The sequence below is a fragment of the Streptomyces sp. NPDC093097 genome, from assembly GCF_044754325.1.
Lineage (GTDB): Bacteria > Actinomycetota > Actinomycetes > Streptomycetales > Streptomycetaceae > Streptomyces.
Map to the genome: position 1 here is coordinate 281909 of NZ_JBIVOW010000003.1, position 212538 is coordinate 494446.

The following is a 212538-nucleotide window of genomic DNA, read 5'->3' on the forward strand; positions in this document are numbered from 1 at the left end:
CTTGAAGATCGAGCCGGGGGCGGACTGCCCCTGGATGGCGCGGTTGAGCAGCGGGTAGTTGGAGGCCTTGCCGGTGAGCTTGGCGTAGTCCTTGCCGGAGATCCCGCCCACCCAGGAGTTGGGATCGTAGGTGGGGTTGGAGGCCATCGCCACCACCCGGCCGGTCTTCGCCTCCATGACGACCACGGCACCGGAGTCGGCCTTGTAGTTGGTGCCGGTGTTCTTGTCCATCTGCGTGCGGGCGGCCTTCATGGCCTGGTCGAGCTGCTGTTCCGCCAGGGCCTGGACGCGGGCGTCGATGCTGGTGATCAGGGTCGAGCCGGCCTGGCCCTTGTCGCTCTCGGCCTGGCCGATGACCCGGCCGAGGTTGTCGACCTCGTAGCGGGTGACGGCGGCCTTGCCCCGCAGGTAGTTGTCGTACTCCCGCTCCAGCCCGGAGCGGCCGATCTGGTCCGAGCGCAGCAGCGGCGAGGGGCCGTCCTTGGCCTTCTGGATCTCCTCGTCGGTGACCGGCGAGAGGTAGCCCAGGACCTGGGCGGTGTTGGCCTTGCCGGGGGCCGCGTAACGGCGGACGGCGGTGGGCTGGGCGCTGATACCGGGGAAGTCCTCGGAGCGCTCGCGGATCTGCAGGGCCTGCTGGGTGGTGGCCTTGTCGGTGATCGGGATCGGCTGGTAGGGCGAGCCGTTCCAGCAGGGCTGCGGGGTCTTGGCGTCGCAGAGCCGGACCTTGTTGTGGATGTCCCGCGTCGACATCCCCAGCACCTGCGCCAGCCGGGCGAGCACGGCCTTGCCGCCGTCCTTCATCCGCAGCAGGTCGGTGCGGCTGGCGGAGACCACGAGCCGGGTCTGGTTGTCGGCCAGCGGCACCCCGCGGGCGTCGAGGATGGAGCCGCGGGTGGCGGGCTCGATGACCTGCTGGACGTGGTTGGACTTGGCCTTGGCGGCGTACTCCTGGCCGTTGCGGATCTGGAGGTACCAGAGCCGGCCGCCGAGCGTCGCCAGCAGCGAGAAGACCAGGATCTGAATGGCGATCAGCCGGATGGTGACCCGGGAGGTCCTTCCCGTCTCCGGAATATTGCTCATGGCGCGCAGCGCCTCCAAGACGGGTGGTGGTCGGGTGACGGGTGGGCGCTCACAGCCGCTTGACCCCCTTGATGCCCTTGATGCCCTTGCGTCCGCCCCGGGCCGGTTTGGGCACCCGGCCGGTGCGGATCGCCTTCATCGCGCCGCGGCTGGCCTTCAGACCGGTGCCGGTGGCGAGCCAGCCGTACGCCGGCTGCCGGCCGGCCACCGCGCCGCCGGAGTCCGCGGCCAGCGGATCGTGTTCCGTCCTGCGCGCCACCGCCATCACCAGCGGAACGGTGAACGGGGCGAGCAGCAGATCGTAGAGAGTGGCGCTGAGCAGCAGCCCGACCAGGCCGACGTGCCGGGCGGCGGTGTCGCCGACCAGTGAGCCGACCCCGGCGTACAGCAGCGTCGAGCCGATCGCGGAGCCGAGCACGACCATCAGCGGCAGGGTCGCCGAGCGGTGCTGGCCGCCGTCCGGCTTCGTCAGGCCCGCGGCGTAGCCGATGACGCACAGGACCAGTGCGTACCGGCCGATGGCGTGGTCGGCGGGCGGGGCGAGATCGGCGAGCAGCCCGGCGCCGAAGCCGATGAGCGAGCCGCCGACCTGCCCGTAGACCAGGGCCAGGCCGACCACGACCAGCATCAGCAAGTCCGGTACGGCGCCCGGCAGATGGAGTCTGGCGAGGACGCCGACCTGGACGATCAGGGCGACCACCACCAGCGGGGTGGCGAGCAGGATCCGGTTGATGCGCATCGGTCAGCTCCTGGGGGAAGCGCTCGCGGAGGGGGTCGCCGTGACGGTGACCGTCGGCGTCGGCCGGGGCTTGACCGGGGGCGGCAGGACGGTGTCCCGCGGGTCATGGCGCGGCGGCTGGACCACGATGCCGACGACGTCGAGCGACGAGAAGGAGACGAACGGCCGGATCTGGAGGGTCCGGGTCAGATCGCCGTCGAGCGGCTCGACCTTGGCGACCGTGCCGACCGGCACCCCGGGCACGAACGGCTTGTCCTTGCTGGAGCCGAAGGTGACCAGCCGGTCGCCCTTCTTGACGTCGGCCCTGCCGTTGAGCAGTTGGACGCGGAGCGAGCGGACGCCCTGGCCGTTGGCGAAGCCGATCTCGTTGGTCTTCTCCATCCGGGTGCCGACGGTGAACTCCGGGTCGGCGGCGAGCAGGACGGTGGAGGTGTGCGCGGTGACGGTGGTGATCCGGCCGACCAGCCCGTCGCCGTTGAGGACGGTCATGTCGCGGGCGATGCCGTCGCGGCTGCCGGCGTCGATGGTGACGGTCCAGGAGAAGCCCTGCGCGGACCCGATGGCGATGACCTCGGCGCCCTTGATGGCGTACTGGCCGGCGGCCGCGGTCCTGAGGATCTTGTCGAGCTCGGCGGCGCGGCTGCGGTTGCGGTCCGGGGTGCCGAGCTTCAGCTTCAGGGCGGCGTTCTCGTGTTCCAACTGGCGGATGCGGTTGTGGCGTTCGTCGGAGTCCCGTACCGCGCTGACGGCGTTGCCGACCGGGTTGACGACGCGGGCCACGCCGCGCTCGACCGGTCCGAAGGCGGAGGCGGCGGCTTGCCGGGCACCGTCGAGCGGGGACTGTTCGCCGCCGCGGATATCCACCGTGATCAGCGCGAACGCGATCGCGATCAGCAGCACCAGCAGCAGCCGGCTCTCTCGTGTGTCCCTCACGTGCGGCGGCCGTGTCCTTCCTCGTAAGGACCGGCCGGCTGCGCCCGCCGGTCTCGTTCGGGGGTTGAGCATTCTGCCTTGCTGTAACGGGCGATGGTGAATCGTCGGTGCACCGTGTCTGTGGGGGCGTTGCGCCGGGGAACGGCGATCCGCGGGCGGATCGGCCGTTTCTGGTGCCCGACCCGGGCGAACGGCGCATGGCGCCCTCGCGACGGGCCGGGACCGGGAGGGTCAGCGGCGCGGCTGGGCGTCCAGGACCTGCTGGAGCGCCTCGAACTCCTCGACGCACTTGCCGGAACCGAGCGCGACGGAGTCGAGCGGGTCCTCGGCGATGTGGATCGGCATGCCCGTCTCGCGGCGCAGCCGCTCGTCGAGGCCGCGCAGCAGCGCACCGCCACCGGTCAGAACGATGCCGCGGTCCATGACGTCACCGGACAGCTCCGGCGGGCACTTGTCGAGGGTCGTCTTGACCGCGTCGACAATGGAGTTGACCGGCTCCTCGATGGCCTTGCGGACCTCCGCCGCCGAGATGACGACGGTCTTGGGCAGCCCGGAGACCAGGTCGCGACCGCGGATCTCGGTGTGTTCGTCCTGCTCCAGGTCGTACGCCGAACCAATGGTGATCTTGATGGACTCGGCGGTGCGCTCGCCCAGCAGGAGGCTGTACTCCTTCTTGATGTGCTGGATGATCGCGTTGTCCAACTCGTCGCCGGCGACCCGGATGGACTGGGCCGTGACGATCCCGCCCAGCGAGATCACCGCGACCTCGGTGGTACCGCCGCCGATGTCCACGACCATGTTGCCGGTGGCCTCGTGGACCGGCAGACCGGAACCGATCGCGGCGGCCATCGGCTCCTCGATGATGTGCACCTGGCGCGCGCCGGCCTGGGTCGACGCCTCGATGACCGCGCGGCGCTCAACTCCCGTGATACCGGAGGGAACACAGACCACCACCCGCGGGCGGGCGAGGTAACGCCGCTTGTGGATCTTGAGGATGAAGTAGCGGAGCATCCGCTCGGTGATCTCGAAGTCGGCGATCACGCCGTCCTTCAGGGGCCGCACGGCGACGATGTTGCCGGGTGTCCGGCCGATCATCTTCTTCGCCTCGGCGCCGACCGCCAGGATGCCGCCGGTGTTGGTGTTGATGGCCACGACCGACGGCTCGTTGAGGACGATGCCGCGGCCCCTGACGTACACCAGCGTGTTGGCGGTCCCGAGGTCGACAGCCATGTCACGGCCGATGAACGACATGTTGTTCCCCATGAGGATACGTCTGGCCTTCCCAACTGGAGCGAATGCTTACTTTGAGGTCGGCAGGAGGTGATGCGCCGTGCGGCGCGGGAAGCCTCCATCGTAGTTCGTAGTGTTCCCACTCGAACACGTCGGGAGGCCGCCCAGCCATTGTCGGCCGTACACGCACCCGCCCCCCTTAATGGTGACGTCGTGTCGCGGGAACGCGTTCCCCCGCGACCGCCGTATACACCGAGGGGCGGCCGATGATTTCATCGGTCGCCCCTGGTCACAAGGGGGTTGGGCGTTGACGTTGCGTCAGGAAATGCCGGGGAAGAAAATCTTGATCTCGCGCTCGGCGGACTCTTCGGAATCCGAGGCGTGGATCAGATTTTCCCGGGTGATCGTCCCGAAGTCCCCACGAATGGACCCACTGGGCGCGGCAATCGGGTCAGTGGGGCCGGCCAGCGCGCGGACGCCCTCGATGACCCGCTCGCCCTCGACGACCAGTGAGACGACCGGCCCGGAGGACATGAACTCCACCAGCGGCTCGTAGAAGGGCTTGCCGACGTGCTCGGCGTAGTGCTGCTCCAGCACCTCGCGGTCGAGGGTGCGCAGTTCCAGCGCGGTGATCGTCCAGTTCGCCTTGCGCTCGATGCGGCGGATGATCTCACCGACCAGACCGCGCTCGACGGCATCGGGCTTGAGGAGGACGAGGGTGCGCTGGCTCACGGAGGGACTCCCTGGTGTCTGGAGGACGGTCGGCGGCGCCAGGCTATCGCCTGGGCGCGGGGGCGTAGGTGGTCGGGTGCGGTGCCGGGGCAACGCCGGTCAGCTCGCGGCCGGGGCTTCCGCCTGCGCGGCGAAGCGCGCCCGCGCCGCGTCCACCTGGCGGCCGAAGTGGACCGAGGCCCACCACAGCGCGGCGAACACCGCGCCGAGGAAGAACATCGTCGGGACGATCAGACCGCTGGCGATCAGCAAGATCTGCAGAGCCCAGCCCAGTTGCACACCGCCGGGGCGGGAGAGCATCCCGCACAGCAGCACGCTCAGCAGCATCCCGACACCGCTGACGATCCAGATGGTGGCCCGGGGGATGTCGGTGAGCTGCATCGCGACCAGACCGGCGAAGCCGATCACGAAGAACTCCCCTATCAGGGTGCTGGCACACAGCGTGCGCATGGTCAGTTCCTTCCCAGAAGCAGCCGGGCCTCGCCGACCGTGAACACCGAGCCGGTGACCAGTACGCCGGCGCCGGCGTACTCGCCCTCCTCCTCGGCGAGGGTGATCGCCGCCTCCAGCGCGTCGTCCAGCCGCGGCTCGACCTGGACCCGCTCGGCGCCGAAGACCTCCACCGCGATGGCGGCCAGCTGGTCCGGGTCCATCGCGCGCTGGCTGGAATTACGCGTCACCACGACCTCGGCGAAGATCGGCTCGAACGCCTCCAGCACGCCCCGGACGTCCTTGTCGTCGCTGGCGCCGAGGACCCCGATGAGGCGGCTGAAGTCGAACGCCTCGGCGACCGTCTCGGCCGCGGCCCGCGCGCCGCCCGGGTTGTGCGCGGCGTCCAGGACCACCGTGGGGCTGCGCCGGACGACCTCCATCCGGCCGGGCGAGGAGACCGAGGCGAACGCGGAGCGGACGATGTCGATGTCGAGCGTGCGGGCGTGGCCCGCGCCGACGCCGAAGAACGCCTCGACGGCGGCGAGCGCGACCGCGGCGTTGTGCGCCTGGTGGGCGCCGTGCAGCGGGAGGAAGACGTCCGGGTACTCGCCGCCCAGCCCGCGCAGGGTCGTCATCTGGCCGCCGACCGCCACCTCACGGGAGAGCACGCCGAACTCCATGCCCTCGCGGGCCACCGTGGCGTCCACCTCGACGGCGCGCTTGAGCATCACCGAGGCCGCGTCCACCGGCTGCTGGGCCAGTACGACGGTGGCGTCCTTCTTGATGATCCCGGACTTCTCGCCGGCGATCTGCTCGGGCGTCTCGCCCAGGCGGTCGGTGTGGTCCAGGGAGATCGGGGTGATCACCGCGACATCCGCGTCGATGACGTTGGTCGCGTCCCAGGTGCCGCCCATGCCGACCTCGACGACCGCGACGTCCACCGGGGCGTCGGCGAACGCGGCGTACGCCATCGCCGTCAGCACCTCGAAGAAGGAGAGGCGGTACTGCTGCCGGCCGTCGATCATCTCGACGTACGGCGCGATGTCGCGGTAGGTCTCGATGAAGCGCTCGGCGGAGATCGGGCTGCCGTCGAGGCTGATCCGCTCGGTGACGGACTGGATGTGCGGGCTGGTGTAGCGGCCGGTGCGCAGCTCGAAGGCGCCGAGCAGCGCCTCGATCATGCGGGCCGTGCTGGTCTTGCCGTTGGTGCCGGTGATGTGGATGGAGGGGTAGGCCCGCTGCGGGGAGCCCAGGATGTCCATGAGCGCGGCGATGCGCTCCAGGGACGGGTCGAGCTTGGTCTCGCCCCAGCGGCCGGCCAGCTCCTCCTCGACGGCGCGCAGCACGCGGTCGACCTCGGGGTCGGCGGGGCGGGCCGGGATCTGGTCCCCCTGCGGCGGTCCGGCCTGCGCGCGCAGGGTCCGGCTGCCGGCCTCGATCACCGCGAGATCGGGGTCTCTGTGCGTCTCGGCCTCGACCATCTCGTCGAAGGCGTCGGAGGGCTCGGGAGTCGGGTCGGGCTCGTCGTTCTGGGGGCGCTCGCTCACGACGACAAGTCTACGAGGCACCACCGACAACCGGCCTGCGCCGCCCCCGCTCCCCGCCGGGGCGGCCGCCGCCGCGCCCGTCAGGACAGCGCCGCCTGCATCATCGCCTTGGCGATCGGGGCCGCCAGGCCGTTGCCGGAGACCTCGTTGCGGGCCGCGTGCCCGTCCTCGACCATCACCGCCACCGCGACCTTGTGCCCCTTGCCGTCGTCGGCGTACGAGACGAACCAGGCGTAGGGGGTGCCGCTGTTGTCGACGCCGTGCTGGGCGGTGCCGGTCTTGCCGCCGACGGTCACCCCGTCGATCTTCGCGTTGGAGCCGGTGCCCTGGTTCACCACCGTCTGCATCGCCGAGCGGAGCTGCTCGGCGGTGCGGGCCGACATCGCCTTGCGGTAGGTCTTCGGGCCGTTCTGCTGGAGGGTGTTGCCGCCGCCGTCGGTGAGCTTGTCGACCAGCTGCGGGGTCTTGAGGTCGCCGCCGTCCGCGATCGCCGAGGCGACCATCGCCATCTGGAGCGGGGTGGCCTGGTCATCGAACTGGCCGATGCCGGAGAGCGCGGTCTGCGCCTGGTCCATGTCCTTGGGGTAGACGCTGGTGGTGGCGCGCACCGGGACATCCAGCTTGGCGTCGTTGAAGCCGAGCTTCTCGGCCTGCGCCCGCACCTTGTCCTTGCCCAGGTCGACGGCGATCTTCGCGAAGACGGTGTTGCAGGAGTACTGGAGCGCGGTGCGGATGGTGGCGTTCTGGCAGGGCGCCGAGGCGTTCTCGTTGGTCAGCGGGGTGCGGGTGCCCGGGAGGGTGTACGGGTCGGGGCTGCTGGTGGGCTGGTCCACGGAGGAGTACAGGCCGTTCTCCAGCGCGGCGGCGGCGACCACCAGCTTGAAGGTGGAGCCGGGCGGCAGCGGCTGGCGCAGCGCGCGGTTGAGGTTGGGCTGGCCGCTGTCGTTCGTCAGCGCCTGCCACGCCTGCTGGTCGGCGGCGGTGGACCCGGCGAACTTCCCCGGGTCGTACGACGGGGTGCTGACCATGCCCAGGATCCGGCCGGTCGCCGGGTCCAGGGCGACGGCCGCACCGGTCTTGCCGCCGAACGCCTCGTAGCCCGCCTTCTGCACCTTGGGGTCGATGGTGGTGGACACGTCGCCGGCCTTGGGACGCTCGTGCAGCAGGGTGTCGGCGGGGTTCTGGAGCCGGCTGTCGGTGCCGCCGAGCAGGCCGCCGTAGAGGCTCTCCAACTGGGTGCTGCCGAAGATCTGCGAGGAGAAGCCGGTGACCGGTGCGTAGAGGGGGCCGTCCGTGTACGTGCGCTTGTACTTGAGCGAGGAGGAGGTGGCGGCGGAACCGGTGACCGGCTGGCCGTCGACGAGGATGTTGCCCAGCGGCGCCCCGTACTTGGCGATGTTCACCCGCGGGTTGTGCGGGTTCTCCCGGTAGTCGCTGGCCTTGGCGCCCTGGATCCAGGTGGCCCAGCCCATCAGCACCAGGATCATGGAGAGGCAGAAGACCGAGACCCGTCGCAGGGGTTTGTTCATGGGCACGGCTCCTCGCGGCTGGGACGGGACCGGACACGGTGCTTCCACCGGAACTCCGGCATTCCGGTCCACCGTGCCTCGCCTTCATGAGAGCGTCATGAGAACCGCGCACCACCGGGTGTGAGCGATCAGACCATCGGGCGGGACAACTTCCCGCCGCCCGGCGCCCTCTAGGACGGCGGGGTCCGAAGTGCCCCCGGACCGAACGACCGCGGTCCTTGCAAGGCGTTGAGAAGTCAGGAAAGCAGGAGCTGAAGAGGCGTGCCGGCAATCAGTCAGCGGATGCACTTGGTGCTGCTCACCGCCTGGACCGTGCTGTGGTTCATGATCGTGGAACCGCACGGCGGCTTCTCCTGGCACTACCTCCGCACCGGCGGCGAGCTGATATACCAGGGCAGCTCCGGCGACGGCACCGGCGGCCTCAACCTCTACGCGCACCACCCCGAGCTCCAGATGGGGCCGATCAGCTTCCTGACGGCCGGGCTGTTCAACCCGTTCCCGGAGGCCACCGGCCAGTTCCTCGCCGCGGCCCTGATGTCCGCGCTGGGCCTGGTCATCCTGGTACTGGCCGGCCGCAGCGCGGCCCACCACTTCCTGGGCACCGGCACCAACCACCAGCGGCTGCGACAGCGGGTGCTGATCGCCGGGCTGGCCTTCATCCCCATGTGGATCGAGGTCGCGGTCCGCTTCGGGCACCTCGACGACGTCCTGGCACTGTTCTTCACCGCCCTCGCGGTCCGCGCCGTCACCCGCGGCAACGCCGCCCTGACCGGCGCCTTCCTGGCCCTGGCGATGGACTCCAAACCGACCGCGCTGGCCTTCGTCCCGCTGCTGCTGGCACTCCCGAGGGACAAGTGGGTCAGGGCCGCCCTGTGGTGCGCGGGACTGGTCGCCGTCGCCTGGCTGCCGTTCTTCCTCGGCGACACCCAGTCCTTCGCCGCCGCCAGGTTCGCCATCCCCAACCACCCGGCGTCCGCGCTGCGTTGGCTGGGCGTGGCCGACCCCGAGACGCCCGGCTGGGACCGTCCCGCGCAGTTCGCGCTCGGGCTGGTGCTGGGCGGCCTCGCGGTCTGGCGGGGCCGCTGGGCGGCCGTGGTCCTGCTGGGCGCCAACGCCCGGATCGTCCTCGACCCCAGCGTCTACACGTACTACACCGCCTCGGTACTGCTCGGCACGCTGCTGTGGGACGTCATCGGGCAGCGCCGCCTGGTCCCCTGGTGGAGCTGGCTGGCGCTGCTCATCCTCTACGGCAGCGTCTTCGCCGTGCCGGACGACTCCGCCCGCGGCCTGATCCGGCTGGCGTTCGTGGCGGCCTCCACCGCGTACGTCCTGCTGTGGCCGGTCCGGGAGCGGGGCGACCGCGGCGGCCGGCGGGGACGGCGCAGGCCCCCCGCCCGGGTGGACGAGGGGCCTGTGGCGCCGGAGACGGCGTGGCCGGAGCCGCCGGCGACTACGCGCCGGGCAGCGCCGCCAGCTGTGCAGTGATCCGCTCGATGTCGGCCTCGGCGGCCGCCTTGCGGGTGCGGATCTTCTCCTTGACCTGCTCGGGGGCCTTGGCCAGGAACGCCTCGTTGCCGAGCTTGGCGGTGGTCTGCGCACGCTCCTTCTCGGCCGCCGCCAGGTCCTTCGTCAGCCGCTTCCGCTCGGCCTCGACGTCGATCGCGCCGGACAGGTCCAGGGCGACCGTGGCGCCGGCGACCGGCAGCGAAGCGGTGGCGGTGAAGTCCTCGCCGGCCGGCGTCAGACGCAGCAGCGAGCGCATCGCGGCCTCGTGCGCCGCCAGCGGCGTACCGGCCAGGTCCAGCCGCGCGGGGACCTTCTGGCCCGGCTGGAGGCCCTGGTCGGAGCGGAACCGGCGGACCTCGGTGACGACCTGCTGGAGCATCTCGATCTCCCGCTCGGCGGCCTCGTCCCGGAAGCCGCCGGCGGCATCGGAACCGGGGACGGCCACGGCCGTCGGCCAGTCGGCGACGACGACCGACTCGCCGCCGGTCAGCGCCGTCCACAGCTCCTCGGTGACGAACGGGACGATCGGGTGCAGCAGCCGCAGGGTGACGTCGAGGACCTCGCCGAGCACCCGGCGGGAGGCGTCGGCCGCCGGGCCGCCGGCCTGGAAGGTGGTCTTGGACAGCTCGACGTACCAGTCGAAGACCTCGTCCCAGGCGAAGTGGAAGAGGGTGTCCGAGAGCTTGGCGAACTGGTAGTCGTCGTAGTACGCGTCGACCTCGGCGACCACCGCGTTGAGCCGGGAGAGGATCCACCGGTCGGTCGCCGACAGCGCGTCAGCGGACGGCAGTTCGCCCTCCACCGTCGCGCCGTTCATCAGCGCGAAGCGGGTGGCGTTCCAGATCTTGTTGGCGAAGTTGCGGGAGCCCTGGACCCAGTCCTCGCCGATCGGCACGTCCACGCCCGGGTTGGCACCGCGGGCGAGGGTGAAGCGGACCGCGTCGGAGCCGTAGGCGTCCATCCAGTCCAGCGGGTTGACCGCGTTGCCGAAGGACTTCGACATCTTCTTGCCGAACTGGTCGCGGACCATGCCGTGCAGCGCGATGGTGTGGAACGGCGGGGTGCCGTCCATCGCGTACAGGCCGAACATCATCATCCGGGCGACCCAGAAGAAGAGGATGTCGTAGCCGGTGACCAGGACGGAGTTCGGGTAGAACTTCGCCACGCTCGGGGTCTGCTCGGGCCAGCCCAGCGTGGAGAACGGCCACAGGCCGGACGAGAACCAGGTGTCCAGGACGTCGGTGTCCTGGTGCCAGCCCTCGCCGCTCGGCGGCTCCTCGTCCGGTCCGACGCAGACGACCTCGCCGTTCGGCCCGTACCAGACCGGGATGCGGTGGCCCCACCACAACTGCCGCGAGATGCACCAGTCGTGGAGGTTGTCGACCCAGCCGAAGTACCGGGACTCCATCTCCTTGGGGTGGATCGCGACCTTGCCGTCGCGGACCGCGTCACCGGCGGCCTTCGCCAGCGGGCCGACCTTGACCCACCACTGCATCGACAGCCGCGGCTCGATGGTGGTCTTGCAGCGCGAGCAGTGCCCGACGGAGTGGGTGTACGGGCGCTTCTCGGCGACGATCCGGCCCTCGGCGCGCAGCGCGCCGACGATCGCCGACCGGGCCTCGAAGCGGTCCAGCCCCTGGAACGGGCCGTGCGCGGTGATCACGCCGCGCTCGTCGAGGACGGCCAGGCTGGGCAGGTCGTGCCGGCGGCCGATCTCGAAGTCGTTGGGGTCGTGCGCCGGGGTGACCTTGACCGCGCCGGTGCCGAACTCCGGGTCGACGTGCTCGTCCGCGACGACCGGGATCCGGCGGCCGGTCAGCGGCAGCTCGATCTCGGTGCCGACGAGGTGGGCGTAGCGCTCGTCCTCGGGGTGGACGGCGACGGCGGTGTCACCGAGCATCGTCTCGGCGCGCGTGGTGGCGACGACGATCGAGGAGTCGCCCTCGCCGTACCGGATCGAGACCAGCTCGCCGTCGTCGTCCTGGTACTCCACCTCGATGTCGGAGATGGCGGTCAGGCAGCGCGGGCACCAGTTGATGATGCGCTCGGCGCGGTAGATCAGCTCGTCGTCGTAGAGCCGCTTGAAGATCGTCTGGACGGCCTGGGAGAGGCCCTCGTCCATGGTGAAGCGCTCACGGGACCAGGCGACACCGTCGCCCAGGCGCCGCATCTGGCCCGAGATCTGGCCACCGGACTCGTTCTTCCACTGCCAGACCCGCTCGACGAACTTCTCGCGGCCCAGGTCGTGCCGCGAGAGGCCCTCCTTGGCGAGCTCGCGCTCGACGACGTTCTGGGTGGCGATGCCGGCGTGGTCCATGCCCGGCTGCCACAGCGTCTCGAAGCCCTGCATGCGCTTGCGGCGGGTGAGGGCGTCGATCAGCGTGTGCTCGAAGGCGTGGCCCAGGTGGAGCGAGCCGGTGACGTTGGGCGGGGGGATGACGACGGTGTACGGCGGCTTCTCGCTCTTCTCGTCCGCCTCGAAGTAGCCCCGCTCTACCCAGCGCTCGTACAACGGCCCCTCTACATCGGCCGGCGTGTACTGAGTCGGCAGTTCGGGGACGCTGTGCTTGGGCTGCTGAGTGTTCTCGGTCACGACCGACAGTGTACGGGCGCGGATGTAGCGGCTTCGAATCGGTTTCGCCCCCGGGGCACCACATGTCAGCGGCGTCATACAGGATGTCGGGAGCGCATAAACATCACGCCCGGCACCGGGGCGCCCCGCGCGACGTCCCGGCGCCACCAGCAGTCACGAGGGGAACCGCTCCATGAGCTTCAACCAGCCGCCTCCGGGCCCGTACGGCCAACAGCCCCAGCAGCCGGGCCCGTACGGCCAGCCGCAGCCGCCCGCCCCGCAGCCCGGTTACGGCTACCCGCAGCAGGGCGGCCAGGTGCCTCCCCAGCAGGGCTACGGCTACCCGCAGCAGGCCCCGCAGCAGCAGTTCCCGCAGCAGGCGCAGCAGCCCTACGGCCAGCCCGCCCAGCCCAACTACGGCCAGCAGGCGCCCTACGGCCAGCAGCCCGACTACGGCCAGCAGACGCCCTACGGGACGATCCCCCAGCAGCCGGAGACCGGCGGCGGCAACGGCAAGAAGATCGGCCTGATCGTCGGCGCGGTCGCGGTGGTCGCGGCGATCGGCGCCGGCGCGTACTTCGTCTTCGGCTCGGGCAGCAAGGTCAAGCCGTACACCATCGCGCTGCCGGACACCTTGCTGAGCGGGCAGTTCCAGAAGATCCAGAAGCCCGGCAGTGCCGGCGGCGACACCGGGGACTTCTCGAACGACAAGGACGCCAAGGCCCTCGGCATCACCAACAGCAAGGGCGTCAGCGGCACATACAAGGGCTCCGACGCGGGTCTTCAGATGTCGCTGTCCGGCCTGTACGGCGACATCGCCGACCCGCAGGGCGCCGTGACCCAGGCGTTCGCCAAGATCGACGAGAGCTTCAAGAAGTCGCCCAGCGGCCGCAAGGTCGAGGACGTCACGCCGATCACCGAGTACTCGCCGAGCGGCTTCGACGGCGACACCATGAAGTGCCGGACCCAGAAGATGAGCATCGCCGCGGGCGGGATGACCGTGCCCGTGACCGCCTCCACCTGCATCTGGGGCGACAACAGCGCCCTGGGCATCGTCTCCATGGTGGCCCCGCCCAGCACCAGCGGCTCATCGGCCACCACCCCCAGCGCCGAGGAGCTGTCGAACAAGACCGCCAAGGTCCGCAGCGAGGTCCGCAAGGAGAAGTGATCCCCTGCGCGCACGACGACCGCCCGGCAGCAACTGCGCTGCCGGGCGGTTTCGTTGAGGGGCCGTCGAGGGCGGGGCGCCTACGCGCTCTTCTCCTGGGGCTCGCCCGACTCGCCGCGGGTGCGCGGGACCAGCGTCGGGTTGACGTTGGAGTGCACCACGTCGGCGGTGATGACGACGCGGGCGACGTCCTTGCGGGACGGGATCTCGTACATCACCGCCTGGAGGACCTCCTCCATGATGGCGCGCAGACCGCGGGCGCCGGTGCCGCGGAGGATGGCCTGGTCGGCGATGGCCTCCAGGGCCGGACGGTCGAAGTCCAGCTCCACGCCGTCGAGTTCGAAGAGCCGCTGGTACTGCTTGACCAGGGCGTTGCGCGGTTCGACCAGGATCTGCAGGAGCGCCTCGCGGTCGAGGTTGTGGACCGAGGTGAGGACGGGGAGCCGGCCGATGAACTCCGGGATCATCCCGAACTTCACCAGGTCCTCCGGCATCACGTCCTGGAGCTGGTCCTTGGACTCGATCTCGCGCTTGGAGCGGATGGTCGCGCCGAAGCCGATGCCCTTGGCGCCGGACCGGGCCTCGATGATCTTCTCCAGCCCGGCGAAGGCCCCACCGACGATGAACAGCACGTTGGTGGTGTCGATTTGGATGAATTCCTGGTGCGGGTGCTTGCGGCCGCCCTGGGGCGGGACCGAGGCGGTGGTGCCCTCCAGGATCTTCAGCAGCGCCTGCTGGACGCCCTCACCGGAGACGTCCCGGGTGATCGACGGGTTTTCGCTCTTCCGGGCGACCTTGTCGATCTCGTCGATGTAGATGATGCCGGTCTCGGCCTTCTTGATGTCGAAGTCCGCGGCCTGGATCAGCTTCAGCAGGATGTTCTCGACGTCCTCACCGACATAGCCGGCCTCGGTCAGCGCCGTCGCATCGGCAAAGGCGAAGGGGACGTTGAGCATCCGGGCGAGGGTCTGCGCGAGCAGCGTCTTACCGGAGCCGGTGGGGCCGAGCAGCAGGATGTTGGACTTGGCCAACTCGATGCCCTCGTCGCCGCGGCCCGGGCCGTTCTCGCCCGCCTGGACGCGCTTGTAGTGGTTGTACACGGCCACCGAGAGCGCCTTCTTGGCGGGCTCCTGGCCGACGACGTAGCCGTTGAGGAACTCGTAGATCTCGCGGGGCTTGGGGAGTTCCTCCCAGCGCACCTCGGAACTCTCGGCGAGCTCCTCCTCGATGATCTCGTTGCAGAGATCGATGCACTCGTCGCAGATGTACACACCAGGCCCCGCGATGAGCTTCTTCACCTGCTTCTGGCTCTTTCCGCAGAACGAGCACTTGAGCAGGTCTCCGCCGTCACCGATGCGTGCCACGAGGTGAATCCCCTTCGCCTGGGATCCGCATTGCTCCGCGGACCCGGGTGCTTGCCTATCGACGGTACCTTGCCGGGCCCCCCGTACGGGCCCCCCTTGGACCGACTCGGTTCACTCGGTCCAAGGGGGCGACGCTCCGGCGCAATTCGCGAAGATCGCGATCAGACGGAGACGGAGGTCTTCCGGGTGGAGACGATCTGGTCGACCAGACCGTACGCCAGGGACTCCTCCGCGGTCAGGATCTTGTCGCGCTCGATGTCCTCGCGGATCTTCTCGATCGGCGTGGAGGAGTGCTTGGCCAGCATCTCCTCCAGCTGCGTGCGCATCCGCTGGATCTCCCGGGCGGCGATCTCCAGGTCGGAGACCTGGCCGCGGCCGGTCTCGCTGAACGGCTGGTGGATCAGGACCCGCGCGTTGGGCAGCGCCATGCGCTTGCCCGGGGTGCCCGCCGCCAGCAGCACGGCCGCGGCGGAGGCCGCCTGGCCCATGCAGACCGTCTGGATGTCGGGCTTGACGAACTGCATCGTGTCGTAGATCGCCGTCAGCGCGGTGAACGAGCCACCGGGGCTGTTGATGTAGACCGAGATGTCACGGTCCGGGTCCATCGACTCCAGGCACAGCAGCTGCGCCATGACGTCGTTGGCGGAGGCGTCGTCGATCTGCACCCCGAGGAAGATCACCCGCTCCTCGAAGAGCTTCGCGTACGGGTCGTACTCGCGCACGCCCTGCGAGGTGCGCTCGACGAAGCGCGGAACGATGTAGCGGGACTCCGCGGGCATGCCGGAGAACTCGGCCTGCGCGCGCTCGTAGAGACCGCTTCCGGGGAAGTTGTTCATCTGGAGGTTCACCGTCCTGGTGGCGAAGTGGGGCTGGGGTCGACTGCGAGGCGTGGGCCGGGGCTCAGGCCCCGGTGCCGCCCCCGCCCGGAACGCCGGTGGCGGAGGGCATGACATCGTCGATGAGGCCGTACGCCTTGGCCTCCTCGGCGCTGAACCAGCGGTCGCGGTCGGCGTCCTTGGTCCACTGCTCCAGCGACTGGCCGGTGTGCATCGCGGAGAGCTCACCCAGGCGCTTCTTGGTGCGCAGCAGCTGCTCGGCGTGGATCTTGATGTCCGAGGCCGATCCGGCCAGGCCCGCGGAGGGCTGGTGGATGAGAATCTCCGCGTTCGGCAGCGCGAAGCGCTTGCCCGGGGTGCCCGCGCTCAGCAGGAACTGGCCCATCGATGCGGCGAGGCCCATGGCGATGGTGACCACGTCGTTCTTGATGTACTGCATGGTGTCGTAGATCGCCATGCCGGCCGTGACCGAGCCGCCCGGGGAGTTGATGTAGAGGAAGATGTCCTTGTCCGGGTCAGCGGCGAGGAGCAGCAGCTGCGCCGTGATCTTGTTGGCGATGTCGTCGTCGACCGGCTGGCCGAGGAAGATGATCCGCTCGCCGAGCAGCCGGTTGTAGACCTGGTCGCCGAGGCCACCGGAGGTCGGCTCAGCGGCGGCGGAAGGCATCGGGATCGTCACGTGTCCACCTGCTCGTTGTCGGACGGCTCGCGACCGTCTCAGCGTCGTCTTCTGGGGCCCGGGGACCGGCGCCGCACGGTCCGTTCGGCGCACTTTTCAGCAACTCCCCTGCCCTCGTATCTACGGACCCTAACGCGCTGGTCGGCGGGCGCCATCCCGGAGCGAGAACTGTTCGCTGTGAGCGCAGGCTCACGGACCGGGACGACGCACGGGCCCGAACGCGCGGACGCGCGCATTCGGACCCGTGATCAGTCAGTCGGCGAACCGACCGGGGGCATCAGCCCTCGGTCTTCTCCGCCTTCTCCTCGTCCTTGGCGTCGGTGCCCTCGGCCTCGGCGACGACGGCCTCGGCGGCCTCCGTCTCCTCCTCGTCCTCAAGGTCGACGACCTCGCCGTTGGTGTCCTTGACCGTGGCGGCCTCGACGACCACCGCGAGGGCCTTGCCGCGGGCGACCTCGCCCACCAGCATCGGCACCTGGCCACCCTCGACGACGGCCTGGGCGAACTGGTCGGGGGACATGCCGGAGGACTGGGCACGCCGCATGAGGTGCTCGGTGAGCTCCTCCTGGCTGACGTTCAGCTTCTCCTTGTTGACCAGCTCGTCGAGGACGAACTGGGTCTTGATGCCCTTCTCGGCCTGCTCCTTGGTCTCGGCGTCGAACTCCTCCTCGGTCTTGCCCTGGATCTCCAGGTACTTCGCGAGGTCGAGGCCCATCTGGCCGAGCTGGTGGTGCTCCAGGTTGTGCTTGCGGGTGCGGATCTCGTCCTCGAGCAGCTTCTCGGGCATCGGGACCTCGACGAGCTTCAGCAGCTCGTCCAGGACCTTCTCCTGAGCCTGCGTGGCCTGGTCGAACTTCTTCATCCGCTCCAGCCGCTTGCGGCTGTCGGCCTTGAGCTCGTCGAGGGTGTCGAACTCGCTGGCCATCTGGGCGAACTCGTCGTCCAGCTCGGGCAGTTCGCGGGCCTTGACCTCGGTGACGTCGACCTTCACCGAAGCCTCCTTGCCCTGGGCGGAGCCGCCCTTGAGCTCGGAGGTGAAGGTGGCGCTGCCGCCGGCCTCCAGGCCCTTGACGGCCTCGTCGATGCCGTCGAGGAGCTCACCGGAGCCGATGGTGTAGCTGACGCCGTTGGCGATGCCGTCGGCCAGCACCTCGCCGTCGACCTTGGCCTCCAGGTCCACGGTCACCACGTCGCCGTCCTGGGCGGCGCGCTCGACCAGGCTGGTGGAGGCGAAGCGGTCACGCAGCTGCTCGACGGACTTCTCGACGTCCTCGTCGGACACCTCGACGGCGTCGACCTCGACCTCGATGCCGGAGTAGTCCGGGATCTCCAGGGCCGGGCGGATGTCGACCTCGGCGGTGAAGGCCAGCAGCTCGTTGTCCTTGAGCTCGGTGATGTCCACCTCGGGCTGGCCGAGGACGTTCAGCTCCGCCTCGTTGACCGCGCTGGTGTAGAACTTCGGGAGCGCGTCGTTGACGGCCTCTTCCAGCACGGCGCCGCGACCGAACCGCTGGTCGATGACACGGGCCGGGATCTTGCCCTTGCGGAAGCCCTTCACCGTGACCTGCTGGTTGATCTTCTTGTACGCCGCGTCGAGGCTGTCCTTGAGCTCCTCGAAGGGCACCTCGACAGTGAGCCGAACCCGAGTCGGGTTCAGGGTCTCCACGGCGCTCTTCACGGTTCGGTCTCCTTGGGCTGACTTTGGGGTTTTGCCTTGGATCCGCCGGCTGCCGGCAGGTGCCGGTCCGGCTGATCGCGCCCGGTACAGAGGACACACGGGCACGCAGCTTGCATAGTAACCGCAAGGAGGAGGGCACCCACAACGCGATCTTGAAGGACCGCTTATGCCCCGCTTTTCCGCGGGACGGGTGGTGAACTGGTCGGGGTGGCCGGATTCGAACCGACGACCTTCCGCTCCCAAAGCGGACGCGCTACCAAGCTGCGCCACACCCCGTCGGTGCGACACGTAGGGTACATGCCCGCGGACGGTGCGGCTGCCCGATATTCGGGAGTGCGATGCGGTGTGCAGTTCACCCGCTTCACCCGCTACGATGCTCTGCGTGCCGGGGTCCCAGCGACCGTGGCGCTCGCGGGCGTAGCTCAATGGTAGAGCCCCAGTCTTCCAAACTGGCTACGCGGGTTCGATTCCCGTCGCCCGCTCACGAACGGAAAGCCCCGGGCCTCAAGGCTCGGGGCTTTCCTGTTCTCGACGTGCCGATGTGCCGACGTACCGATGCGCTTCCCGTGGATGCCCGCGGCCCCGCTTCTCTCCCGGGAGGGGAATCCCTAGGGTTGCCCGCATGGAGATCTGGATCAATCCCGCGTGTTCCAAGTGCCGTTCCGCGGTGGGAATCCTGGACGCCGAGGGCGCCCGGTACACCGTGCGGAAGTACCTGGAGGAGCCGCCGAGCGCCGACGAACTGCGCGCCGTGCTGGAGCGGCTGGGCCTTGCGCCGTGGGACATCACCCGCACGCAGGAGATCGAGGCCGAGGAGCTGGGCGTCGGGGCGTGGGGGCGCACCGATGCCGAACGGGAGCGGTGGATCGAGGCGCTGGCGGCGCACCCCCGGCTGATCCAGCGGCCGATCATCACCGCCGACGACGGGTCGGCGGTGGTGGGGCGCAGCGAGGATGCCGTTCGCGACGCGCTGGCGCGGACCGGGGGTGGACGAACCTCCTGAGTCCGACCCACGGACCCGAACCCGCTTCCGGGGCCTGCCCGATGGATCGGCGCAGGCCCTAGAACGTGATGTGGTTGATCGTTTGCGCGATGGAGTTCAGGAACCGGTTGATCGACGGCGCCATCCCCGTGGAAGCGAGGAAGAAGCCGAAGAGTATGGCGACGAACGCCGGACCGGCCTTGATCGCCTTCTGTCTGATCAGTACGACCAGGATGATCCCCAACATCAGGACAACTGATAGCGACAGAGCCACAACTGATCACACCCTCGGTCGGAACGCCTCACCGGCCCTGGAGCATGCCGCGCACACCCCCGGCACCCATCGTGCCACCAACTCCCTGCCCATTGCAGGCGGGTGACGAATCATCGGCCAAGGCTTTGCTCGTTTGCGCAAGTTCACGCAATGCCGCTCCCGGACGGCCTCGCGGACCTCATCCGCTGGCCGGACCCCCTCCCAAAAGGTGCCGCACTGCCGCGCAACGGTCACGCGTTAATGATTTGGTAATCTAAGTATTGACGAGTTCTTGACGTTGTTTTGACCTCGCGTGCGGCCGGTGACGGGTGCCCCGGCGCACCCCGGCGACACGCCGACGACCAGGAGGAACGGGCCCATCGGACACGCAGACACCCTGATCGCCATGGGCGGTGCCTTTCTCGCCGCCGCCGTCCTCGCCCGTCTGGGCGGGCGGATCGGACTCCCCACCATCCCCCTGTTCATCCTGGCCGGAATCCTGCTCGGCCCGCACACCCCCGGCATCGTGCTGGTCGCCGACCCGCACGACCTGGAGATGCTCTCCCTCCTCGGCCTGGTGCTGCTGCTCTTCTACCTGGGCCTGGAATTCCATGTGGACGACCTCAAGGCGGGCGGGCGCCGGATGGCGCTGGCCGGCGGGGCGTACCTCACGCTGAACGTCGGCGCCGGGCTCGGCTTCGGCTTCGCGCTCGGCTGGGGCACCTCCGAAGCGCTGGTGCTCGCCGGGGTGCTCGGCATCTCCTCGTCCGCGATCGTCACCAAGGTGCTGGTCGACACCGGGCGGTTGGGCAATCCGGAGACCAAGCCGATCCTCGGCATCATCGTCGTCGAGGACATCTTCCTGGCCCTGTACCTGGCCGCGTTGCAGCCGGTGCTCTCCGGGGCCGACTCGCTGGCCTCGGCGGCGCCGGCCGCCGGGAAGGCGTTCGGCTTCCTGCTGCTGCTCGCCGCGGCCGCCCGCTGGGGCACCCGCCTCATCGGCCGGCTGATCGCCACCAGGGACAGCGAGTTGCTGGTGATCTCCTTCCTGGGGGCCGCGGTGCTGGTCGCCGGGGTCTCCGAGTGGTTCGGGGTCGCGGACGCCATCGGGGCGTTCATGGTGGGCCTGATGCTGGGCGGGACGAGCAGCGGGCCGCGGATCCGGAAGCTGGTGCATCCGCTGCGGGACGCGTTCGGGGCGATCTTCTTCTTCGCGTTCGGGCTCTCCATCGACCCCGGTGACCTGCCGACCGTCCTGTGGCCGGTGCTGATCGCGGTGGCGCTGACGCTGCTGATGAACGTCCTGGCGGGGCTGGCCGCGGCCCGGATCTACGGCTTCGGTCCCGGGCCGGCCGCGAACATCGCCACCGCGCTGCTGGCCCGCGGCGAGTTCGCGCTGATCCTGGCGACGATGGCGGCGGGCGCCGGACTCGACGAGCGGCTGCCCCCGTTCATCGCCGGCTATGTGCTGATCCTGGCCGTCCTCGGGCCGCTGGCGGCCGGCCGCTCCGGGCTGCTGGCCCGGATCCTGCCGGGCGGCGGCGCGGCCCTGGCCGCCGGGGCGGAGGCCGGGCCGGCGGCGGTCAGCTCTCCCGACAGAGCAGCAGCAGCGCCCGGTCGTCGTTGACGTCCTTGGCGACGGCCTCGATCAGATGCCAGGCGGCACCGGCGAAGCCGGCGTGCACATAGCGCTCGGCCTCGCCGGTCAGCCGGTCGATGCCCTCGGCGATGTCGCGGTCGGCGGCCTCCACCAGGCCGTCGGTGAACAGCATCAGCACGTCGCCGGGGCGCAGCGTCCCCTTGACCGGGTCGAACTGGGCACCGTCGTAGACCCCGAGCAGCGGCCCCTCCCCCGCCTTCTCCTCCCAGCGGCCGGTGCCGGCGCTCAGCTGGAGGGCGGGGAGGTGGCCCGCGGAGAACAGCTCGTAGTCGCCGGACTCCAGGTCCAGGACGAGATGGATGGAGGTGGCGAAGCCCTCGTCCCAATCCTGGCGCAGCAGATAGCCGTTGGCGGCCGGCAGGAAGCCGTGCGGCGGGAGGGAGCCGAGCAGACCGCCGAAGGCGCCGGAGAGGAGCAGCGCCCGGGACGCGGCGTCCATCCCCTTGCCGGAGACGTCGGTGAGCACGACCTCCAGGATGTTGCCGCCCTGGGTGCGGGAGGCCACCACGAAGTCGCCGGAGAAGGACTGGCCGCCGGCCGGGCGGAGCGCCATCTCGTGGTGCCAGCCCTTGGGGAGCTTGGGCAATGTGCTCTGGACGCGGATGCGTTCGCGAAGGTCGAAGAGCATGGTGCCGCCGCGCCGCCAGGGCACCCCGACCCGGCTGCGGAACTGCGCGACCAGCAACCCGGAGAGGCCGACCGCGGCCACCACCAGGACGGTGCCCGGGGTGATCCGGTCCGGCCCCTGGTCGTACGGGCCGAACCGCGCCGCCTCGACGATCAGCGCGGTCGCGGAAGCCGCGTACAGGGCAAGGAGGTTGGCCGGGCGCAGCAGCAGTCCGCCGGCGATGACCGGCAGGACCAGCGCGGTCGGCGCGATCCACTGCGGGTACCAGAGGGTGCCGGCGGCGATCGCGGGGACGGCGGCGAGCAGGGCGACCAGCGCGACCCAGTCGGAGCCGTCGCCGCGGAAGTAGTCGACCCCGGCCTTGCGCATGCCGACGCGGGCCCGGTGCAGGCGTTTGTGCACCCGGGCCCGCAGACCTTCCGCTCCCGCGCCGCGTGTCATTGCTCTGGGACCTTATCCACCCGTTCGGCGGCGCGTCGATTCGCCGCACGCCGCTCCGTGGAATTGCGGGGAATTCACGTTCGAAATGCGGTCGCGCGGGCGGCGCGTGTGCTGTTAGAGATGCCCCATGACAACAGAGTTGCGGCCGTTGCAGGAGAGCGACTGGGACGCCTGGTTCAACAACCTGGACGTGGTGTTCGGCGGGGTCCCGGACGCGCCCGAGCGGCGCGCGTGGTGGCGTGCGGTCACCGAGGTGCCGCGGAAGTTCGCGGTCTGGGACGGCGACGGGGTCGTCGGCGCGGCCGGGGCCTTCTCGTTCGGGTTGACCGTGCCGGGCGGGGCGGAGGTGGCCACGGCCGGCGTCACGGCCGTCGGGGTGCTGCCCACGCACCGGCGGCGCGGGGTGCTGACCTCGATGATGCGGCACCAGTTGGCGGACGTGCACGAGCGCGGGGAGGCGCTGGCGGCGCTGACCGCCACCGAGCCGGCGATCTACGGGCGGTTCGGGTACGGCGTGGCCACCCAGGACCTGCGGATGGCCGTGGACACGGTGCGGCTGGCCGCCCCGGACCTGCCGGGCGTGGACGGCGTCCGGCTGCGGCTGGTGGACCCGCAGGCCGCGCTGGCGGAGTGCGAGCGGGTCTACGCGCAGCTGGTGCCGACCCGGCCCGGAATGCTGGCGCGGCGCCCCGGCTGGGAGCGGCACGGGCTGCTGGATCCGCCGGAGGAGCGCAGCGGTGCCGGCCAACTCCAGTGCGTGCTGGCCGAGGTGGACGGCGAGGTGCGCGGCTACGCCCGGTACGCCGTCAAGCCCGACTGGGACTACGGGGGTCCGCGCGGGACGGTGCTGCTGCGCCAGATCGACGCGCTGGACCCGGTGGTCTACGCGGCGCTGTGGCGCTATCTGTTCGGGATCGACCTGACGGCGTCGGTGGTGGTGCGCAGCCGGCCGGTGGACGATCCGCTGCTGCACCTGGTGGCCGACCAGCGGCGCTGCGACGTCGGGGTGCGGGAGGCGCTGTTCGTGCGGCCGGTGGAGGTGGGGGCGGCGCTGGCGGCCCGGACGTACCGGACGCCGGTGGACGTGGTGCTGGAGGTCGAAGACGACTTCTGCCCGTGGAACGCGGGGCGCTGGCGGCTGTCCGGGGACGCGACCGGGGCGCGCTGCGAGCGGACCACCGACCCGGCCGAACTCGCGCTGTCCGTACGGGAGTTGGGCTCGGCCTATCTGGGCGGCACCGCGCTGTCGGTGCTGGCCGGGGCCGGGCGGGTGCGGGAGCTGCGGCCGGGGGCGCTGGCGCCTTCATCACTGGCGTTCGGGTCGGACCCGGCGCCGTGGCTGCCGCACAACTTCTGACCGGGCGCCGGCCCGCTCGGCCTCCTCAGGGGCGGGCGGCGGCGGGCTGGCAGGCCGGGCACCAGAAGAGGTTGCGGGCGGCCAGGTCGGCGGTGCGGATCTCGCTGCCGCAGAGGTGGCAGGCGGCGCCGGTGCGGCGGTAGACGTACACCTCGCCGCCGTGGTCGTCGACCCGCGGCGGGCGGCCCATGGCCTCCGGGGTGTGCTCGGGGCGGACGGTGTCGATCCGGTTGTTCCTGACGCCCTCCCGCATCAGGGCGGCCAGGTCGGCCCAGATCGCGTCCCACCGGTCGCGGCCCAGTTCGCGGCCGGGGAGGTAGGGGTCGATGCCGTGCCGGAAGAGGACCTCGGCGCGGTAGACGTTGCCGACGCCGGCGATCACCTTCTGGTCCAGCAGCAGCGCCGCGACGGTGGTGCGGCTGCGGGTGATCCGCCGCCAGGCCCGGTCGCCGTCGTCGTCCGCCCGCAGCGGGTCGGGGCCCAGCCGGTCGTGTATCGCCTGCTTCTCGGCATCGGTGATCAGCGCGCAGGCGGTGGGGCCGCGCAGGTCGGCGTGGTGGCCGGCGCCGACCAGCCGCAGCCGGACGGTGTCGGTGGGCGGCGGCGCGGGGGTGGTGCCGAAGTCGAGCTTGCCGAAGAGGCCGAGGTGGATGTGGACCCAGCGGTCCATGCCGAAGCCGAGGAAGAGGTGCTTTCCGTGCGCCTCGGCGGTGTCCATGACCTGGCCGTCGATGAGCGCCGCGCCGTCGGCGAACTTGCCCTGCGGGCTGGCCGCCCGGACCTTCCGCCCCTGGAACCGGTCGCGGTGGTCCGCTGCCAGGCGGTGGATCGTGTGCCCTTCGGGCATGGGGTGGCGTCCTCCGGACGGTGAGGTGTGCGGGTGCGGCGCCGGGGGCCGGTCCGCGCCCACCCGCCCCCTGGCTCCGAAGGAGCAGAGGGCACCCCCGTCACCCCGGGGAGGGTGCCCACGAACCGGCCGGTGCGGCGGTCAGCCCTGCTGCGGGTGGTGGGCCGGGATCGGGGGGAGCTCGCCGGTGGTCTCGTAGCGGGTGAGCATCTCGATCCGGCGGGTGTGCCGCTCCTCGCCGGAGTACGGGGTGGTCAGGAAGACCTCGACGAAGCGGGTCGCCTCCTCGACGGTGTGCATCCGGCCGCCGACGGAGATCACGTTGGCGTCGTTGTGCTCCCGGCCCAGCTTGGCGGTCTCCTCGCTCCACGCCAGCGCGGCGCGGATGCCCTTGACCTTGTTGGCGGCGATCTGCTCGCCGTTGCCGGAGCCGCCGATCACGACGCCCAGGCTCGCCGGGTCGCCGGCGGTGCGCTCGGCGGCGCGCAGGCAGAACGGCGGGTAGTCGTCCTGGGCGTCGTAGATGTGGGGACCGCAGTCGACGGGCTCGTGGCCGTTGGCCGTGAGCCACTCCACGAGGTGGTTCTTGAGGTCGAAGCCGGCATGGTCGGAACCGATGTACACGCGCATGAGATGAGTGTGGCATGCCGCACTCTGGGTAGGCGCCGGGGGCCGCGGCCCCGGCTCGGCCGTCGCGGCCTGCGTCTTTACGCAACTCACCGGTAACGACACGATCCGAATTCGGGTCTTCCAAACGGTCGTTAACAACGTTCTAATGCCTGCAGTCGACTTCGAGAACCGTTACGGGTCGACATCCAGAACCACCGAAGGACGGTGCACATGGGCGCGCACCCGCCTATCCCCCAGTCGGCCCCCGCCGCCGGTCAACCCGGCGGCGGAGCCGCGGACCGGCCGCCCGAGGGGCTTCAGGCCGGACTCAAGAACCGCCATCTGTCGATGATCGCCATCGGCGGGGTCATCGGCGCCGGCCTGTTCGTCGGCTCCGGGGCCGGCATCAAGGCCGCCGGGCCGGGGATCCTCCTCTCGTACGCGCTGACCGGCCTGCTGGTCGTCCTGGTGATGCGCATGCTGGGCGAGATGGCCGCGGCCTCCCCCACCTCGGGCTCGTTCTCCGCGTACGCGGACCGGGCCCTGGGCCGCTGGGCGGGCTTCACCATCGGCTGGCTGTACTGGTTCTTCTGGTCGGTGGTGCTGGCGGTCGAGGCGACCGCGGCGGCGGCGATCCTGACCAGTTGGATACCCGCGGTGCCGCAGTGGGCCTGGGCGCTGCTGGTGATGATCGTGCTGACCGGCACCAACCTGATCTCGGTGGGCTCGTTCGGCGAGTTCGAGTTCTGGTTCGCCGGGATCAAGGTCGTGGCGATCGTGATCTTCATCGTGGTCGGCGCGCTGGCGATCTTCGGGTTGCCGCCGGGGAACCACGCGGTGGGCACCAGCAATCTGCTCGGACACGGCGGGTTCCTGCCGAACGGACCGGGGGCGATCCTCTCCGGGATGCTGCTGGTGGTCTTCTCCTTCATGGGCAGCGAGATCGTCACGCTGGCGGCGAGCGAGTCGCCGAACCCGGTCGTGGCCGTCCGCAAGGCCGTCAACAGCGTGATCTGGCGGATCGCGCTCTTCTACATCGGCTCGATCGCGGTGATCGTGACGCTGCTGCCGTGGGACGACCCGGAGGTGACCAAGAGCCCGTACGTGGCGGTGCTGAAGTCGCTGCACATCCCGTACGTGGACATCGTGATGGACGTCGTGGTGCTGACCGCGGTGCTGTCCTGTCTGAACTCCGGGCTCTACACGGCGTCCCGGATGGCGTTCTCGCTCGGTGAGCGCGGCGACGCGCCGAAGGCGTTCGCGAAGGTCAACAAGGGCGGCGTGCCGTCGGTGGCGATCTGGGCGTCGGTGGCCTTCGGCTTCGTCGCGACGATCTTCAGCTACACCTCGAAGGACACCGTCTTCCAGTTCCTGCTGAACTCCTCGGGCGCGGTGGCGCTCTTCGTCTGGCTGGTGATCTGCTTCTCGCAGCTGCGGATGCGCCGGACCATCGAGCGGGAGATGCCGGAGCGGCTGACGGTGCGGATGTGGCTCTACCCCTGGCTGACCTACGCCACCATCGCGCTGATCGTCTTCGTCGTGGGCTACATGTTCTACGACAAGAACGGCCGCCAGCAGATGGTGCTGTCGGTGGTCGCGGCCGTGGTGGTGCTGGTGGCCGGACTGGTGCTCCAGAAGCGCCGGCCGCGTGAGGCGGTGGAGCCGACCGCGGCCGCGGAGGCGCCGGAGAAGGCGTAACCGCCCCCGAACGACAGAGCGGGGCCCGCACCATGCCTGGTGCGGGCCCCGCTCTGTCGCTTCGAACTCCTCGGCCACGCCTTGAGGAACCCCCACGGCGAGCAGCCCCCTCCGCGCAAGCGGCGGCGGCTCAGCCGCAGAATCAGCCGGCCAGCTTCCAGGCGGTCGGCAGTGCGCCCATCGCCAGGGCGGTCTTGAGGGCGTCGCCGATCAGGAACGGCACCATGCCGACGGCGACGGCCTGGCCGAAGGACATCCCGGTGCTGAGCGCCAGGTAGGGCACGCCGACGGCGTAGATCACGGCGTTGCCGGCGGCCATCGTGGCGGCGGTGCGCAGCACCCCGCGGTCGCCGCCGCGGCGGGCCAGCGCGCCCACGACGGTGCCGGCGAGCAGCATGCCGAGGACGTAGCCGAAGGTGGCGCCGCCGGCACCCGAGGCGCCGCCGGCGAACCACGGCACACCGGCCATGCCCACCAGGGCGTAGAGGGCCAGCGACAGCAGCCCGCGGCGAGCGCCGAGCGAGGCGCCCACCAGGAGCGCGGCGAAGGTCTGGCCGGTGACCGGGACCGGGGAGCCGGGGACCGGGATCGCGATCTGGGCGGCCAGGCCGGTGATCACGGCGCCGCCGGCGACCAGCGCGGCGTCGCGGACGCGGGCGCGGGTGGCGGTGGAGGCCGGCAGCAGGTCGGCGAGGACGGCACCGGAGGTGACGGTGGGGGCGGCTGTGCTCATCAAGGACTCCGCGGGTGTGAGTGCGGACCCAGGGCTCGGATCCGGCGGGACGGAATGACGTTAGTTCAGGGGACGGCGGCGATCATCGTGTGGCGCTGACAAAGCCGTACCGGCCCGCTTGGGGAGTTCCGGACAACCGACAGAATGCCGAAGCCCTCCGCAAGGCGCAGCGTCTTCGCAGGTCACGTGATACTCGTCACGGTCCAAGGGGTGGTTTGGGGCCGGTTTTGTGCTAGTCGGGGGCGGGCGGGGACACTGGGACGGCTCCGCGGCCAGCTGTGGAGTTCCCCCAATCCGGGCGGCGATCCCGCCCCGCGCCCCTTACGAGAGTCACGAACCGATGCACGACGCACCACCACCCCTGGTCGAGAAGGAACCGCTGTCCGCGGGGCTCAAGCAGCGTCATCTGACGATGCTGGGCCTGGGCGGGGTGATCGGCGCGGGACTGTTCGTGGGCTCCGGCGCGGGCATCGCGGTGGCCGGACCGGGGATCGTGCTGTCGTATCTGATCGCCGGGGCGCTGGCGATGCTGATCATGCGGATGCTCGGGGAGATGTCGGCGGCGATGCCGGCGTCCGGGGCGTTCTCGGTGCATGCGGAGCGGGCGCTCGGGCGCTGGGCCGGGTTCAGCGTGGGATGGCTGTACTGGTTCATGCTCGTGGTGGTGCTGGCGGTGGAGGCCACCGGCGCGGCGCAGATCGCGCACGGCTGGGTGCCGGCGGTGCCCCAGTGGGGCTGGGTACTGGCCTTCATGGTCTTCTTCACCGGCGCCAACCTCGCCGCGGTGAAGAACTTCGGCGAGTTCGAGTTCTGGTTCGCGGCGCTGAAGGTCACCGCGATCGTGCTGTTCCTCGTCCTGAGCCTGCTGGCGGTCTTCGGCGTGCTGCCGGAGACCGAACCGGTGGGGATGGCCAACCTCACCGGGCAGGGCGGATTCCTGCCGCACGGCTGGTCCGGGGTGATCTCCGGCGTGCTGGCGGTGGTGTTCGCCTTCGGCGGTCTGGAGGTGGTCACCATCGCGGCGGCCGAGTCCGACGACCCGGCGCGGGCGGTGGGCCGGGCGGTGCGCAGCGCGGTGTGGCGGATCCTGTTCTTCTACGTCGGCTCGATGCTGGTCATCGTCGCCGTGCTGCCCTGGACGGCGATGCGGCCGGGCAAGAGCCCGTACGTGATGGTGCTGGACCACATCGGGGTGCCCGGCGCCGGGCAGATCATGAACATCGTGGTGTTCGTGGCGCTGCTGTCGGCGCTCAACGCCAACCTCTACGGCTCGTCGCGGATGGTGTTCTCGCTGGCCGAGCGCGGGGAGGCGCCGCGCGGGCTGCTGAAGGTGTCGGGCGGCGGGGTGCCGCGCCGGGCGGTGCTGGCCTCGGTGGCGTTCGGCTTCGCCTCGGTGCTGCTGAACCTCAAGTGGCCGGATTCGGTCTTCTTGTACTTGCTCAACGCGGTGGGCGCGGTGCTGCTGTTCGTCTGGGGGCTGATCGCCGTCTCCCAGCTGCGGCTGCGGCCCCGGATCGAGCGGGAGGCGCCGGAGCGGCTGATGCTGCGGATGTGGGCGTTCCCCTATCTGACATGGGCGGCGCTGCTGGCGATGGCCGCGGTGGTGGTGCTGATGCTGACCGATGCCACGGCCCGGCCGCAGCTGCTGTGGTCGGCCGGCGCGACCGCCCTGGTGCTGGCGGTCGCCGGGGCGCGGGAGCTGCGGGCGCGCCGGGCCCGGGACTGAGGCGCCGGGCACCTCGGACACCGGCGGGCGCGGAACGGGCGCTTCCGGCAGAGGTGAGACGGGACTCACATCTCATGACATTCGACGATGTGTCAGACACGCTCGGTCACGATCGCGTCTGAATACCGAACAATCACTGCACGCCTGTTGCCCTGAGCGGACGGCGCCGCCCAGACTGAGCCAGCTTTGCCGAGGACCCCGGAGTGAGCCGTCCGCGGCCCGGGAATCCGCAGTTATCGCCCCGCCCGCCTCTCACCTACTGGGACAGGTACGACATGAATCGGACACCCCCGTCCGCAGCGTCCGACGGTGCGCGGACCGCCGCGGCCCCGGGCGCCGGCCCGGACGGCGGCGCGCTGTCACACGGCCTCAAGCAACGCCACCTCTCGATGATCGCGCTCGGCGGGGTGATCGGCGCCGGTCTGTTCGTCGGCTCCCGCGAGGGCATCGCGGCGGCCGGCCCGTCGATCGTGCTGGCGTACGCCGTCTCCGGCGCCCTGGTCATGCTGATCATGCGGATGCTCGGCGAGATGTCCGCGGCCCACCCGTCCTCCGGTTCCTTCTCCGTGCACGCGGAGCGGTCCATAGGCTCCTGGGCCGGCTTCACCGTGGGCTGGATGTTCACCGCGCTGCTGTGCGTGGCGGTGGCCGTCGAGGCGCTGGGCGCCGCGGACGTGCTGCACCAGTGGTTCCCGTCCACCCAGCCGTGGATGTGGGTGCTGCTGGTCATGGTGATCTTCACCGTGACCAACCTGACCGCGGTCGGCAACTTCGGCGAGTTCGAGTTCTGGTTCGCCGCCCTGAAGGTCGCGGCGATCGTCGGCTTCCTGATCCTCGGCGTGCTGGCCGTCCTCGGGCTGCTGCCCGGCACCTCGGCGCCCGGCACCACGCACCTGACCGGCGACGGCGGGTTCCTGCCCAAGGGCGTCGACGGCCTGATGGTCGGTCTGCTGGCGTCGGTGTTCGCGTACGGCGGTCTGGAGACGGTGACCATCGCGGCCGCCGAGTCCAAGGACCCGATCCGCGGCGTGGCCCGCGCGGTGCGCACCGCGATGTGGCGGATCGCCCTCTTCTACGTCGGCTCGATGGCGGTCATCGTCACCGTCATCCCGTGGAGCGCGCCGTCGATCGCCAAGAGCGGCCCGTACGTGGCGGTGCTGGACTACCTCAAGATCCCGGCGGCCGGCCAGATCATGAACGCGGTCATCCTGATCGCCCTGCTCTCCGCGGTGAACGCCAACATCTACGGCGCCTCGCGGATGGCCTACTCGCTGATCAGCCGCGGCCAGGGCCCGGCCTTCCTCGGCAAGGTCAGCAACGGGGTGCCGCGCCGGGCGGTGCTGCTGTGCGCCACGTTCGGGTTCCTCGCGGTGCTGCTCAGCTTCCTGTGGCCGACCACGGTCTTCCAGTGGCTGCTGAACATGGTCGGCGCCGCCGTCCTGGTGGTCTGGGGCTTCATCGCCAGCGCCCAGCTGCGCACCCGGCGGCAGCTGGAGCGCGAGGCGCCCGAGAAGCTCGTGGTGAAGATGTGGGCCTTCCCGGTCCTGACCTGGGTGGCGCTGGCCGGGATCGTCGCGGTGCTGGTGCTGATGCTGCGCGATGACAACCAGCGGATCCAGCTGCTGTTCACCGGCGGCTTCGGCGTGGTGCTGACGGTGATCGGACTCGTCCGGCAGCGGGCGATGGCGGCCGGCCGGCAGTAAGGCCGCACCGGGCCACCGGCCCACCCGACCCCAGGCGGGGCGGGACCTCCTTCCGAGGTCCCGCCCCGCCTCCGTCTTTGGAACCAGAACGCCCGCGATATCCGGCCCGTGATCAACTGCTGCTGGTAGCGTGCTCTTGCACATCGATTGCAACTACGGCGTTTACGCAGCTTGGAGGCGGGGTCGGCATGGCGACCTACACACTTCCGGAACTCCCCTACGACTACTCGGCGCTGGCCCCGGTCATCAGCCCCGAGATCATCGAGCTGCACCACGACAAGCACCACGCGGCCTATGTGAAGGGCGCCAACGACACCCTGGAGCAGCTCGCCGAGGCCCGCGACAAGGACCAGTGGGGCAGCATCAACGGCCTGGAGAAGAACCTCGCGTTCCACCTCTCCGGGCACATCCTGCACAGCATCTACTGGCACAACATGACCGGCGACGGCGGCGGCGAGCCGCTGGAGGCGGACGGCGTGGGCGAGCTGGCCGACGCGCTGGCCGAGGGCTTCGGCTCGTTCGCCAAGTTCAAGGCCCAGCTGTCCAAGGCCGCGGCCACCACCCAGGGTTCCGGCTGGGGCGTCCTGGCCTACGAGCCGGTGACCGGCCGCCTCATCGTCCAGCAGGTCTACGACCACCAGGGCAACGTCGGCCAGGGCTCGGTGCCGATCCTGGTCTTCGACGCCTGGGAGCACGCCTTCTACCTCCAGTACAAGAACCAGAAGGTGGACTTCATCGAGGCGATGTGGCAGGTCGTCAACTGGCAGGACGTGGCCAAGCGGTACGCGGCCGCCAAGAAGCGCGCCGACGAGCTGCTGCTGGCGCCGTGACCGGCTGACCGCCCGATGCGTCCTGCCTCGTGATCGTCTTCTCACCCTTCACGCGGCAGGCGGAAAGAAGCGGAGCCCCCGCGAAGACGTGATTCGCGGGGGCTCCGCCGTGCCCGGGCCGGACCGGCGCCTCAGTCGAACTGGGGCGCCGCCGTCCGTGTCCGCTTGATCTCGAAGAAACCAGGGGTCGACGCCACCAGCAGCGTGCCGTCCCAGAGCTTGGCCGCCTGCTCGCCCTTGGGCGCGGGTGTGACGACCGGACCGAAGAACGCAATCTGCCCGCCCGTCGCCCCTGGCACCGCGATCACCGGCGTCCCGACCTCCTGGCCGACCAGGTCGATGCCCGCCTTGTGGGAGGCGCGCAGCTCGGCGTCGTAGGTGTCCTTGTCGGCGTACTCGATCAGGTCGGCGGGCAGGCCCGCGTCGGCGAGGGCGGCGGCGATGGACTCGCGGGTCACGCCCTCCCCGGCGTTGTGGAAGCGGGTGCCGAGCGCGGTGTAGAGCCGGCCGACGACCTCGTCGCCGTAGCGCTGCTGGGCGGCGGTCACCACGCGGACCGGGCCCCACGCCTTGCCGCCGGGGCGCATGTTCTCCGCGTAGTCGGCGGGGAGTTCCTCAAGGCGGTTCTCGTTCAGCACGGCCAGGCTCATCACGTGCCAGCGCACCTGGACCGGGCGGACCTTCTCCACCTCCAGCATCCAGCGGGAGGTCAGCCACGCCCAGGGGCAGAGCGGGTCGAACCAGAAGTCGGCCGGGGTCTTCGCGGTCTCGGACACGAGGTCTCCTCTTCGAGAGCGTCAGCGACGTTGTTCCGTGCTCGCTTCAACCGCGGGGGCGCGTGCCATGATTCCCGTGTTCGATATCCGAGACGAGGGTGAGGGAGGCATACCGTGCCAGGCGAGAATCTGTCCCGGGACGAGGCGCGCGAGCGGGGCCGGCTGCTGACGGTCGAGGGGTACGACGTGGCGTTGGACGTCCGCTCGGCGGTCGCCGAGGGTGCGGACGCGGCCACCTTCGGCTCCCGGACGACGATCCGCTTCCGCTGCGCCGAGCCCGGCGCGAGCAGCTTCGCTGACCTCCTGGCGCCCTCGGTCACCTCGGTCACCCTCAACGGGCGGGAACTGGACCCGGCCGAGGTCTTCGACGGCACCCGGATCGCGCTGGCCGGCCTGGCCGCCGAGAACACCCTGGTCGTCGACGCGCAGTGCGCCTACAGCCGCACCGGCGAGGGCCTGCACCGCTTCGTCGACCCCGAGGACGGCGAGGTCTACCTCTACACCCAGTACGAGCCCGCCGACGCGCGCCGGGTCTTCGCCACCTTCGAACAGCCCGATCTGAAGGCCCCGTTCACCTTCGAGGTGACCGCGCCCGAGGACTGGCTGGTGCTGAGCAACGGCGTCCAGGAGGGTCCCGCCGAGGGCGGCCGGCGCCGCTTCGCGACGACCAAGCCGATCTCGACGTACATCACCGCCGTGATCGCCGGGCCGTACCACTACGTCACCGACACCTACCGCCGCACCTTCGATGGGGGTACCGAGCTCACCGTCCCCCTGGGCGCGCTCTGCCGCAAGGGGCTGGCCCGGCACTTCGACGCGGACGACGTCTTCACCGTCACCAAGCAGGGCCTGGACTTCTTCCACGACCACTTCGACTTCCCCTACCCCTTCGGGAAGTACGACCAGGCGTTCGTGCCGGAGTACAACCTCGGCGCGATGGAGAACCCCGGCTGCGTCACCTTCCGCGAGGAGTTCATCTTCCGCGGCAAGGTCACCGAGGCATCCTACGAGCGCCGGGCCAACGTCATCCTGCACGAGATGGCGCACATGTGGTTCGGCGACCTGGTCACCATGCACTGGTGGGACGACCTGTGGCTGAAGGAGTCCTACGCGGACTTCATGGGCAGCTTCGCGCAGGTCGGCGCGACCCGCTTCACCGACGGCTGGATCACCTTCGCCAACCGCCGCAAGTCCTGGGCGTACCGGGCCGACCAGCTGCCCTCCACCCACCCGGTCACCGCGGACATCCGCGACCTGGAGGACGCCAAGCTCAACTTCGACGGCATCACCTACGCCAAGGGCGCCAGCGTCCTCAAGCAGCTGGTGGCCTACGTCGGCCAGGACGCGTTCCTGGAGGGCGCCCGGCGCTACTTCAAGCGGCACGCCTACGGCAACACCCGCCTCGCGGACCTGCTGTCGGTGCTGGAGGAGACCTCCGGGCGGGACATGGCGGCCTGGTCGCGCGCCTGGCTGGAGACCGCCGGCGTCAACTCCCTGACGCCGCAGGTCACTTACGACGCCCAGGACCGGATCACCGAGCTGAGCATCCTCCAGGAGGCGGCCGCCTCCCACCCGGAGCTGCGGCCGCACCGGGTCGCGGTCGGCCTCTACCGCCGGCCGGACGCGGACTCCGCGCTGGTGCGCTACGCCCGCGCCGAGGTGGACGTGGCAGGTCCCCGGACGGTGGTGCCGGAGCTGGCCGGGGCCGAGCGGCCGGAGCTGGTCCTGGTCAACGACGAGGACCTGACGTACTGCAAGACCCGCTTCGACGAGGGGTCGCTGGCCACCCTGCGGGCGCGGCTGGGCGACCTGACGGACCCGATGGCGCGGGCGCTGTGCTGGGCCGCGGTGTGGGGCCTGACCCGGGACGGGCTGATGCCGGCCCGCGACTTCCTGGACCTGGTACGGAAGTTCGCCGGTGCGGAGACCGTGATCGGCGTGCTCCAGTCGGTGCTCGGCCAGGCGGAGACCGCGCTGGAGCACTACGTCGCGCCGGAGTACCGCGAACGGGCCGCCCGCGAGCTGGCCGAGGGCGCGCTGCGCGAGCTGCGGCTGGCCGAGCCGGGCAGTGGCCACCAGCTGAGCTGGGCCCGGCACTTCGCCGCGGTGGCCACCACCGAGGCCGATCTCCAGCTGCTCCAGGGGCTGTTGGAGGGCACCGCGAAGATCGACGGACTGGCGGTGGACCAGGAGCTGCGCTGGGCGTTCCTGCTGCCGCTGGCCTCGCAGGGGATCGCCGACGAGGCGGCGCTGGCCGCCGAACTCGCCCGCGACGACACCGCGTCCGGCACGCGGCACCAGGTGCGCTGCCTGGCCGCCCGCCCCTCGGCGGACGTCAAGGCCCGGGCCTGGGCGGACGTGATCGAGTCCGACGCGCTGTCCAACGCCCTGGTGGAGGCGACCATCGACGGCTTCGCGCAGCCCTCGCAGCGGGAGCTGCTGGTGTCGTACGCGCCGCGGTACTTCGCGACGATCGAGCGGATCTGGCGGGAGCGGTCCATCGAGATCGGGATGTCCGTGGTGCGCGGACTGTTCCCGTTCTGGCAGGTGGACGCGGCCACGCTGGAGGCGACGGACGCCTGGCTGGCGGAGCGCGCCGAGGCGGCGCCGGCGCTGCGGCGGCTGGTGCTGGAGGAGCGGGACGACCTGGCGCGGGCGCTGCGCGCCCAGAACTGCGACCAGGCGGCCGGTCCCAGGCCCTGACCCGGGCCTCGAGGCGCCCTCGTCGACGGTCGGACCGCCGTACTTGAGGGCGCCATTGTCCCGCTTGTGACACAGGCGGGTAACAACGGTTAGGGGGCGGAGCGGGGCCGGGAATCGACCGGACATGAACCACGACACCCCGCTCTCCCCGCTCCCCCTCCACCACCTCGCCGACGGCCGCTGCCCGGTGCTGACGACCGCTGCGCTCCGGGCGCACGGCGTACCGCCCGCCGAGATCGCCGAGCGCTGCCGGCCGGGCGGCCCCTGGCAGCAGCTGCTGCCCGGCGTCCACCTGCTGCACCCGGGGCCGCCCACCAGCGAGGAGCGGCTGCACGCGGCGCTGCTCTACGCCCGGTACCGCGGTCCGGCGGTGCCGAGCCAGCCCCGGTCCGCGGAGTCCGCCCGGGAACCGATGATCACCGGGCTGGCGGCGCTCGCGCTGCACGGCCTGACCGCCGCTCCCCCGCTGCTCTCCCTGGCCCGCATCGACGTGCTGGTGTCCCGCACCCGGCGGCTGCGCTCGGTGGGCTTCGCGAGCATCGTCCGGGGCGCGGACCTGCCGGTCGCCGTGGAGGTGACGGGGGTGCCCACCGCTCCCGTCCCGCGGGCGCTGGCGGACACCGCGGCCTCCCTCATGGACGCCGCGGCGGTGCGCCGGCTGCTGACCGAGGCGGTGCGCGGCGGGTACTGCGAGGCGGCCGCGGTGGTGCGGGAGCTGTCCCGGGCCCGGCTGCTGACCCGTCCGCACGTGGTGGACGCGGTGGACGCCCTGGTGGCCGAGGGCCGGGCCCTGGACGAGCAGCGGCTCTACGACATGGTGAACGGCTTCGGGCTGCCGGACCCGCTGTGGAACGTCGACCTGCGCCTGCCGGGCGGCCCGCATCTGGGCGAGATGGACGCGTACTGGCCCGAGTACGGGGTGGCCGTGGAGATCGACACCCGCACCCCGCGCCCGTCCGGCGAGGCGCCCCGCGACGCCTACCGGGAGCAGCTGGAGCGGCTCGGCATCACCCTCGTCCGCTGCCGGCCGCGGACCCTGCGGGAGGCCCCCGAGCAGCAGGCGACGGTGGTCCGGACGGCGCTGATGGCGGGGGCCGACCGGGAGCCGCCGGCGTATGTGCTGATCCTCCCGCGCTGAGGCCGCCGGCCCGCACCACACAGGGTGACCTCCCGACACGTTCCGTGGGCGATCACACCCCCCCACACTTCCGTCCTTTGGAACGGATTGGACAAGGCAACGGGTCTGCCACACATGATGGGAACGCCAGTGAGCAGGTGTTCCAGCAGACACCCGGAGCCGGGCCAGCGGGCCAGGCCAGAAAGAAGGAGCCCCATGAGGATCGGAATCGTCGGCGCCACCGGACAGGTCGGCGGCGTGATGCGGCGCATTCTCGCCGAGCGCAACTTCCCGGTCGAGCAGCTGCGGCTGTTCGCCTCCGCCCGGTCCGCCGGCCGGACGCTCCCCTGGCAGGACACCGAGATCACGGTCGAGGACGCGGCCACCGCCGACTACTCCGGTCTGGACATCGTGCTCTTCTCGGCCGGCGGCTCGACCTCCAGGGCGCTGGCGGAGAAGGTCGCCGACGCCGGCCCCGTCGTGATCGACAACTCCTCGGCCTGGCGCATGGACCCGGAGGTGCCGCTGGTGGTGGCCGAGGTCAACCCGCAGGCCGTCGCCGACCGGCCCAAGGGCATCATCGCCAACCCGAACTGCACGACCATGGCCGCCATGCCGGTGCTGCGCCCGCTGCACGACGAGGCCGAGCTGGTCTCCCTGGTCGTCGCCACCTACCAGGCGGTCTCCGGCAGCGGCCTGTCCGGCGTCGCCGAGCTGGACGGGCAGGCCCGCAAGGCCATCGAGCAGGACGCCACCGGGCTCACCCACGACGGGGCTGCCGTGGAGTTCCCGGAGCCGGACACCTACGTCCGCCCGATCGCCTTCAACGTCCTGCCGATGGCCGGCAAGATCGTCGAGGACGGGCTGAACGAGACCGACGAGGAGCGCAAGCTCCGCAACGAGAGCCGCAAGATCCTGGACATCCCGGAGCTGAAGGTGTCCGGCACCTGCGTCCGCGTCCCGGTCTTCACCGGCCACTCCCTCCAGATCAACGCCCGCTTCGCGCGCCCGATCTCCCCCGAGCGGGCCACCGAGCTGCTGGCCGGCGCCCCCGGCGTGGCGCTCTCCGACGTCCCCACCCCGCTCCAGGCCGCCGGCCAGGACCCCTCCTTCGTGGGCCGGATCCGCCCCGACGAGACCGTCGACCACGGCCTGGCCTTCTTCGTCTCCAACGACAACCTCCGCAAGGGCGCGGCGCTCAACGCCGTCCAGATCGCCGAGCTGGTCGCCGCCGAACTGCACGGCTGACCCGCACCACGCGGCAAGGGCCGGGGCCCGTACGGAATTCCTCCTGTACGGGCCCCGGCCCTTGGGCCCGGGCGCTCCGCGGGGCGCCCGGGCTTCAGAGCGCCAGCTGCTGCCGCAGCGCCCGGTCGATCTCCTTGAGCGTATGCGGCGGCACCGTGCCGACCCGTTGGCCGAACCGCGAGAAGTCCAGTGCGCGGATCTGTTCACACCGGGCCTTGGAGTCGACCTTCAAGCCGCACTCCGTCCCGTGGAGAAAGACCTGGAACGGCCGCACATGCGTGACGTTGGACGTCACCGGCACCACCGCCAGGACACCGCGCTCTGCACGACGCGCCATGCGGTTGGCCGCATTGTTCGTCACCAGGACGGCAGGCCCCCTCTTGTCGGCCTCGCTGCCGACCGCCGGCTCCAGATCCACCAGGTAGATGTCACCGCGATTCATCAGAAAGCCCGTCCCCCACCGTGCGGTCCCACAGTTCTGCATCCTCGCTCGCGTACCACTCGTCCCATGCCGCGAGGTACTCCTCCTCCAGAGCCGTCTCCCGCAGCATCTGGATGGCGGCGTGTATCACCGCGGACCGGGACTCCGCCGCCCTCTTGGCGGCGTACTCGTCGACGAAGTCGAGGTCCTCCTGCGGCAGACTCACACTGATCTTCCTATCCGCAATGCTGCCGCGGGTGGCACCAAAGGCGCTACTGCGAGTGCGCCCCGCGACCGCCAACTCCTCCGTGGAAGGATGGCCCGACGATGCGCTAACGATCGGGAGTAGGGAGACGGACGGGTGCCTGGTACGAATCTGACCCGGGAAGAGGCCCAGGAGCGGGCACGGCTGCTGACCGTGGACGCGTACGAGATCGAGCTGGACCTGACCGGCGCGCAGGAGGGGGGCACGTTCCGGTCGGCGACGACGGTGCGCTTCGACGCCGCCGAGGACGGTGCCGCGTCCTTCATCGACCTGGTCGCGCCGGCGGTGCACGAGGTGGTGCTCAACGGCACGACGCTGGACGCCGCGGAGGTCTTCCAGGACTCGCGGATCGCGCTGGCGGGGCTGCGGGCCGGCCGCAACGAGCTGACGGTGGTCGCGGACTGCGCGTACACCAACAGCGGTGAGGGACTGCACCGGTTCGTCGACCCGGTGGACCAACAGGCCTACCTCTACACGCAGTTCGAGGTGCCGGACGCCCGGCGGGTCTTCGCCAGCTTCGAGCAGCCGGACCTGAAGGCCACCTTCCAGTTCACCGTGACGGCGCCGCAGGGCTGGACGGTGATCTCCAACTCGCCCACCCCGCAGCCGGCGGGGACGGTCTGGCGGTTCGAGCCCACGCCGCGGATCTCCACCTACATCACGGCACTGATCGTCGGCCCGTACCACAGCGTGCACAGCACCTGGGAGGAGAAGGGGGACCTGCGCGAAGCGCAGTCGGCCGAGGGCGGTGGCGGGCGACGGGCGGGCGGCCGCTCGGTGCCGCTGGGCATCTACTGCCGGCCGTCGCTGGCCGAGCACCTGGACGCGGACGAGATCTTCGCGGTCACCCGGCAGGGCTTCGACTGGTTCCAGGAGAAGTTCGACTACCCGTACCCGTTCGCCAAGTACGACCAGCTCTTCGTGCCGGAGTTCAACGCCGGCGCCATGGAGAACGCCGGTGCGGTGACCATCCGCGACCAGTACGTCTTCCGCTCCAAGGTGACGGACGCGGCCTACGAGCTGCGTGCCGAGACGATCCTGCACGAGCTGGCGCACATGTGGTTCGGCGACCTGGTCACCATGGAGTGGTGGAACGACCTGTGGCTGAACGAGTCGTTCGCGACCTACACCTCGATCGCCTGCCAGGCGTACGCGCCGGGCAGCAAGTGGCCGCACTCCTGGACCACATTCGCCAACTCCATGAAGACCTGGGCCTACCGGCAGGACCAACTGCCCTCCACCCACCCGATCATGGCCGAGATCCGTGACCTGGACGACGTCCTGGTCAACTTCGACGGCATCACCTACGCCAAGGGCGCCAGCGTCCTCAAGCAGCTGGTGGCCTACGTCGGGATGGACGAGTTCTTCACGGGCGTGCAGGCGTACTTCAAGGCGCACGCCTACGGCAACACCCGCCTCGCGGACCTGCTCGGGGCGCTGGAGGAGACCAGCGGCCGGGACCTTGCGACCTGGTCCCAGAAGTGGCTCCAGACGGCCGGGATCAACATCCTGCGGCCCGAGATCGAGGTCGCCGAGGACGGCACCGTCACCGCGTTCGCCGTGCGCCAGGAGGCCCCGGCGCTGCCGGCCGGCGCGACCGGCGAGCCGGTGCTGCGCCCGCACCGGATCGGGATCGGCTACTACGACCTGACGGACGGCAGGCTGGTCCGCACCGGCGGCATCGAGCTGGACGTGGACGGCGCGCGCACCGAGGTGCCGTTCCCGCAGGGCTTCCGCCGGCCGGACGTGGTCCTGCTCAACGACGGCGACCTCTCCTACGCCAAGGTGCGGCTGGACGAGGAGTCGCTGAAGGTCGTCACCGCGCACCTCGGGGACTTCGCCGAGTCGCTGCCGCGCGCCCTGTGCTGGGCCTCGTCCTGGGACATGACCCGGGACGGCGAACTGCCCACCCGGGACTACCTGGCGCTGGTGCTCTCCGGTATCGGCAAGGAGACCGACATCGGCGTGGTCCAGACCCTGCACCGCCAGGTGAAGCTGGCGCTGGACCTGTACGCGGCGCCGGAGTGGCGCGAGGACGGCCTGGCCGCCTGGACCGAGGCGACGCTGACCCACCTGCGGGCCGCGGCGCCGGGCAGCGACCACCAGCTGGCGTGGGCGCGGGCGTTCGCGGCGTCCGCCCGCACTGGCGCCCAGCTGGACCTGCTCCAGGGGCTGCTGGACGGCACCGAGGAGATCCCCGGCCTGGCCGTGGACACCGAGCTGCGCTGGGCGCTGCTGGAGCGGCTGGCGGCCACCGGCCGGGCCGAGGAGCCGGCGATCGCCGCCGAGTTGGAGCGGGACCGGACCTCGGCCGGCGAGCGGCACGCGGCCACCGCCCGCGCCGCGCGCCCCACCGCCGAGGCCAAGGCGGAGGCGTGGGCGTCGGTCGTGGCGTCCGACAAGCTCCCCAACGCCGTCCAGGAGGCCGTCATCGCCGGCTTCGTCCAGCCCGACCAGCGGGAGCTGCTGGAGCCCTACACCGCCCGGTACTTCGAGGCGGTCAAGGACGTCTGGGACAACCGCAGCCACGAGATGGCGCAGCAGATCGTGGTGGGCCACTACCCGGCCCTCCAGGTCTCCCAGGAGACCCTGGACGCGACCGACGCCTGGCTGGCGGCGGCCGACCCGAGCCCGGCGCTGCGCCGCCTGGTGACGGAGTCCCGGGCGGGCGTCGAGCGGGCGCTGACGGCCCGGGCGGCGGACGCGGCGGCCGGCGCCGCCTGACGCCGCGCGCACAGGCCACAGGGGCGTGCCCCGGAACCGCTCGGGTTCCGGGGCACGCCCCTTTTCGCCGTGCGCACGCCGCGGGCCCGGGCGCCCGCCCGGCGGACGGGCGCTGAGGAGCCGAGCCGTCCGCCGGGCGGGTCGTGGTGCCGGGCCCCGTCCCCCGCTCCCGGGGCCCGGCGGGCGGCGCGGGTCAGCCGCTCAGCTCGTCGAAGCGGCGGACCAGTGCGGCCCGGCCGTCCTCGGTGAGGTCGCCGTGCACCCGCATCCGGGCCAGGCCGCCGTCGGGGTAGACGTCCAGGCGGACGTGGGTGGCGGTGACCCGGCGGGGCAGCACGAAGCGGTGCGGGGTGTCGGGCTGGAGCCTGGTCTTGGGGAGGATCTCGAACCACGACGAGGCGTCGTCGGGATTCCCGTCGCAGCCCGAAAGCCGGGCCCAGCCGGCCGAGTTGCCCTTGAGGCAGGCGGTGTCGATCTCGATCGCGCGGATCTCGCCCTGCGCGGCGAGCCGGAACCGCACCCAGTCGTTGGTGCCCCGGACCCGGCGGCGGCGGTTCTCCCAGCCGTCGTCCATCTTGCGCGACAGGTCGGGCCGGATGATCTGGGTGGGCGAGGAGTAGAAGCGGTCGGAGGCGTCCTCGCAGGTGCCGCCGTGCAGCACCGACGCCAGGTCCAGGGTGCCCAGCACGTCCAGCCACTCCGGGTCGGGGACCACCTCGCCGTGCACCCGGAGGCGGGCGACACCGCCGTCGGGGTGCTGCTTGAGGCGGAGGTGGGTGAAGCGGCGCTCGGCGGTGACCTCGAAGCCGTTGGCGGCGTGGCCGCGCACGGGGGTGCGGGGGACGATCTCCTCCCACTTCACCCCGTCGGCGAGCAGGTCCTGGGGGCCGGGGCTGCCGGGCAGCGCGGTGGCCTCGATGCTGACCGCCTGCGGGTAGTTGCCGCGGAAGTGGGCGGTGTCGACGATGACGCCGCGGACCACGCCGGGGGCGGCGAGGCGGATCAGCGCCCAGTCGTGCTCGTCCTCGGTCGGGAAGGGGTGGTCGCCGTCGGCGCCGCGGCGGCGCCGGGTCTCCCAGCCGTCCATGATCTTGCCCTTGTGGCCGAAGCGCTCGGGGTCGAAGACCGCCGGGCCCGGCGTGAGCAGGTTCTCCCGCTCGGCGAAGAACTCGTCGTTGGCCGCGATCACACCGGCGCCGAGCCGCCGGTCGGCGAGGTCGACGAGCGAGGTGAAGGAGAAGTCGCCGCCGCGGTAGTCGGCGTACGGATCGCCGCCCGCGTAGGGCTGGGCGTCGTTGGCGTGCGGATCGGTGGCGTCGGCGGCCGGGGTGGCGGGCACGGACATCGGGTTCCCTTCTGCTCCTGCGGACGGTGCTGGGGACCGGTCCACCGTCGCAGCGGGACACCTCACAGGTCCATCGAAAGTTCGTGAGGAATACCTTCAGCCGAACTGAAAGGTCACCGGTCCGCCGTCGCTGTCGGTCCGGCCCGCGGTGGCCTGGACGGCGGCCGCCTGGCGCAGCGCGGCCAGCACCCTGGCCAGGCCCGGCGCGCCCTCGGACCCCCGCCGGGCGGCCGCGACGACGTGCCGGCGCGGCTGGTCGGCGTGGAGCACCCGCAGCGCGACGCCGGTGCCCTGCCCCGGCGCCCGCAGCCCGCCCGCCATCGCCATCCGCGGCACCAGCGCCACCCCCATGCCGGCCGCCACCATCGCCCAGATCGCGCTCCAGTCGGCGGCCGCGTGCGCCTGCTCCGGCACGAACCCGGCGTTCTCGCACGCCGCGGTGGTGATGTGGGACCACGGGCCGCTACTGCCGAAGATCCAGGGCTCGCCGGCCAGGTCGGCCAGCCGCAACCCCGGTTCGGCGGCCAGCGGATGGCCGGCCGGCAGCGCCAGGTCCAACGGGTCGGCGAGCAGCTCGACCCGGGTGAACTTCGGGTCGCGCGGGGTCGGCGCGTGCGCGGCCAGGGACAGCGCCAGATCGACGCTGCCCTCGGCCAGCAGCTCGTACGCGGCCTCCGCCTCCGCCTCCCGCACGGTCACGGCCAGGCCCGGCCGGGTGCGGCGCAGCTCCTGGACGGCGGGGACCACCAGCGCCGGGATGGCGGTGGAGAAGGCCCCGACCCGCACCGCGCCGGCCTCCCCCTGGAGGTAGCCCAGGAGATCCGCGTCGGCCCGCTCCAACTGCGCGAAGACCGCGTCCGCATGACGCAGCACCAGGTGCGCGGCGCCGGTGAGCCGGACCCGCCGGCCGTGCGCCTCCAGGAGCGTCACACCGAGGGACTTGGCGAGCCCGGTCAACTGCTGCGACACCGCCGAGGGCGTCATGTGCAGCGCCTCGGCGGTCGCGGTGACCGTGCCCAGCTCCTGGAGGGTGCGCAGGATGCGGAGCTTCTTGATGTCCCAGTCGGCCATGCGGGCAGCGTACGCACCCGGCGCGGCCGGCCCGCCCGCCGTGCGGCGGCCCGCCGCGCCTCGGGCCCGTCCACGCGCCACGCATCAGGCCCGTCGACGACTTCGGCCCGTTCCCTTCAGCCGAACCGAAAGGTGCCGCGGGCGGCCGCCCGCGGCGGGGCTCAGCGGCGGGCCGCCCGCCGCGCCAGGATCGCCGCCTGCCGCTCGTCGAACCGGCGCGCCTGGGTGTCCAGGTCCTCCAGGAACACCCCCAGCTCCTCCTGCGCGGCGCGCCCCTCCGGGCCGAGCCCGCCGCGCTCCAGCACCTTCAGAAAGCGCAGCACCGGCTGGAGCACCTCGTCGTGGTGGATCCGCAGGTTGTAGATCCCGCCGAGCGCCATCCGGGCGGCCGCCCGCTCGAAGCCGGGCATGCCGTGGCCGGGCATCCGGAAGCCGGTGACCACGTCCCGCACGGCGCACATCGTGGGGTCCGGGGCCAGCTCGAAGGACGCGCCGAGGAGGTTGCGGTAGAAGACCATGTGGAGGTTCTCGTCGGTGGCGATCCGGGCCAGCATCTGGTCGCACACCGGGTCGCCGGAGTGCCGGCCGGTGTTGCGGTGCGAGATCCGGGTGGCCAGCTCCTGGAAGGCGACGTACGCCACCGAGTGCAGCATGCTGTGCGCGTTGTCGGACTCGAACCCGGCGGACATGTGCGCCATCCGGAACCGCTCCAGCTCGACCGGGTCCACCGCACGGCTGGCGAGCAGGTAGTCGCGCATCACGATGCCGTGCCGGCCCTCCTCCGCGGTCCAGCGGTGCACCCAGGTGCCCCAGGCGCCGTCCCGGCCGAAGAGGGTGGCGATCTCGTGGTGGTAGCTGGGCAGGTTGTCCTCGGTGAGGAGGTTGACCACCAGCGCGGTCCGCCCGATGTCGGTGACCTTGGACTGCTCGGGCGCCCAGGGCTCGCCCTCCAGCACCCCGTCGAAGTTCCGCCCGTCGCTCCACGGCACGTACTCGTGCGGCATCCACTCCTTGGCGACCTTCAGATGCCGGTTGAGCTCCTTCTCGACGACCTCTTCGAGGGCGTACAGCAGCCGGGTGTCGGTCCAGGCGGCCTGGCCGCGCACTCCGTCGAGGCGGTCGGGGGCGATGGTCACGGGGAACTCCTGGGGACGGCGGACCTACGGCTCCGTAAGTTTTGACTTACGGCCCCGTAGGTTACGCCATCGTAGGTACAGCCCGACCCCACCCCCCATCCCCGGCCGAATAGCCCGAAATATCCATAACTGTCGCCCTACACCCGCTTTTTACCCCCACACCGCGCCCCGTCTCCGCGCAACGCAAAGGGGCGCCCACCGGTCCGGGAAGAACTGGTGGGCGCCCCTTTGGAAGGCGTTGTGACGCGCGCGGGCGGACGGCCCGCGCCGGGCTGGGTCAGCCCTTGGCCTGCTTGCGGGACTTGTCGGTCACGATGACCAGCCCGGCGATGATCAGGAAGAGCACGAGGGGCGTCACGACGTAGAGGCCGAGCGTCTCGATCACGCTCAGGCCCGGACCCGGGTCGTCACCATCGTCGCGGGTGAGCGCAAACGCGGGAGACGACATCAGCAGCATCAGCGCGGTGCCGGCGGTGATGGTTCCGGCGCGCAGGGCGGTGTTCTTGACCTTATTGCTCACCCATTCAACGTAGCGGACGGGTCTTCGCCGCGCGCGACGGGGGTCGCCTTCCACGTGGCGCTTGCGCTGGGCTTGCTTCCCACGTGTTCGGCTGCCCCGCCGTAGGGGTTGCTGTCTTTGCGCCTGCGGCGCGTTGCTGTTGTCCGCTGCGCGGGGCTGTCGGGTGCGGTGGCGGGTCTGCGGGGCTGGGGGTGTCCGGACTGCTGCGCTTTACGTCCGGACACCCCCAGCCCCACAGCCCCGCCCCCTCCCGTTGTGGGTGGGGTTCCGGTGGGTTGGGGCTGAGCTGAGTGGTCCTCTGACGGTCACCACTCAACACACAACCCGCGCTTGCCCACCGGGAGTTGACCCCACTCGCCTGTTTCACCGACCACACACGGGAGGGGACGGGTCTGTGGGGCGGTAGGGGTGTGCCGGACGTAAAGCGAAGCAGTCCGGCACACCCCTACCGCCCCACAGACCCGGCACCGCACCCGACAAGCCCCGCGCAGCGGATAGGCACCGAGGCTGACCCGCCCCGCGCAGCGGATAGGCAACGCCCCGCGCAGCGGACAGGCCCCGCGCCGCAGGCGCGAGAAACAGCAACCCGCACGGCGGGAAAGCCAAAAACGTAGAAGGCGAAGCCAATCGCAAGCGCCACGTCAGACCTCCATCGACTCCGTACCCAGCCCCGTGGCCGTCGGCTCGCTGGTCAGGGGGAGTTCGGCGGCGATGGGGACCTCACTGGTGAGCGGGGCACCGGCGGCGAGCGGGGGCTCACTGGTCAGCGGCGGCTCGGTGAAGCTGAACGAGCCGGAACCCTCCAGGCCGGAGTCGGGGTCGGACACCCCGTCGAAGAGGCCCGGTTCGGTGCCCGGTTTGGCGGCGAGTGCGTCGAAGAGCAGTTGAGCGGATGCGGCCACGAGGGGCCTCCCGTTCATCGGTTGTGGGTCACGTCTGGCCCTACCCCGTCCCGGCGGACACAGACGCTCCCCTCCAGCAAACGTGACTCACGTCACACTAGAACGTCGGCGGGTGATTTGCCGGTGGACGGCGCCATGCGGCGCACAGAACGCCGGACGGGGCGGTCCGTGACGCAATTCCTGCGGGAGGGGCGTGACATGGGCCGGTCAGCCGCGGGGAGGAAAGGGGTGATTCGGCCTCCGGGCCGGGCCGGCCCGGAGGCCCGGTTGACACCCTCACCGCCGCAATGGTGGGCTCACAGCCGAAGGTCTGTCCGATACCGGTCCGGCAGGGTGTGACGCCCCCGGTTCCGCACCGCGCGCACCACGACCACCACGCCCGCACCGCGGCTCCCGCCGGACGGATGCGTGGGCGCGCGGGCGCGACGCGGCCGGACGGCCGGGTGGAGCACAGGGGGAACCGGCGGGAGCCGGTGAGCACGAGATACGGACGAGGAGCGACCGTGCGAGTCCGGGGCGTATGGGGCGGCAGGGGCGGCAGCCGGGCGCGGGTGGCGGGGACCACCGCGCTGGCCGCCGCGGTGATCACGGGACTGCTCGGCGGCGCACCGGCCGCCCAGGCGGCGCCCCCCGGCCCCGCCGCCGGCACCCCCGACCAGCCGGGCCGGCCCACCGACGCCGGGACACCGCCCGCGGTCTGGCCGCGCCCGCAGTCGTTGCAGCAGCTCGGCGCGGCGGTCCCGCTCGGCCCGACGGCGGTGCTGGTGGCCGCGCCGGGCACCGACCCGTACGCCCTCGACGCGCTGCGCGGGCTGCTGCGGGACGCCGGGGTGCGGGGCGTGCGGGAGGCCGCGCCCGGTGACCGGCTGCCCGCGGGCGGGCCGGTGCTGCTGGTCGGCGGCGGCCCCGCGGACGACGCGCTGCGGGTGCTGCGGGCGCCGGCCCGCGGCGACCTGCCGTCCGGCGGCTACCGCCTGGCCGTGGGCCAGGTCGCCGACCGGGACACCGTCGCGCTGGACGGCGTCGGCCCGGACGGCCTCTTCCACGCCGTGCAGACCCTGCGCCAGCTCGTCGCCGACGGCCCCGACGGGCAGCACCAGTTGGCCTCGGTGAGCGTCCGGGACTGGCCGGCCACCGGCGTCCGCGGCACCACCGAGGGCTTCTTCGGGCAGCCGTGGACCCGCGCGCAGCGGCTGGCCCAGCTGGACTTCATGGGCCGCACCAAGCAGAACCAGTACCTCTACGCCCCCGGGGACGACCCCTACCGGCAGGCCCGGTGGCGCGACCCGTACCCGGCCGAGCAGCGCGCCGACTTCCGGGCGCTGGCCGAGCGGGCCCGCGCCAACCACGTCACGCTCGGCTGGGCGGTGGCGCCGGGCCAGGCGATGTGCCTGTCCTCGGAGGACGATCTGCGGGCGCTGCGCCGCAAGGTGGACGCGATGTGGTCGCTGGGGGTGCGGTCCTTCCAGCTCCAGTTCCAGGACGTCAGCTACAGCGAATGGCACTGCGCCGCCGACGCGGAGACCTTTGGATCGGGCCCGCAGGCCGCGGCCAAGGCCCAGGCGGGGGTGGCCAACGCGCTGGCCCGGCACCTCGCCGAGCGGCACCCGGGCGCCGCGCCGCTGTCCCTGATGCCGACCGAGTTCTACCAGGACGGGGCGACCGCCTACCGCAGCGCGCTGGCCGCGGCGCTCAACGACCGCGTGGAGGTGGCCTGGACCGGTGTCGGGGTGGTCCCGCGGACGATCACCGGCGGCGAACTGTCCGCCGCCCGCCAGGCGTTCGGCCACCGGCTGTTCACCATGGACAACTACCCGGTCAACGACTACGCCCAGGACCGGCTCTTCCTCGGCCCGTACACCGGCCGCGAACCGGCCGTCGCCACCGGCTCGGCGGCGCTGCTGGCCAACGCCATGGAGCAGCCGCTGGCCTCCCGGATCCCGCTGTTCACCGCAGCCGACTACGCCTGGAACCCCCGCGACTACCGCCCGGCGCAGTCCTGGGAGGCGGCCATCGACGACCTCGCGGGCGGTGACGCGAAGGCCCGTGCGGCGCTGCGCGCACTGGCCGGGAACGCCGCGTCGTCCATGATCAACCGCACCGAGTCGCGGTACCTCCAGCCGCTCATCGAGCGCTTCTGGAAGGCCCGCGAGACCGCCGTCAACCACGGCCGGCCCGGCGACGACCCGGAGTTCGCCAAGGCGGGCGCGGCGCTGCGGAACGCCTTCCGCTCCATGACCGCCGCGCCCCAGGGCCTGACCCCCGAGCTGCGGGCCGAAATCGGGCCGTGGGCGGAGCAGTTGGCCCGCTTCGGGGACGCCGGCGCGCAGGCCGTGGACACCCTGTTGGCGCAGGCGCGGGACGACGGCGACTCGGCCTGGGTGGCGCAGCGCACGGTGCGCCGGCTGCGGGGCGAGATCGACCGGAGCGCGGTGACGGTCGGCAAGGGCGTCCTGGCACCGTTCCTGGACCGGGCGATGGCCGAGGCCGACGCCTGGACGGGCGCCCACGGCAGCGCACCGAAGCCGGACCGCGGCGACAGCCGGACGTCGCTGACCGTCCCCTTCTCCCGCGTCCGCCCGCTGGCCGCGGTCACCGCCCTCACCGATCCGGGCCCGGCGGCCGGCGCGGTCTTCCTGGAGGCACATGTGCCGGGGGCCGGCTGGCAGCGTCTGGGCGCGCTGGCCACGACCGGCTGGACGGAGGCCCGCACGGCCGGGCTGCGCGCCGACGCGGTCCGCCTGACCTGGGACGACGACACCGCGGCACCCACCGTCCAGGCACTCACCCCGTGGTTCGGCGACGCCCCGCAGGCCGGCCTGGAACTGTCCCGCACCGAGACCGATGTGCAGACCGGCGGGCACACCGCGCTCCAGGCCCGGATCTCCTCCCGCCGTCCCGGCCCGGTGCACGGCCCCCTGAAGGTCACCGCGCCCAAGGGCATCACCGTCCACGCGCCCGGACAACTGACCGCCCCCAGGGGCGGCACCGCCCTCGTCCCGCTCACCGTGGACGTCCCCAAGAACGCCCCCTCCGGGACGTACCGGGTCTTGGTCGCCTTCGCCGGCCAGGAGCAGCAGCTGACCGTCCGGGTCTTCCCGCCCACCGGCGGCCCCGACCTGGCGCGCGGCGCGGCCGCCACCTCCTCCGGCGACGAGACGGGCGACTTCCCGGCGTCCGCGGCCACCGACGGCGACCCGCGGACCCGCTGGTCCTCCCCCGCCGAGGACGACGCCTGGGTCCAGTTCGCGCTGCCCGAGCCGACCCGGCTCGGCCTGGTCGTCCTCCGCTGGCAGGACGCCTACGCCGCCGCCTACCGCGTCCAGGTCTCGTCCGACGGCCGCACCTGGCGCACCGCCGCCACCGTCCGCGACGGCAAGGGCGGCCGGGAGGCGATCCGGATGGACGCCAAGGACGCCCGCTACGTCCGTATCCAGGGCGACAAGCGGGCGACGCGGTTCGGGTACTCGCTGTGGGAGGTGGAGGCGTACGCGGTGACGCCCTCGCCCGGAGGCAAAGGCGGAGCGTAGGCGTCCGGCCGGGACGGTGCGGGGCCCGGCGGGCCCCGCACCCGCCGGGCCCCGCACCGCGCCGCAGCCTCACTGACGCAAAAACCCGGATCTACGCCGATACGGCATCGATCCGGGCCAACGCGTCATCCGCGCCGTACGGCTGCAAGTAAGGCAGCCAGCGCGGGTCCCTATGCCCTGTGCCGATGATCCGCCAGGCCAGTCCGGACGGCGGGGCCGGCTGATGGCGCAGTCTCCAACCGATCTCGGCGACATGGCGGTCGGCCTTGACGTGGTTGCAGCGCCGGCACGCGGCGACGACGTTCTCCCAGGTGTGCTGGCCGCCGCGACTGCGCGGGACGACGTGGTCGACGCTGGTTGCGACGCCACCGCAGTACATACAGCGCCCGCCGTCCCGGGCGAACAGCGCCCGGCGGGTCAGCGGGACGGGGCCGCGAAAGGGCACTCTCACAAATCGCTTCAAGCGGACCACGCTCGGAGCGGGTATGACACGGGTCGCGCTGTGCATCAGGGCGCCGGATTCCTCAAGGCTGACGGCCTTCTCATTGAGGACGAGGACGAGCGCGCGGCGGAGCGGTACGACGCCGAGCGGCTCGTACGACGCGTTGAGGACCAGGACATGCGGCACGGGTGCCTCCTTGTACGCCGGCGGCGCGTGGCTCGCGCCGGGACGATCTCCCCACAGTGTCCCCCGGTGCCTGGTCACAGCGCCACCATGACCAGGTAACGGGCCGGAGGTGTTTTCCACCACAGCACCTCGGATCCCTTCAGATCCGGCTCTTTCCGGCCGTTCCGGGCGCCCGATTATCGAACACAGGCGCGGTCCGGTCCGGTTGCCCCGTTAGTGTGGTAGGTCTGCCCGGCCCCTCAGGTCCCCCGTGCGGTCCGGGCGCGCTGTCCCTCACGGAAGGTTCCGCTGTGTACTGGTCCGCCCCGACGGCCCTTGCCGCGCCGCCGCGCACCGCCGCGTCCGGCTCCGGCTCGGCCTCCCTCGACGAGGCCACCCAGACGGCCACCAACGCCGCCGACTGGGTCCAGGCGAACTGGGGGACGTGGCTCACGTCCGGCCTCCAGATCATCCTGATCATCGTGATCGCGGTGGTGCTGCGGCACCTGGTGCGCCGCACCCTCACCAAGCTCATCGACCGGATGAACCGCACCGCGGCCGCGGCCCAGCACACCGCCCTGGGCGGGCTGCTGGTCAACGCCGAGCGGCGGCGGCAGCGGTCGGAGGCGATCGGCTCGGTGCTGCGCAGCGTCGCCTCCTTCGTGATCATGGGTACGGCCGCGCTGACCGTGCTCTCGGTCCTCCAGATCAACCTGGCGCCGCTGCTGGCCAGTGCCGGTGTCGCCGGTGTCGCGATCGGTTTCGGCGCCCGCAACCTCGTCACCGACTTCCTCTCCGGCGTCTTCATGATCCTTGAGGACCAGTACGGCGTCGGCGACGAGATCGACGCGGGCGTGGCCACCGGTACGGTCATCGAGGTCGGGCTCCGGGTCACCAAGCTGCGCGGCGCCAACGGCGCGATCTGGTACATCCGCAACGGCGAGGTCAAGCGGATCGGGAACCTCAGCCAGGGCTGGTCCACCGCCGGCGTCGACGTGCTGATCGCCGCCGACCAGGACCTGGAGCGGGCCCGCTCGGTGATCACCGAGGTCGGCGAGGACATGGCCAAGGCCGAGCCGTGGAACGAGCTGCTGTGGGAGCCGGTGGAGGTGCTGGGCCTGAGCGAGGTGTCGCTGGACACCGTCACCGTCAGCGTCGCGGCCAAGACCATGCCGGGCAAGGCCGGTGGCGTCGAGCGCGAACTGCGCTGGCGCATCAAGCGCGCGCTGGACGCGGCCGGCATCCACCTCGCGCCGCGCCCGACGCCCGAGGAGGACGAGGGCGCGCCGGCCGACCCGTCCGCCACGGTGGCCGCCCCTTCGGCGCTCAACAACCCCTCGTCGCCGCAGTCGTTGGCGACCACGCCGATACCGCAGCCGAACCTGCGCAAGTAACGCACCACGGCACAAGGGGCATGTGACGCACGTCGCATGCCCCTTTGTCATGCCTGCCGCGCCCGCGTCCCCTTCGCGGCACCGAAACCCGTCAGGACCATTGACGCGCGCCCGATGGGCGGCCTACCTTCCTTGCCAGCAATTGGAAGGTTTCCTAACAGACATCTTCCGGACAGTTTCCACACGGAACCACGGGGTGGGTGGGCAGCGACCATGGCCGCATCTGGACAGGGAACACCGGGCACGCCGAGGGTGCTGCGGGCCATGAACGACCGGGCCGCGCTGGACCTGCTGGTCTCCCAGGGGCCACTGACCCGCACCCAGATCGGCGAGCTGACGGGCCTGTCGAAGCCGACCGCCTCCCAGCTGCTGACCCGGCTGACGGCGGCGGGACTGGTCCGGACGACCGGCAACGTCACCGGCCGCCCCGGCCCCAGCGCCCAGCTCTACGAGATCGACCCCACCGCCGCGCACGTCGCCGCGCTCGCCGTCGACCAGTTGGGCATCACCGCGGCCGTCGCGGACATCACCGGACGGGTGCTCGGCGAGGAGCGGGTGGACACCGACGCGGTCCCCGAGGACGCCACCGACCTGACCGCCCGCCTGGTCGCCAAAGCCGTCGACGGCGCGCTCGCCAAGGCCGGGCTGGACCGCGGGCGGCTGCACCGCGCGGTGATCGGCACGCCCGGCGCGCTCGACCCGCAGACCGGCCTGCTGCGGTACGCGCCCCATCTGCCCGGCTGGCAGTCCCGGGCGCTGCGCGAGGAGCTGGCCGAGGTCCTCGGCGTACCGCTGGTGATCGAGAACGACGTGAACCTCGCCGCGGTGGCCGAGCAACACGGCGGCGCCGCCCAGGACTTCGACGACTTCGTGCTGGTGTGGGTCGACGAGGGGGTGGGCGCCGCGATCGTGCTGGACGGGCGGCTGCTGCGCGGGGCCACCGGCGGCGCCGGCGAGATCGGCTATATGCCGCTGCCCGGCGCGCCGCTGGCCCGGGACGGCGACCGCAGCGCCGCACAGCCGGACGCCGGCGGCGGCTTCCAGCAGCTGGTCGGCACCCCGAGCATCCTCCAACTCGCCCGTGAGCGCGGCGCCACGGACGCCCGCACCGTCGCCGAGGCGCTGGCCCGGCAGGACGTGCGGGCCGAGGTGGCGCGGCGGCTGGCGACCGGGCTGGCCGCGGTGGTCGCGGTCGTCGACCCCCGGCTGGTGGTGCTCTCCGGCGAGGTCCCGCAGGCCGGCGGGGAGGCGCTGCGGGCCCTGGTCGAGGCGGAGTTCACCGGACTCGCGCTGCCCCGCCCCGAGATCCGGATCAGCGACATCGACGGCAACCCCATCCTCACCGGCGCGCTGCGCACGGCGCTCGCCGAGGCCCGCAACGCGGTCTTCGACACCGCCTGACCCGCTGCGCCACGGCCGGGGAGCCCCACCAGGCCCCAAGGAACCCTTGAGTGAAGGAAGTCCGCATGCTGCTCCCGCGCCCGGGTGTCCGACCGCGTCCCCCGCTCCGTCCGCACGCCCGGCCGCGCCGCGGCCTGCCGGCGGCCCTGGCCGCCGCCGGGTTACTCGCGGCCGGCTGCGCCCACCCCAGCGTCGGCAGCGACCGCGACGACCCCGCCGCGCCCGTCACCCTCACCTTCTGGCACGGCTGGTCCGAGCGGGGCGAGGTCAAGGCCATCGACGACGGCATCGCGCGCTTCGAGAAGCTCCACCCCAACATCACCGTCAAGACCGTCGGCAACGTCTCCGACGCCACCATGAACCAGGCGCTGCGGGCCGGCGGCAGCGACGCCCCCGACGTGGTGTCGTCGTTCACCACCAACAACGTGGGCCAGTACTGCTCGTCCGGAATGTGGGCGGACCTCGACCCCTTCATGAAGAAGACCGGGGTGGTGAAGGAGAAGGTCTTCCCCAAGACCCTGCTCGCCTACACCCAGTACCGCGGCCGGCAGTGCGCCCTGCCGCTGCTCGCCGACACCTACGGGCTCTACTACAACAAGGACGCGTTCAAAAAGGCCGGCATCAGCCGGCCGCCGCGCACCATGTCGGAACTGAAGAAGGACGCCGCCAAACTCACCCGGCGCACGCCGGACGGCTCCTATCGGCAGGTCGGCTTCATGCCCAACTTCCGTCTGTACCAGAACAGTCCGGACCGGCTCTTCGCCCAGTGGGGGCCCACGTACTTCGACCGGAACGGAAAGGCGCAGCTGGCCAAGGACCCCGCGACCCGGGATTTCTTCACCACCCAGCGGGAGATCATCGACGCCCAGGGCGGATATCCGGCGATGGAGAAGTTCCGCGCCTCCTTCGGCGACGAGATGTCCTCGCAGAACGCCTTCCTGCGGCAGAAGGTCGCGATGCACATGGACGGCGAATGGCGCGGTCTGATGCTCAAGGAGGCCAAGGCGCCGTTCGACTGGGGCGTCGCACCGATGCCGGTGCCCGACGACCAGGCGGACACCTACGGGCGGGGCTATCTCACCGGCACCGTCGCCGGTGTCGCGCACAGCAGCAAGCATCAGAACGCGGCCTGGGAACTGGTGAAGTTCCTGACCGTGGACACCGACCAGGTGGTCGCCTTCGCCAACGCCATCCACAACGTCCCGTCCACCAACGCCGCGCTCACCTCGCCGAAGCTGGACGCCGATCCGGCCTTCCGCACCTTCCTCGGCATCGCCCGCAATCCGCACAGCACCGCACTGCCGCCGTCCAACAACGGCGATATGTACGTCACCTCGCTCCAGGACTTCTCCTATGCCGTGGAGGCCGGAAAGGTTCCCGACCTCGATGCCGGACTGCGCGATCTCGACGCGGGGATCGACGCCGACAACCTCCAGTCCGAGAACTGACGGAGCCTGCCATGGCAGCCATCACTCCCCCCGCGCCGGCCCTGCGGCGCAAACACTTCCGCGAACGCCTGCGCATCCTGGGTTTCCTCTCCCCCTGGCTCGTCGGATTCTCGGTGTTCTTCGGCTATCCGCTGATCGCCACCGTCTACTTCTCCTTCATGCACTACAACCAGATCGAGCAGCCCGCATTCGTGGGCCTGCGGAACTGGAAATACGTGCTGACGCAGATGCCGCTGTTCGGGCCGGCGCTGTGGAACACGCTCTGGCTGGTCGTGGTGATGGTGGCGCTCCGGGTCCTCTTCGGCCTCGGTATCGGCCTGCTCATCACCAAAATCAAATCCGGTGCCGGCTTCTTCCGCACCGCGTTCTACCTGCCGTACCTGGCGCCGCCGGTGGCCGCCACCGTCGCGTTCGTCTTCCTGCTCAACCCGGCCACCGGGCCGGTCAACGAGATCCTCGGGGCGGTCGGCATCCCGGCCCCGGACTGGTTCAACGACCCGGCCTGGTCCAAACCGTCGCTGGTGCTGCTGTCCCTGTGGGGCATCGGCGACCTGATGGTGATCTTCATGGCGGCGCTGCTGGACGTCCCGAAGGAGCAGTACGAGGCCGCCGAGCTGGACGGCGCGGGCGCCTGGGGGAAGTTCCGCTATGTGACCTGGCCGTCGATCACCCCGATCGTGCTGTTCGCGGTGGTCACCGGCGTCGTGCAGACCATGCAGTACTACACCCAGGCGCTGGTCGCCGGGAAACTCGCCTCCGGCGTCACCATCGGCCCCGGCAGCGTCATCCAGCCCGGCTACCCGGACCACTCCACCCTGACCGTGCCGCAGCTCGTCTACTCGCTGGGCTTCCAGAACTTCAACACCGGTGCGGCCTGCGTCCTTTCGCTGGTGCTCTTCGCCCTCGCGATGGCCGTCACCACCCTGCTGATGCGCAAGCGCGCCGGCCTGCTCCCGGCGGAGGACTGACCCGCCATGACGGAAGGCTGACCCGACGTGACCACCACGACGCTCACCCGGCGCCCGGCCCGGGCCCGTACGCCCGGCACCGCCGGCGCCCCGGCCGCCCGCGCCCACCGCAAGCGCCTGCTGCACTGGATCGCCGTCCATGCGGTCGCGGTCGCCGCCGCCCTGTTCTTCCTGCTCCCCTTCGTCTTCGTTTTCCTGACCTCCGTCATGAACGACGACCAGGCGATGAGCGGCGAACTGTGGCCGCACCAGTGGAACTGGTCCAACTACGCCGCGGTGTTCACCACCCCCGGCTTCCTCGACTGGTGGAAGAACTCCCTGCTCTACGCGGGCCTGGGCACCCTCTTCACGGTCTGCTCGGCGATCCCGGTCGCCTATGCGCTGGCCCGCTTCCGCTTCCGCGGCCGCCGCACGGCGATGCTCCTGGTGATCTCCACGATGATGCTGCCGCCCCAGGTCATCGTCATCCCGATGTACCTGGTGTGGGCGCAGCAGCTGCATCTGACCGGCTCGGTCTGGCCGTTGATCATCCCGATGGCGTTCGGCGACGCCTACTCCATCTTCCTGCTCCGGCAGTTCCTCCTGACGATCCCGCAGGAGTACGTGGAGTCCGCGAAGGTGGACGGCTGCGGCGAACTGCGCACCCTGCTGTGGATCGTCGTCCCGATGGCCCGCCCCGGCATCGCCGCCATCGCCCTCTTCCAGTTCTTCTACTGCTGGAACGACTACTTCGGACCGCAGATCTACGCCGCGCAGAACCCGGCCGCCTGGACGCTCTCCTACGGCCTGGAGTCCTTCAAGAGCGCGCACAGCGTCAACTGGAACCTCACCATGGCCGCGACGCTGCTGGTCATGGCCCCCGTCATCCTCGTGTTCTTCTTCGCGCAGAAGGCCTTCGTCGAAGGCGTCACACTCACCGGAGTGAAGGGCTGAAACGGAAATGCTGCCAACTTCTGGGGGACGCTCCCCGTACTCCAGCATCAAACTCGCCGTGGTCGGCGGCGGTTCGACCTACACCCCCGAACTCATCGACGGCTTCGCGCGGTTGCGCGACGTCCTGCCGATCGCCGAACTGGTGCTGATCGACCCGGCCGCCGAACGGCTGGAGCTGATCGGCGGGCTGGCCCGCCGGATCTTCGCCGCCCAGGGCCACCCGGGCCGGATCACCTGGACCCACGATCTCGACGCCGGCCTCGACGGCGCCGACGCCGTCCTCCTCCAGCTGCGGGTCGGCGGGCAGGCCGCCCGCAACCAGGACGAGACCTGGCCGCTGACCTGCGGCTGCATCGGCCAGGAGACCACCGGTGCGGGCGGGCTCGCCAAGGCGCTGCGCACCGTCCCGATCGTGCTGGACATCGCCGAACGGGTGCGCCGCCGCTGCCCGGACGCCTGGATCGTGGACTTCACCAACCCGGTGGGCATCGTCACCCGGGCCCTGCTCACCCACGGCCACAAGGCCGTCGGGCTGTGCAACGTGGCCATCGGCTTCCAGCGGAAGTTCGCCCGGCTGCTGGGCGTCGCCCCCGAGCGGGTCGAGCTGGAGCACATCGGCCTCAACCACCTCACCTGGGAGCGCGCCGTCCGCGTCGACGGCGTGGACGTGCTCCCCAAGCTCCTCGCCGAGCACGGCGACGCGGTCGCCGACGACGTCCGGATGCCCCGCGCGCTCCTCGACCGCCTGGGCGTCGTCCCCTCCTACTACCTGCGCTACTACTACCAGCACGACGCGGTCGTGTCGGAACTGCGCACCAAGCCCTCCCGGGCCGCCGAGGTCGCCGCCCTCGAACGCCAACTCCTCGACCTCTACGCCGACCCGGCCCTGGCCGAAAAGCCGGAGCTCCTCTCCCGCCGCGGCGGCGCCTTCTACTCCGAGGCGGCGGTGGCCCTGACGTCGTCGCTGCTGGGGGGCGGGGGCCAGGGGGGAGTCCGGGGTGGCGTCCCAAGCGACGTCCAGGGCGACGCCGAGGGGCATGCCCAGGACCGCGTTCCGGGTGACGGCCGGGACGGCGCCGTGGGCGGGGCCCGGGGGGACGTCCAGATCGTCAACACCTTCAACAACGGCACGCTGCCGTTCCTGCCGGACGATGCGGTGATCGAGGTCCCGGCGGCGGTGGGGCCCCGGGGGGCCTCCCCCCTCCCCCTCCGCCCCCTCGCCCCCCTGTTCGCCGGACTGATCGGCAATGTCGCGGCCTATGAGGACCTGGCCCTGGAGGCGGCCCTCAAGGGCGGCCGCGACCGGGTCTTCTCCGCGCTCCTCGCACACCCCCTCATCGGACAGATCGACTACGCGGAACGGCTCACCGACGAGCTGATCGCACACAACCGGGAGCACCTCACGTGGGCCTGACCGGCACCGTGCTCGCCATCGACGCGGGCAACAGCAAGACCGACGTGGCTCTGGTGGCCACGGACGGCAGGGTCCTCGGCCGGGCCCGCGGCGGCGGCTTCCAGCCGCCGGTGGTCGGCACCGCCCGCGCCGTGGACATCCTGACTCCCCTGATCGCCTCGGCCCGGGCCCAGGCCGGACTGACCGGCGACGCCCCCGTCGCCCACCTCTCCGCCTTCCTCGCCAACGCCGACCTCCCCATCGAGGTGACCCGCCTGACCGCCGAGATCACCTCGCGCGGCTGGGCGGACACCACCACCGTCGGCAACGACACCTTCGCCCTCCTGCGCACCGGACTCCCCGATGACGGCGAGCAGTTGGGCGTCGCCGTCGTCTGCGGCGCCGGCATCAACTGCGTCGGGCTCGGCCGCGGCGGCGCCACCGCCCGCTTCCCCGCCATAGGGCGCATCTCCGGCGACTGGGGCGGCGGCTCCTTCCTCGCCGACGAGGCCCTGTGGCACGCCGCCCGCGCCGAGGACGGCCGCGGCGCCCCCAGCGAACTCGCCCGCGCGCTCCCCGCCCACTTCGGCCTGACCACCATGCTGGAACTCATCGAGGCCCTACACCTGCACCGGATCCCCGACGCCCGCCGGCACGAACTGTCCCCCCTCCTCTTCGAGATCGCGGCGGGCGGCGACGCCGTCGCCCGCTCCCTCGTCGCCCGCCAGGCGGAGGAGGTCGCCGTGATGGCCACCGTCGCCCTTCAACGCCTGGACCTTCTCGCCGAACCGACCCCGGTCGTCCTCGGCGGCAGCGTCCTCGCCGCCCGGCACCCCCTCCTCCACGACCGCCTCACCCAACTCCTCGCCGAACACGCCCCCAAGGCCGTCCCCCACGTCATCACCGCCCCACCGGTCCTGGGCGCCGCCCTGGACGCGTTGGACCGGATCACTCCCGCGCCTCCCCAAGGGGCTTATGAGCGACTGCGGTCGGAGTGGACGTAGGGCCGGCCTCCCGGGCGTAGCACTCCGCGACGCCGGACCGCGAACTGCCCCTTGCCCCTTGCCCTTTGCCCCCCTATCCGCTGCGTCCTGTGTCCTGCGTGCCTGTCTCACCCCACCCGCACCCCGTTGCCTGTTCGTGTCTCGGTGCGTTCGCCCGGCGTCAGGACGAGAGCGGGAGGAGGGAGGGCGTGGTTGCTTTCCGTGAGGATGGTGACGGGGTGGTCGGTGTCGTTGATGACGGGGGTGGGGGTGCCGTCGGCGGAGTGGAGGAGGGGGTAGGTGCCGGCCGGGTTGATGTAGGTCGTGCTGCCGATGGTGAGGAAACCGCTTGCGGTGGCCGGTGGTTCGGGGTCGGCCGGCGCGCCGAGGGCGGCCTTGGCGAGAGGGGTCAGGAGTCGGGCGAGGTGGCGCATGGCGGTCCTCCGTCGGGTCGGGGTCGGCGGGATCTCCCACCCACCTTTCGTCACTCAGCGTAGTTGCGGATGGAGTGTTCGTCAGCGGCGCGCGGGGGTGCTCGGGGGGCGTGGAGGGCGGGGGTGTGCGCGGTTGACGCCGGGAGCCGCGGGGAACCGGGGTGCGGTGGGCGGGCGTGATGAGGGGTGGTGGGCGCGCGCCGCGGCCGGAGGCACGTCCCGGGGCGTTCGGCGTTCCGAACAAGATCGGGTCAAGTCCGGTGTGGTGATCGGGCACTGCGGACATACTGACGGCCATGCGTCCGTGCCCGCGGGCGCCGAGCGCGGGGCCGGCCCGCAGCGCACGACCTAGGGGGTGGATCTTCGGTGACATCGGTAACGCCGGTGACATCAGTGGCGCCCGAGTCGTCCGTGTCGCCGGATTCCCCCGTACCGGCGGCGGGGAACGGGTCGGGCGCACAGCCCGCCCTGCCCGGCGCGCGCCGGCGCACCGCGTGGGCCGAGGGCCTGGACCGGCTGCGGGCCGCCGCCACGACCGAGCCGGGGCGGCTGCGCGCGATCGGAGCGGTACTGGCGCTGCTGGTCGTGGTGTTCGGGGCGGCCACCGCCTGGCAGGTGTCGGCCCGTTCGGCGGCCGCCGACGACGTCGTGCTGCGCAGCCAGCCGCTGACCGCGGACGCGGCGAGCATCTACCGGTCGCTGGCGGACGCCGACACCACGGCCGCCGCCGGGTTCCTGGCCGGCGGCGCGGAGTCCGAGACGACCCGTAAGCGGTACGCCGCGGACCTGGCAACCGCGTCGCAGCTGCTGGTCAAGGCGGCGGCGAACACGCAGATGCCGGGCGCGCAAAGCGGCGCGGCGGATCCGGCCGGCGCGCAGATCGCCCGGCTGAACCAGCTCCTGCCGCGGTACGCGGGGCTGGTGGAGACGGCCCGGACCGACAACCGGCAGGGGCTGCCGCTGGGCGGCGCCTATCTGCGGTACGCCAACGAGCAGATGCGGACGGAACTCCTGCCGGCCGCCCAGGCGTTGTACGAGGCGGAGACGGAGCGGCTGACCGCCGACCACGAACGGGCCGCGGCCTGGCCGTGGTGGGCGCTGGCGGCGGGAGGGGTGGCCATCGGGGCGCTGGCCTGGGCGCAGCGCCGGGACCGCCGGCGCACCAACAGGGTGGTCAACCGCGGGCTGCTGGCGGCCGCGGTGGCGTCGGCGGCGGTGCTGCTGTGGCTGGCGACGGGGCACGCACTGGCGCGGGCCGGGCTGGCCGACGCGTATGCGCACGGCGCCCGTTCGCTGGAGGTGCTCAACACCGCCCGGATCGACGCCCTGCGGGCGCGCGGGGACGAGAATCTGACGCTGGTGGCGCGCGGCGCGGTGCTCACCAAGGACCAGAAGGACTTCTACGAGGTCGACTTCCAGGCCGGGATGGCCGATCTGGCGGGCGCGGCCGGGCCCGGCCCGGTGGCCGCCGCCGGTGAGCTGGGGAAGGCGCTGGCCCTGGCGGACGACGAGGCGGGCCGGCGCCCGGTGCGGGACGCGGTGGCGGCCGTCCGGGAGTGGCGGGCCCGGCACGCCGAGGCGCGGTCGGCGGACGACCGGGGGGACTACGAGCGGGCGCTGGCGAAGGTGATCGGCGGGGACGGTGCGACCGGGGCGTCGTTCGACCGGGTCGACACCGGACTCGGCCGGGCGCTGGTGCACGAGCAGGAGCGGTTCCGGGCGGCGGCGGACGGCGGGCGCGCGGCGTTCGGCGGGCTGGCGGTGGGCGCCGGGGTGCTGGCCGCGGCGGCCGCTGCGGCCGCGGTGCTGGGCATCGGGCGCAGGCTGTCGGAGTACCGGTGAGGGGGCTTTGGAGATGGTGACGCGCGGGCGGGAACTGCGGAATCTGCGGGCCGTGCTGGGGCCGGTCGCCGCGGGCATGGCCGTGATGGCGGCGGCCGCCGCGGTGCTGGTGCCCGCGCTGGGCCGGGGGGACCGCCCACCGGCCCCGGGGCCGGTGGAGACGCACGGGGCGCAGGGGACGGGGCGCGCGGCGCCCGCCGCGGCCGGGTGCACGCCGGGCACCGCGACGCGGAGCCTGCGGCCCTCGCCGGACGACGGCCCGGCGGTGGAGCGGATCAAGAAGAAGGGCCAACTGGTCGTCGGGGTGGACCAGAACACCTACCGGTGGGGGTACCGCGACCCGGACACGGGCCAGTTGGAGGGCTTCGACATCGACCTGGCGCGGGCGATCGCCAAGGACATCCTGGGGCCGGACGCCAAGGTCGTCTTCCAGGCGGTGCCGACCAACCAGCGGATCCCGGCGCTCCGGCAGCGCACGGTCGACATGGTCGTGCGGACGATGACGATCAACTGCGCGCGCCGGGAGCAGGTGGCGTTCTCGACCGCGTACTTCCAGGCCGGACAGCAGGTGCTCGCCCCGAAGGAGTCGTCGATCACGGCGTTCGACGACTCGCTGCGCGGCAAGCGGGTGTGCACCGCGGCCGGTTCGACGGGCGAGGCGGAGCTGTCGCACCGGAGCCACGGCGCGCGGGTGCTGACCGCGCCCAACCAGCTCGACTGCCTGGTGCGGCTCCAGTTGGGGCAGGCGGACGCGGTGGTCACCGACAGCGCGCTGGCCGCGGCGCAGGCGGCGCAGGACCCGACGGTGAAGCTCAAGGGCCGGCCGTTCACCGACGAGTCCTACGGCGTGGCGATGAACAAGGACGATCCGGATCTGGTGCGCCGGGTCAACAAGGTGCTGGACGACTACCGCAGCGGCGGCGAGGACAGCCCCTGGATGCGGGCGTACCGGAAGTGGCTGAAGGCCGATCTGCCCGGTATATCGGGCCCGCCGGCGCCGCAGTACAGCAACTGAGGGCCACCCGGCCGCCGCCAGGTCCCCCACTTGCGGCCCGATGGGGCCACTATGGAGGGCGGGAGCGGGGGAAGGGGAACGACCAAGAGCCGGCGAGCGAGGTCCGGCGCACCAACCGCCGTGCACGGTACGCGTATTGGAGAGGTGATCGATGGGGGTCCCTGGACCCTTCCCCGGCTCGGCGGGGAGGCCCGATGCCCCGGTGCTGGACCGGGAGGAGGTGGACCGCGCCCTGGCGCAGCTCGGCGCCGAGTACGAGGCGATCGAGACGTCGCTGCTCGCGTTGCAGGACCACGCCGGCCGCCGGCTCCTGGAGGGCGCCGAACTGTCCGGCGCCACCAAGGAGCGCTGGGCCGAGGCGGAGCGGTCGATCGCGGTGCTGTGGTCGCTGTTCGACGCCTACACGGAGGTGCTGACGGCCGCCCGGGAGCTGCGGGCGCGGCGGCGCTGGCCGTCCGCCGAGGAGCTCGCGGAGCTGTCGGAGCTGGTGCGGCACGGCGAGGTGGCGGTCCCGGCCACCGACGGCACCGGGGACGGGGCCGGCGCCCGGCTGCGCCTTCCGGAGCTGGTCGCCCGGATGAACGGGCTGTACGCGCGGTCCCTGGACGTGATCGTGGCGGCGGACACGGTGTGGTCGGCGCTGCCGGCCCGGATAGACCTGCTGTCCGAGGAGTTGCGGCGGACGCGGTCGCTGGCGCACTCGGTAGGGGTGCGCCCCGGGGAGCATCCGGCCGGCGACGACCTGGAGCGGATCACGGACGAGTTGGCGCGGCTGCGCGCCCAGGTGATCGTGGACCCGCTGGCGTTCTGGGAGTCGGCGGGGGCCGGGAGCGCGGCGCCCGGCGGCGGCCGGCCGGACACCGTCCGCTACGACCGGGCGGCGCGGGCGCTGGAGGACATCCGGCGCGAGGTGGCGGCGGTGCTGGACGTGCGGCAGGACGCGGAGCGGCGGCTGATGATGCTGCGCGACGTGCTGTCGCGGGCGGACCGCACGCTCACCGAGGCGCGGCAGGCGCGCGGGGAGGTGCTGGCGAAGATCGCCGCGTCGGAGGTGCCGGCGGTCAGCGGCCCCTCCACGGTGCTGCACGAGCAGTTGGCGGCGGCGGCCGAGTACCGCCGCCGGTCGCAGTGGCACCGGTTGTCGCCGCTGCTGGACAGCCTGGAGGAGCGGGCGGAGGACGAACTCCAGCGGGCCCGGGCGTCGTTGACGGCGGTGACCGCGCCGCTGGCGGTGCGGGCCGAGCTGCGCGGCCGGCTGGACGCGTACCGGGCGCGGGTGGCCCGGCACGGCCTGGCGGCCGATCCGCTGCTGGTGGAGCGGTACGACCTCGCGCGCCGGATGCTGTGGAGCGCGCCGTGCGATCTGCGGGTGGCCGAGCAGGCGGTGTGGCGCTATCAGGAGGCGGCGGCGGAGGCGATGGTCCCGGAGGCCCGGGACGGCAGGGGGGAGCCGTGACGGAGCGGGACGGGGGGCGGTGCCAGCGCCGGGAGTGCGACGGGCACTACGAGGACGTCGGCGGCGGTGAACTGTACTGCGACGTCTGCGGCCTGGCGCCGGTGATCTCCGCCGAGGGGCTGCTCTCGGCGACCGCCACGGTGCTGACGCAGCGGGTGGACGCCGGCGGGGCGACCGTCGCCGCGCCGCCGCCGGCCGACGCCCGCGCGCGCGAGGCGTCCGGGCCCCGTGTCCCCGGGCAGGCGAGGAGCGGCGCTGCCGGGACGGGCTCGGCGCCCCGGACGCCGCCGGTGGTGCGCGGCACGGGCGGCAGCGCCGCGGCCGCCGGCTCCGCGCGCGGTTCCGGGGCCTCGCGCGGGCGGCTGGGCGCGGGGCTGGTCACGGTGCCGCAGGTGCCGCGGCGCGATCCGCGGGCGGCGGTGCTGGCCGATCCGAAGGTGCCCGAACGCAAGCGGTTCTGCAGCCGCGGGGAGTGCGGGTCGCCGGTGGGCCGGGGCCGGGAGGGCCGGCCGGGGACGGCGGAGGGCTTCTGCACCAAGTGCGGCCACCCGTACAGCTTCGTACCGAAGTTGCGCCCCGGGGAGCTGGTGCACGACCAGTACGAGGTCCAGGGGTGCCTGGCGCACGGCGGACTGGGCTGGATCTATCTGGCCCGGGACCGGGCGGTCGACGACCGGTGGGTGGTGCTCAAGGGGCTGCTGGACACCGGCGACGAGGAGGCGCTGGCGGCGGCGGTGTCCGAGCGGCGGCACCTGGCCGCGATCGAGCACCCGAACATCGTGCGGATCTACAACTTCGTGGAGCACCTGGACCGTTCGACGGGCAGCCGGGACGGCTACATCGTCATGGAGTACATCGACGGCACCTCCCTCAAGGACCTCGCCAATGAGCGGCGCACGTCCCAGGGGCGGCGCGATCCGATGCCGGTGGAGCAGGCGTGCGCGTACGGCATCGAGGCGCTGGAGGCGCTCGGCCATCTGCACAGCCGGCAGCTGCTCTACTGCGACTTCAAGGTCGACAACGCCATCCAGCAGCACGACCGGCTCACCCTGATCGACCTGGGCGCGGTGCGGCGGGCGGACGACCACGAGAGCCCGATCTACGGCACGATCGGCTACCAGGCGCCCGAGGTCGGCGAGGTGGGCCCGTCGATCGCCTCCGACCTCTACACCGTCGGCCGCACGCTAGCCGTCCTCACCTTCGACTTCCAGGGCTACACCAACGTCTTCGCGGACTCCCTGCCGGACCCGGACCACATCGAGGTGTTCCGCAGCTACGAGTCCTTCTACCGGCTGCTGGTGCGGGCCACCGAGCCGGATCCGGCCCGCCGCTTCGGGTCCGCCGAGGAGATGGCCGAGCAGTTGACGGGGGTGCTGCGGGAGGTGGTGGCGCTCCGTACGGAGGAGCCCCGGCCGGCGCTGTCCACCTTGTTCGGGCCCGAGCTGCGGGTGGTGGGCACGGAGCCGCTGCCGCCGCCGGCCGGTGACAGCTCGCTGCTGGGGGCCCGCCGGACCGGCCGGCGACGCTCCGGCGGGGCCGCCGACCGGGACCCGGCGCGGACGGCCGGCGAGCCGGCGCCGCGGCCGCTGGACGTGGCCGCGGCGGCGCTGGCGCTGCCGGTGCCGCGCACCGACCCCGGCGACCCCAACGCCGGGTTCCTGGCCGGTCTGCACGCCGCGACGCCGGCGGAGCTGCTGGTCGCGCTGCGCGCGGCGCCCGCCGACTCACCGGAGGTCCGACTGCGGGCGCTGCGCGCCCAGTTGGAGCTCGGGCCGGGCGCGGACGGCCCGGAGCCCGGTGGCGCGGGGCCGGTGGCGCGGTGGGCCGACGGCGCGCCGGAGGCGGACGGGAGCGGGGACTGGCGGGCGGTGTGGCACCGCGGGCTGGTGGCCCTGGCGACCGGCGACCGGGAGGGCGCGGCGCTGGCGTTCGACGCGGTCTACGACGCGTTCCCGGGCGAGCCGGCGCCGAAGCTGGCGCTGGGCATCAGCGCCGAGCTGCTGGGGCAGTTGGACAACGCCGCGGAGTACTACCGACTCGTGTGGGCGACGGACCGCGGCTATGTGAGTGCCGCGTTCGGGCTGGCCCGGGTACGGCTCGCGGCCGGCGAACGGACGGGCGCGGTGGCCGCGCTGGAGTCCGTCCCGGAGGCGTCCATCCACTACACGGCGGCCCGGATCGCGGCAGTACGGGCCCGGTTGCGGCGGCGTTCGCCCCGGGAGCCGCTGCTGCCGGATCTGCGGGCGGCCGCCCAACAGGTCGAGGCGCTGGCCGACTTCGGACTCGACGACCGGCGCCGGGCGCAACTCGCCACCGAGGTACTGGGCAGTGCTCTGGACTGGGTACTCTCCGGGGGCCACGGCGACGGGCCCGGTGACGGCGTCCGCAGCGGCGGGCCGGACGGTGCGACCGGACCGGCGCTGCTCGGCAGTCCGCTGGACGAGCGCGGGCTGCGGTTCGGGCTGGAGCGCTGGTACCGCCTGCTGGCGCGGCTGGCGCAGCGTGGTGAGGAAAGGATCGAACTGGTGGAGCGGGCCAACCGCTTCCGCCCCAGGACATGGGTGTGACATGGGTGTGAGTGGGCCGTCCCGGTGCCGGAGCTGCGGTGAGCCGCTCGATGCGGGGGACAACTACTGCGGGCGGTGCGGCGCCGAGCCCCTGGCGTCGGCCGGGTACGGCGGGTCGGCGGGGTCCGGGGCGCCGCCGCCGGCGGTGTATGCGGCGGGCCCGGCGCAGGCGGGCCCGCCGCCGCCCGACCCCACGACCCGTCTCGCGTACGGGGACGCGATGCCGCCGCCGTCCGGTGCCGCCGGGCGGCCGGCCGACCCCCGGGTGGTCGGCTACGAGGCGGTCGCCGATGCGGCCGCCGGCGCCGGGGCGCGCCCCGAACCGGCCGTCCGGGCCGCGGCGGAAGAGACCGCCGGGCCGCAAGCGGAGCCGGCGCCGGGCGGCCGGCCCACGACCCCGTCAGAGACCGAAGCGGAATCCACGACGAAGGACGGTGCAGCTGATATGCCCGGGTCCGACACGGCAACTCCTACGGCATCCGACCCGGCCACCGGGACACCAAGCGGAACGCCCGACGAGTCGCCCGCCACCCCCGTTACCGCGCCCGCCGCCACCGCATCCGGAACGCCCCCGAAAGCCCCGGTCGGGCCGGAACGGGACCATCTGGAGCGGGAGTTGGCGGGCATCGCGGCGGTCAGCGACCGCGGCCACCGGCACCACCGCAACGAGGACTTCTTCGCCCTGGCCGACACCGAGCTGCCGGACGGCGCGCCCGCGGTGATCGCGGTGGTCTGCGACGGCGTCTCCTCGGCGACCCGGCCGGACGACGCGTCCCTGGCCGCCGCCGAGCGGGCCGCCGGGGCGCTGCGGATGGCACTGCCGCGCGGCGCGCACCCGCAGCAGGCGATGCACGACGCGGTGATGGCGGCCTCGGCGGCGGTGGACGCACTGGCCGCCGACCCCTCGCTCGCGCATGACGAGTACCGCCAGCAGAACGCCCCGGCCTGCACGTTCGTCGGCGCGGTGGTCGGCGGCGGGCTGCTGACCATCGGCTGGGTCGGCGACAGCCGGGCCTACTGGATCCCCGACGACCGCACCGCGACGCCGGTCCGGCTCACCGAGGACGACTCCTGGGCCGCCCAGATGGTCGCCAACAACCTGATGACGGAGGCCGAGGCCAACGCCGACGAGCGGGCGCACGCCATCACCGGCTGGCTGGGCGCGGACGCGTACGAGGTGGAGCCGCACGTCGCGGCGTTCCGGCCGGACGGGCCGGGGGTCGTGGTGGTGTGCACCGACGGGCTGTGGAACTACGCCGAGACGGCCGCGGCGCTGGCCGCGGTGCTGCCGCTGGACGCGCCCGCCCGGCCGCTGGGCGCCGCGCGGGCGCTGGTCGCCCACGCGCTGGACGGCGGCGGGCACGACAACGTCACGGTCGCGGTGGTGCCGTTCCGGGCGCCCGCAGAAGGGGCGGGATCGGCCTGAACACCGCGCACGCGCCGGGCCCGGCCGCCCGCCCGGGCCCCGGGAGCGGAACGTAACCCATGGCCAACTTCGCCAAGTCGCGGGCCCCGCGCTTCACCGCCGAGGTGCACCACAACCCCCGTCTTCCCGAGGGCGGGCGCGCACTGCACGCCGTCGTCACGGTCACCGCGACCGGCGGCGGTTCGACCGGCGGGCGGCCGGTGCCCGCGGCGCGGCCGGAGCCTGAGGTTCCGCCGGCAGCCGGGCGGGACGGCGGGCCCTTCGGTCCGGACGCCGGGGTCGTCCTGCGGGTGCGGACCCCGGTGGGTGCCGAGGTGGCGTTCCTGCGGCAAGTGGCGCCCACCGCCGGGGAACTGACCGGCCGGCGCCGGGCGTCGGGCCCGCGCTCGGGCGACTACCCGACCGGCCCCTGGGGCGATGAGTCCCGCGACTTCCATCTCTGTCTGCGCGTCCCGGACCCCGGGCTCGGCCGGGAGATGCTCGCCGCCCGGATCACGGTGCTGCTGCCCGCGCCGGACGGCACCGCGCCCCGGGTCGTGGCGCAGGGCCTGGTCCGGGCCACGTGGACGGACGATCCGGTCGCCGCGGTACAGATCGACCCACAAGTGGCATGCCACACAGGACGGTTCGAACTGGCGCAAGTCATCCAGCGGGGACTGGATGCGGCCAAGTACGGAGATGCCGACCATGCCCTGATGGAGCTGCGTCGCGCGCTGCGCCTGGCCGCCGCCGCGGGGCACGAGGACACTGCGAAACTCCTTGCGAAGGTGGTGGACGGCGCCGACGCCGCGACGGGTACTGTGCGACAGGCGGCGAAGGCGTTCGAGGCTCGACGGGAGGGTTCCCGGAAGGCGTCCGGCACCGTTCACCGCCCAGAGGAACCGCAATGAACAACCACGATCAGCACTGATCGGTATCACCGGACGAAACGGTACGGAGGGGGAAGAACCGACATGCCGACCTGCCCGAGCGGCCACCAGTCGGCGGCCGAGGACTGGTGCGAGGTGTGCGGCCAGCGCATGGCGGGTGCCGTCCCCCCGCCGCCCTCTCTGCCCGCCGGCTTCCTGAACGCGCCGCCGCCCGCCGAGCCGACCGGCCCGGCCGGTCCGCCGCCCGGTCAGCCAGGCCCCCCGCCGGGACAGCCCGGCCCGCCGCCCGGCATGCCCGGTCCCGGCCCGATGGGCCAGCCCGGCCCCCTGCCGCCCGGTGGCCCCGAAGGTTTCGGCGGCCCCGGTGCGCCCGCACCCGGCCCCGGCGGCCAACCGCCGCAGGGCGGCTACGGCTTCCCGCCGCCCGCACCCGGCGGCCCCGAGGGCTTCGGTGGCCCTGGGGCGCCCGAGAGCTTCGGTCCTCCCGGCGGCCCCGGCGCGCCCGCGCCCGGCCCCGGCGGTCAACCGCCGCAGGGCGGCTACGGCTTCCCGCCGCCCGCACCCGGTCCGCCCGCCCCCGGTGGCCCCTTCGCTCCGCCGCCCGGTGCGCCCGCGCCCGGTGGCCAACCGCCGCAGGGCGGCTACGGTTTCCCGCCGCCGGCCCCCGGCCCGGTCGCCCCCGGCATGCCCGCGCCCGGCACCCCGCCGCACGGCACCCCGCCGCACGGCACCGCCCCGTACGGCGCCCCGGCCCCCGGTCCGGGCCCCGAGCAGCCGGCGGAGCCGCAGGCCTGCCCGCAGTGCCATGCGCCGCGCGACGGCATGGCGCCGTTCTGCCCGGAGTGCCAGTACAACTTCCTCACCAACGCGCCGACGTCGTTCGCGCCGCCGCCCGGTGCGCCCGTACCCGGCGGCCAACCGCCGCAGGGCGGCTACGGCTTCCCGCCGCCGGCCCCCGGCCCGGTCGCCCCCGGCCCCGGTGGCCAGCCGCCCCAGGGCGGTTACGGCTTCCCGCCGGCTCCGGCGCCGCAGCCGCCGGGCCCGCCGCCCGGTATGCCCGGCCCCGGCGGCTTCCCGGGTCAGCCCGGTCCGCCGCCCGGCATGCCCGCTCCCGGCCGGCCCGGCCCCCCGCCGCCCCCGCAGCAGGGCGACGACTGGACGCTGAACCCGCCGAGCGCGCAGCACGGCGCACCGATGGCGCCCCCGCAGCCCGGACCCGGCCCGCAGGCCCCGTTCGAGCAGCAGCCGCCGGCCCCGTTCCCGCCCCAACAGCCCCCGCAGCCGGGCCCGTTCGAGCAGCCGCAGGGCTTCGAGCAGTCGCAGGGCTTCGAGCAGCCGCAGGGCTTCGAGCAGCCGGGCCAGCCGGGGCCCGACGGCCAGTGGAACGGCGGCCCCGGTCAGGCCCCCGCGATGCCGCCGCAGGGCCCGCCGCCGGTCGTCGGCGACGGCTGGGTGGTGGCCATCGCGCCGGACCGCGAGTACTTCATGGCGATGATGAGCCGCAGCGGCCCGGAGGCCGCGGGGCTCAACCTGCCCTCGTACTCCCCCGAGCAGGTGCTGCCGCTCGCCGGCGGCCAGGTCTCGGTCGGCCGCCGCCGGAACAGCACCGGCGAGTCCCCGGACGTCGACCTGGCCCGGACCCCCGAGGACCCGGGCGTCTCGCACCAGCACGCCCTGCTCGTCCAGCAGCAGGACGGCAGCTGGGCGGTGGTGGACCAGAACTCCACCAACGGCACCACGGTCAACCTCGCCGAGGACCCGATCCAGCCGTACGTCCCGGTGCCGCTCCACGAGGGCGACCGGGTGCACGTCGGCGCCTGGACGACGCTGACCGTCCGCCGCGGCTGACACCGAGGACACCTGTCGACTCCGGGGCGTGATCGGCCGATCGCGCCCCGGAGTCGCGTCCGCTTCCGGGACGTCCCAAGTCCAAGGTCCCAGGTCGGCGCGTCTGCCACCATGGACCGGTGAACAACATTCCCCAGGGCACGCTTCAGGAGCAGACCTTCTACGAGCAGGTCGGTGGCGAGGACACCTTCCGCCGCCTGGTGCGCCGCTTCTACGAGGGGGTCGCCGAGGACCCGCTGCTGCGGCCGATGTACCCGGAGGAGGACCTGGGACCGGCCGAGGAGCGCCTTGTCCTCTTCCTCATGCAGTACTGGGGCGGCCCCCGCACCTACAGCGAGAACCGCGGCCACCCCCGGCTGCGGATGCGGCACGCCCCGTTCACCGTCGACCGCGCCGCGCACGACGCCTGGCTGCGGCACATGCGGGACGCGGTGGACTCCCTCGGGCTCGCCGAGGAACACCAGGCGAAGCTGTGGGACTACTTCACGTACGCGGCCGCGTCGATGATCAACACCGCGGGCTGAGAGAACGGTCACACCGTCCGGAGCGCCGCACGGCATCACGATCCGGTCAAGACCACCTGAGAACCCCCACCCGGCACCCCGCCCCTCTGGCAGCATCCACGGCATCCGAGCACCCATGCGAACGTCTCGCGTTGCCGGGTGCCGGGAGCCGCCGGCGCACCCCGACCCGAGGCCCGAGCCGCTCCGGGGGGAAGCGTGTCCGGCTTCATCGTGCTGCGGGTGCGCGCGCACCGTGCGCTGCTGGCCGCCGCCCTGCTCTCGGTGCTGCTGACCGCCACCGTGCTGGCCACCCTCTCCGCCTTCTCCGACGCGGTCGGCGACGCCGGCCTGCGGCAGGCCCTGCGCACCCGGTCCACCACCCTCCAGGTGAAGGCCCAACTCCCGCCGTCCCGGCGGCAGTTGGCGGACCAGGCGGTGGAGCGCGGCGCCCGGCGGGCCTTCGACGGGCTGCCGCACACCCTGCGCACACTGACCCGCTCCGGTCCGTACGCCCTTCCGCGCACCCTGCCGGCGCCGTCCGCGACCGGGGCCGCCACGGGCCCGGCCGACGGGCAGGAGCCCGACCTCACCCACCTCGCGGCCCTGGACCGCAGCCGGATCACGCTCACCGCCGGCCACTGGCCCGGGGAGGCGGCGCACGGCCGGCTCCCGGTGGCGCTGCCGGCGGCCGCCGCCGCCCGCCTCGGCCTCCGCCCCGGCCGCCGGATCACCCTCGACAACCGGCTCTCCGGCCCGGCCCACCTGACCGTCGAGGTCACCGGCGTCTACCGCCCCAAGGACCGCACCGACCCGTACTGGAAGCTGGACGAACTCGGCGGGCGCGGGGTCCGCACCCTCGGCTTCACCACCTACGGGCCGCTGCTCACCGCCCCCGGGGCGTTCCGGTCCGGCGGGGTGCTGGTGCAGGACTCGGTGGCCTGGCTGGCCACCGCCGACTTCCCCACCCTGACCGCGGACCGGCTGCCCGCCCTCGCCACCGCGGCGCGCCCGGCCGCCCGGGCGCTGATGGCCGACCCGGCGTTCGGCGGCCAGGTCACCGCCGCCACCGAACTCCCCGAGGTGCTGGCGCAGTTGCAGCGGTCGCTGCTGGTGAACCGGTCCACCGTGCTGATCGTCGCGCTGCAGCTCCTGCTGCTGGCCGGGTACGCGCTGCTGCTGGTGGCGCGGATGCTGAGCGCCGAACGGACCGGCGAGCAGGCCCTGTTGCGGGCCCGCGGCGCCTCCCGGCCGCAGCTCGCCCGGCTGGCCCTGGCCGAGGCGCTGCTGCTGGCGCTGCCGGCCGCGCTCGCCGCGCCGCTGCTGGCCGGGCCGCTGCTGCGGCTGCCGGCGAGCGGCGCGGCGACCGGCCGCAGCGGACTGCCGCTCTCCTCCGCGCCGGCCGGCGGGACCTGGCTGACAGGTGCGGTGGTGGCGCTGGGCTGCGCCGCGGCGGTGGCCGCGCCGGCCGTCCTGCGGTCCGGGGCGGACGGCTCGGCGGCCCGCGGCCGGACGCTGCCCGGTGCCGTACGGGCCGGCGCCGATCTGGGGCTTCTGGTGGTCGCCGGGGTGGCGTACTGGCAGTTGTGGCGGCGGACCGGGGAGGGCGGCGGCGGGGTGCTGAGCGTGGACGGCGGCGGGCAGTTGGGCATCGACCCGGTGCTGGTGTCCGCCCCGGCGCTGGCGCTGCTGGCCGGCGCGGTGCTGACGCTGCGGCTGCTGCCGCCGGCCGCCCGCCTGGCCGAACGGGCCGCCGCCCGCGGCCGGGGACTGGTCGTGGCACTGGCCGGCTGGCAGATCAGCCGCCGCGGTTCCGCCGGTCCCCCGGGGCGGGCGCGCGGGGGCGCCGCCCACCGCGTCACCGATCCGGTGCTGCTGCTGGTGCTGGCCACCGCGCTGGGCATGCTGGCGATCGGCCAGCGCGCCTCGTGGAACCGCTCGCAGGACGACCAGGCAGACCTCCGGGCGGGCGCCGCGGTGCGCGTACTGGCCGGCCGCACACCGCAGTTGGGGCAGGGCGGCGGCTATGCGGCCGTCCCCGGGGTGGCCGCCGCGCTGCCCGTCGGGAACGCCGTCTTGGACCTGCCGGACGGCCATGCCTCCGCGCTGCTGGCCCTGGACACCCGCCGTGCGGTCGGGGCGCTGCTGCTCCGCGGCGACCTGGCGGGCGGCGCCGCGGACGGTCCGGCGGGCGCCCGGGCCGCCGACGCGGTCCTGCGGGCCGCGGCGCCCCCGGCCGGCCCCCCGCCCGGCGTCCCGCTCCCCCCGGACACCACGCGGTTGACCCTGACCATGACCCTGGCCTCGCTCCGGTCCCTGCCGGCGCCCCGCCGGGCCGTCCCGTCCGACGGCCCGGTCGGGCCCGACACCGGCCCCGTCCCCGCCACCGTCTCGGTGCTCGTCACCGACGCCCACGGCAGCCCGTACACCCTCCCGCTCGCCTCGCTGCCGGCCGACGGCCGGCCGCACACCGGCACCGCGGACCTGGCCGCCGCGGCCGGCGCCCCGGCGGGCCGCCCGGCCGCACCGCTGCGGCTGACCGGCTTCGTCCTCGACCTGGACCAGCCCGCGGTCGCGCACCGCCAGCGGCTGACCGTGGCCGCCGCGACCGCGGTCACCGGCTCCGGCGCCACCCACCGCCTCACCGCCCCGCGGGGCCCGGCCTGGACGGCCCGGATCGCCGACCAGAGCTCCACCGCCGGCGGCCCCGCCGGTCCCAGGACGGGCCGCACCGAGGTGCCCGTCGGCGGGCTGCTGGCGCAGACCTACGACAGCGGCGCCCGGCAGGACCGGTGGGGCGCCGCGCTGACGACGGTGCGGATCACCGCCGCGCACCCGGCCCGCCCGCCGCTGGCCGCCGTCGCCACCGACGCGTTCCTCCGGGCCCGCGGCTCCCGGGTCGGCGCGGTCATCGACGTCACGGTCAACGGGCGGTCGCTGAAGGCCAGGATCGTCCGGGCGGTCCGCGCCCTGCCGGGGCCGGCGGACGGACCGGCCGGCTCCGGCGGGCTGCTGGTCGACTTCGGCGCCGTCAACGAGGCGCTGTCCGACGTCGGCGCGACCCCGCTGGACGCCGCCGAATGGTGGCTGCGCCCCCGCCCCGGCGCCACCGCGCGGGCGGTGGCCGCGCTGCGGGCCCGCGCCGACCTCGACCCCGGCCAGGTGGTGGTCCGCGACGAGATCGCCGCGGAGCTGCACGAGGACCCGCTGGGCCGCGGACCGCAGACCGCGCTGGCCGCCGCGGCGGCGGTCGCGGTGGCGCTGGCGGCGACCGGCTTCGCGGTCGGCGCGGCCGGTGCGGTCCGCGAACGGGCCCGGGAGTTCGCCGTGCTGCGGGCCCTGGGCGCGCCCCGCCGGCAACTGGCCCGGATGATCGCCGTCGAACAGGGCGTGCTGATCGTGCCGGCGCTGGCCGTCGGCACGGCCCTGGGCACGGTGCTGACCCGGGCGGTGGTCCCGCTGGTGGTCCTGACGCAGGAGGCCGGCCGGCCGGTGCCGCCGGTGCTGGTGGAGCTGCCGCCCGGCCAGGTCGCCGGGCTGGTCGCCGCGGTGGCGGTGGTCCCGCTGCTGGTCGTCGCCCTCGGGCTGCGCCGCGGCGACCCGGTGCACGCCCTGCGCACCCAGGGAGAGCGGTGAGATGACGCTCCGGATCGGAACCACGCGCTCCGGCGGCCCGCTGCTCCGGCTGCGCGCCACCGCCCCGGCCGCCCTGGCGCTGGCCGCCCTGATGCTGGTCACCGCGTTCCTCGCGGCGGCCTTCCCGCGCGGGGTGGACGCCTACGAGACCCGCGGCGTCCGGGCCGCCCTGACCGACGCCGCACCGGACCAGCGGATGGTGCAGATCACCGCCGACGGCGCCGACGCCACCGCGCAGGCCCTCACCCCCCGCGTGATGGACCGTCAGGACCGGCGGATCCGGGACCAGTTCGCCTCGCCGCTGCGGATCTCCTCCGCCGACGCCGCGCACGGCGTCCGCATCACCGCCGCGCTGCCCGCCTCCGACCCCTGGCTGCCGCGCCCCGACGGCCCCGACCCCGCCTTCTCCCTCTACGCGGTCTCCGGCCTGGCCCGGCACGGCACCGTCGTCCAGGGACGGCTCCCGCACCCCGCGTCCCATGGCGCATCCACCCGGGAGGCGGCGGTCACCGTCGCCACCGCCCGCGCCCTCCGGCTGCGCCCCGGCAGCACGCTCCACCTGGACGGCCTGGCCCTGCGGATCTCCGGACTGCTCGCCCCGCGCTCCCCCGAGGGCCCGTACTGGGCGGTGGATCCCCTGATGGCGACCGCCGCCCTGGTGGCGGAGGGCTCCCCGCCGCTGAAACGCTGGCGGGCCGGGCTGCTGCTCGCCCCCGAGGACGGGCCGGCGCTGCTGTCCGCCAAGGAGAAGCCGGAGCGGTTCTGGCGCTACCCGGTGGACTCCGGCGCGCTGACCGACGGGGAGGCCCCGCGCCTGCGCGCGCAGGTGCGCTCCCTCCAACACGGGCCCGGCCTGGTCCGGTTGCGGGCGGTGGTGGGCGCCGACGGGCTGGCGGAGAGCGCGGTGGACGGCCTGCTGGACGGCTTCGCGCGGACCCGGGACGCGGTCGCGCCGGTCGTCGCGGTCGCCGCGTGCGGGATCGGCACCGTCGCGGCCGTCGTCGTCCTCATGACCGGCGGGCTGGCCGCCGCCCGCCGCCACCGCGAACTGGCCCTGCTGCGGGCCCGGGGCGCCTCCCTGCCGGGACTCGTCGGCCGGCTGGCGGCCGAGACCGCGACGGTGGCGCTGCCCGCGGCCGCCGCCGGCTGCGCCCTCGCCCTCCTCCTCGTACCGGGCGAACGGCTGCTGCCCGCCCTGCTCGCCGCGGCCGGCGTCGGCCTGCTGGGCACCCTCGCCCTCCCGCTGCGGGCCGCCGCCGCGCACCGCAGGACGCGCCCCGGGGTCCGCACGGACCTGGCGGCCGGCCGCCCCTCCCGGCGCCGCACTGTCGCCGAACTGACCGTGCTGGTCCTGGCGGTGGCCGCGGTGGTGGCCCTCCGCCGCCGCGGCACCGGCGCCGGCGGCGTGGACGCCCTGGTCAGCGCGGCCCCCGTCCTGGTCGCGGTGATCGCCGCGCTGCTGCTGACGCGGCTGTACCCGCTCCCGCTGCGGCTGGCGTCCCGGCCCGCGGCCCGCTCCCGGGCGCTGACCGGTTTCCTGGCCCTGGCCCGGGCCGGCCGCGCCCCGGCCGCCGGACTGCCGCTGCTCGCCCTCCTCGTGGCGCTGACCACCGCGTCGTTCGGCGGCTCGGTGCTGGCCGGGGTCGCCACCGCCCGCGACCGCGCGGCCCTGACCGCGGTCGGCGCGGACGCCCGCCTCACCGCCGACAAACCGCTCCCGCCGGCCCTGCTGGCCGCCCTCCCGGCCGTCCCCGGCGTCCAGGACGCCGTCCCCCTGCGGCTGAGCACCCAACCCGCCGACGACAACGGCCCGCCGCTCTACCTCGTCATCGCCGACGCCGACGGCTACGCCCGCCTCTCCCGCGCCACCGGGCTGGGCGCCTTCGACGCCGGCGCCCTGGCCGATCCCGGCGGCGACCGGCCCCTCCCGGCGCTCGTCTCCCCCTCCTTCCGCACCCGCTTCGGGGACGCCCCGATGGCGCTGCAACCGGAGTTCGGCCAGATCGTCGTCCGCCCCACCCTGGTGCGCGCCGACACCCCCGCCCAACCGGGCGGCGACTTCGTCGTGGTCGACGCCCGCAGCGTGGCCCGGCTCCACCCCGACACCTACGCCGATCCGGCCACCGGCCCCTCCGTCGTCCTCCTCGCCGGTAGCGCCCTCGATCCCACCGCCCTGCGCACCGCCCTCCGCGCCCACACCACCGTCCCCACCCAGCTCACCCTGCGCTCCACCACCCGTGCACGCTTCGCCGACTCCCCCCTCCAACAGGGCGCGGAACGGCTCTACTTCGCCTCCGTGGCCGCCGGTGCCGGCTTCGCCCTGCTGGCCCTGCTCCTCTCCCTCCTCCAGACCGCCCCGGAACGCACCCGCCTCCTCACGGGGCTGCGCGCCATCGGCCTGCCACCGGGCCAGGGCCGCCGCCTCCTCGTCCTGGAAGCGCTGCCGCAGGCCCTGCTCGCCGCCCTCGGCGGCACCCTCACCGGCGCCGCCACCCTCTCCCTCCTCGGCCCCGGCACCGACCTCACCCCCCTCGCCCTCCCCACCACCTCCGACCCCACCCCCACCACCGCCGTCCACCTCCAACCCGACCTCCCCTCCCTTCTCCTCCCCTCCGCCGCCCTCCTGCTCCTCGCCCTCACCACGGCCCTCCTCCAGGCCCATACGGCCCAACGCCACGCGGAGGCCACCGCGTTGCGGGCGGGGGAGCCGACGTGAGGGGCGACGGACGCGGACGCCTCCCAGGAGCAGCCCCATGACGCCCGCCCCGGACCACACGCCGCCCTCGCCACCGCCCTCCCTCACCGACCTGGAGCGCCGCGCCGCCGCCCGCGGCGCCCGCCCCGCATACGGCCACGACGCCCTGATCGCCTGCGACCGCCTGGTCCACGTCTTCACCACCGACGGTGTGGAGGTCCAGGCCCTCCAGGGGCTCGATCTGCTGGTGGCCGAGGGCGAGTTGCTGGCCCTGGTGGGCGCGTCCGGAAGCGGCAAGTCCACCTTGATGAACATCCTGGCCGGGCTGGACGTGCCGACCGCCGGCGCGGCCCGGGTCGCCGGCCGCGACCTGCTGACGATGGACGCCCGCACCCGCCTCGACTACCGCCGCGACGTCGTCGGCTTCGTCTGGCAGCAGACCACCCGCAACCTGCTCCCCTACCTCACCGCCCTCCAGAACATCACCCTGCCGATGCAGCTGCGCGGCGGCCGCCGCCGCGCCGAACGCACCGAGAAGGCCGAGGAGTTGCTGTCCGTCCTCTCCCTCGCCCACTGCCGCGACCGGCGCCCCCACCAGCTCTCCGGCGGCGAGGCCCAACGCACTGCGATCGCCGTCGCGTTGGCCAACACCCCGTCCGTCCTGCTCGCCGACGAACCGACCGGCGAACTGGACTCGCACACCGCCGAGCAGGTCTTCGCCGCGTTCCGCACCGCCAACGAGGAACTGGGCACCACGATCGTCATCGTCACCCACGACCAGAAGGTGGCCGACGAGGTCCGCCGCACGGTCGCCATCCGCGACGGCCGCACCTCCTCGGAGGTCCTCCGCCGCACCGAGATCGACGCCACGACCGGCCGGGAGTCCGTCGTCAGCCGCGAGTACGCCACCCTCGACCGCGCCGGCCGCCTCCAACTCCCCGCCGACTACACCGCCCCCCTGGGCATGCGGGACCGCGTCCTCCTCCAACGGGAGCCCGACCACATCGGCGTCTGGCCCGACGCCCCTCCCGCCGCCCCTGCCGACGCCGCCGACACTCCGGAGTACCCTTCACCGCAGTCTCCGACAGCGCACCCCGGGAGGTGACGGACGCATGGTGTCCACACAGAGCGTTCTCGCGTTCGCGGCGATGTCGCTCCTGGTGATCGCGATCCCGGGGCCGAGCGTGCTGTTCGTCGTCGGCAGGGCCCTCGCACACGGGCGCCGTACGGCGCTGGAGACGGTCCTCGGCAACATGCTCGGCTCGTACGTCCTGGTGGCCGCCGTGGCCTGGGGACTCGGCGCACTGGTGCAGACCTCGGCGGCGGTGTTCACCGGCGTCAAGCTGGCCGGCGCGGCCTATCTCGTCTACCTGGGCGTGCAGGCGTTCCGCCACCGCGGCGCGATGCGCCTGGCGGAGACGGCGGCCCCGGCCGACGAGCGGCGCGGCGCCCTGCGCACCGTCCTGGACGGCATCGTCGTGGGCGCCACCAACCCGAAGGGCCTCGTCTTCTTCGCGGCGGTGCTACCGCAGTGGGTCGACCACGCGGCGGGTTCTGTGCCGCTCCAGATGATGGTGCTGGGCCTGGTCCCGATCACCATCGGCCTGATCACGGACACCCTGTGGGGCCTGGGCGCCTCGGCGGCCCGTTCCTGGCTCGCCCGCTCGGACCGCCGGCTGTCCCTGGTCGGCGGGGCCGGCGGCCTCGCCATGATCGGCCTGGGCGTGACGGTGGCGGCAACGGGGCGCAGCGACTGAGCATGCATGCCGCAGGGGACGTCTCACGCGGGACACGTTGCACAGGGCACGTCGCGCGGGACGCATCCCCCGGCGGGCGCGTCCGTCCGCCGAACGCGATGGCCGGCCAGCGACAGTCGTCGGCCGGATACGGCAGCGGCGGCCGGCCGGACACAGCAGTCGGCCGGGCCCAGCGGCCAGTCGGACACGACGGTCAGCCGGGCACAGCAGCCAGTCGGACACGGCGGTCAGCCGGGCACAGCGGCCACTCGGGCACAGCAGCCAGTCGGACACAACGACCGGAGACCGCGACCGCCACAGCGGCGCGGCGGCGCATCGCTCGACCGACCAACTGACCGACCGACGCGGCGATCACCTCGACGCAGCGCTCACCTCGACGCAACGGTCGGACCGGCGCGACGCTCAGACCGGCGTGACCGTGAGCCCCGCCAGCCCGGTCCGCCCGGCCGATCCCACCGTCCGCACGGCAACCGACCCGTACGGCGTGCTCAACCGCAGCCACCCGCCGGCGGCCAGCAACGCCGGCCCCGGCGCCTGCGCGCCTGTCGCCCCGGCCCGCGCCCCGCGCAGGAACCCGAGCGACTGCGCGGCGTGCACCACCCGCAGCGGCAACTCCGTGTCGCCGAGCGTCCGCGACCAGATCTCGCGTCCGATCCGGTCCCGTTCGCTCCGGGTGCGCGCCTGCGGCGGCAACGCCTCGTCCCGGGCGCGGAATTCGGCGACCGCGGCGGACACCGCATGCGTCAGCGCCTCCGGCGACGGCAGCCCCGGCACCCTCTTCCAGCCGCCCCGCGGCGGCAGCACTCCGGCCCACGGCGGGCCGGTGACCGCGGCGGGCACGGCAAGGCTGCCCGCCGCCTCCTGTATGCCTTCGAGGAGTTCGCCGGCGGAGACGGTCACGTCCAGGGCGAGTCCGGCGGGAGAACCACCGGAACGACCAGCGCCACCGGAACCACCGGCCCCGGCCGGCCCCCCGGCCTCCTCGTCCACGCCCGCCAGCCGGGCCGTCCGGATCGCCAGCACCTCGAAGGACGGCGGCCGGCCGAAGACGGCCAGTACCCCGCCCCCGGCCTGGAGCCGCACCGCGGCCCCGCGGTCGTAGTGGATCAGCCGGGCGAGGAAGGCGGCGAGATCCGCCGCCTCCCCCGCGTCCGCCAACCGCAGCACCGTCATACCGCGACGGCCCCTTCCTGATGCGCGGCGTCGTCCAGGTACTCCTTGAGGACGGCCTTCTCCTCCGCGGTCAGGCGGCGCGGCCGCCCCGCGGCGAAGTCGAACGGCACGACCACGGTCGCCGCCCGCAGATAGACCGTGTCCGCGTCCTTGACCTCGTACCCCACCGTCATCGACGCGGCACTGATCTTCTTCACCCACAGCTCGACGGCCACCGGCTCGGGCCGGTACACCAACTGCCGCACGTAGTCGATCTCGTGCCGGGCGACGACCGAACCGCCCTGGAACGACGTACTGCCGCCCCCCGGCGCCAGCCGACGCATGAAGTCGATCCGCGCCTCTTCGAGGTAGCGGACGAACACCGCGTTGTTGACATGGCCGAACGCGTCCATGTCCGACCAGCGCAGGGGGCAGGAGTAGAGGTGTCGCACGACGGTCAGCCTCGGGTCAGCTTCTTGTAGGTCGCACGGTGCGGACGGGCCGCGTCGGCGCCGAGCCGCTCGATCTTGTTCTTCTCGTACGACTCGTAGTTGCCCTCGAACCAGAACCACTTGGAGTTGCCCTCGTACGCCAGGATGTGCGTGGCGACGCGGTCCAGGAACCAGCGGTCGTGGGAGACGACCACGGCGCAGCCGGGGAATTCCAGCAGCGCGTTCTCCAGCGAGGACAGCGTCTCGACGTCGAGGTCGTTGGTCGGCTCGTCGAGGAGCAGGAGGTTGCCGCCCTGCTTGAGGGTGAGCGCCAGGTTGAGGCGGTTGCGCTCACCACCGGAGAGCACCCCGGCCGGCTTCTGCTGGTCCGGGCCCTTGAAGCCGAACGCGGAGACGTAGGCGCGCGAGGGCATCTCGACGTGACCGACGTTGATGTAGTCGAGCTCGTCGGAGACCACGGCCCACAGGGTCTTCTTGGGGTCGATGTTCTCGCGGCTCTGGTCGACGTAGGAGATCTTGACGGTCTCGCCGACCTTGATGTCGCCGGAGTCCGGGGTCTCCAGGCCCTGGATCATCTTGAACAGCGTGGTCTTGCCGGCGCCGTTCGGACCGATGATGCCGACGATGCCGTTGCGCGGCAGGGTGAAGCTGAGGTCGTCGATGAGGACCTTCTCGCCGAACGCCTTGTTGAGGTTGTCGACCTCGACGACGACGTTGCCCAGACGCGGGCCCGGCGGGATCTGGATCTCCTCGAAGTCCAGCTTCCGCATCCGGTCGGCCTCGGCGGCCATCTCCTCGTAACGCGCCAGACGGGCCTTGGACTTGGCCTGCCGCCCCTTGGCGTTGGAGCGGACCCACTCCAGCTCTTCCTTCAGGCGCTTGGCGCGCTTGGCGTCCTTCTGGCCCTCGACCTTCAGACGGGCCTGCTTGGTCTCCAGGTACTTGGAGTAGTTGCCCTCGTAGCCGTGGAGGCGGCCGCGGTCGACCTCGCAGATCCACCCGGCGACGTTGTCGAGGAAGTACCGGTCGTGGGTGACAGCGACGACGGTGCCGGGGTACTTCGCCAGGTGCTGCTCCAGCCACTGCACCGACTCGGCGTCGAGGTGGTTGGTGGGCTCGTCGAGGAGCAGCAGGTCGGGCGCCTCCAGCAGCAGCTTGCACAGCGCGACGCGGCGGCGCTCACCACCGGAGAGGTTGGTGACCGGCCAGTCGCCGGGCGGGCAGCCCAGGGCGTCCATGGCCTGCTCCAGCTGGGTGTCCAGGTCCCACGCGTTCGCGTGGTCCAGGTCCTCCTGGAGCTTGCCCATCTCCTCCATCAGCGCGTCGGAGTAGTCGGTCGCCATCAGCTCGGCGACCTCGTTGAAGCGCTTGAGCTTGTCCATGGTCTCGCGCGCGCCGTCCTGGACGTTCTCCAGGACCGTCTTGGACTCGTCGAGCGGCGGCTCCTGAAGGAGCATGCCGACCGTGTAGCCCGGCGAGAGGAAGGCGTCACCGTTCGACGGCTGCTCAAGACCGGCCATGATCTTCAGCACCGTGGACTTACCGGCGCCGTTGGGACCCACGACACCGATCTTCGCGCCCGGCAGGAAGCTCAGCGACACGTCATCGAGGATGACCTTGTCGCCGTGCGCCTTGCGCGCCTTGCGCATCGTGTAGATGTACTCAGCCAAGAGAAACCGTCCGGCAGTTTGGATCTATCAGGTGGTTGGGTGGCTCCGCCGCGTGGGCCGTGGTGCGGCGTGGCCGCGCGAGGGCAGATACACCCCATCTTGCCGTACGTCCATCCCAGGACGGAAACGGGTTCCGGGGGACGGACGGCGAAGACCCCGGAGCGGACACTGTGCTCCGGGGTCTTCGTGGTGTGCGTTCGGTGACCTGTGGCTCACGGTGCGCCGACGGCCCGCTCACCGATGGTCACGAGATGCCGTGCGTTCGTGACGGCTGCCGCCTCGCTTACGCGGAGGGCCCGGTCTTCTTCTTGCGCAGGAAGAACACCGCCGCACCGCCGACCACGACGAGGGCGACCGCGACACCCGCGATCACCGGGGTGGCGCTGCTGGAACCGGTCTCGGCGAGGTCGGTGCCGTGACCGCCGGTGGTGCTGCCGCCGGCCGTGGCCGGGCTGGGGTGCGGGGAGGGCTGGCCGCCGTGGCCCGCGGTCTTGCAGTCCAGGACGCCGGAGAACGTCTTCTTGAAGCCGCCCGCACCGGTGATCGTGATCTGGTACGGCTGGTCCTCGCCGACCGGAACGGTCACGGTCCTGGACGCGCCCGGCGCGACCTCGTAGTCCTTGCCGGACAGCTCGAAGCCGAACGCCTGGTCACCCTGGTTGGTCGCGGTGACGTCCACCCCGCCCTTGGAGCAGTTCTTCTGCGCGGTGATCGCCGGTATCGCGCCCTGCTTCTTCCAGGAGACCGCGGCGGCCGCGGAGACCGTGGACTCGCTGGAGCCGGCCAGGATCTGGGTCTGGCTCTTGGCGTGCTCGCCGATGCCGGTGAAGGCCCGGCCCACCGGGACCTTGGTCGCGGCCTGCACGGTCAGCGAGGTGTGGCCGTCCGCGGTCCCCTTGGGCACGTCGAAGAACAGCTGGGTGCCGTCGGCGGCGCTGGTGACCGGCTTGCCGTCCTTGCCCACGATCTTCACGCCGGCCGGTACGTCCGAGGCCGGGGAGACGGTGACGCCGTCGGCGTTGGTGTGCACGGTGACCGGACCGATCCTGCCGCCGGACTTGCCCGAGACCGCGGGCGGGTCCAGGGTCAGCGACGCCTTGGGCTCGGCGACGGTCTGCGCGTTCTTCTCCAGGTAGTCGGCGAGCTTCTCGGCGGCCGGGTCGACGGCGTCCACCTTGACGTGGTCGGAGAAGCGCCAGATCGCGACCTGGGTGCCCGCCGCGGCGGTCTTCTCGGACAGCTGCCCGGCGCCGGCCTTGGTGGAGAGCGCCGCCAGGTCGTTCACCTGCGGGTAGGAGTTCTGCAGGATCCAGCGGATCTTGCCCGCGTCCTGGTTGTTGTGCAGCGACGAGGCGCTCCACGGCACCTCTTGGTACCGGGCCTGCTGCTGCGTCGGGTTGTGGATGTCGATGCAGTACGTCTGGAGCGTGCCGCCGTTGTCGACCGACATCTCGAAGAGGCCGGCGCCGATGCGCTGGTCGCCCCCGTCGCCGTGCACCACTGCCTGGTCGAAGGTCTTCAGCCCGCCGAGCGTCGCGGTGGCACCCCCGTGCGACATGGCCGGGTCGTCCGCCGCGGCGGTCCCCGCGGTGGCTATCGTGCCCGCCGCGATCAGGCCCGAGGCCACGACCGCGGCGGCAAGGCGGGCTGCGCCCCGCCCCTTCATCGAAAGCATGATTTCCCCTCTGGGGCGAGGCGGTCGGCTTGAGAGGTCGCCCCACCGAAAAGATCCCAAGAACTCAACGGCCGAACTGGTCAGCCTGGTCAGCCCCCGTGAGTACTCGTCGGATCCTATGGAGCAGGCGCAGCACGGTCCCCAGTAAGGGCGCCCTCCAAGCGATCCGAATCGCAATCGTTACCGAATACGCACACTCCGGACTGACATTATCGACAAATCACCGACGCGTTTTCAGGGCACAGATACCTTCTGCGGCGAATTGCCGGACGGGTTCACCGCCCCCGCCGATCTGGCCGCCGAACGATCCGCCGGCGCCTCCATTACCACCGCGGCACCCGATTCGACTTTCCCCAACACCCGGGAATCCGCGTCTCGTTGAACCTCCTTCGGCGCATTCCGCACCCGCACCACCCGACGGAATGCGGACGTCCCGCGCGAGAGATCGTGCCCGATCGCGATGGCATCGACCTCCGCCGCGAACCAGCGCTGCCCCCCTTTCTCCGGCGGCTGCTCCCCTTCCCGCAGCCGCAACCTCCCCTGGACGACGAGTGGTTCACCGACCGCCACCGACGCGGCGACGTTGTCCGCGAGCGCGCGCCAGGAACGCACGGTGTAGAAACTCGTCTCCCCGTCCGTCCAGCACTCCCGCGCCTTGTCCCACCGCCGCGAGGTCGCCGCCATCCGGAACCGCGCCACCGGAACCCCGGCCGCGGTCTCCCGGTGCTCCACCGCCGTGGCCGCGTTCCCCACCAGCGTCACCATCGTGTCGTTCATGAAATCCCCCCGGTTTCTTCTTTATGACGCTATTTCAACTGGTCTTGCCAGTAAGCCACTTACGCAGGTTTCGTGAGTACGTCTCTTTGCTGCGTCTCTTCAGCACATGCCCTCTTCAGCACATGCCCTCTTCAGCACATGCCCTCTTCAGTACATGTCCTCTTCTGCCTTCTCTCCGTGCGCCTCGTCCGTTCGTCCGTGCGCCGCTACGGCGCGCCTCTTCGTGGATCTCGCCCTTCCCCCGCTCCCCTCAACCGCTCCACTCTCCGGCCGTGCTGCGCAATGCCGTTGCCCTGCGGCGCGCCGTACAGCAATGCACCGGATTGTGCGGTGCCGTACGGAGCCGCATTGAGCTGAGCCGAACTGAGCCGAACTGTGCGGTTCCGCGCCGCGCTTCGCTGCATCCATGCTGCATGGATTCGACGCCGGCCGCGGCGGGCTGTGGACAACGTCCGCCTGTGGAAAACCCCGTCACCCCGGCGGGGGCGGCGGTGCTCCGTGCACCGCCGCCCCCGCCGTCTCCCTTCATACGCCCGACGCCACCGCGTACCGCTCCCGCACCTCGCGGTACCGCAGCAGTTCGGCGGCCACCGGCTCCAACACCCGCGCCCGCCCGCACCCGGCCGCCGCCGCCCGCAGCCGCCGCTCGGTCTCCTGCCCGTACCGCCGGGCCGGGCCACGAGCCGCCACGCCGCACAGCCAGGTCAACACCGGCCCGCCCACCGAGCCCACGACCGCGGGCAGCAGTCCGGTCACCCACTCCGACGCAGCCACCACGCCCGTCGCGGCACCCAGCACCCACACCACCCCGACCACCTGCAACACGAACAACAACCCCTGCAACGCGGCCGCCACCGTCCACCACCGCGGCTTCCCGTTCGGCCCGCGCCGCAGCACCTCCTCGGCCTCGGCCGCCACGGTGTCCAGTGCGTCCGGCAGCCCCTCGGCGCCCCGCACCGTCGCCTCCCGCACCGCCTGCGCCCAGGGCGCCGGCAGCCCCCGCGCGGCCTCGACCGCCACGGCCCGCACCGCCTGCTCCACCACCGACCGCGCCGCCGCCCGCCCATCCCCTGCCCGCTCAGCGCCAACCGCCCCAACCGACCTGGCCACCCCAACCGCCCCGGCTGCCTCTGTCGGCGCGGGACCGGCGGGCGTACCGTCGGCGCGCACGGCACCGGCACGCTGCCCAGCGATCCTGAACGAACTCGCCCCCGTCCCCGGCCCCGTCCTCGTGCCGATACCGCCTCCGCCCGCCGCGGCCGCGCCAACCCGCGGCGCGCCCCGGCGCTTCCGCCGAGCCCACAGGCGCGACCACGGCGAACCGCACGCCCGCTCCGCATGCCGCAGCCAGTCCCGTTCCGCCGCCCGCCCGGTGGCCATCGCCCCCACCGCCTCGGCGAGCCGGGCGTCGAACTCCTCCCGGGCCCGTTCGGTCAACCCCACCCGGCTCTCCGCGACATACGCCGGCCGCAGCCGCTCCGCCGCGGTGTCCACGTCCGCCGTCAGCCGCCGCTCCGCCGCCCCCCGTTCGGCGACGAACTGGGCCAGTGCCTCCCGTAGTTCCGCCACGCCCTCACCGGTCGCGGCGGAGAGCGCCAGGACCGCCGCCCCCGGCTCCCCGTGCTCGCCCAGCGCCAGCCCGTCCTCGTCCAGCAGCCGGCGCAGATCGTCCACCACCTGGTCGGCGGCGTCGCCCGGCAGCCGGTCCACCTGGTTGAGCACCACGAACGTCACCTCGGCATAGCCCGCCAGCGGCCGCAGATACCGCTCGTGGAGCACCGCGTCCGCGTACTTCTCCGGGTCCACCACCCAGACCACCGCGTCCACCAACTCCAGCAGCCGGTCGACCTGTTCGCGGTGGCCGGCGGCGGAGGAATCGTGGTCGGGAAGGTCGAGCAGGACCAGTCCGGCCAGTTCGGGACTGCCCTGCACGGGGGTGTGCCGGCGGTGCACCGGCACCCCGAGTCGGCGCAGCAGCCCTTCCGCGCCCGGCCGTCCGCCGGACCAGACGCAGGCCACCGGCTCGCCGGTCGTCGGCCGGCGCGCGCCGGTCTCCGAACGGTTCGCCCCCACAAGGGCGTTGAACAGCGAGGACTTCCCGCTTCCGGTCGCTCCCGCGAGCGCGACGACGGTGTGCGCGCGGGACAGCCGGTGCCGTTCGTCCGCCGCCTCCAGCACCCGCCCGGCCTCGTCCAGCGCCGCCCTGTCCAGTCGGCTCCGGGACAGCGCGATCAGTTCCCGCAACGCGTCCAACCGGGGCCGCAGCCCCTCCCCCACGGCCCGCCGCACCTCTGTGGGCCCCCACGCATACCTGGCCCCACAGTCACCGGCCTCGCCCGTACTCCCCCCGTTCCCGCGCCCCTCCCCGGCAACGCCCCTCACACTCTTCTCCTGAACATCGCCCTCCCCGCGAGGCCCGCGCACAGCGGACGTCGTCCCTCTCCCGTACGCCCCCTTCACCTCAGCGGGCACACCCTCCGCCCCGGACATCAGCGGAACATCCGGGCCGGTGGCAGAGGCCGCACCCTCGGCCCCGCTCCTCGATTCCTCACCCCGCACCCGTCGTGCGATCACCCCGTCGTCCCAGGCCCTGTCCCCCCATGCCCTGCCCTCCCACGTTCCGTCATCCCCCGTCGCGCCGCCCCACGCCGGTCCCTTCCGGTCCTCGTTCATACCGTTCTCCACCCGCCGCTCCCCGTCCTCGGACGCCGTCACCCCGTCACCGCCTCGCGCTCGCACCGGTCCGCCATCGGGCGCCCGCGCTCCGTCTCCCTCTGGTCCGCCCGGTCCACGGACCGTCTCTGGCGCTGCTCCCGCTGCACCACCGACAGCGCGGCGATCAGTTCGGCCTGCTGGCCGGGCGACACCGTCAGCCGGTCCAACGGGGCCAGCCGGCGCTCCCGTTCACCGTCGAGGGCATGCTCCAGATACATGGTCAGCAGCCGCGCACCCTGGTCGCACAGTCGCAGTGCGCTCTGCGCTCCCAGGAGGTCAGCGAGGTTCTCCCCCGCCCTACGGGCCCGGCGCCCGCCCAGCAGCGCGGTGGCGAGCAGCGCGGCCGGCCCCTCCGCGTCGACCGGGGCGCCCCGGTCGCCGGCCTGGCCGCCGCGCGCCTCACGGGTCTCCTCCTCGGCGAGTTCCTCCAGGCAGCGCCGCCAGCGCCGGACGATCACGCCGATCCGCCCGGCGGCACCCGCGGCCCCGTCCGCCGCGGTCAGCGCCATCTCGGCCGCCGCGGGCTCGTGCCGCCAGGCGCCCGCCGCCCGCTCGTCGGCCTCCTCGACGGCGCAGGTCAGCAGGGCCGCGAGGCCCTGGGCCAGCGCGTCCAGCAACTCGTCGGCGCGACCGCCGAGCCCGTGTGCGTACCAGTGGGCGCGGGCGTCGCCGGCCAGGACCTCGCCGGCCGCGACCTCGCGCCGCACCCGCTCGGCGGCCGCCTCGTACGCCTCCTCGACCCGGCCGGCCAGGCGCAGCGCCGCGGCGTGCTGCGCGGCGGCGGCCCCGGCCAGCGCGGGCAGCCGGCTGCGCAACGACGCGATCACCCCGGAGGCGGTGCGATCCGCCGCGGCACTACGGGCGACGGGGTCCTGGGCATGCCGCTCCAGCCACTCCCGCAGCCCCGCGACGGCCGTCGCGGGCAGCAGCCCGCGCCCCCCGCCCGCGGACTCGGGCAGCTCGGGGATGGTGAACCGGGGCACCTGGCCGAGCCCGGAACGCTGGAGCAGTTCCGCGTACCGCGCGGAGATCTCGGCGGCGATCGGATGCGGCACCCGGTCCAGCACGGTGACCAGCGTGACGTCGTACTCCTTGGCGGTGCGCAGCAGATGCCAGGGCACCGCGTCCGCGTACCGGGCCGCCGTGGTGACCAGGACCCAGACGTCGGCCGCGCAGATCAGCTCGGCGGCCAGTTCGCGGTTGCCGGCCACCAGCGAGTCGATGTCCGGGGCGTCCAGCAGTGCCAGCCCGCTGGGCAGCGCGGTATCTGTCTCGATCCGTACGGTCGGCGCCCCGGGCTCGCCCGCCGCCCGACCACGCCCCCCGCCGCTCCGCTTCTCCCCACCGTCGCCCCGCTCGCCCCCCTCGCCGCCGTCCTGCTCCGGCACCCACACCCGGGTGAGCCCCGGCAGCACCCGCTGCCCGGCGAACCAGCGGTGGTCGTCGGGGTGGCACACCAGCACCGGCGTACGGGTCGTGGGCCGCAGCACCCCCGCCTCCGAGATCCGCCGCCCCACCAGCGAATTGACCAGGGTGGACTTGCCCGCCCCGGTGGAACCCCCGACGACCGCGAGGAGCGGTGCCTTAGGGGCCCGCAGGCGGGGCATCACATAGTCGTCGAGTTGGGAGAGCAGCTCGGCCCGGTTGCGCCGGGCGTGAGCGGCACCCCCGAGCGGCAGGGGAAATCGTGCGGCGTCGACACGGTCGCGCAGAACGGAGAGTGCGTCGATCAGCCGGGGTCCTACGTCCAAGGTCACCACATGTGCAGAATGCCCAATTTCGTCAGCTTTTTGAAGCGTATAACCCTTGTGTGCACGGCAAGAATCACGCAGAACGAGAAGGTGGCATATAGGATTTTCGTGACATCCGAGGCGCAGGCATAACGAGTGCACAACACCCGCCGCGCAAGGCGGCAAAAGCCGTGCAGGATTCGTACCTGCCTGCGATTATCGGGATCGCTTCACGGAACCTCCACAACGTGCCACGGAGGTGAAGCAACCGGGACGAGGCACCCGGACCTCTATCCTGGTCCGCGGTCCGTGATCCACCCACCACCGGCCCCCGTAGCTCAGTGGATAGAGCAGGTGCCTTCTAAGCACTTGGCCGCAGGTTCGAGTCCTGCCGGGGGCGCCACGCAAGGCCCTCCTTCGGGAGGGTCTTTTTGCTGGCCAGCAGGCATGTGGCCAGTAAGAAGGCAGCGCCGGGGTGCGACGGGTGGTTGGTCACCTACGCGTCGAAGTTCTCCGGGCACCTCAGGGACGGCCCGGGCACCTCAGGGAGCCTCCTGGCCGGCCGGGAGAGCGAACCCTCCGCCGCCCCTCCCCCCATCTCGACAAGCCCTTGCCCCTGCCACTGCGCGAGGGCGGAACGCGCCGCCGTGCGGGATGAGGCCGGCTGGTCGGTCGGAGGGCCGGGGGATACGTTCCGCGGCGTTCGCCGTGGGGGTGAACGGGCGGGAGAGTGGGGGGAGTTGGCGGGCGGGCGCTCCGTGCGTTGCCGGCTTCCCGTTGGCAAGGGAGCCGGCAACGCAGGGCAGCAGGGCAGCTAGAGGCGTACCGCCCTGCGGGGCTGGTCCAGTGCGTCCGTCAGGAGGCCGTGGAGGGTGGCGAATTCGTCGACGCACTTGGCGGTGCCGTTGACGACGCAGTCCAGGGGGTCGGCGGCGACCACGACGGGGACGCCCATCTCCTGGCGGAGGCGGCGGTCCAGGCCGCGGAGCAGGGCGCCGCCGCCGGTGAGGGCGATGCCGTGTTCGATGATGTCGCCGGAGAGCTCCGGCGGGCATTCGTCGAGGGTGCGGTGGACGGCGCGGACGATGGCCTCGACCGGCTCGGCCAGGGCGGCGCGGATCTCTCCGGTGGTGACCTCCAGGAGCCGGGGCAGACCGCTGAGGTGGTCGCGGCCGCGGATGGTGTAGGAGGCGGGCAGCGGGGCCTGGTGGGGACGGGGCTCGGGGGCCGCGTCGGTGTCGGATGCGGCGTCGCTGTCGCTGTCGGCGTCGGCGTCGGCGTCGGCGTCCGATGTGAAGGGGAGGGTGGGGAGGGGGAAGGGGTCGAGGGTGGGGGCGTCCGGGTCCCAGGCGGCCGAGCCGATGGCGATCTTGATGTCCTCGGCGGTGCGCTCGCCGATGGCCAGACCGTGCTCCTTCTTGATGTACGTGGTGATGGCGGCGTCCATGGCATCGCCGGCGACCCGTACGGACTGGGCGGTGACCAGGCCGCCCATGGAGATGACGGCGACCTCCGTCGTGCCGCCGCCGATGTCGACGACCATGCAGCCGACCGGTTCGGCCACCGGGAGGCCCGCGCCGATCGCGGCGGCCATCGGCTCCTCTATCAGGTGCACTTCGCGGGCGCCGGCGCCGCGCGCGGAGTCGATGACGGCCCGCCGCTCCACCCCCGTGATGCCGGAGGGGACGCAGATGACGACCCGGGGGCGGGAGAAGCGGCGGCCGGGCAGGGCCTTCTTCATCAGGGCGCGGAGCATCTGCTCGGCCGCGTCGAAGTCGGCGATGACGCCTTCCCGCAGGGGGCGCATGGCGGTGATCCCGGAGGGCGTGCGGCCGATGGTGCGCTTGGCTTCCAGGCCGACGGCGACGACGTCGCCGGAGGCGTTGACGGCGACCACGGACGGCTCGTTCAGCACCACGCCTTTGCCGCGGGCGTAGACGAGGGTGTTGGCGGTGCCGAGGTCGATGCCTATGTCGTACGTACCGGACGAAGTGCTGGACGCCATGGGGAGTTCGCTTGCTCTCTCTCGGGAGGACATTGCGCCGCAGAGAGCGTCATTGACCTATCAATGACGCCAATTGCGGGCAATTATCTAGACTACTGGGGCTGGGGAATGGTTCCTGCGGGGCGGGTGCGCCGCAGGGTCCAGTATCGGCAGGAGCCGGGGAATTCCGCACGGGAAGGCGGGCGTCAGGGGTCGGGGGGCAGCGCCTCCGCGAGGTCGTCGAGGGCGTCGAGGAGGAGTTCGGCGGTGCGGACGGCGAGGCCCTGGTGGTCGCCCTCGGCGTACCAGTGCTCCCAGGCGGCGTGCGGTGCGCTCCAGTCGAGGGGGGCGCCGTCGCGGACGGCCTGGGAGGCGCGGTCCAGCGCGGGGCGGAGCGCGGCGGCGAACGCGGCGGCGCCGGGCGAGGGTTCGGCCTCCTTGTCGGGCAGATGGGCCTCCAGGATCATCGTGACGCGCCCCATGGTGGCGAGCGCGGCGGTGGCGGCGCGGGCCGCGCGGAGCGAGAGGCCGTGGTGGCGGACCGGCTCCTTCTCGGCGCGCGCCTCGCTCTCCTCCCAGGCGACGCGGGCCGCGCGGGAGTCCAGCAGGGCCTCGCGGACCTGGCGGGGGCGGCGCTCGGCGGGCCGGGCGTACGCGTCGCAGACGGCCAGGGCGTAACGGCCGTTGGCGGTGAGCCAGTCGGCGAGGCGGTCGCGGAGCCGGGGCGTCTCCCAGGCGGGGAAGACCGCGTACGAGAGCATCGCCAGCACCCCGCCGATGAGGGTGAGGACAAGGCGTTCCTCGACGGTCTGCTCCCAGCCGGCGCCGACGATGCCGAGCAGGAAGACGACATAGGCGGCGATACAGGCCGAGGTGACCGTGTGGCCCGTGCGCATCAGCAGGTACATGAGGAAGACGCAGAAAAGGGCGAGGACGGCGCTGGCGTAGACGCCGGGGTGGGCCAGGGCCATCAGGACGCCGGCCACGGCCACCCCGACGAGGGTGCCGGCGAAGCGGGCGAAGCCGCGGGCGTAGGTCTGCGCGAAGTCGGGGCGCATCACCATGACGGAGGTGAGCGGGGCCCAGTAGCCGTGGCCGAAGTGCAGTACGGCGCCCAGCAGATAGCCGACGGCGGCGACCACGGTGACCCGCAGCGCGTGCCGGAAGATGTGCGAGGACCAGCGGGCCTCGCGGCGCAGCGAGCGCAGCGCGGCCGGGACGAGCTTGGGGACGCTGGGGCGCAGGAGGTGGCCGCGCTCGGCCTCGGTGGTGGGGCGGGTGGCCTTGACCGGCTCGTCGGTGAGTTCGACGGCGTCGGCCAGCAGGGAGATCAGGCGGAAGGCGGACCGGCGGGCCGGGCCGCTGAGCATCGGGCCGGTGGCCGGGACTTCGAGGGTGGCCATCGCCTCCGGGGGCAGCCGGACCGGTTTGGCGTGCCGTACGGCGTGGGCGACGGCGTCCAGGACGGTGGCGGCGGCGCCCAGCAGGTCGCGGGCGCGGTCGCGTTCCGGCCCTTCCAGGGGGGCGCCGACGACCGGGTCGGCCAGCGAGGCGAGGATCGGGCGGACGCGTTCGGCGAGGCCGCGGGGGCCGTGCAGCTGGGCGGGGCGGCGCTTGGCCTGGCGGGGCGTCACGGCGGAGGCGAGCCGGGCGTCCATCAGGGGGGCGGGGTCGAAGGGGGCGACCGGGTCGTGCCGCAGCCGCCGGGCGTAGTCGGCCTCGGCGGCCAGGGCGTCGGCGAGGGCGTCGCGTTGGATGCCCCAGGGGCGCACCGGGAACAGGACGATGAGGGTGGCCTGGACGAGGCCGCCGAAGGCGATCAGCGCGGCGTGTTCCAGGGCGCCGAGGACGGACGTCGGGAGGGTGACGGTGATCAGCATGATCGCCACGGTCTGGGTGCCGGTGAGCCCGGAGACCGGCCCGATCGCCCAGGCCATGCCGGCCAGGAAGGTCCAGCCGACGAGCAGCGCGACGAACGCGACGACATGGGCGGCGGCGAGGTAGCCGAGGAAGGTGGAGAAGGCCAGGGCGCCGGCGACGGCCAGCGCCAGGACCGGGCGGGGCCGCATGCTGCGCTGGAAGGTGGCGGTGCCGGAGGCGAAGGCGCCGAAGGCCGAGGAGACCGCGAGGGCCGGGCTGCCGAACCACAGGGACAGGCCGATGACGATGGCCACGCCGACCGTGCCGCGGATCGCGATCAGCGGGGTGAGCTTGGCCCGCTCGATGGTCAGCCCGGAGCGGGCGGCGTCCTTCAGCGCACGCGACCAGGTCATAGCCAGAGGATACGGGCCGGGAGCTGGGGTGACGGGGTGTCGGGCCGGGGTGCCGGGCGCGTCCGACGGGGGGCGCACGGGGCGGTGCGGAGGGAGCCGGCGGGGAGCCCTTCGGCGCCGGCGTGGCGCCGCCACCGGGAAAAACACGGTAAACCGGATCTCCGCTGTGCGTAAACACCACAGGTCAGAGCAGGTCAGGGCGGTTTGGGCGGGGGCGGTGCGAGCAAGCCGACACCTCGCGGGGGAAACCTGCCCCCGCCCGGTCCCCTCTTGCTGGCCGGTCGGGACATCTCCCGGCCCGTCCGCCAAGGAGAAGGTCCCGTGCGCACATCCCTTTTCAAACCGGTGATCGCGTTGATCGCCCTGACCGTGCTCGGCGCGACGGCAGGCTGCGGCACGAGCGACTCCCAGGCCGTGCAGTTCGGCGGCAAGTCGGGCGCCGCCATGCAGACGTCGCCGGCCAACCCGCGCTCGCTGGTGCAGATGCCGACCCACCCGATCTCCTTCCAGGAGACCAGCCGGGTCGGCGGGGCCGGTGGGAACACCCCGATAGCGCTGACGACCTATCACGGGAAGAAGTCCGGCTTCACGGGGAAGGTGTGGGTCTGGGCGCCGCCGGAGTACTACGAGAAGAAGAACGCGAACAAGGGCTTCCCGGTCATGGAGGCGCTGCCCGGCGCCTACGGCTACCCGGTCAACTACTGGATAGGCTCCGACCTGAAGTTGGAGGAGAGCCTCGCCTCCTGGTCGAAGGCCGGCAAGAGCCTGCCCTTCATCGTGGTGATGCCGGTGCTCAACCCCAACGACAAGCAGTACTACGACGGCAGTGACATACCGGGTCAGCCGAAGATCGGCACCTGGTTGAGCAAGGACGTCCCCGAGCTCGTCCGGGAGAACTTCCGCACCCTGAAGACCCGTAACGCCTGGTGCATCATGGGCTCCTCGTCGGGCGGCTTCTCGGCACTGAAGAACGTGCTCCAGAACCCGGAGGACTTCAAGGTCGCGATACCCAACGGGCCGGACATCGTGCCGGACTCGCCGCTGTGGCGCGGCCACCTCAAGGAGATGCGGGAGAACAACCCCGAGGTGCTGGCGCACCGGCTGATCGCCCGCGGCGGTCCCGATGTCTACCTGGCCTTCCAGGACGGTTCCAAGGAGAACACCGTGCTGCCGAAGGTGCGCAGGTTCATCGCGCAGTACGGCCGCGGCCCGGTGAAGACGCGGCTGCAGATCGTGTCGAACGGCACGCACAGCGGCGCCACCTACGTCGAGGGCCTGGGCATGGGCACGATGCAGTGGGTCAGCGCCCAGATGCAGGGGCCGACCGCCTGAGCGAGAGGGCCTGAGGGCGGCCGCGACGGACACGGAGTCCGCCGCGGCCGCCCCTCTTTCGTGAGCGGGCGGTGCCCGCCGCCGCTCAGGACACCACGTCCTTGCGGGCGAAGCCGCGGAAGGCCAGCGCGGTCAGCACCAGCGCGTACGAGACCGAGACCGAGGCGCCCTGGAGCATCCCGGACCACTCCAGTTGGGGCTGGAGGGCGTCCGCCCAGGCGTACTGCCAGTGGGCGGGCAGGACGGCGCGCCAGCCGCCGAGCGCAGTGACCTGGTCGAGGACGTTGCCGACGATGGTCAGGCCGACGGCGCCGCCGACCGCGCCCAGCGGGGCGTCGGTCACCGTGGACAGCCAGAACGCCAGCGCCGCGGTGACCAGTTGGCTGACGAAGACATAGCCGGTCACCACCGCCAGCCGCAGCGCCGCGTCGCCCGGGGCGAGCGTGCCGCCGGTGGGCAGCTGGAGCGGGCCCCAGCCGTACGCGGCGGTGCCCACCGCCAGCGCGACCAGCGGCAGCAGCAGCATCGCGGCGGCGCTGAACACCAGCCCCACGGTCAGCTTGCTCAGCAGCAGCCGGGCCCGCGGCACCGGCGCGGCCAGCAGATAGCGCAGCGAGGACCAGCTCGCCTCCGAGGCGACGGTGTCCCCGCAGAACAGCGCGACCGGCACCACCAGCAGGAAGCCGGCGGAGACGAACAGCGCGGTGGCGGCGAAGTTGCCGCCGGAGGCGGTGGCGGTGGCCATCAGGCTGATCCGGCCGGTGTTGCGGGTGCCGGGGTCGCCGCCGATCGCGAACGCCGCGACCAGGACGAACGGCAGCGCCGTCAGCAGCGCGGCGATCACCAGGGTGCGGCGGCGCAGCAGTTGGCGGCGGGCCTCGACGCGCAGCGGGAGGGTGCGCCGGGCGCGGTAGCCGGGCGCCGCGGAGGTGGTCGCGGTCATCGTCCGTCTCCTTGGATCAGCGTGAGGAAGGCGTCCTCCAGGCGGCCGTGCGGGCCGACGCGGTGCACGGGGACCTCCAGCCGCACCAGCTCGGCCAGCAGGTGCGGGACCCCGTCCGGTGCGGCGAGCCGGACCAGCAGGCCCTCCTCGGCGCGGACCGCCGAGACCACGCCCGGCAGCACGCCGACCTTCTCCACCACCGCGTCGGGCAGCGGCGCGGCGGCGCCGACGCCGATCAGCACGGTGTCGCCGGAGCCCACGATGTCGGCGACCGGCCCGGCCTGCACCAGCCGGCCGCGGTCCATCACGACCAGATGGGTGCAGCTCTGCTCGACCTCGGACAGCAGATGGCTGGAGACGATGACGGTGCGTCCGGCCGCGGCGTACCGGATCATCACCTCGCGCATCTCGCGGATCTGCGGCGGGTCCAGGCCGTTGGTCGGCTCGTCGAGGATCAGCAGGTCCGGCAGGCCCAGCATGGCCTGGGCGAGGGCGAGGCGCTGCCGCATGCCCTGCGAGTAGGTGCGGACCGCACGCTCCAGGGCGTCGCCCAACCCGGCGATCTCCAGGGCCTGTTCGGTGTGGGCGTCCTCGGCGGGCCGGCCGGTCGCCTGCCAGTACAGGTCGAGGTTGGCGCGGCCGGACAGATGCGGCAGGAAGCCGGCGCCCTCGACGAACGCGCCGACCCGGGACAGCACCGGCGCGCCCGGCCGGATCGCCTGGCCGAAGACCCGGACCTCGCCGCCGTCCGGGCGGATCAGGCCCATCAGCATCCGCAGGGTGGTGGTCTTGCCCGCGCCGTTGGGGCCCAACAGGCCGAGCACCTGGCCGCGTTCGACGCGGAAGGCCAGGTCGCGGACGGCGTATCGGTCGGCGGAGGTGGCGTAGCGCTTGCTCAGGCCGGTGATCTGGAGCGGGACGTCGGCCAGGGCCGGGTCGGGGGCGGGCGCCGCGGTCCGGCGGCGGGCGGTGAGCAGCAGCAGCGCGGCGAGGGCCGCGGCGGCCGCGGGCAGCATCCAGGTCCAGGCGGGCAGGGGCGCGGCGGCGCTGCGCAGCTCGGGTGCGGTGGGCACGGTGAGCCCGCCGCCGGCCAGGGAGACGGTGTAGGTGGCGGGCTCGGCCGGGGTGGCGTAGCCCAGGTCGGTGGCGGCGAGCACCAGGCGCAGCCGGTGGCCGGCGGCGAAGTCGTGGTCGACGGCGGGCAGTTGGAGCCGTACCGTCCGGCCGTCCCGGGCCCCTTCGACGCGGTACGGCGTGACCAGTTGGGACGGCAGCAGCTGGCGGCGGCCGTCGGGGGCGACGTCGTAGAGCTTGGCGAAGACCACCGCGTCCGGGGAGCTAGCGCGGATGCGCACGGTGGCGGTGGGGCTGCCGGTGAGGTGGACGGGGGCGCGCAGCGGTGCGGAGTCGAAGTGGGCGTTCTGGCCGGGGAAGTCCAGGGAGAGGCCGCCGGCGCCGAGGGCGGTCAGGCTGCCGAGGGCGCCGGCGCCGGGGACCGAGGAGATCGCGGGCGGGGCGGCACCGGCGGGGTTGGCGAAGCGCTGCTCCCGGCCGGTCAGGGTGAGGTGGCGCGGGTCGTGGTCCAGGCCCGGGTAGCGGTCGGCGCTCGCGCCGCGCAGCCGGATGGTGCCGGCGGTGGAGTCCACCGCTCCGCCGCGGCTGACCCGGAACGCCGGCCCGGTGTCGGCGTGTCGGTCGCCCTTGAGGTAGCGGTCGAACCACGCGGTCGTCCGTGCGGTGAGCCGGTCGGTCTCCCGGTCGCCGCCGTCGTGCCCGCCGGCGATCCAGTCGACGGCGACGGGGGCGCCGTTGCGGCGCAGCGCCCGCGCCATGGCGTCGGCCTGGCCGAGCGGGAACAGCGAGTCGGTCTGGCCCTGCATGAGCAGGGCGGGCACCCGGATGCGGTCGGCGACGGCGGAGGGGCTGCGGTCGGCGAGGAGCCGGCGGGCCGCGGCGTCCGGTTTCCCGCTGACCGCGACCCGTTCGTACATCGCGCACAGGGCCGGCTGGAACCGGCCGCAGCCGCCGGAGGCCGGGTCGGCCGGGGCGGGGGCGCCGCCCGGCGCACCGGTGGGTGTGCCGGCCGCCCCGGTGGTGAAGAAGATCCCGGCCCACAGCTTCTTGAACACCCCGTTGGGGAACAGGGCGTCGGCGAGGTTCCAGTAGGTGATCTGCGGGGCGATGGCGTCGACGCGCGGATCGTGGCCGGCGGCCAGCAGCGCGACCGCGCCGCCGTAGGAGGCCCCGGCGATGCCCACGCGCGGGTCGCCGGGCCTGTCGAGCCGCACCTCGGGGCGCTTGGCGAGCCAGTCGATCAGCCGGCTGACGTCGGCGACCTCGCCGGCCGGGTCGTTCAGCCCGATCGCGCCGGTGGACCTGCCGAAGCCGCGCGCCGACCAGGTCAGCACCGCGTAGCCGGACCGGGCCAACTGCTCGGCCTCCGGGCGGACATCGGCCTTGCTGCCGCCGAAGCCGTGGGCGAGGAGGACCGCGGGCCGGCGGCCGGTGGTGCCGCCGGCGCTGAAGAAGGAGGTGTCGATCCGCACCGTGGTCTTGCCGCCGGGCGTCCTGGGCAGCGCCAGGACGTGGTCCTCGCGGTGCACCGCGGGCGGGGCGTCGGAGGCGGCGGCCACCCAGGTGCCGCCCCCTATGAGGAGGGCCAGCGCGCCCACGATGGCGTGGAGCCGGCGCCCGCGCAGTCGGAGATCCATGGCTGAATCCTAGGTACGTCGCCCGCCGGGCGACCCGTCCCCGGGACGGAACCGGGCGCCCTCCCGGCGCAGTAGCCGCCCCGGGGCCGTACCGCGTCCGTGGTACGGCCCCGGGGCACGGGCGGCCCGGCCCCGCCGGCCGCCGCCCGTCCGCTCCGGTGTCAGTACTGGGGCGGGCCGTAACCGCCCTGCGGGGGCTGCGGGATGCCCGGCGGGACGGCCGGTGCGGGCGGCATGGGCGGGCCGCCGACCGGGGGCATGGGCGGCGGGCCGGGCTGCTGCCAGCCGGCCGGGGGCGCGGCGACCGGCCCCGGGACGAACCCGGGGGCGCCGAACATCGGGGCCGGGGCGGGCTGCTGCCAGGCGGGCCCGACCGGCTCGCCGCGGACCATCAGCGCGACCAGCACCAGCGAGCCGAACAGGTCGAGCGCCAGCTGGACGTCGCCGATGATGCTCAGTCCGGGCATCGTGCCGTTGATCCGGAACAGGGTGCCGGTGCCGGCGAGCGCGATGACCGTGAACACCGCGTTGGGCAGGAAGGCGATGGCCAGGCCGAGGGAGAGGCCGCGGGCCGCGCACCCGCGGACCAGGCAGTTGACCGCGGCGACGGCGGTCAGCACGAAGAACACCACCGAGTACCAGCCGGGGGCGAGCGAGAGCAGGGTGCTCAGCGCGCCCTTGCCCAGGTAGAAGATCTTGAAGGTCCCGCTGCCGCCCTGCACCAGGATGTAGACCTGCCAGGCGAGGTAGCCCAGCGCCATCGCGCCGAGCACCAGCCCGCCGAGCACGGCGGCGGGCCCGGCCGGCCGAGCCGGCGGGGTAGTGGGCGACGGGCGCGGCCAGGACCGCATCCCGGCCAGCAGCACCACACCGGCGACCAGCGACAGCAGGAACAGTCCCATGCTGCCGACGAAGACCAAGTCGAAGACCGCGGTGCCGCTGGTGGCGCTGCGGAACCAGCGTTCGTCGCTGGTGTGGCTGCCGACGCTCACCAGGGCCTGGAGGGCGGTGGCGAACGTGGCGGTGGTGGCCACGGCCAGCAGCCCGCCGGCCGAGCGGCGGCCCGCCAGCGCCGCGAGGGCGGCCGTCAGCTGGAGGAGGCAGAAGCCCAACTGGACGGGATCGGTGACCTCGTTGGGACCGGGCACGAGGCTGCCGGTCCAGCTTCCCCAGACGCCGGCGACGCCGAACTCCGCGAGGTCGACGACCATCCAGCACGCCGTCCACAAGAAGAACAGCAGGCAGAGAACGCCCACCGTGATCCGGGCGCCCTTGGTCAGCGCCATGCCTTGTGCCATGTCATCCCCCGTCGTCTCGATGCCGCGCCTGCCGGTGTCCGGCGGCGCGAGCAGCACCGTAGCAACGGGCGCCGGGCGCGGTCTCCCCCTGGGCGGGGACCGCCGCCGGGGGCGGGCCGGCCGAGGAGCGCGGGCGTGCCGGCGCCCTGCCGGCGGCGGCCGGCAGGGCACCTGGGCGGGAGCGCCCGTGAGGGGGGCGCCCCGCCGGACGGGGACCCGGGCGGGCGTCAGTGGTTGCTGGGGAAGCCCAGGTTGATGCCGCCGTCGGCCGGGTCGGGCCAGCGGGTGGTGACGACCTTGCCGCGGGTGTAGAAGTGCACGCCGTCGTTGCCGTAGATGTGGTGGTCGCCGAAGAGCGAGTCCTTCCAGCCACCGAAGGAGTGGTAGCCCACCGGGACCGGGATCGGCACGTTGACGCCGACCATGCCGGCCTCGACCTCCAGCTGGAAGCGGCGGGCCGCGCCGCCGTCCCGGGTGAAGATCGCGGTGCCGTTGCCCCACGGCGAGGAGTTCATCAGCTCGATGGCCTGCTCGTAGGTCTCGACGCGGACGACCGAGAGCACCGGGCCGAAGATCTCGTCGCGGTAGGCGTCCATCTCGGGCGTGACGTTGTCCAGCAGCGAGACGCCCATCCAGTGGCCGTCCTCGTAGCCCTCGACGGTGTGGCCGGTGCCGTCGATGACGACGTCGGCGCCCTGCGCGGCGGCGCCGGTGACGTAGGAGGCGACCTTGTCGCGGTGGGCCTTGGTGATCAGGGGGCCCATCTCGGAGGCCGGGTCGTCGCCGGGGCCGATGCGCAGCTTGTCGGCGCGCTCCTTGATCTTGCCGATCAGCGGGTCGGCGGTGTCGCCGACGGCGACGACCACGGAGATCGCCATGCAGCGCTCACCGGCCGAGCCGTACGCGGCGTTGATCGCGGAGTCGGCGGCCAGGTCGAGGTCGGCGTCCGGGAGGACCAGCATGTGGTTCTTGGCGCCTCCCAGGGCCTGGACGCGCTTGCCGTTGGCGGTGCCGGTGGTGTGGATGTAGCGCGCGATCGGGGTGGAGCCCACGAAGGAGACCGCGGCGACGTCGGGGTGCGCCAGCAGCGCGTCGACGGCCACCTTGTCGCCGTTGACGACGTTCAGTACGCCGTCGGGCAGGCCCGCCTCGGCGGCCAGCTCGGCGAGTTTGAAGGCGGCGCCGGGGACCTTCTCGCTGGGCTTGAGCACGAAGGTGTTGCCGCAGGCGATGGCGAGCGGGAACATCCACATCGGCACCATCGCCGGGAAGTTGAACGGCGTGATGCCGGCGACCACGCCCAGCGCCTGGCGGATCGAGGCCACGTCCACCCGCGTCGAGACCTGGGTGGACAGCTCGCCCTTGAGCTTCTCCGGGATGCCGCAGGCCAGCTCGATGATCTCCAGACCGCGGGCGACCTCGCCCAGCGCGTCGGAGTGCACCTTGCCGTGCTCGGCGGTGATCAGGCGGGCCAGCTCCTCGCGGTGCGCGTCGACCAGCTCGCGGTACTTGAAGAGCACCGCGGTGCGCTTGGCCAGCGAGCTGTCGCGCCAGCTGCGGTACGCCTCCTTGGCGGTGCGGACGGCGGCGTCCACCTCCTCGACGGAGGCGAAGGCGACCTGCTTCTCCTGGGCCCCGGTGGCCGGGTTGTAGACCGGCCCGAAGTTGCCGGAGACGCCCTCCACGGGCTTCCCGCCGATCCAGTGGTTGATGGTCTTCATGCGAAGGGCCTTTCGTGCGGCGATGCGGATGTCAGAGGTGGCGGCGGCGGGCGGCGGCGTGCTCGTCGTACGCCCGGCGGGCGGCGAGGGCCGCCGGACGCGTCGCGGTCTCGGCAACGGGTACATCCCACCAGGCCTGGGCCGGCGGCGCGCCCGGCACTGTGTCAGATGTTTGCGTCTCCACATAGACACATGTGGGCGTTTTTGCGCCACGGGCCTCGGCCAGGGCGGTGCGCAGCTCGGCGACGGTCGAGGCGCGCAGCACCCGCATGCCCAGGGAGGCGGCGTTGGCCGCGAGATCGACGGGCAGCGGCGCGCCGGTGTACGTGCCGTCCGCGGCGCGGAAGCGGTAGTCGGTGCCGAAGCGCTCGCCGCCGGTCTCCTGGGAGAGGCCGCCGATGGAGGCGTAGCCGTGGTTCTGGACGAGGACGAGGGTGATGTTGATGCCCTCCTGGACGGCGGTGACGATTTCAGTGGGGTTCATCAGGTATGTACCGTCGCCGACGAGCGCCCACACCGGGCGGTCGGGAGCGGCCATCTTGACCCCGATCGCGGCCGGGATCTCATAGCCCATGCAGGAGTAGCCGTATTCGAGGTGGTACTGCCTGCGGGACCGGGCGCGCCAGAGTTTGTGCAGGTCGCCGGGGAGGGAACCGGCCGCGTTGAGCACGATGTCGTCCGCGTCGACGATCCCGTCCAGGGCGCCGAGGAGCTGGGTCTGCGACGGCTGCGCGGACGGGTCCGGTGCCGCGTAGGCGGCGTCCACCCGGCGCTCCCAGTCCGCCTTGGCGGCGGCGTACTCCGCCTCGTAGGCCGCGTCGACCCGGTGGCCGGCCAGGGCCTCGCGGAGCGCGTCGAGTCCGGCGCGGGCGTCGGCGACCAGGGCGAGGGCACCGAGCTTGTGGGAGTCGAACGCGGCGATGTTGAGGTTGACGAAGCGGACTTCGGGCTCGGCGAAGAGGGTGCCGGAGGCGGTGGTGAAGTCGGTGTAGCGGGTGCCGACGCCGATCACCAGGTCGGCGCGGCGGGCCAGTCCGTCGGCGGTGGCGGTGCCGGTGTGGCCGATGCCGCCGACGTCCGCCGGGTGGTCGTGGGCCAGCGAGCCCTTGCCCGCCTGGGTGGACGCCACGGGGATGCCCGTCGCCTCGGCGAACGCCCGCAGCGCCGCCTCCGCCTCGCTGTGGTGGACGCCGCCGCCCGCGACGATCAGCGGCCGGCGGGCCTGCCGCACCGCCCGGACCGCCTCCGCCAGCGCGTCGGCGTCCGGCGCGGGCCGGGGGACCCGCCACACCCGGTCGGCGAAGAACTCCGCTGGCCAGTCGTACGCCTCGGCCTGGACGTCCTGCGGCAGGGCGAGGGTGACGGCGCCGGTCTCGACCGGGTCGGCGAGCACCCGCATCGCCTGGAGGGCGGCCGGGATCAGCGCCTCGGGGCGGGTGATCCGGTCGAAGTAGCGGGAGACCGGGCGCAGCGCGTCGTTGACCGACACATCGCCCGCGGTGGGCACTTCGAGCTGCTGGAGCACCGGGTCGGCGGGGCGGGTGGCGAACACGTCGCCGGGCAGCAGCAGGACCGGGATGCGGTTGACGGTGGCGAGCGCGGCGCCGGTGACGAGGTTGGTGGCGCCGGGCCCGATGGAGGTGGTCACCGCCTGCGCCGAGAGCCGGTCGCGCTGGCGCGCGAACCCCACCGCGGCGTGCACCATGGCCTGTTCGTTGCGCCCCTGGAAGTACGGGAGCCTCGGCGGCCCACCGGCCTGGGGCGCCGCGCTGCCGGACTCCAGCAGCGCCTGCCCGATCCCGGCGACGTTGCCATGGCCGAAGATGCCCCAGCAGGCGGCGATCAGGCGGTGCCGGCGGCCGTCCCGCTCTGTGTACTGGTGGGCCAGGAACTCGACCAGGGCCTGGGCGACGGTCAGCCGCCGGGTCCCGGGCGCGGGGGCCGCCGCCGCCTTTGCGGTGGTGTCGGCGGCGTGGCCCGGGGTCTTGATCGGGTCGTTCGTCGGAGGGTTCGTCGGGTCGCTCGTCGGCGCGGTCATCGCGGGTCTCCTGCCGGTGCCGGGCTGGTGTACAGGGGGAGTCGGGGGTCGACCGGCTGCTGCGGCCAGGTCGTACGGATCCAGCCGTGGTCGGGGTGGTCGCAGATCAGCCACTCGCGCTGCTCGCCCGGCCCCGCCATGACGTTGAGGTAGTACATGTCGTGGCCGGGGGCGGCGATGGACGGGCCGTGCCAGCCGTCCGGGATCAGCACCGCATCGCCCGTACGGACCTCGGCGAGGACCTCCGTGCCGCGGCCGCGCCCGGAGGGCGTCACCCGCTGGTAGCCCAGGCCGTCCGTCCCGTGGGCGGCCGCGATCTCGAAGTAGTAGATCTCCTCCAGCTCGGACTCCTCCCCGGGGCGGCACTCGTCGTGCTTGTGCGGTGGGTAGGACGACCAGTTGCCGCCGGGGGTGAGCACTTCCACCGCGATCAGCCGGTCGCAGTCGAACACGTCGGCCGCGCCGAAGTTGTTGACCTGCCGGGAGCAGCTGCCGGTGCCGCGCAGCTCCACGGGCACGTCGGACGCGGCGCCGTACCGGGCGGGCAGCCGGCGTGCGCAGCGCGCCCCGGTGAGCGCGAACCGCCCGCCGGCCCGGCTGCCGATCCGCACCCGCGCGTCCCGCGGCACGTAGGCGAAGTCGGTCACCCCGCTGAACACGCTCTCCCGGCCGGCCAGTTCGAAGCGCGCCTCCTTAGGACCGTCCACCTGGACCGTGCAGCCGCCGGAGAGCGGCAGCACGATCCACTCGCTGTCGCCGGTCGCGAAGGAGTGGTCGCCGCCCGACGGCAGTTCGAGGATCCGCAGCGAGGAGTACCCCCAGCCGGCCCGCTCGGGCGAGACGTCGAGGACGTAGGGACCGGCGGCGCCGCGGCCGGCCGCGAGATGGAAGCCGGCGGACCGGTCGCAGGCGCGGGCCGCGGGGCCGCCCGCCCCCTCCCGCGCCTGTGCGGACCGGTGGCCTTCCCGGGTGTCTGCAAACTCAGCACTCATGACAACAAGTCTCCTACTCACCACTGACAGTGACATGGACGGCGGTGCGGCGCGCCCGCTCCGGCGCCGGCCGCGGCCGGCCTAGAGAAGCCCCACGGCCGTGTCCACCGCCGCGGCCACGTCGCCGTCCGCGGGGTAGAGGAGCGAGCGGCCCACGACCAGGCCGTGCACGGTCGGCAGCCGCAGCGCCTTGCGCCACTTCTCGTAGGCGGCCTCCTGCTCCCGCACGGTCCCGCCGACGTTGCCGCCCAGGAGGACGGTGGGGAGGGTGGAGGTCTCGCAGACCCGGGCCATCGCGTCCGGGTCGTCGGTCACCGGCAGCTTCAGCCAGGTGTAGGCGGACGTGCCGCCGAGGCCGGAGGCGATGGCGACGGAACGGGTGACGGCGTCGGGACTGAGGTCGTTGCGGACCGTGCCGTCGATCCGGTGGGAGAGGAACGGCTCGACGAACGTGGGCAGTTCCCGTTCCGCCATCGCGTCGATGGCGCGGGCCGTGGCCTCCAGTGTGGCCAGCGACCCGGGGTCGCCGTAGTCGATGCGCAGCAGGAGCTTGCCCGCGTCGAAGCGGAGCCGGGCGATGTCCTGGGGGCGGTGGCCGGTGAACCGGTCGTCCATCTCGAAGGAGGCGCCCGCGATGCCGCCGCGGTTCATGGAGCCCATGACGACCTTGCCTTCGAGGGCGCCGAGCAGCAGCAGGTCCTCCAGGATGTCGGCGGTGGCCAGCACCCCGTCGACACCGGGCCGGGACAGCGCGAGGACGAGCCGTTCGAGGAGGTCGATGCGGTTGGCCATGGCCAGGTGGCGGTCGCCGACGGCGAGCGCGCCCCGGGCCGGATGGTCGGCGGCCACGATCATCAGCCGGCCGCTGTCGCCGAGCAGCGGGCGACGGGTGCGGCGGGCGGCGGCCTCCGCGACGGCTTCGGGATGCCGGGCCCGGAGCGCCGGGAGGTCACTGATCCGAGGAGTCAAGGCTCAACTCACCTTCTTGAGGGCGGGGGTGGGGCGTGACGGGGTCGGGGCGGCGCGGCTCACCGCCCCGCCAGGAACTCCTCGACCTCTGCCGCCGTCGGCATCGCGGACGAGCACGCCAGGCGGGAGGCGACGATCGCCCCGGCGGCGTTGGCATGGCGCATCATCGGCTCCAACTCCCAGCCGGACAGCAGCCCGTGGCACAGCGACCCGCCGAATGCGTCCCCGGCCCCGAGCCCATTGACGACCTCGACGGGGAGCGGCGGCACCTCGGCGGTGCGCCCGTCCCGGTGCACGGCGAGCACCCCCTTGGGGCCCTGCTTGATGACGGCCAGTTCCACGCCCCGCTCCAGCAGCGCCTCGGCGCAGGCCCTCGGGTCCCGCAGGCCGGTGGCGACCTCGGCCTCGTCCACGTTGCCGACCGCGACGGTGGCGTGCTCCAGCGCCGCCTCGTAGTACGGCCGGGCGGCGGCCATCGCCGCGGCACCGGACGCCCCGCCGTCCCCGGAGGCGCCGCCCTCCCCGCCCCAGAACATCGGCCGCCAGTCCAGGTCGAAGACCGTGGTCCCCTTCCGGGCACGGGCCTTCAGCGCGGCCAGGGTGGCGGAGCGGCTCGGCTCCTCGCACAGCCCGGTGCCGGTGATCCAGAAGATCCGGGCCGCGCAGATCGCCGCCAGGTCCAGCTCCTCGGGGTGGATGACCAGGTCGGGGGCCTTGGGGCGGCGGTAGAAGTAGAGCGGGAAGTCGTCCGGGGGGAAGATCTCGCAGAAGGTCACCGGGGTGGGCAGGTCCGGCACCGGGGTCACCCAGCGGTCGTCCACGCCGAAGTCGCGCAGCGCCTGGTGGACGTACTCCCCGAACGGGTCGCGCCCGGTACGGCTGATGACGGCGCTCCGACGCCCCAACCGGGCGGCGGCCACCGCCACGTTGGTGGCGGACCCGCCGAGGAACTTCCCGAACGTCTCCACCCAGGCGAGCGACACCCCGGTCTGCAACGGGTAGATGTCCACCCCGGTGCGCCCCATGGTGATCAGGTCGTACGGCTCGGTCATAGACGCCCCTTCGGGTCGCCCGGCGCAGCGGTGGGGACCTGGTGCCCCGTGCTCGACGCTCAGGCGCTCACGTGGGTGAGCGCGAGGCCGAGCGCTCGGGCAGGCCGGCGCGGCGGATCGGGTCGGTCGATCGGAACCGGCTCTCGCGCCGGTTCCAGCTCCGCCCAAAGGTCTAACGGCCCGCCACAAACCCTGTCAACACTTTGTCCTTACATTAAGACGTCAGTCATCTCACTCCGCCCACGAAACCCTCCCCGCACCTCCCGGGGGCGCCACACCCGGACCACCAGGAACGCACCCAGCCCGCAAAGTCCTTAAGTCCTTATGTCAGGACGAAGTCTTGACACTCCCCAGGGCGACAGCGAGGCTGTGCCCCACAACCCACCCCAGCGCCTCCCGGTCACCGCCGACCGGCGAGAGGAGAGCCGCAGCATGTCCGCACCCCGTGCCGCCTCGCCCGTACTGGACCGCCTCCGCATCGGTTCCGCCCCCGACTCCTGGGGCGTCTGGTTTCCCGACGACGCACAGCAAGTCCCCTGGCAGCGCTTCCTGGACGAGGTCGCCGAGGCCGGCTACGAGTGGATCGAACTCGGCCCCTACGGCTATCTGCCCACCGACCCCGCCGCCCTGCGCGCGGAGACCACCCGGCGCGGCCTGGCGGTCTCAGCCGGCACCGTCTTCACCTCGATGCACCACGGCCCGTCCGTCTGGGACCGGACCTGGGCCCACGTCTCCGAAGTCGCCACGCTCACCCAAGCGATGGGCGCGAAGCACCTCGTCGTCATCCCGTCCTTCTGGCGGGACGACAAGACCGCCGAGATCATCGAGCCCCGCGAGTTGACCGTCGAGCAGTGGAAGCACCTGACCACCGGCATGGAACGGCTGGCGCGGCAGGTGCGCGACACCTTCGGGCTGGACATCGTCGTGCACCCGCACGCCGACACCCACATCGACACCGAGGAGCACGTGGAGCGCTTCCTCGACGCCACCGACTCCGACCTGGTCAACCTCTGCCTGGACACCGGCCATTACGCCTACTGCGGCGGCGACAGCGTCAAGCTGATCCGCACCTACGGCGAGCGGATCGGCTACCTCCACCTCAAGCAGGTGGACCCGGACATCCTCAGTGACGTCGTCGCCAAGGGGACGCCGTTCGGCCCGGCCGTCCAACAGGGCGTGATGTGCGAACCGCCGCTGGGCGTCCCGGCGCTGCCGCCCGTCCTGGAGGCCGCCCAGGAGCTGGACGTCGACCTCTTCGCCATCGTCGAGCAGGACATGTACCCGTGCCCGCCCGACCAGCCGTTCCCGATCGCCCGGCGGACGCGCCGCTTCCTGCGCTCCTGCGGGGCGTGAACACGGCAGCGTGTACGGAGAAACGTCCGCGTGCGCGCGGCGCGGAGGGACGACGCGCCGGGGCACGGACGAGACGGTGAACGAGACGGTGGACTAGAGGGATGGAGGAGAAGGAAGTGAAGGACGCGAAGGGTGCGCGCGGGACAGTGGGCGTGGCGGTCATCGGGACCGGACGGATGGGCGCCGACCATGTCCGCCGCATCAACGACGTGATCAGCGGGGCCAGGGTGGCCGCGGTGGCGGACATCGACGCCGAGCGCGCCGCACGGCTGGCCCAGGGCATCGAGGGGGCCACCGCGTACACCGATCCGGCCGCCGCCATGGACGATCCCGGTGTCGACGCCGTACTGATCGCCTCGCCGGGCCCGGCCCACGAGGCGGCGCTGCTCGACGCGTTCGCGCGCGATCTGCCGGTGCTGTGCGAGAAGCCGCTGACCCCGGACGCGGCCTCCGCCCTGCGGGTCATGGAGGCCGAGCGGAAACTGGGCCACCGGCGCGTCCAGGTGGGCTTCATGCGCCGCTACGACGCCGGGTACCGCACCCTGAAGTCCCTTCTGGACAACGGGACATACGGCCGCCCGCTGATGCTGCACAACAAGCACCGCAACGCCGACACCCCGCCCGGCTTCACCAACGCGATGATGATCAACGACTCGGTGGTGCACGAGATCGACGTGACCCGCTGGCTGCTGGACGACGAGATCACGGCCGTCCGGGTGCTGCGGCCGACGCCCACTGGCAACGCGCCGGAGGGGCTGAGCGACCCGCAGCTGATCCTCTTCGAGACGGCCGGCGGCCGGGTCGTGGACACCGAGCTCTTCGTCAACTGCGGCTTCGGCTACCAGGTCGGCTGCGAGGCGGTCTGCGAGAGCGGCACCGCACGGATCGGCGACGACCACGGCGTGTTCGTCAACGCCGCGGGCCGGTGGGGCGGTGCCGTTCCCCCCGGCTTCGTGGAGCGCTTCGAGGAGGCGTACGACCGGCAGGTGCAGCACTGGGTGGACGCCACCCGGCGCGGCGAGGTCGAGGGCCCCAGCTGCTGGGACGGCTACGCGGCCGCCGCGGTGTGCGAGGCGGGCGTGCGGGCGCAGACCACCGGGGAGCGGGTCGCCGTGGAACTGGTCGAGCGGCCGGATCTCTACCGCTGAGCAGACGTTCCCCCGGCGAACCCGGCGCGGCGGCGGGCGCGTTGACGTCGCCTGCGCGCCAGCGCGCGCCGGCGCCACGGGCGCGCCACCGCGCCGGGCGAGCCGCCGCCCCTCACCGATCGGTCGATCCACCGAGCCCTCATGTCACCGAAAGGCCGCACCATGAGTACTGCGCACGGTCCCCGCATGCCCCACGGGGCAGCGTCCCCGGCGAACGGGAGCTGACGATGGCGGCTCCCGGCAGTCCCACCACACCCACCGCCGGACCGGGCGAAAGCTCCGACGCCCCCGTCCACGGCAAGCTCCCGAATCAGGGTCACACCCCCTCCGGCCCCTCTTCCCGCTCCGGCCCCTCCGCCCGCGGCGCCAGCCGCTTCATCGTCGCCATCGCCGCGATCGCGGCGCTCGGCGGCGCCCTGTTCGGCTACGACACCGGGGTGGTGTCCGGCGCGCTCCCCTTCATGGAGCGGCACTTCGGCCTCACCTCCCTCAGTGAGGGCGTCATCACCAGCGCGCTCCTGATCGGCGCGGCCTTCGGCTCGCTGGCCGGCGGGCGGATGGCGGACACGCTGGGCAGGCGCAACTCCCTGCTGTGGGCGGGGGTGGTGTTCATCGGCGGGGCGGTGGCGGTCGCGCTGGCGCCGACCGTGCCGGTCATGACGGCGGCCCGCTTCGTGCTGGGGCTCGCGGTCGGCAGCGCCTCCGTCATCACCCCGCTCTACCTCTCCGAGATCGCACCCGCGCACCTCCGCGGCCGGCTGGTCTCGTTCAACTCCCTGATGATCGTCAGCGGCCAGCTGCTGGCCTACCTCGTCAACGCGGTGCTGGCCCATTGGGAGGCCTGGCGCTGGATGCTGGGACTGGCCGCGCTGCCCGCCGTGGCGCTGTTCCTCGGCGTCCTCTTCCTGCCCGACACCCCGCGCTGGTACATCAGCCGGGGCCGGCCGGAGGCGGCCGCCGAGGTGCTGCACCGCACGCTGCCCGCCGACGACGTCCGGGACGAGCTCACCCGCATCGAACAGGCCCGCACCCTGGAGGCCGACGCCCGGCGCGGAGCCTTCCAGGAACTGCAACTCCCCTGGGTGCGGCGGCTGTTGCTGATCGGCATCGGGCTCGCCGTCGTCCAGCAGATCACCGGGGTCAACGCGGTCGTCTACTTCGCCCCCAAGATCCTGGCGACGACCGGCCTGGGCACCAACGCCGCGATCACCGCCACCATCGCCGTCGGCGCCGTCTCGGTCATCGCCACGGCGATCGGGATGTCCCTGATCGACCGGGTGGGCCGGCGCCCTCTGCTCCTCTGGGGGCTCTCGGGGATGGCGGTGTCCCTGGTCCTGCTGGGAGCGGCGTTCCACCTGCCCCGCTCCACCGCCGTCAGCTACCTGGTCCTCGCCCTGATGGTCCTCTACATGGGCTTCATGCAGGCGACGCTCAACACGGGCGTGTGGCTGCTGCTCGCCGAGATGTTCCCGCTCAAGGTCCGCGGACTCGCCATGGGCGCGGCGGTGTTCGTGATGTGGCTGGTCAACTTCGGGGTCGCGCTGGCCTTCCCGGTGCTGCTCGACGCGGTGGGCGCCGCGATCACGTTCTGGCTGTTCAGCGCGATGTGCGTGCTCTCGCTGGTCTTCTGCAAACGCTATGCGCCGGAGACCAAGGGGCTGGCGCTGGAGGACCTGGAACACGAGCTGCGGCGCACCGCCGAGGGCGCCGGACCGTCCACCGCCGCCCCCTGACCGTCCGCCCCTGCGACAGGCGTCCGTCAACCGCCGCCGTCGACCGGCGACCATCCGACAAGCAGCCGTCCGGTTCACCACGCCGGCACCGCCTGACTGTCCCTCCCCTGTCACGGCTGTCGCCCGCCTGTTACGGCTGTCACCGTTACGCGAGTCTTTCGTCACAGCCCTTCGACAGCCCCTCGCCCACGGTCACGCACCGTCGTTGTCCGGGCACAGGGTGGATGATCACCCGTCGTACGCAGCCCCCCGCCGGCTCACCGGGCCGCACCTGCGTGCGGTACCAAGGAGGTGCGTAGGGATGACAGACCGAAGGCTCTGGTCGTACAAAGAAATCGCCGCCCATATCCAGGTACAGCCGGACACCGTTCGCTCCTACCGGAAGCACGGTTTACTGCCGGAGCCCGACCTGGTGGAGGGCGGCAAACCGTACTGGTACGCCGACACCGTCAGAGCCTGGGTGGCACGGCGCCCGGGCCAGCGCGGACGATAAGTCGACGCGTGAGCCGGTGAACACCTCCGCGCGTGCGCCGCCCCTGAGGCGAGCCGTTCGCCGCCCTGCTGAACGACGGCGAGCCGGGCGCCCGAACGGTCCCGGACCTCACCACGGCCACATCGCACACCCCGTTCACCCGCCTCACGGACCTCGCGGCCAACCCGCTCACCGCCCTCCGCCAGCAGCGGATACGCATCCTCCGTCGAACCGGAGAGGTCCGCACCACCCGCGATCCGCCGACCGACCGTCGCCCTCGCGCGTGCTGGGCCGGCAGGGCGGTGCGCAACCGACCCGCCCCGCCTCTCGCCTCCTCCCGGCCCTGCCCCCATCCCCGCCCCAGGGCCCGCCCGGCGGCACCGCGCGCTCCCCGATCCCGTCCCGACGCGCCGCCGTCACCCCGGAGCGGTACGTCATGCGCCCCCTGGCAGCGGTGCTTCGCCGCCCTCCCGCGGCGGTGCGGTCGAGCCCCTGATCTCCAGTTCCGGGACGACGAGTCGACGTTCCGCTGGTGCGTCGGGGTGCGCCATCCGCTCCACCAGGCAGCGGGCGGCGCGGCGGCCCACCTCGTGACTGGCGTTGTTGACGGAGTTCAGCCAGAGGTGGCGGATGCGGGCGAGGTAGGTGTTGTCGTAGCCGACGAGGGAGAGGTCGGCGGGCACATCGAGCCCCAGTTCTCCGGCGGCGGACAGCGCGCCGATACCGCAGAGGTCGTTGAACGCGAAGACGGCGGTGGGGCGGTGGCCGCCGCCGGCCGGGCCGAGCAGGCGCACCGCGGCGCGATAACCGCCCTCCTCCGTCCCGTCACCGCTCTCCACCACGGCGTGCGCGGCCGGCCCGTGGTCGCGCATCGCGGCCTCGAAGCCGCGCCGGCGCAGTGCGCCGACCACTCCCGGACCGGCGATATGGGCGATCCGGCGGTGGCCGAGGCCGAGGAGGTGCTCGGTGGCGAGGCGGGCGCCGCGTTCGTCGTCGTTGGCGACGATGTCGGCGCGCGGCAGCCGGGGTTCGTGGTTGCCGGCGATGACGGTCGGCAGCCGCTCGGCGACCTCGGCCAGCCCCTCGGTGTCCGGGAGGGTGCCGACGACGACCAGGCCGTCGACCCGGAGCTCCTGGAAGGTGCGGGCGAACTCCTGGCCCGCATGCCGGTCCAGGCGGCCATCGGCCATCAGCATCCGCAGACCGTGCGCGTGCAGCAGCGAGTTGAGGCCGTCGAGGACGTCCACGAACCAGGGGTTGCGCATGTCGTTCAGCAGGACGCCGACGGTGTGGGTGCGCCGGGCGACCAGGCTGCGGGCGGCGGCGTTGGGCCGGTAGCCGAGCTCGTCGATGGCGTCCAGAACGGCCTGCCGCTTGGCGTCGCTGACCCGCGGCGAGCCCTGGAGGACGAGCGAGACCAACGACTTGGAGACGCCGGCGCGTTCGGCGACACCGCGGATCGTCGGGGGCCGGTCCGCGACACCGGGCCGCTGCTCGTCGGGCTTGCCCGGTGCTTCATTGGACCGTTCCATGAACGGGGATCCTTCCATCGGGCCAGGTCGGGGTCAACGCGGGCCACGTCGGTGCGGGGGTGGGGCGGATGCGGGCGGCCGCGTCCCGGTTCCCGCTCTCTGTCGGTGGCGGTAGGTGAAGGGCTCCCGCCGCAAGCCGAGCCCATCTGGCTGGAGTTGATGCGGTGGCGACACCATCGACGCTCCACCGCGCAGGGGTTGACATACAGACATAAGGACATGCAGGGTGCCGAGTGACGCCACCCGTTGGAGCGTTCCAATAGTCGTCCAACCCGGCCCCTCCCCCCTTCCTTCTCTCGCCCTTCTCCCTCCTCTCCCCCTCCGCCTCCTCGAAGGGACCCCCATGAAGATCGGCCTGATCGGCACCGGGCGCATCGGCGCGTTCCATGCCGCGACCCTCCAGAACGTCCCCGGCGTCACCGGCCTCGTGGTCGCCGACGCGGATCCGGCGCGGGCCGCCGCACTCGCGGACACCCTGGGCGTGGCCGCCGCCGACAGCATCGAGGCGATGTACGCGGCCAGGGTGGACGCCGTGGTGATCACCGCCGCGACCAGTGCGCACGCCGCCCTGATCCATCAGGCCCTGGACGCCGGCGTACCGGTGTTCTGCGAGAAGCCGGTGGCGTTGGACGTACCGGGCACCCGCGCCGTCGTGGCGCGTGCGGCGGCCGGCACGGTGCCCGTGCAGATCGGTTTCCAGCGGCGGTTCGACGCCGGGTACCGCGCGGCCCGCGAGGCGCTGCGCTCCGGCGCGTTGGGCTGGCTGCACACCCTGCGTGCCTGCACCAGCGACCAGTCGCCGCCGCCGGCGGCCTTCATCCCCACCTCCGGCGGGCTGTTCCGGGACTGCAGCATCCACGACTTCGACATCATGCGCTGGCTGACGGGCCGCGAGGTGGTCTCGGTCTACGCCCAGGGCGCCAACCGCGGCGCGGACTTCTTCGCCGCCGGCGACGACGTCGACACCTGCGCCGCACTGCTCCGCTTCGACGACGACACCCTGGCCACCGTCACCGCGACCCGCTACAACGGCGCGGGCCATGACGTCCGGCTGGAGGTCTGCGGCTCCGCCGGCGCCCGGTTCGTCGGCCTGGACGACCGGGCACCGATGCCGTCCGCCGAGGCCAAGCTCTCCTGGCAGCGGGCGGACGCCCCGTACGCCACGTTCATGGAGCGGTTCCACGAGGCGTATGTGACCGAGCTGGGTGTCTTCGTCGAGGTGGCCGCGGGCCGGATGCCCAGCCCCTGCACCCCGGCCGAGGCGCTGGAGGCGCTGTACGTCGCGGAGGCGTGCGACCGCTCGCGGCGCACCGGCCGACCGGTGGCCGTCGCGGACGTGCGCGCCGCCGCGGACGAGGGGGCGGCGCCCGGCGTATGACCGGCAAGGACGCCAACGCCGGCCTCCCGGCTCGGCAGTTGGCCGCCGGGCCCGGGGCGCAGCGCGGCGCGGCACCGTTCGCCGCGCTGCGGCTCTTGACTCACCCCCTCGGCCCGGCCTCCCCGGCTCCGCCTCCGACCTCCGGCCTACGGCAACGCCGCCCGCCACTCGTTGGCCCGTATGAGGTGGCCCTTGGGGTATTCGACCTCGCACGCCCCGACCAGGGTGAAGCCGGCCTTGCGGCATACCGCGTTCGACGCGGCGTTGGCCACGGAGGGGAAGGCGTGGACGATGCGGTGCCGGCCCTCGGCGGCGGCCGCGGCCAGGACCTGGCGCACCGCGGCGACCGCGACGCCCCGGCCCTGGACGTCGGGGAGCACGCCCCAACCCGCCTCGTACACCGGCGCTCCCCTCCACTGCGCCTCCCAGAAGCCGACCGTCCCCACCGCCTCGCCCGCCGGCAGGAGCACGATGCGGTACATCCGGCCCGGCCCCTCGTCGTCGAGGTATCTGCGGTGGCGGCGGGCGAGCTGCTCCGCGGTCTCGGGGCCGCCCAAGTGCCGGGTCATCTCCGGGGCGTTGGCCCTGCGCAGCAGGTCGAGGCCGTCCGCCGCCCACGGCTCGATCCGTACGTCGGAAGCGGCGACCCGCGGCGCCGTTCCCCGCGTGCCGTCCATTCCTTCGGCTTCCCGCGCGCCGTGCGTTCCTTCCGCTTCCCGCGCGCCGTTCGCTGCTTCAGCTCTCCGTTCCGTCATGACATCAACGGTACGGACGACCACTGACAGTCACGCCGCGGCGGTGGGTGACGCCTGGTCATCGCCCTCTTCACGGTCGGGGCACGGTGGTTCGCCGGGGGTCTGGCCGGCGCCCCGGGCGCGCAGGGCGCGGCGGCGGGTGCCCCACTCGACGGCGGTGCCGACGGCGGCGACGAGGACGGAGGCGCCGATACCGATGGCGGCGGCGTAGAGGCGGTTCCCGGCGGCGGCGCTGCCGAGGTAGCCCAGGCCGACCGAGTAGGCCGCCCACAGGGACTCGGCGAGCCCGGCACCGACCAGGTACCGGCGCACCGGGTAGCGCAACACCCCGCAGGTCAGCGGCCCGGCGATCCGCCCACTGGGCAGGAACCGCACGGCGATCACGAAGGGGACCCCGTGCCGCCGGACGTGGCGGGCGGTCCATTCGAGGGCCGCGCGCCGGCGCGGGCGGCGCAGCATCCAGGCGCGGACGGGACCGCCGAACCGCCGCGCGACGAGGTACATCAGCAGGTCGCCGAGGAGGGCGCTGCCCGCGACGATCGCCAGGACGAGCGGGAGCGCGGCATGGCCTTCGGAGGCGAGGACGCCGGCGGAGACCAGCAGCCCGGAGTTGGGGACCAGCGGCGGCAGGGTGGTGAGCGCCAGCAGCCCGTAGAGGGCGAGTGTGCCGTCCATCCGGCTGCCTCCTCGGATCCGCACCCCGAGTCCGTACCCCCAGGCTGACGCGCGGCGGGACGGGCGGCAACGCGTGCGGCCGGGGCCCCCCAGGGCTTGGCTCATACCCCTAGGGGGTATACAGTGAGGGACGCCGGGAGGGTGACGCCGACCGCCACCGCACTCCCCCGCGCCACTTGGGCACCACACTGGGCGCAACGGCCACACCGACCCGTACCGGCACATGCCGGTACACACGGCACCACAAGGAGAAACCCATGGCTGAGAACGGCTCCTGCTGCACCCCTGAAGGCTCCTGCCACACCGGCGGCGACACCGCCGTCGAGGTCGGCGCGGTGACCGCCACCTACAAGGTCAGCGGCATGACCTGCGGCCACTGCGAGGGCGCGGTGTCGTCCGAGATCGGCGAGATCGCCGGGGTGAGCTCGGTGCAGGCGGTCGCGGCGACCGGTCTGGTGACCGTCACCTCGAAGGCGCCGCTGGACGAGGCCGCGGTGCGCGCCGCGATCGACGAGGCGGGGTACGAGCTCGTGGGCCAGGCCTGATCCACGACGGATCCCCGACCCCCTTCACGACGAGGCGCAGGGCACACCCGCCGGCAGCGGGCACGCCCTGCGCCTCGCGTGCACCCGCCCCCGGCCGGCGGAATTCACTCCCACAACCGGACACCCACGGTAATCACGGCAGACCGGGACGATCAACGACGAACGATCACGACACCGGGATGCGGTCTCGGAAATTCACATCGTTCTTACAACTGGCACAACACCCATACCTCTGCGCCCCGATCTCCCAAAAGAAGTCCTTGACCAGATTCGCCCCCATATGGCATGAGACTCAGATCACACTCTTCGGAACGTAACCATCGAGGGGGGTCGCGAGTCTAACCGGGCAAGTGCAGGCACCCCGGCGGGGCTTGCACTGCGAAAGCCGTGTCGGTCTTTGGGGGACCGTCCCGGCTCCGCGTTGGCCGGGGCGACGCGCCCGGGGAGCTTTGAGCGGCCCTCCCGTATGTGCGCGTCCCGGCAGAGCGCGGTGCAACCCGGAACGCCCGGACGGATCCCGTGGGGGGAATCCGCACCGGGACAAGGGAAGCGCCCCGCACTCTGGACCCGTGGGGGGATCCTGAGGCGGGGCGCTTTCTTTTTCCACGCGCTCGCGCTACGGCGCCGACGGGGGCACCCTGGTCGCGTTTGCGCGATTATCGATCACCAGTGTGTAGCGGCCGGGCTTGTCCGGCCGTTCGCGGTGGCCGGACTCAGCGTTCCTGGACGGGCACGAAGTCGCGCTCGACGACGCCGGTGTAGACCTGCCGCGGGCGGCCGATGCGGGAGCCGGGCTCGGTGATCATCTCGTGCCACTGGGCGATCCAGCCGGGCAGCCGGCCGAGCGCGAAGAGCACGGTGAACATCTCGGTCGGGAAGCCCATCGCCCGGTAGATCAGACCGGTGTAGAAGTCGACGTTCGGGTAGAGCTTGCGCTCGACGAAGTAGTCGTCGGCCAGCGCGTGCTCTTCGAGCTTGAGGGCGATGTCGAGGAGCTCGTCCTCCTTGCCCAGCGCCGAGAGGACGTCGTGCGCCGCCGCCTTGATGATCTTCGCCCGGGGGTCGAAGTTCTTGTAGACGCGGTGCCCGAAGCCCATCAGCTTCACGCCGTCTTCCTTGTTCTTCACCTTGCGGATGAAGGAGTCGACGTCGCCGCCGGCGTCGCGGATGCCTTCCAGCATCTCCAGCACCGACTGGTTGGCGCCGCCGTGCAGGGGGCCCCAGAGGGCGTTGATGCCCGCCGAGATCGAGGCGAAGAGGTTCGCCTGCGAGGAGCCGACCAGGCGCACGGTGGAGGTCGAGCAGTTCTGCTCGTGGTCCGCGTGCAGGATCAGCAGCTTGTCGAGCGCGCTGACCACGACCGGGTCCAGCTCGTACTCGGCGGCGGGGACCGAGAAGGTCATCCGCAGGAAGTTCTCGACGTAGCTGAGGTCGTTGCTCGGGTAGACGACCGGGTGGCCGACCGACTTCTTGTAGGCATAGGCCGCGATCGTCGGCAGCTTGGCCAGCAGGCGGATCGTGGAGATGTGCCGCTGCCGCTCGTCGAACGGGTTGTGGCTGTCCTGGTAGAAGGTCGACAGCGCGCTGACCACCGACGACAGCATGGCCATCGGGTGGGCGTCCCGCGGGAAGCCGTCGAAGAAACGCTTGACGTCCTCGTGGAGCAGGGTGTGGTACGTGATGTCCTGCTTGAAGGTCGCCAGCTCGTCGACGGTGGGCAGCTCACCGTTGATGAGGAGGTAGGCGGTCTCCACGAACGTGCTGCGCTCTGCGAGCTGCTCGATCGGGTAGCCGCGGTACCGCAGGATGCCCTTCTCACCGTCGAGGTAGGTGACCGCGGACTTATACGCCGCGGTATTGCCATAACCGGAATCCAGGGTCACCAGACCGGTCTGGGCGCGCAGCTTCGAGATGTCGAAGCCCTTGTCGCCGACCGAGCTGTCGACGACCGGGTAGCTGTATTCGCCGTCCCCGTAACGCAGTACTACAGAGTTGTCGCTCACGTCATCCCTCACCGACGTTGTGCCTCTTCTTCGAGGTGCCCTGACTGCCTATACCTTCCCCCATTTGGCCCTTGGATGTGCACTCGGGGTCGGCCATAGGGCCTCATCGCGGCACTCAGTGCCGCGACGGAGTCCATCCTGCTCCCGTTCGCCCCGATTACGAAAGGGGTGCGACATCAGATCGCTCCGGCGAGTCGGTGGTCCAGCGCGGTATGCCTGCGACCGGCGGATACCGTCCGCACGGCCTGCCCGAGGGCCCGTCGCGAGCCGACCAGCACCACCAGGCGCTTCGCCCGGGTCACGGCGGTGTAGAGCAGATTGCGCTGGAGCATCATCCAGGCGCTGGTGGTGACCGGAATCACCACGGCCGGATACTCGCTCCCCTGGGAGCGGTGGATCGTCACCGCATAGGCGTGGGCCAGCTCGTCCAGTTCGTCGAAGTCGTAGGGAACCTCCTCGTCCTCGTCGGTGAGGACGGTCAGCCGCTGCTCGACGGTGTCGAGCCCGGTGACCACCCCCACCGTGCCGTTGAAGACGCCGTTGCGGCCCTTCTCGTAGTTGTTCCTGATCTGGGTGACCTTGTCGCCGACGCGGAAGACCCGGCCGCCGAAGCGGCGCTCCGGCAGGTCGGGGCGGGCCGGGGTCACCGCCTGCTGGAGCAGGCCGTTGAGCGCCCCGGCGCCGGCCGGGCCGCGGTGCATCGGGGCCAGCACCTGGACGTCCCGGCGCGGGTCGAGGTCGAACCTCGCCGGGATGCGGCGCGCCACCACGTCGACCGTCAGCCGGGCCGCCTCCTCCGCGTCCTCCTCGGCGAACAGGAAGAAGTCGGCAAGGCCGCTGGTCAGTGGGGGGACGCCGGAATTGATGCGGTGGGCGTTGGTGACCACACCGGACTGCTGGGCCTGCCGGAAGATCCGGGTCAGGCGGACCGCCGGGACGGTCCCACCCGTCGCCCGGCCACCACCGCTGTCCGACGCGCCGCGCGCGGCCCCTCCCCCGTCGGCCAGCAGATCGCGGAGCACCTCGCCGGCGCCCACCGACGGCAGCTGGTCCACGTCCCCGACCAGCAGCAGATGGGCGCCCGGCGGCACCGCCTTGACGAGTTTGTTGGCCAACAGCAGATCGAGCATCGACGCCTCGTCGACCACGACCAGGTCGGCGTCCAGAGGGCGGTCGGCGTCGTAGGCGGCGTCCCCGCCCGGCTTCAGCTCCAGCAGGCGGTGGACGGTGGAGGCGTCCGCGCCGGTCAGCTCCGCCAGCCGCTTGGCCGCCCGGCCGGTGGGCGCCGCGAGCACCACCGTGGCCTGCTTGGCACGGGCCAGCTCGACCACCGAGCGGACCGTGAACGACTTGCCGCAGCCCGGGCCGCCGGTGAGCACCGCGACCTTGCTGGTCAGCGCCAGCCGGACCGCCGCCTGCTGCTCCGGCGCCAGCTGCGCCCCCGTACGCCGCGCCAGCCAGGCCAGCGCCTTGTCCCAGTCCACCCCCTGGAACGCGGGCATCCGGTCGTCGTCCGTGCGCAGCAGCCGGTTCAGCCGCCCGGCCAGGGAGAGCTCCGCGCGGTGGAACGGCACCAGATACACCGCGGTGACCGGGGTGCCGTCCTCCGGGCCGGGCACCTTCTCGCGGACCACGCCCTCCGGATCCTCGGCCAGCTCGGCCAGGCAGTCGATGACCAGGCCGGTGTCCACCTGGAGCAACTTCACCGCGTCCGCGATCAGTTGCTCCTCCGGAAGGAAGCAGTGCCCCTGGTCCGTGGACTGCGACAGGGCGTACTGGAGGCCGGACTTGACGCGGTCCGGGCTGTCGTGCGGGATGCCCACGGACTGGGCGATCTTGTCGGCGGTCAGGAAGCCGATGCCCCAGACATCGGCGGCCAGGCGGTAGGGCTGGTTCTTCACCACCGAGATCGACGCGTCGCCGTACTTCTTGTAGATCCGCACGGCGATGGAGGTGGAGACGCCGACGCCCTGGAGGAAGACCATGACCTCCTTGATGGCCTTCTGCTCCTCCCAGGCGGCGCCGATCAGCCTGGTGCGCTTGGGGCCCAGGCCGGGCACCTCGATCAGGCGCCCGGGGTCGGTCTCGATCACGTCGAGGGTGTCGATGCCGAAGTGCTCGGTGATCCGGTCGGCGATGCGGGGGCCGATGCCCTTGATCAGGCCCGAGCCCAGATAGCGGCGGATGCCCTGGACGGTGGCGGGCAGGACGGTGGTGTAGTTCTCCACCGTGAACTGCTTGCCGTACTGGGGGTGGGAGCCCCAACGGCCCTCCAACCGGAGCGACTCCCCCGGCTGCGCCCCCAGCAGCGCACCGACGACGGTCAGCAACTCACCGGAGCCGCGGCCGGTGTCGACCCTGGCTACCGTGTAGCCGTTCTCCTCGTTCGCGTAGGTGATCCGCTCCAGGACCCCTTCCACCACCGATCCGTTGACCATGCTTCGACGGTACCGCCAGGCGGTGACAGCGGGGTGGGAGAAGGGCGGGGCAGGCGGGGGCGGGGCGGCGGTCAGACGACGTGGCGGGTGAAGCGGGCGAGGGTCTCCGCGAGGACCTCGGTGCCATCGCGGGACCACAGGGACGGGTTGAAGATCTCCACCTCGATGGGGCCCCGGTAGCCGGTCGCGTCGACGCGTTCGCGGAACCAGCGCAGGTCCACCGACCCGTCGCCCAGTTGCCCGCGCCCCAGGAGGACGCCCTCGGGGAGCGGGGTGATCCAGTCGGCGAGTTGGAAGGCGGCGATGCGGGAGGGGCGCCGTTCCGCTCCTTCCTCCCTCCCGTCCGCTCCGTCCTCGGTCCCTTCCGTTGCGTCCTCGGTTCCCTCCGTCCCCTCGGTGCTGTCCGTCCTCGCCGCTCCTTCGGTGCCGCCCGCGCGGGCCAGTTGGTCACCGATCGTGTCGTCCCACCACAGGTGGTAGGTGTCCACGACCACGCCCACCTGGTCGGCGGGGAAGCGCTCGGCCAGGTCGAGTGCCTGGGCGAGGGTGGAGACCACGCAGCGGTCCGCCGCGTACATCGGGTGCAGCGGTTCCAGGGCCAGCCGTACGCCGTGCGCGGCGGCGTACGGGGCGAGTTCGGCGAGGGCGTCGGCGACCCGTTCGCGGGCGCCGGGGAGATCGCGGCTGCCGGGCGGCAGGCCGCCGGAGACCAGGACCAGGGTGTCGGTCCCGAGGGTCGCGGCCTCCTCGATGGCGGCCCGGTTGTCCGCCAGGGCGGTCGTGCGCCCGGCGGGGTCCTCGGCGGTGAAGAAGCCGCCCCGGCACAGGCTGCTGACGGTGAGGCCGGCGTCCCGGAGGAGACGGGCGGCGGCGCGCGCCCCGTAGGCGTGCACCGGGGCGCGCCACAGGCCAACCGCCCGCAGGCCGGCCCGGGCGCAGCCGTCGGCGAGTTCGGGCAGGGACCACTGCCGGAGGGTCTCCTGGTTGAGGCTCAGGCGGGCGAGGAGGGCGGCGCGGGCGTCCGTCATGGGGTGGTCGTCTCCTCGGCTCCGCAGCCGGCCGGCAGGGTGCGCATCCTGGCGGCGGCCAGGTCCGGGTCGGGGAACAGGCCGAGCGCGGTGGCGAGTTCGTGGGCGCGGCGCAGATGCGCCAGGGAGCGGGCGGACTGGAGGCCGCCGACCATGGTGAAGTGGGACTGGTGCCCGGCCAGCCAGGCGAGCAGGACCACGCCGGTCTTGTAGTAGCGAGTGGGTGCCTGGAAGAGGTGGCGGGCCAGTGGGACGGTCGGGTCCAGGACGGCGCGGAAGCCGGCCGGGTCGCCGGCGTCCAGGCGGCGGACGGCCTGGGCGGCCAACGGGGCGAGCGGGTCGAAGACGCCCAGGAGGGCGTCGCTGAAACCGTGCTCGTCGCCGGCGATCAGTTCCGGGTAGTGGAAGTCGTCGCCCGTGTAGCAGCGCACGCCCTCCCCTCGCCCGTCACCGCCCTCGTCCGAGGCTCCTCGGGCCACCCCCGTCGCCTTCAGCCGGCGGCGCAGTCCGACCTCCCGGGCGGCGTCCAGGAGGGAGACCTTGACGCCGTCCACCGCACGGGAGTTGTCGGCGACGATGGCCAGGAGGGTCTCCGTGGCGGCGTCGAGGTCCGGGCTGCCCCAGTAGCCGGCCAGCGCGGGGTCGAACATCGGGCCGAGCCAGTGCAGGATCACCGGACGGCTGGTCTGGCGCAGCAGGTGCCCGTAGAGCTCGCGGTAGGTGTCGGGGCCGGCCCCGAGGGCGGCGAGCTGGCGGGAGGCCATCAGGACCGGCTGCGCGCCGGCGTCCTCGGCGACGGCGAGCTGCTCCTCATAGGCGGCCCGGATGTCCGCCAACGTGGCTCCGATGGCGGGGAGTTGGTCGGTTCCGGCGCCGCAGGCGAGGCGGCCGCCGACCGCGCGGGCCTCGGCGGCCGAGCGGCGGATCAGCTCGGCGGCGCCCGCCCAGTCCAGGCCCATACCGCGCTGTGCGGTGTCCATCGCCTCGGCCACGCCCAGCCCGTGCGCCCAGAGGTGGTGGCGGAAGGCGAGGGTGGCGTCCCAGTCGAGGGCGGCCGGACCGCCCGGTGGGGTGTCGGCGTGCGGGTCGGCGACCACATGGGCGGCGGCGAAGACCGTACGGGAGCGCGGCCGCGGCGGCGCCCCGGTGGGAGGCTCGGCGGCGGACGCGGTCAACGGGTCAGCTCCGGTACGGGGAGACGGCGGCCCTCGGTCGAGGAACGCAGGCCCAGTTCGGCGAGCTGGACGCCGCGGGCGCCCGCCCAGAGGTCCCAGTGCCAGGGCCCGTCGGCCGCCACATGGCGCAGGAAGAGCTCCCACTGGGCCTTGAAGGCGTTGTCGAACGCGGCGTTGTCGGGGACCTCCTGCCACTGGTCGCGGAACGGCTCGGTGGTGGGGAGGTCGGGGTTCCAGACGGGTTTGGGGGTGCTGGCGCGGTGCTGGACGCGGCAGCGGCGCAGCCCGGCGACGGCCGAGCCCTCGGTGCCGTCCACCTGGAACTCCAGCAGTTCGTCGCGGTGCACCCGGACCGCCCAGGAGGAGTTGACCTGGGCGAGGACGCCGCCGTCGAGTTCGAAGAGGGCGTAGGCGGCGTCGTCCGCGGTCGCCCCGTAGGGGGCGCCGGACTCGTCCCAGCGGTGCGGGAGATGGGTGGCGACCCGGGCCTGGACGGCGCGGACCGGCCCGAACAGCTCGTGCAGGACGTACTCCCAGTGCGGGAACATGTCGGAGGCGATCCCGCCGCCGTCCTCGGCGCGGTAGTTCCAGGAGGGGCGCTGGGCGGGCTGCCAGTCGCCCTCGAAGACCCAGTAGCCGAACTCGCCCCGCACGGACAGGACCCGGCCGAAGAAGCCGCCGTCCAGGAGGCGGCGGAGTTTGCGCAGTCCGGGGAGGAAGAGCTTGTCCTGGACGACGCCGTGTTTGACGCCGGCCTCCTCGGCGAGCCGGGCGAGTTCCACGGCGCCGGCGAGACCGAGGGCGGTGGGCTTCTCGACGTAGAGGTGCTTTCCGGCGGCAATCGCTTTCTTCACTGCCGGTTCGCGGGCGGCGGTGACCTGGGCGTCGAAGTAGATCTCGACGGTGTCGTCGGCGAGGACGGTGTCGAGATCGGAGCTCCAGGCGAGGTCGTACCGCTCGGCCAGCGCCCTGACCCGCGGCCCGGAGCGGCCGACGAGCACCGGCTCCGGCCAGAGCACCGTGCCGTCGTCCAGCGGAAGACCGCCCTGGTCGCGCAGGGCGAGAAGGGAGCGGACCAGATGCTGGTGATGGCCCATGCGCCCGGTCGCGCCGTTCATGGCGATGCGTACGGTCCTGCGTGTCACGGTCCGGCCTCTCTCTCGCGTCGTGCGCGTGCGGCGGGTGCGGAATGGGACAGCGGTGGTGTGCGGAGGGGGTGCCTGTGGACAGTAAGCGCTTTCAGTCGTGACGGACGCTAGCCTGCGGAGCGGATCGCCAACAAGGGTGCGTCCCAGGGGTGTTGACGGAGCGGGGAGGGCGCAGTGGCGGTGACGCTGGCGGATGTGGCGGCGCGCGCGGGGGTGTCGGCGGCGACCGTCTCGCGGGTGCTCAGCGGCAGGTATCCGGTGACCGAGGGGACCCGCGGCCGGGTGCTGCGGGCGGTGGCGGAGCTGGAGTACGTCGTCGACGGTCCGGCGAGCGCGCTGGCCGGCGCCGGCTCGGACCTGGTGGGCATCCTCGTCAATGACCTCGCGGACCCGTTCTTCGGGGTGCTGGCCGGCGCCGTCCAGGGGGAGTTGGGCGGCGCCGCCGGCCCCGGGGACGAGAAGCTGGCCGTGGTGTGCGGTACGGGCGGCTCCCCGGAGCGCGAGCTGGACCATCTCACCCGTCTCCAGCGCCAGCGGGCGGCCGCGGTGGTGCTGACCGGCGGGGCGCCTGAGGATCCGGGGCACGCGCGGGCACTCGCCGCCCGGTTGGCGCGGCTGGCGGAGGCGGGCACCAGGGTGGTGCTGTGCGGACGGCCGCCACTGGATCCGGTCGGGGCGGAGGGGGCGGAGCGGCATGCCGCGCGCCGGTCCGGCGCGTCCGTCGCGCCGGTCACCCTGGCGTTCGACAACCGCGGCGGCGCCCGTCGGCTGACGGCGCATCTGCTGGCGCTGGGGCATCGCAGGATCGGCTGCGTGGCGGGCCCGGCCGGCCGCACCACCACCACCGAGCGCCTGGCCGGCCATCGGGACGCACTCGCCGCCCACGGCGTCGCGGACGTACCCGGGCGGACGGTCCCCGGGGCCTACGACCGCGCCTCGGGATACGACGCGGCGGTGGAACTCCTGCGGCGGGAGCCCGACTTGACGGCCGTCGTGGCGGCCAACGACACCGCCGCGCTGGGGGTGTGCGCCGCCCTGCGCGACCGGGGGCTGCGGATACCGCACGACGTCTCGGTCGCCGGTTTCGACGACCTGCCGTTCAGCGTGGACGCCGCGCCCGCGCTGACCACCGTGCGGTTGCCGCTGCTCGAGGCGGGGGCGCGGGCGGGGCGGCTGGCGCTGGGGCGGGCGGTGGCCCCGCCGGGCGGGGTGGCGACGCTGCCCGGGGAGCTGCTGGTCCGGGAGTCGACGGGGCCGGTGCGGTCCGGGGCGGCGGGCGTCGGCGGTGCGGTTTCGGGCGGCATCGGGTCGGGCAGGACAGGAGGCTGACGTGGCGGCGGGCGGGACAGGAGGCGGGATGGCTGGGATGGCTGGGGACGGTGCCCCGGCGGGGGTGCGGACGGCGTTCTCCACGCTCGGGGTGCCCGGGATGCCGGTGGCCGAGGTGGTGCGGCTGGCCGTGGCCTGCGGCTATCAGGGGGTGGAGCTGCGGGCGCATCCTGAAGAGCCGGTGCATCCGGGCCTGGGCGCGCGCGAGCGGGCGGCGGTGCGCGGGCGGTTCGCGGCGGCGGGGGTGGCGGTGCCGGCCGTCGCCGGGTACGCCCGGGTCGCGGCGGAGTGCGCCGGCGCCGGGGCGGAGGCCGCGCTGGCGCACGAGCTGGCCGAACTGGTGCTGCTGGCCGCCGATCTAGGGGCCTGGTACGTCCGGGTCTTCCCCGGGGGCGGCGGCCGGCCGCCGGAGCGGGCGGAGGCGGACGCGGTCCGTCGGCTCTGCGCGGTGGCGCCGCTGGCCGCGGAGCGCGGGGTGCGGGTGCTGCTGGAGACCCATGACTCGCACCGCACGGGAGCGGCGGCGGCCCGGATCGTGGCGGCGGTGGACCATCCGCACGTGGGGGCGCTGTGGGACGTGCTGCACAGCTGGCTCGGCGGCGAGACGCCCACCGCGACGCGCACCGCGCTCGGCCGTCATCTGGGGTATGTGCAGGTCAAGGACGTGGCCTCGGCGCGGGAGTTGACGCCGCTGCCGCTGGGGGCGGGGGTGCTGCCGCTGGCGGAGGTGGTGGCCGCGCTCGGCCCGGCAGGCGGGGGCTGGCTGTGCTGGGAGTACGAGAAGCGGTGGTATCCGGAGGCGGCCGCGCTGCCGGGGCTGCTCCGGGCGGGCCGGGCCCATCTGGAACGGCTGTGGGAGGCGGCGGGCGGGGGCCCGGCGCTGTCCGCCCCCGCCCCGTCGGACCGTCTCCGGACCGGCCGCGCGGCCCCCGGCACCCCTCCGACGGGCCCGTAGCGGGCGGGACTTCGGCGCCCCGCCGTGCCGCCGGCCGTGCCCCACCACACCCCGGCCCGGCCCGCAATCCCTGGGCGGCGCCGCGGTTCCCCGTCATTGACCGGCAGGTGTTTTCCGGTTATCCGTGGCTCCTCGGACGTTTCCCTCACACGTTCGAGGAAGCCCTCGGAAGGAGCGCAGATGCACTCCAGACGTACCGTCCTGACCACCGCCGCAGCGGCCGCCGCGGCCGCCGCCCTGGGGACCGGCACCGCGTCCGCCGTCCCCTCCCCCGCCCCGCCGCCCCCGCGCACCACCCTGGACCGGCTGCGCCGGCTCATCGCCCGGATGACGCCGGAGGAGAAGGCCGGGCAGCTCTTCGTGATGCGGGTGTACGGGGAGTCCGCGACCGATCCGGACCCGGCCGACGTCGCCGCCAACCGCAAGGAGATCGGCGTCGCCGACGCCGCCGAGCTGATCGCCACATACCACGTCGGCGGCATCATCTACTTCGGCTGGGCGCACAACACCCGCGATCCGTACCAGATCGCCGCGCTCTCCAACGGCATCCAGGAGGCGGCCGCCGCCCAGCGCGTCCCCGTCCCGGTGCTGACCGCGACCGACCAGGAGCACGGCATCGTGGCCCGGATCGGGGCGCCGGCGACGCTGTTCCCCGGGGCGATGGCGCTGGGCGCCTCCGGGTCCGTCGAGGACGCCCGCCAGGCGGGGCGGATCGCCGGGCAGGAGCTGCTGGCGATGGGCGTCCGGCAGGACTACGCACCGGACGCCGACGTCAACGTCGACCCCGCCAACCCGGTCATCGGCGTGCGGTCCTTCGGGGCCGACCCGCAGGCGGTGGCCCGTATGGTCGCCGCCCAGGTGCACGGCTACCAGAGCGCGGGGGTGGCGGCCTGCGCCAAGCACTTCCCCGGGCACGGCGACACCGACACCGACAGCCACGTCGGGCTGCCGTACATCCACCACTCCGCCGAGGAGTGGCAGCGGCTGGACGCGCCGCCCTTCGAGGCGGCGATCGCCGCCGGTATCGACTCGGTGATGACCGCGCACATCGTCGTGCCGTCCCTGGACCCCAGCGGCGATCCGGCGACCCTCTCCCGCCCGATCGTCACCGGCGTGCTGCGGCGGCGGCTCGGCTACGGCGGGGTGGTGGTGACGGACTCGCTGGGCATGGAGGGCGTCCGGGTGAAGTACGGGGACGACCGGGTGCCGGTGCTGGCGCTGAAGGCGGGGGTGGACCAGCTGCTGAACCCGCCGGACCTGTCCGTCGCGCACACCGCCGTCGTCCGGGCCCTGCGGGACGGGGAGTTGAGCGAGCCGGAGATCGACGCCAAGCTGCTGCGGATCCTGCTGCTCAAGGAGCGCCGGGGCCTGTTCGCCGCCCCGTACACCTCGCGGCGGCAGGTGGACCGGGTGGTGGGGGTGCGCGCCCACCGTGCCGCGGCGGACCGGATCGCCGAGGGCACCACCACGCTGCTGCGCAACGACGGCGGGCTGCTGCCGCTGTCCCGGCGGCGGACCGGCCGGCTGCTGGTGGTGGGGGCGGACCCGGCCGCGCCGACCGGCACCGGCGGACCGCCGACCGGGGTGCTGGCCGAGGAGTTGACCGGGCTGGGCTTCTCGGCGACCGCGCTGTCCACCGGGACGGCGCCGTCCCGGGAGCTGATCGCCCGGGCCCGGGCGGCCCTGGCCGTGCGGGACGCGGCGGTGGTGGCGACGTACGACGTGACCGCGTCGTCGGCGCAGCGCACGCTGGTCGAGGAGCTGCTGGCCACGGGGCGGCCGGTGGTGCAGCTGGCGGTCCGCAATCCGTACGACATCGCCCTGTTGGACGGGGTGCGGGCGGCGCTGGCGAGCTACTCGTGGACCGATGTGGAGCTGCGGGCGGCGGCCCGGGTGATCGCCGGGCGGCGGGACCCGGTGGGCCGGCTGCCGGTGCCGGTGATGCGCGCGGACGCGCCGGGGACCGTGCTGTACCCGATCGGGCACGGGCTGCGGTACTGAACGGGCCGGGTGCGCCCCGCCGTTGGACCGGCGGGGCGCACCCCTGTGCGGCGCGGTGCGGTCCTACGGGCGCAGGGTCAGGCCCTGGTTGCCCTGCGGCCGGTCCAGGGTGGCGTTGTACGGGGCCTGGGCGAGGGCCCGGCCGTTCGCCGGCGCCGGGAGGCCGGCCCAGGTCAGGAGTTCGGCGGTGGCCTTGGTGCGGTCGGCGTCCTTGAGCTGGGAGATGCTGGCGCCGTGGTTGCCGCCGGGGACGGTGAAGCGGTACGAGTCCCGGGAGCCGCTGCCGAGCGCGAAGGGCTTGGCGCTCCACGGGTCGAACTGCCCGTTGACGAACATCATCCGCGTCGCGTGGTGCCGCACCCAGCGGTCGACGTCGGGCATGGCCCGCTTGTCGAAGCGCATGGGGATGTCGCGGGGCACGAAGTTGCGGGAGTTGTTGATGCCCGGGTAGCGCAGCAGGCCGCGGAGGCCCGGGTAGTGGTACGCGGGCTCACCGAGCTGGGTGCCGGCCTGGTAGTAGTACGGCTGGTACTTCTCCATGCCCTGGTCGGTGTAGGAGTCGAAGCCGCCGACCTTGTCGATCCACTTCCACAGGGTGTCGGTGGAGGCGGTGGGGGCGGGCACCTCGGCGCAGGCGGTGGCGGCGGGCTGGTACTGCCAGAAGCCGAAGACCAGGTCGGTGACGAGGACTTCGTAGGCGCGGTCGGCGTTGCCGACGAGGTGGAAGGTGCGCTTGTTCTCGCCGGCCCACTTCTCGAAGCGGTTGACCATCTCGCCGCGGCGGAGCAGCGCCTCGCGCTCGATCTTCCCGACGGCGGCGCGGCACTCGGGGGTGCCGACGGTGGCGAAGAACCGGTCGTAGGCGCGGGTGTCGTCGCGGTCGGTGTTGTTGGGGGCGACGTAGGCGACGGTGCCGTTCATGTCGTGCGGGAAGAAGCGGCGGTAGTAGGTGGCCGTCATGCCGCCCTTGCTGCCGCCGGTGGCGATCCAGTTCTTGGCGTACACCGCGTGCAGCGCCTGGAAGATGCGGTGCTGGTCGTCGGCGGCCTGCCGGATGTCCAGCTTCTTCCAGTCGGTGGGCACCGGGCGGGACGGGGTGAAGTAGCGGTATTCCAGGGAGACCTGGTTACCGTCGATGATCTTGGTGGGCTCGCTGCGGGACGGTGTGGTGCTCACGTTGTAGCCGGAGGTGAAGAACACCGTCGGGCGGTCCACCGACTTGTGGAGCAGGGTCAGCCGCTGCTGGAAGGTGCCCTTCTGCGGGTGCTGGTGGTCGATCGGCTGGGTGTAGTCGAGGACGAAGTAGCGGTAGCCGTCGACCGGCTTCTCCTCGATGAGGTGCATACCGGGGATCGCGAGGATCCGGTCCTTGATGTCGGCGCCGTCCGAGCCGGCGGCGGTGGCCGCCCCGGCCGGTGCGGCGGCGCCCGCCGTGCCTATGAGCACGGCGAGCGCCGGCAGCCATCTCTTGCGCTTGCGCATGGGCCCTCCCCTTGGGGTGCGTGAGGTCGGGCCGAACCTATCGGCGCACCAGGGGGCGCCACCAGGGCATGTCCGTAATATCCCAACGTCCGTCCGGCAGGGGCGACTTCGCCGGCCCGCCCGGACCCCCTTCAGGGCGCCGCGCTCACACCTTCACGGCCTCCTCCTCGCCGGTGAAGGTCCGCCACAGTGCGGCGTACCGGCCGCCGTGGGCGAGGAGTTGGGCGTGGGTGCCGTCCTCGGTGATCCGGCCGCGGTCGAGGACGACGACCCGGTCGGCGCGGGCGGCGGTGGTGAGCCGGTGGGCGACGATCAGGGTGGTGCGCGCGGCAGCGTTCGACGAAGGGCGGTGAACGGGCGAGGAGTCGGCCGTGGCGCCGGCGCGGCGGCCGGAGAGCCGTTCGGTGGCCTGGTTGACGACGGCTTCGGTGGCCAGGTCCAGGGCGGCGGTGGCCTCGTCGAGCAACAGGACGTCGGGGCCGGTGAGTTCGGCGCGGGCCAGGGCGAGCAGCTGGCGCTGGCCGGCGGAGAGGTTGCGGCCGCGCTCGGCGACCTCGTGGAGGTAGCCGCCGTCCAGCCCGGCGATCATGGTGTGCGCGCCGACCGCCCGGGCGGCGGCCTCCACCTCGGCGTCGCCGGCGTCCGGGCGGCCGTAGGCGATGGCGTCGCGGACCGTGCCGGCGAAGAGGTAGGACTCCTGGGGGACGACGCCGAGCCGGCGGCGGTAGCCGGTCAGGTCCAGCTCGCGCAGGTCGGTGCCGTCGACGCGGACCGCGCCGGCGGTCGGGTCGTAGAAGCGGGCGACGAGCTTGACGAGGGTGGACTTGCCGGCGCCGGTCTCGCCGACGAAGGCGACCGTCTGGCCGGCGGGGATGGTCAGGTCGACGCCGGCCAGGGCCGGTTCGTCGTGGTCGCCGTAGTGGAAGTGGACGTCGTCGAAGGTGATCTCGCCGCGCAGCGCGGGGACCGGGCGGGGGTGCTCGGCGGGCGGGGTGGTGGTGGGCTGGGCGAGCAGTTCGCCGATCCGGCCGAGCGAGACGGACGCCTGCTGGTAGCCGTCGAAGACCTGGGAGAGCTGCTGGACGGGGGCGAAGAACAGGTCGATGTAGAGGAGGTAGGCGACCAGGGCGCCGGCGCTGAGGGTGTGCCCGCCGATCCGGTCGGCGCCGACGATCAGCACCAGCGCGGACGCCACCGACGACAGCAGCTGGACGAACGGGAAGTAGACCGATATCAGGAACTGGCCGCGCACCCGGGCCTGGCGGTAGGCGTCGCTGCGCGCGGCGTACCGCTGCGCGCCATGCCCCTCGCGGCGGAACGCCTGGACGATCCGCAGCCCGGCGACGCTCTCCTGGAGGTCGCCGTTGACGGTGCTGATGCGCTCGCGGGCGAGCTCGTACGCCTGGACGCTGCGCTTGCGGAAGACGTAGGTGGCCAGGACGAGCGGCGGGAGGGTGGCGAAGACGACCAGGGCCAGCTGGACGTCGATGGCGAGCAGGGCGAGCAGGATGCCGAAGAAGGTGAGGACCGAGACGACGGCGGTGACCAGGCCGGTCTGGAGGAACGTGGACAGCGCGTCGACGTCGGTGGTCATCCGCGTCATGATCTTGCCGGTCAACTCGCGCTCGTAGTAGTCGAGTCCGAGGCGCTGGAGCTGGGAGAAGATCTTCAGGCGGAGCGAGTACAGGACCCGTTCGCCGGTGCGGCCGGTCATGCGGTTGGCGCCGAACTGGGCGGCCCACTGGGCGATCACCACGACCAGGGCGAGGGCGGCGGCGATCCAGACACCGGCCAGGACGCCGCGCCGGACGCCGTCGTCGATGCCCTGCCGGATGAGGACCGGCAGCAGCAGGGAGGCGAAGGCGTCCACCGCGACCAGCAGGAGGGCCAGCAGCAGCGGCCTGCCGAAGCCGTGCAGCAGGCGGCGCAGGCCGTAGGAGCGCTCGGGGCGGACGGCGGCGGCCTCGTCGATGTCGGGGGCGTCGGTGGCCGGGGGCAACGCGGCGACCCGGGCGAGGAGTTCGGGGGTGGCCGGCGATCCGGCCATGGCGGCGGCGATGCCGGGGCCGGCGGCGGCGGTGGCCGCGCGGGGGGCGGTGCCGGCGGCGCCCGCTTCGGCCTCCTGCTCGCGGCGGACCCACAGTTCGGGGGTGATGCCGCCGGTGGCGGCCGCGGCGGCATCGGCGTCGGCGGCGGGCCCGTCGGGGGCGGCGTCGACGAGGGCTCCGGGGCGGCGGACGGGGGCCGTTGCGGCCAGGGTGCCGGGGGCCGTGAACGCGTCGTCGAGGGTGCCGGCCAGCGCCCCGGCCGGGTCGTGCGGGACGCCGCCCAACTCCTCGGGGTCGGTCAGCAGGCGGCGGTAGAGGGCGCAGCGCTCGGCGAGCTCCTCCTGGGTGCCGACGTCGACCAGGCGGCCGCCGTCGAGGACCGCGACCCGGTCGGCGAGGGCCAGGGTGGAGGCGCGGTGGGCGATCAGCAGCGTCGTCCGGCCGGCCATGACGCCGCGCAGCGCCTCGTGGATCTCGTGCTCGACGCGGGCGTCGACGGCGGAGGTGGCGTCGTCCAGGACCAGCAGCCGGGGGTCGGTGAGGAGGGCGCGGGCCAGGGCTATGCGCTGCCGCTGACCGCCGGAGAGGGTCAGGCCCTGCTCGCCGACCTCGGTGTCGTAGCCCTGGGGGAGCTCGGATATGAAGCGGTCGGCCTGGGCGGCGCGGGCGGCGGCGCGGATCTGCTCGTCGGTGGCCTCCGGGTGGCCGTAGGCGATGTTGTCCCGTATGGAGTCGGAGAACAGGAAGCTGCTCTCGGGGACCAGGCCGATGGCGGCGCGCAGCGAGGCGAGGGTGAGGTCGCGGACGTCGTGGCCGCCGACCAGGACGCGGCCGGCGGTCGCGTCGTAGAAGCGGGGCAGCAGCAGGGAGACGGTGGACTTGCCGCTGCCGGAGGTGCCGATGACGGCGACCGTCTCGCCGGCGTCGATGCGCAGCGAGAAGGCGTCGAGCACCGGGCGGGGGGCGGGCGGCGCGTCGCCGTCGCCGGGCGCTCCCGCGCGCTCGGCGGCCGGGTCGTGGTGCGGGCCGTAGCCGAAGGTCACCTGGTCGAAGACGACGGTGGCCGGGGCGTCGGCGGGCAGTTCGTGGGCATCCGGGCGCTCGGTGATGGTCGGTTCGGTGTCGATGAGCTCGTAGACCCGCTCCACGCCGGCGCGGGCCTGCTGGGCGACGGTCAGCATCATCGCCAGCATCCGGACCGGGCCGACCAACTGCGCGAGGTAGGTGGAGAAGGCGACGAAGGTGCCGAGGGTGATGTGGCCCTGGGTGGCCATCCAGCCGCCGAGCGCCAGCATCGCGACCTGGCCGAGGGCGGGGACGGCCTGGAGGGCGGGGGTGTAGCGGGCGTTGAGGCGGACGGTGCGCAGCCGGGCGGCGAACAGCCGGCGGCCGACCTCGCGGAGCTTGCCGGTCTCCTGCTCCTCCTGGCCGAAGCCCTTGACGACCCGGACGCCGGAGACCGCGCCGTCCACGACGGAGGCGACCGCGGCGGCCTGCCCCTGGGCGTACCAGGTGGCGGGGAAGAGGCGGGTGCGGCTGCGCCGGGCGATGAACCACAGGGCCGGCGCGACGGCCAGGGCGACCACGGTCAGCAGCGGTGAGAGGAAGGCCATCACGGCCAGTGAGACGGCGAAGAGCAGGACGTTCCCGATCATCATCGGGAGCATGAACAGCAGGCTCTGGATGAGCTGGAGGTCGCTGGTGGCGCGGCCGACGACCTGGCCGGTGCTGAGTTCGTCCTGCCGCCGCCCGTCGAGCCGGGCCAGCGCGTCGTACATGCGGGTGCGCAGGTCGTGCTGGACGTCGAGGGCGAGGCGCCCGCCGTAGAAGCGGCGGAGGTAGGTGAGGGCGTAGACCACGACGGCGGCGGCGATCAGGAGGGTCGCCCAGGGGGCGAGGGACCGCTCGTGCCGCACGATCACGTCGTCGATGATCAGCTTCGGGATGAGCGGGACGAGGGCGGTGACGGCCATCCCGGCGAGCGAGGCGCCGAGCGCCAGGAGGACGTCCTTGCGGTACCTCCAGCAGTCCCGGGTCAACCGCTGTGCCCAGCTCTTGTGTGCTGTGTCCGTCCCCGCCACCCGATGCCTCCCATGCGTCGTCTGCCGCATGGCACCAACACCGGGGGCGGCGGATTTCATCCCGCCGTAACAAAAACGCCGGCGCGGGCCGGGCCGGGTCAGTGCGCCCGCGTCACCTCCAGCTCCGTCAGGCCCGGGCGCGGGGCGGGTCCGCCGCCGGGCGCGGGCCGGGGGTCGCCGTGGACCACGACGCGGACGTACCGGGCCGGGCTGCGGCCCGCGTAGCCGGTGCCGGTCCAGTGCGTGCCGTCCAGGGAGACCTGGACGAGGAAGGAGCGGGGGCGGGTGGCGGTCCAGTGCGGGGTGATCCGGCCGACGGTCCTGGTGCGGCCGAGGTCGACGGTGAGGGTGGCGTCGGCGGCCCGGGGGATCCAGGCGGTGGTGGCGTTGCCGTCGACCGCGGCGGCGGCGTAGTTGCCGGGTTGCTCGGAGGTCGCGGTGGCGGGGGCGCAGCGGGCGAGGTCGGTGGTCGGGTCGAGGTCGGGGCGGCGGGTCGTAAGGACGGCCGGGGCGCCGCGGCCGACCAGCTTCGGGCCCTCGGGGGTGGCCAGCGGCAGGGCCGCTCCCGAGGTCAGCGTGACCGTGGTGCGGTGGGCGCCGAGCGCGAGGTCGAAGGTGCGCCCCTGCCAGTGCAGAGCGCGCAGGGTGACGCCGGTGGCCAGCTGCGGCGGCAGCAGCGGGTCCAGCCGGAGCCGGTCCTCGGCCATCCGCAGACCGGTCAGCCCGTGGGTGAAGACCTGGAGGAAGCCGCCCTTGCCGGTGAGGAAGTCCTGGGCGGGGCGGCCGGCGTGCGGGTCGGCGGCGCCGGCCTTGGCGCCGCGGGACTCGGAGAACTCCGCGAACGGGCCGCGGACGAACGGCCCGATGGCGCGCTGGAGGTAGGTGTGGGTGACGCAGCCGGGCTCGCCGAGGGCGGCCGCGACGATGGCGTGCACGGAGTCGGTCATGGCGGGGCCGTCGGGGTCGGTGCGGGCCACGTAGTAGTCGAGGGTGGCGGCGGCCTGCTGCCGGGTCATCGGCCATTGCAGGGGGTAGATCAGGAGCACCGCGTCGGCCTGCTTGATGGTCCGGCCCGTGTACCCGGCGTACTGCCGGAAGACGTGGCGGCGGGCGTCGTAGGGGATGCGCAGCCGGTCGGCGACGGCCGTCCAGGAAGCGGGGGCCGCTTCGCCCAGGAGAGTGGCGGCGCGGGCGGCGTGGCGCAGTGCGGTGGCGGCGCCGGCGTTGGTGAAGACCGCGTCGTCGACGCCGTTGCTGTACTCGTCGGGACCGGCGACGTTGTTGATCGAATAGCTGCCGTCGGCGTTGCGGGTGACCCGGGAGGCCCAGTAGCGGGCGATGCCCGCCAGGACGGGCCAGCCGCGGCTGCGCAGCCAGGCGGTGTCCTTGGTGGCGAGGTAGTACTGCCAGGTGGCGAGGGAGATGTCGCCCATGAGGTGGTCCTGGGTCGTGCAGTGCGGCGGCTCCCAGCTGTGGCACTCGGTCCACAGGTCGCCGGAGCTGCCGCTGGTCCAGGGGTAGAAGAGCCCGCGGTAGCCCAGGCGGCGGGCGTTGGCGCGGGCGGCGCGGCGGGTGCGGTAGCGGTAGTCGACGACGGACCGGGCGAGGTCGGGGTGGGTGGCCAGCAGGCCGGGGAACATCCAGGTCTCGGCGTCCCAGAAGATCTCGCCGGCGTAGTTGTCGCTGGTCAGCCCGGTGGGGCCGATGCTGTCGGCGCTGCCGGGGCGGGTGGCGGCCAGGAGGCCGTACTGCGCGGAGCGGACCCAGAGCTGGAGGGCGGGCTGCCCGGGCACCTCGATGTCGCTGCGCCACAGCTCCCGCCAGGCGGCGCGGTGCCGGGCGGTCAGGGCGCGCCAGCCGAGGTCCGCGGCCCGGCGGGAGGCGGTCCGGGCGGCGGCGCGGGGGGCGCGGGAGGTGAGCGCGGTGTCCACGCCGACGTACTTGGTGAGCTCGTAGGTGCGGTCGCGGCGGACCGGGAAGGTCAGGCGCTGGTGGGCGCTGAGGCCCTCGGCGACGGCCGCGGCGTGCGGGGCGGGGCGGGGCCGGACGGCCCGGACTCCGGAGCCTGCGCGGAGGGTGGAGGCGACGGCGCCCTCGGTGCCGGTGCCGTCCGTGCGGAAGCCGACGGCGACCGTGCCGGGCCGTCCGGCGCGCTCGCCGGGGGCCGGGCCGGCGGGGCGCAGCCGGCGGGCGCCGCGGCCGTCGAGGGCGTCGGTGACGGTCGCCTCGCCGCTCCAGTGGGGCGTCATCCGCAGGCGGACCGCCGCGGTGTGCGGATCGGCCCGGTCGGCGAGCACGTCGTAGACCAGGTCGGTGGCCCGGCCGTCGGCGGCGGTCCAGGTCAGCGAGGTGCGGACGGTGCCGCAGCGCAGGGAGAGGGTCTGGCGGTAGCGGGTGAGGCGGACCGGGGCGGTGGCCGAGGAGAACGTCTCGGCGTGCGGGCCGCCGGTGGTGACGTCGAGGGTGGTCCAGGTGGGGAGGGCGGCGATGGCCTGGCGGCCGCGGAGCCTGGCCGGGCCCCTGGCGTAGAGGCCGGCGACGAAGGAGCCGTCGTACTCGGGGGTCTTGAGGGGCCAGCCGGTGGTGCCGCCGGGGGCGGCGTAGCCCATGCCGTTGGGCGGTATCCGCTGGCCGAGGTAGCCGTTGCCGACGTAGGCGTGGAAGCCGTCCCGGGTGTCGGGGGCGGTCGCGGTGGCGGCCCAGCCGGGGGCGGTGCAGGAGCGCTGCGCGGCGGTGTCCGGGTCGGGGGCCGTGCCGGCGGCGGCCGGGGCGGTGGGGGCGAGGGCCGCGACCAGCGCGCCGGCGAGCAGGGCGGCGAGCGGGCCGGGCGGGCGGCGGGGCCCGGTGCGGCGGGCCGCCGGGGGCCGCGTGCGTGCGGTGCCGTCGTGGTGGTGCGGCGTGCGCTCCGGGTGGTCCATGGCCCTCCGTCCCCGCGTGTCCGTGCCGCGACCGCGGCCCGGCCCCAAGCCTCGGCGCTGGCAGACGTCCGCGCACCCCAGGACCTGTCCGATCGGGACCGGTTACCTGTCGGTCCGTCGCTTTCCGGACGAGACCGTCGATTTCCGGCCCGTGCACGGCCCCCGATTGGTCAACACGGGCATGCGTACGGCACACTTTTAGACTGACCAGTCAGATCAAAAGGAGGGGTTGTGGAGACCACCCGTCAGGGGGCGGCCGTCAACGCCCGGGGAATCGGAGTGAAGGGCCCGCGCGGATGGGCCTTCAGAGGCGTCGACATCACCGCGGACCCGGGATCGCTGGTCGCAGTGCAGGGACCCTCCGGCTCCGGCCGCACCTGCCTGCTGCTCGCGCTCACCGGACGGATGCGCCTGGCCGAGGGCTCCGCCACGGTCGCCGGCTTCCCGCTGCCCAAGCGGATGGGGACGGTCCGCGGCCGTACGGCGCTCGCGCACGTGCCCGGCGTCGCCGAGCTCGAACCGGCGCTCACGGTCGGCGAACACCTCCAGGAGCAGGCCCTGTTGGGCCGCCGCGGTATGCCCCTGTGGGGCCGGCGCCGCAAGGAGGCCATCCGGGCCCTGGTCGATGCCGCGCTGACGACCGCCGGACTCGACCCGGACACCCTCCCCAAGGGCCTGCGGACCTGCGTCCGCGACCTGGAGCGGCTGGAGGCGCTGCGGGTGTCGGTGGCGCTCGCGGCGATGCACCAGCCGCATCTGCTGGCCGTCGACGACCTCGACATGAAGCTGACGCCCGAAGAGCGCACCGCCGCCTGGCAGTTGCTCCGGGACGTGGCCCTGGCCGGCACCACCGTGGTCGCCGTCGCCTCCGACGCCCCGGTGGACGCCCTGGTCGTCTCCACCGCCCCGGCCGCCGCCACCGCCACCCCCACGGCCCGACCGGCCACCCCCGACACCCACCAGCCCGAAATCCACGAGGAGGAAGCGGCGCATGCGTTCGCCGAGACTGGCCGCGCTTGAGCTCCGGCGCTTCGGCAGGGGCAAGCTCCCCCGGCTTGGCCTGGTCGCCCTGATGCTCATCCCGCTGCTGTACGGAGCGCTCTACCTCTGCTCCTTCTGGGACCCCTACAGCCGGCTGGACAAGATCCCGGTCGCCCTGGTCAACCAGGACGAGGGCGCCACCTCCGACGGCAAGAAGCTGACCGCCGGCGCCGACCTGGCCCGGAACGTCAAGGACAGCAAGACCTTCGAGTGGGAGGAGGTCGGCGCCGCCGACGCCGCCAAGGGTCTGGAAGAGGGCAAGTACTACCTCTCGCTGACCGTCCCGAAGGACTTCAGCCAGAAGATCGTCTCCAGCGGTGGTGACACCCCGCAGACCGGTGCCCTCCAGGTCCGCACCAACGACGCCAACAACTACATCGTCGGCTCCATCTCCAAGACGGTGTTCTCGGAGATCCGCGCCAAGACCTCGGCGAAGTCCACCCGGGGCTTCCTCGACAAGATCTTCGTGTCGTTCTCCGACCTGCACGACCAGACCGCCGAGGCCGCCGACGGCGCGGGCAAGGTGGACGACGGCCTGGGCACCGCCCGGCAGAAGACCAGCGAACTCGCCGACGGGCTCGACAAGTTGAACCGCGGCGCCGGCGACCTCGCCAACGGCGCGGGCGACCTGAGCCAGGGCGCGGGCAAGCTCCACAACGGCGCGTCGCAGGCCGCCGCCAAGGCCAAGCAGCTCAGCGACGGGGCCGGCAAGGTCGCGGACGGCACCCAGCAGCTCGCCGACAAGGTCCACGGCATCGCCAAGAAGGACCTCCCCTTCCTCCGCGAACACGGCGCGGAGATCGGGCGGAAGGCCCAGATCGTCGCCGACCTCACCCAGAAGCTCGACGACGACCTCAGCAAGCTGCCGGGGAACTCCGCCAAGGCGGCCTCCGAGGCACGCAAGAACGCCGACGACGCCGCGGCGCTGTACCGGGAGCGGTGCGGGCTGACGAGCACCGACGCGGACTGCCCGCGCCTGAAGGGGATCGCGGCGGGCACCTCCGCCGCCGCCGACGCGGCGGAGAAGGTCGACGACACCCTCGCGCACACCGACTTCGGGAACCTGCACGCCAAGCTGCGCGAGCTGCACGAGGTCGCCACCAAGGTCGCCACGCAGGCCCCCGGCATCGCCGACCGCGCGGACACCGCGATCAGCCAGATCAACCAGCTCAACGCCGGTGCCCACCAGGTCTCCGACGGCGCCGGCCAGTTCGCCGCTGGGCTCGGTACCCTCGCCAACGGCGCGGGCGACCTCGCCAACGGCGCCGGCCAGCTCCACAACGGCGCCGGCCAGCTCCACAACGGTCTGGGCACCGCCCACGACGGCGCCGAGAAGATCAGCGGCGGTCTCTACAAGCTCAAGGACGGCGCCAACCAGCTGGCCACCGGCCTGCACAAGGGCGTCGCCAAGATCCCGGACTACGACAAGAAGGACCGCGACGACCGCACCGACGTGATGTCCGACCCGGTCAAGCTGGCCGCCAAGTCGATGCACAAGGCGCCCAACTACGGCACCGGTCTCGCGCCGTACTTCATCCCGCTCTCCCTCTGGGTCGGCGCGATGGTCGCGTACATGCTGCTGGCGCCGCTCGGCAAGCGGGCGCTGGCCGCGGGCGCGCCCGGCTGGCGGATCGCGCTCGGCGCCTGGCTGCCGGCGTTCGCCATCGGCATCGTCCAGGTGCTGGCCCTGATGGCCGTGCTGCACTGGGCCCTGGGCCTGGAGATGGAGCACGCCGGCGCCACCATCGGCTTCCTGATGCTGGCCACCGCCTGCTTCGCCGCCGTCATCCAGCTGCTGAGCGCCTTCTTCGGGCCGGCGGGCCGGGTGCTCACGCTGGTCATCCTGATGCTCCAGCTGACCTCGGCGGGCGGCACCTACCCGGTGCAGACCAGCCCGGCGTTCTTCTCGGCGATCCACCCCTTCCTGCCGATGAGCTACGTCGTCGACGGCCTGCGCCGGCTGATCACCGGTGGTGACCTGGACGTCGTCTGGCAGGGCAGCATCGTGCTCGCCGCCTTCACGCTGGGCGCGCTGGCCCTCACCGCGCTTGCGGCCCGCAGCCGCCAGGTCGTGCGGATGAAGGACCTGCACCCGGAGCTCAGCCTGTGAGCACCCGCTCCGGAAACGGGGGCGGCGCCGGCACCGGCACCGCCCCCGTGGCCCACCCCCGCACCGCGCCGCGCCGCACCGCGACCCGGCGCCGGCTCTTCGACGCCGCCGTCACCCTCATCGCCGAACAGGGCTTCTCCGCCACCACCGTCGACGAGATCGCGGACCGCGCCGGCGTCGCCAAGGGCACCGTCTACTACAACTTCAGCAGCAAGAACGTCCTCTACGAGGAACTCCTGCGGGACGGCATCGACCTGCTCGCCGCCTCGCTGCGCACCGCCGCCGACAAGACCGTCGCCGGCGGCGGCACCCGGGTCGACGCGCTGGACGCGATGATCCGCGCCGGCCTGGACTTCATCGCCGGCGCCCCCGCCCTCACCCAGCTCTACGTCGCCGAGCTGTGGCGCACCAACCGCACCTGGCGCGCCACCCTCACCTCCGTACGGGGCCATGCCCTGGCGGTGGTGGAGTCGGTCCTCCAGGACGCCGTGCGCGCCGGCGAACTCAGCGACGAACTCGATGTCCCGCTCACCGCCTCGGCGCTGCTGGGCATGGTGCTGATCGCCGCGCTGGACTGGCAGTCGTTCCAGCCGGAGCGGTCGGTCGAGGAGGTGCACGCCGCGCTCTCCCAGCTGGTGCAGGGGCGCGTGGGGGCGTGAACTGTGGGGCCGGGCACGGTACTTCCGCGCCCGGCCCCACAGTTCGCGTCGCAACGCCGAACCGCCGGCGGGCCGTTGGGCCCGCCGGCGGTTCTGTGCTGTGCGGCCGGTCAGCCGCGGGCGGCCGCGATCTGCCGCGACATGATCGTGGTCAGCTCGTACGCGGTGTGCGAGGCGGCGACGGCGGTGATCTCGGCGTGGTCGTAGGCCGGGGCCACCTCCACCACGTCGGCGGACACCAGGTTGCAGGACGCCAGCCCGCGCAGGATCTCCAGCAGTTCGCGGGAGGTCATGCCGCCCGCCTCCGGCGTGCCGGTGCCCGGGGCGTGCGCCGGGTCCAGGCAGTCGATGTCGATGGAGATGTAGAGCGGCCGGTCGCCGATGCGCTGGCGCAACTGGTCGGCGACCTCGTCGGCACCGCGCCGGTAGACGTCCGCCGAGGTGACGATGCCGAAGCCCATCTTCTCGTCGTCGGTGAGGTCCTGCTTGCCGTAGAGCGGACCGCGGGTACCGACGTGGGAGAGCGCGGAGGTGTCGAGGATGCCCTCCTCGACGGCCCGGCGGAACGGCGTCCCGTGGGTGTACTCGGCGCCGAAGTAGGTGTCCCAGGTGTCCAGGTGCGCGTCGAAGTGCAGCAGCGCGACCGGGCCGTGCTTCTTGGCGACCGAGCGCAGCAGCGGCAGCGCGATGGTGTGGTCGCCGCCGAGCGTCATCATCCGGGCACCGGAGCCGAGGAGGTCGTCCGCGGCGGCCTCGATGGTCTCCACGGCCTCGTTGATGTTGAACGGGTTGGCCGCGATGTCCCCGGCGTCGGCGACCTGCGCCAGCGCGAACGGCGAGGCGTCCTGCGCCGGGTTGTACGGGCGCAGCAGCCGCGAGGCCTCACGGATCGCGTTGCCGCCGAAGCGGGCGCCCGGGCGGTAGGAGACGCCGGTGTCGAAGGGGACACCCACGACGGCGACATCGGTCCGGCCGCCGACCTCGTCGAGGCGGGGCAGCCGGGCGAAGGTCGCGGGCCCGGCGTAGCGCGGAATGCGGGAGGAGTCGACGGGGCCCACGGGCTCGTTCGATGCGGTGGTCATGGGCCGAGGCTAGGGACGGGCGGGCCCCGGCAACATGGACACTTACGGCCTCCGCTCCCCCGTCGTTCGACATTCTGTCCACCCGGTCCGGTGTCCGGCAGGCGAAACGTCCCTCCCGGACAGACCCCGCCGGGCACAATTGACGCCATGCCGATAGCCGCTGCTGCCCCCTCGCGTGCCCACCTCATCGACCATCTCGTACGGACCCGGATCGCCGGCGACGTCGCCACCCCCCGCGAGAACAACCTCCTGCACTACCGCAGGCTCGCGAACGGCGACCGCCACTACTGGTTCGGCCTGGAGCTGGGCGGCCGCTGGGCGGACGAGCAGGACGTCCTGGCGGTGATGGCGGAGCGCTGCGGCGTCAGCGACGACCCCGACCACCGGCAGGGCCAGGACACCATCGACCCCGAGCTGACCGTCGACGCCCTGGACCGGGCCGCCGCCGTGCTGCGCAAGGCGGCCGCCGACCGCCAGCGCGTGCTGTTCGCCACCGGCCACCCCGGCGGCCTGCTGGACGTCCACCGCGCCACGGCCCAGGCCCTGCGCACCCGGGGCTGCGAGATCATGGTGATCCCCGACGGGCTCCAGGCCGACGACGGCATGGTCTTCCAGTTCGGCGACGTGGCGATGCTGGAGCGCGGCGCCACGCTGTGGCACACCCACTCCCCCGAGCCGATGGCCGCCGTCCTGAACGCCCTGGAGCGCACCGGCCGGCCCTGGCCGGACCTGGTCGTGGCCGACCACGGCTGGGCCGGCTGCGCGGCCCAACGCGCCATCCCCACCGTCGGCTTCGCCGACTGCAACGACCCGGCCCTCTTCCTCGCCGAGTCCGAGGGCACCCTCCAGGTGACCATCCCGCTGGACGACCACGTCCGCAGCCCCCGCCACTACGACCCGCTCACCGCCTACCTCCTCGCGGCGGCGGAGCTGCTCTGACCGACGGGAGCCGGACGGGCCGGGGCCGACGGCCGTGACGTGCGGCGGCCGGGCCCACCGGCCGCCGTCACCCCGCGGCGACTCCAGGCCGGCGGCGCGGACGTCACCGGGGGACCCGGACGACGCCCTCCTGCACCACCGACGCCACCAACTGCCCGTCGGCCGCGAAGATCCGCCCCACGCCCAGCCCGCGCCCGCCCCGGGCCGTCGGCGACTCCTGGTCGTAGAGCAGCCACTCGTCGGCCCGCAGCGGCCGGTGGAACCACATCGCGTGGTCCAGGCTCGCCCCCACCACGTCGCCGACCGTCCAGCCGCCCCGCCCGTGCGCCAGCAGCACCGAGTCCAGCAGCGTCATGTCCGACACGTACGTCACCAGGCAGATGTGCAGCAGCGGCAGGTCGTCCGGACCGTCCAGCTTGCCGTCCGTGCGGAACCAGACCTGCGACCGCGGCTCCCGCTTGGTGCCGGCGCTGGCGAACGGCGGCGCCTCCACGTACCGCAGGTCGACGGCGGACCGGGCCTCCAACAGCCGCTGGACCATGTCCGGTTCGCGGAAATGGTCGGCGTACCCCGCCAGCAGCTCGGACTGGGTCGGCAGGGTCAGCGGGTCCGGCACCGCGGGCATCGGCTCCTGGTGCTCCAGCGTCGACTCCTCCGGCGCGTGGAAGGACGCGGTGAGGTGGAAGATCGGCTTGCCGTGCTGGACGGCGACCACCCGCCGGGTGGTGAACGACCGCCCGTCGCGGACCCGGTCGACGGTGTAGACGATCGGCGCCCCGGGGTCGCCGGGCCGCAGGAAGTAGGCGTGCAGGGAGTGCGGCGGCCGCTCGGCGGGGACCGTGCGGCCGGCCGCCACCAGGGCCTGCGCGGCGACCTGGCCGCCGAAGACCCGGGGGACGACCGAGGCCCGGCTCTGGCCGCGGAAGATGTCCTGCTCGATCTGCTCCAGGTCGAGCAGTCCGAGCAGCGACCTCAGTGCGTCGTTCACGTGCGTACGGCCCTTGCGCCCATGCGTCCCCCGGCCTCCCAAGCCCCTTACAGGCCCATCGACTTGGCGATGATGGACTTCATGACCTCGCTGGTGCCGCCGTAGATGCGGTTGACGCGGTTGTCGGCGTAGAGGCGGGCGATCGGGTACTCGTTCATGAAGCCGTAGCCGCCGTGCAGTTGGAGGCAGCGGTCGATGACGCGGTGTGCGACCTCGGTGCAGAAGAGCTTCGCGGAGGCGGCCTCGGCGGCGGTCAGCTCACCGGCGTCCAGGGCCTCCAGGGCGCGGTCGGCGACGGCCTCGGCGGCGTCCACCTCGGCCTGGCAGGCGGCCAGTTCGAACTTGGTGTTCTGGAAGGAGGCGACGGTCTTGCCGAAGACGGTGCGCTCCTGCACGTACTCCTGCGCGAACCGGACCGCGGCCTTGGCCTGCGCGTAGGCGCCGAACGCGATGCCCCAGCGCTCGGAGGGGAGGTTCCGGCCGAGGTAGGAGAAGCCGTTGTTCTCCTCCCCGAGCAGATCGCGGACGGGCACCTTGACGTCGACGAACGCCAACTCCGCGGTGTCGGAGACCTTCAGGCCGAGCTTGTCGAGCTTACGGCCGATCGAGTAGCCCTCGGACGTGGTGTCGACGGCGAACAGGGAGATGCCGAAACGGCGGTCATCCCGAGATTCTGCCTGCGCGGAGCGCTGTCCATCAGGGGCGGTGGTCGGGCGACGGGTGGGCGGGGAGGTGCGGGCGCACACGATGACCCGGTCGGCGTGCACGCCGCCGGTGATGAAGGTCTTGGAGCCGTTGAGGACGTAGTGCGTGCCGTCCTCGGACAGCTTCGCGGTGGTCTTCATGCCGGCGAGGTCGGAGCCGGTGCCCGGCTCGGTCATCGCCAGCGCCCACATCTCCTCGCCGGAGACGAACTTGGGCAGGTAGCGCTGCTTCTGCTCCTCGGTGGCGAGCATCTGGATGTAGGGCAGGCCCAGCAGCACATGGACGCCCGAGCCGCCGAAGGAGACGCCGGCGCGGGCGGTCTCCTCGTACATCACGGCCTCGAACTTGTGCGAGTCGATGCCGGCGCCGCCGTACTCCTCGGGGACGCGGATACCGAAGACGCCCAGCTCGGCGAGCTTGTAGTAGAAGTCGCGGGGCGCCTGGCCGGCGGCGAACCACTCGTCGTAGACCGGCACCACCTCGGCCTCGATGAAGGCGCGTATGGTCGCGCGGAACGCCTCGTGGTCCTCGTTGAACACCGTCCGACGCATGCCCTGGCCTCCTTCGTCGCCGCCGTGCCGCGGTTGGCTAAGCGTTTGCTCAGCAGCGAAAGCTACCCGTCGGTCACCTCACTGTCCAGAGGCGGCGGGGCACCCGCGACCGGCCGCGGGGCGGCGCGGTCGCAGGGCGCGGTGCGGTCCGGGGCGGCGCGTCAGCCGGCCGCGGGGGACGCCACCGCCGGCCGCCCCGCGCCCGCACCGTCGGCGTCGACCGCCCCGAACGCCCCCAGCGCCAGCCGGTGCAGCAGCCGGGCCGTCTCGGTGCGCCCCGGGAGCGCGCCGGGGCGCCCCAGGTGCGGGGTGGAGTTCAGCAGCCCGAAGACCGCGTGCACCGCCGCCCGCACGTCGGACTCCGCCGACTCGGGGTGGACCTGCCGGACGACCGCCACCCACAGCTCGACGTACTGCCGCTGGAGCTGCCGCACCCGCTTGCGGTCGGCATCCCGCAGGCGGTCCAGCTCGCGGTCGTGCAGGGTGATCAGCGGACGGTCGTCGAGCGCGAAGTCGATATGGCCGTCGATCAGCGCGTCGAGCACCGCGGCGGGGGTCTCGCCGCCCTCCTCGACCCGCATCCGGCCGCCGGCCAGCAGCCGTTCGCTGATCCCGACGAGGAGCTCGGCGAGCATCGCGTCCTTGCCGGCGAAGTGCCGGTAGAGGCCGGGCCCCGAGATGCCCACAGCCGCCCCTATCTCGTCCACGCCGACGCCGTGGAAGCCGCGCTCCGCGAAGAGCCGGGCGGCCTCCTTGAGGATCTGCTCGCGGCGGCTGGTCGGGGCGGGGACGTGCGCAGTGCTCATGCCGTCGATTGTAGACAGCTGGGTTAGTGGTCGTTAACCTGAGGGAAATGAGGTTAACGCCCATTAACCCGTCTGGCTCCGGGGAACCACCCCGCGGCGACCGGCGGGCAGCCGACCGAGCAAGGGGGCCCATGGCGATGGAGGCCATCGAGCAGGCACCGGTGCTGGCGAGCACCGCCGACCCGGCGTCCGACGCCTGGCGGGCCAACGAGGCCGCGCACCGCGAGCTGGCGGAGCAGCTGCGCGGCAAGCTGGCCGCGGCCCGGCTGGGCGGCGGCGAGAAGGCCCGGGCCCGGCACACCGCCCGCGGCAAGCTGCTGCCCCGCGAGCGGGTGGACGCCCTGCTGGACCCCGGCTCCCCCTTCCTGGAGCTGGCGCCGCTGGCCGCGGACGGGATGTACGACGGGGCCGCCCCGGCCGCCGGGGTGATCGCCGGCATCGGGCGGGTCAGCGGCCGGGAGGCGGTGATCGTCGCCAACGACGCCACCGTCAAGGGCGGCACGTACTACCCGATGACGGTCAAGAAGCATCTGCGCGCCCAGGAGGTCGCGCTGGAGAACCGCCTGCCCTGCCTGTACCTGGTCGACTCCGGCGGCGCGTTCCTGCCGATGCAGGACGAGGTCTTCCCCGACCGCGAGCACTTCGGGCGGATCTTCTACAACCAGGCGCGGATGTCCGGGGCCGGCATCCCGCAGATCGCCGCGGTCCTCGGGTCCTGCACCGCCGGCGGCGCGTACGTGCCGGCGATGAGCGACGAGGCGGTGATCGTGCGGAACCAGGGCACGATCTTCCTCGGCGGCCCGCCGCTGGTGAAGGCCGCCACCGGAGAGGTCGTCACCGCCGAGGAGCTGGGCGGCGGCGAGGTGCACTCCCGCACCTCCGGCGTCACCGACCACCTCGCCGAGGACGACGCGCACGCCCTGCGGATCGTCCGCGGCATCGTCGGCACGCTCGGCGACCGCCCGCCGCTGCCCTGGTCCGTGCGGCCCGTCGAGGAGCCCAAGGCCGACCCCGCCGGGCTCTACGGCGCGGTGCCGGTGGACTCCCGCACGCCCTACGACGTCCGCGAGGTGATCGCCCGGATCGTCGACGGCTCCCGCTTCGCGGAGTTCAAGGCCGAGTACGGCACGACGCTCGTCACCGGCTTCGCCCACGTCCACGGCCACCCGGTGGGGATCGTCGCCAACAACGGCATCCTGTTCTCCGAATCCGCCCAGAAGGGCGCCCACTTCATCGAGCTGTGCGACCAGCGCGGCATCCCGCTGCTGTTCCTCCAGAACATCTCCGGCTTCATGGTCGGCCGCGACTACGAGGCCGGCGGGATCGCCAAGCACGGCGCGAAGATGGTCACCGCGGTCGCCTGCACCCGCGTCCCCAAGCTGACCGTCGTCATCGGCGGCTCCTACGGGGCGGGCAACTACTCGATGTGCGGCCGGGCCTACTCCCCCCGCTTGATGTGGATGTGGCCCAACGCCAAGATCTCGGTGATGGGCGGCGAACAGGCCGCGTCCGTCCTGGCCACCGTCAAGCGCGACCAGCTTCAGGCGCGCGGCGAGGAGTGGAGCACCGAGGACGAGGCCGCCTTCAAGGACCCGATCCGCGCCCAGTACGAGACCCAGGGCAACGCCTACTACGCGACCGCCCGGCTGTGGGACGACGGCGTCATCGACCCGCTCCAGACCCGCCAGGTGCTGGGCCTGGCGCTGACCGCCTGCGCCAACGCCCCCCTGGGTGAGCCCAGCTTCGGCGTCTTCCGGATGTGAGAGGACCTATGACCAGCTTCGCCACCGGCCTGTTCGACACCGTCCTGGTCGCCAACCGCGGGGAGATCGCGGTCCGCGTCATCCGGACGCTGCGCGCGCTCGGCATCCGCTCGGTCGCGGTGTACAGCGACGCGGACGCCGACGCCCGGCACGTCCGCGAGGCCGACACCGCGGTCCGGATCGGCCCGGCCCCGGCCGCGGAGAGCTATCTCTCCATCGAGCGCCTGCTGGCCGCCGCCGCCCGCACCGGCGCCCAGGCCGTCCACCCCGGCTACGGCTTCCTCGCCGAGAACGCCGCCTTCGCCCGCGCCTGCACCGACGCCGGACTGGTCTTCATCGGACCGCCGGCGGACGCCATCGACCTGATGGGCGACAAGATCCGGGCCAAGGAGACGGTCCGCGCGGCCGGCGTCCCGGTCGTCCCCGGCTCCTCCGGCAGCGGGCTGACCGACGACCAACTGGCCGCCGCCGCCCGGGAGATCGGCATGCCGGTGCTGCTCAAGCCGTCCGCCGGGGGCGGCGGCAAGGGCATGCGCCTGGTCCGGGACGCCGCCCTCCTGGCCGACGAGATCGCCGCCGCCCGCCGCGAGGCCCGCTCGTCCTTCGGGGACGACACCCTGCTGGTGGAGCGGTGGATCGACCGGCCCCGGCACATCGAGATCCAGGTGCTGGCCGACGGCCACGGCAACGTCCTCCACCTCGGCGAGCGCGAATGCTCCCTCCAGCGCCGCCACCAGAAGGTCATCGAGGAGGCCCCGTCGCCCCTGCTGGACGAGGCCACCCGCGCCGCGATGGGCGAGGCGGCCGTCCAGGCGGCCCGCTCCTGCGGCTACCGCGGCGCCGGCACGGTCGAGTTCATCGTCCCCGGCAAGGATCCGTCCGGCTACTGCTTCATGGAGATGAACACCCGCCTCCAGGTGGAGCACCCGGTCACCGAGCTGACCGTCTCCCTCGGCCCGGACGGCGGCGCCCTGGACCTCGTCGAGTGGCAGCTGCGGATCGCCGCCGGCGCGCACCTGCCCCACACCCAGGAGCAGGTCTCCTTCACCGGGCATGCGATGGAGGCCCGGATCTGCGCCGAGGACCCCGCCCGCGACTTCCTCCCCACCGGCGGCACGGTCCTCACGCTGCGCGAGCCGGCGGGCGACGGCGTGCGCACCGACTCCGGTCTCACCGAGGGCGCCGAGGTCGGCAGCCGCTACGACCCGATGCTCGCCAAGGTCGTCGCGCACGGCCCGGACCGGGCGAGCGCCCTGCGGAAACTGCGGGCCGCGCTGGCCGCCACGGTCACCCTCGGCGTGCCCACCAACGCCGGCTTCCTGCGCCGGCTGCTGGCCCACCCCGACGTGGTCTCCGGCGAGTTGGACACCGGACTGGTCGAGCGGGTCGCGGCCGACCTGGTCCGGGCCGCGGTGCCGGACGAGGTGTACGCGGCGGCCGCCGCGGTCCGGCAGGCGGCCCTGGAGCCGGCCCCCGACGCGGCCGGCTGGCGCGACCCGTTCGCCGCGCCCACCGGCTTCCGGCTCGGCGCCGAGCCCGCCCCGGTGCGCCACTGGCTGCGCGTCCCCGGGCAGGACCCGGTGGCGTACGACGTCCGGCCCGGCACCGCCCCGGAGCACTTCGAGGTCACCGCGGACCGGGTGCGGATCACCGTCGACGGCGTCCGGCACACCTTCCACCGCGGCGGCGACTGGCTGGGCCGGGACGGCGACGCCTGGCACGTCACCGACCACGACCCGGTGGCCGAGGCGCTGCGCGCGGCGGCCCGCGGGCACGGCGTGGACACCCTGGCCGCACCGATGCCGGGCACCGTCACGGTCGTCAAGGTCGCGGTCGGCGACGAAGTCGCCGCCGGCCAGGGCCTGTTGGTGGTGGAGGCGATGAAGATGGAGCACGTGATCTCCGCCCCGCACGCCGGGACGGTCACCGAGCTCGACGTCACCCCCGGCAGCACGGTCGCCATGGACCAGGTCCTGGCCGTGGTCGCCCCGCACGAGGACCCCGCCCCCCAGGAGGGCGCCACCGCGCACGCGGACAAGGAGGCCACGGCATGACCGAAGCGACCGGAACCCCGGTGGCCGGGCTGCCCATGGAGGTGGCCGCGGAGGGCCTGCCCACCCGCGTGCGCATCCACGAGGTCGGCCCGCGCGACGGCCTCCAGAACGAGCAGACCGTCGTCCCCACCGAGATCAAGGCGGAGTTCATCCGCCGGCTCGCCGCCGCCGGGCTGCCGGTGATCGAGGCGACCAGCTTCGTGCACCCCAAGTGGGTGCCCCAACTCGCCGACGCCGAGCGGCTGTTCCCGATGCTGGACGGCCTGGACCCGCACCGGCTGCCGGTGCTGGTGCCCAACGAGCGGGGCCTGGACCGCGCCCTGGCGCTGGGCGCCCGCCGGATCGCGGTGTTCGGCAGCGCCACCGAGTCGTTCGCCAAGGCCAACCTCAACCGCACGGTCGACGAGGCGCTGGCGATGTTCGAGCCGGTCGTCCGGCGGGCCCGGGACGCGAAGGTGCACGTCCGCGGCTATCTGTCGATGTGCTTCGGCGACCCCTGGGAGGGCCCGGTCCCGATCGCCCAGGTCGTCCGGGTCTGCCGGGCGCTGCTCGACCTGGGCTGCGACGAGCTGAGCCTGGGCGACACCATCGGCGTGGCCACCCCCGGCCACGTCCAGCACCTGCTCGCGGCGCTCAACGAGGCGGGCGTGCCGACCTCCGTGCTGGGCGTCCACTTCCACGACACCTACGGGCAGGCGCTCGCCAACACCTTCGCCGCGCTCCAGCACGGCGTCACCACCGTCGACGCCTCGGCGGGCGGCCTCGGCGGCTGCCCCTACGCCAAGAGCGCCACCGGCAACCTCGCCACCGAAGACCTCGTGTGGATGCTGCACGGCCTCGGCATCGAGACCGGCGTGGATCTGGGGCGGCTGACCGAGGCCAGCGTCTGGCTGGCCGGCGTCCTGGGCCGCCCCAGCCCCTCGCGCACCGTCCGCGCCCTCTCCCCCAAGGAGTGACTCATGTCCCTGGACCACCGCCTGCCCGATGAGCTGGAGGAACTCCGGCGCACCGTCGAGGCGTTCGCACACGACGTCGTCGCCCCGGAGATCGGCGCCTACTACGAGCGGCACGCCTTCCCCTACGACATCGTCCGCCAGATGGGCCAGATGGGCCTGTTCGGCCTGCCGTTCCCCGAGGAGTACGGCGGGATGGGCGGCGACTACCTGGCGCTCGGCATCGCCCTGGAGGAGCTGGCCCGGGTCGACTCCTCGGTGGCCATCACCCTGGAGGCCGGGGTCTCGCTCGGCGCCATGCCGATCTACCGCTTCGGCACCGAGGAGCAGAAGCGGGAGTGGCTGCCGAAGCTGTGCAGCGGCGAGGTGCTCGGCGCGTTCGGCCTCACCGAGCCGGACGGCGGCTCGGACGCCGGCGCCACCCGCACCACCGCGGTGCGGGACGGTGGGGGCACCTCCCGCTCGAGCGAAGTCGAGAGTGGGGGAGACTGGGTGATCAACGGCAGCAAGTGCTTCATCACCAACTCCGGCACCGACATCACCGGCCTGGTGACGGTCACCGCGGTCACCGGCCGCAAGGACGACGGCTCCCCGCGGGTCTCCGCGATCATCGTGCCGTCCGGCACCCCCGGCTTCACCGTCGCCGCCCCGTATTCCAAGGTCGGCTGGAACGCCTCCGACACCCGCGAGCTGTCCTTCGCCGACGTCCGGGTCCCGGCCGCCAACCTGCTCGGCGAGGAGGGCCGCGGCTACGCGCAGTTCCTGCGGACCCTCGACGAGGGCCGGATCGCCATCGCCGCACTGGCCACCGGCCTGGCCCAGGGCTGCGTGGACGAGTCGGTGCGGTACGCCAAGGAGCGGCACGCCTTCGGCCGCCCGATCGGCACCAACCAGGCCATCCAGTTCAAGCTGGCCGACATGGAGATGCGCGCCCACACCTCCCGGCTGGCCTGGCGCGACGCGGCCTCCCGCCTGGTGCACGGCGAACCGTTCAAGAAGGAGGCGGCGCTCGCCAAGCTCTACTCCTCCGAGATCGCGGTGGACAACGCCCGCGAGGCCACCCAGATCCACGGCGGCTACGGCTTCATGAACGAGTACCCGGTCGCCCGGATGTGGCGCGACGCCAAGATCCTGGAAATCGGCGAGGGCACCAGCGAGGTCCAACGCATGCTGATCGCCCGCGAGTTGGGGTTCTAGGACCCCGCCCCGGCCGGGGGCGAATCCCACCTGGTGGGCGCCCCTGGCCGAGACCCGCATCGCGAAGAGCCGCCGGCCGGTGCGGCCGCCGCGCCCGCCGCACGGCGCCGCCGGCGGGCAGCAGCTGCGCGTCGAGCCGGACGGGCTCGTGTCGTATGCGGTGGTCGCCCGCCGCGGTGAGTGGCTCCGGCCCTGAGCGGCCGGCACGCGGCGCGCTTCTTCCGGCAGGGGCCCGGCGCCGTACGGCCCGGCCCGGTGCGCCCGGCCGGGCCGTACGGACGAGGGCGTACGTCACCGCCCCGGCCAGGCCACCTCCGGCGCCCGGTGGTAGCCGATCCCCTGCGCGTCCCACCGCTGGCCCTGGGCGGCCAGCCGCGCCCGGTACGCCTCCCAGTCGTGCGTCCGGGCCGGGGACCAGCCCAGCTCGGCGATGCCGGGGAGCCGCGGGAAGGCCAGGTACTCGATGTTCGCCGAGGTCGTCAGGGTCTCCGACCACAGCGGCGCCTCGACGCCGCGGACCGCCGCGCCGGGTGCCCCGGCCAGGTACGTCGCCGGGTCCCAGTCGTAGGAGCGCCGGACGTCCACGTAGCCGGCCCAGTTCAGGCCCAGCGGGGTGTCCTTGTCGTACTTCATGTCGAGGTAGGCCCGGTCCGCGGGCGAGAGGATCAGCCCCGTGCCGTGCTTCGCGGCGTCGACGACCTGCGCGCGCTCCTCCGCGCCCGTCCGGTCGTAGCCCCAGTACTGGGCGACGGCGCCCTTGGCCGGGCGGGCCCCGGTCAGCTGGTGCCAGCCGATCACGGTCTTGCCGTACTTGGCGACCACCGGCTGGACCTTGTCCATGAAGGCGACGTAGTCCTCGTGGCTGGTGGAGTGCGCCTCGTCGCCGCCGATGTGGAGATAGCGGCCGGGGGTGAGCGCGGCGATCTCCCTGATGACGTCGTCGACGAAGTCGTAGGTGGCCTTCTTGGGCACGCACAGCGAGCTGAAGCCGACCTTGGTGCCGGTGTAGAGCGGCGGCGCCTGGCCGTCGCAGTTGAGGTCGGCGTAGGAGGCCAGCGCGGCGTTGGTGTGGCCGGGCAGGTCGATCTCGGGGACCACCGTCAGATAGCGGCCGGCGGCGTAGCGGACGATCTCGCGGTAGTCGTCCTTGGTGTAGTGGCCGCCGGGGCCGCCGCCGACCTGCGTGGAGCCGCCATAACTGGCCAGCCGCGGCCAGGAGTCGATGGCGATCCGCCAGCCCTGGTCGTCGGAGAGGTGCAGATGCAGCGTATTGATCTTGTACTGGGCGAGCTGGTCGATGTAGCGCTTGACCTGCTCGACGGTGAAGAAGTGCCGGGAGACGTCCAGCATCGCGCCGCGGTAGGCGTAGCGCGGGCTGTCGGAGATGGTCCCGCCGGCGATCCGCCAGGGGCCGGCCTGCCGGCTCTTCTTCTCCACGGCGGCCGGCAGCAGCTGGCGCAGGGTCTGCACGCCGTGGAAGAGGCCGGCCGGGCGGGCGGCGCTGATGGTGACCGCGCGGCCGCCGGAGGTCAGCCGGTAGCCCTCGGCGCCGAGGCCGCGGGTGTCCCGGCCGCCGAGCCGGAAGACGATGCCGTCCCCGCCGCCGCGGGTGGTGACCGGCAGCGCGAAGCCGGTGGCCGGCCGCAGCAGGCCCGCCAGATAGCCGGCGATCCGCTGCGCCTCGCCGGAGTTGCCGGGCACCCGGATGCGGGTGCCCGCGCCGATCGTGTACGCGTCACCGGCCGGGCGGACCGAGGCGGGTGCGGGGATCACCCGGTCCAGCGGGATGCCGACGGGGGCCGCGGCGCCCTGCGGCGGCAGGGCGGCGGTCGCCGTACCGGCCGCCGCCACCAGCAGCAGCGAGGACAGGAGTCTGCGTCGTCTCATGGACGGTCCCTTCGGCGAGCTTCGTCAGCGGCACGTGCTGCGGGGCGTTCTGCGCGCGGCGCGGGGTGCGGATGCGCGGTGCGCGGGACATGGAGCGACCGAACGGTGACCATGCGTACCGTGCCCCCGGTGGCCGGTCAAGGTGGCGACCGGTTTCCGGGCGCATCCGGTGACACCTGCCCGATATCGGGCAGGTTTCTTGCGATTCTCCGCTTCGCCCAGCAATATCGACGGGTGCTCGAACGCCGCCCGTCCCACGAGGACCTCATCGACCACCTGGTCCGCAGTACGCCGCTCCAGCGCGGTGAGGCGGCCCGGGTGGTGCTGGACGTGCTGGCGTACTTCGACGAGACGACGGAGGGCTTCGTCCGCCGCAGACACCGCGAACTGCAGTCCCAGGGGCTGCGGAACGAGGCGATCTTCGAGCGGATCTCCCACGAGCTGCCGCACCGCGCCGTGTCCCCACCGCCGCTCTCGCTGCGCCAGCTGCGCCGGCTCGTCTACGGCTGAGCCGGCCGCGGACACTCCGGACACCCCCGGAAGAACCCCGGACCGGCCGGGCCGGCCGAGCACCCACCAACGCCAACGAGAAGGGTCACCGTATGTGCGGGATCGTCGGATACATCGGCAAGCGCGATGTCGCGCCGCTGCTCCTTGAGGGCCTTCAGCGCCTGGAGTACCGCGGCTACGACTCGGCCGGCATCGCCATCCACGCCAAGGGCACCGGCAAGGCCGCGGGCGGCCTGAAGACCGCCAAGGCCAAGGGCCGGGTCCGCGAGCTGGAGTCCCGCCTCCCGAAGCGCTTCGCGGGCACCACCGGTATCGCGCACACCCGCTGGGCCACCCACGGCGCCCCCACCGACGAGAACGCCCACCCGCACCTCGACACCGAGGGCAAGGTGGCCGTCGTCCACAACGGCATCATCGACAACGCCGCCGAGCTGCGCGCCCGACTGACCGCCGACGGTGTGGAGTTCGTCTCCGAGACCGACACCGAGGTGCTCGCCCACCTCGTCGGCCGCTCCACCGCCCCGACGCTGGAGGAGAAGGTCCGCGAGGCGCTCCGCCACATCGAGGGCACCTACGGCATCGCCGTGCTGCACGCCGACTTCGCCGACCGCATCGTGGTCGCCCGCAACGGCTCCCCGGTCGTCCTGGGCATCGGCGAGCACGAGATGTTCGTCTCCTCCGACGTCGCCGCGCTGGTCTCGCACACCCGCCAGGTCGTCACCCTCGACGACGGCGAGATGGCCACCCTCAAGGCCGACGACTACCGCACGTACACCACCGAGGGCTCCCGCACGACGGCGACGCCGGAGACCGTCGAGTACGCGGCCGAGTCCTACGACCTGGGCGGCCACGACACGTACATGCACAAGGAGATCTCCGAGCAGGCGGAGGCGGTGGACCGGGCGCTGCGCGGCCGGATCGACGACCGCTTCTCCACCGTCCACCTCGGCGGTCTCAACCTCGACGCCCGCGAGGCGCGCGCGGTGCGCCGGGTGAAGATCCTGGGCTGCGGCACCTCGTACCACGCCGGCCAGATCGGCGCCCAGATGATCGAGGAGCTGGCCCGCATCCCCTCGGACGCCGAGCCGGCCTCGGAGTTCCGCTACCGCAACCCGGTCGTGGACCCCGACACCCTCTACGTCGCGGTCTCCCAGTCCGGTGAGACCTACGACGTGCTGGCCGCCGTCCAGGAGCTCAAGCGCAAGGGCGCCCGGGTGCTGGGCCTGGTCAACGTGGTCGGTTCGGCGATCGCCCGGGAGACCGACGGCGGCATCTATGTGCACGCCGGCCCCGAGGTCTGCGTGGTCTCCACCAAGTGCTTCACCAACATGGTGGTCTCCTTCGCGCTGCTCGCCCTGCACCTGGGCCGGATCCGGGACCTGTCGGTCGCGGACGGCAAGCGGATCATCGAGGGCCTGCGGAAGCTGCCGGGCCAGATCGACGAGATCCTCAAGGGCGAGGACGAGATCAAGCGGCTCTCGGCGCTCTACGCCGACGCCAAGTCGATGATGTTCATCGGCCGGGTGCGCGGCTACCCGGTGGCCCGCGAGGCGTCCCTGAAGCTCAAGGAGGTCTCGTACATCCACGCCGAGGCGTACCCGGCCTCGGAGCTCAAGCACGGTCCGCTGGCGCTCATCGAGCCCGCGATGCCGACCGTGGCGATCGTCCCGGACGACGACCTGCTGGAGAAGAACCGCGCCGCCCTGGAGGAGATCAAGGCCCGCAGCGGCCGGATCCTCGCCGTCGCGCACGACGAGCAGGAGAAGGCCGACCACACCATCGTGGTGCCGAAGAACGAGCCCGAGCTGGACCCGATCCTGATGGGCATCCCGCTCCAACTCCTCGCCTACCACACGGCGTTGGCCCTGGGCCGGGACATCGACAAGCCCCGCAACCTCGCCAAGTCCGTCACCGTGGAGTAATCCACCGAGGCCCCCCGAGGCTCCCGGGCCCCAAGTCCTCCGAAGCGACACTTGAGCAACCCCCGCGGCGAGCCACCCCCTCCGCGATAGCGGCGGCGGCTTGGCCGCAAAAGCAGGCCCCGGCTCCGTGCGTGCCACCATGCGCACGGAGCCGGGGCCTCCCCTTGCCGGCGTCGCCCATTACGCCGGCGGAATGCCACCGTCCGGGATCCGTCACGTCCTGGCCGGCAGCACGTCGTTGTGACCGTTTTCTACCCATCACCCACGCACGGCCAACCTCCGGAGGGCAACCCGGCGCCCGCTGTCCACAATCCCCATGACGCGCCCTCAACTGTGGACGCGGGAAGGAGGGTTGCTCAACGGGTGGGCCGCACAAGGGACTTGCTCCGGGCAGACCGAGCCCGTTGGACGCGCCGAGTAAGGGGCGTCGTCGAATCCGTCAGGGGATGACCATGACCGGGCGCTGCGCCCGGCGTGCGAGGCGGCCGGCGACCGAGCCGAAGATCCGGCCGACGATGCCGTGGGTCGAGCCGACCACGATCGCGTCGGCCTCGTACTCCCGGCCGACCTCCTCCAGCTCGTGGCAGATGTCGCCGCCGCGCTCGACGAGGATCCAGGGGACCTCGGTGAGGTGGTCGGCGCAGGCGAGCTCCAGCCCGAGCACCTCGGTGCGGTGGTCGGGGACGTCGACGAAGACCGGGGGCTCGCAGCCCGCCCAGACCGTCGTCGGCAGCCGGTTGGCCACGTGGACGATGATCAGGCCGGAGCCGTGGCGGCGCGCCATACCGATTGCATACGCCAACGCGCGTTCGCTCGACGTGGAGCCGTCGAAGCCGACCACGACGCCGTGCCGGAAGGCGGGATCGCAGGAGTGGTGCTTCTGTTCCGCCGCTTCGAGGTCCGCCATCGGATCGGCGACCTGCTTGCGGTCCGCGGGTTCGGGGGTTTCGTGACCGGTCATGGGGGTCTCGGCGAGAACGTCCTCTTGCGGAGGGGCGAACGGGGAACGGCGATTGACTTGATCCGGCAGTTGACCTGGGCGGCTCGACCGAGGAGCCCGCGCCATAGTTCAAAGAGGAACGATACGACTAGGAATCGTCTTCCCAAGCCGATACCCCAAGAGTACGGCGCTACTCCTCCACTGCCCAGAACGCACACGGACCGGTGAAGCGCCCCAGGGGACGCGGGGGCCGCAAGCGTTCCCCGGAGCATGCCGGAGCGTGCCGCGGATGGCAATGCCCCGGCATGCCCCCGTACGTACCCCGGCGGCACCTTGTGAGCGCCGGTGGCGCTGCGGTATCGGCCGCCGCGCGGGGATCGGTGCAGCGCCGGCGGCATCCCGGAGATCACCCGACCCGGTGAGCGCCGTCGCGTCCGCGCGACGCGTCGGACCGCACCCCCGACACCCGTCGACCTGATCGCCACCCCGTCCTCCCGGACGGCGCCGAACCGCACCGCCGCCGACTCCGCCGAGGCGACCGGCAGATGGGGCGCCGACCCGTTCCGCGGATGCCGAACACCCCTGGGACAGAAGGGGATATACCAGGACGGGAGCGCAGGGGGGCGGACGGCACGACGAAAGGCGTACGCCGGTCGATTGAGGCGTCCGCAAGTCTGCGCACGACCGTTTTCGGCCAACTTCCGGCCCTGGCCGATCCCTTGCCCCTGACCCCCCTCAACCCAGGTGTGAGCTGGGAGGAAAGGACCGCCGGGCATGGTTGTGCCCTACTGCGAACGGGCAGAGCCGAGACGCGCACTTCCCATGCAGGCCCGACGAGTGGAACGCTTCGTGATCGAATGCTTCGCGCCAAGTTGCCATATCGACATACCAGCGGGTGGTGAACTTGGCACTCCATCCTCACGGGACACAGTAGATTCGATCTTGGTAATGACGGCGGGGGAACTGTGCAGGACCGAGAGGGCGAGACGACCGAGGGGGGCTTAAGTGCCATGAGCCAGGACTCCGCTGCCGTACCAGACGCCGCACGCAAGCTCGCCGCCCGACGACGCCGCGAAATAGTCGCGGTGCTCCTCTTTAGTGGCGGCCCCATTTTCGAGAGCTCCATTCCGCTCTCGGTCTTCGGCATCGACCGTCAAGACGCCGGCGTTCCGAGGTACCGACTACTTGTGTGCGCTGGCGAAGACGCGCCTTTGCGCACCACCGGGGGGCTCGAACTTTCCGCCCCCTACGGGCTGGAAGCGATCTCCCGCGCCGGGACGGTCGTTGTACCGGCCTGGCGCTCCATCACCCAGGCCCCGCCGCCCGCGGCGCTCGACGCACTGCGCCGCGCGCACGAGGAAGGGGCCAGGATCGTCGGGCTGTGCACGGGGGCGTTCGTCCTCGCCGCGGCCGGACTGCTCGACGGCCGACCGGCCACCACCCACTGGATGTACGCGCCGACGCTCGCCAAGCGTTATCCGTCCGTCCATGTGGACCCGCGTGAGCTGTTCGTCGACGACGGCGACGTGCTCACGTCCGCGGGCACCGCCGCCGGTATCGACCTGTGCCTGCACATCGTGCGCACCGACCACGGCGCCGACGCGGCCAACGCGCTCGCCCGCCGTCTGGTCGTCCCGCCCCGGCGGACCGCGTCCGACCTCGGGCACCAGCGCTACCTGGACAGGTCGTTACCAGAGGAGATCGGCGCCGACCCGCTCGCCGAGGTCGTCGCCTGGGCGCTGGAGCACCTCCACGAGCAGTTCGACGTGGAGACGCTGGCCGCCCGCGCCTATATGAGCCGGCGCACCTTCGACCGGCGGTTCCGCTCCCTCACGGGCAGCGCGCCGCTGCAGTGGCTGATCACCCAGCGGGTCCTCCAGGCCCAGCGGCTGCTGGAGACCTCCGACTATTCGGTGGACGAGGTCGCCGGCCGCTGCGGGTTCCGCTCGCCGGTCGCGCTGCGCGGCCACTTCCGGCGGCAGCTGGGCGCCTCGCCCGCGGCCTACCGGGCGGCCTATCGCGCCCGTCGGCCGCAGAGCGGTGCGCCGGAGCCCGCGCTGCGACCGGAGCGGGCCGAGCGGCCGGAGCGCGAGCGGGCGGCGCTGGCGACCGAGCGGTTCTCGGCCGCCGCGCTGGGCGGGCACGGTCTGGCCGCCGAGACGGCGGACGCGGGCAAGCCGCAGCCGGAGGGCTATGCCGCACGGCTGCCGGAGACCCCGGTCGGCCGTGGGGCCGCCCGCCCCGTCCTCCCCGGCCAGCGGGAGCGCCCCGTAGGGTGAGACGTATGAACGATCGCATGGTGTGGATCGACTGCGAGATGACCGGACTCTCGCTGGCGAGTGACGCGCTTATCGAGGTGGCCGCCCTGGTCACCGACTCGGAACTGAACGTGCTGGGTGACGGGGTGGATGTGGTGATCCGCCCCCCGGCCGAGGCGCTGACCACCATGCCGGAGGTGGTGCGGGAGATGCACACCGCCTCCGGGCTGCTGGCCGAGCTGGACGCCGGGACGACGCTGGAAGCGGCCGAGGCACAGGTGCTTGATTACATCAAGCAGCATGTGCCGGAGCCGAGGAAGGCGCCGCTGTGCGGAAACTCCGTCGGCACCGACCGCGGCTTCCTGCTGCGCGACATGCCGACGCTGGAGAGCTACCTGCACTACCGGATCGTCGATGTGTCGTCCGTGAAGGAACTGGCCCGTCGCTGGTTCCCTCGGGCGTACTTCAACAGTCCGGACAAGAACGGCAACCACCGGGCGCTGGCCGACATCCGCGAATCCATCGCGGAGTTGCGCTACTACCGGGAGGCCGTGTTCGTGCCCCAGCCGGGGCCGGACTCGGAGACCGCCAAGGCCATCGCGGCCAGGCACAAGCTGCCCGCCGAACCGGAGACGGCGGCGCAGTGACGTAGCTCGCTCCCGGGGATGCGAAACCTGGGAGCGAGCACCCCTCCGGAGCCTGTACACTTTTTCTCAGCCGGTGGGGAAAAGGAACCACACAAGCACCGGTCATGGTGGGTATAGCTCAGCTGGTAGAGCACCTGGTTGTGGTCCAGGATGTCGCGGGTTCGAGTCCCGTTACTCACCCAAAAGGATCGGCTCCTGACCTGGGAAAACAGGTCAGGAGCCGATCTCTTTCATTTCCCGGCCAAACGCGGGCCTAACGCACCCCCAGAAACGCCCCTACTCTCGGCCCATGGCGACCATCAGAGAGCGGACCCGCAAGGACGGTTCCTCGATCTTCCAGGTCCGTTGGGTCCAAGGGGGCCGCGGCGGGACCAACGAGACGGAGTCGTTCGCCGAGCAGGAGCAGGCGGATCAGTTCCGGAAGCTCGTGGACGCGCACGGCCAGCAGTGGCCCCCGGGCTGGATCAAGGGCCGCGGGTTCGTCGAGCCGGACACTGACCCCGACGACATCCCTTTCGTTGACTGGGCGACCCGCTACGTCGACCGGCTGACGGGCATCGACGAGCGCACCCGCGAGGACTACCACCGAGACATCCGGATCCACCTGTCCCTTCTCCAGCACACCACCCGGGCCGGCGTCGCGACTCCGGCGACCATCTGCAACCTCACGGCCGATGACATTCAGGACTGGGTACGGGCCGAGGAGAAGGGGGCGCCGGACGAGGCGGACGCCGAGAAGTGGGCGCGGCGGCCCGCCGACCCGAAGTCGATCGCGAACCGCCACGGCCTCTTGTGGTGCATCGTTCAGGCCGCGGTCGAGGCTGAGCCGCAGCTACGGACTACGAATTGCTGCAAGGGCACCAGCCTGCCTCGGGTGGACGACCACACCGAGGAAGAGATGTGCTTCCTGGAGCGCGACGAGTACACGCGAATAGCTGCGGAGATCAAGGATCCCGCGGCCCGGGACCTCGCCGACTGGCTCGTCAGCACGGGGATGCGGTGGGGGGAGGCTACGGCCCTCCAAGTGCGCGACCTGGCCCTAACTGCCGACCGGCCCACCGTGTCCGTTCAGCGGGCCTGGAAGAAGGCGCAGAAGGGCAGCGCGGCGGCGTTCTACCTCGGGCCGCCGAAGACCCGGCGAGCGCGGCGTGTGCTGGCTCTGTCCCCCGTGCAGGTGGAGATGGCGCGGCGCCTGGTGGCTGGCCAGCTACCGGAGGCGTTCGTGTTCCGCGCGGCGATGGGGGGCGCGTGGCGGCACGCGAATTTCTACAACAGGAAGTGGCTGCCGGCGGTGAAGAGCGCCGTGGAGAAGGGGCTGCCGAGGCGGCCGAGGATTCATGATCTGCGTCACACGCACGTCTCGTGGCTGATCGGGGCGAACATCCCCTTGCCTGCGATTCAGGCCCGGTTGGGGCACGAGTCGATTCAGACGACGGTGGACCGGTACGGGCATCTGGTGCGATCTCTGGACGGAGAGATCGTTGCTGCGGTCGAGGCCGCCCTGTCCGGGCCGGCGGTTCCGGCGCAGGGCGGGTTGCGCAGCGTGGTCTAGCAGGCCGAGGCGTAGGGGCGGGTCTGCTCGACGGACCCGCCCCAGTTGTGTTCCCAGAGACCGTGGCGGGTGATGTGGGTGAGGTGCGCGTTCAGGGACTCGCAGAGTTCCGGAGTCATGTGGCCGCGGCGGACGAGCCAGAGCACCTCTCCGCGCCTTTCGATGGGTAGGAGGACGATTCCAGTGGGCAGGTCGTCACTGATCTCGAACCGCGCTGCTGGTGTCTTCTGAGCCGCTGTTCTCTGAGTCATGGAACCCCCACTCGACGCAAGGCGCACGAATCCGAACAAACATTCGGACGTGCAGGCTACCGTGGTCCGTCGCCCCTCAGGCGGATCACCATGGTGTCATTCCGGACAGCCTTCAACCACACCTACGCGTGAGTATGGCTATCCGCAATATCGGTACCCGAAGATCGGCGGACTCAGGTGTCGCCGCGCTCGAACGCGGCCAGTAGGCGGGCGAGTTGCTCGCGCTGAGCGGGCGTCAGGCGCTCCGCGTGCTCCACGAGCGCGCGGGCCTCACCCGAGGTTGACCAAACGACATCAATCCCCAAAAACTGCGCGCCGGCCGCGTCCTGAAGTCGCCCCAACGGGAGAGACAAGGCGGCGGCGAGGGCGGTGAGTTCGGGCACCTGCGGCGGGATCACCGGCAGGCATTTCTCTAGGCGGTCGAGCCACCCTCGCTTGATGAGTGGCCGGCCGTCGGCATCACGGTTTCCGGGGTGCTCCTCGACTGCGCGCAGACTGAGGCGGAGTTCGGCGCGGCGTTCCCGTACGAGGTCGGACAGGTGCGTCCGTCGCGCCGCTTGCGTTTCGTCCTGTTCGACCATGACGGTCATCCTGCCACCCCTGGGGAAGAGTCGGGCTTCTGGTGTCCATGAGGCGGATGAGGCACCGATTCCGTTTTGCCTGGTCGGGGGCATGCAGTGACTCACCCGCTGGACAAAGTGTCCACGCTAAAGGGCGACGCCGCCTAGCCCGGTCCGCGCAAATGACCAAATAGAAACAGGCTGACCATCTGGATGGACAACCTGTCCACGCATATGCCATGCTCCTCATGTCCAAGTGGATGGACAATTCACCTGAGGAGGTGGACATGGTCCCGCGTGACTCCCGCTACCGACTCCTGGACGCCGACCTGCTGCGACGCCTGATGCGACGCACGGGCACGGGTCAGCGGATATCGATCCGCGATCTCGCGGAAGCGGTGGGATGTGCCACGGGCACGATCGGCGATCTCCACAGCGGGGCCCGGGAGTGCGTCACCGCCGAGACCGCGCACGCCCTGTGCCGCGTGATTGGAGTGGACGTACTCGTCCTTTTCGCCCCTGTCGGCCGGTCCGTTCCGGCTCCCGAGGGCGAAATCCCGCCAGTTGGCCTTAGGGCGCTGGCATGAGCGCGCCGAGCCTCTTCACCTACGACGAGGCCGCCGACGCCCTCCGGGTCCAAAAGACCTGGTTGCAGCGGCATATCAAGGCGTTGCCTCACACCAAGTTCGGCCGCGAGGTGCTGTTCACCGAGGAGCACCTCGCGGAAATCGTCCGCGCGTTCCACGTGGCTCCGGTCACCGGGCCTCTCGCGGACACCTCGGCGGCACCGGCCGCCTCGAACCCCCTGGCGACCCTGCGCCCGCTTCCTGCGCGCAGGTCACTCCGCCGCGCTTCCTGACCGACGTGAGTCGGGGCCGCTACCGGCTGGACCCCGGCGCGACCCCTCCGGCTCACCTCACCACTCCAGATCCCAGAGAAATGAGGCTCCCCGTGAGCACACAGATTACCGGCCCTGTTGTCGAGAACGACGACGCTCAGCGCCGCGGGCACCTGGCTGCCCTCTCGGCGGCCACCCTGATCGTCATGCACAGCCCGGTCGTCCCCAACGACATCACCGTCAGGTGCAACGACTTCGCGCCGGACAGTCCGCAGATCAGCGTGTTCTTCTACGAGTCGGCGGCCGGGGTTGAGCAGTTGGCGCAGTCCCTCGGCGCGCAGGCGACGACCCGCCCGTTCCGGGACACCGACCCGCGGCCGTACGTATCCATGACCGCCACGCTGGACGGCATCCCGGTGGAGGCGTGGACGCTCCTCGGAAAGGCCGAGGTGGCAGCGTGAACCGGCTCCTGATCGAAGCCGCTGCGGACCTGATCGCCCGCACGATGCAGACCCGACAGACCGCGGCGGGTATCGCTATGGCACTGGACGCCGCGGGGATGCTCCAGTCGCCGGAGACCGCGGCCGAGGCCGAGCGGCTGCGGGCCCGGGTCGCCGAGCTGGAGCAGCAGACCACCGCTGTGCGGGTGCTGCACGTCGAGTACCCGGACAGCGAGCACTGCACGCAGGACGACGAGCAGTGGCCCTGCCTGACCGTGTGCGCCCTCGGCGCGGCCGCCCCGGCTTCGTTGTGGCAGCGCGTCACTGACGCCCTCAACGCCTTGGTGGATGCCGGCATCCCGGTGCACGTCGAGCCGGATGGTCACCTCAGCAACCCGGCCGGTGACGAGCACATCGAGTGGGACCGCGCGGCCGGCCACTGGGGGCTCGTCCACGACGACGAGCCCCCGCTCACCGCCGAGCAGGCCGAGGCCCGCCGCCTCGGCTACCGCGCCCGCATGCGGGCCGCCGGGGGTGACAACCCGTGATCGTCCTCGTCCTCGTCGCCCTCGCGTTCCTCGCGCTGTGGCTCCTCGAACTGGCCCTCGGAGGGACCGATGTCCGCTGAACTCCCGGCCGTGTCTGGGCCGTTCCGTATCTCCGTCGAGCCGATCCCGGCCGGCGTGACCCTCGACATCACCACGTTCGTCGAGGCCCTCGTCCTCGACCTCGTCACCGAGCACGCCGACGCGCTCGCCGAGATCCTCGCCGAGCAGGAGGAGGCCCGGCCGTACGACGGCCACCGGCCCGAGTCCCTGCTCGTTGAGGAGTTGCTCAACGCGGTGTCCACGCGGATCCCGGTGTACGGCGGGCAGTGCCTCGCGCTGGCCGACCGGATCCGGGCGGTGGCCGGTCCCAAGCCGGTGCCGCAGCAGCGCGCCGAGGGCGGTGCCGCCGCATGAGCGCGATGAGTCCGCGTGAGCGGCTGACCATCATGGTTCGCACCGACCGGGGCAGCATGACGGTTTGGGCGCCGAGCGAGGTGCGTGAGGCGCTGGACGCCTACCGCGCCGAGGTGCTACGCGAGGCCGCCGGCGCGATCAACGCTTTGGCGCAGGACTACGAGTGCGACCCCGGCCGCGGGGACGCGGCAGACCTGCTGCGCCGGATGGCCGACGTTGCCGGGAAGGACACCCCCCGGGGCGAGTTCACCCGCGCCGCGAGCGTCGCCGAGGGCGGCGATGCGAATGCCTGAGATCGTGCAGGCCGGGGCTACGGCCCCGGCCGCCGGTCGGCGGATCACGCCGACCGGCCGCCTCATCCTCCCCGCCACCGCCGACCGCGCCGACTGGCTCACAGCCCGCCGCGGTGGCCTCGGCTCCTCCGACATCGCCGCCATTCTCGGTATCAGCCGTTACGGCAACGCCCTTTCCGTCTACCACGACAAGACCGGCGGCCTGCCGCTGGACGGCGACGACTCCGAACCCGCCCTCTGGGGCAGGGCATTCGAAGAGACCGTGGCCCGCGAGTGGGCCCGGCGGAACCGCAGCGTGATCCGCCGTGTCGGGCTGGTCGCCAACACTGAGCGCCCCTGGCAGATGTGCACGCTCGATCGCCGCGTGCTGGAGTGCCCCTTGGCCGACGGCCGGGAGCGCTGCGCCGTAGAGATCAAGTGCCGCGACAAGATGAAGGCGTCGCAGTTCCGGCAGGGCGTTGCGGACGACGTGCTCGTCCAAACCCTGTGGCAGGCCGACACCTGCGGGTTCGACCACGTGCACGCCGCCGTGCTCATCGGCGGAAACGACTACCGGCAGTACGTCGTCCGTGTCACTGATCACGCCGATCTGCTCGGCGACTTGCGCACCGCCGGGGCCCGTGCGTGGCAGCAGATCTCCACCCGCCGGCCGCCGGTCCTCGCCGACGACGCGGACCCGGACGTACTCCTCGACCTCTACGACCGGCTGCACCCGGACCGCTCCGGCGCGCTCGACATCACCCGCGACGTGGATACGCAAGACGCGGTGGCCGACTACCTCGACGCCCACAACGACGAGAAGGAAGCGGCCAGCCGTAAGAAGCGGGCCAAGGCCCGGATCCTCTCCGGGCTCGGCGACGCGACCGCCGCGACCGTGTTGGACCGCACGTTCGTGTCCCTCGACGAGACCAGCCGCGAGCACTGCGACACACGCCGCCTCGCCGAGCGCTGGCCCGAGGCTTACGCCGATTGCGTCGAGGACCGCGTCTCGCACCGCCTCAACATCCCCCGCGTGATCCGTGAGGAGCACAACGCATGACCACCTTGCAGGAACGCGCCGCGGCTGCGGCCGGCCGCGCCGACACCACCAACGTCACCGGGCCCGCCGCCGAGCCGGACCAGACAACGGAGTACGCCCCGGCCCCGGACCCCATGGCCGACTACGAGCCGGGCGACGGCGACCCCGAGATGGTGCCCGTCCACCTCGCGTGGCTCCGCGTCCGCCGGGAGGTCCGCGCCATCGCCAAGGGCGAGCAGTACAACGGCGGCGGCACCCGCTTCAACTTCCGTGGCGTCGACACCGTGGTCAACACCTTCGGGCCCGTGACGCTGAAGCACGGCATCAACGTCTTGCCGGTGAACGTCGAGGCGTCCTACCGCGACACCACCACCAGCAAGGGCAGCAAGATGCGGGAGTGCACCGCCCGCGTCACCTGGCTCATCGTCGGGCCCAAGGGCGACACCCTCACCCTCCAGACGCAGGGCGAGGCACTCGACTCCGCGGACAAGGGCACTGCCAAGGCGCAATCCGTCGCGCTGCGGGTGCTGCTCCTCACGAGCGGCCTGACTCCCACGCACGACAAGGACCCCGACGCCTCGCACATCGAGCGGGGCATGGACGCGCCCGCCCGGACCGCCGAGTCGTACCGGGATGAAGTACTCAACCCGAAGACCAGCCCTGGCCGCATCCAGCAGATCGGCTACGAGGTCGAGAACGCCCGGATGTTGGGCGCCAAGGTCACGAACGAGAACGGCGAGTCGGAATCGCTCGGGTCTCTCGGCCTGCGGATCTACAACGAGCGCACCGGCGGTGGCGCATGAGTTGGCACCTCGGCCGCCTCGCCGGTTTCGACCTCGAAACCACCGGCCCCGACCCGCTCACCGCCCGCATCGTCACCGCCTGCGTGGTGCAGTGCGGCGGCGGGCAGGACACCGCCTCGAAGACGTGGCTCACCGACGTGGACGGCCACGAAATCCCCGACGAGGCCGCCGCCATCCACGGCGTCACCACCGCCCGCGCCCGCGCCGAGGGCGTCGACCTGCGGGCCGCGGTCGAGCAGATCCTCGACACCCTCGCCGCGGCGATGGCCACCGGTACCCCGCTGGTCGCGATGAACGCCCGGTACGACTTCACCGTCCTCGACCGCGAGGCCCGCCGGTACGGCATGACGCCGCTCACCGACCGGCCCGGCGACCGCCTGTGGGTCATCGACCCGTTCGTCATTGACAAGGAGGTCGACCGCTACCGTCGCGGCTCCCGCAAGCTCACCGCCCTGTGCCAGCACTACGCGGTGCCGCTCGACGGCGCGCACTCCGCAGACGCCGACGCCCTCGCCGCCTGCCGAGTCGCATGGCGACAAGGCACCCGCTACCCGGCGCTGGCCGCCATGAGCCTCGACGAGCTGCACACGGCACAGACCGCATGGGCCGCGGACCAGGCCGCCGGACTCCAGGCGTACTTCCGGAAGACGAACCCGGACGCCTACGTCGAGCCGGCGTGGCCGGTCATCCCGCACCAGACGGGAGGCGGCCAGTGATCGCCATCGTCCTCGGCGGCCTGCTCGGGTTCGGGTTCATCGGCCTCTTGATCCTGCCGCGCTACCTCGGCACCCGCCGGATCCACGCCGCCACCACCGCCCCGTTCCACACCATCCGCGACGGCTCCCGGTGGCTGCCCTGCCACACCACCGTGTGCGGCCACATCACCACCCGCCACGAACCCACTGGCGATGGCGGATGGCTCTGCACCGGCGGCGGCTGCGGCCACATCACCAAGGGGGACCAGTGACCACCCTGTTCGATGCCGCCCCGGCCGCCACCACGGCGGCCGGGCCCCGGCCCCGCTACCGCGTCGCCGGTCTCGACATCTCCCTCACCGGCACCGGCATCGCCACCCTCGGCGGCACCACCCGCGTCCCCACCCGGGGCCGCCGTCGCGACTCGATCGCCGACCGGCACGCCCGCCTCGCCTACATCACCACCCGCGTCATGGACGAGGTCGGCACCGTCGACCTCGCGTGCGTCGAGGGCCCCTCACACGCCTCCATGGGGCAGGCAGGCCACCACGACCTGTCCGGGCTCTGGTGGCGCGTCGTCGGCGCCCTGGTCGACCGAGAAATCCCGGTGGCAGTCATCCCGCCGACCTCCCGCGCCAAGTACGCCACCGGCAAGGGCAACTCGCGCAAGGCCGTGGTCCTCGACGCCGCGCGCCGCCGGTACGGCGCGATCCTCCCGAGCGACGACGAGGCCGACGCGCTCATCCTCCGCGCGATGGGACTGCACCACCTTGGGCAGCCCCTCGCCGAGGTCCCCGACGGCCACCGCGCGGCGCTCGCCGGCTGCCGGTGGCCCGACCTCGGGGGGATGGCCTGATGACGTATCGCATTGGGTCCTGGTGCACGGGATACGGCGGTCTCGACATCGCCGCACAGCGTGTCTTCGGCGGCGAACTCGCCTGGGTGTCCGATGTGGACCCCGGCGCCCGCCGCATCCTCGCCCACCGCCACCCGGATGTGCCGAACATCGGCGACCTCACCACCGCCGACTACCTCCAGGTCGAGCCCGTGGACATCGCCATCGGCGGCTACCCGTGCCAGCCGTTCAGCCTCGCCGGCAAGAGGAAGGGAACAGCCGATGACCGGCACCTGTGGCCCCACATTGCCCGTGCCCTTCGGATTCTTCGACCCCGAATCGCGATCTTTGAGAACGTCGCGAATCACCTTCGAGTCGGATTCGACGGCGTCCTGTGTGACCTTGCCACCCTCGGGTTCGATGCGGAGTGGAGCGTTGTACGCGCGGACGAGGTCGGCGCCCCTCACCAGCGGCGCCGCCTCTTCCTCCTCGCAGTCCTTGCCGACGCCCAGGGCGCGGGACGCCCGCGGCCTGGGCTACCCGGACCAGTTGCCGAACGTCGTGCGGACGCTTCCGACACCCCGCACCTCGGACACGAACGGGGCTGGAGCACACGGGGACGGCGGTCCGGACCTGCGCACGGCCGTCGCCCTCCTACCAACCCCACGGGCCTCGGACGGGGAGAAGGGCGGCCCGAACCAACGAGGCAGCAAAGGGGACTTCGCCCTGCCGTCAGCGGTCGTGCACCTGCTCCCGACGCCGGCGGCTACCGACTCGACAGGAACGGCGAACTTCCGGCCGGACGGGACGCCCTACGGGACCGGGTATGGGCCGAGGCTGACGGACGCGGCGCGGTTGCTGCCGACACCGACGGCGGCAGACGGGGACCGCACCAGCCCAACGTACCCGCGTGGGAACCCCACGCTCAGTGGGGCGATTTCGCGCCCGCGATCACGCGGTGGGAAGCGATCCTCGGCCGCCCCGCCCCCCGGGCAACTGACGATCGACGACGCCTGAACCCGCCCTTCGTCGAATGGATGATGGGCCTCCCCGCCGGCCACGTCACCGCTATACCGGGCCTCTCCCGCTCCGCCCAGCTCAAGGCCCTAGGCAACGGTGTCGTCCCGCAACAGGCCGAGGCCGCCATCCGACACCTCGCGGGCCGCGCTCTGGGCCGGAGGGCCGCCGCGTGACCGCCCGGCCGCGCGCCGCCCGCCGAGTCCTCGTCACCGGGGGCCTGTTCGTCGACATGGGCCAGCAGGCCCGAGGCGGCCGGTGGATCCGCCCGCCCCGCGCCCGCTACGAGTGCCTGCTCTGCCACACCGTCGAGGGCCCCGTCACCGGCGCAAACCGCGTGAGCGCGTTCGTCACCGTCATCCGCGCCGACCACAAGGCCCGCTGCTCCACCGGCGCGGCCCTCGCCGAGGCCGCCTGATGACCGGGCGCGCGGCAGCACACGGCACCGCCCGGTGCCCGCCCTGCCGCGCGCCCGTCCTCCGGCAACTCGTCGGCGACACCGCAGCCCTCACCGTCACCGCGGACCTGCGCCCGCTCACCCCCGCCGAGCAGACCACCGTCCGTGCCCCCAACCGCCTGATCTGGTGCCTCGTCCAACGCCCCCACACCTCGCCCCGGCTCCGCTGGATCGACGCCCACCACCCCGCGCGCTGCCCCTACCAGCACGTCACTGAACACGCCTGCCCCGGCCCCGGTTCTGCCCGGCCGGCCGCCCCCGAGCAGCACGCCACGCTCTTCTGACCGCAAGGAGCCGCCCCCGTGGACAACGTTCGCCACATCCCACGCACCGCCACGGTGGATGACGACGCGTCCGCAACCGCCCTCACCGGAGAGCAGGCGGAGATCCTCGCGACCGAGTCTGTCCTCGGCGGCTGCATGGGTAAGCCGCGTCTCCTCCCCGAGGTCCGCACCATCATCACCGGCGCTGACTTCTACCGCCCCGCGCACGAGTTCGTGTGGAACGCCATCAATGCCCTCTACGACCGGGGTGAACCGACCGACCCCATCGCGCTCGCCATGGAGTTGGAGAAGCGCGGCGATCTCAAGCGCGTCGGGGGTGCCACGTACCTCCACCACCTCTACCAGCACCAGTCGTTCGACCCCGCCTACTTCGCGCTGGAGGTGCGCCGCCGATCCGACCTCCGCAGCGAGATCGAACTCGGCCGCCGCATCATCCAACGGGCCAGCGAACCCGACGCCGAGCCGGGCGCCACCACGACGTTCATCGACGACTACCTCAAGCGGCGCGCCGAGCGCGACGCCGGACGCTCCGGCGACCCTGCGGACGCCCTCATCGCCGAATTGCTCGACACCTCGGCCCTCGACGACATGCCCGCCCTCGAACCGCTCGTTGGCGATCTACTGCACCTCGACTCCCTCGCCCGCGTCGTCGGCCCGTCTGGGCACATGAAGTCGTTCATGGTCATCGACTTCGCGTGCCACGTCGGCACCGGCAAGCGGTGGCACGGCCAGTACACCCGGCAAGGCACAGTGGTCTATCTCGTTGCCGAGGGATCCCGGGGCATCCGCAAGCGCGTCCGCGCATGGGAGAAGCACCATGGACTCAGGGCCGACAACGTGTTCTTCCTTCCCCGACCGGTCCAGGCCATGAGCGGCGAGTGGGACACCCTCATCGAGGCCATGCACCGCCTCTCCCCGGCCCTCATCGTCATCGACACTCAGGCCCGCATCTCCGTCGGCGTCGAGGAGAACAGCGCCAAGGAACTCGGTGTTGTCGTCGACCGGATGGAGAAGCTGCGCGCGGCCACCGGCGCGTGCGTCCTGGTCATCCACCACACCGGCCACCAGGGCGAGCACGGGCGCGGTTCGTCGTCCGCCAAGGGCGCGTTGCAGTCCGAGATGCACGTCTCCAAGAAGGGCGACAACGCCTCGAACGTCATCGTGACGATGAAGGTCGGTAAGCAGAAGGACGACGAACAGCACGGCGAGATGCAGTTCGGTCTCCGCGTCGTCACCATCGACGGCGAGGTCCGCCCCGACGGCCGGCCGGTCACCTCGGTAGTCCTCGAAAGCCTCGACGCCCGACCCAAGCCGCTCACTCCCGGCACCCCCGAATGGCTCGTAGCGACCCTCGCCAACGCCAAGGTGGACCTCACGTGGGGCGGGCCCCGAGTCATCAAGTGGTGCGCCGAGAACGGCATCCAGATGCGCAAGGACAAGATCGAGGAAGCGGTCCGGATCCGCAAGCGCCGAGGCTCCCTGGACGAGGCCCTCGATGTCCGAAATGACCTCCCCCCAAACCTCCCCCGCGATCTTGAACACCCAACTCCCCCCAAAACCGGGGGGACCCCGGGGGAGATAGACCAAAACCCCAGGTCAAACATCCCCCCAACCACCGGGGGAGGCCCGGGGGATGCCCCTTCAAAACCTCCCTCCCCCCGCTCCCCCTCTAGGGAGGGGGGAGGTGAGGGGGAGGACAGGCAAAACACCACCCCCGAACACCCCCACTGCACCGTGTGCGACACCCCCATGGACCCCGACTGGGCAGCACGCGGCTACGACACCCACATCGGATGCGACCCCACCACCGGCAGCCACCCCAACACCCCCACCGCCAACCACCCCGCCCCCGAGGAGGACTGACCATGAACACCCCATCGATCCCCGACTTCCTCGGCGACGCCACGACCCCCTGCGCCCACGCAGACGCCGACTTCTACGCCACCGACACCGCCGGCCAGGACGAGGCCAAGGCCGTCTGCCTCGGTTGCCCGCTGCGCCCCGCCTGCCTGGACTACGCCCTCACCAACGACGAGCGGTTCGGCGTCTGGGGCGGCCTCACCGCCCGGGAGCGCAGCCGGCTCCGGCACGACGCCGGCCGGTGGGTGGACGACGAGGGCCGGCTCCGCCTCGCCTGCGGCACCGGGCCGGCGCTCGCCGCACACCGGGCGTACCGGGAGACGTGCGAGATGTGCCAGGGGGCGCAGGCTGCGCGTACCGAGGCGGCCCGGCGCGGCCGGCTGGCCGCCGAGCACGAGAAGGGCGGGACAGTCCGCGGCTACGGACTACACCGCCTGTTGGGGGAGCCGGCGTGTGCGGGGTGCCTCGCGGCGCAGGCCCGGCAGTCCGCGGAGCAGCGCGCCGCCCGGAAGGACGGCGGGGCCGTGGTGCCGTTGAAACAGCGCCGCCGGCGGCCGGCGGCGGCCGCGCCGAGCACCGCCTCGACACCGGGTGCAGCATGACGCCTCCGAGGTGCCCTCGGCAAGCACGCCTGCTGGTGCGCTGCGATCACCCATCTCCACGAAACCCAATACGTAAGCGGTAGTTGAGCGATACGCCCCGTCTAGCTCAGCTTGACACCACTCGACACCTCCGAGGAGGATCTCCGCATGTCTCCCTCTCCCACGGACGACACGAGCGCCGACGAGCCGGAGCGCCCCAGTGTTGAGCCATACCTTCAAGCTCCACCAGGGCGACACGTCCGCAGCGCCAAGCAACTCTTGGACTTTGCAGAGACGTTGATGAAGGCATCCGTACTACTGGAACGCGCTTCTGGAACGCCATGGGAGCAAATCGGGCAAGAGCTTGGCGTGAGCAGGTCTGCCGCGCACCAGCGCTTTCGGCATGCCCTGGGGGCAGTGATGCTGAAGGACCAACTCACCAACCGCCCTCAAGAAAATGCCGCCGAGAGGCTCCGGGAGGCATGGGCAAATATTGGCCAACTTGCCCAGGAACAACTCTTTTTGGTGCGCCTCGGGCATGCGCTTGCGGTCACCGGTGTGCACGAGGACTCCGTACGAGGTGACGCGTCTGCGACCAACCCACGGGTCGATTGGGCGGGATGGGAAATTATGACTCCCGCGCATTCAGAGATGGATGTTCAACGAGACCGCGGGTTCCGGAGGGAGCTAGAAATGTTGCGGGACTTGCGCATGACTCCGGACCACTCCAGGCGCGAACCTGATGCAACACACACCTCGGGACGCATCGAAGAGCGCCTCACGCGCCTCGAAGCGCAAGTGGAACAGCTCTTGGCGAGTCAAGATGCCTTCTGACAACGCGAACTAAAGCTTCCGCCGCCCCCGCACCGCCTGGACAGCAACCGCGGGGAGCGGCGGATGGTCACACACCCGACTCCAACCAGGAGGTAACCAATGACGAGTATGCAGCCTTTGGCGGCTGGTGGCCACGGGCCCCGGCTGCCGAAGGCGGTCGCCGTGGCACTCGCCGCCGGCTACGTAGCCGGTTACACGGCGGCGTTCGGCGTCGTCGACATGCGACAGGCCATTGCCGGCGCCGCGAGTGGCGTAGCGGCCTGGCTGGTCTGGCAGCGCCGCCGATAGCTCAGCACGTCGATCAGGGGTAAGCATGGAAGGGCCTCGGGGCACTCTCGGGGCCCTTCGCCTTGCGCCCCCGCACGGCCGACACAATCGGCCACGTCTACCGCAAGTCCCTACTCGTCCCCCTGTCCCACATGAGCCGCAGTTGTCCTGTTCGACGCCAAGCGTGGCCTACTCCGTGACCATGTCGAGCACCTCGTCCGCCTCGCTAACGTGACCGGTGGATGGGGCGTTGACTGTGCTAGACGTTGATCGATCGCGTTGACATCAAGCGAATCAAGCGGGTTAATGGCGTTAGCCCACGCTCCGGGGGTGAAAATCCCGGATATGTAGGCGAGAAAGGGTGGAGCCCTGCGAACGGCTCCACCCTCTCAGGGGTCCGGTCCGCCCCTCACTCCGTGGCAGGGGCTATGGGGGCGGTCAGGACCAGTGATGGAACGTGTAGTCCAGGCGTGCCAGGACCAGGGCCAGCCTACCCAGTATGAGGATCACCCCCAGGGTCAGGGAGATCATCTCCACCCAGCGGCGGTAGGTCCTCCACCATCGCCAACTCCTCTGCATATATCCCCATTCCTGACAGCAGGGCTGCCCGTTATGACCCTCTGTGGGCCCTCGATCAACTCACGCCCAGACTGGCATGCGGTATGACGGGGTCTCAAATTTTGTTCGCGCCGAATTTTTCTCCAGTAAAGATAGTTGGAAAAACAAAGTGGCAGACAATGGCATATGACAAAGGGCGGTCCGCTGGCCGTTATTGGCATGGGCGGTAAAGGCCGGCCGGCCTCGCGACGGCACCTGATTCGCGTTCACCAGCGGTGACGTCAGAGCCATGCGTTAACGCCCTGCGGAAACGCCGAGTTAGTTCGACGTTCAGAATCTGGTGCGGACGTGTCAAAGCCCGCCCGTGATCGTGACTTAGATCACAAGCGCCCATCGTGTCGCCGTGAGGAAGGTCACTCGCGGCGCCGCCATCCAGCGCAGCGACTCGGGCGTGCAATCCCGTGAAAGCTAGCCAGGTGGCCAACTGCGGTCAGGCGAGGCTTATTTCCCTCGGGCGATCTGCGACGCCCGGTAGCCGCTCGTATCGATCTCGGCCCCGATCTCGTCGTACGTCCGCCCGTCACCGTGCGCGCCGAGCACCGCCTGTTGACGGACCTCGCGCACGAACCGGTGCAGCTCCGGCCACTCCCGGAGCAGGACCGAGGTTTCCCGCGCCCGCTCGATCGGGTCGGCGATCCCTTCGAGGGCGCGCACCGCCGCGCGCACCGCGTCCGCTTCACCAGCCACCTCGGCCACCTCCCAATCGGAGAGTACGGCCCAGCCCGGCGGGGCGAGAGGGGTACCCTTCACGCACTAGAGGGGTACCCCTCTCTACCGTCTGACGTGCGTCTGCGCACCGACGACGCCAACGAAACGGCCCCCGGCGTGTGGCTGCACTCCGAGGGCCCGACCAGGAGAGGTAAGTCTCCATGGCCAACGCACAGCGTAGACCTATCGCCCTCGGCGGGCGCCTACCCCGCCGCACCACCGCCCCCGCGCGGCCCGCCCCCGCGGCTATCCCGTGGTGGGCCGCCCTGTTCACCGACGCCGGCCGGCCCATCGTCGCCGTCATCGTCATGGTCATGTGCGCCCCCGGCGAGCACCACCTCGGCGTGCTCGCCGGATGGGACACCCACCTCGCGTGGGGCATGGCGTCCGTCCTCGCCGCCTACGCCGGCATCGCCGCGGTGGTCGCATCCCGCCGCCCGTCCGGCGCGGCCGGCCGCGCCTCGGCCATCGTCGGCGCGTGGCTGGCCCTCGGCGCAGCCATGGCTGCACAACCCGTGTCGCATCTCTTCGTGACCGGGCATTGGTCGGCGACCCCGAACGCTCCGGCGTGGCTCGTGATCAGCGTCTCGTGCGTGCCGCCGCTCGTCCTCGGTCACCTGCTGCACCTCGCCGCGACACCCGTCGTCGCCCCGTCGACCAGCGCCGCCGAGTCGACGCCCACGATCGTCTACCGCGACCCGCGGTGCACAGCGATCCGCCCGCTCTACGACGGCGGCACCCGGCCCGGCACCGCCATGATCCGGGACGCGCTCATCGCCGCCGGGCACGGCCGGGTGGGCGACTCCACCATCCGCGGCCAGATCAGGGCCGAGGTCGAGGAGCACGAGCCCGTGCTCGCCACCTACCCGCCCGCGCTCCCCACCCCGCGCACCGCGTAGACCGCGGGCCCCGCACGAGGCGCACCTCGAAGGCTCCGCCCCGGCTCCAGCCGGGCGCGGAGCCTTCGCATTTCCCTCACATCTCGCCCCCGCGCGTGCCACGATGCGCCCACCAGCACGCGTCCAAGGGGGGACCATGCGCACACGCGCCACCACCGCGGCACTCGCCGCACTGCTGCCCATCGCACTCACCGCATGCAGCAGCACCGCCGACAAGATGCCGAAGCATCCACCCGCCAGTCACGCGCCGTCGGCCACCGCCGACCAGGCCCGCGCCGACCTCGAAAAGGCCGTCCGCACCTACACCGCCGCCTACTTCAAACCGGACGTGACGACGGCGTACAGCCTGATCTCCACCCGGTGCCGGGAGCAGATCACCAAGCCTGGCCTTGGAATGCTGCTCGACCGCGCCCACAAGACGAGCGGCACCCGCACCGTCAAGACGTTCACCATCGACAAGTTCTCGGGGGACATGGCCCGGGTCTCGTACGGCGTCGGCGAACCGCAGTACGACCAGCACGACCAGCCATGGACACGCGAGGGCTGGAGCTGGCGCTTCGACGCCTGCTGACGCCCGGCCAGCCGCTCCCCGCCAAGGGAGCGGCCCGACAGGCGACTTGGGGCACCCCCGGATCCGTGAACTGGAAACTCCGTACCCTCCCGACCAGGGAGGCGACCGGGCATGGCAACGAAGATCAACGAGCAGGTAGCCACGGCGCGCGAACACGAAGTCATCGTGATGCGCGTCCGCCGCCGCATGACCTTCCGGGACATCGCCGCCGCCCTCGACCTCAACGTCAAGACGGTCCACGAGACATGGGTCCGCGGCATGCGCCGGTGGGCGCAGGCCGCCGCCGAGGAACGCGACGCCGAGATCGGTCGCCAACTGGCGACCCTTGAGGCGCTGCTTGACGGCCTCATGCCCAAGGCGATCACCGGGGATGCCCGCGCCGCCGAGGTCATCATCAAAGCCCTCGACCGGCACGCGCGGTTGCTCGGCCTCGACGCCCCCGTCAAGGTCGACGCCAAACTCACGGACGCCCTCACGGCCGAAGTCGAGGCCCTCGCCGCCGAGATCGCCGAGCGGGCCGCCCGGTGAGCCTCACCGCGGAGCAGCGGGCGCGGCTGGAGCGGATGAGCCCGGCCGCGCTCCGCGCGCTGCGCGACCGCCTCGCAAACCGGCTCTGGCACGACCGGTGGGACGCGTGGACGCCGTACCCGTGGCAGGTGGCCCCCGACGACATCGAAACCCACGGCATGTGGCTGCAACTCGGCGGGCGCGGCACCGGCAAGACTGACGGCTGCGCCCGGTACGTCGTCGAGCACGTCAACGGCCCTGCCTGCGATGACCGGGTACCGGGCGGGCACCGACTCTCCATCATCGCGCCGACGCAGGGTGACGCGGTCGAGTCGGCCGTCAACGGCCCGTCCGGACTCCGGGCTCATGACCCGCGGATCGTGGTGCGGACCACGGTCGGCGGCACCCACGTGCGGTGGCCGTCCGGGGCCGAGGCGAAACTCTTCGGGGCGCACTCCCCCGACGACATCGAGCGTCTCCGCTCCGGCGGTAACCGGTGCCTCGTCTGGCTGGAGGAAGCGGCGGCGATGCGCCGCCTCGGCGACGCGCTCACGCACTCCGCGATGGGCCTGCGGATCGGGCCCCGGCCGCACTACATCGCGTCGACAACGCCCAAGCCGCGCCGGGAGATTCGCGATCTCCTCGCCCGGGACGACGTGCTCGTCACCCGCGGCCGGACCCGCGACGCCACCCACCTCCCCGCGCTCATGCGAAGCAAGCTCATCGCGCAGTACGCCGGCACCCGACTGGAGCGGCAGGAACTCGACGGCGAGGTCATCACCGAAGTCGAGGGCGCACTCTGGTCGTGGGGCCTGCTCGACACCACCCGCGTGGGCGCGATGCCCGACACCGCCCGCCTCGTCGTCGCCGTGGACCCCGCGGCCACCTCGACCGACGAGGCCGACGAGATGGGCATCATCGTGGCTGGCCTGTCCCAGCAGTACGTACCGGACCGCAACGGCACCGTGCGGCAGCACGGCTACGTGCTCGACGACCTCTCGGGGCGGATGCCCCCGATCGAGGCGGCCCGCCGCGCGGTGCAGGCGTACCACGCGCACCGGGCGGACGCGATCGTCGCCGAGGTCAACAACGGCGGGGAGTGGATCGGCACCGTGGTCCGACAGGTCGACCCGACGGTCAACTACCGCACGGTCACGGCCTCCCGCGGGAAGAGCACCAGGGCCGAGCCGGTCGCCGCTCTGTTCGAGCAGCAGGCCGCGCACATCGTCACCAGCCTGCCAACCCTTGAAGAACAGCTCGCCACCTGGGTGCCCGGCGATGCCTCGCCCGACCGGCTCGACGCCATGGTGTGGGCCCTCACCGATCTGATGCTCGCCTCGGCGGGCAACCTCGCCGCGGTCGCATAGGAGGCCACCAGTGGGACGATTCCGAGACGTGCTCGACGCCGCCATCGGCCGGCGCGCCGCGCCCGGCGGCGGCCTCGACACCCTGCGGGACCGCCGCCCCGTCACCGTGGCATCCGTCGGCGGACAGCAATCGCTCACCCTGGACCTCGACGCCGAGGCCCGCGGGTACGCGCACTCCGCGGTGGCGTACCGGTGCGTGGCCGCCATCGCCGACAACGGCAGCAGCGTTCCGCTGGTAGTGCGGCGGCCGGACGGCGCGGAGATCACGGGGCACCCGGTTGCCCGCCTGTTCAACAAGCGGCCCAACGAGCAGATGTCGGCGCGGGTGTTCAAGTCCCTGATCTTGCAACAGAGCGAGTTGGCAGGGCAGGCGTTCGTCTGGCTCGACCGCGGCGAGACCGGGCTCGGCCCGATCACCGCGATGCACCCGGTGTACGACCCGGTAGACGTGATCGTGTCCAAGCCGGTCGTCCAGCGGCCGACGACGGCGGACGTGATCGGGTTCGTGATCCGCCGGCTCGACGGGGTGCAGGTACCTGTCCTGCCGGACGAGATGCTGTGGTTGAGGTATCCGCACCCGTTCGACCCGCTCGGGTGCCTCGCCCCGTGGAAGGCCGCCCGGCACGCAGTCGACATGGACGCCTACGCCCGGGAGTGGCAGCGCTCCAGCTACGCCAACGGGGCCTCGCCAACCGGCGTCCTGTACGTCGGGGACATGGACGAGCGGAACCTCGCCGCCACCCGCGCCGCTTGGCGCTCGTCCATGCAGGGACCGGCCAACACCGGCAGAACGCTGGTGGTGGGATCCCCGCCCGGATCGCAGGGCAAGGGCGTCGAGTACGTCCGCGTTGGCCTCACCGCTGAAGAGATGGACTACCTCGAATCGCGGATGGCCAACGTCGCCGAGGTGATGCTCGCGTTCGGCGTGCCGCACGACTACCTGAGTGCGGGCACGACGTACGAGAACCGCAGCGCGGCCAAGACGACGCTTTGGTCCGACACCATCGTCCCCAAACTGGAGATCATCGGCAGCGAGATCGACCGCGTCCTACTCCCATCCGATGCCGAGGACGCCGAGTGGGACCTCTCCGGAGTGACCGCTCTCCGAGAGGCGCAGGACTCTGTGGCCAACAGGACCCGAGCCTCGGTGTACTCCGACATCCTCACGATCGATGAGGCACGCGCCGAACTCGGCAGAGAGCCACTACCGGGCGGGATCGGTGCCCACACCCTCACCCCGTACCGCGCGCAGTGGGCGCCCGTCCAGGGCGCGCCGGCGGCCGACGCCGCCCGGTCGTGGGATGCCGACTTCTCCCGCCTGCTCGTCGCCGAGGATGCCCGCGGCCGAGCGGTCGAGCAGGCCCTCGTCCGTCTGCTGGAGCAGACGCAGGGCGACGCCCGACCGGCGCCCGTCCGGCCCGAGTTGGCGCGCGCCGACGACGCCGCGTCGTCGCCGTCGCCCGCCGAGGTGGCCGAGGCGTACGACGTGCTGGAGGCTGCTGGCCGCGCCGCGGTGCGGTCCCTCGCGCGTGAGCAGCAGACCCGCGTCCTACGGGATTTCGACCGGCTCATGGGCAAGCCGAACCGGTCCGCCGCGTGGCTGGACGAGGTCCGCACGCAGGCGTGCGCGCTTGCCCGCGAGGACACCGTCCGCCTCGCCCCGCCGGACCCTGAGGAGACGACCGCGGACCGGATGACCGACCTCGACGTAGCGACCGGCCCGGAGGGGTGGGAGCAGCGCATCCGGGTTCGGGACCTGTTCGACGGCTCCTACTGGCGGCGCCGGACCCGCGAGGTACTGCGCCCGTTCGTCGAACGAGCATGGCGCCGCGGCGGGGCATCGATCACCGCGGCGTTCGACCTCGACGAGCCGGCCGTGTCCGACGCCCTCCGGGACCGCATCGACGAACTCGCCGACCGGGTAACGGCCACCACGGAACAGGTGCTCCGGTCGCAGATCCTCGCGCACGGCGTCGCCGAGGGCGAGTCGGTGCCAGAGCTGCGGGCCCGGATCCAAACAGTGTTCGCGAACCTCTCGGACTTCCGGGCGACGATGATCGCCCGGACCGAGACGGTCGGCGGGTACAACGCCGCCTCGCACACGGCCGCGCTCGACGCGGGGGCCGTCCGCAAGACCTGGTTGGCCACCGTCGATCAACGCACCCGAGAGACGCACCGCGAGGAGAACGGCCGGTCGGTGCCGCTGAACAAGCGGTTCACGCTCACCAAAAGCCGGTGGCCCGCGGACCCGACCGCGCCCGCGTCCCAATCGATCCAATGCCGCTGCACTCTCACCTACTCGTTCGAGGAGAACTGACGTGGCAACCCTGCTGCGCGGCGAAGTGCCGTGCGTGCTCCAGGCCGCCGAGCACGAGCAGTACCGCAACGCCTACCGGCCGCCGGGCGTCCCGCTGCGCGAGGTGCGCCGGGGCCCGTACGACGGCCAGCGCGGGGCGGTGATGCGCACCCCAGACGGCACTCTGCCCCGAACGCTGGCGCTGGCCCGGGGCCGGATCGTCTACGTCCTCGACCGCGAGGCGGACGGGGTGGCGACGTACCGGTACGCGCCGGCTCAATCGCCCGCCCACCGCCCGTTGATGGACGCGGTCGCCGAGCAGTACGCCGAGCACGCCGCCCGCCGGGCACAGGAAGGACAGCAGCGATGACCGAGGCCCTTGAGTACCGCGCGGTCGAGACCGTTGAGTTTCGCGTGGGGGACGGTGACGACGGGACGTTCGAAGGGTTCGCGTGCCGGTACGGGCGCCGGGACTCCTACGGCACGACCTTCCAGCCCGGCGTTTTCCACCGCGGTATCGACCGCCGGGACTACGCCCTGCTCTTCATGCACGATCCGACACGGCCAGTAGGCACGTTCCGTGCCGAGGAGCGCGATGATCACCTCTACATCACGGGCCGGTACGACGACACCGCGGCCGGCCGGGACGCGCGCACTATGGCTCGGTCGGGCAGCGCGCCGGAACTGTCGGTGGGATTCGTGCGGACCGACCTGCCCGACTGGGACAAGCTCTCGCAGATGAGCGACGAGGACCGGGCCGACACGGTGGAGAACATCCGCGGGGCCCGGCTGGTCGAGGTCTCGCAGATCACCGCACGCATGGCCGCGGTCCCCGGCTCCAAGCTGAAGACGGTCCGCTCCGTACTCGGCGCCCTGTACGAGGAGATAGCCGCGCCGGCCCCGCCGTCTCTTGACGAGCAGGCCACCGCCGAGCAGCAGGGCCAGACGCTCAACGCCCAGCGTCTCGCTCAGCGTCGGCGGCGGGCGGCGCTGCTGCGGTTGACGGGGGTGTCGTGATGGCGCGGCGGTTCGTGTCGAAGGCGCAGTGGCGCGCGATGTTCGCGCGGAAGATGCCGTTCGCACGGAGGTGGGCGCACCGCAACCAGCGCAGCGCGCCCTACAAGGGGCTGCCGCGGCACCACCGCGGCGCCCGGCGACGCAGGTAAACGGCCGTCGCACGGGGCGACTTCGGGCACCCCCCGACGTCCGCCGACCATCTGCTCTACTCTCGCCGCATCCGGGCCGCCCGTACCGGACGTAAACGCCACGGGCATGCCGGGCGCGATCCACCGGCCGTGACAGACGGACGCAGACCCCCAGACATCTGGGCGGCTGCGCGCCGTCCACGGACCGAGAGGACCGCCATGAGCAACCGCGTGCGTCCCATCGGCCGCCGCCGCGACGGACGGCCGATCTACCCCATCAAGGGCGGCGCCCCAACCCTCACAGAGCGGCGCGACGAGATCGTCCGCCTGCTCCAGGACCCCGACTATGACGGGGACCTCGACGAGCTGATGCAGCGCGCCGACCAGATCGCCGCACAGATCGACCAGGCCAACCAGCGGGACGCCCGCCTGCGGGCCCTGCGCGCCGCCGCGCTCCCGGCCGGCGACCCGGACCCGCATCCGGAACACCGGCGCACCGAGCCGGGCCACCAGCCCGACGACCAGGGCCGGCAACACCCGGTCACCGCGGCCGAGGCGTTCGTCCGGTCCAAGGCACTGGAGACGTTCCGCGCGAACGGCATGGTGGGCAAGTTCAGCGTCCAGCACCGTGACGCGCCCGCCGGCACCGTCACGACCGGCAACGGTGTGCCGACCGTCCCGCAGCGACAGCCGGGCCAGATTCCGACCAACCCGGACTTCCCGCTGCTGGTCGCCAACCTCCTCGACCGGCAGACCAGCAGCGGCAACACCCTCGAATACGTCCGCGACACCTCCGGCCCGGTCGCCGGCACTGGCACGTGGAACAAGGCCACGGTCGTGCCCGAAGGCACCATGAAGCCGCAGTCCGGCCCGTTCTCGTGGGACACCATCACGACCAGCCTCAAGACGGTCGCCCACTGGGTCCCCATCACTCGCCAGGCCGCAGACGACGACGGCCAGATGATGGGGTACATCAACGGCCGGCTTACCTACGGCCTTGAGTACCAGCTCGATCGGCAGATCCTCACCGGCAACGGCACTACGCAGATGCAGGGGATTCTCACCACGCCGGGGATCGGCGCCTATCAGCCGGGCGTGGGCAGCACCGACGCGAAGCTGATCACGGTCCGCAAGGCCCGCACGCAGGCCGAGTTGGCTCTGTACCCGCCGGACGCCGTGGTGATGAATCCCATCGACTGGCAAGACATCGAACTCGACACCGACGCCAACGGCCAATTCCGGGTGATCACTTCGGTGACCGAGCCGGGTGCAGCGATGCGTCTGTGGGGCCTGACCGTCGTGACCACCGTCGCCATGGCGCAGGGCACCGCGCTCCTTGGAGGGTTCCGGACCGGCGCCACGCTGTGGGAGCGGCAGGGGATCACCATCCTCATGACCGACAGCCACGCGGACTTCTTCCTCGCGAACACCTTGGTTCTCCTCGCCGAGCGCCGCGCCAACTTGGCCGTGCACACCCCCCGCGCCTTCACCAAGGTGACGTTCGCCGCGGCCACTTCCTGATCCTTCCCTGCCCGTCACGACACCGTGAGGAGGCCCACCGTGGCCGCACGCAAGACCACCGACGACCGGCCGCAGGCCACCGTCCAGACACAGCAGTACGCCGCCGGCACCGGATGGGAAGTCGGCCAGGCCGCGCCGTCCGACGCATTTCGCGCGCTCGACGACCAGGCCGCGCCGTACGGCCCCGTCGTCCACACCCACCCCGGCGGGCACGCCCGACTCATCGTCGCCAAGGGCGCCACCGTCACGGAGTCCGCGGCGCGCGAACTCGCCGCCGAGAGCGCCGAGGACTGACCGCCGGTGTACTGCTCTGTCGCGCAGGCCCGATCCGCGGGGTGCACCGGGACCGACCCGGAGGTCACCGCGTGGATCGAGGCTGCCACCGAGCGGATCACCGCCTACACCCGGCAGCAATTTGAGCCCCTCTCCATGGTGGTGGTGGGGGACGTGACGCCCGGGGGCCTGGTGCTGCTCCCGCGTCGCGTCCGGTCGGTCTCGTCGGTGACCCCGGTCACCGACGGGGCCGACGACGCCCCGTCCCTCCCGCCGTCGGCCTACCGCGTCACGTCGTCTGACGTGCTCGGACAGGTCGACGCCGTCCACCTCACGTGGGGCGGGTGGGACGACCTCATCGCCGGTGCGGAGTCGTGGGCCGGCGGGTGGGGCAGCCTGCTCGGCGAGCACGAGCAGGTGCTCGTGGCAGGGGAGTTCGGCACGGCATCGGTTCCGCCGGTGGTGGTGCAGGCGTGCGCGCTGCTCGCCGCTCACATCCAGGCGCAGGCCGCGCCGTCCGACGCCGACGCCGCGCAGGACCCCACCCTCGATGTCGACGACGAGGGCAACAACGTCCGCATCGAGAACACCGACGGCCCGTCGGCGACGCCCGTCGCCGCATCGGCGTCGACCGGCTCGACGCAAGTGGACGCCCTTCTCGCCGGGCATCTCAACCACGGCCCGTCCCTGCTGCGGGGGGTGTGATGGCCCGCCGCTACTTCGACACCTCGGCATCCGCGCGGATCGACACCCGCGCCTACGAGCGGGGCCTACGACGGGTCCTCGGACGGATGTCCGCCGACGTGCGGCGCGCGGTCGAGCGGACCGGCACCGACGTGCAGAACGAAGCAAGGCGCCTTGCGCCGGTCGACACCGGCCGACTGCGGTCGTCCATCGTCGCCCGGCCGACCCGTGGCCGCGGTGCCGGGTACGAGGTCGGCACGAACGTGAGCTACGCCGCGGCGGTGGAGTACGGGACGGCCCCGCACGTGATCGTGCCGAAGAACGGCCGCGCGCTCTACTGGCCCGGTGCTGCTCATCCGGTCGCCAAGGTCAACCACCCCGGCACCCGTCCCCGGCCGTTCCTGCGTCCGGCGGTTGAGGCCACTGAGTTCTTCTTCCGCCGCAACCTCGAACAGATCAGGGGGCGGTGACCATGGCCGCGACGACCGAGGGCGCCATCAAGGCCCGATTGGAAAGCCTCGCGTTCGGGGTGCCTGCGTTCCGCGACGGCCCCCGCGACGGCCAGGCCCCGCCGTTCATCGTCATCCAGCAGCAGGCCATCACGACCAACGCAGGCGCGTGCGGCGATTTCGGCGACGCTGACGCCGAGATCGTCGTCACCGAGACGCTCACCGTCGACCTCGTCCAGCACGCCCGCGCCGCTACCGGCGCGGCCCGCGCCCGCAACGCCGAGCGGTACGGCCTCGCCGAGACCATCGCCGTCGCGCTGCACGGCTGCACCCTGCCCGCCGCGCCGAGCCCGGTCACAGCCGTGCGCGTGCGGGACATCGACCGGTTCCCCATCGCCGACAACCGGGTCCGCCACTCGATCACTGTCGAGGTGCAGCGGACCCTGACACCCGCCGAGGTGATCCCCGCATGAGCATGCCCCCGATCTACGTCCCGCTCGACCGTGACGAGGTGGTGCGCAGCCTGGACAACCGGCTCCCGCCCCGCACCGGCCGGCCCATCCTCCGCATCTCCGCAGATCAGGAGACGCAGACCGGCGGAGTGTGCGTGTTCCCCGCCGCTGGTCAGCCTGGCTACCTCTTCTACCTGCTCGACGGCGTGATCGTCGAGCAGGACGCCGGGGCGGTGGATGACACCCTCGCCGCGCTCGTCCCCGGCAGCGTGCTGGAGATCGTGCCGGGCGATCTGCCACCCGATTCGCCGCCGCGGGACGAGACGTGGCAGGCCATGGCCGCGCCATCCGCAGACCTCTCCGTCGAGTAGCAGACCCACGTGGGCCGGACCCCGGCACCAGGAAGGACCCCGCAATGCCTCTCTCCCCGATCACCAAGGTGTACGGCGTCAAGGACGCCAAGATCAGCCGGCTCACCGCGGACCCCGCAGGCGGCGCCGCCACGTACGACGTGCCCATCGACGTGCCGGGCATCAAGTCGTTCGAGATCAGCGGCGACATCGAGACGAAGAAGCTCCGCGGCGACAACGGGCCGCTTGCGACCAACTCGGCGATCTCGGGCATCACCGTCAAGGTCGAGCACGCCAAGTTGTCGCTCGCGGCTCTGGCGGCCATCACCGGCGGCACGACGACCAGCACGGGCACCACCCCGGCGCAAACCTCGACGTACTCGCTCACCGGCTCCAGCACCCTTCCCTCGTTCAAGTTGGAAGGGGTCACGCCCGCGAACGGGACCGACATCATCGGCGGTGACCTGCACTGGGTCCTCTACTGCTGCACCCTCAGCAAGTTTCCCGAGGTCGGGTTCGCCGATGAGGACTTCCGCACCGTGTCGTTCGAGGCAGACGCCGACCCGCTGATCTCCTCCGGCAAGTGGCTGGACGCGGTGATCAACGAAACCGCCGTAGCCATCGCCGTCACGTGAGACCCGCCGGGCGGGCCCGCCCCCGCACCGCCCGCCCGGCCCCTGCACCACCCGCAGGCCGAACCCCGGCACTGACCCAAGGACACACCACCATGACCACAGGCATCGACCTGCTCGCCCCCGGCACCACCATCACCCTCGCCGACGGCACCGAGGTCCCCCTCGTCTACTCGTTCCGCGGACTGGCCCTCATCGAGGCCCGGTTCGGCTCCGTCGCCGCGGTGCAGTCCGTGATCCAGGCGGACGGCGCAGCCTTCGGCCCGCTCATCGAGATCATCGGCGCCGGGGCCGTCTCGTCCGGGATGTTCGAGCCGTACGTCCGGGAGCACCAGGACGCCAAGGGCGCCCGGCACGTGACCGAGATCGTCTACAAGCGGCGCGACGGCCGGCAGTTGGGCGACCTGCTTCACCCCGGCCGACTCGACGAGTACGTCACCGCGTTCACCCGCGCCTTTGAGCAGGCGATGAAGAGCGCCGAGGGAAACGCCGCGGCGGCCCCGGCCGCCCGGCCGGTCGAGACGGTGACGCCTTCCCCTGGGCCGAGTGCTACTACCTCGCCGTCGGCGCCCTCCACCTTCAGCCCGGCACCTTCTGGGACATGACGCTGCACCAGCTCATGACGCTGGCCGACCAGCACCGCGCCGCGCACCGCAGCGGCACCGCTCCCGAGCAGCAGACCAGCGGCCCCGGACTCATGGACCTCGCCGCGATGACCCGCAGATAGGAGGTGGCACCGATGGCCGAGCAGATCAATCTCCCCAACCTGATCAGTCATCTTCAGGTCGATCTCCAGAACACGAGCGGGATCATCGCGGACGCCACCCGGCAGGGGTCCGCCGTCGGGCAGGCGCTCGGCGAGTCCCTGCAACGGCGAGTGCAGGCGGCGACGAACAACATCCCGCCCGTCCAGATCAGGGACGACTCCAACCAGTTTGACCGGGACCTCGACCGAATCCGGCGCGACCTCGACCGCCTCGGCCGCCAGCGCATCGGCGTCGATATCAGCGTCGAGGACGCCCTCAAACAGATGGACCGGTTGGAGCCGCACATCGAGCGCCTCGCCCGGACCCATCCCGACATCGAGGTCAGAGCGTTCGTATCCGAGGCCGCCGCCAACTTGGCGGACATCCGCGCGGCGGCTACCGCCGTTGACGCGGCCGACCCGGAGATAGACGTGCACGTCGAGGTGCACGACGCCGAGGCCAACACCGAACGTCTGCGGGGCGCGCTCGGCCGGCTCGGCGACATGGCGGGCAGCCTCGGCGGCCTGTCGGCGTCGCTGGCCCGAGTGGGCGCGGCGGTGGGGGCGATCGTGCCGGTGGCCGCGGGCGCGACGGCGGCTCTGGCGCAGATGGCTCCGGCGGCGGGTCTGGCCGCTACCGGGGTGCTCGGGGTGGCCACGACGGCGGGCGCCCTGAAGCTCGCGATGTCCGGCGTGGGCGATGCGGTGAAGGCAGCGTTCGACCCGACCAAGGCGGACGAGTACGAGCAGGCGCTCAAGAAGCTCACGCCGTCCGCGCAGGCATTCGTGGGCGCCCTCCGCGACGCCAAGCCGACGCTCGACGCGATCAAGGCATCCGTCCAAGAGAAGGTGTTCACCAGCCTCGACACGCAGTTGAGGAGCACCGCGGCAACCACCCTGCCGGTACTGCGGCAGGCCCTCGACGCATCCGCTGGCACCCTCAACCGGATGGCGCAGGGCGCCCTGTCGACGGCGCGGACGCTCGGCCGGGACGGCACCCTCGGTATCGCCCTCCAGGGCGCCACGGCGGGCATGTCCTCGTTCTCTCGTCTGCCGGGGATCGTGGTGCAAGGGCTCGGGCAGATCGGCGCCGCCGCCGCGCCCGCTTTCCAGCGGTTGAGCGGCGCCGCCGGGCAGGCGCTCGACCGCCTCTCGGAGCGGATGAGCGCCGCGTTCAAGTCCGGTGCGATGGAGCGCGCGATTGAGACGGCTGTCAGCCTGTTCGGTCAGCTCATGCAGGTGGCCGGCAACGTCGTCGGGATCATCGGCAACCTGTTCTCCGCCGCGCAGACCAACGGCGGCGGGTTCCTCACCACGCTGACGCAGATCACGGGCAGCATGCGCGCGGCGTTCGCCACCCCCGAGGTGCAGAGCGGTCTTCGGGCGCTGTTCGGGACGATGGCTCAACTCGCGCAGACGGCCGGCCCGTTGCTGGCATCGGCCCTTGGCGTCGTCGGGCAGGTGCTCACCGCCCTCGGGCCGCCTGTGCAGTCCCTCATCCGGACTCTGGGCGCCGCCCTCCAACCGGTCATCCGGGCACTCGGTCCGGTCCTCGGCGAGGCGGCCAAGGCGTTCGGATCGCTGCTCACCGCGCTGGCGCCGCTGCTGCCCGCCGTCGGCAAAATCATCGCCGCGCTACTTCCTGCGATTGAGCCGATTTTCGGGGCGCTCGGTCGGGTATTCAAGGCGATGGCTCCGGTAATTCAGAATGTGGCGTCCGGTATTAGCGCCTATCTGGCGCCGGTGCTTTCGGGGCTGGCGACGATCATTGCCAAGCTGATTAGCGGGTACGCCGATCAACTCGTTACGATCTTCAATTCGCTGGCGCCGATCATGCCGCAGCTCGCTGCGTCGATGGGCGAGGTCGGGAAGGCCACCGGGCAAGTCCTGGTAGCGGTGGCGCCCCTGCTGCCGCAGCTCACGGAGATGGGCACCAAGGTGGCGGCGCAACTCCTCCCGGCCGTCGTCAAGTTCCTCCCGCCGCTGGCCAAACTCGCCGCCGCTTTTGTCTCCATCAGCGCGGAAGCGATCACGAAGTACGTGATTCCCGCGCTGCAAAAAGTCATCGACTTCATGAAGATGCTTCAGAGCAAATTGCAGCCGGGCATTGACGCAGTCAAGTGGATTGTCGATAAGATCTCCAGCCTTTTCGAGTGGCTTGCCGATCACCTCGTCGGGCATTCCGTCATCCCGGACATGGTCCGCGACATCGTTTCGTGGCTGGCCTCGCTGCCCGGCAAGGCTCTCAGCGTGCTTGCATCGCTGCCGGGCCGGATCGCGTCGCTGGCGAGCGACGCCGCCGGCCGCTTCACCACCATGATCGAGTCCGGCATGGGCGACGCCATCGCGTGGGTGCGGAGTCTGCCCGGCCGGATCACGGGCGCCCTCGGCAACTTGGGCTCTCTCCTGTGGGACGCCGGCTCGTCGATCGTTCGGGGCCTCATCGCGGGCATCCGGGCCGCGATCCCCGGCGTGCAATCGGTCCTGGCGGGCCTCACCAGCCTCATCCCGCAGTGGAAGGGACCGCCGCGGCGGGACGCGACGCTGCTCACCCCGGCTGGCCGGACCCTGATCGAGGGTCTCATCCGGGGCATCACTGGCAGCACGTCGTCCCTCAAGTCCACCTTGGGACGGGTCACGACGCTGATCGCTCGGGCCATCGACGTGAACGTCGGCAACCGGTCCAAGGTGAGCGGCCTCGGGTCCCTCCTCGACCGCGTCCGGCGCGACAACGCCAACCTTCTCCAACTGGCGGTGCGCCGGGACGCGGTGGCGTCCAGGCTGGCCGCGGCGACGAAGCGCCTGACGAGCATCACCGCGGACCGCGCCAAGCTCGCCGCCGAGACGGCCGGCAAGGTGCTCGGCGGAGCGAACATCACCGAGGGCCACGCCGACGTGAACAGCGTCACTGCGATCACTGTCGGTCTGCAACAGGCCGTGAAGAAGGCGAACGACTTCGCCGCGCAGATCGCCACGCTCCGGGCCCGTGGTCTGCGCGCGGACCTGCTCCAGCAGATCACAGACGCAGGCGTCGAGGGCGGGGCGGCCACCGCCGCCGCACTGTCCCGTGCGTCGGACGCCGAACTCGCCCGCGTCAACAGCCTGCAAGAGCAGCTCGCCACGGCGGCGGGGAAGGTCGGCGGGGCGGTGGCGGACCAGATGTACGGGGCCGGCGTCCGTGCGGCGCAAGGGATGGTGGACGGCCTCAGGCGTTCCCAGTCGCTCATTGAGCGGCAGATGTCCCTGATCGCTGCGGTGATGACGAACACCATCAAGTCGAAACTCAAGATCCATTCTCCGTCACGGGTGTTCGCGGACATCGGCGCGCAGACGGCCGAGGGACTGCGCCGCGGCATGCTCGGCGCGGCCGGGGCGGTGGCTGCGGCGTCCGGCGCACTCGCCACCGCGGCCACCCGCGGCGCGGCCGGCGTGCCCGCCGTCGGCGCGCTCAGCAGCGCCTACGCCGGCCCCGGATCCGGCCCGACCACCAACACGTTCAACCTCTATCGGACCGATGCCACCCCGGACGGGATCCTGCGGGCCCTGTCCTGGTCTGGCCTCGTGGGGAGGCGGTGACGATGCCCTCCGAGGCAATCGGCCGGATCCAGTGGGGTGACCTGCTCATGGGCCCCGGCACGCCGTACGGCGTCGAGGCCGAGCAGGGCCTCGACGACCTGCCGGACGTGCGGAGCGACGACACCAATCGGCCGTCCCAGCATGGGGAGTACAGCGGCCCGGACTACACCGGCGCCCGCACCATCCAACTCGGCCTGGTGCTCCGGGCCGATGCCCCGGCCGCGCTCCGGGACCTGAAAATCGCCCTGCGCCGGGCGACGCAGCCGACCCCCGCGCCGGCACCCCTGCGGTTCCTCGACTGGGGCATCGTGGCGTACGGCAAGATCCGCAAGCGCAGCATCCCGTACGACGCCCACTACCTGTGGACGACGGGTGAGGCCGCCCTTGAGTGGTACTGCCCGGACCCGCGGCTGTACTCCCTCACGGAGTACACGGCCAGCACGACGGCCTACAGCCCGAGCGCCGGCCGTACCTACCCGCTCACCTACCCGCGGACGTACGGCTCGGCGGGATCGTCCGGCCGGCTGACCGTCACCAACGGCGGGGACAGCATCGCCTATCCGCTGCTGCGCATTGACGGGCCGGTCGCTCAGCCGGTCGTCGAGGTGATCGGCACCGCGGCCGACGACTCCGACACGGCCGGGGATAGCTCGACGCTCAGCATCACCGGCACCCTCCAGCCCGGCGAATACCTCACGGTCGACACCCGCACGCGGGCTGTCCTGTTCATGGGATCCGCGCCCCGCCGCGACTGGGTCCGGGCCGGCTCCAAGTGGCCGGTCCTGCCTCCCGGTAGCTCCGAGATCGCCTACCGCGGCGCGGCCCTGCCGGGCGCGCCCGGCCAAACCAGCCTGCTCACCGTCACGTGGCGGGACACGAGCCTGTAAGAAGGGAGGCCAGCGATGGCCGAGATCACCCCGCCCGCGTGGATGCAAGGCGGCTCCTACCCGGCGCGCACCGACCGACTGGGCGCCATTTCGGCGGCCGTGTGCTACCCCGGATTCGCCGCCGACGAGGCCACGCCGCTCCGGATCCGACAGGGCGTCAAGCCGAGTTACCAGAACTACCAGATGCGGGTCCGGGCGGCGGCCACGCCGAACATGAGCGTGATCGTGTCCGCCGGGTTCTGCTGGGTCGACAACCACGACGTTGGCGGGTACGGCGCGTACACCTGCGTCAACGATGCCGACAAGATCCTTGCCATCGGCCCGGCGGGTGCGGCCGGCCAGTACCGCCGGGACGCGGTCGTCGCCTCGGTGTACGACGCCGAGACCAGCGGCAGCACCTCGGAATGGCGGCTGGAGGTGATCCAGGGCGCCTACGCCTCGTCGGCCGCCGCCGCGGTTCTCCCGGCGCTGCCTGCCTCGGCACAGATCCTCGCCTCGATCACCGTGAACCCGCAGGTCACGAGCATCACGAGCGGTGTCATCGCCGACGTGCGGAACTACTCGGTCGCCGTCGGCGGGATCCTGCCCGTCGCCTACAGCGTCCTGCCGCCGCGCCCCCACCCCGGGCAGACGTTCTACATCACCGACCTCGACCAGTTCGCTTACGGTCGGGCCGACGGCACCGTCGTGCCCCTGGCGCTCGGCCTCGGCGGCACCGGGTTCGCGCGCAAGTCGGGCGACACCTCCCGGGCGTCCACGGTCACCATGTCGGCGGATCCGCACCTCTCGGTGTCGGTGAGCGCTGCCTCGACGTACACGGTGGACGCGTACCTCGTGTACTCCGGCGGCACCACCGGTGACCTGAACGTCGCTCTGTCCGGGCCGTCCGGCTCGGACGGGTCCTGGAGCGCCGTCGGGCTCGGCCGCGGCGTTCCCGCCTCGGTCGGCATCGACGGGTTCACCGTGCGGATGAACCCCAACTCGATCGCCAGCACGCAGCCGCGCAGCTACGGCGCGGACACCACGGACGAGACCCTCCACCTGCGGGGGATCCTGCGAACCGCGGGAAGCTCGGGCCCTCTGGCTGTGCAGTGGGCGCAGGCGGCCGTGGACACCACGGCGACGATCATGCGCACGGACTCGTGGCTGCGCGTCCAACGGGTGGCGTGATGGAGCACACCTACACCTACCTGTTCTGCGACCTGCGCACGGACGCGGTCCTCGCGGAACTGCCCCTACGTGACGTGCGGTTCTCCACCGAGTTGAACGGCATCGGCACCCTCAGTGCGACGGTGCCGTACACCGACGACACGATCCCGCTTGACCCCGACACCGCGACCCGGCCGGCCCGCACCGCCGTGTGGGTGGACCGGGACGGGGTGATCGTGTGGGGCGGGATCGTGTGGACGCGAGAACTCGTCGAGGGCGGGAGGGCCATCCAGGCCGCCGAGTTCATGTCGTACTACCAGCAGCGCACTGTCCGCACGACGCTGTCCACTGACCAAAGCCTGATCACGAATCCCGCGTATGTGCCCGAGGGGCAATGGATTTACGGTGATCAGCGATACATGGTCTGGTCGCTGCTCCGGTACGCCGCCGTCCAACCGTACGGGGATATCGGCGTGAGCATCTCGAATATCGCAGGCGAACCTGCCACGGGCATTTACCGGGTCGCGACGTATTTCGGGTACGAGCGGCCGGTCATTTACGACGCTATCGCCGCTCTCGCCACGGCCGACGACGGATTTGATTTCGGGGTCGAGTGCTATTGGACGCAGCCGGCCAACAACACCCCGCCGGCCCGGGTGAAGAGGGCGCGGGTCTGGTATCCGCGGCGGGGCCGGCAGTCGGCAGCGGAGAGCGGTCTCGTGTTCTCCAGCGGCGGGCCCGAGCCGAGCATCCTCGACTACGACTGGCCGGAGAACGGCGTCGAGGTGGCGACCGATGTGACCGCGCTCGGCGCCGGGACCGGTGAGGCTCGGCTCAACAGTTCGGCGCAGGCGGCCGACATGCTCGCCGCCGGCTACCCGCTGCTGGAGCGGGTGACGACGTACTCGGATGTCCTCGACCAGGCCCGGTTGGACGGCACCGCTCGCGCTGATCTGGCCGCCGCCACGCAGGCCGACACGCAGCCAACCTTTCAGGTGGTGGCGGATGCGGACCCGGTCTACGGCTCCTATCAGGTCGGGGACGTGGCCCTCGTCGTGATCGCCCCGGACGAGCGGATGCCGACCGGCCGCCGGAGCGAGCTGCGGATCCTGTCCATCGAGACCGCCGTCACCGAGTCGGGCGGCGAGCGCATCACCCTCAAGTGCGGGGCGGTGTGACGTGCCTGCCTACGCCAAGGGCCGGGACCCGATGGAGCGCCTCGCGATCGTCGAGGAGCGGCTCAATCGGCTGGAGCGCGCCGGCCGCGAGGTCGACGAAGTGCCTTTCTACCCCACGAATATGCGGGTGATGGCGTACGACGATACGGCCACGTCTTTCATGACGACGTGGGAGACGATCATTACCCCGCGCGCAGCCAAGCTTTCCCTCGGACTCGTTTTCATCGGCGACTACGTGAGCCCCACATACACCGGTGGAGCATGGCAAGTTGTCGTGAATGAAAACCTCGTCATCGCCTCGGGAAGCGTGCCCGCATCACTGACGTACACCTTCCCCTCGGCAACCCTTGACCTTTCCCCATACCGGAATTCCCCGGATCTCAAAATCCAGATTCAGACCAAGCGCACCAGCGGCGCGACTACCGGCGGGAAATTCGGCGGCGGCGGTTCCATCGGATCCGCCGCACGCTTCGCCCGCCAACTCTGAGAGGAACATGATGGCAACTCCCCTTCCCTTCGACCGCTTCATCACCGCCCTACGGGCCGAGGGACTCACCGTTGAAGTGGTCGGCGACGCCGAGCACCACAATCGCGCCGGCCACGGCGCGTGGGGCCCGATGAACGGCGTGATGATCCACCACACCGTGACCAAGGGCACCGATTCGAGCGTGAGCATCTGTCGCACCGGCTACGCCGCCCTGCCGGGCCCCCTGTGTCACGGCGTGATCGACAAGGCGGGCACCGTCCACGTCGTCGGGTACGGCCGGGCCAACCACGCTGGCGGCGGCGACCCGGCAGTCCTGCGGCACGTCATCGCCGAGGACTACGGCGAGCGCCCACCCCGCCCGACCCGCGGCAACGCGGACGGCGTTGACGGCAACTCGCGCTTCTACGGGTTCGAGTGCGTCAACCTCGGCGACGGCAAGGACCCGTGGCCGGCCGTCCAGTACGACGCCATCGTCAAGGCGACCGCCGCGTTGTGCCGGGCACACGGCTGGACGGCCCGCTCGGCAATCGCCCACCGGGAGTGGTCGGACGACAAGATCGACCCGGCCGGCGGCCCGTTCGTCGACATGGCCGACTTCCGGGACGACGTGGCGGCCCGCCTCAAGGTCCGGCCCAGCGACGGCTCGGCCGCGACGTACACGGTGAAGAGCGGCGACACCCTCGGCGCCATCGCTGTCCGGTTCAAGACCACCGTCGCCGCCCTTGTGAAGCTCAACGCCATCAAGAACCCCGACGTGATCCGCGTGGGGCAAAAGCTCAAGCTCAAGTAGGAGTTGCTCATGAACACGTCCGCGTTCTGGAAGGCCGCCGCGGAGCGTGCCGTCCGCACCTTCGCTCAGGCCCTCGTAGCGGTCCTCGGCGCCAACGCGACCGGGCTCCTCGACGCCGATTGGCCCGGCGCCCTGTCGGCCGCGGGCATGGCCGCGGCCCTCGCCCTGCTCACCGCGATAGCCACCAGCGGCGGCCCGACCGGGCCGGGCCTTACCGAAACGGTGAACCCCCGACTCCCCCGCGTGATCCAGTAGGAGACCCCCTTGGACGCCACCACCCTCGGCAGCGTGCTCGCGCTCGCAGGGGTGCTCTCCGGCGCGGTGGTGGCGTACCTCGGCAAGCGGGGCGAGAACGCCCTCAACGGCTACTCCACGCTCACCGAGCAACTCCAGGAAGAGCGCGACCGGCTCGACCGCAAGACCACCGAGCAGGCCCTCGCCCTCGCCGAGCAAGCAGCGCTACGCGCCGCCGACCAAGCCGAGATTGCACGGCTCCGAACCCTCGTCACCAATCTGGGAGGTACCCCGTGACCCGCACCGAGCGGGCCCTCGCGCACCGCTGGCGATCCCTCGCGCTCGTCTGCACGCTCGTCGCGCTCGCCGGTGCCGTACTGATCATCTGGGCCCGGATCTCGTCCGAGGCTAGCCGCGCGGACCAGCTCGCCGCCGAGGCCGACCGGCGTGGCTCGGCGGTGTCGACGCTGGCGTCCGATGTCCGCACGCTGCGGGCGCAGGTGAAAGCGGCCGGCCGCACGCCGGCCGCGCCGGATCCGTCGCAGGCCATCGCGGGCCTGTCCGAGCGGGCGCGGGTGCCGGTGCCGATCCCGGGCCCTGCTGGCGCGACGGGACCGCAGGGGAAGCCCGGGGCGACGGGGCCGTCCGGTGCACCCGGGCGGACGGGTGCGGCGGGCAGCGATGGGAAGGACGGATCCGATTCGACGGTCCCGGGCCCGGCTGGTCCTGCGGGTCCGGCCGGGCCTGCTGGTCCTGCGGGGCCGGCGGGGAAGGACGGGGCGCCGGGTCGTGATGGTGCTCCGGGCCGGGACGGGCAGACCTGTCCGACCGGGTATCGGCTCCAGGCCCCGCCGGGCGATCCGGATGCGCTGGTGTGCCGCCGCGATGGCGCCCCCACCAGCCCGGACCCGGCCCCGTCCACGTCACCGCCAGCGGTCCTCACCCCCGATCGGCGACGCCTTTGACCGCCCCTGCCCAAGTCGCCCCGCCCTGCTTCGGCAGGCCGGGGCGATTCTTCGTTCAGCTCGGAGCCGGCTCGGGGTGGCTGGAGTTGGCCCAGGCGGTGGCCCTGGTGACGCTTTCAGCGACCATAACGAGGATGATGTGGACGGCGGCTGACAAGCCGCGCACAAAATAGGCCCCGCCCCATACCCTGACAGTGTTGAGCTGTTCAGAGAGGGGCAAGGCCATGACCGGTGCTACCCCCGACCCGTACGCGGCACCCATGGCGTTCGGACGGTAAAATACTCGGTCCGTGACCTGGGAAACGTAACAAGGCGCCCCCGCCCGGAGATCCTTGGCGGGGGCGCCGTCGTTCCGCGGCAGTGCGCGGGGAGCGCGAGTTGGGGCGGGGGCGTGGTCAGCCGTGCGTCTTAGCGAAGCCAACCAGTCCGGCCCAGCCTTCGACAGTCAAGGTCAGGTGCGGGCCGGCAGGGTTCTTGCTGTCACGGACCAGGACCTCGCCAGTGCTCCGGGCGTGCTCCGGCGCCCACTCGATGCAGGCGCCGCCGTTGGCGGAGTGCGAGGAAGAGACCCATCGGGGGGAGGGAGTCACGGGGTGCCCTTTCGTAACGTGTTGATCATGGCCACAGACGCAGCCTGGGAAAGTGCCTCAGCCTGCAACTGATGGTAGGCCGACAACATGGGGACTGCCGAAGTGCTTTCACGGTCCAAGTGCCCTCGCTGGGCCGACTCTGTGTAGGTCATGAGCGAGCGATCAGGAAGCGTCAGCACGTACAGCGGCAGGTTAAATGGCCTGCGCTCCCCCATGGTGAACGGGGCGATCTGGAGCATGATGTTCGGCAACTTGGAGAACTCCACGAGACGTTGTAGCTGCGAGTCCATGACGGCATGGTCGCCGACGGGGCGTCGGATGCAACTCTCGTCCAGGACGGCGGAGACCAGCGGCGGGCGCGCTCGATCCAGCGCAGCTTGACGTTCGACAACGATCGACACACGTTCATCCGCCTGTTCAGGCGTGATCGCACCGCGCTGGACCTCGCTCGCGGCAAGCACCGCAGCGTACTCCGGCGTCTGCAACAACCCCGGAATCACACCAACTTCGTACAGGCGGATCTCTGCGGCCCTCGCCTCAGCGGCCTTGTACTCCGGGAACCCCTCCAGCAGGCCACCATGCTTGATCTCGCGATACTCGCGTTCGAAGGCGTCCGCCGTGCCCGCAAGACCAAAGGCTTGGTCGGCGCTTTGTGAGAAGCGGAGAGTTGGAGGCTTCCGACCATTTTCAACGAACGAAATATGCACACTGGAATATTCCATGCGCCTACCTAGCTCGTCTTGCGTCCAGCCGCGCGACTCCCGCACGCTGCGCAATCGCGCTCCGTACGCCGCCTGAGGAGACGCATCAGGGTTCAACTCATTGCGATTCAAGGCACGTTCACCAACTTACCTTCCTCGTTCAGTAGGTTGATTGCTTCCCAGGTGTAGGCCACGCTGAACCTCCCCGGTAGTGGAAGCACTACGGAGAGGAGCCGAACCATGCTCGCAAGGCTCGCCCTGGGGTACCCCAGGGGCGACAGGACTCCACACGTCTGGTTCAGCAGGTGGGTATCGCTGCCCGCCAATGTTCCGCGAGGACCGTGCACCGCTCCAACTCGCCCCATTCACCTGGATGTTGAAGCGAAGCTGTGGCGGCTGGTGCGCCGTGGTGATCCGGAGTGCATCAACGAGCAGCACCAGGGCGACGAGCGGGAACCCAACGACGAGCAGCAGCAGGACGACAAGCAGCATCCGGACTCGCCCACCCTGCTTCACCTACGGGCGCGTGTCCGTGAGGACAACAGGCGTTGGGGGTGGAGACATTGACCGGCAACGGAACGCACCGCGCGACCGGGGCTCGCTACACCAGGGACGCGGTGGACGCGTCATTCGCGGAGCTGCGGGCCGCCCTGGACGTGATGAACCTGAACCTTCCCGAGCTGGACAAGACCGGCGGGCGGATTGCGCTCGGAACGATCGGGCCGGGAACGGCAGATCGGCTCGTGCGGGTCCTGAAGCGGGGCGGCCGGCGCCGCGGGATCACGGGCGACGGCTGGATCGTCGGGAGCATGCTGGCGCTGGTAGTGGGGGTGGTGACGGTGCTTGTCGCCGCTCTCCTCATCACGCAGTGACGTGCCCCGGCCCCCACCTGCAATGCCGAGGATGTGGCGGAAAAGGGTTTACGTATGAGCCCACACTGCGTGTGAATCCGTCGATGTCTGGTTGCACCGTGGCCACCCCTCACACATGCCAGGCGTGCCGCCGACGAGGTTTTTTCTGCCAGGCACCCCGGCCGTGCGAGGGGTATCACGAGCCGGGCACGCCGGCGATCCGCTCCTGTGGATTTCCGCCGGTGTGAAAGGGAATCGACGAAAGGGTAGACCATGAATAAGGCAATCACCATCGCCGTTTTCGTCATCCCGGCGGGAATTCGATACCACACCTCCAACCAGTGCGTAACATTCGGTAAAGGCGGTGCGCAAGTCATCCAAGTGTGGTCGCTGAAAAGGGCTCTGGACGCGCGAAAGACGTGCTGTCGCCTATGCCCTCCCACATAGACCCCCGGCGCCTGGAGAGTCCGCCGGGGCCGCTCCCCAACGAGTGAGCCCCCACCCCGCCCGGGGCTCCCGGTCTCCCCATCCAGGAGACATAGGGGAGCACGGCCTGACTGACCCGTCTATGGGTGCGAGTCAGTCAGGCCCCACCGCCCATGCCCACCCCCTCCCGGGCATGGGCGGCCACCATCCCCCGCCCCGGCACACCGTGGAAGCGTCGCGGCCGGGGCGGGCCCACCATCACAGGGATGACGTATGACCTTCGCCGTTAACGACATCGTGCTGGATCACACACGACACCGCGTCGGCAGAATCGACGCCGTCAATGGGGACTGTCTCGTCCTCGCACGGCCGGGCCACACCCGGTGGGACGCACTGACCTCCTGGTGCATGCCCGCAACTCCCGCTGAATGCCAGGAGTTGGAGCAGCGGGAGGGCGGCGACGGCCACATTGGGGTCTGGGCCCTCTACCGCACCAAGGACGGCCGCCCCCTGCTGCTACGAGAACGCGATCAGACGCACCAACCGTGGTCACTCCCTGGCGGGTACGCCGTCCGCAACGAGACGTCGGCCGAGACGCTCTACCGCACGGTGTACTCGACGACTGGCCTGACGGCTGTGCCCGGTCGCGTGCTTGCCGTGCGCAGGGTTCCCGGAACAGACGCGACCGCAGAAAGTCGGGACATCGTTTACGACTGCGGAACAATACCTGTGAATATAACTAGCCTGCGGTTGGACTTCACACGCTTTAGTGCCCACGGATTTATTCCCGTAGACCAGCTCGCCACCAATGCCCTGCCGCACACGGCCGCACTCACCCTATCCGCGCTGCGGATGCTGGAATCTGGTGCTGAAATGGACACTGTCTCGCGGCGACCTCAGCGCATGTAATCCCGCAAACCCCCGGCGTTGATACCCGCCGGGCGCGCTCCTCACCGCCATCGCACGGGCTTTTCCCCTTTTTCTCCCGGGCGATGGCGGACGAGAGCGCAGCGCCCGCCCGTAGGTTGCCCGCCGCGGCGGGCGGGCGCACCTCTCTCCTGTACCCCACGACGAGGACACAGTCATGCCCCAATCCACCGCCCCCGACGACGATGACCAGTTCTTCAGCGACATCAGTTCCCTCGGCGCGACGGTCAACGCCGCCCGGGACGAGGGTCTGCCGCCCGCGGCGCGCGAGGCGTTGAGCGACCTCGCCGCCGAGCAGGCCGCGGATATCTCCCGCAACCACGGCACCGGCAGGGGGACCGCGTGACCGCGCCCTAGCTCCGACTCCCGTCCGGCTGGCCGGCCGAGACCGGCCGGACGGGCGCCTGGCCCCTGACGGTCGCCAGGCCGCTCCGCACGTCCCTTCCCTGTGATGCGCGGGACGTGCGGAGCACCAGATCAGTGCACCCACCACAAGCGGAAGGGAACGGATGTGACTTATCCCGTCTCACCGAACACCGTGTTGGCGAACGCGCTTACCCATGCCGAGGACGTGCTCGCTCCGCGCATCGCCTTGATGCGCCCGGCCGGCGTCACGTTCGTCGTGGGCACGCAGATCAACGGCGTCCCCCATCTGGGTACCTCGCTCGTCCAGTCCCTCAGCTTCGCCGCCGCGGCGCGCGTCCGCGACCGCTTCGAGGTGCCCGTCACCGTGCACTTCGGCGCCCTCGACAACGCCCCTCACGAGGTCGTCACCGACTCTGCCTCGGGCCACCGCTACCAGCGGGCCTACGCCCACGCGCTCGGCGAGGCCGCCCTCGTCGAGCAGGTCAACGAGCTGTATCGGCCGCTCTTCGACGAGCTGTCGCGCCAACTGCACATCCCGTACGCCATCGAGATGTACTCCCAGCAACAGGCGGAAGAGCGGTTCCGGCGTACCTGGCTGAGCGCGCATCGCCGCCTCGACGCCACGCGGTGGTGGCTCGACCCCTCGCACGGCGTGCCGCACGTCCGCATTCCCTGCCCGCGCCCGGGATGCGGATGGGCCGAGAAGTACGCCGAGCGCACCCGGATCCTGCTGGACACCGACTGCGCCGAGATCACCGCGGTATGCCTCCACCACGGCCCCTACGAGGTCGCCGTCCACCCCTCGGGTGGCGGGTACCTCGACCTGGCGACGCTCTACCGGAACCTCGTCAAGGAAGTACTCCTCGCCGAGGAACGTGACCGGCTGTACGTCATGGTCAAGGGCGGCGACTGGGTGTTCGGCTCACAGCTCGTCGACTGCGCCATGCAAGCCGCCGGGCTCGGCGCGAGCGGCCAGCTTCCCGCCCGCCTGTTCTGCCCGCAGGTCGTCACCGACACCGGCGCCAAGCTGAGCAAGTCCCTGATCCGCGACGGTCGCGCCCCCTTGCCGGATGGCGCTGCCCCCTGGATGCTCGACACCCGCATGTGGGCAGGCTCGTTGCCCGAGTACGCCGGGGGCCTGCTGCGCATGGCCGATGTGCTGCTGAGCGACCCGCGGCACTTCTTCCGCTCGTACTCGGCCGGCGAACTCGGCCGCCTCATGACCGCGCCTGCGACAAGGAGCATCTCCGCACCATGACCGACACCACGACCCGCGTCCACGAGCTGAACCTGTTCCGGCGCTACTTCGATCTCGTCGCCGCTGGCCGGAAGAGCATCGAGGTGCGGGTCCGGTACCCGCACCTCGAAGACCTCGCGGCTGGCCACCTGATCCGCTTCCGGATCAAGGGCACCGAGGAGACATGCGAAGTGCGCGTGACGCGAGTCGCCGAGTACCCCGACTTCGAGGCACTGCTCGACGGCGAGGGGCCAGCGAACATCAACCCCACGTCCAGCCGCGATCAGCAGCTCGCCAACATCCGGAGCATCTACTCCCCGGAGAAGGAAGCGCTCGGCGCGCTCGCCATCGGAATCGAACTCGTCGAGTCGTGAGGCGCCGGCCCCGCCCCGCCTGCCTCACAGAGCGCCTCGGCGGCACACCGGAAGCCGAGCAGGACTGACACCTCCCCGAGCACCACCCGGTACGCGACGCCCCCGTCACTGCCCTCCAAGGGCAAGGGCGGGGGCGTCATCGTTGGTGGTGCCGCAGGCGTTCGGAGATCACGGTTAGGCGGTTTTCTACTCACCGCCTGCGGGCCCGGCCCTGTGTGGCCGAACCGTTTGGCCGCGGCCAAACGGGACCGCAATCAGCGTCAATGAGCGTCAACGAACAGCATCGAACTGCACTGGTTTCGCCCGATTTTCAGAGTTCTCGCAGGTCACAATAGGGTCAAAAAACTGGTTCGAGTCCCGTTACTCACCCCAGCGTCGAGGCCCCCGATCTTCGGATCGGGGGCCTCGAACGTTTCCGGATCACCTGGCGCCGCACTCAGGAGGCGGGCCGGCTGCTCAGTAGCCGACGGTGAAGCGCTCGCCGACGTGGCGGGCCTGCTCGATCTCGTCCAGGAGCGCGACGGCGTAGTCCTCGGCGGAGATCCGGCTGCTGCCGTCCTTCGCGACGATGAGGTCCTCGGCGGCGATGCGGTAGGTGCCGGTGCGCTCGCCGGGCTCGATGGAGGCGGCCGGGCTGAGGTTGGTCCAGCGGACGTCGGAGACGGTGCGGTAGAAGTCCAGCGCGTCGCCGTGCGCGTGCATGATCTGGAGCAGCGGGACCGGAAGGCCCTCGGCGTCCCAGACCTGGGTGCCGTCCGGCTTGCGGAGCGAGCCGGCGCCGCCGACCGCGATCAGGCGGGGCGCGTGGGCACCGCGCGTGCGCACCCCGGCGACCAGCGCCTCGGCGGCGGGCCGGATGGTGGCGATGTGGCCCGGGCCGTCGCCGCCGCCGACCGCGCTGACCACCACGTCCTGGCCCTCGGCGACCTCGGCGACGGACTCCGGGTCGAGGACGTCGCCGGTGACCACGGTGAGCTTCGGGTCGCTCTTGGCGAGCTTGGCGGGGTCGCGGACGACCGCGGTGACCTGGTGGCCGCGGCGCAGGGCCTCGTCGAGGATGCGGCTGCCGATGGTGCCGGTGGCCCCGAAGAGCGCGATCTTGGACATGGTGGGTTCTCCCGGTGGTTCGGTGGGGGCGAGGTGTGCCCGTGCGGAGCGCGGTGTTCCGGTCGCCGTGGTGTGGCTGCCGTTTTCCGCCATCAGCCGTGCTGACGTCTCCTACGCTAGGGGTATCAACGGGAGATTCCGGGGTAGCGAGGCGACGGGTCATGGTGAAAAAGCGACACGACACCCGAGAGGATGCAGAGACGATCCGCGAGGTGGCGTTCTCCGCTCCGGCCGGGCGGCCCGCCGGGGTGGAGGTGCTGACCCTCGCCGAGCTGCGCGACCGGGCGGACGCCTGCCGGCTGTCGACACCGCACCGGCCCGGCTTCCACCACCTGCTGGTCCTGGACCGCGGGCGCCTGGTGCACAGCCTCGACTTCCAGGAGCACCCCCTGGCACCCGGGGACCTGCTGTGGGCGCGCCCCGGACAGGTGCAGCACTTCGGGGACCTGACCGGCGCCGAGGGGCGGTTGGTGCTCTTCGAGTCCGGCTTCCTGGACGCCACGACCGCCGCCACCGCCCGGATCGAGGACTGGTACGGGCCGGCCGTGCGGCATCCGGAGGGCGCGGCCGCCCGCGCGCTGGACGAGGCGCTGGGGCAGCTCCACCGCGAGTTCGGGGCGCTGGGCGGGCTGCCGCTGGAGGTGCACCTGGAGGTGCTGCGGCACCTGCTGGCCGTCCTGGTGCTGCGGGCCGCGCACCCGGACGGACCGGCGGGCGGCCCGGACGACGGCACCTGCGGGGCGAGCGAGACGTATCTGCGGTTCCGGGACGCGGTGGAGCGGGGGTTCACCCGCAGCCGCCGGGTCGCCGACTACGCCCGGTCGCTGGGCTATGCGCCCCGTACGCTGTCGCGGGCCACCGAGACGGCGGCCGGGGTCGGGGCGAAGGAGTTCATCGACCGGCGGGTGGCGCTGGAGGCCAAGCGGCTGCTGGCGCACGGCGACCAGCCGGCGTCGCGGATCGCGGACCGGCTGGGTTTCGCGGACGCCACCAACTTCAGCAAGTTCTTCCAGCGGCAGGCCGGGATCACGCCGATCGCGTTCCGGGCCGCTCTGCGCAGCAGTGGCTGACCGGCGGCGTTCGCCGTGGCGGAGGGGGCGTGACGAAGGGGGCGGGGCGCAGCGGGTGGGGGGTGGGGTCCGCTGCGCCCCGCATCTGGGACGGTCCGGAACGAAGGCCGGACCGGTGGGGGGTCAGCCGGTGTAGGCGCCGAGCGCCTTGGTGAAGGCCAGCGGTGCCTGGTCGAGGGAACTGCACGTCGGCTGGGCGGAGTTGGACGGCCCGCCGGGGCAGGGCCGGTCGCGGGTGGCGGACCACATGGACAGCCAGGCCAGGTGCTTGCTCTTGGCGAACGTCACCAGGGCGGCGGCGTCGGCGGGCTTGAAGACCTCGCCCTGGACGTCGTTGACGCCGATCATCGGGGTGACCGCCACGGTCTTCCAGGCGTCCGCTTCGCTCAGGCCGAGGGCCTTCTTCAGCTGGGCCTGGGTGGCGGTGGCGGCCCGGGTGGCGTAGGTGCCCATGTTGCCGCTGTAGGAGGAGCCGTAGTCCATCGCCATGACGTTGACGGCGGAGATCTTCACGCCGTTCTTCCTGGCGTCGGCGAGGAGCCGCACACCGTCCGGGGTGAGGCCCTCGGGCATCACCGGCAGGGTGAACGAGACGTCCAGGCCCGGGTGTTGCTTCTGGAGCTGGGCGATGGCCCGGGCCCGGCGGGTGTTGGCGGCCGCGTCGGGCAGCGCGCCGCCCTCGATGTCGAAGTCCACCTTGGTGAGCTCGAAGTGGTCGACGGCCTTGCCGTAGGCGGCGGCCAGTTCGGCGGCGGAGGAGCAGGCGGCGGCGAGTTCGGTGCCGCCGGCGCCGCCGAAGGAGACCCGGACGTCGCCGCCGGCCTTGCGCAGCGCCGGTATCTGCCGGGCGACCGCGTCGCCCGCGAGGTCGCCGGAGCCGCCCCACTTGGGGACGCAGCCGCCGCCGGAGGTGAGGAAGGCCAGGGTGAAGGTCTTCACACCGGTCTTCCGGGCGGTGTCGGTCAGGTCGTAGGCGGGGTACAGCGAGGTGTCGACGTACGGGGCGAAGGCGGCGCGCGCGGCGGCGGTGCCGGCCTGCGGGGCCTTGGCGGCCGGCGCGGCGCCGGCCACGGCGACCCCGCCGCCGACCGCCAGCGCACCGGCCGCCGCGGTCCCGATCAGCCGGGTCCGGCGGCTCGTCCGGCGCCGGTGTGCCGAGGAACTCATCGCGTGCCTGCCTGTCGTCGCATGGGGGTTGAGGGCGCACCGTTCGGGGTACGTCCTGCACGCTAGCGGCAGGGAAACGGACAAATGGCGGTTTCCGTACGGCCGTTGAGGGACTTATGGTCGCGTTAAGGAAGCCGAAGGGAGCGGTTAAGGCCGGGCGCGTGCAGGGCGCGCCGAGCTTCGCTTCCGCTGCGGGCGGGTGCCGGGCGCGCGCTCCTCGCGCCCGCCCCGCCCTCCGCCACCGCTCGGCTCGGCCGCTCGCTCACCGGCCGGCGTCGCGGCCGCGCCGGGAGCCGCTGCCCGGCGCGGAGGCGCGGGCGGCCCGCCGGCCGCGGACGCCCAGCCGGCGGTGCGGCCGGTGCCCGCGCCCGGCGCCGCGGGGGGCGCGCCGCCCGTCCAGGGACAGCCAGACCCGGACCTCGGTGCCGCCCAGTACGGAGCGGCCGATCCGGACGTCGCCGCCGGTGGACTCCGCGAGCCGGCGGACGATGTCCAGCCCCAGGCCCGTGGAGCCGGCGCCGCCGCCCCCGTGGCCGCGGCGCAGCGCGGCGGCCGGGTCGGCGATGCCCCCGCCGGCGTCGGAGACCAGCACGATCACCGCGTCGTCGGCGTTGTGCACGTCGACGGCGAAGGCGGTGCCCTCGGGGGTGTGCCGGAAGACGTTGCCGAGCATGGCGTCCAGGGCCGCGGCGAGGTCGGGGCGGGCGACCGGGACCCGCACCGGGCGGTCCGCGCCGGCGACCCGCACGGTGCGGCCCTCGTCCTCGGCCAGTGCCGACCAGAAGTCCATCCGCTCCCGGATGACCTCGGCCGCGTCGCAGCCGGTCGCGGCGGCGGCCTGGGCGGTGTGCTCGCGCTGGGCGCGGGCGGTGCGGATGATCTGGTCGACCTCGCGCTCCAACTGCTCGACGGCGGCCCGGGTCTGCTCGGCGGTCGGTCCGTCGCCGAGCGAGGCGGCGTTGAGCCGGAGCACGGTCAGCGGGGTGCGCAGCCGGTGGGAGAGGTCGGCGGCCAACTCACGCTCGTTGGCCAGCAGTTGGACGACCTGGTCGGCCATGGAGTTGAACGCGCTGGCCGCCGAGCGCAGTTCCTTGGGGCCGTCCTCCTGGACGCGGACGCCGAGGTCGCCCCGGCCCAGGCCGTGGGCGGCCGAGGCCAGCCGCTCGGCGGGAACCACCATCCGGGTGCCGAGCCGGTCGGCGACCGCGACCGAGCCGATCACCAGCGCCAGTCCGACACCGGCCAGGATCGCCCAGGAGGTGCCCACGCCCTTGGTCAGCGCGTCGTCGGGGACGTACACCTCGACGACGGCGATCCCGGAGGCGACCGCGGTGGGCTGGAGCAGCGCCGTGCCGCCGCGCACCTGGGTGATGGAGGCCCGGCCGAGCCGGACCGCGGCGGCGACGGCGGCGGGGGCGGCCCGCCGGGCGCCGAGGTCGGTCGGGCCGCCGCCCTGGGCGCCCGCCGGGACGTGGACGCCGATCCGGTCGCCCGGTCCGGTCTCGGCGCTGGCCAGGGCCCGTTCCAACTGGGTGCGGTCGGTGGTGATGGCGAGCACCGGCCCGAGGGCGGCGGCCTGCCGCTCGGCGCAGCCGTAGGCACGGTCGGAGGCCATCTCCCTGACGACCAGTCCGAGCGGGACGGCGAACGCGACCACGACCATCGTGGTGACCGCCAGGGCCACCTTGACCAGGGCCCACCTCACCGCGTCCGGTCCTCCGACGACGCGGCGGGCGCCGGCAGGAGCGCGGCGGCCCTCACCGCGGGGGCTCCAGCTTCACGCCGACGCCGCGCAGGGTGTGCAGGTACCGGGGCCGGGCGGCGGTCTCGCCCAGTTTGCGGCGTAGCCAGGACAGGTGGACGTCGATGGTCTGGTCGTCCCCGTAGGTCTGCCGCCAGACCTCGGCGAGGAGTTCCCTGCGGGGGACGACGACACCGGGCCGCTCGGCGAGGAAGGCCAGCAGGTCGAACTCGCGGCGGGTGAGGTCGAGTTGGAGGCCGTCCAGCTCGGCCTGGCGGCGCAGCGGGTCGATGGCCAGCCCGCCGACCCGGATCACGCGCGTGGGCGGTTCCGCGCCGGGGGCGGCGCCCCGGGCGCGGCGCAGCACGGCGGCCATCCGGGCCGAGAGGTGCTCGACCGAGAACGGTTTGGTGAGGTAGTCGTCGGCGCCGTCGTTCAACAGCCGGACGATCTCGGCCTCGTCGTCCCGCGCCGTGGCGATGATCACCGGGACGTCGGTGATGCCGCGCAGCATCTTCAGCGCCTCGCCGCCGTCCAGGTCGGGCAGACCGAGGTCGAGGACGACCAGGTCGAAGCCGACGTGTGCGACCTCGCGCAGCGCTTCCAGGGCGGTCCCGACGCTGCGCACCGCGTGCCCGGCGTCGGTCAGATGCCGGATGAGCGCGGACCGTACGAACTGGTCGTCCTCGACCACGAGCACTCGTGCCATGGGCGCACCGTACGCCATTCGGACGAGTGCGCCGGTGCGCGGTTGACGACCGCGCCCCGCCGTCCCCTCCCGTCCGCCGGCCGTCGCCCCGAACGACGGGCCCCAGGGCCGCCGGCCGGTGACGGGCCGGCTGTGAACGCTCCACCGGGTGGGGCAAGATGGCCCAGATGCAACGAGGTCTGGTTCACGCGGCGGCCTGGACGCTGGCGACCGGCGCCGCGGTCACCCTGTCGTGGTTCGGCGTGCACACCGTGCTCTCCGACACCGCCTACGACGCCCCGCGCGCCCTGCCCCTGTCCGACCAGGTGGCCTCCACGGCCCTGCCGCTGGCCTCCTCCACCCACCGCCCCAAGCCGTCCGCCCCACCCGGCACCAGCGCCTCCTCGTCCCCGGACGCCCGGCCGACGCGGCGCATCGCCCCGCCCCGCACCACCAGCCCCTCCCCCACCCCCGCGGCCACCCCGGGCGACGACACGCCCCCGCCCCTCGGCGACCGGGTCCACAGCTACGCCACCCCCGGCGGCCGGGTGGCCCTCTCCCTGGGCGCCGACTCCGCCGAACTGGTGTCGGCGACCCCCAACCCGGGCTGGGAGATGCAGGTGTGGAAGCAGGACCAGTGGCTGCGCGTCGACTTCACCGGCGGCGGTTCGTACACCTCGGTGATCTGCGCCTGGAACGGCCACCCGCCCGTCGTGGAGACCCTCAACCGCACGATGTGACACGGCACTTGACGGACCGGAGGGCCGCCCTCACCTGAAGGCGCCGGCGGGCGGGGCCGGCGAGGCGACCGCGGTGGCGTCGGTGACCGGGGCCGCGCCGCCGGTGAAGTCCAGCAGCGCCCGGCCGTGTTCGACCCGGCCGGCGTGCGGGTCGCCGGCCGCCCGCCGGGTCAGCTCGGCGACCGGCAGTGTCCGATCGGCGGCCAGCAGCACCGCGTTGCCGAACCGCCTGCCGCGCAGCACGGCCGGCTCGGCGGTCAGCGCCAGCTCGGGGAAGACGGTGTGGACGGTGGCTATCTGGCCGCGCAGGAACGCCAGCGGCGGCCCGTCGGCGAGGTTGGCCGCGTAGAAACCGCCGGGCCGCAGCGCCCGCCGCACCTCCGCCACGAATTCCCCGCTGGTCAGATGCGCGGGCGTACGGGCCCCCGCGAAGACATCGGCGATGATCAGGTCCGCCCAGCCGTCCGGTATTCGGGCCAGCCCGGCGCGGGCGTCCGCGCCGCGCACCCGTATCCGCCAGGTGCTCTCCAACGGCAGCCGCTCGCGGACGAGTTGGACCAGCGGGGTGTCGATCTCCACGACCTGCTGGGTGGAGCGGGGCCGGGTCGCGGCGACGTACCGCGCCAGGGTCAGCGCGCCGCCGCCGAGGTGGACGACGCGCAGCGGCGCGCCGGGCGGGGCCGCCAGATCGGCGATGTGGCCGAGCCGCCGCTGGTAGGAGAACTCCAGATACGTCGGGTCGTCGAGGTCCACATGGGACTGCGGGGCGCCGTCCAGCAGCAGCGTCCAGCCGCGCGGCCGGTCCCGGTCGGGGCGCAGCTCGGCGACACCGCCACCGACCGTACCGGTGACGGACTCCGGGCCGCCGCGCCCGCGCCTGCTTCTCGCCATGCCCCCAGTATGGCGTGCCGCCGCGGCACCGTATCCGCTGGTCAGACGCTACGGGAGGGGCAGACGGGCGGACCGCCCCGCAGCCTTGGGCCGTGGGGCGGTCCGTCTCTGTGCGCCAGAGGCGATAGCCGGTCCGATGTCCCTCCGGACCGGCCCTGGATCACTTGTTGAGGCAGCGGTTGCCGAAGGCCGGGTTCAGCAGCCCGATCACGTCGATGCTGTTGCCGCACACATTGATCGGCACGTTGATCGGAACCTGGATGACGTTGCCGCTGAGGAGGCCCGGCGAGTGTGCGGCGAAGCCCGCCGCGTTCGCGCCGCCCCGGCCGTGGTGGCCGTGGTGGCCGTGGTGGTGGCGACCCTGACGGCCGTGATGCCCGCCGTCGTTTCCGGCGGCTGCGACACCCGCACCGCCCAGCACCAGGGCTGAGGAGGCCGCGGCGATCGCGGCGGTCTTGACGAACCGCTTCATCCCATTCTCCTTTCAGTTCGCGAATGGGGCATCGGACACAACGAACAATATGGGTTACGGATGCGACCGTTACCACCTGAGCGGATTCATTAGGCTGTCCGGCTGGTATTCCGCGGACCGTAAACCCGGACGGCAGCGCGGCGCGCCTGCCGCGATTTCCAACATGATTTCTGTCAGAGTGCTCTCCTGTTTGACTGATTGAAGTCGGAGAGAAGACATGCGGAAGTCGATGGACCGCACCGGGCGCGGCGCCGTATGCGCGCTCGCGGCCCTGGCTTTGTCGGCCGCGCTGACTTCGGCGTCGGCCGCCCCGCCCGCAGGAGAAACCTCCCGTATTCCTTTCGCCGAGCGCTTCCACGCGACCGGGCACGGCGGTTTCGCCCGGGCCGCGCGCTCCCTGGTGACCTGCCGCCCGGCGGAGCGGACCGGGCGCCCGTCCTGTGCGGCGGCCCGGCGCTCCGGCCGCGACGCCGGCCCCCGCACCGCCTACCTCGACGTCGACGACGACCCGCGCACCGTCGGCTCCAGCCGCGCCGCGCTGCGGATGCCGGCCGGCTCCCGGGTGCGCTACGCCCGGCTGTACTGGGGCGGCGACCTGCCCCTCGACGGCCGCCGGACGGCCCACGGCGAGCGGGAGATGCTGCTGGCCGGCCCCCGCGACCGGTACCGGGAAGTGCGCGCGGACGGCCCGATCGGGCGCCGCACCACCGCCCGGACCGACGCCTACCAGGCGTCCGCCGACGTCACCGCGCTGGTGCGGCGCAGCGGCGCGGGGACGTACACGGTGGCCCAGCCGCGCCGCGCGCGGGAACGGGCGCGGGCCGGGGCCTGGGGCGGCTGGGCGCTGATCGTCGCGTACGAGAACCCCCGGGAACCGCTGCGGCGGCTGGCGCTGTGGGACGGATTCGAGGCGCTGGGCGGGCACCGCCGGGCGCTCGCGGTGGAAATGGCCGGGCTGCGCATTCCGGCGCATGCACGGGGGCGGGCCGGGATCGTGGCATACCACGGAGCGCCCGGAGACGGCGGGAAAATCTCCGCCCGGGCCGGGAGGACTACTCCAGTCGCGCTTCGGGATTCCACCGAACCGGGGAACGCAGCGACGCATTCGGCTCGCCAGAATTTCGGCCGCAAGGCGCCCGGCGCACCCGTTTACCGCGCCCCTGCCGGTTTCGATTCCGGGCTCTTCGACCTGACGCCGGCACTCCGGTCCGGGGGCGACCGGCTGGTATTCCGCTTCACCACCCGAAAGGCGGGTTATTTGCTCGGGGCGTTCTTCGTCCAGGCCGATCTGCGGCGCTGAGCGAGAAACGGCCGGTCATTCCCGCGGAGTTCTGACGGCTCGGTAATCAGGGGAGCAGTGCGCGTGTTGCCACCAGACCTGCCGCCCCAGGAGCGGCTCACGGTCCTCCATGTGTCCCAGCCGGTCGACGGCGGGCTCGCCCACGTCGTCGCCGGCCTGGTGCGGTCGCAGGTGGCGGCCGGACTGCGGGTGGTGGTGGCCGCGCCGCCCGGCGGCACCCTGCACGCGGCGGCCGCCGTCGCGGGCGCCGAGGTGGTGCTGTGGTCGGCCCGCGGCACCTTCGGAACGGCGCTGTCCGGGGCCCGGCGGCTGGCCCGGCTGGTCCGGCGCGCCGGCCCCCATCTCGTCCACGCCCACGGCACCCGGGCCGGGGCGGCCGTCCAGCTGGCGGTGCGCGGGCGGATCCCGACGGTGTACCAGCCGCACTGCTGGCCGTTCGAGGCGGACGGCGCACTGGCCGCGCGGACGGCGGTGGTCCGGGAGCGGCGGACGGTGCGCTGGTCCCACCGGGTGGTGTGCGCGAGCGAGGCGCAACGGGCGCGCGGGGCGGCCGCCCGGGTGACGGGTCGGTGGGCGGTGCTCCCCAGTGGTGTGGAGCTGCGGCGGTTCGCGCCCGGCGACGACGACCGGCGGCAGGAGCTGCGCGACTGCCTGCGCGACACCGTGCCGGCCGGGGCGCCGCTGGTGGTGTGCGTGGCGCGGCTGTGCCGGCAGAAGGGCCAGTCGACGCTGCTGCGGGCCTGGACCGAGGTGACCGCGGCGGTCCCGGACGCCCACCTGGTGCTGGTCGGCGACGGTCCGGACCGGGCGGCGCTGCACCGGGCCGCGCCGCCCGGCGTGGTCTTCGCGGGCGCCGTCGACGGCGCCGCTCCCTGGTACCGGGCCGCGGACCTGGTGGTGCTGCCGTCCCGGTGGGAGGGGATGGCGCTGGCCCCTCTGGAGGCGATGGCCTGCGGCCGTCCCGTGGTGCTGACCGACGTCGGCGGGGCCCGGGAGTGCCTGCCGCCGGACGCCGCCGACGGCTGCCTGGTGCCGCCCGACGACCCGGCCGCGCTGGCCGCGGCCCTGACCACCCTGCTGGCCGCCCCCGACCGGCGGACCGCGCTCGGCGCGCGGCTGCTGGAGCACGTCCGGAGCGCCCATGACGCGCGGCGGACGGCGGGCGCGGTGCTGAACGTCTACCGGGAACTGCTCGCCGTGCCGCCCGTCCTCACCGCGGCGCGGGCCGGACGATGACGGCCGTCCGCGGACGCTCCCCCGGCGCACGCGGGGCGGCGCCCCCAGCCGCCGGCCCGCCGCTCCTCTCGTCCGCCGCACCGCCGTGCGCCGCCCCCGACGAGGCCCACCCGGCCACCGACCAGGCCACCCCGACCGCCACCCCTGGAGGGATCCGGTGAAAGTCCTGCACGTCATCACCGGCCTCGAAGTGGGCGGCGCCGCGCAGCAGCTGCGACTGCTGCTGCGCCGGCTGCCCGCCCGCTGCGAGGTCGTCACCCTGACCGACCCCGGCCCGCTCGCCGCGGCCATCGAGGCGGACGGCACCCCCGTCACCCACCTCGGCATGACCGGCCACCGGGACCTGTCCGCCCTCCCCCGCCTGGTGGAGCTGGTCCGCGACGTCGGCCCCGACCTCGTCCACACCCACCTCTACCGGGCCTGCGTCTACGGCCGGATCGCCGCCCGGCTGGCCGGCGTGCGGGCGGTGGTCGCCACCGAGCACTCGCTGGGCGACGCGGTCATCGAGGGCCGGCGGCTGACCCGCGGCGTCCGCACCCTGTACCGGGCCACCGAGCGCCTGGGCTCGGCGACGGTCGCGGTCTCGGACACCGTCGCCGCCCGGCTGCGCCGCTGGGGCGTCCCCGCGTCGCGGATCCACGTGGTGCCCAACGGCATCGAGGCGCACCGCTTTACCCACGACCCCACCGCCCGGGCCGCGATCCGGGCCCGGCTCGGCCTGCCGCCCGACGCGTTCGTGGTCGGCGGCGCCGGCCGGCTGGTACCCGGCAAGCGGTTCGACGTCCTGGTCCGGGCGGTCACCCAACTCCCCGGCGTCCACCTGCTGTTGGCCGGCGACGGGCCGGAGCGGGAGATGCTGCGGCGGATGGCCGGGCAGTTCGGGTCCGGCGACCGGATCCACCTGCTCGGCGCCCGCGACGGCGCACACGGGCCGGCGGCCGCCGACGGACCGGACATCCCCGGCCTGCTGTCCGCCATCGACGTCTTCGTGTCCCCGTCCCCGGACGAGGCGTTCGGGCTGGCGACCCTGGAGGCCCTGGCGTCCGGGCTGCACGTCCTGTACGGCAGCTGCCCGGCCGTCGACGACCTCCCCGCCGACCAGGCCCCCGGCGCCCGCCGCTTCAGCCCCAGCGTGCACGAACTGGCCACCGCACTGCGGGAGTTGCGGCGCAGCGGCACGGACCGGCTGCCGGTGCCCCCGGTGGTCCGCCGGTACGACATCGACCGCAGCGCCCAGGACCTGGGGGCCGTCTACGACCAGGTGCTCGCCGCGCGGCGCCGGGCCCGTCCGGCGGCGGCCCCCCTCGCACCGCCCGCCCCGGGCCTCCCCCCGGGCGTCTCGCTGCCCGACCCGTCGCCGGAACCCGACGGCCATTCGCTGTCCAAGCGCTGACGTCCGGCGCACCGGCCGGAGCGGAAGAGCGGTGGAGGGGCGGCCCGGGCCGCCGACCTGCTGCCGCCCCTGCTGACGCCGGTCTCCCACACGAAAGAACCCCTCCTCCTGCA

General features: G+C 72.6%; 179 protein-coding genes, 4 tRNA genes and 3 pseudogenes (1 of these 186 running past the window's edge). 112 read left to right on the forward strand and 74 right to left on the reverse strand.

Annotated features, from left to right (window positions below; genetic code table 11):
* The 8 genes from mrdA to ACIQE0_RS06695 form a co-directional block, all read right to left on the reverse strand.
* Window positions 1-1083 carry the 5' portion of a penicillin-binding protein 2 gene (gene mrdA, locus ACIQE0_RS06660; protein ID WP_366334623.1) on the reverse strand. 1059 nt of this gene lie to the left of the window's left edge, so only the first 1083 of its 2142 coding nucleotides appear in the window; it begins with the start codon at window positions 1081-1083; its stop codon lies beyond the left edge, outside the window.
* Between the two features lie 49 nt (window positions 1084-1132).
* On the reverse strand, window positions 1133-1822 hold the full coding sequence (gene mreD, locus ACIQE0_RS06665; RefSeq protein ID WP_366334621.1) for a rod shape-determining protein MreD: 690 nt from the start codon (window positions 1820-1822) through the stop codon (window positions 1133-1135).
* Between the two features lie 3 nt (window positions 1823-1825).
* Window positions 1826-2755, reverse strand: coding sequence for a rod shape-determining protein MreC (gene mreC, locus ACIQE0_RS06670; RefSeq protein WP_366334619.1), 930 nt, complete (start codon window positions 2753-2755; stop codon window positions 1826-1828).
* A 231-nt stretch (window positions 2756-2986) separates the two neighbouring features.
* Window positions 2987-4006 carry a rod shape-determining protein gene (locus ACIQE0_RS06675; protein ID WP_366334722.1) on the reverse strand — a complete coding sequence of 340 codons (1020 nt, stop codon included), beginning with the start codon at window positions 4004-4006 and terminating at the stop codon, window positions 2987-2989.
* A gap of 297 nt (window positions 4007-4303) precedes the next feature.
* The gene (ndk, locus tag ACIQE0_RS06680; RefSeq protein WP_366334617.1) at window positions 4304-4717 is read right to left on the reverse strand and encodes a nucleoside-diphosphate kinase; all 414 of its coding nucleotides are present in this window, start codon (window positions 4715-4717) and stop codon (window positions 4304-4306) included.
* A gap of 99 nt (window positions 4718-4816) precedes the next feature.
* On the reverse strand, window positions 4817-5167 hold the full coding sequence (locus ACIQE0_RS06685; protein ID WP_366334615.1) for a DUF4233 domain-containing protein: 351 nt from the start codon (window positions 5165-5167) through the stop codon (window positions 4817-4819).
* Window positions 5168-5169: 2 nt separating this feature from the next.
* Complete coding sequence (locus ACIQE0_RS06690; protein WP_402329535.1) at window positions 5170-6696, reverse strand: bifunctional folylpolyglutamate synthase/dihydrofolate synthase; 1527 nt, start codon at window positions 6694-6696, stop codon at window positions 5170-5172.
* A gap of 80 nt (window positions 6697-6776) precedes the next feature.
* Entirely contained in the window at window positions 6777-8225 is a 1449-nt protein-coding gene (locus ACIQE0_RS06695) for a penicillin-binding protein 2 (protein WP_366334611.1), read from the reverse strand.
* Between the two features lie 282 nt (window positions 8226-8507).
* Between ACIQE0_RS06695 and ACIQE0_RS06700 the strand changes: the two genes are divergently transcribed.
* Complete coding sequence (locus ACIQE0_RS06700; RefSeq protein WP_366334720.1) at window positions 8508-9710, forward strand: hypothetical protein; 1203 nt, start codon at window positions 8508-8510, stop codon at window positions 9708-9710.
* Here the strand turns inward: ACIQE0_RS06700 and ACIQE0_RS06705 are convergent.
* Window positions 9676-12324, reverse strand: coding sequence for a valine--tRNA ligase (locus ACIQE0_RS06705; RefSeq protein WP_366334609.1), 2649 nt, complete (start codon window positions 12322-12324; stop codon window positions 9676-9678). The two genes, ACIQE0_RS06700 and ACIQE0_RS06705, sit on opposite strands and share 35 nt — an antisense overlap.
* 172 nt (window positions 12325-12496) lie before the next feature.
* On the opposite strand from ACIQE0_RS06705, the gene ACIQE0_RS06710 reads away from it, so the two are divergent.
* A complete protein-coding gene (locus ACIQE0_RS06710; protein ID WP_366334607.1) occupies window positions 12497-13471 on the forward strand; it encodes a hypothetical protein in 975 nt (324 codons plus the stop codon).
* Between the two features lie 80 nt (window positions 13472-13551).
* Here the strand turns inward: ACIQE0_RS06710 and clpX are convergent, their stop codons facing one another.
* The 5 genes from clpX to ACIQE0_RS06735 form a co-directional block, all read right to left on the reverse strand.
* A complete protein-coding gene (gene clpX, locus ACIQE0_RS06715) occupies window positions 13552-14835 on the reverse strand; it encodes an ATP-dependent Clp protease ATP-binding subunit ClpX (protein WP_366334605.1) in 1284 nt (427 codons plus the stop codon).
* 161 nt (window positions 14836-14996) lie between these two features.
* The gene (locus ACIQE0_RS06720; RefSeq protein WP_366334603.1) at window positions 14997-15671 is read right to left on the reverse strand and encodes an ATP-dependent Clp protease proteolytic subunit; all 675 of its coding nucleotides are present in this window, start codon (window positions 15669-15671) and stop codon (window positions 14997-14999) included.
* Between the two features lie 64 nt (window positions 15672-15735).
* Window positions 15736-16338, reverse strand: a complete 603-nt coding sequence (locus ACIQE0_RS06725) for an ATP-dependent Clp protease proteolytic subunit (protein WP_366334718.1) — start codon at window positions 16336-16338, stop codon at window positions 15736-15738.
* Window positions 16339-16627: 289 nt separating this feature from the next.
* The gene (gene tig / locus ACIQE0_RS06730; RefSeq protein WP_366334601.1) at window positions 16628-18028 is read right to left on the reverse strand and encodes a trigger factor; all 1401 of its coding nucleotides are present in this window, start codon (window positions 18026-18028) and stop codon (window positions 16628-16630) included.
* 199 nt (window positions 18029-18227) lie between these two features.
* Window positions 18228-18304: transfer RNA gene (locus ACIQE0_RS06735), tRNA-Pro, on the reverse strand.
* A 135-nt stretch (window positions 18305-18439) separates the two neighbouring features.
* Between ACIQE0_RS06735 and ACIQE0_RS06740 the strand changes: the two genes are divergently transcribed.
* Window positions 18440-18510 (forward strand) — tRNA-Gly (locus tag ACIQE0_RS06740).
* 140 nt (window positions 18511-18650) lie between these two features.
* Window positions 18651-19031, forward strand: a complete 381-nt coding sequence (locus ACIQE0_RS06745) for an arsenate reductase family protein (protein WP_402329539.1) — start codon at window positions 18651-18653, stop codon at window positions 19029-19031.
* Window positions 19032-19089: 58 nt separating this feature from the next.
* Here the strand turns inward: ACIQE0_RS06745 and ACIQE0_RS06750 are convergent, their stop codons facing one another.
* The gene (locus ACIQE0_RS06750) at window positions 19090-19284 is read right to left on the reverse strand and encodes a hypothetical protein (RefSeq protein WP_037635111.1); all 195 of its coding nucleotides are present in this window, start codon (window positions 19282-19284) and stop codon (window positions 19090-19092) included.
* Window positions 19285-19669: 385 nt separating this feature from the next.
* On the opposite strand from ACIQE0_RS06750, the gene ACIQE0_RS06755 reads away from it, so the two are divergent.
* Window positions 19670-20890: a cation:proton antiporter gene (locus ACIQE0_RS06755; protein ID WP_366334597.1), complete on the forward strand. Its 1221-nt coding sequence runs from the start codon at window positions 19670-19672 to the stop codon at window positions 20888-20890.
* Here the strand turns inward: ACIQE0_RS06755 and ACIQE0_RS06760 are convergent.
* A complete protein-coding gene (locus ACIQE0_RS06760; RefSeq protein ID WP_366334595.1) occupies window positions 20847-21992 on the reverse strand; it encodes a PP2C family protein-serine/threonine phosphatase in 1146 nt (381 codons plus the stop codon). The genes ACIQE0_RS06755 and ACIQE0_RS06760 overlap by 44 nt on opposite strands.
* 127 nt (window positions 21993-22119) lie before the next feature.
* Between ACIQE0_RS06760 and ACIQE0_RS06765 the strand changes: the two genes are divergently transcribed.
* Window positions 22120-23349, forward strand: a complete 1230-nt coding sequence (locus tag ACIQE0_RS06765; RefSeq protein ID WP_402329541.1) for a GNAT family N-acetyltransferase — start codon at window positions 22120-22122, stop codon at window positions 23347-23349.
* 25 nt (window positions 23350-23374) lie between these two features.
* On the opposite strand, the gene ACIQE0_RS06770 is transcribed toward ACIQE0_RS06765, so the two are convergent.
* Both ACIQE0_RS06770 and ACIQE0_RS06775 read right to left on the reverse strand, forming a co-directional pair.
* On the reverse strand, window positions 23375-24196 hold the full coding sequence (locus ACIQE0_RS06770) for an Fpg/Nei family DNA glycosylase (RefSeq protein WP_402329543.1): 822 nt from the start codon (window positions 24194-24196) through the stop codon (window positions 23375-23377).
* Between the two features lie 141 nt (window positions 24197-24337).
* A complete protein-coding gene (locus tag ACIQE0_RS06775; protein WP_384101487.1) occupies window positions 24338-24826 on the reverse strand; it encodes a ribose-5-phosphate isomerase in 489 nt (162 codons plus the stop codon).
* Between the two features lie 210 nt (window positions 24827-25036).
* Between ACIQE0_RS06775 and ACIQE0_RS06780 the strand changes: the two genes are divergently transcribed.
* Window positions 25037-26503 carry an amino acid permease gene (locus ACIQE0_RS06780; protein WP_366334587.1) on the forward strand — a complete coding sequence of 489 codons (1467 nt, stop codon included), beginning with the start codon at window positions 25037-25039 and terminating at the stop codon, window positions 26501-26503.
* A 142-nt stretch (window positions 26504-26645) separates the two neighbouring features.
* Here ACIQE0_RS06780 and ACIQE0_RS06785 read toward each other — a convergent pair whose 3' ends face one another.
* Window positions 26646-27236 (reverse strand): biotin transporter BioY, encoded by a 591-nt coding sequence (locus ACIQE0_RS06785; protein WP_402329546.1) that lies wholly within the window; start codon window positions 27234-27236, stop codon window positions 26646-26648.
* A 340-nt stretch (window positions 27237-27576) separates the two neighbouring features.
* Between ACIQE0_RS06785 and ACIQE0_RS06790 the strand changes: the two genes are divergently transcribed.
* The 3 genes from ACIQE0_RS06790 to ACIQE0_RS06800 all read left to right on the forward strand — a co-directional run bounded on the left by ACIQE0_RS06790 (window position 27577) and on the right by ACIQE0_RS06800 (window position 31495).
* Window positions 27577-28962, forward strand: coding sequence for an amino acid permease (locus ACIQE0_RS06790; RefSeq protein ID WP_402329548.1), 1386 nt, complete (start codon window positions 27577-27579; stop codon window positions 28960-28962).
* Between the two features lie 275 nt (window positions 28963-29237).
* Window positions 29238-30665 (forward strand): amino acid permease, encoded by a 1428-nt coding sequence (locus ACIQE0_RS06795; protein WP_402329550.1) that lies wholly within the window; start codon window positions 29238-29240, stop codon window positions 30663-30665.
* A 188-nt stretch (window positions 30666-30853) separates the two neighbouring features.
* On the forward strand, window positions 30854-31495 hold the full coding sequence (locus ACIQE0_RS06800) for a superoxide dismutase (protein WP_366334580.1): 642 nt from the start codon (window positions 30854-30856) through the stop codon (window positions 31493-31495).
* Window positions 31496-31626: 131 nt separating this feature from the next.
* Here ACIQE0_RS06800 and ACIQE0_RS06805 read toward each other — a convergent pair whose 3' ends face one another.
* Entirely contained in the window at window positions 31627-32271 is a 645-nt protein-coding gene (locus ACIQE0_RS06805; protein WP_366334578.1) for a DsbA family protein, read from the reverse strand.
* Between the two features lie 114 nt (window positions 32272-32385).
* Here ACIQE0_RS06805 and pepN (ACIQE0_RS06810) point away from each other — a divergent pair, with 114 nt between their 5' ends.
* The 3 genes from pepN (ACIQE0_RS06810) to ACIQE0_RS06820 all read left to right on the forward strand — a co-directional run bounded on the left by pepN (ACIQE0_RS06810) (window position 32386) and on the right by ACIQE0_RS06820 (window position 37339).
* Complete coding sequence (gene pepN / locus ACIQE0_RS06810; protein WP_402329553.1) at window positions 32386-34974, forward strand: aminopeptidase N; 2589 nt, start codon at window positions 32386-32388, stop codon at window positions 34972-34974.
* A 124-nt stretch (window positions 34975-35098) separates the two neighbouring features.
* Window positions 35099-36112 (forward strand): hypothetical protein, encoded by a 1014-nt coding sequence (locus ACIQE0_RS06815; RefSeq protein WP_402329555.1) that lies wholly within the window; start codon window positions 35099-35101, stop codon window positions 36110-36112.
* Between the two features lie 195 nt (window positions 36113-36307).
* Complete coding sequence (locus tag ACIQE0_RS06820) at window positions 36308-37339, forward strand: aspartate-semialdehyde dehydrogenase (protein WP_402329557.1); 1032 nt, start codon at window positions 36308-36310, stop codon at window positions 37337-37339.
* A gap of 94 nt (window positions 37340-37433) precedes the next feature.
* On the opposite strand, the gene ACIQE0_RS06825 is transcribed toward ACIQE0_RS06820, so the two are convergent.
* Window positions 37434-37781 carry a type II toxin-antitoxin system PemK/MazF family toxin gene (locus ACIQE0_RS06825; protein ID WP_402329559.1) on the reverse strand — a complete coding sequence of 116 codons (348 nt, stop codon included), beginning with the start codon at window positions 37779-37781 and terminating at the stop codon, window positions 37434-37436.
* Window positions 37768-37986: an antitoxin gene (locus ACIQE0_RS06830; RefSeq protein WP_402329561.1), complete on the reverse strand. Its 219-nt coding sequence runs from the start codon at window positions 37984-37986 to the stop codon at window positions 37768-37770. Before ACIQE0_RS06830 ends, ACIQE0_RS06825 begins: the two co-directional genes overlap by 14 nt.
* 135 nt (window positions 37987-38121) lie before the next feature.
* Here ACIQE0_RS06830 and pepN (ACIQE0_RS06835) point away from each other — a divergent pair, with 135 nt between their 5' ends.
* Window positions 38122-40749, forward strand: a complete 2628-nt coding sequence (pepN, locus tag ACIQE0_RS06835; RefSeq protein ID WP_402329563.1) for an aminopeptidase N — start codon at window positions 38122-38124, stop codon at window positions 40747-40749.
* A 193-nt stretch (window positions 40750-40942) separates the two neighbouring features.
* Here pepN (ACIQE0_RS06835) and alc read toward each other — a convergent pair whose 3' ends face one another.
* From alc to ACIQE0_RS06860, 5 genes are all read right to left on the reverse strand, one after another.
* Window positions 40943-42094, reverse strand: a complete 1152-nt coding sequence (gene alc / locus ACIQE0_RS06840) for an allantoicase (protein ID WP_402329565.1) — start codon at window positions 42092-42094, stop codon at window positions 40943-40945.
* Between the two features lie 96 nt (window positions 42095-42190).
* The gene (locus ACIQE0_RS06845; protein ID WP_402329567.1) at window positions 42191-43165 is read right to left on the reverse strand and encodes a LysR substrate-binding domain-containing protein; all 975 of its coding nucleotides are present in this window, start codon (window positions 43163-43165) and stop codon (window positions 42191-42193) included.
* A 161-nt stretch (window positions 43166-43326) separates the two neighbouring features.
* On the reverse strand, window positions 43327-44301 hold the full coding sequence (locus ACIQE0_RS06850) for an acyl-ACP desaturase (RefSeq protein WP_402329569.1): 975 nt from the start codon (window positions 44299-44301) through the stop codon (window positions 43327-43329).
* Between the two features lie 277 nt (window positions 44302-44578).
* A complete protein-coding gene (locus ACIQE0_RS06855) occupies window positions 44579-44821 on the reverse strand; it encodes a hypothetical protein (RefSeq protein WP_366334559.1) in 243 nt (80 codons plus the stop codon).
* Between the two features lie 641 nt (window positions 44822-45462).
* Complete coding sequence (locus ACIQE0_RS06860) at window positions 45463-45723, reverse strand: hypothetical protein (protein ID WP_366338935.1); 261 nt, start codon at window positions 45721-45723, stop codon at window positions 45463-45465.
* A 551-nt stretch (window positions 45724-46274) separates the two neighbouring features.
* On the opposite strand from ACIQE0_RS06860, the gene ACIQE0_RS06865 reads away from it, so the two are divergent.
* Entirely contained in the window at window positions 46275-49253 is a 2979-nt protein-coding gene (locus ACIQE0_RS06865) for a beta-N-acetylglucosaminidase domain-containing protein (RefSeq protein ID WP_402329830.1), read from the forward strand.
* 91 nt (window positions 49254-49344) lie between these two features.
* Here ACIQE0_RS06865 and ACIQE0_RS06870 read toward each other — a convergent pair whose 3' ends face one another.
* Window positions 49345-49881 carry an HNH endonuclease gene (locus ACIQE0_RS06870; RefSeq protein ID WP_366338933.1) on the reverse strand — a complete coding sequence of 179 codons (537 nt, stop codon included), beginning with the start codon at window positions 49879-49881 and terminating at the stop codon, window positions 49345-49347.
* Between the two features lie 290 nt (window positions 49882-50171).
* On the opposite strand from ACIQE0_RS06870, the gene ACIQE0_RS06875 reads away from it, so the two are divergent.
* The 7 genes from ACIQE0_RS06875 (at window position 50172) to ACIQE0_RS06905 (ending at window position 58401) form a co-directional block, all read left to right on the forward strand.
* A complete protein-coding gene (locus ACIQE0_RS06875) occupies window positions 50172-51254 on the forward strand; it encodes a mechanosensitive ion channel family protein (protein WP_366338931.1) in 1083 nt (360 codons plus the stop codon).
* A 264-nt stretch (window positions 51255-51518) separates the two neighbouring features.
* The gene (locus ACIQE0_RS06880; RefSeq protein WP_402329572.1) at window positions 51519-52655 is read left to right on the forward strand and encodes an ROK family protein; all 1137 of its coding nucleotides are present in this window, start codon (window positions 51519-51521) and stop codon (window positions 52653-52655) included.
* A 65-nt stretch (window positions 52656-52720) separates the two neighbouring features.
* Window positions 52721-54103, forward strand: a complete 1383-nt coding sequence (locus ACIQE0_RS06885) for an ABC transporter substrate-binding protein (RefSeq protein WP_402329574.1) — start codon at window positions 52721-52723, stop codon at window positions 54101-54103.
* Window positions 54104-54114: 11 nt separating this feature from the next.
* Window positions 54115-55071, forward strand: a complete 957-nt coding sequence (locus ACIQE0_RS06890) for a carbohydrate ABC transporter permease (protein WP_402329576.1) — start codon at window positions 54115-54117, stop codon at window positions 55069-55071.
* 27 nt (window positions 55072-55098) lie between these two features.
* Window positions 55099-56004, forward strand: a complete 906-nt coding sequence (locus ACIQE0_RS06895) for a carbohydrate ABC transporter permease (RefSeq protein ID WP_402329578.1) — start codon at window positions 55099-55101, stop codon at window positions 56002-56004.
* 46 nt (window positions 56005-56050) lie between these two features.
* On the forward strand, window positions 56051-57418 hold the full coding sequence (locus ACIQE0_RS06900) for a 6-phospho-beta-glucosidase (protein WP_402329832.1): 1368 nt from the start codon (window positions 56051-56053) through the stop codon (window positions 57416-57418).
* Window positions 57409-58401 carry a BadF/BadG/BcrA/BcrD ATPase family protein gene (locus ACIQE0_RS06905; RefSeq protein ID WP_366338921.1) on the forward strand — a complete coding sequence of 331 codons (993 nt, stop codon included), beginning with the start codon at window positions 57409-57411 and terminating at the stop codon, window positions 58399-58401. The genes ACIQE0_RS06900 and ACIQE0_RS06905 overlap by 10 nt, the downstream gene beginning before the upstream one ends.
* 107 nt (window positions 58402-58508) lie before the next feature.
* Here the strand turns inward: ACIQE0_RS06905 and ACIQE0_RS06910 are convergent, their stop codons facing one another.
* Window positions 58509-58814: a hypothetical protein gene (locus ACIQE0_RS06910; RefSeq protein ID WP_402329580.1), complete on the reverse strand. Its 306-nt coding sequence runs from the start codon at window positions 58812-58814 to the stop codon at window positions 58509-58511.
* A 411-nt stretch (window positions 58815-59225) separates the two neighbouring features.
* Here ACIQE0_RS06910 and ACIQE0_RS06915 point away from each other — a divergent pair, with 411 nt between their 5' ends.
* The 12 genes from ACIQE0_RS06915 (at window position 59226) to ACIQE0_RS06970 (ending at window position 78425) form a co-directional block, all read left to right on the forward strand.
* Window positions 59226-60656 carry a hypothetical protein gene (locus ACIQE0_RS06915; RefSeq protein ID WP_402329582.1) on the forward strand — a complete coding sequence of 477 codons (1431 nt, stop codon included), beginning with the start codon at window positions 59226-59228 and terminating at the stop codon, window positions 60654-60656.
* Between the two features lie 13 nt (window positions 60657-60669).
* Window positions 60670-61671 carry a glutamate ABC transporter substrate-binding protein gene (locus ACIQE0_RS06920; RefSeq protein ID WP_366338917.1) on the forward strand — a complete coding sequence of 334 codons (1002 nt, stop codon included), beginning with the start codon at window positions 60670-60672 and terminating at the stop codon, window positions 61669-61671.
* A gap of 151 nt (window positions 61672-61822) precedes the next feature.
* Window positions 61823-63127 (forward strand): hypothetical protein, encoded by a 1305-nt coding sequence (locus tag ACIQE0_RS06925; RefSeq protein WP_402329584.1) that lies wholly within the window; start codon window positions 61823-61825, stop codon window positions 63125-63127.
* On the forward strand, window positions 63124-65694 hold the full coding sequence (locus tag ACIQE0_RS06930) for a tetratricopeptide repeat protein (protein WP_402329585.1): 2571 nt from the start codon (window positions 63124-63126) through the stop codon (window positions 65692-65694). The genes ACIQE0_RS06925 and ACIQE0_RS06930 overlap by 4 nt, the downstream gene beginning before the upstream one ends.
* A 220-nt stretch (window positions 65695-65914) precedes the next feature.
* Window positions 65915-67120 (forward strand): protein phosphatase 2C domain-containing protein, encoded by a 1206-nt coding sequence (locus tag ACIQE0_RS06935; protein ID WP_402329586.1) that lies wholly within the window; start codon window positions 65915-65917, stop codon window positions 67118-67120.
* A 59-nt stretch (window positions 67121-67179) separates the two neighbouring features.
* On the forward strand, window positions 67180-68010 hold the full coding sequence (locus ACIQE0_RS06940) for a hypothetical protein (protein WP_402329587.1): 831 nt from the start codon (window positions 67180-67182) through the stop codon (window positions 68008-68010).
* A gap of 63 nt (window positions 68011-68073) precedes the next feature.
* On the forward strand, window positions 68074-69837 hold the full coding sequence (locus tag ACIQE0_RS06945; protein WP_402329588.1) for an FHA domain-containing protein: 1764 nt from the start codon (window positions 68074-68076) through the stop codon (window positions 69835-69837).
* Window positions 69838-69956: 119 nt separating this feature from the next.
* Window positions 69957-70361, forward strand: coding sequence for a globin (locus ACIQE0_RS06950; RefSeq protein WP_366338905.1), 405 nt, complete (start codon window positions 69957-69959; stop codon window positions 70359-70361).
* Between the two features lie 195 nt (window positions 70362-70556).
* Entirely contained in the window at window positions 70557-73973 is a 3417-nt protein-coding gene (locus ACIQE0_RS06955; protein ID WP_402329589.1) for an FtsX-like permease family protein, read from the forward strand.
* A gap of 1 nt (window position 73974) precedes the next feature.
* Complete coding sequence (locus ACIQE0_RS06960) at window positions 73975-76689, forward strand: FtsX-like permease family protein (protein WP_402329590.1); 2715 nt, start codon at window positions 73975-73977, stop codon at window positions 76687-76689.
* 37 nt (window positions 76690-76726) lie between these two features.
* Entirely contained in the window at window positions 76727-77773 is a 1047-nt protein-coding gene (locus ACIQE0_RS06965; RefSeq protein ID WP_402329591.1) for an ABC transporter ATP-binding protein, read from the forward strand.
* A gap of 7 nt (window positions 77774-77780) precedes the next feature.
* Window positions 77781-78425 carry a LysE family translocator gene (locus ACIQE0_RS06970; protein WP_402329592.1) on the forward strand — a complete coding sequence of 215 codons (645 nt, stop codon included), beginning with the start codon at window positions 77781-77783 and terminating at the stop codon, window positions 78423-78425.
* A gap of 402 nt (window positions 78426-78827) precedes the next feature.
* Here the strand turns inward: ACIQE0_RS06970 and ACIQE0_RS06975 are convergent, their stop codons facing one another.
* The 7 genes from ACIQE0_RS06975 to ACIQE0_RS07005 form a co-directional block, all read right to left on the reverse strand.
* Window positions 78828-79598: a hypothetical protein gene (locus tag ACIQE0_RS06975; protein ID WP_402329593.1), complete on the reverse strand. Its 771-nt coding sequence runs from the start codon at window positions 79596-79598 to the stop codon at window positions 78828-78830.
* Window positions 79595-80029 (reverse strand): thioesterase family protein, encoded by a 435-nt coding sequence (locus ACIQE0_RS06980; protein WP_366338893.1) that lies wholly within the window; start codon window positions 80027-80029, stop codon window positions 79595-79597. The genes ACIQE0_RS06975 and ACIQE0_RS06980 overlap by 4 nt, the downstream gene beginning before the upstream one ends.
* 5 nt (window positions 80030-80034) lie before the next feature.
* Entirely contained in the window at window positions 80035-81699 is a 1665-nt protein-coding gene (gene ettA, locus ACIQE0_RS06985) for an energy-dependent translational throttle protein EttA (RefSeq protein ID WP_366338891.1), read from the reverse strand.
* A gap of 283 nt (window positions 81700-81982) precedes the next feature.
* A complete protein-coding gene (locus tag ACIQE0_RS06990; protein WP_402329834.1) occupies window positions 81983-83365 on the reverse strand; it encodes a Cys-Gln thioester bond-forming surface protein in 1383 nt (460 codons plus the stop codon).
* Between the two features lie 243 nt (window positions 83366-83608).
* Complete coding sequence (locus ACIQE0_RS06995; protein ID WP_366338889.1) at window positions 83609-84151, reverse strand: single-stranded DNA-binding protein; 543 nt, start codon at window positions 84149-84151, stop codon at window positions 83609-83611.
* A 525-nt stretch (window positions 84152-84676) separates the two neighbouring features.
* Window positions 84677-86824 (reverse strand): GTPase, encoded by a 2148-nt coding sequence (locus ACIQE0_RS07000; RefSeq protein ID WP_402329594.1) that lies wholly within the window; start codon window positions 86822-86824, stop codon window positions 84677-84679.
* A gap of 38 nt (window positions 86825-86862) precedes the next feature.
* Window positions 86863-88626 (reverse strand): dynamin family protein, encoded by a 1764-nt coding sequence (locus ACIQE0_RS07005; protein ID WP_366336494.1) that lies wholly within the window; start codon window positions 88624-88626, stop codon window positions 86863-86865.
* A gap of 297 nt (window positions 88627-88923) precedes the next feature.
* On the opposite strand from ACIQE0_RS07005, the gene ACIQE0_RS07010 reads away from it, so the two are divergent.
* A tRNA-Arg gene (locus tag ACIQE0_RS07010) sits at window positions 88924-88999 on the forward strand.
* 411 nt (window positions 89000-89410) lie between these two features.
* Here ACIQE0_RS07010 and ACIQE0_RS07015 read toward each other — a convergent pair.
* A complete protein-coding gene (locus ACIQE0_RS07015; RefSeq protein ID WP_402329595.1) occupies window positions 89411-90601 on the reverse strand; it encodes a rod shape-determining protein in 1191 nt (396 codons plus the stop codon).
* Window positions 90602-90786: 185 nt separating this feature from the next.
* Window positions 90787-92853 carry an FUSC family protein gene (locus ACIQE0_RS07020; protein WP_366336490.1) on the reverse strand — a complete coding sequence of 689 codons (2067 nt, stop codon included), beginning with the start codon at window positions 92851-92853 and terminating at the stop codon, window positions 90787-90789.
* 321 nt (window positions 92854-93174) lie between these two features.
* Here ACIQE0_RS07020 and ACIQE0_RS07025 point away from each other — a divergent pair, with 321 nt between their 5' ends.
* The gene (locus tag ACIQE0_RS07025; RefSeq protein ID WP_402329596.1) at window positions 93175-94185 is read left to right on the forward strand and encodes an alpha/beta hydrolase; all 1011 of its coding nucleotides are present in this window, start codon (window positions 93175-93177) and stop codon (window positions 94183-94185) included.
* 85 nt (window positions 94186-94270) lie between these two features.
* Here ACIQE0_RS07025 and ACIQE0_RS07030 read toward each other — a convergent pair whose 3' ends face one another.
* From ACIQE0_RS07030 to iolC, 8 genes are all read right to left on the reverse strand, one after another.
* Window positions 94271-95128 carry an ABC transporter permease gene (locus tag ACIQE0_RS07030; RefSeq protein WP_366336486.1) on the reverse strand — a complete coding sequence of 286 codons (858 nt, stop codon included), beginning with the start codon at window positions 95126-95128 and terminating at the stop codon, window positions 94271-94273.
* Window positions 95125-97839, reverse strand: coding sequence for an alpha/beta fold hydrolase (locus tag ACIQE0_RS07035; protein WP_402329597.1), 2715 nt, complete (start codon window positions 97837-97839; stop codon window positions 95125-95127). Before ACIQE0_RS07035 ends, ACIQE0_RS07030 begins: the two co-directional genes overlap by 4 nt.
* A gap of 161 nt (window positions 97840-98000) precedes the next feature.
* Window positions 98001-99137 carry a hypothetical protein gene (locus ACIQE0_RS07040; protein ID WP_402329599.1) on the reverse strand — a complete coding sequence of 379 codons (1137 nt, stop codon included), beginning with the start codon at window positions 99135-99137 and terminating at the stop codon, window positions 98001-98003.
* 227 nt (window positions 99138-99364) lie between these two features.
* Window positions 99365-100858, reverse strand: a complete 1494-nt coding sequence (locus ACIQE0_RS07045; protein WP_366336480.1) for a CoA-acylating methylmalonate-semialdehyde dehydrogenase — start codon at window positions 100856-100858, stop codon at window positions 99365-99367.
* Between the two features lie 31 nt (window positions 100859-100889).
* On the reverse strand, window positions 100890-102896 hold the full coding sequence (gene iolD / locus ACIQE0_RS07050) for a 3D-(3,5/4)-trihydroxycyclohexane-1,2-dione acylhydrolase (decyclizing) (RefSeq protein WP_366336478.1): 2007 nt from the start codon (window positions 102894-102896) through the stop codon (window positions 100890-100892).
* A complete protein-coding gene (gene iolB / locus ACIQE0_RS07055; protein ID WP_402329601.1) occupies window positions 102893-103888 on the reverse strand; it encodes a 5-deoxy-glucuronate isomerase in 996 nt (331 codons plus the stop codon). Before iolB ends, iolD begins: the two co-directional genes overlap by 4 nt.
* Window positions 103889-103969: 81 nt before the next feature.
* Window positions 103970-104857 carry a deoxyribose-phosphate aldolase gene (locus ACIQE0_RS07060; RefSeq protein ID WP_366336474.1) on the reverse strand — a complete coding sequence of 296 codons (888 nt, stop codon included), beginning with the start codon at window positions 104855-104857 and terminating at the stop codon, window positions 103970-103972.
* Between the two features lie 59 nt (window positions 104858-104916).
* Entirely contained in the window at window positions 104917-105909 is a 993-nt protein-coding gene (iolC, locus tag ACIQE0_RS07065) for a 5-dehydro-2-deoxygluconokinase (RefSeq protein ID WP_402329603.1), read from the reverse strand.
* A 432-nt stretch (window positions 105910-106341) separates the two neighbouring features.
* Between iolC and ACIQE0_RS07070 the strand changes: the two genes are divergently transcribed.
* The 4 genes from ACIQE0_RS07070 to ACIQE0_RS07085 all read left to right on the forward strand — a co-directional run bounded on the left by ACIQE0_RS07070 (window position 106342) and on the right by ACIQE0_RS07085 (window position 110636).
* On the forward strand, window positions 106342-107262 hold the full coding sequence (locus ACIQE0_RS07070; RefSeq protein WP_402329605.1) for a sugar phosphate isomerase/epimerase family protein: 921 nt from the start codon (window positions 106342-106344) through the stop codon (window positions 107260-107262).
* A 101-nt stretch (window positions 107263-107363) separates the two neighbouring features.
* Window positions 107364-108410: a Gfo/Idh/MocA family protein gene (locus tag ACIQE0_RS07075; RefSeq protein ID WP_402329607.1), complete on the forward strand. Its 1047-nt coding sequence runs from the start codon at window positions 107364-107366 to the stop codon at window positions 108408-108410.
* A 227-nt stretch (window positions 108411-108637) separates the two neighbouring features.
* The gene (locus ACIQE0_RS07080) at window positions 108638-110143 is read left to right on the forward strand and encodes a sugar porter family MFS transporter (RefSeq protein ID WP_402329609.1); all 1506 of its coding nucleotides are present in this window, start codon (window positions 108638-108640) and stop codon (window positions 110141-110143) included.
* Between the two features lie 301 nt (window positions 110144-110444).
* On the forward strand, window positions 110445-110636 hold the full coding sequence (locus tag ACIQE0_RS07085; protein WP_366336464.1) for a MerR family transcriptional regulator: 192 nt from the start codon (window positions 110445-110447) through the stop codon (window positions 110634-110636).
* Between the two features lie 413 nt (window positions 110637-111049).
* Here the strand turns inward: ACIQE0_RS07085 and ACIQE0_RS07090 are convergent, their stop codons facing one another.
* On the reverse strand, window positions 111050-112147 hold the full coding sequence (locus tag ACIQE0_RS07090) for a LacI family DNA-binding transcriptional regulator (protein WP_366336462.1): 1098 nt from the start codon (window positions 112145-112147) through the stop codon (window positions 111050-111052).
* A 343-nt stretch (window positions 112148-112490) separates the two neighbouring features.
* On the opposite strand from ACIQE0_RS07090, the gene ACIQE0_RS07095 reads away from it, so the two are divergent.
* Window positions 112491-113525: a Gfo/Idh/MocA family oxidoreductase gene (locus ACIQE0_RS07095; protein ID WP_402329612.1), complete on the forward strand. Its 1035-nt coding sequence runs from the start codon at window positions 112491-112493 to the stop codon at window positions 113523-113525.
* Between the two features lie 146 nt (window positions 113526-113671).
* On the opposite strand, the gene ACIQE0_RS07100 is transcribed toward ACIQE0_RS07095, so the two are convergent.
* On the reverse strand, window positions 113672-114202 hold the full coding sequence (locus ACIQE0_RS07100) for a GNAT family N-acetyltransferase (RefSeq protein ID WP_402329835.1): 531 nt from the start codon (window positions 114200-114202) through the stop codon (window positions 113672-113674).
* Between the two features lie 108 nt (window positions 114203-114310).
* Window positions 114311-114955: a DedA family protein gene (locus ACIQE0_RS07105; protein WP_402329614.1), complete on the reverse strand. Its 645-nt coding sequence runs from the start codon at window positions 114953-114955 to the stop codon at window positions 114311-114313.
* A gap of 257 nt (window positions 114956-115212) precedes the next feature.
* Here ACIQE0_RS07105 and ACIQE0_RS07110 point away from each other — a divergent pair, with 257 nt between their 5' ends.
* Window positions 115213-115500, forward strand: a complete 288-nt coding sequence (locus ACIQE0_RS07110; protein WP_402329616.1) for a heavy-metal-associated domain-containing protein — start codon at window positions 115213-115215, stop codon at window positions 115498-115500.
* Between the two features lie 713 nt (window positions 115501-116213).
* Here ACIQE0_RS07110 and ACIQE0_RS07115 read toward each other — a convergent pair.
* The 5 genes from ACIQE0_RS07115 to ACIQE0_RS07135 form a co-directional block, all read right to left on the reverse strand.
* Window positions 116214-117503: a citrate synthase gene (locus tag ACIQE0_RS07115; protein WP_366336452.1), complete on the reverse strand. Its 1290-nt coding sequence runs from the start codon at window positions 117501-117503 to the stop codon at window positions 116214-116216.
* Between the two features lie 176 nt (window positions 117504-117679).
* The gene (locus tag ACIQE0_RS07120) at window positions 117680-119941 is read right to left on the reverse strand and encodes an ATP-dependent RecD-like DNA helicase (RefSeq protein ID WP_402329618.1); all 2262 of its coding nucleotides are present in this window, start codon (window positions 119939-119941) and stop codon (window positions 117680-117682) included.
* 71 nt (window positions 119942-120012) lie between these two features.
* Window positions 120013-120969 (reverse strand): sugar phosphate isomerase/epimerase family protein, encoded by a 957-nt coding sequence (locus tag ACIQE0_RS07125; protein WP_366336448.1) that lies wholly within the window; start codon window positions 120967-120969, stop codon window positions 120013-120015.
* Window positions 120966-122144: a dihydrodipicolinate synthase family protein gene (locus ACIQE0_RS07130; protein ID WP_402329620.1), complete on the reverse strand. Its 1179-nt coding sequence runs from the start codon at window positions 122142-122144 to the stop codon at window positions 120966-120968. The genes ACIQE0_RS07125 and ACIQE0_RS07130 overlap by 4 nt, the downstream gene beginning before the upstream one ends.
* The gene (locus tag ACIQE0_RS07135; RefSeq protein ID WP_402329621.1) at window positions 122141-123289 is read right to left on the reverse strand and encodes a Gfo/Idh/MocA family protein; all 1149 of its coding nucleotides are present in this window, start codon (window positions 123287-123289) and stop codon (window positions 122141-122143) included. The genes ACIQE0_RS07130 and ACIQE0_RS07135 overlap by 4 nt, the downstream gene beginning before the upstream one ends.
* Before the next feature lie 177 nt (window positions 123290-123466).
* Between ACIQE0_RS07135 and ACIQE0_RS07140 the strand changes: the two genes are divergently transcribed.
* The 3 genes from ACIQE0_RS07140 (at window position 123467) to ACIQE0_RS07150 (ending at window position 127577) form a co-directional block, all read left to right on the forward strand.
* Window positions 123467-124621: a LacI family DNA-binding transcriptional regulator gene (locus ACIQE0_RS07140; protein WP_402329623.1), complete on the forward strand. Its 1155-nt coding sequence runs from the start codon at window positions 123467-123469 to the stop codon at window positions 124619-124621.
* Between the two features lie 28 nt (window positions 124622-124649).
* Window positions 124650-125576, forward strand: coding sequence for a sugar phosphate isomerase/epimerase family protein (locus ACIQE0_RS07145; protein WP_402329625.1), 927 nt, complete (start codon window positions 124650-124652; stop codon window positions 125574-125576).
* Between the two features lie 180 nt (window positions 125577-125756).
* Window positions 125757-127577, forward strand: a complete 1821-nt coding sequence (locus ACIQE0_RS07150; RefSeq protein WP_402329627.1) for a glycoside hydrolase family 3 protein — start codon at window positions 125757-125759, stop codon at window positions 127575-127577.
* A 63-nt stretch (window positions 127578-127640) separates the two neighbouring features.
* On the opposite strand, the gene ACIQE0_RS07155 is transcribed toward ACIQE0_RS07150, so the two are convergent.
* The 3 genes from ACIQE0_RS07155 to ACIQE0_RS07165 all read right to left on the reverse strand — a co-directional run bounded on the left by ACIQE0_RS07155 (window position 127641) and on the right by ACIQE0_RS07165 (window position 136106).
* Window positions 127641-129059 (reverse strand): S28 family serine protease, encoded by a 1419-nt coding sequence (locus ACIQE0_RS07155; RefSeq protein WP_402329628.1) that lies wholly within the window; start codon window positions 129057-129059, stop codon window positions 127641-127643.
* Between the two features lie 145 nt (window positions 129060-129204).
* Window positions 129205-133218: an ABC transporter ATP-binding protein gene (locus ACIQE0_RS07160; RefSeq protein ID WP_402329630.1), complete on the reverse strand. Its 4014-nt coding sequence runs from the start codon at window positions 133216-133218 to the stop codon at window positions 129205-129207.
* A 68-nt stretch (window positions 133219-133286) separates the two neighbouring features.
* Window positions 133287-136106: a discoidin domain-containing protein gene (locus tag ACIQE0_RS07165; protein ID WP_402329631.1), complete on the reverse strand. Its 2820-nt coding sequence runs from the start codon at window positions 136104-136106 to the stop codon at window positions 133287-133289.
* Window positions 136107-136337: 231 nt separating this feature from the next.
* Here ACIQE0_RS07165 and ACIQE0_RS07170 point away from each other — a divergent pair, with 231 nt between their 5' ends.
* The 3 genes from ACIQE0_RS07170 to ACIQE0_RS07180 are packed head-to-tail and all read left to right on the forward strand — an operon-like array spanning window position 136338 to window position 139916.
* Window positions 136338-137126: an ATP-binding cassette domain-containing protein gene (locus ACIQE0_RS07170; protein ID WP_366336432.1), complete on the forward strand. Its 789-nt coding sequence runs from the start codon at window positions 136338-136340 to the stop codon at window positions 137124-137126.
* Window positions 137098-139257 carry a YhgE/Pip family protein gene (locus tag ACIQE0_RS07175; protein WP_402329634.1) on the forward strand — a complete coding sequence of 720 codons (2160 nt, stop codon included), beginning with the start codon at window positions 137098-137100 and terminating at the stop codon, window positions 139255-139257. Before ACIQE0_RS07170 ends, ACIQE0_RS07175 begins: the two co-directional genes overlap by 29 nt.
* Window positions 139254-139916 (forward strand): TetR/AcrR family transcriptional regulator, encoded by a 663-nt coding sequence (locus tag ACIQE0_RS07180; RefSeq protein WP_402329636.1) that lies wholly within the window; start codon window positions 139254-139256, stop codon window positions 139914-139916. Before ACIQE0_RS07175 ends, ACIQE0_RS07180 begins: the two co-directional genes overlap by 4 nt.
* Window positions 139917-140026: 110 nt before the next feature.
* Here ACIQE0_RS07180 and speB read toward each other — a convergent pair whose 3' ends face one another.
* Window positions 140027-140998 carry an agmatinase gene (gene speB / locus ACIQE0_RS07185; protein ID WP_366336428.1) on the reverse strand — a complete coding sequence of 324 codons (972 nt, stop codon included), beginning with the start codon at window positions 140996-140998 and terminating at the stop codon, window positions 140027-140029.
* A gap of 147 nt (window positions 140999-141145) precedes the next feature.
* Between speB and ACIQE0_RS07190 the strand changes: the two genes are divergently transcribed.
* Window positions 141146-141937, forward strand: coding sequence for a phosphatase (locus ACIQE0_RS07190; protein WP_402329638.1), 792 nt, complete (start codon window positions 141146-141148; stop codon window positions 141935-141937).
* A 103-nt stretch (window positions 141938-142040) separates the two neighbouring features.
* Here the strand turns inward: ACIQE0_RS07190 and ACIQE0_RS07195 are convergent, their stop codons facing one another.
* From ACIQE0_RS07195 to ACIQE0_RS07205, 3 genes are all read right to left on the reverse strand, one after another.
* Window positions 142041-142925, reverse strand: coding sequence for an acyl-CoA thioesterase II (locus tag ACIQE0_RS07195; protein ID WP_366336424.1), 885 nt, complete (start codon window positions 142923-142925; stop codon window positions 142041-142043).
* A 47-nt stretch (window positions 142926-142972) separates the two neighbouring features.
* Window positions 142973-144181 carry an acyl-CoA dehydrogenase family protein gene (locus ACIQE0_RS07200; RefSeq protein ID WP_402329639.1) on the reverse strand — a complete coding sequence of 403 codons (1209 nt, stop codon included), beginning with the start codon at window positions 144179-144181 and terminating at the stop codon, window positions 142973-142975.
* 161 nt (window positions 144182-144342) lie between these two features.
* Window positions 144343-144987 carry a TetR/AcrR family transcriptional regulator gene (locus ACIQE0_RS07205; protein WP_366336420.1) on the reverse strand — a complete coding sequence of 215 codons (645 nt, stop codon included), beginning with the start codon at window positions 144985-144987 and terminating at the stop codon, window positions 144343-144345.
* Window positions 144988-145133: 146 nt separating this feature from the next.
* On the opposite strand from ACIQE0_RS07205, the gene ACIQE0_RS07210 reads away from it, so the two are divergent.
* The 4 genes from ACIQE0_RS07210 to ACIQE0_RS07225 are packed head-to-tail and all read left to right on the forward strand — an operon-like array spanning window position 145134 to window position 150954.
* Complete coding sequence (locus ACIQE0_RS07210; RefSeq protein WP_366336498.1) at window positions 145134-146750, forward strand: carboxyl transferase domain-containing protein; 1617 nt, start codon at window positions 145134-145136, stop codon at window positions 146748-146750.
* An 8-nt stretch (window positions 146751-146758) separates the two neighbouring features.
* Entirely contained in the window at window positions 146759-148804 is a 2046-nt protein-coding gene (locus tag ACIQE0_RS07215) for a biotin carboxylase N-terminal domain-containing protein (RefSeq protein ID WP_402329642.1), read from the forward strand.
* Window positions 148801-149760, forward strand: a complete 960-nt coding sequence (locus ACIQE0_RS07220; protein WP_402329644.1) for a hydroxymethylglutaryl-CoA lyase — start codon at window positions 148801-148803, stop codon at window positions 149758-149760. Before ACIQE0_RS07215 ends, ACIQE0_RS07220 begins: the two co-directional genes overlap by 4 nt.
* Before the next feature lie 3 nt (window positions 149761-149763).
* On the forward strand, window positions 149764-150954 hold the full coding sequence (locus ACIQE0_RS07225; RefSeq protein WP_366336415.1) for an acyl-CoA dehydrogenase family protein: 1191 nt from the start codon (window positions 149764-149766) through the stop codon (window positions 150952-150954).
* 291 nt (window positions 150955-151245) lie between these two features.
* Here ACIQE0_RS07225 and ACIQE0_RS07230 read toward each other — a convergent pair whose 3' ends face one another.
* Window positions 151246-152841: a beta-N-acetylhexosaminidase gene (locus tag ACIQE0_RS07230; protein WP_402329647.1), complete on the reverse strand. Its 1596-nt coding sequence runs from the start codon at window positions 152839-152841 to the stop codon at window positions 151246-151248.
* Between the two features lie 234 nt (window positions 152842-153075).
* Between ACIQE0_RS07230 and ACIQE0_RS07235 the strand changes: the two genes are divergently transcribed.
* Window positions 153076-153351, forward strand: a complete 276-nt coding sequence (locus ACIQE0_RS07235; protein WP_274915591.1) for a hypothetical protein — start codon at window positions 153076-153078, stop codon at window positions 153349-153351.
* A gap of 92 nt (window positions 153352-153443) precedes the next feature.
* Window positions 153444-155273 (forward strand): glutamine--fructose-6-phosphate transaminase (isomerizing), encoded by a 1830-nt coding sequence (gene glmS / locus ACIQE0_RS07240; RefSeq protein ID WP_366336411.1) that lies wholly within the window; start codon window positions 153444-153446, stop codon window positions 155271-155273.
* A 439-nt stretch (window positions 155274-155712) separates the two neighbouring features.
* On the opposite strand, the gene ACIQE0_RS07245 is transcribed toward glmS, so the two are convergent.
* Window positions 155713-156234, reverse strand: a complete 522-nt coding sequence (locus ACIQE0_RS07245; protein WP_366336409.1) for a universal stress protein — start codon at window positions 156232-156234, stop codon at window positions 155713-155715.
* Window positions 156235-157223: 989 nt separating this feature from the next.
* Here ACIQE0_RS07245 and ACIQE0_RS07250 point away from each other — a divergent pair.
* From ACIQE0_RS07250 to ACIQE0_RS07265, 4 genes are all read left to right on the forward strand, one after another.
* Window positions 157224-158492 (forward strand): GlxA family transcriptional regulator, encoded by a 1269-nt coding sequence (locus ACIQE0_RS07250; protein ID WP_402329651.1) that lies wholly within the window; start codon window positions 157224-157226, stop codon window positions 158490-158492.
* Window positions 158493-158497: 5 nt separating this feature from the next.
* Complete coding sequence (gene orn / locus ACIQE0_RS07255; RefSeq protein ID WP_402329653.1) at window positions 158498-159118, forward strand: oligoribonuclease; 621 nt, start codon at window positions 158498-158500, stop codon at window positions 159116-159118.
* 107 nt (window positions 159119-159225) lie between these two features.
* Window positions 159226-159298, forward strand: a tRNA-His gene (locus ACIQE0_RS07260).
* Between the two features lie 109 nt (window positions 159299-159407).
* Window positions 159408-160670, forward strand: a complete 1263-nt coding sequence (locus tag ACIQE0_RS07265; protein WP_402329655.1) for a tyrosine-type recombinase/integrase — start codon at window positions 159408-159410, stop codon at window positions 160668-160670.
* Here the strand turns inward: ACIQE0_RS07265 and ACIQE0_RS07270 are convergent.
* Both ACIQE0_RS07270 and ACIQE0_RS07275 read right to left on the reverse strand, forming a co-directional pair.
* Window positions 160667-160921 (reverse strand): hypothetical protein, encoded by a 255-nt coding sequence (locus ACIQE0_RS07270; RefSeq protein WP_402329657.1) that lies wholly within the window; start codon window positions 160919-160921, stop codon window positions 160667-160669. The genes ACIQE0_RS07265 and ACIQE0_RS07270 overlap by 4 nt on opposite strands.
* A 173-nt stretch (window positions 160922-161094) precedes the next feature.
* Window positions 161095-161511, reverse strand: a complete 417-nt coding sequence (locus ACIQE0_RS07275) for an XRE family transcriptional regulator (RefSeq protein ID WP_402329659.1) — start codon at window positions 161509-161511, stop codon at window positions 161095-161097.
* A 553-nt stretch (window positions 161512-162064) separates the two neighbouring features.
* On the opposite strand from ACIQE0_RS07275, the gene ACIQE0_RS07280 reads away from it, so the two are divergent.
* The 18 genes and pseudogenes from ACIQE0_RS07280 to ACIQE0_RS07365 all read left to right on the forward strand — a co-directional run bounded on the left by ACIQE0_RS07280 (window position 162065) and on the right by ACIQE0_RS07365 (window position 172686).
* Entirely contained in the window at window positions 162065-162340 is a 276-nt protein-coding gene (locus ACIQE0_RS07280) for a helix-turn-helix domain-containing protein (protein ID WP_402329661.1), read from the forward strand.
* Between the two features lie 92 nt (window positions 162341-162432).
* The gene (locus ACIQE0_RS07285; RefSeq protein WP_402329663.1) at window positions 162433-162780 is read left to right on the forward strand and encodes a hypothetical protein; all 348 of its coding nucleotides are present in this window, start codon (window positions 162433-162435) and stop codon (window positions 162778-162780) included.
* Window positions 162777-163307 carry a hypothetical protein gene (locus ACIQE0_RS07290; protein ID WP_402329665.1) on the forward strand — a complete coding sequence of 177 codons (531 nt, stop codon included), beginning with the start codon at window positions 162777-162779 and terminating at the stop codon, window positions 163305-163307. Before ACIQE0_RS07285 ends, ACIQE0_RS07290 begins: the two co-directional genes overlap by 4 nt.
* A gap of 69 nt (window positions 163308-163376) precedes the next feature.
* Window positions 163377-163721, forward strand: a complete 345-nt coding sequence (locus tag ACIQE0_RS07295; protein WP_402329668.1) for a hypothetical protein — start codon at window positions 163377-163379, stop codon at window positions 163719-163721.
* Window positions 163718-164014 (forward strand): hypothetical protein, encoded by a 297-nt coding sequence (locus ACIQE0_RS07300; RefSeq protein WP_402329670.1) that lies wholly within the window; start codon window positions 163718-163720, stop codon window positions 164012-164014. Before ACIQE0_RS07295 ends, ACIQE0_RS07300 begins: the two co-directional genes overlap by 4 nt.
* Complete coding sequence (locus ACIQE0_RS07305) at window positions 164007-165053, forward strand: YqaJ viral recombinase family protein (RefSeq protein WP_402329672.1); 1047 nt, start codon at window positions 164007-164009, stop codon at window positions 165051-165053. Before ACIQE0_RS07300 ends, ACIQE0_RS07305 begins: the two co-directional genes overlap by 8 nt.
* Entirely contained in the window at window positions 165050-165835 is a 786-nt protein-coding gene (locus ACIQE0_RS07310; protein ID WP_402329674.1) for an ERF family protein, read from the forward strand. The genes ACIQE0_RS07305 and ACIQE0_RS07310 overlap by 4 nt, the downstream gene beginning before the upstream one ends.
* Window positions 165832-166551: a 3'-5' exonuclease gene (locus tag ACIQE0_RS07315; RefSeq protein WP_402329676.1), complete on the forward strand. Its 720-nt coding sequence runs from the start codon at window positions 165832-165834 to the stop codon at window positions 166549-166551. Before ACIQE0_RS07310 ends, ACIQE0_RS07315 begins: the two co-directional genes overlap by 4 nt.
* On the forward strand, window positions 166548-166802 hold the full coding sequence (locus ACIQE0_RS07320) for a hypothetical protein (protein ID WP_402329677.1): 255 nt from the start codon (window positions 166548-166550) through the stop codon (window positions 166800-166802). The genes ACIQE0_RS07315 and ACIQE0_RS07320 overlap by 4 nt, the downstream gene beginning before the upstream one ends.
* Window positions 166799-167386 carry a hypothetical protein gene (locus ACIQE0_RS07325; protein WP_402329680.1) on the forward strand — a complete coding sequence of 196 codons (588 nt, stop codon included), beginning with the start codon at window positions 166799-166801 and terminating at the stop codon, window positions 167384-167386. Before ACIQE0_RS07320 ends, ACIQE0_RS07325 begins: the two co-directional genes overlap by 4 nt.
* Window positions 167386-167814, forward strand: a pseudogene (locus tag ACIQE0_RS07330) (DNA cytosine methyltransferase); the annotation flags it as partial. The gene ACIQE0_RS07325 and the pseudogene ACIQE0_RS07330, both read left to right, overlap by 1 nt.
* A gap of 588 nt (window positions 167815-168402) precedes the next feature.
* The gene (locus tag ACIQE0_RS07335; RefSeq protein WP_402329837.1) at window positions 168403-168558 is read left to right on the forward strand and encodes a hypothetical protein; all 156 of its coding nucleotides are present in this window, start codon (window positions 168403-168405) and stop codon (window positions 168556-168558) included.
* Window positions 168555-168800 carry a hypothetical protein gene (locus ACIQE0_RS07340; RefSeq protein ID WP_402329682.1) on the forward strand — a complete coding sequence of 82 codons (246 nt, stop codon included), beginning with the start codon at window positions 168555-168557 and terminating at the stop codon, window positions 168798-168800. Before ACIQE0_RS07335 ends, ACIQE0_RS07340 begins: the two co-directional genes overlap by 4 nt.
* Window positions 168800-169123 (forward strand): hypothetical protein, encoded by a 324-nt coding sequence (locus tag ACIQE0_RS07345; RefSeq protein WP_402329683.1) that lies wholly within the window; start codon window positions 168800-168802, stop codon window positions 169121-169123. Before ACIQE0_RS07340 ends, ACIQE0_RS07345 begins: the two co-directional genes overlap by 1 nt.
* Window positions 169124-169141: 18 nt before the next feature.
* Entirely contained in the window at window positions 169142-170986 is a 1845-nt protein-coding gene (locus ACIQE0_RS07350; RefSeq protein WP_402329685.1) for an AAA family ATPase, read from the forward strand.
* A 2-nt stretch (window positions 170987-170988) separates the two neighbouring features.
* Window positions 170989-171585 carry a WhiB family transcriptional regulator gene (locus ACIQE0_RS07355; RefSeq protein ID WP_402329687.1) on the forward strand — a complete coding sequence of 199 codons (597 nt, stop codon included), beginning with the start codon at window positions 170989-170991 and terminating at the stop codon, window positions 171583-171585.
* Window positions 171586-171981: 396 nt separating this feature from the next.
* Window positions 171982-172398 (forward strand): hypothetical protein, encoded by a 417-nt coding sequence (locus tag ACIQE0_RS07360; RefSeq protein ID WP_402329689.1) that lies wholly within the window; start codon window positions 171982-171984, stop codon window positions 172396-172398.
* Between the two features lie 99 nt (window positions 172399-172497).
* Window positions 172498-172686, forward strand: a complete 189-nt coding sequence (locus tag ACIQE0_RS07365) for a hypothetical protein (protein ID WP_402329690.1) — start codon at window positions 172498-172500, stop codon at window positions 172684-172686.
* 1038 nt (window positions 172687-173724) lie between these two features.
* Here the strand turns inward: ACIQE0_RS07365 and ACIQE0_RS07370 are convergent.
* Entirely contained in the window at window positions 173725-173970 is a 246-nt protein-coding gene (locus ACIQE0_RS07370; RefSeq protein WP_402329692.1) for a hypothetical protein, read from the reverse strand.
* Window positions 173971-174152: 182 nt separating this feature from the next.
* Between ACIQE0_RS07370 and ACIQE0_RS07375 the strand changes: the two genes are divergently transcribed.
* The 25 genes and pseudogenes from ACIQE0_RS07375 to ACIQE0_RS07495 all read left to right on the forward strand — a co-directional run bounded on the left by ACIQE0_RS07375 (window position 174153) and on the right by ACIQE0_RS07495 (window position 195148).
* On the forward strand, window positions 174153-174890 hold the full coding sequence (locus tag ACIQE0_RS07375) for a hypothetical protein (protein WP_402329694.1): 738 nt from the start codon (window positions 174153-174155) through the stop codon (window positions 174888-174890).
* A 136-nt stretch (window positions 174891-175026) separates the two neighbouring features.
* Window positions 175027-175461, forward strand: a complete 435-nt coding sequence (locus tag ACIQE0_RS07380) for a hypothetical protein (RefSeq protein ID WP_402329697.1) — start codon at window positions 175027-175029, stop codon at window positions 175459-175461.
* Between the two features lie 111 nt (window positions 175462-175572).
* Window positions 175573-175989: a hypothetical protein gene (locus tag ACIQE0_RS07385; RefSeq protein WP_402329700.1), complete on the forward strand. Its 417-nt coding sequence runs from the start codon at window positions 175573-175575 to the stop codon at window positions 175987-175989.
* The gene (locus tag ACIQE0_RS07390) at window positions 175986-177335 is read left to right on the forward strand and encodes a terminase large subunit domain-containing protein (protein WP_402329702.1); all 1350 of its coding nucleotides are present in this window, start codon (window positions 175986-175988) and stop codon (window positions 177333-177335) included. The genes ACIQE0_RS07385 and ACIQE0_RS07390 overlap by 4 nt, the downstream gene beginning before the upstream one ends.
* A 10-nt stretch (window positions 177336-177345) precedes the next feature.
* Complete coding sequence (locus ACIQE0_RS07395; protein ID WP_402329704.1) at window positions 177346-179652, forward strand: phage portal protein; 2307 nt, start codon at window positions 177346-177348, stop codon at window positions 179650-179652.
* Between the two features lies 1 nt (window position 179653).
* A complete protein-coding gene (locus tag ACIQE0_RS07400) occupies window positions 179654-180001 on the forward strand; it encodes a hypothetical protein (protein WP_402329707.1) in 348 nt (115 codons plus the stop codon).
* Window positions 179998-180648: an HK97 family phage prohead protease gene (locus ACIQE0_RS07405; protein WP_402329710.1), complete on the forward strand. Its 651-nt coding sequence runs from the start codon at window positions 179998-180000 to the stop codon at window positions 180646-180648. The genes ACIQE0_RS07400 and ACIQE0_RS07405 overlap by 4 nt, the downstream gene beginning before the upstream one ends.
* Before the next feature lie 347 nt (window positions 180649-180995).
* Window positions 180996-182297: a phage major capsid protein gene (locus ACIQE0_RS07410; protein WP_402329712.1), complete on the forward strand. Its 1302-nt coding sequence runs from the start codon at window positions 180996-180998 to the stop codon at window positions 182295-182297.
* 39 nt (window positions 182298-182336) lie between these two features.
* Window positions 182337-182591: a hypothetical protein gene (locus ACIQE0_RS07415; protein ID WP_402329714.1), complete on the forward strand. Its 255-nt coding sequence runs from the start codon at window positions 182337-182339 to the stop codon at window positions 182589-182591.
* Window positions 182592-182597: 6 nt separating this feature from the next.
* The gene (locus ACIQE0_RS07420) at window positions 182598-183275 is read left to right on the forward strand and encodes a hypothetical protein (RefSeq protein ID WP_402329716.1); all 678 of its coding nucleotides are present in this window, start codon (window positions 182598-182600) and stop codon (window positions 183273-183275) included.
* Window positions 183275-183724, forward strand: coding sequence for an HK97-gp10 family putative phage morphogenesis protein (locus ACIQE0_RS07425; RefSeq protein WP_402329718.1), 450 nt, complete (start codon window positions 183275-183277; stop codon window positions 183722-183724). Before ACIQE0_RS07420 ends, ACIQE0_RS07425 begins: the two co-directional genes overlap by 1 nt.
* 2 nt (window positions 183725-183726) lie before the next feature.
* Window positions 183727-184176 carry a hypothetical protein gene (locus tag ACIQE0_RS07430; RefSeq protein ID WP_402329719.1) on the forward strand — a complete coding sequence of 150 codons (450 nt, stop codon included), beginning with the start codon at window positions 183727-183729 and terminating at the stop codon, window positions 184174-184176.
* Window positions 184173-184526, forward strand: a complete 354-nt coding sequence (locus ACIQE0_RS07435) for a hypothetical protein (protein WP_402329721.1) — start codon at window positions 184173-184175, stop codon at window positions 184524-184526. The genes ACIQE0_RS07430 and ACIQE0_RS07435 overlap by 4 nt, the downstream gene beginning before the upstream one ends.
* Before the next feature lie 44 nt (window positions 184527-184570).
* Entirely contained in the window at window positions 184571-185140 is a 570-nt protein-coding gene (locus ACIQE0_RS07440; protein ID WP_402329722.1) for a phage tail protein, read from the forward strand.
* A gap of 92 nt (window positions 185141-185232) precedes the next feature.
* Window positions 185233-185742, forward strand: a complete 510-nt coding sequence (locus ACIQE0_RS07445; protein ID WP_402329723.1) for a hypothetical protein — start codon at window positions 185233-185235, stop codon at window positions 185740-185742.
* A pseudogene (locus tag ACIQE0_RS07450) lies at window positions 185724-185864 on the forward strand (hypothetical protein); the annotation flags it as partial. The gene ACIQE0_RS07445 and the pseudogene ACIQE0_RS07450, both read left to right, overlap by 19 nt.
* Window positions 185865-185876: 12 nt before the next feature.
* Window positions 185877-189458 (forward strand): hypothetical protein, encoded by a 3582-nt coding sequence (locus tag ACIQE0_RS07455; RefSeq protein WP_402329725.1) that lies wholly within the window; start codon window positions 185877-185879, stop codon window positions 189456-189458.
* A gap of 2 nt (window positions 189459-189460) precedes the next feature.
* Window positions 189461-190345 carry a hypothetical protein gene (locus ACIQE0_RS07460; protein ID WP_402329727.1) on the forward strand — a complete coding sequence of 295 codons (885 nt, stop codon included), beginning with the start codon at window positions 189461-189463 and terminating at the stop codon, window positions 190343-190345.
* A gap of 15 nt (window positions 190346-190360) precedes the next feature.
* Window positions 190361-191515: a hypothetical protein gene (locus tag ACIQE0_RS07465; RefSeq protein WP_402329729.1), complete on the forward strand. Its 1155-nt coding sequence runs from the start codon at window positions 190361-190363 to the stop codon at window positions 191513-191515.
* On the forward strand, window positions 191437-192672 hold the full coding sequence (locus ACIQE0_RS07470; RefSeq protein WP_402329731.1) for a hypothetical protein: 1236 nt from the start codon (window positions 191437-191439) through the stop codon (window positions 192670-192672). The genes ACIQE0_RS07465 and ACIQE0_RS07470 overlap by 79 nt, the downstream gene beginning before the upstream one ends.
* 1 nt (window position 192673) lies before the next feature.
* Entirely contained in the window at window positions 192674-193159 is a 486-nt protein-coding gene (locus ACIQE0_RS07475) for a hypothetical protein (RefSeq protein ID WP_402329733.1), read from the forward strand.
* A 10-nt stretch (window positions 193160-193169) separates the two neighbouring features.
* Window positions 193170-193949 carry an N-acetylmuramoyl-L-alanine amidase gene (locus ACIQE0_RS07480; protein ID WP_402329734.1) on the forward strand — a complete coding sequence of 260 codons (780 nt, stop codon included), beginning with the start codon at window positions 193170-193172 and terminating at the stop codon, window positions 193947-193949.
* Between the two features lie 9 nt (window positions 193950-193958).
* Window positions 193959-194204, forward strand: a complete 246-nt coding sequence (locus ACIQE0_RS07485) for a holin (RefSeq protein ID WP_402329736.1) — start codon at window positions 193959-193961, stop codon at window positions 194202-194204.
* A 9-nt stretch (window positions 194205-194213) separates the two neighbouring features.
* The gene (locus ACIQE0_RS07490; protein ID WP_402329738.1) at window positions 194214-194480 is read left to right on the forward strand and encodes a hypothetical protein; all 267 of its coding nucleotides are present in this window, start codon (window positions 194214-194216) and stop codon (window positions 194478-194480) included.
* Complete coding sequence (locus tag ACIQE0_RS07495) at window positions 194477-195148, forward strand: collagen-like protein (protein WP_402329739.1); 672 nt, start codon at window positions 194477-194479, stop codon at window positions 195146-195148. The genes ACIQE0_RS07490 and ACIQE0_RS07495 overlap by 4 nt, the downstream gene beginning before the upstream one ends.
* A 395-nt stretch (window positions 195149-195543) precedes the next feature.
* Here the strand turns inward: ACIQE0_RS07495 and ACIQE0_RS07500 are convergent, their stop codons facing one another.
* Window positions 195544-195738, reverse strand: coding sequence for a DUF397 domain-containing protein (locus ACIQE0_RS07500; RefSeq protein WP_402329741.1), 195 nt, complete (start codon window positions 195736-195738; stop codon window positions 195544-195546).
* Window positions 195735-196571 (reverse strand): helix-turn-helix domain-containing protein, encoded by an 837-nt coding sequence (locus ACIQE0_RS07505; RefSeq protein WP_402329742.1) that lies wholly within the window; start codon window positions 196569-196571, stop codon window positions 195735-195737. Before ACIQE0_RS07505 ends, ACIQE0_RS07500 begins: the two co-directional genes overlap by 4 nt.
* A gap of 422 nt (window positions 196572-196993) precedes the next feature.
* Here ACIQE0_RS07505 and ACIQE0_RS07510 point away from each other — a divergent pair, with 422 nt between their 5' ends.
* From ACIQE0_RS07510 to ACIQE0_RS07530, 5 genes are all read left to right on the forward strand, one after another.
* The gene (locus ACIQE0_RS07510) at window positions 196994-197311 is read left to right on the forward strand and encodes a hypothetical protein (RefSeq protein ID WP_402329744.1); all 318 of its coding nucleotides are present in this window, start codon (window positions 196994-196996) and stop codon (window positions 197309-197311) included.
* A 678-nt stretch (window positions 197312-197989) separates the two neighbouring features.
* The gene (locus ACIQE0_RS07515; RefSeq protein ID WP_402329746.1) at window positions 197990-198625 is read left to right on the forward strand and encodes an NUDIX domain-containing protein; all 636 of its coding nucleotides are present in this window, start codon (window positions 197990-197992) and stop codon (window positions 198623-198625) included.
* A gap of 175 nt (window positions 198626-198800) precedes the next feature.
* On the forward strand, window positions 198801-198989 hold the full coding sequence (locus tag ACIQE0_RS07520) for a hypothetical protein (protein WP_402329747.1): 189 nt from the start codon (window positions 198801-198803) through the stop codon (window positions 198987-198989).
* 165 nt (window positions 198990-199154) lie between these two features.
* Window positions 199155-200267 carry a hypothetical protein gene (locus ACIQE0_RS07525; RefSeq protein ID WP_402329749.1) on the forward strand — a complete coding sequence of 371 codons (1113 nt, stop codon included), beginning with the start codon at window positions 199155-199157 and terminating at the stop codon, window positions 200265-200267.
* Window positions 200264-200620 (forward strand): ASCH domain-containing protein, encoded by a 357-nt coding sequence (locus tag ACIQE0_RS07530; RefSeq protein WP_402329751.1) that lies wholly within the window; start codon window positions 200264-200266, stop codon window positions 200618-200620. Before ACIQE0_RS07525 ends, ACIQE0_RS07530 begins: the two co-directional genes overlap by 4 nt.
* A 456-nt stretch (window positions 200621-201076) precedes the next feature.
* Here ACIQE0_RS07530 and ACIQE0_RS07535 read toward each other — a convergent pair whose 3' ends face one another.
* Window positions 201077-201727: an NAD(P)H-binding protein gene (locus ACIQE0_RS07535; RefSeq protein ID WP_366336403.1), complete on the reverse strand. Its 651-nt coding sequence runs from the start codon at window positions 201725-201727 to the stop codon at window positions 201077-201079.
* Window positions 201728-201888: 161 nt separating this feature from the next.
* Here ACIQE0_RS07535 and ACIQE0_RS07540 point away from each other — a divergent pair, with 161 nt between their 5' ends.
* Window positions 201889-202797 carry an AraC family transcriptional regulator gene (locus tag ACIQE0_RS07540; protein ID WP_366336401.1) on the forward strand — a complete coding sequence of 303 codons (909 nt, stop codon included), beginning with the start codon at window positions 201889-201891 and terminating at the stop codon, window positions 202795-202797.
* Window positions 202798-202920: 123 nt separating this feature from the next.
* On the opposite strand, the pseudogene ACIQE0_RS07545 reads toward ACIQE0_RS07540, so the two are convergent.
* From ACIQE0_RS07545 to ACIQE0_RS07555, 3 genes and pseudogenes are all read right to left on the reverse strand, one after another.
* A pseudogene (locus ACIQE0_RS07545) lies at window positions 202921-203814 on the reverse strand (chitinase); the annotation flags it as partial.
* A gap of 412 nt (window positions 203815-204226) precedes the next feature.
* A complete protein-coding gene (locus ACIQE0_RS07550) occupies window positions 204227-205669 on the reverse strand; it encodes a HAMP domain-containing sensor histidine kinase (RefSeq protein WP_366336399.1) in 1443 nt (480 codons plus the stop codon).
* A gap of 52 nt (window positions 205670-205721) precedes the next feature.
* On the reverse strand, window positions 205722-206414 hold the full coding sequence (locus tag ACIQE0_RS07555; RefSeq protein WP_366336397.1) for a response regulator transcription factor: 693 nt from the start codon (window positions 206412-206414) through the stop codon (window positions 205722-205724).
* A gap of 167 nt (window positions 206415-206581) precedes the next feature.
* On the opposite strand from ACIQE0_RS07555, the gene ACIQE0_RS07560 reads away from it, so the two are divergent.
* On the forward strand, window positions 206582-207133 hold the full coding sequence (locus ACIQE0_RS07560; protein WP_402329754.1) for a hypothetical protein: 552 nt from the start codon (window positions 206582-206584) through the stop codon (window positions 207131-207133).
* Window positions 207134-207163: 30 nt separating this feature from the next.
* Here the strand turns inward: ACIQE0_RS07560 and ACIQE0_RS07565 are convergent, their stop codons facing one another.
* Window positions 207164-208024 carry a spermidine synthase gene (locus ACIQE0_RS07565; protein ID WP_402329756.1) on the reverse strand — a complete coding sequence of 287 codons (861 nt, stop codon included), beginning with the start codon at window positions 208022-208024 and terminating at the stop codon, window positions 207164-207166.
* Window positions 208025-208184: 160 nt separating this feature from the next.
* The gene (locus tag ACIQE0_RS07570) at window positions 208185-208496 is read right to left on the reverse strand and encodes a chaplin (RefSeq protein ID WP_366336391.1); all 312 of its coding nucleotides are present in this window, start codon (window positions 208494-208496) and stop codon (window positions 208185-208187) included.
* 217 nt (window positions 208497-208713) lie between these two features.
* On the opposite strand from ACIQE0_RS07570, the gene ACIQE0_RS07575 reads away from it, so the two are divergent.
* The 3 genes from ACIQE0_RS07575 to ACIQE0_RS07585 all read left to right on the forward strand — a co-directional run bounded on the left by ACIQE0_RS07575 (window position 208714) and on the right by ACIQE0_RS07585 (window position 212425).
* Window positions 208714-209796 carry a hypothetical protein gene (locus ACIQE0_RS07575; RefSeq protein WP_402329758.1) on the forward strand — a complete coding sequence of 361 codons (1083 nt, stop codon included), beginning with the start codon at window positions 208714-208716 and terminating at the stop codon, window positions 209794-209796.
* 63 nt (window positions 209797-209859) lie between these two features.
* A complete protein-coding gene (locus tag ACIQE0_RS07580; RefSeq protein ID WP_402329760.1) occupies window positions 209860-211032 on the forward strand; it encodes a glycosyltransferase family 4 protein in 1173 nt (390 codons plus the stop codon).
* A gap of 157 nt (window positions 211033-211189) precedes the next feature.
* Window positions 211190-212425, forward strand: a complete 1236-nt coding sequence (locus ACIQE0_RS07585) for a glycosyltransferase (protein ID WP_402329762.1) — start codon at window positions 211190-211192, stop codon at window positions 212423-212425.
* Window positions 212426-212538: the final 113 nt, after the last annotated feature.

Bases quoted from the DNA above. Each gene is read 5' to 3' on its own strand.
- ACIQE0_RS07035 (WP_402329597.1), bottom strand. From the start codon at position 97,839: ATGGATCTCCGACTGCGCGGGCGCCGGCTCCACGCCATCGTGGGCGCG.
- alc (WP_402329565.1), bottom strand. From the start codon at position 42,094: ATGTCCGTGCCCGCCACCCCGGCCGCCGACGCCACCGATCCGCACGCC.
- ACIQE0_RS06990 (WP_402329834.1), bottom strand. From the start codon at position 83,365: ATGAAGGGGCGGGGCGCAGCCCGCCTTGCCGCCGCGGTCGTGGCCTCG.
- ACIQE0_RS07220 (WP_402329644.1), top strand. From the start codon at position 148,801: ATGACCGAAGCGACCGGAACCCCGGTGGCCGGGCTGCCCATGGAGGTG.
- ACIQE0_RS07430 (WP_402329719.1), top strand. From the start codon at position 183,727: ATGGCCGCGACGACCGAGGGCGCCATCAAGGCCCGATTGGAAAGCCTC.
- ACIQE0_RS07440 (WP_402329722.1), top strand. From the start codon at position 184,571: ATGCCTCTCTCCCCGATCACCAAGGTGTACGGCGTCAAGGACGCCAAG.
- ACIQE0_RS06745 (WP_402329539.1), top strand. From the start codon at position 18,651: ATGGAGATCTGGATCAATCCCGCGTGTTCCAAGTGCCGTTCCGCGGTG.
- ACIQE0_RS06975 (WP_402329593.1), bottom strand. From the start codon at position 79,598: ATGACGGTGCTGCGGTTGGCGGACGCGGGGGAGGCGGCGGATCTCGCC.
- ACIQE0_RS06685 (WP_366334615.1), bottom strand. From the start codon at position 5,167: ATGCGCACGCTGTGTGCCAGCACCCTGATAGGGGAGTTCTTCGTGATC.
- ACIQE0_RS07460 (WP_402329727.1), top strand. From the start codon at position 189,461: ATGCCCTCCGAGGCAATCGGCCGGATCCAGTGGGGTGACCTGCTCATG.
- ACIQE0_RS07225 (WP_366336415.1), top strand. From the start codon at position 149,764: ATGTCCCTGGACCACCGCCTGCCCGATGAGCTGGAGGAACTCCGGCGC.
- ACIQE0_RS07305 (WP_402329672.1), top strand. From the start codon at position 164,007: ATGCCTGAGATCGTGCAGGCCGGGGCTACGGCCCCGGCCGCCGGTCGG.
- ACIQE0_RS07080 (WP_402329609.1), top strand. From the start codon at position 108,638: ATGGCGGCTCCCGGCAGTCCCACCACACCCACCGCCGGACCGGGCGAA.
- glmS (WP_366336411.1), top strand. From the start codon at position 153,444: ATGTGCGGGATCGTCGGATACATCGGCAAGCGCGATGTCGCGCCGCTG.
- ACIQE0_RS07040 (WP_402329599.1), bottom strand. From the start codon at position 99,137: ATGGCACAAGGCATGGCGCTGACCAAGGGCGCCCGGATCACGGTGGGC.
- ACIQE0_RS06795 (WP_402329550.1), top strand. From the start codon at position 29,238: ATGAATCGGACACCCCCGTCCGCAGCGTCCGACGGTGCGCGGACCGCC.
- ACIQE0_RS06775 (WP_384101487.1), bottom strand. From the start codon at position 24,826: ATGCGCGTGTACATCGGTTCCGACCATGCCGGCTTCGACCTCAAGAAC.
- ACIQE0_RS07110 (WP_402329616.1), top strand. From the start codon at position 115,213: ATGGCTGAGAACGGCTCCTGCTGCACCCCTGAAGGCTCCTGCCACACC.
- ACIQE0_RS07570 (WP_366336391.1), bottom strand. From the start codon at position 208,496: ATGAAGCGGTTCGTCAAGACCGCCGCGATCGCCGCGGCCTCCTCAGCC.
- ACIQE0_RS07465 (WP_402329729.1), top strand. From the start codon at position 190,361: ATGGCCGAGATCACCCCGCCCGCGTGGATGCAAGGCGGCTCCTACCCG.
- ACIQE0_RS07160 (WP_402329630.1), bottom strand. From the start codon at position 133,218: ATGCGGCAGACGACGCATGGGAGGCATCGGGTGGCGGGGACGGACACA.
- ACIQE0_RS07425 (WP_402329718.1), top strand. From the start codon at position 183,275: ATGGCCCGCCGCTACTTCGACACCTCGGCATCCGCGCGGATCGACACC.
- ACIQE0_RS07530 (WP_402329751.1), top strand. From the start codon at position 200,264: ATGACCGACACCACGACCCGCGTCCACGAGCTGAACCTGTTCCGGCGC.
- ACIQE0_RS07270 (WP_402329657.1), bottom strand. From the start codon at position 160,921: ATGACTCAGAGAACAGCGGCTCAGAAGACACCAGCAGCGCGGTTCGAG.
- ACIQE0_RS07150 (WP_402329627.1), top strand. From the start codon at position 125,757: ATGCACTCCAGACGTACCGTCCTGACCACCGCCGCAGCGGCCGCCGCG.
- ACIQE0_RS06935 (WP_402329586.1), top strand. From the start codon at position 65,915: ATGCCGCCGCCGTCCGGTGCCGCCGGGCGGCCGGCCGACCCCCGGGTG.
- orn (WP_402329653.1), top strand. From the start codon at position 158,498: ATGAACGATCGCATGGTGTGGATCGACTGCGAGATGACCGGACTCTCG.
- ACIQE0_RS06695 (WP_366334611.1), bottom strand. From the start codon at position 8,225: ATGAACAAACCCCTGCGACGGGTCTCGGTCTTCTGCCTCTCCATGATC.
- ACIQE0_RS07085 (WP_366336464.1), top strand. From the start codon at position 110,445: ATGACAGACCGAAGGCTCTGGTCGTACAAAGAAATCGCCGCCCATATC.
- ACIQE0_RS06800 (WP_366334580.1), top strand. From the start codon at position 30,854: ATGGCGACCTACACACTTCCGGAACTCCCCTACGACTACTCGGCGCTG.
- ACIQE0_RS07275 (WP_402329659.1), bottom strand. From the start codon at position 161,511: ATGACCGTCATGGTCGAACAGGACGAAACGCAAGCGGCGCGACGGACG.
- iolB (WP_402329601.1), bottom strand. From the start codon at position 103,888: ATGAGTGCTGAGTTTGCAGACACCCGGGAAGGCCACCGGTCCGCACAG.
- ACIQE0_RS07310 (WP_402329674.1), top strand. From the start codon at position 165,050: ATGACCACCTTGCAGGAACGCGCCGCGGCTGCGGCCGGCCGCGCCGAC.
- ACIQE0_RS06765 (WP_402329541.1), top strand. From the start codon at position 22,120: ATGACAACAGAGTTGCGGCCGTTGCAGGAGAGCGACTGGGACGCCTGG.
- ACIQE0_RS06960 (WP_402329590.1), top strand. From the start codon at position 73,975: ATGACGCTCCGGATCGGAACCACGCGCTCCGGCGGCCCGCTGCTCCGG.
- ACIQE0_RS06910 (WP_402329580.1), bottom strand. From the start codon at position 58,814: ATGCGCCACCTCGCCCGACTCCTGACCCCTCTCGCCAAGGCCGCCCTC.
- ACIQE0_RS06890 (WP_402329576.1), top strand. From the start codon at position 54,115: ATGGCAGCCATCACTCCCCCCGCGCCGGCCCTGCGGCGCAAACACTTC.
- ACIQE0_RS06945 (WP_402329588.1), top strand. From the start codon at position 68,074: ATGCCGACCTGCCCGAGCGGCCACCAGTCGGCGGCCGAGGACTGGTGC.
- ACIQE0_RS06790 (WP_402329548.1), top strand. From the start codon at position 27,577: ATGCACGACGCACCACCACCCCTGGTCGAGAAGGAACCGCTGTCCGCG.
- ACIQE0_RS07445 (WP_402329723.1), top strand. From the start codon at position 185,233: ATGACCACAGGCATCGACCTGCTCGCCCCCGGCACCACCATCACCCTC.
- ACIQE0_RS06885 (WP_402329574.1), top strand. From the start codon at position 52,721: ATGCTGCTCCCGCGCCCGGGTGTCCGACCGCGTCCCCCGCTCCGTCCG.
- ACIQE0_RS06760 (WP_366334595.1), bottom strand. From the start codon at position 21,992: ATGACACGCGGCGCGGGAGCGGAAGGTCTGCGGGCCCGGGTGCACAAA.
- ACIQE0_RS07515 (WP_402329746.1), top strand. From the start codon at position 197,990: ATGACCTTCGCCGTTAACGACATCGTGCTGGATCACACACGACACCGC.
- ACIQE0_RS07075 (WP_402329607.1), top strand. From the start codon at position 107,364: ATGGAGGAGAAGGAAGTGAAGGACGCGAAGGGTGCGCGCGGGACAGTG.
- ACIQE0_RS07015 (WP_402329595.1), bottom strand. From the start codon at position 90,601: ATGGCGTCCAGCACTTCGTCCGGTACGTACGACATAGGCATCGACCTC.
- ACIQE0_RS07095 (WP_402329612.1), top strand. From the start codon at position 112,491: ATGAAGATCGGCCTGATCGGCACCGGGCGCATCGGCGCGTTCCATGCC.
- ACIQE0_RS06995 (WP_366338889.1), bottom strand. From the start codon at position 84,151: ATGAACGACACGATGGTGACGCTGGTGGGGAACGCGGCCACGGCGGTG.
- ACIQE0_RS07485 (WP_402329736.1), top strand. From the start codon at position 193,959: ATGAACACGTCCGCGTTCTGGAAGGCCGCCGCGGAGCGTGCCGTCCGC.
- ACIQE0_RS07575 (WP_402329758.1), top strand. From the start codon at position 208,714: ATGCGGAAGTCGATGGACCGCACCGGGCGCGGCGCCGTATGCGCGCTC.
- ACIQE0_RS07020 (WP_366336490.1), bottom strand. From the start codon at position 92,853: ATGACCTGGTCGCGTGCGCTGAAGGACGCCGCCCGCTCCGGGCTGACC.
- ACIQE0_RS06925 (WP_402329584.1), top strand. From the start codon at position 61,823: ATGGGGGTCCCTGGACCCTTCCCCGGCTCGGCGGGGAGGCCCGATGCC.
- ACIQE0_RS07030 (WP_366336486.1), bottom strand. From the start codon at position 95,128: ATGACCGCGACCACCTCCGCGGCGCCCGGCTACCGCGCCCGGCGCACC.
- ACIQE0_RS07480 (WP_402329734.1), top strand. From the start codon at position 193,170: ATGGCAACTCCCCTTCCCTTCGACCGCTTCATCACCGCCCTACGGGCC.
- ACIQE0_RS07000 (WP_402329594.1), bottom strand. From the start codon at position 86,824: ATGAACGAGGACCGGAAGGGACCGGCGTGGGGCGGCGCGACGGGGGAT.
- ACIQE0_RS07535 (WP_366336403.1), bottom strand. From the start codon at position 201,727: ATGTCCAAGATCGCGCTCTTCGGGGCCACCGGCACCATCGGCAGCCGC.
- ACIQE0_RS07105 (WP_402329614.1), bottom strand. From the start codon at position 114,955: ATGGACGGCACACTCGCCCTCTACGGGCTGCTGGCGCTCACCACCCTG.
- ACIQE0_RS07540 (WP_366336401.1), top strand. From the start codon at position 201,889: ATGGTGAAAAAGCGACACGACACCCGAGAGGATGCAGAGACGATCCGC.
- ACIQE0_RS07250 (WP_402329651.1), top strand. From the start codon at position 157,224: ATGAGCCAGGACTCCGCTGCCGTACCAGACGCCGCACGCAAGCTCGCC.
- ACIQE0_RS07335 (WP_402329837.1), top strand. From the start codon at position 168,403: ATGATGGGCCTCCCCGCCGGCCACGTCACCGCTATACCGGGCCTCTCC.
- ACIQE0_RS06700 (WP_366334720.1), top strand. From the start codon at position 8,508: ATGCACTTGGTGCTGCTCACCGCCTGGACCGTGCTGTGGTTCATGATC.
- ACIQE0_RS06720 (WP_366334603.1), bottom strand. From the start codon at position 15,671: ATGAACAACTTCCCCGGAAGCGGTCTCTACGAGCGCGCGCAGGCCGAG.
- ACIQE0_RS06940 (WP_402329587.1), top strand. From the start codon at position 67,180: ATGGCCAACTTCGCCAAGTCGCGGGCCCCGCGCTTCACCGCCGAGGTG.
- ACIQE0_RS07100 (WP_402329835.1), bottom strand. From the start codon at position 114,202: ATGGACGGCACGCGGGGAACGGCGCCGCGGGTCGCCGCTTCCGACGTA.
- ACIQE0_RS07520 (WP_402329747.1), top strand. From the start codon at position 198,801: ATGCCCCAATCCACCGCCCCCGACGACGATGACCAGTTCTTCAGCGAC.
- ACIQE0_RS07315 (WP_402329676.1), top strand. From the start codon at position 165,832: ATGAGTTGGCACCTCGGCCGCCTCGCCGGTTTCGACCTCGAAACCACC.
- ACIQE0_RS06880 (WP_402329572.1), top strand. From the start codon at position 51,519: ATGAACGACCGGGCCGCGCTGGACCTGCTGGTCTCCCAGGGGCCACTG.
- ACIQE0_RS07435 (WP_402329721.1), top strand. From the start codon at position 184,173: ATGAGCATGCCCCCGATCTACGTCCCGCTCGACCGTGACGAGGTGGTG.
- ACIQE0_RS07295 (WP_402329668.1), top strand. From the start codon at position 163,377: ATGTCCGCTGAACTCCCGGCCGTGTCTGGGCCGTTCCGTATCTCCGTC.
- ACIQE0_RS07120 (WP_402329618.1), bottom strand. From the start codon at position 119,941: ATGGTCAACGGATCGGTGGTGGAAGGGGTCCTGGAGCGGATCACCTAC.
- ACIQE0_RS07375 (WP_402329694.1), top strand. From the start codon at position 174,153: ATGGCCAACGCACAGCGTAGACCTATCGCCCTCGGCGGGCGCCTACCC.
- ACIQE0_RS06815 (WP_402329555.1), top strand. From the start codon at position 35,099: ATGAACCACGACACCCCGCTCTCCCCGCTCCCCCTCCACCACCTCGCC.
- ACIQE0_RS07555 (WP_366336397.1), bottom strand. From the start codon at position 206,414: ATGGCACGAGTGCTCGTGGTCGAGGACGACCAGTTCGTACGGTCCGCG.
- ACIQE0_RS07265 (WP_402329655.1), top strand. From the start codon at position 159,408: ATGGCGACCATCAGAGAGCGGACCCGCAAGGACGGTTCCTCGATCTTC.
- ACIQE0_RS07565 (WP_402329756.1), bottom strand. From the start codon at position 208,024: ATGGCGAGAAGCAGGCGCGGGCGCGGCGGCCCGGAGTCCGTCACCGGT.
- ACIQE0_RS07345 (WP_402329683.1), top strand. From the start codon at position 168,800: ATGACCGGGCGCGCGGCAGCACACGGCACCGCCCGGTGCCCGCCCTGC.
- iolC (WP_402329603.1), bottom strand. From the start codon at position 105,909: ATGACCGAGCCGTACGACCTGATCACCATGGGGCGCACCGGGGTGGAC.
- ACIQE0_RS06970 (WP_402329592.1), top strand. From the start codon at position 77,781: ATGGTGTCCACACAGAGCGTTCTCGCGTTCGCGGCGATGTCGCTCCTG.
- ACIQE0_RS07380 (WP_402329697.1), top strand. From the start codon at position 175,027: ATGCGCACACGCGCCACCACCGCGGCACTCGCCGCACTGCTGCCCATC.
- ACIQE0_RS07385 (WP_402329700.1), top strand. From the start codon at position 175,573: ATGGCAACGAAGATCAACGAGCAGGTAGCCACGGCGCGCGAACACGAA.
- ACIQE0_RS07205 (WP_366336420.1), bottom strand. From the start codon at position 144,987: ATGAGCACTGCGCACGTCCCCGCCCCGACCAGCCGCCGCGAGCAGATC.
- ACIQE0_RS06965 (WP_402329591.1), top strand. From the start codon at position 76,727: ATGACGCCCGCCCCGGACCACACGCCGCCCTCGCCACCGCCCTCCCTC.
- ACIQE0_RS06780 (WP_366334587.1), top strand. From the start codon at position 25,037: ATGGGCGCGCACCCGCCTATCCCCCAGTCGGCCCCCGCCGCCGGTCAA.
- ACIQE0_RS07190 (WP_402329638.1), top strand. From the start codon at position 141,146: ATGCCGATAGCCGCTGCTGCCCCCTCGCGTGCCCACCTCATCGACCAT.
- ACIQE0_RS07070 (WP_402329605.1), top strand. From the start codon at position 106,342: ATGTCCGCACCCCGTGCCGCCTCGCCCGTACTGGACCGCCTCCGCATC.
- ACIQE0_RS07155 (WP_402329628.1), bottom strand. From the start codon at position 129,059: ATGCGCAAGCGCAAGAGATGGCTGCCGGCGCTCGCCGTGCTCATAGGC.
- ACIQE0_RS07125 (WP_366336448.1), bottom strand. From the start codon at position 120,969: ATGACGGACGCCCGCGCCGCCCTCCTCGCCCGCCTGAGCCTCAACCAG.
- ACIQE0_RS06755 (WP_366334597.1), top strand. From the start codon at position 19,670: ATGGGCGGTGCCTTTCTCGCCGCCGCCGTCCTCGCCCGTCTGGGCGGG.
- ACIQE0_RS07215 (WP_402329642.1), top strand. From the start codon at position 146,759: ATGACCAGCTTCGCCACCGGCCTGTTCGACACCGTCCTGGTCGCCAAC.
- ACIQE0_RS06920 (WP_366338917.1), top strand. From the start codon at position 60,670: ATGGTGACGCGCGGGCGGGAACTGCGGAATCTGCGGGCCGTGCTGGGG.
- ACIQE0_RS06825 (WP_402329559.1), bottom strand. From the start codon at position 37,781: ATGAATCGCGGTGACATCTACCTGGTGGATCTGGAGCCGGCGGTCGGC.
- mreD (WP_366334621.1), bottom strand. From the start codon at position 1,822: ATGCGCATCAACCGGATCCTGCTCGCCACCCCGCTGGTGGTGGTCGCC.
- iolD (WP_366336478.1), bottom strand. From the start codon at position 102,896: ATGACCGCGCCGACGAGCGACCCGACGAACCCTCCGACGAACGACCCG.
- ACIQE0_RS06785 (WP_402329546.1), bottom strand. From the start codon at position 27,236: ATGAGCACAGCCGCCCCCACCGTCACCTCCGGTGCCGTCCTCGCCGAC.
- ACIQE0_RS06710 (WP_366334607.1), top strand. From the start codon at position 12,497: ATGAGCTTCAACCAGCCGCCTCCGGGCCCGTACGGCCAACAGCCCCAG.
- ACIQE0_RS07090 (WP_366336462.1), bottom strand. From the start codon at position 112,147: ATGGAACGGTCCAATGAAGCACCGGGCAAGCCCGACGAGCAGCGGCCC.
- ACIQE0_RS06675 (WP_366334722.1), bottom strand. From the start codon at position 4,006: ATGTCGTTCATCGGCCGTGACATGGCTGTCGACCTCGGGACCGCCAAC.
- ACIQE0_RS06845 (WP_402329567.1), bottom strand. From the start codon at position 43,165: ATGGCCGACTGGGACATCAAGAAGCTCCGCATCCTGCGCACCCTCCAG.
- ACIQE0_RS07165 (WP_402329631.1), bottom strand. From the start codon at position 136,106: ATGGACCACCCGGAGCGCACGCCGCACCACCACGACGGCACCGCACGC.
- ACIQE0_RS07145 (WP_402329625.1), top strand. From the start codon at position 124,650: ATGGCTGGGATGGCTGGGGACGGTGCCCCGGCGGGGGTGCGGACGGCG.
- ACIQE0_RS07410 (WP_402329712.1), top strand. From the start codon at position 180,996: ATGAGCAACCGCGTGCGTCCCATCGGCCGCCGCCGCGACGGACGGCCG.
- ACIQE0_RS07230 (WP_402329647.1), bottom strand. From the start codon at position 152,841: ATGAGACGACGCAGACTCCTGTCCTCGCTGCTGCTGGTGGCGGCGGCC.
- ACIQE0_RS06820 (WP_402329557.1), top strand. From the start codon at position 36,308: ATGAGGATCGGAATCGTCGGCGCCACCGGACAGGTCGGCGGCGTGATG.
- ACIQE0_RS07045 (WP_366336480.1), bottom strand. From the start codon at position 100,858: ATGAAGACCATCAACCACTGGATCGGCGGGAAGCCCGTGGAGGGCGTC.
- ACIQE0_RS07355 (WP_402329687.1), top strand. From the start codon at position 170,989: ATGAACACCCCATCGATCCCCGACTTCCTCGGCGACGCCACGACCCCC.
- ACIQE0_RS06725 (WP_366334718.1), bottom strand. From the start codon at position 16,338: ATGCCTTCCGCCGCCGCTGAGCCGACCTCCGGTGGCCTCGGCGACCAG.
- ACIQE0_RS07175 (WP_402329634.1), top strand. From the start codon at position 137,098: ATGCGTTCGCCGAGACTGGCCGCGCTTGAGCTCCGGCGCTTCGGCAGG.
- speB (WP_366336428.1), bottom strand. From the start codon at position 140,998: ATGACCACCGCATCGAACGAGCCCGTGGGCCCCGTCGACTCCTCCCGC.
- ACIQE0_RS07200 (WP_402329639.1), bottom strand. From the start codon at position 144,181: ATGCGTCGGACGGTGTTCAACGAGGACCACGAGGCGTTCCGCGCGACC.
- ACIQE0_RS07455 (WP_402329725.1), top strand. From the start codon at position 185,877: ATGGCCGAGCAGATCAATCTCCCCAACCTGATCAGTCATCTTCAGGTC.
- ACIQE0_RS07300 (WP_402329670.1), top strand. From the start codon at position 163,718: ATGAGCGCGATGAGTCCGCGTGAGCGGCTGACCATCATGGTTCGCACC.
- ACIQE0_RS07365 (WP_402329690.1), top strand. From the start codon at position 172,498: ATGACGAGTATGCAGCCTTTGGCGGCTGGTGGCCACGGGCCCCGGCTG.
- ACIQE0_RS07405 (WP_402329710.1), top strand. From the start codon at position 179,998: ATGACCGAGGCCCTTGAGTACCGCGCGGTCGAGACCGTTGAGTTTCGC.
- ACIQE0_RS06770 (WP_402329543.1), bottom strand. From the start codon at position 24,196: ATGCCCGAAGGGCACACGATCCACCGCCTGGCAGCGGACCACCGCGAC.
- ACIQE0_RS07560 (WP_402329754.1), top strand. From the start codon at position 206,582: ATGCAACGAGGTCTGGTTCACGCGGCGGCCTGGACGCTGGCGACCGGC.
- ACIQE0_RS07245 (WP_366336409.1), bottom strand. From the start codon at position 156,234: ATGACCGGTCACGAAACCCCCGAACCCGCGGACCGCAAGCAGGTCGCC.
- ACIQE0_RS07280 (WP_402329661.1), top strand. From the start codon at position 162,065: ATGAGCGCGCCGAGCCTCTTCACCTACGACGAGGCCGCCGACGCCCTC.